Origin of the sequence: Acidovorax sp. 93, assembly GCF_003633835.1 — a bacterium.
Taxonomy (GTDB): domain Bacteria; phylum Pseudomonadota; class Gammaproteobacteria; order Burkholderiales; family Burkholderiaceae_C; genus Acidovorax; species Acidovorax facilis.
The window spans coordinates 1,395,075-1,625,760 of record NZ_RBIT01000001.1 but is presented as its reverse complement, the minus strand read 5'-3'; the positions used below and the strand labels follow the sequence as shown (position 1 = coordinate 1,625,760).

Below are 230,686 nucleotides of genomic sequence, written 5' to 3'. Positions count from 1 at the left end.
CTCTGCCTTGCCGAGGTCTGCGGTGATGATCTCGACCTTCACGCCCTTGCAGGTCGCAGCGACCGCTTCAAGTGCATCGCGGCGCCGCGCGGTCAGCACAAGATCAACGCCGAGCGCCGCGAGTTCACGCGCAATGGCCGCGCCAATGCCACTGGATGCGCCGGTCACCAGCGCGCGCTGGCCGATGTGGCGGGTTGTGTAGGTGCTCAAAGTATTCTCCTTGTCATGTGACATCGCCCAGGAGACCCAAGGCCTGCGGGCGCAACCGGGGAGCGTTGCATGCTCAGCCCCCGAGCGTCGGATAGTCCGTGTAGCCCTTGGCACCGGGCGTGTAGAACGTGGCGGGGTCGGGCGCGTTCAACGGTGCGTCTTGGCGCATGCGCTCGACCAGGTCCGGGTTGGCGATGAACGGTCTGCCCATGGCGATCAGGTCCGCACGGCCTTCGCTCAGCGCCTGTTGTACGCTGGTTTTGTTGAACCCACCGGCGAGGATGAAGGGGCCATCGAATGCCGCCCTCAGATCGGCTTTCAGCTTCGCTGAAACTGGCGGGGCGCCCATGGCCGAATGGTCCAGAACGTGAACGTACATGAGGCCGAGGACGGAGAGCTGCTGCACCAAGGCCAGGTACTGTGCGTCCACGCCCTCGAATGCTCCCGTGCTATTGACCACACCGTAAGGCGACAGGCGGATGCCGACGCGCTCGGCGCCGATCTCGTTCACCGCCGCGCGTGCGACCTCCAGCACGATTCGGTTGCGCCCATCGGCGTTGCCGCCGTACCCATCGGGGCGGCGATTGACATTGGCGTTCAGGAATTGCTCCAGCAGGTAGCCGTTGGCTGCGTGCAATTCGATGCCATCGAATCCAGCCTGGATGGCAAGGCGCGCGGCCGTGGCGTACTCGCCGATCACGTTTTGAATGTCAGCCTCTGTCATGGCGCGCGGCGGCGTGTGCGGCTGGCTGCCTTGCGTATCGGTCCACATTTCGCCAGGGCAGGTTTCGGGCGAAGGCCCAAGCACCTCGGCACCCGCTGGCAGGTTGGCCTGGTGGCTCACCCGGCCGGTGTGCATCAGCTGCACGACGATCTTGCCGCCCTTGGCATGAACCGCATCGGTCACAAGCTTCCAGCCTTGCACCTGGGCGTCATTGAACAGCCCCGGTATGCGGGCATAGCCCAAGCCGTTGGGCGACGGGGAGGTGCCTTCCGTGATGATGAGGCCAGCGCTTGCACGCTGGGCGTAGTAGGTGGCCATGAGGCTATTGGCCGTGTTGCTGTCGCTCGCACGGCTGCGCGTGAGCGGCGACATCACCGTGCGATTGCTCAGCGGTGTGGCGCGCAGGGAGAAGGCTTCGAGAAGCATGGGCTGTCCTTGGAAAATCTAAAGAGGGAAGGGGAAGGGCTGCCGGCGGTTCGTTCGCAGGCGTCAAGCGATCTGGTAGCGAGGGGCTGGCTTTCCTGCTTGAGTGCCCGCAAACAGTGCGGATCGAGTGGCCTCGTACTTCTCCCACAGGCTTGCATCGGCGACGGATGGCCAGGTGATCGTTTCGCCCTGGTCCAGACCCGCGAGCGCCGCAGCGACCATGTGCTCGGTTGTCATCAGGGTGTCCTTGTTGAGGGCCGCCAGCGGAACGCCCGACAGATCCCAGAGTTCGGTGGATGTCGATGCTGGCAGGACCAGTTGCACCTTGACCCCGGTGTCGGCCAGTTCTTGCTGCAGGCCTCTGCTGTATTGCAATACGAAGGCCTTGGTGCCGCTGTAGATGGCGCTGATGGGCAGCGAGTGGACGGCCAGGGCGGACGCGATGTTGATGATCAGGCCCTGCTTCCTTGTCAAGAAGGCCGGCAGCGCAGCTTGCGTCAGGCGCGTCAGAGCTGTGATGTTGAGGTTGATCTGGGCCAACGCTTCATTCGCGGACGTCTGGGCAGCCGGTGCCAGGCGCGCAACACCGGCGTTGTTCACCAGGATTTGCAAGTCCCCCTGGGTGGCCACAATTGTCTCGATGCGCGCTACATCCTGCTCTTGGGTCAGATCGGCCACGATGGGTTCGGCTTTGACGCCATGCGCCTTTGCGATCTGGGTGCACAGGGCTTCCAGGCGGTCGGCGCGCCGGGCGACAAGGAACAGGTCGTATCCGCGCGCAGCGAGGCGGTCCGCGTAGACGGCACCAATGCCGGAGGAGGCCCCGGTGACCAGGGCGACTTTTTTAGGGGATGGATTTGTCATTGATGGTTGTCCAATTCAGTGGAGTGTTTGACCTGCGAAAGCCTCTATCTGATCTATCGGGCAAGGAACGCCAGCGAGCTGGACACGAAGTCGGCGTGGAACTGGAAAACCCCGCCATGACCCGCGTCGGGATAGATGACCAGTTGGCTGTTGGGTAGCCGCCGTGCCAGGTCGTGCGTGTTGAGCGTCGGGACCATCCGGTCGTGGTCACCGTTGACGACGAGTACTGGTTGCCTGATTTGGGAAAGATCGGCGGGCGACTTCTTGCCCCAGGCGCTCAGGGCCTGCAACTGGGCCACGTAGGCGCTCACGGTGATGTCCTTGTCACGGTTGTCTGTGCGCTCCGAGAGCCGTTTCAGGAAAGCCTTGCCGGCTTCGATGCCGCCGGGCGTGCGGGTGAAGAACAGGAACTGCTTGGGGTCCTGGCCCGTGAAAAAGCCTCGCAAAAGGTCCAGATTGGCCACCCCTGCAACGGAGCTGATGCCCTCGCCCCCAGCTGGGCCGGTGCCAGCGAGAATCATTTTGCGAACCAGATCGGGCTCCTTCAAGGCGATCTCTTGGGCAATCATTCCGCCCATCGAGAAGCCGAACAGATCCACCTGCTGGTAGCCCTTGGCCTTGATGAAAGTGATCGCGTCATCGGCCATCTGCTCCATGGAGTTGGATGGCGAGCCGCTGGATGCACCCACGCCCCGGTTGTCGAACGCGATCACGTGGCGCTGGGCGGCAAGCCCATCCACCACGCGGGGGTCCCAGTTGTCCAGCACCGCCGCCAGATGGACCAGCAGAATCAGCGGCGTCCCGCCGTGGTGCTTGCCCAGTTCGCGGTAGGCAAAGGCCACCCCGCCCGCAGAGATGGACTGGGTGGGCGCAGTGGCCCAGGTTGGCCGCTCTGGGCTGGCTACTGGCGCGGCGCGCATGGTGCCCCCAGGCACGGCCTGTTGGGCATGTGATGGAGTGGATGCAAACGGGGCAGCCAGCGCAAGCAGTGCCGCTGCCGCTTTTTTCAGGAGGTGGTTCATGGCGGGCTTTCGGTAGGCCAAAGACACGGGGGCGGGTATCGGGGCTTACTCAGCCCATGGGGTGCAGGTAGGTCGGCGTGGGCGCGGTCATGCCGTTTTTGACCAGCATGGTGAGTTCGTCCGCCAGGACTTCATCCAGACCCGCTTCAAGGCCGTCCAGCGCACGCTGGACGATTTTTTCAGGGCTCGACTTGGGTACATCGAAGCCCCGGGTGAGATCGGTGTCCACGTACGCCATGTGCAGGCCGAGCACCTGGGTTTTCTGGGTCAGCAACTCGTTGCGCAGCGCGTTGGTGAGCGACCAAGCGGCAGACTTGCTGGCGGAGTAGGCGGCCAGCTCTCCGCCGTTCACCCAAGAGGCGACCGACAGCACATTCAGCAGGGCACCGCCCCCGTTGTCCTTCAGGATGGGCGCAAACGCCTTGCTCATGCGCAGCACGGAGAAGAAGTTGGTCTCGAAGATGCGGCGTGCGACTTCTTCGCTGTCGTCATCGAGAAATCCCCCTGGCTGAGCGATGCCCGCGTTGTTGATGAGCAAGGTCACATCCCCGGCCTGGGCGACGGCACTGGCGACTTCGTCGGGCTTGGTCACATCAAGCTTCAGCGCCTGCACACCGGGCAGGGTGACGGAGGCCGGGTCTCGGGCGGCGGCATAAACTTTCCGCGCACCACGGTTCAAGAGTTCACGTGCAAAGGCCAGCCCAATGCCACGGTTGGCGCCCGTCACGAGGGCTACAGCGTTTTCAATCTTCATAAAAAACTCCAGTTCAAAAATCAAGACTTCGTTGCGCAGGGCTAAGCCAAACCAGGCGAGCCATGTCTGCCTTTGGCCCTGCTTGGCTTTGCTCTGATTGGTTTTTTGGGTGACTACCGCACCTTGATCACGACCTTGCCTTTGGCGCGGCCGGATTCGACATAGGCCAGTGCGTCGTTGGTGGACTCAAACGAGAAGACCCGGTCCACCACAGGCCGTATTACCCCGGCCTCCACCAGGCGCGTGATCTCGCGCAGCTGGCTTCCGTTGGCCCTCATGAAAAGGAACGAATAGCTGACCCGGCGCGCCAATGCCCTGCGCCTGACGCCTGCACTCAGCAGCCGCACGACCAGCTTCACGAGCCAGGACGCCTTGATCGCGCTTGCGAAATCGGGATCTGGCGGGCCGGAAATGGAAATGAGCTTTCCACCGCCCTTGAGCACTCGCAGGGATTTTTCGAGGGTCTTGCCGTCCTGGCTGTTCAGTACGACGTCGTAGTCGCGCAATACGTCCTCAAAATCCTGCGTCTTGTAGTCCACCGCGACGTCGGCCCCCAGGGCCTTCACCAGTGCGGCATTGGCCGTGCTGGTGGTCGTGGCCACCGTGGCACCAAGATGCTTGGCCAGCTGGATGGCAAAGGTCCCCACGCCGCCAGAGCCCGCCTGGATAAAGACCTTCTGACCCTTTTTGATTTGGGCCTTCTCGACCAGCGCCTGCCAGGCCGTCAGCGCCACCAAGGGAAGGGACGCTGCTTCTTCCATGGTGATGTTCTTCGGCTTGAGCGCCAGCGAGGCCTCTTTCACCGGCACAAATTCAGCAAACGTACCGATGCGAAAGTCGTCCGGCCGTGCGTAGACCTCATCACCCACTTTGAACTGCCGCACGCGGGGGCCCACCTGGGTGACCACACCAGCCACGTCGTGGCCCAAGACGAGGGGCAGTTTGTAAGGCAGGATGAGCTTGAACTCTCCACTGCGGATCTTCGAGTCCAGAAGATTCACACCCGCAGCGTGGACCTGGACCAGGACTTCGTCGTCGCGCAGCTCCGGGGTTGGCAGCTCGGCCAATCGAAGATCCCCTTTTTTGCTGTAGCGATCAATGACAAATGCTTTCATGGTTTTCCTTACTCCTGGCGTATCCAGGTTGGTGAACGGCCCACTGGCGACGATCAAATTGTGTTTATATGATTTCCGTCATATTTCAAATCGAGACAAGGACCGCATCACCTTCGTCAAGTTAGCGCGCGCCAGTTTCGCCAGAGGAGATCTGGCCAGTACGGACTGCATCTGCCGCCTGTGCCCGGATGGCTGCGCGGTCAGCCACGGACTTGTAAGACTCGGCTTTGGAGCCCGAAGGGATCTGGCTTCGGGTCATGGGTACTTGTGCAGCTTCCGCGGCGACTTCAGCCCGCGTGCGGTTGCCCTCAAACTGGGTGGCAAATTGCGCCGGGTCCAACTCAGCAGCCTGTGCGCCGACTGCGGTGAGCGTTGCGACTACTGCGACGGAGAGAAAGCGAGAGAAGGTGTTCATGGTAGATATCTCCTAGGAAATGAGGCTCAGGCGCCTCGGAAAATGCTGAATGCCAGGCTTTTCGGCGAGTCACTCAGCGTGGTTTGCTGTGGAAGCGTTGGTGGTCAAGGCAATCAATAGGGCGTTTCAAAGTTCGACGGCTGAAAGATTTCATGATGATCATCATATTTTCGTACAAACAAGAACACCGAAACAGGCCAGACAACAAGCCCTCGATAGGCTGATTTTCGACTTTTCCAATTCATCTCAGTTTCTAATATGATGCTCATCATAATTTAACCCCAAAAAAATGGAAGCTATTTTTGCGACTCTTCACCACTGGAGCGGGCGTACTTGAAAGCAGCTTTGCTGAGCCTTCCAGCCAGCGAAGGATCGTCTACGGCGCGCGCCAGGGAAACGGCTCCCACCATGGTGGCAACCAGAAAAAGTGCTCGCTCGTGGGCTTCTGGTGTTCCCCAGGTGGGCAACTGTCGTGCGATCACATCCACCATTTCTTTCATTCGCCGGGTGGCTGCACGCCGCACCTCGGGGGCTTGGCGGGCCAGCTCCGAACTGAGGGCTGCCATAGGGCAACCAACATCCGGATTGTTGATATGCTGTTCCGACAAATAGGCCCCCAACATGGCCTCCAGCGCTTGATCGGCTGGAACCGACGCAGCTGCAGACTCGGCGAGCCCAACGGTTTCTGCGCCCGCTCTGTCTGTGGCTTCCGCAAGCATCGCCTCCCGAGAAGGGAAGTGGGAATAGAAGCCACCATGCGTGAGGCCTGCGTCCTTCATGATGTCCGCAACGCCCGCTCCGCTGAATCCATTGCGCCTGATGGCACGCGCCGCCGCCGCCACGATGCGCTCATGGCTTAGCTCTTTGCGTGATGGGGCTGCGTTCTTCATGCCCTCACTGTATCACGAATTATGATGACCATCATAATTTTTATCCGCCAAAGGCTTTTCCAAGTCGCAGGCTCTTGAGGACAAGAGATGCTCATGGCGCCGCGACGTGAAGAAAAGATACGACGAAGTGGCTTGGGCTCAGGCGTCTTGGGGGCCGTGGCACGCCACGCAGAGCTTGTTCCCATCCGGATCTCGGAAATACGCGCCGTAGTAGTTGGCGTGGTACTGCGGCCTCAGGCCAGGTGGCCCTTCGCAATGCCCGCCGTTTGCCAGGGCCGCAGCGTGCACTGCATCCACCTGCGCGCGGGTGCTGGCAGCAAAGGCGGTCATCTGGCCGTTGCCCGGTGCGTGTTCGCCTTCAAAAGGACGACCGATGAGAAAAAGGGGGCGCGGGTTGGGGTGGCTTTGCCATCCGGCCCAAGGGTGGGCGGTATCCACAAAACGCGGCGCGATGCCCAGCGCTGCCATCACGGGCTGGTAGAACGCCAGCGCGCGGTCGAAGTCGGTGACGCCGATGAAGATGTGCGAAAACATCGTTGGCCTCTTGCAGGTCTGTTGTTGTCCCTGGGTGGGCCCCAGTCAGGGCGCCAGCCGCTCCCGTACCCACTCCCCCCCATCCATCCGATACCGCAACCGGTCATGCAACCGGCTTTTGCGCCCCTGCCAGAACTCCCACTGATCAGGCTTGAGGCGATACCCGCCCCAGTGGGGCGGGCGGGGTGGTTTCAGCATGAACTGCGCGCCGTATTTGGCGGCGTTGGCCACCAGCACGCCCCGGCCAGAAATGACCTGGCTTTGCGGGCTGGCCCAGGCGCCGATGCGCGAATCCAGCGGGCGGCTGGCAAAGTATTCGTCGCTTTCTTCGTCACTGACCTTTTCCACCACGCCCTCGATGCGCACCACACGTTCCAGCTCTACCCAGTGGAACTGCAGGGCTGCGTAGGGGTTACCAGCAATCTGGCGGCCCTTGCGGCTGTCGTAGTTGGTAAACCAGACGATGCCGCGCTCGTCATAGCCCTTGATCAGCACGATGCGGGTGCTGGGGCGCAGGTCGCTGCCCACGGTGGCCAAGGTCATGGCGTTGGGCTCGGGCACTTCGGCACTGATGGCTTCTTTGAGCCACTGGTCAAACTGCTGCAGGGGGGCGGCGTGCGAGGCGTCTTCGTTGAGTTCGGCGCGCTCGTAGCTCTTGCGAAGGTCGGCGATGGAGGTGGTCATGGGCCAATTGTGCATGCGAGGGCAGGACGGTTGCCAGCCACGGCGGGCACGCTCTAAAGAGGGCGACGGCCGGGCGGGATCTGGGTAACGTGGGGTCTTCGGTGGCCCCGGTTGTCGTCGAATAACTATTCGCTTATATTGCCCCCCGATGAAGCCCAAAGACGACGAAAAGCAGCGCGCCATTGCCCAGGCCACCTTCGAGCTGGTGGCCCAGACGGGCCTGAGCGGCCTGACCCTGGCCGATATTGCCCGCGCGGCGGGCATTGCCACCAGCACGCTGTATGTGTACTACCCGTCCAAGGATGAACTCATCAGCCAGCTCTACCAGGATGCCAAGACGGTCACGGCCGCGCGCATCATGGAGGGCATCGTGCCCGGCATGCCCTACCGCGCCCGCGTGCGGCGCGCCTGGGGTAACCTGCTGCGCCACCGGCTGGACCAGTATGCCGAAGTGGTGTTTCAGGAGCAGTACTACAACTCGCCCTGGTTCACCGAAGGCAACCGCGAATTCTCGACCCGTCTGATGGCCGGTTTTTTTGCGTTGATGGAAGAAGGCCAGCAGCAAGAGATCCTGAAGGCCGTGCCCATCCCGCTGCTCACGGCCAGCCTGGTGGGGTCGGTGAGAGAGACGGGCAACCTGATCCGCACCAAGGTGCTGCCCGATGAGGAGGCCGTGCACCAGATGGCTTTTGGGCTGTGCTGGGACGCCCTGAAGGCCTAAGAGGCTGAGAGTCTTTTATCCATGCCCGCCTTACACGCCAAAACGCCGCGACTCGTCGTTGCAAATGCTCGCCATAGCCCGAGCTATGGCTGCGCTTTACGCCTAGATCCGAGGCGTTTTCGCGCGCCTTTCGGGCACGGCTAAAAAACTCTCAGCCTCAGAGCGAGATATAGCGATGCACTTTGGCCCACCAAGAGTTGATCTTTTAGTCGAATTTGTATTCTCTTAAAAATGCCACTCACCACGCTCCAACCGTTTCATGGCCGATGGCGTCGCTGACACCATCCCGCTCTGTTCAACCCCCTCCCACCAAACAACAACACCTTCCCCACGGAGAACCCCACGATGCCCACCCTCAACATCAATGGCAAAGATACGGCTGTGGATGCCGATGAATCCACCCCCATCCTCTGGGCCCTGCGCGACACACTGGGCATGACCGGCACCAAGTTTGGCTGTGGTCAGGCTCTGTGCGGGGCTTGCACGGTGCACCTGAACGGCGCGCCCATTCGTTCGTGCATCACGCCCATTTCGGCGGCGGCAGGCCAGAAGATCACCACCATCGAGGCGGTGACCACCAATGACAAGGTGGGCAAGGCCGTGCACGCCGCCTGGGTCAAGCACGACGTGGCCCAGTGTGGCTACTGCCAAAGCGGCCAGATCATGAGCGCCACCGCACTGCTGCAGGGCAAGAAAAAACCCACCGACGCCGACATTGACGCTGCCATGGCGGGCAATGTGTGCCGCTGCGGCACCTACGTGCGCATCCGCGCGGCCATCCATGACGCTGCCAAGACTCTGGCCTAAGAACACTGAGCAGGAGAACACTATGCATTTCAACGCTCAAACCGCCCGCGCCCACATGCCAAAAGGCCTGGTAGCGCTTATGAATCAGGCGCAAGGCGCTATCAATACAGAAGCAGATGCCGCCTCGCACGAAGGCGTGGCGCGCCGCACGTTCCTCAAGGTGTCTGCGGCATCCGGTTTTGCGCTGGGTGCGTTTCCGCTGGTGGCCAGCGCGCAGGGCGCCGGGGCAGCGGCCGCAGGCCTCAAGCCGTTCGAGCAGCCTTCAGCCTTTGTCCGCATCGACGCCGATGGCACGGTCACCGTCACCATCAACCGCCTGGACTTTGGCCAGGGCGTGCAGACCGGCCTGCCCATGATCCTGGCCGAAGAGCTGGATGCCGACTGGAGCAAGGTGCGCAGCGTGCACGGCGATGCCAACCAGGCCTATGCCGACCCGATGATGGGCATGCACCTCACGGGTGGCTCCAACTCCATCAAAAACTCCTACACCCAGTACCGCGAACTGGGCGCGCGCACCCGGGCCATGTTGGTCTCGGCCGCTGCCGCGCAGTGGGGCGTGGATGCCTCGGCGCTGCGCACCAGCAACGGCTTCGTCGTCGGCCCCGGAGGCAAGAAGCTGGGCTACGGCGCGCTGGCCGAAGCGGCCATGAAGCAGCCCGTGCCCGAAAAGGTCACCTTGAAAGACCCCAAGCAGTTCCGCCTCATCGGCAAGCCCACGGGCCGACTCGACGCCAAGGCCAAGTCGAGCGGCCAGCAGGACTACGGCATTGACGTGCGCCTGCCCGGCATGCTGACGGCCGTGGTGGCCCGCCCGCCCGTGTTTGGCGCCAAGGTGAAGTCCCTGGACGACAGCGCCGCCAAAGCCATCAAGGGCGTGAAGGCCGTGCTGCGCGTGCCCACCGACCGGGGCGGCGAGGGCGTTGCCATCGTGGCCGACGGCTACTGGCCCGCCAAGCAGGGGCGTGATGCGCTGAATGTGGAATGGGACACCAGCGCGGTGGGCAAGCCCGACACCACAGCGCTGCTGGCGCAGTACCGCGAGCTGGCCGCCAAGCCCGGCAACGTGGCCATGCAGGCCGACATGGCGCCGCTGGCGGGCGCTGCGCACAAGATCAGCGCCGAGTTCGTCTTCCCCTACCTGGCGCACGCACCCATGGAGCCGCTCAACTGCACGGTGAAGCTCGATGGTGACAAGGCCGAACTCTGGATGGGCACCCAGATGCCCGGCCTGGACGCGATGGCCGCCGCCAAGACGCTGGGCCTGCAGCCGCAAAACGTGAAGGTGAACACCCAGATGGCCGGTGGCGGCTTTGGCCGCCGTGCCATCCCGACCAGTGACTACGTGGTGGAGGCCTGCGGCGTGGCCAAGGCAGCGCGCACGGCGGGCATCACCGCGCCGGTGCGCACGCTGTGGAGCCGCGAAGACGACATCAAGGGCGGCTACTACCGCCCCATGCACGTGCACCGCGCCGAGATCGGATTCGACGCCCAGGGCAAGATCCTGGCGTGGGACCACACCATCGTCGGCCAATCCATCACCAAGGGATCGCCGTTCGAGGCCTTCATGGTCAAAAACGGTATCGATGCTACGGCTGTGGAGGGCATGAAGGAGCCGTACAACGTGCCCATGAAACTGTCGGTGCACCACCCCGACGTGAATGTGCCGGTGTTGTGGTGGCGCAGTGTGGGCTCCACCCACACGGCCTATGCCATGGAAACCCTCATCGACGAAGTGGCGCGCACCACCAAGCAAGACCCCGTGGCCTACCGCATGGCCCTGATGGGCGACAAACACCCGCGTCACAAGGCCGCATTGCAACTGGCCGTGGCCCAGTCGGGCTATGGCAAGAAGAAGCTGGCTGCTGGCCGCGCCTGGGGCGTGGCGGTGCACGAGTCGTTCGAGTCGGTGGTGGCCTATGTGGTCGAGGCGTCCGTCAAGGACGGCACGCCCAAGCTGCACAGCATCACGGCCGGCGTGCATTGCAATCTGGTGGTCAACCCCAAAAGCGTGGAAGCCCAGGTGCAGGGCGCGGCGCTGATGGGCCTGTCGATGTGCCTGCCCGGCGGCGCCATCACGCTCAAGGACGGTGTGGTGGAGCAAAGCAACTTTGGCGACTTCGCCGTGCCGCGCATCACCGACATGCCCCAGGTGACGGTGCACATTGTGCCGAGCGCTGATCCACCGAAGGGCATGGGCGAGCCTGGGTTGCCGCCGCTGGCGCCAGCGTTTGCGAATGCCATTGCCCAGCTGACGGGGAAGACGCCGAGGGAGTTGCCGTTTAAGTTGGCTTGATAAAGCTTGTTGGAATGAGAGCGCCGGGTTTGAAAAAGCCCGGCGCTTTTTTATGGCTTATTCGGTTGCCCCAGTTCGGTGTGTGGGGCATTGCTGTAATGGTGTTTGGCGACCAGCTTTCGGCCTACTGCAAGCGGTGAAGAATGGGGTGGAGGTGACTGCAATGCAGCGGGAGCGGTGTACCGCTTCATCGAACTCGCCGTCCTATAGTAGTCCTTCAACATTCGTATCGATCAGAGTCGAAATGCCCGTGCGTTTCAGCGCTGCCATCGCGGTCAACGACAATAGGTTTCATGCGAATAGATCACATCACCCTCAAAAACTACCGGTGCTTTGCCAATTTGCGGTTGGACTTCCATCCGCAGATGACTGTGCTTGTGGCTCCGAACGGCCAGGGCAAAACTACGGTGCTTGATGCGGTCAAAGTGGCTCTTTGGCCTTATGTCGCGGGTTTTGACATGGGCAGCACCACCAACGACATCACTGGCATCCACATTGATGACGTTCGCCGCGAACAAGTGCGATCCCTTGAAATGGATTGGCGTTTGCCAGCCAGTATCTATGCAAAGGGATTCATACGTGTTGAACAGTTGATTGAGGAAGGCAAGCGGTGGCCTGGCCCAAGAGACTGGCCAGAGCCAGGCACAGTGCGCCCGTGGGAGGTCCATCGCACTCGTGAAAAGGTCAAGAAGGGCACGAAAACGAAGGATCACGTCACGATGGGCAGCTACGACCGAATTGATTTCGGAAATGGTCTAGCCGTCGTCAGCTCCTATGAAACCGCCTTGAAGGGTTTTGCTGAAAGCTTGCAGCGCCGCATATTTTCCGAGCAACCAGCAGTGCCTGATGATTTGCCCATGTTGGGCTTCTACGGCACCGGTCGTTTGTGGGCGCAGAAAAAACTGACAACAGCCCACGAAGAGTCCAACCCAGAAACCCAGTCACGCACGTTTGCCTACCGGGATTGCTTGGACCCTGCTTCCAGCTACAAGCATTTTGCGATCTGGTTTACGCGGGCGTTTCGTTCTCTTCGGGATGCCCAAATCCAGCGCATAGAGAAAGGCCAATCGCTGACCGCTGATATCGATCCTGGTTTGTCGGCTTCCATTCGCACCATTCAACAGGCGATTGACACGCTGCTGCGTCCGCACACGGGCTGGCATACGTTGGAATACAGCGCTGAATACGATGAACTCGTGCTTAACCACGATGTACAGGGCAAGCTCAAAGTCAGCCAACTGAGTGATGGCATTCGTAACATGCTCGCGATGGTGGGTGACATTGCATACCGCTGCTACAAACTCAACGCGCATCACGGTGCAGACGCGGCCAAACAAACCTACGGGGTCGTCATGATTGACGAAGTGGATATGCACCTCCATCCCAGCTGGCAGCAAACGGTATTGAATGATTTATCAGTGGCCTTCCCCAAGCTGCAATTCATCGTCACCACTCACAGCCCCCAGGTGTTGACCAGCGTTGACGCTTCCTGCATCCGGAAACTTGTGCTCGCCACAGACGCAGAGACGGGTCAAACTCTTATAACAGTCGAGCCCGTGACCACGCAAACCCGAGGGGTTGCAAGCGCAGACGTGTTGGCTGACATCATGTACGTCAACCCTATTCCTGATGTACCCGAAGCACGGCAACTGTCGCAATACCACGGTTTCATCCAGCAGGGCGTGCACGATACAGACGAAGGCAGGCGCCTGCGTGTAGCTCTTGAAGCGCATTTCTCCCCAGACCATCCCGTTATGCACGAATGCGATCGCTTAATACGACTGCAAGCCTTCAAACGAAAGCTCCCACCGATGAAAAAGCCAGGCGCGGAGGGCGCCTGAATGCACCACCTGCACAGAGACCAGCAAGTGCCTGGCGGGCTGAACAGATATCGCCACGGCCGGGACACTTGGAGTGGGGAAAGCCCGACGGCCGACGAGCGCTTGGTTATATGGGAAAAGCTGATCGCCATGCAGGGGGAACGCTGCGCTTATTGCGAAGCACAAATTGAAGTTGGCAACCGTCACATCGAACACTTTCGCCAGCGCAGCCGTTATCCGCAAGGCACATTTCAGTGGTCTAACCTTTTTGGCTCGTGCAATCGTCAGGGCACTTGCGGCGATCACAAGGATAAATGTGGCGCATACAACCACACTCACCTCATAAAGCCAGACGAGGAAGATCCCGACGATTTTTTGGTGTTTGACCCCTCTGGCGGTGTCAGTCCGAAAAAAGGGTTGTTACCGCCGCACCTTCAAAGGGCAGAAGAAACCATCCGCATACTTAATTTGAAAGATGGAGGCTTGCCCAGGATGCGCTTTAATGCTGCGTACGGCTACCTTCAAACGGTTGAGGAATGGGCCAAACTCGAAAGCCAGTTCCCGGAAGAAGAATGGCGCCCTATCGTTGAACAAGAACTGGCACAGGAACTTGCCAACACGGCACACCTACCGTTTGCCACAGCCATCCGGCACACGCTGGCCCGAGTCAGTCTATAAGAACATGAATACCTGCCACTTTTGCTGAACTCTGGTGTGTTTGTGCAGGCTGCGCCAGCCGTGACGGGTTTGGCTATGCGGCAGGTAAGGATGATGATCGTTGGCTGGGATTTTCTTTCGGCCACTTTGTTTTGGTCACCACGGATGCCGACACCGTGCTGATTGGCCAGGAAGCTATCGAGTACCAACAGAAACTGGATGCGGAGCAGCGCGAGCGTGCAGGACAGCAAGCGGTGCCCGCCAATGGTTGGTATCACGCCGTAGGCTTGGCCACGCTTAATCCTTGAGGTTCCCCCCCCAGAATATCCAGCTTTTTCGCAAACGAGTCCCTACGTTTTGCTGCCTTTGCCGCTGTTTCGGTGGCAGCTTGGATGGCCTTGGGGCCTTTATTTGCAGCCGCTTTGATCAGCCCGAACTTGTGAGCGGCATCTGCCTCAGCTCGCTTGAACGTGGCGATGAGTTCAGCATGCGCAATGGGTGAATTCACAGTTACTCCCATATCAATCAGCGTCGGTACTTTTAAATTCTGACGTTGGCGCGAAGCAAGGCTGTTCTCAATTCGCGAGTGGCAGGTTTGGAAATATCCACCTTTTGCACCGCCTGATCGAACGAAGAGCCAGGCTCGATGCTGGTTGGCAGTATCTTTTTTGCTGGAAGCTTGGCAGGGTACGTACCTTTGCCTGGACACATGCGAACGGAAAACCCGAATTCTTCGAGCACGCCTTTCGCATACAACTCCGCTAATTGTTGAAACGTCACGAAGGTTGAACGTTTCACGTCTTTGAATCCTGGCTGGCTGACGTCACGAACGAGTTCGAATTTGCCAAGTGAGTCGCGCTGTGTATCGGTAAAAGGATGCAGCAAGAAAGTCTGACGAACGCCATCCTTTTTGGACACCAAAGTGTGCTCGACGGCGATATCGGTTAACAGCATATTTTTTTCTAGCTCCGCGAGCTGCAGTTTGCACGGCCACATCAGCCGACGTACCACCCAAAGTCGCAGATTTTGTTTTCAAACCCCGTCACCGGGGAGCCAATGCCCCTTGGGATGCGAAGTGCTCGATGCGGGCAAAAATCACCCGAAGCGCGAGGACTTTAACTGAAGGGCCGCCAATGGCCGATCCCTATTGCGCGGCAAACAGACCGCTTCGAGTCGAAAACTGCTGGCCAATGGAAATCGAGCCCAAGTCCGAAATCAGCATGAAGCCGTCCGTCGCGTAGCAGGTCGCTAAAGTAGCGCACATGGGTGGTCAGATCTGGGTAGCGCCAGGCGTGCTGGGCGCCTTGCTCGGCCGCAAAGTGAAAGTCGCTGGTCACGCCATCGGGGTAGGTTTGCAGGGTGGCAAAGCGGTATTGGCTTTCGTAGCGCCGCATCAGCGGTTTGGAGAACGATTCGAGCGCGCGGTGATAAGCCGCGCGCCCTCCCGCTTGCGCCTTGGCAGCCCATCAACCCGGCCACTGCGCGGCTTTGACCATCTCGATAAACGCCGCCAACGTGGCCGTGGGTAGCTTGCGGCTGGGGTAGTACAGATAGAAACCCGGAATCGGCGGGCACCAGTCATCCAGCACGCTGACCAGCGCGCCGCTGGCCAGGGCCGCGCGGGCGTAGGGCTCGTACATGTAGGTAAAGCCCACACCGGCCAGCGCCGCCTGGAGCATGAGCGGCATTTCGCCCACCGTCAGGCGGCCTTCCACGTCCACCGCTACCTTCTCTCCGGCTTTTTCGAACTCCCACGCGTAGCGCGCGCCGCTGGGAAACCGGATGCGCACGCAGGGCAGGGTGAGCAGGTCACGGGGCGTGTGCGGGGTGCCCACACGCTCTAGCAACGCGGGCGCACCCACCACCATCAGGCGCTGGGCGGGGCCCAGGGGCAGGGCTACCATGTCCTGTTGCAGGCTTTCTCCATAGCGCACACCGGCATCGAAGCCCCCTGCCACGATGTCCACAAAGCCATCGTCCAGCACCAGCTCCACCTCGGCCTTGGGGTGGCGGGTCAGAAACTCGGCCACCAAGGAGCCCAGCACCAGCTCGCCCGCGGGGCGGGGGGCGTTGATGCGCAGCAGGCCCTGTGGGGTGTCGCGAAAGTCGTTGATGCCGTCGATGGCGGCAGCGATGTCCTGCAGCGCTGGGCCCACGCGGTCCAGCAGCTGGCGCCCGGCGGGGGTGAGGGCCACGCTGCGGGTGGTGCGGCTGAACATGCGCACGCCCAGCCGTTCTTCGATGGAGCGCACGGCATGGCTCACGGCCGAGGCGGACAGGTCCAGCTCTTGCGCGGCCATGCGAAAGCTGAGGTGCCGGGCCACGGTGCTGAGGAGTTTGAGATCGGCCAGGTCCAAGTTCATTGGTGAATCATATTCACCAACCAATCCATTTTTTGGCTATTTATGCGTGATGAATGCGTCAATAAGCTAGCCGCTGATTTGCACAACCCAAGGAGAAACAACATGCAAAACAGCGAATGGAATCTGGCCGGCAAGGCCATCCTGGTAACGGGCGCGTCGTCTGGCATTGGCGCGGCCACAGCCGTGGCCCTGGGGCGCCAGCGCGCCCGCGTGGTGCTGGCCGCGCGCCGCGTGGCCGACTGCGAAGCCGTGGCAGAGCAGGTGCGGGCTGCAGGCGGCGAGGCCTGGGTCACGCCCGTGGACGTGACGGACGAGACCAGCGTGCAGCGCTGTGTCGAAGCCGCCGTAAAGCGCTTTGGACGGCTGGACGGTGCTTTCAACAATGCGGGGGCTCTGGGCACGGGCGCGCCGCTGCACACGCTGGCAGCGGCCGATGTGCAGGCGGTGTTGCAGGCCAACGTGATGGGCATCTTCCACGCCATGAAGCACCAGATTGCTGCCATGCTGACCACCGGTGGCGGAGCCATCGTGAACAACCTGTCGATCTCGTCCGGCGTGGCGTTTGCGGGCATCTCGGCCTACACCGCCAGCAAACACGCGGCCCTGGGCCTGACGCGCAATGCTGCGCTGGAATATTTTCAGCAGGGCATCCGCGTGAACGCCGTGAGCCCGGGGCCCACTGTCACGCCCATGGCACTGGCGGGTTTTGGCAGCGAGGACAACATGCGCGCCGCCCTGCAGGCATCGCCCGCAGGGCGCCCCGCGCGGCCCGAGGACATGGCCGGGTCGGTGCTGTTTTTGCTGTCGGAAGCGGCCCGCTACGTGAGCGGGCACAACCTGGTGGTGGATGGCGGCTATACGCTGGCTTGAGTCAGCTTGGGCAGGGCAGGGCGAAGCCGTTGGCTTAGCATGGCGCGATATGCCTACCCAGCCCATCACCGCCCCTTGTTCCACCACGACTCCGCCCGGCCTGCCCGTGGTGCTGGTACTGGCCTCCGGCCGGGGCGACCGGTTTTTGGCATCGGGCGGGCAGGTGCACAAGCTGCGCGCATTGCTGGCGGGGGTGCCGGTGCTGGAGCACACGCTGGCCGCCGTGCGCGCCAGCGGGCTGGCATGGCACCTGGAGGATGTGGGCCATCCGGGCATGGGCGATTCGATTGCGGCGGCGGTGCGGGCCGCGTCCCAAGCGGCGGGCTGGCTGGTGTTGCCGGGAGATCTGCCTCTGGTGCGGCCTGACACCCTGCAAATGCTGGCCCAGGCCGTGGCGAAGAGGGCGGTGACGGTACCGTTCTTTCACGGCGAGCGCGGCCACCCCGTGGGATTTGCTGCGCAGTGCTTGCCGGATCTGCTGGCCCTGTCGGGCGAGCAAGGGGCCGCCCGCGTGGTGCGCAAGTTTGCTGAGCAAGGGCAGGTGCAAAACCTGGCGGTGGAGGACGAGGGCACGGTGACGGACATTGACACCGTGCAGGATCTGGCGCGCGCCGAACGCCTCCTTGCCAGCCGTCCACCGGCCTGATCTGCCAAAAACCAAACCCGCCGGCCATCTCTGGCGGGCGGGTTGCGGGGGAGGGGCGGTTCAGGCCCAGGAGCCCGTAGCAGCCTCTTTGTTTATGACTTGGCGGCAATGACCGCACAGGCCAGACGGGGACCGGCGTTGCCAGTCGGCTGGGTCTTGTAGTCGTCCGGGTCGCGGTGCACGATCAGGCCTTTGCCGACGATGTCATTGGCCGTGCTGCCGACGCGGATCGTGCGCGACTCAAAGCTGAAACTGGCCACGCCATTGACATCGGCCTTGAGGCTGGGCAGGTCGCCCGTGTGGTGATCACCCATGCCGTGGTGGCCGTGGGATTTGCCGCCTGGGTTGAAGTGGCCGCCGGTGCTCATGCCGTCGCCGCTGCTGCAGTCGCCTTTTTCATGCACATGAAAGCCGTGCTCGGCATTGGGCTTGAGGCCGGTGATGGAGCCAGACACTTTCACCACGTCGCCCGATTGCACGAATGTGACCGTGCCAGCGGTGGTGTTGCCGCGCGTGGGTTCGAGTTTGGCGGTGGCGCTGGGCCCTGAGGTATAGGCTGCACAGCCCGCCAAGGCCAGCGCCGTAACGGATGACAGGACAAAAGCGAAACGGATCTTCATGACTCAAACTCCTTAGAACAATGAAACCACCCGGTATTTAACCTGGCACCGAGGCGCAGTCTCCCCGTCGGGCCCATGCGCGTCCAGCAAAGATGTGCACTATGCCTCTTTTTGGGCCAGCGCAATCAAACGGGCCAGGGCCCGGTCATGGATGCCGTGCCTGCGCAGCTCGTCATACGTGGCCTGGGCGTAGTCCCGCGTGGTGCCATAGCGCCCACAGGCCTGCTCAAAAATACGGCAGTACTCGTGGTCGGGCAGCTCGCCCGTGTGGTTGGGGCTTTTGCGCGACAGGGTGAAGGCCAGCGCGCGCACCGGGCCGTGCGGGGTGTGGCATTCGAGCCAGCGCGGGTCGTACACGGCGGTGATCATCTCTCGCTGCCACAGGTTGATCATGACCTGCCGCGCATGCGCCTTGTCCACACGGAATACCATGCCCCGGCAACTGCCGCCCGACAACATGCCGAACACCAGGCCCGGGCATTCGGGCGTGCCCCGGTTGATGCGGCTCCACATCTTGAGCGCCCGGTGCCAGCCATGCACCTTGGCCGGGCGGCGCTCGGCATAGTCGAAGTCCGGGCGCCAGATGAGCGAGCCGTAGCCAAAGATCCACAGGTCTTCTTGACCACCCCATTCGTTCAGGGCGCGCTCCAGCATGGGGGCCGGATCTCGCAGCGGGGCGGGCAGGTTCGTCATGGGTTCACTCTACAATTGAAAGCTTTGCTTTAGCGCTCTGGGGACTTGTGTTTGCAGGTTTCGCCACGGCCCCAGCATCCATTCTTTTTCTTAATCACCGCAGGAATCTCCAATGTCTAGTTCTGACGACGATAGCCAACAACGTTTTGCCCTGGGTTTCCTGTTCGCACTCATTGCGCTGGTGATCTCGGTGGTGGTCGGCACCGTGGTGGTCAAGCGCGTGGGCGCTTCGGGTGCCGCCAAGCCTGCTGCAACGGCCGTTGCAAGCAGCGCGCCAGCTGCAACAGCGGCCGCAGTTGCTGACGACGCTGCCAGTGTGCGGGTAGAAAACGGCGTGGTGAAGTTCTACTTTGCCACTGCCAAGGCCGAGCTGGCGGCTGGCGCCAACGAAGCCCTGGCCGACGTGGTCAAGGGTGTGAGCGAGGGCAAGAAGGCTGTGATCTCGGGCTTTCACGACGCCACGGGTGACGCAGCCCTGAACGCCGAGCTGGCCAAGCAACGCGCCTTTGCAGTGCGCGATGCGCTCAAGGCCCTGGGCGTGGCGGAAGACAAGATCGAGCTGAAGAAGCCTGAAGAAACCACCGCCACCGGCAGCAATGCCGAAGCGCGCCGCGTGGAAGTGGCACTGGGCGCTTGATGCCTGCGTAGTGACCTGCAGCAGGTCGCCTCATAAAAAAACCCGGCAGTGCCGGGTTCTTTATGGAGTCAAATTTGCATCTAGCGCTTATCCATCATGCGCTAGCAGCTATACATTTGATAGTGCTGGTTAACGCAAGCCTGCGCCACCAGCCCCCTCGGTGCGCTGGATCAATTCAATCTTGTAGCCATCCGGGTCGGTCACAAACGCGATCACCGTCGTGCCGCCTTTGACCGGGCCCGCTTCGCGCGTCACGTTGCCGCCCGAGGCCTTGATCTTCTCGCACGCCGCGTAAGCATCCGGAACACCGAGGGCGATGTGGCCATAGGCAGTGCCCATCTCGTAGCTTTCCACGCCCCAGTTGTAGGTCAGCTCGATCTCGGCCTGGCCGGGGTTGCCGCCTTCGAAACCGAGGAAGGCCAGCGAGTATTTGTACTCGGGGTTCTCGGACTGGCGCAGCAGCTGCATGCCCAGAACGTTGGTGTAGAAATCAATCGAGCGTTGAAGGTTGCCAACGCGCAGCATCGTGTGGAGGAATTTCATCCTTTCGATTGTGCAGGCATGTCAAAAACCAGGCAGGTGGTGGTGGCGTGGGCGTACAGCGTGCCGTCCGGCCCCACCAGGCGCGCTTCGGCCGTGGCCAACTGGCGCCCGCTGTGGATCACCCGGCCTTCGGCGCGCACACGCTGCACCTTGGGCGTGATGGCCTTGACCAGGTTGATGCCCAGCTCGGCCGTGGTGTAGCCGCGCCCGGGTTCCATACGCGTATGGATGGAGCAGCCCAGGGCCGAGTCGAGCAGGGTGGCAAACCAGCCGCCGTGCACGGTGCCCATGGGGTTGAGGTGCTCAGCGCGGGGCGTTCCCTGGAAGATGGCCGTGCCTTCGCCCACTTCCACGATCAAGAAGTCCAGCGTCTTGGCGATGGCGGCGTAGGGCAGTTCGCCGCGCAGCATGGCCTGCATCTGCTGCAGGCCGTTCAGGTGGGCGATCTGCTCGCGCCGTGCCACGCCAGGGCCGGGTCCTGCGTCCAGGGTGGCGAGGATGTCGCGCTCTTGTGCAAGCCAATGTTCCAGTTGGTTGTGCTGTGTCATGGGGGTGTCCGGGTTGTTGGCGGGGTTTACATGCATGAGTTGCATATGCAATTATTGCAGATACAATTAAATCCATGCAAGCCGAACCAACCACCCGGGCCCCCGTACTGCCACGGGGCTGCACCAACTTCAAGCTGCGCCAGCTGATGCGCCGCATAGCCGCGCACTACGACGCCGAAATGGCGAAGTGCGGGCTCAAGACCACGCAGTATTCGCTGCTGTCGCATGTGCTCACGCTGGGGCCTATCCGCCCGGGCGACCTGGCGGTGGCCATGAAGATGGATGCGTCCACGCTGACGCGTAACCTGCGCCCTCTGGTGGATGCAGGATGGGTCACGTTGGAGGCGGGCGCCGATGCTCGCAGCCGCCTGGCCCACATCACCGACGCAGGTCGCGAAAAACGTGCCGAGGCGCAGCACCACTGGAAGGCAGCGCAACTCGCGCTGAATGAAACGCTGGGCGTGGAGCGCGTGATGGCCCTGCATGCGCTGGTGGACGACTCTCTCGATTTGCTGGCAGCACTGCCAGTGCAGGAGGCTGGGCATGACGAATAACGACACCCCTCCGGTCGCAGCCAAGTCCGCCGCGCCACTGGCACTGTGGCTCGTGCTGCTGGCCGCCGCTGGCGCCTTTGCACTCACCATGGGCACGCGCCAGACCATGGGCCTGTTCCTGTCGGCGCTCAACACCTCCACGGGATTGGGCATTGGCAGCATCAGCCTGGCCTTTGCGTTTGGCCAGCTGTGGTGGGGGCTGACGCAGCCGTTTGCAGGGGCTGTGGCCGACCGCATTGGCACGGGCCGTGTGATCCTGCTGGGCGTGGCGCTGGTGGCGCTGGGCACTTTCATCACTCCGTACATGACGACCACGGCAGGGCTGATTTTTGCGATTGGCGTGCTGGCCGCAGGCGGCGCGGGCATGGCCGGGCCGTCGGTGCTGATGGCGGCCACGGCGCGGCTGGTGCCCGCCAGCAAGCGCGGGCTGGCCAGTGGCATCGTGAACGCGGGGGGATCGTTCGGGCAGTTTGTGATGGCGCCCATCGCCATCAGCCTGACCGCTGCCGTGGGCTGGGCCAGTGCCATGCAGTGGCTGGGCGTGCTGGTGCTGCTGGCGCTGCCTGCGGTGTGGGTGCTCAAGGGCAATTCCAACGCGCTGGCTGCGCAGGCTGCGGCTGCGTCCGGCCAAAAGGCGTTGACCGCGCGCGAGGCCATTGCCCAGGCGCTGGCAACGCCCAGCTACCGGTACCTTGCGGTGGGCTTCTTGGTATGCGGGTTTCACGTTGCCTTCCTGGCCACGCACCTGCCAGGGGTGATTGCGGCGTGTGGATTGGCGCCCGAGGTGGGCGGCTGGGCGCTGGCTGTCATCGGGCTGTTCAACATTGTCGGCAGCCTGGCCATGGGCTGGGCGGTAGGGCGCTGGCGCATGAAGTCGCTGTTGGCACTGCTGTACGCCACGCGCGGCCTGGCGGTGCTGGTCTTCTTGTTCGCACCCAAGACACCCATGGTGGTGCTGATCTTCGCCGCCGTGATGGGTGTGACGTTCCTCTCCACCGTGCCCCCCACCGCCGGGCTGGTGGCCAAGATGTTCGGCACGGCCAACATGGCCATGCTGTTCGGCATCGTGATGCTGTCGCACCAGGTTGGCGGCTTTTTTGGCGCCTACCTGGGCGGCAGCGTATTCCAGGCCACGGGCAGCTATGACTGGGTCTGGTACATCGACATCGTGCTGGCCGTGGGCGCGGCACTGATCAATCTGCCCATCCGCGAGGCGCGATTGGCGCGCCGGGCCGCCTCCGCCGCCTGAGCCCACAAGGCATCCATCCCCTTGAATGAAAGCCAATGACATGACGGACACCCACGCCCGCAGCGCCTCCATGGCAGGAAAATCTCCGATCTATCTGGACGACCTGGCCGTGGGCGACCAGTTCAAAAGTGGCGAACACGCCATGGATGAAGCGCAGATCACCAGCTTTGCCGCCCAGTTCGACCCGCAGCCGTTTCATCTGGATGACGCCGCCGCGCGTGACACGCTGTTTGGCGGCTTGGCCGCCAGCGGCTGGCACACGGCGGCCGTGACCATGCGCCTGCAGGTGACCAGCGGACTGCCCATTGCGGGCGGCATCATCGGGGCGGGGGGCGAGCTGAGCTGGCCCCGGCCCACGCGCGCCACCGATGTGCTGCATGTGGTGAGCGAGGTGCTGGCGATACAGCCCTCCAAGTCCAAGCCCGATCGCGGCATGGTCACGGTGCGCAGTGAGACCCGCAACCGGCATGGCGATGTGCTGCAGCTGTCTACCGTGCGCATCGTGGTGCCGCGCAAGCCTGCGGCCGATGGTGCAGGGGCTTGATGTGACCGATGCACTGAACCCCCGCACCCGCATGCTGCTGGAGGCGCCCATCGCCCCCACGCTGCTGCGCCTGGCCGCACCCAATGTGCTGGTGATGCTGGCGCAAGCGGGCGTCGGGCTCATCGAGACCTACTTTGTCGGCAAGCTGGGCACCGATGCGTTGGCGGGCATGGCGCTGGTGTTCCCGGTCGTCATGCTGATGCAGATGACTTCCGCCGGTGCTATGGGCGGCGGCATTGCGTCGGCCATTGCGCGTGCCTTGGGCGCTCGGCGACGGGACGATGCCGACGCCTTGGTGCTGCACTCCTTGGTCATCGCGGCGGTGTTCTCGCTGATCTTTACAGTCGGCGTGGTGGGAGGAGGGCGCTGGCTCTACACCCGCATGGGCGGCACCGGCGGCGCGCTGGCTGCGGCGCTGGTCTATTCCAACTGGGTGTTTGCGGGCGCGTTTCTGGTGTGGCTGTTCAACACGCTTTCGGCCGTCATTCGGGGCACGGGCAACATGGCCGTACCAGCCTATGTCACGGTGCTGGGCGCCTTCGTGCTGGTGCCGCTGTCACCGTTGTTGATCTTTGGCTGGGGCCCCGTGCCCGGCCTGGGCATTGCCGGCGGGGCCATTGCGCTGATGGCGTACTACCTGATCGGCAGCGTGGTGCTGGCCGCCTATCTGTGGTCGCCGCGCAGCCTGCTGCGGCCATCGCTGGCGCACATCCGGTTTCGCTGGGTGCTGTTCAAGGACATCCTGCGGGTCGGGTTGGTGGGCACCGTGTCGACCGTGGCCACCAATGTGGCGATTGGAGTGACCACGGCGCTGGTCGGCGGTTTTGGCACGGCGGCCATTGCCGGGTATGGAACCGCATCGCGGCTTGAGTACCTGCTGGTGCCCCTGGTATTTGGCCTGGGTGCGCCGCTGGTGGCCATGGTCGGCACCTGCATCGGCGCGGGCCAGCGTGAGCGCGCCCTGCGCGCCACCTGGATCGGCGCGGCCATGGCTTTTGTAATGGCCGAGGCGATTGGTCTGTGGGCGGCGGCCTTTCCCCATGCGTGGCTGTCGCTTTTCAACAGCGACCCCGCCATGCTGGAGGCGGGCGCGCTGTATCTGCGTACCGTCGGGCCGGTGTATGGCTTTTTCGGCCTGGGCCTGGTGCTGTACTTTGCCTCGCAAGGGGCAGGGCGCCTGCTCTGGCCCGTCATCGGCAACATCACGCGCCTGGCGGTGGCCGTGACTGGCGGCTGGCTGGCGCTGCGCTGGGGTGGTGGTTTGGCGGCGGTGTTTGCCGCACAAGCCGTGGCGCTGGTGCTGTACGGCGTGGTCAACGCCTGGGCGATTGCAGGTGGCGCCTGGTTCGGTCCGGTCGGCTGGCCACGCAGCATGGCGGGCCTGCTGCGGCGCATGCCACAGGCGTAGAAATATAGCCAGAATTGCTGCTAGCGCTTACCCATCAAGCGCTAGTAGCTATCAATTTGGTAGTGTTTCGTTGAATCAGACCGGAACGGTGTAATTCAGCGTCATGCGGCCACCATCCACGGTCACGATCTCGCCGGTCACATAGCTGGCGGCGTCGCTGGCCAGCCAGGCCACCACGTCGGCAATCTCGGACGGCTCGCCCAGCCGCTTCATGGGCGTGCGGCTCATGATCTTGTTCTTGGCCTCATCGCTGGTCAGCACGGCCTTGGCGGCCAGCTCGGTGGCGATGGTGCCGGGCGCCACGGCGTTCACGCGGATGTTCCTGTCGGCCAGCGCCAGCGCCATCACGCGCGTGAGCTGGTTCACGCCGCCTTTGCTCACGTTGTAGCTCGCGATATTGGGAATGGTCAGCACACCGTTGACCGAGCTCATGTTGACAATGGAGCCGCCACCCGAAGCCACCATGGCCCGCGCCACGGCCTGCCCGACGAGGAACGAGCCCTTGAGGTTGACCCGCAGCACGGCATCAAAGTCGGCCTCGGTCACTTCCAGAAAATCCGCCGCGCGGAAGATGCCCGCGTTGTTCACCAGCACGTCGATGCGCCCGTGGGCGGCCAGCACCTGGGCGACGAGCGCATCCACCTGCGCCTTGTCGCCTACGTCGCAGCGCACATACAGCGCGCCCAGTTCCGCAGCCAGGGCCTGGCCGCGTGCATCGTCCACATCCACGATCACCGGTTTGGCGCCTTCAACTGCAAACCGGCGGACGCAGGCTTCACCAATGCCTTGCGCGCCACCGGTAACGATACAGACGCGACCTGTGTGGCCAAAGTGAATGGAAGACCGGAGGGATGGGGCGGGGCTTGTAGGATTCATGGTCGTGGATGGTAGCGGGTGGGGGAGGAGGGTGGAGCCGGAAACCTGCATTAGCTTCGAGTTACCGCCAGTGCGCGGGCCCGAGGGCGATCAATGCCTGTTCTCGCTTTCCGCGGGGTTTGCAAGGAAGCCCCGCAGACCGTCAGCGCACCGGCTGCGGGGCACCAACCCACTCCGGCGGCGGCTGCCACGCCCGGATCCAGCGGATCAGATCCGGCAGCGGCATCGGCCTGGCAATGCCATAGCCCTGCAGGCCATCGCACCCCAGATCGCGCAGTGCCCCGGAATGGGCCGTGGTCTCCACACCTTCCGCCACCACGGTGCGGTTGAACGCATGGGCCAGGCTCACGATGCCGCGCACCAGGGCACGATCGCGCTCGTTGTCGAGCATCTCGCGCACGAAGGACTGGTCGATCTTCACGATCTGTGCGGGCAGGCGTTGCAGATAGGTGAGCGATGAGTAGCCCGTGCCGAAGTCGTCGATGGAGCATTGCACACCAAGCTCGTCCAGCCCCTGGATGACATAGGCCACGGCCGAGAGGTCGTTGAAAGTTTCGGTTTCCAGCAACTCGACCTCCAGAAAGGGCTGGGGCAAGGATGGGTGCCGCTTGAGCAGTCGCGCGACTTCCTGCTGAAACCGGCTGTCGATCAGTGTGGGCACTGCGATGTTGATGCTCAAGGGCAGGGGACAGCCCTGGGTGACGAGCGTGTGCCCGGCTTTGAATGCAGCGTCCAGCACCCAATAGTCCAGTTTGCCGGAAGCAGGGGTGCCAACAATGTCATCCATAAACGCACCCGGCGCCAGCAGCCCCCGCTCGGGATGGTGCCACCGGATCAAGGATTCGGCACCAATCACCTGCCCATCCGAGATTCTGACCTTGGGCTGAAAAAACAGCTCCATCTCGCCTTGCAGCAGGGCGTCCTCGACCAGCTTGGCCGTGTGCCTGCGCGCTTGCAGCCGCTGGCCCTGCTGGATGTCGAACACCGCGATCCGGTCCTTGCCTTGTTCCTTGGCCGCATACAGCGCCAGGTCTGCATGGCGCAGCAGGCCGTCAGCGTCCCCCAGATCATCAGGGTAGAACGTGACCCCGGCGCTGCAGGTCAGGCGCAGTTGCACATTGTCCAGAACGGCCGTCCGTGCGAGCGACTGGCGCAGGCGCTCCAACCGCTGCAGGGCGGCTTCGGTGTGTGCGCAGTCTTTCAGTGCCACGGCGAATTCATCGCCGCCAATGCGGCCAATGAGGTTGTCTGGTCCCGCCTCGGCCCGCGGGCGCTGCGCAAATACCCGAAGGAACTGGTCCGCCAGGGGCTGCCCCCATTGCTCGTTGAGGTCCTTGAACTGGTCGATGTCCAGCAAACACAGGGCCAGGATGCCATTGGTTTCGATGCGTTTCTGGAGGGTCGCATTCAGCTCCTTGGCAAAAAGGCGGCGGCTGGACAGGCCGGTGAGGGCGTCGTAGTTGCCAAACTGCTGCAGGGCCTGCTCCAGGCGGCGCTGCTCGGTTGTCCTTGCTGTTGACGAAAACGCTGGCGGCCTGCCGCGCTTCGGCCAGCATGGTCTTCAAGGTCTCGGCTGTCTGCTCCAGGGTCTCTTCGCGCTGGTTGAGTTTTTGCGTGTTGTCCAGTAGGAACCCCAGCAGCACCGTGCCGATGGGGTAGATCACCACCACAGCCATCCAGGAGCGCGCTGTGACCGCCCGCGCAATCTCTGGCGGCAAGGTCTGTATCGCCAGCATGCCGCCGGCCGCCAGGCTCAAGCCGAGTCCGATTAGCCAGACCCCATCGGAAAAGGCTCCAAAACGCTGCGGAGAAAAGTAAGGCCTGTGGCGCTGCCAGAGCCACCCGATGCCCGTGGTCAAAACAATACCGACCATGGCCGGGCCGCTGCCGATGCCGCCCAGGCTGAGCCGGTAGGCGCCGAGCACCACAGCACACAGCACAGCACCCAGCGGCGACAGATAGGCGCCGGCCAGGCCCGCCATCACCAACCTGGCGTCAACGATCACGCCTTCGGCCAGCCGCAAAGGCACGAGCATGGTCAGGATGCCGATGACTCCGAACATGAGCCCTGTGATCCAGGGCAACCATCGTTGCCGCGCCTTCCTGATGCCCAGGTCGGGATGGCGCAGGCCACTCAGGACAATGCTGTACAGCGCGGCCAGAAAACACAGCAGGCCCGCGTTCATTCCCATGTCCCGAATCAAAGACGTGGTGTCGATGTTCATGGCGCCTTCTCGTGCGATTGGTGGGCCATCATAAGGAATGGCACGATCCGATGTGACGCCATCTTTAAAATAGATACGATGTATATTATGTTAAATAACAAACATTCTATCCACGGTCTTTTGGCAGGCTTAGCTGTCCGACTGTTAGTGCCAGTGCAAACGTGATCAGCAGTGCCAGTCGAACATTGACCAGGGGCTAAAGCTGGTTCCATTAGAAACCAGCTGTGGATAACTATAGGGTGGATGCTTCGGTAGGGCCTCCTTTTTTTGAACTGGTGGTTGGTATTGCCGAGCCGTCAGGCGAGGCCCCTTCCTCCGCGGTCTCGCTAACCTGGGCGGCCACTGCCTTCTTGGTCTGCTCACGAGCCTTGATGCGCCCCTTGGCTTCGTGCGTGCTGTGGCGGAAGCGGTAGGACTCGTTGCCGGTCTCGATGATGTGGCAGTGATGGGTCAAGCGATCCAGCAACGCGGTGGTCATCTTGTCATCGCCGAACACCGTGGACCACTCCGCGAACGTCAGGTTGGTGGTGATCATCACGCTGGTGTGCTCGTACAGCTTGGACAGCAGGTGGAACAACAAGGCACCACCGGCCTGGCTGAAGGGCAGGTAACCTAACTCGTCGAGCACGACCAGGTCCATGCGCACCAGACTCATGGCGATGCGTCCGGCACGGCCCTGGCTCTTCTCATGCTCCAGGGCATTGACCAGATCGACCGTGGAGTAGAACCGCACTCGCTTGGCGTGCCGGGTGAGCCCAGCAATTCCCAGCGCCGTGGCCAGGTGGGTTTTGCCGGTGCCTGGGCCGCCGACCAGCACCACGTTCTGCGCATCCTGCGTGAACGAGAGGTCCGCCAGTTTCTGGATCAACGCGCGGTCGACCGGCGCGACGGTGAAGTCGAACCCAGCCAGGTCGCGGTGCATCGGGAAGCGTGCCGCCTTCATCTGATGGGCGATGGAACGCATCGCCCGATCAGCATCTTCAGCCTGCAGCAGGTGCTCCACCAGCCAGCGTGATGCAGCCAAGGCCGTATCGCCGCCTTGCTCCGTCAGATCGGCCCAAGCCGTGGCCATGCCGTTGAGCCGCAGCGCCTTCAGTTGGGCCTGTACATCGATGGAGGTCTCACGCATGGCCCACCTCCTGCCCGTCTAGATGATCCTGGTGGGTGGGGCGCAGCCGGTCATAACGCGCGGTATCGGCCTTGGGCGCCTGGGTGAGTTGCAAGGACGTCTGCGCTTGCGCCGGCGTGGCCGGGTTGTTCAAGCGGGCCAGCACGTTGCGCACGTGTTCCACGCTAATGCTGCCGCTGGGGGTCCTGCCTTCGAGTACCAGCTCGATGGCCACCAGCACCGCTTCCAGCCCGGCCTGCGGCACCACGGCCAGCACCTGTGCCATGACCCGGTCTCCTCCAGGGTGCCTGAGCAGCGACTGGCGCAAACGCAGCAACGGCGCCGGCAGGTCCAGGAACGGCGTGCCGTTGCGCAAGGCGCCCGGTTTGCGCTGCACCAGGTCGATGTAGTGCTGCCAATCGTAGCTGGTCTGGCCGCTGCCCGGCAGCCGGGCGTGACTCGCGACGACGGCGTCCGCGGCCGCCACATCGATTCGCTCGGGATAGACGCGGGTGCTGACGATGTGGCCGGCCCACTCGCACGGCACGGAATAGCGGTTGCGAGCGGCAGCCACCAGGCAGGTGCTGCTGACCCGGGCCAACCGTTCGACGTAGCCGTCGAAGGGGGCCGGCATGGACATGAGGTGAGGCTTCTCCAACTCCCACATCTCGGCCACGGTGAACTGCCGATGGATCGGGTGCGTGGTGTCGCTCCACACCGAACGACATCGCTCGCTCAGCCAGGCATTGAGTTCGATGAACGAGCCGAAGCGACGGGTCGCGGCTTCGATCCAGATGCGCCTGCGGCTGTCCTGCACGTTCTTCTCCACCACCCCCTTCTCCCATCCCGAGGCGACGTTGCAGAAGTCGGCATCGAACAGGTAGTGACTGCACATGGCTGCGAAGCGCGCGTTGACGGTGCGCTGCTTGCCACGCTGCACCTTGTCCACAGCGGTGCGCATGTTGTCGTAGATGCCGCGTCGGGTGACGCCACCTAGTGCCTGGAACGAGCGTGTGTGCGCGTCGAACAGCATCTCATGACCCTGGCTGGGGTAGGCCACCAGCCAGAAGGCCCGGCTGGCGCACAGCTTCAGGTGCGCCACTTGCACGTTGTAGAACACACCGCCGACGAGCATGGCTTCGACGCTCCAGTCGAACTGGAAGGCCTCGCCCAGCTCGAAGCTCATCGGAACGAACGCCTTGGCCGGACTGGCTGCGGACTCCACCCGCCAGCGCCGGATGTAGTCGGTGACGGCGCTGTAGCCGCCGCGATAGCCCTGGGCCTGTATCTGAGCAAACAAAGCTCGGCCGCTGCGCCGTCCCTGCTTGGGGCGATGGCTGTCGGTCGTGAGCGCTTGATGCAGGATCGGCTCGAACGCAGTTAGCTTGCCATCGAGCTTCACCCGCTCGTACTTCGGCACAACATCGCCGGGCGCCTTGAGCCACTTCTTGACCGTGTTGCGCGACAGGCCTGTGCGCTTTGCGATCTCGCTGAGAGAGAGTTGGTCGCGCAGCCTCATGCGCCTGACCTTGCCAATCATGTCCATGGTGATCACCTTGAATCCCCTGCTGAAATTCTCAGCAGGTCAGTGGAACACCCTGGTCAATATTGGATTGGCACTTTGCGGTTTAGCTGGTCAAGATTGCATCGGCACCAACAACCTATGCTCATCCAGAAATTGAGAGCCGGTCCCGGTTGTTTGAGCACGCCGAGGCCCGAGATAAGTGGATGGACTGCGGTGTAAGAGCGTGTTGACGATCTTCTGGGCAACAAAGCGAGGAAAGCGAGATGGATGAACTGCAAGCTGGTGTTGAGCAGACGCTCGCAGTTCCTCCACAGCCGTCTGTTTTTGTCCAGCCAAGCGAATCTGCGTTCGACGACCCAGCGTTTGGGCATGACCTTGAAGGTGTGCAGCTCGCTGCGCCTGGCAATCTGCACCGTGACGCGCTCATCGAGGATTTCACGCACGCCCTGCGCGAACGGCTCGCCGACGTAGCCTCCATCGGCCAGCAGACTTTGTACTTGCGCCAGGTTCGGCTTGCAGCGCTCAAGCGCCTGCAACGCTCCCTTGCGATCGGTCAGATCGGCCGCGCTCACCGCAACCGCGTGCGTCAACCGGATAGCCCTATGGTCGATCCGGCCCAGACCCAGGCGAACGGCAGCCGACTCGTCGCGCCGGGCCCTGCAGAGTCACCGTAGGCGGACAGACCGCGTCTGCCTTGCACTACAGCACTTGCCACCGGCAACTGGCTGCGTCTGACGCCGGTTTCCGCGAGTGCGGCCTCGTTCTCCTCGCAGAGCACGTACGGCACGCCATACTTCGATCGCTTCCCATGGACATCGCGTCCATAAAGCCTTCATCGGCGGCTGCGGCTGCCCTGAAGTCCAGCTTCGCTGGCGTCGCAGTCGATACCTGCCCTTGAGCTCCCCTGCTTCGTCCGGGGTGGCTGCCTTGGCAGCCATGAGTTCCGGTCGGCCTTCGGGCTGACGCATGCACATGGTCGACGGCCCCTGGGTCGCCGGCCACCGAGCAAAGGTCCTTGCCGCAAGGCACCGGGCCTTCACATCCCACGTCAGCCCCAAGGCTGGCGCCAAGCCGCTTCGCGTCCGCGAGGCACACCCGAACGGGGACCCCAGTCCCCGCCAGGGTTGGGCGTTCCCCTTTTCATCGAAGGAGAACGCCATGTTCGCTGCCTTTGCAGCCAGAGAGTCGCACCGCATTCCGGTGCTGTTGGGTGGATCGGGTCTCACCCGCCCGGCCCCCTCGCCGCAGCCCAGGCTTGCGGTACTGCTGCGTCCCCTGCCCTGCCTCGGCAAGTGCGGGGGCCGCCCCTGTGCGGACTGCCGCGAGGCAGCTTGACCATGCCGGTCGATCTGTACCGCCGGCGCATCGCCGCCACCGTGGTCGAACTGGCCCGGGAGGACCCCTTCCTGGTCAAGGAGGTCATCGCCCGTCTGCGCGCAGCGGGCGAAATCGAAGCCGACGATCTGGTCTACCTGGACCGAATCGCCGACCGCTGGATCGGCATCGCCGAAGCCAACGCCCGGCAGGAAGCCTCAACGCACGCGCGTCAAGCGCGCGGGTAGCGAGGCACCCTTCGCCTGGGCCATGGCCGAGGCGATCTTTTCCAGCAGTTCCGGGCGGTCCTCGGCCAGCGTGCCGGCCCATCGGGCCAGCGCCTGGTCGAGATCGTCCTGCGTTCGCGCCCCATCGACGTCGATGCCGACTCTTCGGAGTTCCTCGATTTCGGTGGGCGTGAACCGGAGTGAATGGCCTGCACGAAGCATGTATGGGCTTTCGAAAGCGGTGGAATGCCAGCTTAGCAGGCCAACACATCGCCACAACCCTGGGAGACTGACGCCTCCCATTGGGGCATGGCGCGTGCATCCCGCAAGCAAGGAGAAAAACCATGACCGTGAACGCATCCCGCGCCAAGCCAAGGCGCAGTGCCATCGGCATCGAGGAAGAGCGCGCCTGGGTATCCTTCTACCGGCGTGCCGGCAAGGATCCCGCGATCGCGGCGGAAGTGCTGGCCCAGTTGGACAGCGATCCCGAGATGAAGCGCGAGCACTTGGCACTGTACCTGTGCTGCCGCGAGTCGCTGCGCCTGCACCAGGCGCGCGAGGCGCGCAACCATCGGTTCGGCCGGTTCGTGCGCTGGCTGCTCGGCGGCCTGTTCATCCGGTTTCCGGCAAATGTGCGGCGCGCATTGGGACGTGGAAGCGACCTCGCCGCAGCCTGCCTGCCCGAGGAGCATTCCGAGCCTGCCACGGCCCAGATCCAGCGTCTGGCGAAAAGCCCGAAGGTACGTGCCGCCCGCGCGGCATTCAAGGCACCCTCCATCAGCGAAAAACCTGCCTCCCCATCGGCGGATTCGGCAATGGTGGATTCGGCACCCCGAGCAGCTCAAGCCACTGGCTGAGCCATGCATCCCATTCCCCTGGCCGCGTGGCTGGGGGAATGCGGTGCTTCGCCCCATGGGCAGGCTAACGGCCCAATTTCTTGCGGCAGGCTCACGCCGCCAGGCAACGCGCAACCTCCCGGTCAATCATCCAATGAAGGAACTGCGTATCCTGCGACACGCCCCAATAGTGCGCCTTGCACTTCGACACATACGCATCCAGATCCGCACGCGTGCGGATACCGGCAGGCTCGATGTCTGTCAGCCAACGGAAATACTCGATTTCCTTCTGCGTCAAACGGATCTGGGAACCCAGGCGGATCATGGAGAAACCTCTTGATGGTCACCATGCTGACGCAAAACAACGTGCTTGAGGACACATTAACGGGCCCTGATCAAAAAATTTCCTGAGTGGCAGCAGAGTAATTTTCGAGTGTCACGGGACTGCCTTATGCCATGCCTCCGGCTTTCCAGATGTTGGCGAATGGCCACGTTTCGGCGCATTTCCCATCCGACCCCGCGAACAAACACCCGCCACCGCCACGATTTCTAGCCGACACAGGTTTTCCCCCTTGTGATGCGGCAAACCCAGGGGCACAGTCCCAATATCGGTCGAGGGCCTGATCAGGGCCTCCGGTCGCTTGCTCACGTCACAGCCCATCCAGCCAAGACCATCGTGCCGGCAGCCGTTGCGCACCTCCATCAGACCGCGGACGCCATCCCCTCGGCGACCGGCGCTGCCCTGCATTTCGATCCAGGAGAGCGATGTGGGAAACGCGCTCACAACCTCCTATCCGCGCATAGCACTGCTGGGTGCGCCGTGCATCTACCGCCTCATCGTCGCGAGCAACTCTCGGCGCCTCGCATGGGAATCCCGTCGGACTCTCTTGTATAGCGGCATGGTATTTGCGAAGCCCACAAGGCATCCCAGAACCCGTGTCGGCATTGCCACACAAGGAAGGAAACATGCACACCCATTGCATTGAGCAATTGCGCGGGCTCGCCGAGCCTCTGGCGGCTCTCTCGCTGACCCACCTGACACCCACCACCCGACAAAAGCTGCACGCAGACGATCTGTCCGTCAATGCCTACCCCACCGACTTTGGAGGCTTCGTATACGTAGGCTCGCCGCGCTACCGCATGCCTGCGGAGTCCGATCTTGCAAAGATCTTCGAGGCTGCAGAGCAAGCTGGCATCGTCTAGCTCAAGTTCGACAGCGAAGCGCCGACCGTCAAGGGCCTGCCGACTTTCACGCCCCAAGACACTATCCTCTGAGGCCCCGCGACGCCAGCGCACTGCGTCCGGGTCGGACACCTTGACCTCTGTCACTCCATGGGCACGGCGTCGGCATCTGCCCGCAAAGCCTCCAGATCGATCACCGCATCGGCCATGCCGGCCAACTCGGGCGTCTGAGAGACGAAGAACTCCCGGTGATAGCCGCCCAGTCGCAGCACCTCGCGCTTCATCGCCCCGAACATGCGCTTTCGGTCCGGGTCGAGGGCCCCGTCTGCTTCATCCGAGAACAGGGTCTCGTAGCGCCGTTCGCCAGCCTGCGCCAAATACAGTGCCACCGCCCGCACAAGGCATTCGTTGATCCAGACCCGCTCCCCTCCACTCATCAGCCGCACACTCTTGCTTTCCCCTGAATCGGCGTCATGCACCAGGATGTCGAAGTCCTCCCGTTTCTCGCCCTTGGCCGTCTCCCCCTGCGTGAGGATGGAGACCGTGAAGCGCGGGCCGTAGCACGCCAGCAGCAAGTCGTTCGCCAGTCCCGACAAGGCCGGCCCCGCATCGTCGATCGCCAGCGCAATCAAACCATCATTGCTCATGCACCGCGCCAGCAGCGCCCAGTCGCCCATCGCGCTCTCGATCCGCAGGGCACGCCGATGCGCCGCAGCCCGACGTTGTGCCAGGGCATCCAGCTGCTGACGCAGCGCCGCCAGGCTCTCCAACTCCTTCAAAGCGTCTACGTGCGAGCCCTGTGCATTGCCATGCGCGGCGATGGCGCGATCGCGTGCCGACTCGGCAATGACCAGCTGCTGGGGATCAAAGGGTTCCGGCAAAGTGCGCAGGACGGCATCCAGCCGGACCAGCGCCTGCTTCAGCAGGTCGGACTGCTGCGTCCGCCGCGCGTCGATGGCCTGCATGGCGGCGGTAATGGCATCCCGCTCCTCCCGCTCGGCAACCGCTTCGGCCGAGGAATCGTCCCTCTCGGGATCTCCAAGGCCGTCCAGTTCGGCCTGAACCTCGGTCAAGCGCTGGCGCGCGACCTGAATCTCTTCCGCCTTCGCCGCCAACAGGGCAAGTCGCGATGCGCGGCTGCGAGCGCGCTCCTGGCGATGCTCGGCGGCTTCCAATTGGCCGCTCGCGGCTGATAGCGACTGGACACGCGCCTTGACGGCCCGGCCCTCCCGCTCGACCTCCGCCTTCTCGTCGCCCAAACGCCGCAGCACCGCATCGGCGCTGGGAATCAGCGCCTGCGCCTCCCGTGCATCGGCCAGCAGTTGGCAAGCTCCCTGCAGCGGCATCCCGGCGCACGGCACCTCGGCGGTCAGGCCCAAACGGCGCCTGAGTGCCTGCGCCTGCAAGACAGCCTGCCCTGCCTCTCGTTCGATACCCTGAACCCGCTGCACAAGGATGCGCAACTGGCCCTTGGCCTGCTCCCACTCCGCCACCTGGTCTCGGCGATGGCGCGCACGCTCGGTGCGCAGTTCCAGCAACTGCTCTGCCAGCGGCAAACGCCGCAATGCGTTGTGCACCAGATGCTCCCGCTCCAGCAAGGCATGGCATCGGCTCCGTACGTTCTCCAGCCGTTCTCGGCGCTGCAGGGCCTGCGCCCGCCGCTCCGCAACGCGGCGCGTGAGCCGGTCCAGCCGCTGGCGCGCATCCTGTTCGCGCCCCGCCAGGTCCTGCAGAACCACTCGGCCCGCTCCCTGCGCAGCTTCCCGCTCCTGCAACAACTGGCCCCGCCGCGCGTCGGCCTCGCGCGCCTGCTCGCGCTGTGCCGCGGCCCGGGCGTGGGCCTGGCGCGCCTCCTCCAGCGCCGACGCCGCCGCTGCCACCGCCGCATGCGTCCGGGCGGCACGCGCCGGCGCATCGGCGGCATCGGCCCGCGCGCGGGCGAGCCGTTCTCCCTCGGCGTCCAAGGCAGAGGCCTCCTGGCGCAGTGCTACCAGCCCTGTCTTCAACAGCTTGGCGGTCTCACCGGCCTTGCGCCCCAGCTCGCGGATATGCTCCTGCCCCAGCAGGTCGGCCAGCAGCGTTTTGATCTCCGCGTTGCGGTAGTCGCTGAGCTGACGCTTGCACTGGGCTCCGAAGACCGACGTGAAGAAGGTATCGGCGCTGCCGCACAGGTGCTCCACGCAACGCGTATAGGTGTCCACCTTGCCGTCCGACACCGTGCCATCCTCCAGGGTGACTGGGCACCATGCGCCCGCATCGGAGAGTGCGAACAGGAAGGCCTCCGTCCGGCGCCGACCGATGGGACGTATCACGATCTGGGAACGATAGCTTTGACCTTCGAGCGCCCAAACCAGATCCTTCTCGTTCTCCGGAAGGTAGACATGGTCGTAGTAGCTGAAGCCGCCCGCACCCGCTGCGGACGCACGCGAGGGCATCGTGAGGTACGGGTGCATGTTGTCGAGCACCGTGGTCTTGCCGCGCCCGTTGGCACCCGCGATGGCGACCAGCTCGGCCCCATCGCACAGGGCCTCGAAGTCCAGGGTCAAGGCAGCCAGGCCCAGGCCATCCCGGATCCCGCGAAACCCCTTGAGCGTCAGAGAAAGTAGTTGCATGGCGAAGTTCTCCATGGGTTTGACGCACCCAGTTTCCCGTGAGAGCCCGGGGAAGCAAGGGCTTGAGCGCCGTGGCCGCCCCTCCCCGGCACTCTGGCAAGAGGATGATCGAGTTATGCTGCAAAATTCCATTTGAGTTCAATGGGTTATCGAAATTGGCAAGAGAGGTAAAATCGTCCGTCAAGGATCCTCCCGCCCACCACCATGAACACGCTCAATCGCATCAAACGCTCCGTCGCCAACCGCAGCGACGATGTGCTGCTGCGCAGCGAGTTCGACCAGTTCGGCAGTGCCGCGCAGGTGGGCCGCGCACTGCGCGAACTGGTGCTGGACGGCACGCTGGTGCGCCTGGGCCTGGGCGTCTATGCCAAGGCCAAGCCCAGCGTGCTGACGGGCAAGCCGATTCCTGTGCGGCCGCTGGAGGTCCTGGCCCCCGAGGCGCTGAACAAGCTGGGCGTGACCGTCATGGCCAGCCGCTTGACCGAGGCGTACAACGCCGGACGCAGCACCCAGGTGCCTGCGGGCATCGTCTTCAACGTCGGCCGACGCCGCATCGCCCGCAAGCTGGGCTTCAACGGCAAGGCGATCCAGTACGAACACGCATGAGGGTGCTGGCACCGCAGCGGCGGGAACTGATCGAGGCGCTCATCGCGGAAGCCACTTCCGGCGGAATCACTGCGGGCCTGCTGGAAAAGGACGAGCACCTGACCGATGCGTTGCGGGCCCTGTTCGCCTTGAGGCTTGAGGGTATGCAACTGGTGTTCTGTGGTGGCACTAGCCTGTCCAAGGCCTACGGGCTGATCGAACGCATGTCCGAGGACGCGGATCTGAAGGTGGTGCTGCCGGATGCGGGCCAAGTCCCCCGCGCCGAGGTCCGCCGCCGCCTTTCCGCGCTGAAGGCCCAGGTGGCCGAAACGCTGGCCGGGATCGGCCTGGTCGAGGACAAGGGCAAAGAACTGGCCTTCAACGAGAACCGGTACTTCTGCAGTGAGTGGAGCTATGCGCGGCACTATGCATCCGCTGCGGGGCTGCGCCCTCACCTGCAGATCGAATTGACGGCACGCACTCCGGTTTTGCCTCCACAGGTGCGCCGTATCACCACGCTGGCCGACCAACTCGCCGGCCGCTCCGATCAAGCCTTCGAGGTCCCGGTGGTCGCCGTAGCCGAAACGGTCGCGGAGAAAGTCCTGTCATTCCTGCGCCGCTATGCACAGCATCGCGCCGGGCTCATGCGCCAGGCCTGGGACACGGCCCTGGTCCGGCATCTCTACGACGTGCATTGCATCCGCCAACGCCAGCCTGAGATGCTGGGCGCGGCGCGGCGGGCCTTTCCTGCGCTGGTCGCAGGTGACCAAAAAGAGTTTGGAGCCCAGTTCCCGGACTTTGCCACGGCCCCTCGTCAGGTGCTGAGCGGCGCGCTGCGGCAGGCCCGTGCGGACGCAAAGATCCAGGCGGAGTTCACCGGAAACCTGCTGCCGCTGGTCTATGGGGGCGGCACACCGGCATTCGCGCAGGCCTTCGGCGACTTCGACGCGGTCGCCGAAGCGCTGCTGGAAGTGCTGCCGTAGCCCTGTCCACCGGACGCGTCAGGCCGCCAGTCGCATGGGTTCCACGGGCTGGTCTTCGGCATCCCGCTCGCGCAATAGATCCGCTGCAATGTCCTCGGGTGTCGCTTCCTCCAGCGCGGCAAGGCATCTCAGCAGCGGTTCGGGGTTGACCTCGGACACCTGGGCCCAGGCGCGCAGCTTGTCCTCCATCCTCGCCATGCGCGAGATGCCGGCCATGCGCGTGCGCACCACGGGCACGATGCGGCCCTCGAGCTTGGTCTCCGCGGCGTCGGCAAGGATCCGTTGGATGGCCCCGCGATCCACGGATCCCCGGTCCTCCTCTGCCACGGTCCAGCGCACGCGCACGCTGGCACCGGCGATGTCCTGCCGTGAAACCGCTTCGCGCAAGGCCTCGAGATCCGGGCGGCCCTCGAACACGATATCCATGGTCCGGCGCGCCGGAGTGGGCTCCAGGGTGCAGCAGGCCGAATCCGCGCCCACTTCCCACAGCAGAAATCCCTTCTCCCCCTCTTCTCCATAGTGAAAGCGGCCGATGGAACCCGCATAGGCGATCAATTGCGCACCCGAAAGCCCCTGCTGCGCCCAGGTCTGGTGCCGGTGGATATGGCCGAGCATGAAAGCCTGGGCCTCGGCGGCAAACAACGCCCCGGTCGTGAACTCATGATCGAAACCAGCCATTGGCACGCCGTGCTCGCTCACGCAACCGAACACCGTGCCGTGGGACACGCCGATGGTGGGCAGTCCTCGGCTGCGCGCGATCCGGTGTGACGGCGCAAAGCCGCAGAGCAGCCGGGCGAGTTGCTCTCCCACAGCCTGCGCCGCGTGCGTCGCCCCGGCGGTAGCCGCCACGGTCGCCTTGTTGACGGTGGGCAGACAGGAGAACAGCGCTACCGCGCGATCCGGTAATGCGCCGAAATGCCATTGCGGGGAAGCGATCCAGTCGCCCTCACGGGTCAGGGCCACCTGCTGGATCCGGTCGGCCACGTGAATCGGGTGGCGCCCACCGACCGAGCGGAAGATGTCCAAGGTACCCGGGGGCTCGTGCGAGTAGGTACCCTGCAACAGCAGCACCGGGCAATGATCGGCCAAGCGCCGCACCCGCTCCACCAGCCGCGCTGCGGCGGGCGAATGCAGGTCCAGCGCGTGATCGGTCGCGTCCCCGGACATCACGGCGGCCTGCGCCCCCTGCGCCACGGCCCGCTCGATGGCAGCGCCGAAGCAGCGCTCGGCCTCGGCGAGGGTCCTTGTTCCATAGTGCAGGTCGGAAAAGTGTGCGATGCGCATGGTCTTCTCCTTCAGGCACCCAGGCCCAGTTCGGCGTCGATCTTGTCGAGGTAGCCTTCCGGGTCTTGGGCGTACCTGTCGAGCTCGTCCCACGCACGACCGCGGCCGTGGGGATGGATCCGCCAGCCATGGCCCCAGCGCAAGGCCGCGTATGCGGAGTAGCGCTCCGTATCACCACCCATGGCCCGAACGCGCGACAGCATTTGCGCGAGCGTAGGACGCGCCTGCTCCAGACGCGGATGGCCGGCACCGGCGGGCGCATCGGCAGTTTCGCCTCTCCCGGCCTCCTCGCCCGTTACTGCGTCCTGATGCGCCTCGGGCTGCCCTTCGAGCACCTGGGTTGCAAGATGGGCCTGCTGGATCGCCGTCTCTTCATCCTCGTGCTCGCGCAGCAGGGCCGTGACATCCACGGGGGCCTCCAGTTCGATGATCCACTGGGGCACGCGCACCGCCCGCCCCTGTTCGTCGATGTGCGGCACATCCCTGAGCACCTTCGTGAGGAAGAACGTTGCGCGGTCGCGCCCCAGGAAGCCGGAGATGCGCCCGCCGCGCATCATGGCCATGGCCTGGAAGCGCTGGATGGCCGCGCTCATCGCGTAGAAGCTCGTGGTGGGAAGCTCCAGCGCGCTGATGGAACGGATGCCGGGAATGAAGAACAGGAACCGGCCCGTGAGATTGCACTGGCGCGCCTGGTACTCGGGGCAGGATTCAGGATCGCAGAGGCCACCGTTCTCTTCACGCAGCACAGCCTTGCGCCCGCCAAAGATACGGATCGCGCGCCGCCCCGTGTCGTCCACCGGGACCGGTGCATGGCGCATGCAGTGGCGCACCAGGCCATCGGGCGAGTACTGCGACCAGAACCGCTTCTCATGGGTGCCCCAGGCCGCCAGCTCGTGCGGCATCACGGTCTGCCAGTGGTCGGCGGGGAAGACGACGGGAAAACGGTACAGACGGTGGCCCTGGCCTCGGTCTTCGCCGTAGGCATCGAGGATCTCCCGGGCGGTCTCCGGGTTCGCGAAGTCCGACGCTCGCACCGTGAACCAGGGCACGTTGCGCGGCACCAGCGGAGACTTGAGCTGCGGCATCGCCTGCGCCAGCCGCCGTTCGATCTCCTCGAAGGACCGGCCCTCGTCCACGCCCTGCCTGTAGATGGCCTTGGCCTCGGGATGCTCGGCGGCCTTGCGGGTCAGGACCATGATGCCGGGACGGATTTTCCCCCCGGTGGGGATGCGTGCCGGGGCCTGGCCCAGCAGGGTGTGCAAGGCGACCGGCCCGCCCTGCACCGAAACGACAGCGTTTGCCATGTGGCGCTCCTTCATGAAACGTCGGGGTTGCGACGCTTCATGCTCTCGCGTGATGCCAAGTGTTCAACCCCCGGCAGCAAGGCTTCCAGCCGACTGCCCCGTCCGGTCATGCACCGCCGGGAGTACGAAAGGCAAGCGAACTAAGCCGCCGGTGATGGCAGCGCGGGCATTGGCTGCTCAGTCCGCCACGCCCAGCATTCACCTTTGGCGACGGCCTTCTCCTTGGCGGTACGCTCCTTGGCCTCGGCAAACGCACTCACTATGTGCAGTGGAATGGGCGTGGCACCGCCGTCCAGCAACAGCGCATTCGGAAAGACTCCACCCTGCGGCGCGTCGTAGCGCAGCGGCTTGAGAAAGCGCCTTTCCTGTCCGACAAGCGCATCGATCAAAGGGCACTCGTGGCCGCCCTCCAGCGGTATCCATTGACCGCTTGCCAGCATCAGGCTAGCCGAATCGATCTCGTAGGTCAATTCGCGGCGGGCGCGTATCAACGCCGCGATCATGAGCCGGATCCGACGTTCGGTGTCTGCGTCGCGCGCCTCCAGCAAGGAAGCGTGAACACGCGCCAGGCGCTCCCAGCTCTTGGTGGGCATCAGCAACGGCGCATCGGGCATGTGGCGGATCCAGATCCGGCAGGCGTGCTCCGCACGATCGCAGGCCTTGAACTCGCCGATCACCAACGCCAATGGCGCATGCCCATCGCGGGGCTGCAGGATGGCCAGCTTTTCCCGTCGGCGCTGGGCGGCATCAGCCTTGGTGGATTCCTGGAATGGCTCGGGGACATAAAGACGCTCGGCCAATGGGATGCCCTTGACATCGATGTCGGCCGCAGCAGCGAGCAGGTACTTGCACAGGACACCCTGGTTGCGCTTTCCAGCCATGGCGGGCGTCCACCGGTTGAAGCCGGCACGCTCGAAAAGAAAATGCATCACGGCGCGAAGCGACATGCGCCGTCGCGGAACTGTGATCTCTGCCGGCTCCGAGATCTCGCCCCTTGGCAGGGCGTGGCCCTGGGTCCTGGTCCATGGGAAGTCCACGCGCAGTTCCACTCGACCAGGCTCAGGCTCCAGCACAGCTTCTCCCACGAGTTCGCCCAGCCCGGAAAGTGCCGCGTCGGGTTCATAGGAAGGGCAGGACGGGTGATGGTCCTTGCCGGTTTCTGGCATGCGTTTGACCACGTACTTGCGATGGCGGGCCACATACATTTCCACACCACCGGCGACACACAGGCAACGCGGCCGCTCAGTATCGTCATGGATCGACGCAAGCGCCAACTGGAGGCCCGGATCCGTGGCTGCAAACACACGGCCGTGGATTGAGAAGTGCTGCACAGGGAACACCGGCAGGCCGCCGTCGCTACTCGTTGCCGCCGCACTTGGTTGCAAGCCATTTCTTCTTGGACCATCAAAGAAAATCTGTTCCTGCATGCTGCCTTCCCCGTTGAGGTCAATGCCACGAACCCATCCTGGACCTTCGTGACGCTCCAGGCGAGCCGGATTCGCATCGAAATTGGTGAGATTTCGACATTGAAGGCGCAGAAATTTTCCGAGGTCAAGCACGCCTCGATCGCCTCATGCGGGAAGCCTCTCTCCCACTAGGTGACCACCAATAGGACAACCCGCACACCGTAAATAGGCAAAGCAAAGCATGCGGCCCACTCGCTCTCAGCCAGTCACGGCATCCGCGTTTTGCATCGACTTGCCATTTACCAGCATCCGCTGAAGGTAGCCCAGCAAGGCCTGCCATTCTTGGCGCGAGAAATCTGCCAGATGAGCGTTCTGCACAACGGCCAGAATGGCCGGCACCTCGGCAACGGCGCTCTCCCCTGCTTCCGTGAGCTGGACATGGATAACGCGCCGATCCTCGACGCTTCTCACACGCTTGCAGAGGCCCTTCTTCTCGAGTCGGTCAAGAGCCCGAGTCACGCCGCCCGCGTCCATTTCGAGGTCCTGCGCGAGATCAGCTACCGTTGGCCGCTGGCGGGCCTTGATCTTCACAAGCGGTCCCCACTGGGTGCTTGTCAGTCCGTGCTGATGGAGGCGCATGTCGGCGTTCCGGACTATCGACGTGGTAACGCGGCGCATCAAGTAGCCGACGGTCTCTTCCTGGTAGTAGCCAGAGGCTTCATAGAATTCAATCGGCACAAGGTTGTCTCCCATGCGAGAAGGATCGCGGAGGAACTGGCCTCCATCCCCGTACAACGGACGGCGAAGTTCGCCAGGCGGCGGAGCATGCGCTTGTACATCCCTCTCCAAGTCTGCGCCCCCCACACCTTCGTCCGGCCCGATAGCACCGGCGATTTCATCCCAGTCGGAGTCCAGCAGATACCGCCGCGCCGCCAACAGGATCCGCTCAACTTCATCCGCGTGCCGCATGCCCCCGCGGACGCCGCTCGCGAGCGATTGCAGTTGTCCCAACGCTGCCACGTTTCCAAGGGATACCGCCTCGACGATCTCCATGAGCTTCAAACCCAGTCCATGTTCGCGGCAGTGCCGCTCCTCCAAGCAGGACAGAACCTCGATGAGTTCCGGCTTGCGCTTCCGCAACACGCCGTACAAATGCAACTCTCCATTGGCGCACAAGAGGTACTGCGGGACATGCTGGACACACAACCGGATTGCCTCGAAATCAACGCTCGGCTGCCCGTTGCCGGCGGCGTCAAGCACGGCCAGCGCCCCGAGCATGCCAATGGCAAACGCACGATGCGATCTCAATAGGGCGGCAATGGTTCGCTCCTGGACAGTGGGAACCTCGCTGGATGCAACGCCCGTGACGAGCAGTGCCGTCGGCGCGCTCCGAAGAACCTGCTCCGTGCAGAACTGGAAACTCCAGCCTTGCGCTCCTGGGCATCGTTGCGGCGCCATCACGATGACGTCGCACCCCTGGAGCTTGGCGGCCGCGCCAAGGGCCTCAGCGAGGTGGGCCGACACCACAGCCAATGACGCGCAGCGAACACCACGTGCCGCCGCGCTCGATCTCGCGCTCGACAAAACTGCATCGGAATCCCCGAAGGCCGCGCGCAGCAGCGTACTAGCCAAGGCTGTTGAGAGTCCGGTGACGCCCCGCGTCGCGGCCGGATCTGGAGCGGCATGAAGGAAGGTGATTTTCGCATTCAGCTTCTCAGCCAAATCGATCGCGGCTTTCACGTTTTTGTCCGATGCCGACGTTCCATCAACGGGTACCAAAAAATGCTCATACATGTCCGGCATCCCTGCTCACACCAGATCGCGCGTCAGCTCTTCCATCGTGTGCTGCCGCCGTGGAAACTGCTCTTTCACCGCACTACGTTCAGCGATTCCCAACAGCAGGCCCACCTGCGCCTCATCCGCGCCCCGGGTATAGAGGCGGTCGGCCACCGTATGCCGCGCGGTGAGCGCTGTGACCTGCTTAAACTCGGCATAGCGGAACAGCTTGCGATAGGTCTCTTGGATGCCGCGACACCGGAAGCGGCGCTGCCCCGCCTCTCCGTACGGCGTGATCTCGAAGCCCTTGCCGCTGGCGGACAGGAACAGGCGGCTGCCAGGCGCCAGGCCACGGTATTGGCCTTCCACACCGAGTCCGGCACCCCACCGCACACGATCGGCGAGATAAGCGTTCATGGCTTCGTTCAGCCGCGTGCTGTGGAAGTACAGCGGCCGCGCCCGGGAGGTGATAGCGGCCTCCTCGCGCAGCACGGAGATCCGCCGCACGCTCCCTGCGGCGTCCAGATAGTCCCGTACCTCGAGACGCGCGATCTCCAACGGCCGCGCGCCGATCGCGAACAGCATGTAGTACAGCGCGAGGTCTTCCAGAGGGTGTTGGCTGCGGCCCCGGATCCGCACGGCGCCGGCGGCGATCTCCGCCTCACTCAGGATGGGCGTGCCCACGGCCCGCTCCGCGCCAGGGGGCTGCAGGCCGTCCAGCGCAGTCTGCAGCGCGTCACGGTGCAGGCGCAGCCTGCGAACAAACGCCGCACCGCTCTGATTCAGCCCGTCGATTCCGGCGCTGCCGGCCAGGTGGGTCGCCACCGCCTTGATGCGCCGCTCGACGGCCGTGCGCGACACCCCGTGCAGTGCCGCCACGGCGTCATAGGCCGCCCCGTCTAGCACCGCGCGCAGCATCGCCACAGACACGTCCCACGATGGCCGGGGATCGCCGGAGAGTTCCTGCTCTTGCACGCCGCGTGCCTCCTTTCAAGGCAATCACACCACGAACGCATCCTGACGCCCCGGTACGCGCCGCGCCAGCCGAAATCGCGTCGCAGTCCGGGGGGTTTCGCAATCAACTACCGAGATGCACAAGGGCAATGCCTCACAACCTGATCGCATTGCCAGCCTGCACTCCATGGGATCAGCAGCGAGCCGTCGAATACCAGCGCCGCGATCACGAGGCAAGCCCTTCGGTGAGACAGACATAGGAATCTTTTCGCATGACGGCGACTGCTTGATGCTGTGCCGTACAAGCGCATGCGGCTCGGGCACCGACTGCATGGCGTTGCGCGTCGTTGGCTTGTTCCTGGCGCTCTCACTCACAGCCAGCCCCTTTTTTTGACGCGGAGCAACAGCCTGTCGAATGCACAATGCACCGGCTGCGATCTCGTCGTCGCTGACGACACGGATGCTTCGCCCCAGAACCACCTAGCCCTTTTCAAGCAGTAAGTTAACGTGCGGTTTCGCGGCCAACTACCGCCTCAGGATTGAGCTCGCGCTCGCTGCGCGGAGTCTCAATCTGCTTGAAGCCGCCAATCATGGCGTCGTTCAGGTACGCGTACAGGCCCCTGCTGAAGTCGTACACCACGTTCTTGACAGACCAGGGAATGTCCAAGTCGTACATGGGAGTGGTGGTATTGAACATGACTCGCGCCAACTGCCCCTCTTGGTCGAAAGCATCGAACATGCCAGCTCCGGAAAGATCCTCGTCAAAGTAATACGTCCGGCGTGGATATGCATGACGCTGGCCCGAGCGCAAGACCGCATCCACCACCCAGACCCGATGCAACTCCCAACGCTCGCATGCTGGGTTGGCATGGCGGGCCATCAGCGCAACTTCTGGTACGGGGCAGTCGTAGGTCGCCTTGTAGCCGTTGTAGGGAATGAGCATTTCCTTCTTGCCGAGCAGCTTGAAGTCAAAGCGATCCATCATTCCGGAGAAAACAAACAATTCGTCATAGACGATGACACCGCCCATGCTTGCCACCGGCGTGTCATAGGCAAATTCGGGCGCGAGCTTCACCCGGCGCTGGCCCGGCGTATAAGTCCACGCCTTCCGGGGCCTGGCGCTGGGATCCAGGTAGTCGGCCAAACCTGTCATTTCACCTACCCTGCGGGCAGGTGACTTGGTGACGGAATAGACCCGCCAGGCCATGGTGGGATCACGATCTTTCTGATCCAGTTCGTAGTAAGGAAAATTCTGATAGGTCTGCTGTTCCGCTGTCTTAATGGGCCGGCCGTTGGCATCCACCACCCAGGATCGCGAAGACATGGTGACCATGTCCTTGCTGCCCTGGTAGCGCAACTGCTGGTTCCACATCACCTCGTGCCCCGTCTTGGGAATCGGGAACGGCATGCCGCCACGGCAGGCCACGTCCACCGCCAAGCCGTCCTTCAGGCTGCGGCAACTGGTGGCGTTACGCCGTGTCGCAGCCAAGACCGCGTCGGGGTAGGCTACAGTGCGGTGGCTCGGGTAAACGTCCAGGTAGTACTCCGGGAATCGGGCCAGCAACTGCCGCTGGCCTTCCGAGAGCTTGTCGGCGTACTGCGCCATGTTGCGTGCGTCAATGCGGTAAAGCGGTTTCTCACCTTTGAACGGATCGACCCAAAAACCGCTGCCCGGCTTGTGTCCGGCAGGCGCGCTTCGGAGCCCCCCGGAATAGGGCGGAATGCTGCCGTCGGCATTGCCGGCGCGCACCGCGCCGAACTCTGTCAGGCTGCTACCCAATTGGCGGGCCTCCTCAGGAGAGACTCCTGCTGCGGCGGCGAGGTGCACGGCCAGCAGTGCCAGCGAAAATATACGGCGCATGGTCACGATCCAGTCAAACGAAAAGATGAAAGACGATTGGGTGATAGAAGGGTGCCGACTCAGCGCATCAATTGCCCATAGCGCGATCGCACCCCCACGTCCACCCAGTCGGAGCCCTGGTTGCGCTGGCGCGCGAAGCTCACGCTGAAGCCGCCCAGATCCAGATCGTTGAGCTGCGATAGCGTGGCAGCCACTGCCTCGGGCGTGAGACGCGGCGTGCGGCGCAAGGCCTCTACCAGCACCCTGGTGTTGATGTAGGCCTCCATGCCCACGAATGTCACCGCGTGGCCCGCGCCGTAGGTGTCCATGTTCCTTTGGAACTCCTGAACCAGGCGCAGATTGCCCGCCTCCGGATTGGGCACCACAGTGGTGAAGCCGAAAAGACGGCCCTTGAAGCCAGCCAGTAGCGTGTTGAGGTGAGGACTCGCCAGCGAAGCGATAACGCGGGGCCATTCCTCCCGTGCCCCCAATTGAAGATCCACCAAGGCCTCGGCCGTCGGCAGTTGCAAGGCAAGCACGGCCCCATGAAAACCCTCCCCGCCCAGGGACTTGATCAGCTTCTGCACGCTGTCGCCCGGCAAGCCGACAGGAACGGCGAGCACGGTGGCGGTCATACCCTCCCCGCCCATGGCGCTCTTGAGCGCTGCGACCGATTCGCTTTCCGGCGCGTCGGTGACGATGGCGACCCGAAAGCAGGCGATGGCCTTGAACTGCCGGGCCAGGGCCTCGGCCTCACGCGTGCCGCTGGCCCGTACCTGGAACAGCCAGGGCGCATTGCTGCGCGCCAAGGCTGAGGCGCCGCTCAACGGCCCAACCAAAGGCACCTTCAATACTGCCGTGACTGCGGCGGAGGCCCGGCAAGAAGCCTCGCCCTGACAATTGAGCAAGGCCACCGCCCCACGCTGCGTGATCAGCTCGCGAACATTGCGCTCGTGCTTGCGCGGGTCACCATCGTCGTTTAGCGTGACCAAATCAAGCCGACGCCCCTGCACGCCTCCGGCTGCATTTACGCCATCTATGTACCCCTTGGCTGCGGCCATGACCCGCAATCCGCCGCCGTCCGAATCGGGTCCGATGTTCAGCGACTGGCCCAGGACAATCATGTCGGCGCCAAGCGCCACACTGCACCACACCAGGCCCGCCGACAAAGCCACCGCCAGGCGCCGATACCCACTATTCACATTCCGCATGGCACGGGTCTCCTTCGTGTTCTTGTTAGGACAAGCCGCTACCCATGAGAACCAGAGGCCGAGTGCAGCACGCCAACCGCATCTCAGAGGGGTCGGAGGAGCCATGCATGCGGCTACCTCGTGCGCCTTCCTTCCTGACCGCCGACCTTGCTATTCACCCGGGGGCTGTCCGCACTGCCTCTTTAAATAAATGGGCAGCGTCATCAAGAATTATACATATTTGTCTTTTTTGTCTATATATCAAATTTCCGTTACTAGCCTCCAATCGCACTACGGTGCCTCCAAAGGGCAAACACGAGCGATGCATACCGCTGTTTCACCTCAGCCGAAACACATCCATTGCGCGTCCCAGCGACTCGGCGCCGTCCTTGAGGCCCTGGGCCGCCGCCGTGGACTGTTCCACCAACGCAGCGTTCTGCTGCGTCACCGTGTCGAGCTGGGTCACGGCCTCGTTGACCTGTGCGATGCCCTGCGACTGCTCGCGCGTGGCACTGCTGATCTGCTGCACCAGCGCGCTCACGCGCTCCACCGCGTCCACCACGCCGCGGATGGTGGTGCCCGCGTGGTCCATCTGCTGGGCGCCGCTGGCGATCTGGTTGACCGTGACGTCGATCAGGCCGCTGATCTCCTTGGCCGAGCTGGCGCTGCGCTGGGCCAGCGCGCGCACCTCGCCCGCCACCACGGCGAAGCCCCGGCCCTGCTCGCCGGCGCGGGCGGCCTCGACGGCGGCATTGAGGGCCAGCAGGTTGGTCTGGAAGGCGATGCCCTCGATCACACCCACGATCTCGCTGATCTTGGCGGACGAGTGCTTCATCTGCTGCATGGCCGAGCCCAGCTCCTGCACGGCCTGGCCGCCGCGCGAGGCGACCTCGCTGCTCTGCGAGCTCTCCTGCGAGACCTTGGCCGCAGTCTCGGCCGTCTGCAGCACGGTGCTGGCCAGCTGCTCCATCGACGCGGCGGTCTCCTCCAGGCTGCTCGCCTGCGATTCGGTGCGCGCCGACAGGTCAAGGCTGCCGCGCGTGATCTCGGCAGCCGACCGGGTGAAGTTGCCGACCTCGGTGCGCACGTCGCCCACCACGGCGCGCAGGTTCACCTGGGTCTGCTGCAGCCGCTGCATGAGCGCGCCCAGCGGCTCGGGGTAGTCCGTGCCGACCGAGGTCGCGAGGTTGCAGGCCGAGATGTCGGACGCGAAGCGCGTGGCATCGTGCAGCCCCTGCAGCACCGTGGCCTGGAAGCGCCACAGCACCCAGCCCGCCCCCAGCACCAGCAGCGCCACGCGCGCCCCCCAGGCCGCCGCGCCCTGCAGCCCGAGCATGTCGGGCACCAGCGCCAGCAGCACCAGCACGGCCAGCATCAGCGCCATGCGGGGCAGCAGCGCCATCTGCGCCAGGCGCTGGCGCCAGCCGCGCAGGCCGTGGTAGCGCACGCTGCCCGCCTCCAGCGAGAAGCTGCGGGAGCCCGTGTCCGCCTCGCGGCGCATTTGGGCATAAAGCGCCTCGGCGGCGGCGGCTTCGGCGGCGCTGGGCTTGGTGCGCACCGACATGTAGCCGCGCGGCTTGCCGCCTTCCAGGATGGGCGTGACGTTGGCGCGCACCCAGTAGTGGTCGCCGTTCTTGCGGCGGTTCTTGACCAGGCCCGTCCAGGGCTCGCCCCGGCCGATGGTGCGCCACAGGTCCTTGTAGGCCTCGGCGGGCATGTCGGGGTGGCGGATGATGTTGTGGGGCTGGCCGATGAGCTCGTCGTAGCCGTAGCCGCTCACACGCACGAAGGCCGGGTTGCAGTGGGTGATCTCGCCTTTGGTGTTGGTGCTGGACACCAGCAGCTCGTCGCCGGAATAGTCGAAGTTCTGCTGGGTCACCGGCAGATTGATGCGCATGGAGGCTCCCTGATGGGCCCGCACCGGTCGCGGGCTGCACGGCTTGCTAACGGCTGACCGCGCCAAATGGATGTTGATACCTAAAGCGTGAGAAACCCAGGCACTGCAACCCTATGAGAACCATGACACGGATTAGGAAGTCCCATTCCGCACGACAGTGGACTTGCAACGCCTGCCTTATGCGCAGCCGTGCCCACAGGGCAGATGCTGGATCACAGTGGTGATGCGCTGGAAGACTTGGGCTTAAGGCAACGCTGAACAAGTCCTCGCGTGCCGCGCATCCCTGTTTTGGGCGGTCTGCTGCGTTGCAAATGCTCGCAATAGCTACGGCTATTGCTGCGCTTTGCGCCTTGCATCCCATCCCCAACCAGGGCGAGCGCCATCGCGGGACTTATTCAGCGTTACCTTAAAGCCGCTCTTTCACTTAACTCGCCCGGTCCATGTCCACGATCTCCACGCTGAGCTGCACCAGCACGCCCGGGGGGCGCGGCGTGAGGCGGCGCAGCACGCCGGCCACGCGCTCCGAGAGGTCTTTCTTGGCCTCGGGCGTGCGGCCCGAGAGCAGGCGCAGCTGCGCGTGCACGAAGGCGCGGTTCGCGGGTGCGGTGCCCACCTCGAACTGCTGCACGGGGGCGATGCGACTCTTGAGGTCGGCCTCGTCGGCCACCTCGGGGCTTGCGCAGACGGCGGCGTTGAGTTCGGCGAGCGCCTGGGCCTCGGGGAAGCCGGCGAGGTTGCGGGAGTATTCGACGATCAGGTGGGGCATGGAAAACCTCCGGGTGGAAAAATCAGGTGTGCGCCGGGCGCAGTTCGGCCAATGCCTGCAGCAGGCGCTGCACATCGGCCTCGGTATGCGCCGCCGACAGCGCGATGCGCAGCCGCGCCGTGCCCTCGGGCACCGTGGGCGGGCGGATGGCGGGCACCCACAGGCCGCGTGCGCGCAGGCCTTCCATCACGGCCAGGGCTTCGTCGTTGGCGCCGATGACCAGGGCCTGGACGGCGGTGCGCGAGTCGCCGAGCTGCCAGTGCGTGCCCTGCACCAGCGGCGCCAGGCCGTCGCGCAGCTGGGCAATGCGCGCGGCGAGCTGTTCGCGCCGCCAGCCCTCGGCGGCGATCACGCGCAGGCTGGCCTGCAGCGCGCGCGCCAGCAGCGCGGGCGCGGCCGTGGCGAAGATGTAGCTGCGCGTCTTCTGCACCAGCCATTCGACGAGCGCATCGGGCCCCGCGACGAAGGCGCCCGCCACGCCCGCGGCTTTGCCCAGCGTGGCCATGTAGAGCACGCGCGGAGAGGCGTTGGCGCCGACGAGGCCCGCCTCGGCCAGCGTGCCGCGCCCCTCGGGGCCGAGCACGCCGAAGCCGTGGGCGTCGTCGATCAGCAGCAGCGCGTCGTGCCGCTCGCACAGCGTGTGCAGTGCGCGCACATCGGCCACGTCTCCGTCCATGCTGAACACGGCATCAGTGATCACGAGCTTGCGCCGCGCGGGGCTGGCCGCGAGCAGGGCGTCGAGCGCGGCGAGGTCCGCATGCGGGTAGCGGTGCACCGTGGCGCGCGACAGGCGCGCGCCGTCGATCAGGCAGGCGTGGTTGAGCGCGTCGGAGAACAGCGCGTCGCCTGCGCCCACGAGCGCGGGCACGATGCCGATGTTGGTCGCGTAGCCCGCATAGAAGTAGAGCGCGCGCGGCAGCTGCACGAAGCGCGCGAGGTCGTCCTCCAGCGCGGCATTCGCCAGGCTGTGGCCGCTGACCAGGGGCGAGCCACCCGAGCCCACGCCGAACTCGCGCGTGCCCGCACAGGCGGCTTCGGCCAGCGCGGGGTGGGCTGCGAGGCCCAGGTAGTCGTTGCTGCAGAAGGCCAGCATGGGGGCACCGTCCACCCGCAGGTGGGCGCCCTCGGCGGGCACCACGGCGCGGCGTTGGCGGCGCAGGTGGGCATCGTCCAGCGCGGCGATGCGCGCGGGGAATTCGTCGATCCAGGAGGTCATGTCCAGTCGGGGGGCAATTGGTAGAGCGCGGCCAGGGCGCGCGCATCGGGTCGGGGCTGGTGCGGCAGCTCGGCCAGCAGCGGCGCACCCAGGTGCTGGCGCAGCCAGGCGATGTTGTCCTCGGGGGCCAGCATCTGCGGGTCCACGCGGTTGGCGACCCAGCCCGCGAGCGTGAGGCCGCGTGCGCGGACCGCTTCGGCCGTAAGCGCGGCGTGGTTCAGGCAGCCCAGGCGCAGGCCCACGACCAGCACCACGGGCAGGCCCAGGGCCTGGGCCAGGTCGGCGCCGGTCTCGGTGCCGGACAGCGGCACGTGGAAGCCGCCCGCACCCTCGACCACCACGGCGTCGGCGCGTGTGGCGAGCTGCCGGTAGCTTTGCACGATGGCGGGGATGGAAATGGCCGTTCCAGCGCGCGCGGCCGCGATGTGCGGCGAGAGCGGATCGGGCAGCAGCACGGGGTTGTCGAGTTCGGGCGGCACGGCCACGGTGGAGGCGGCGCGCAGCGCGATGGCGTCCTCGTTGGCGAGCTGGCTGCCGTGCAGTTCGGCGCCCGCGGCCACGGGTTTCATGCCGACCACGCGTGTGTGATGGCGCGCGAGCGCGTGCAGGAGCGCGGCCGAGGCGAGGCTCTTGCCCACGCCCGTGTCGGTGCCGGTGACGAATACGCCCAGGGTCATGGCAGGCGTTCCTCCGTGGGGGTGGGCGTGCCGGCTTCCTCGGCCAGCGTGGCGTCGAGCGCGGCCAGAGCGTTGACTGCGAGGTGCTGCACGGCCTCTGCATCGAGCACGTAGGGCGGCATGGCGTAGACGGTGGCGCCGATGGGCCGCAGCAGCAGGCCGCGCGCCATGGCGTGGCGGTGGTAGCGGCGTGCGAAGTCGGGCAGGGTGGTGTCCACGTCCCAGGCCCAGATCATTCCCTGGCGGCGCGCGTGGCGCACGCGCGGGTGGGCGGTGAGCGGCGCGCAGGCGGTGTCGATAGCCTGGGCGAGTTGCCCATTGCGCGCGAGCGCATCGGTCTGCTCGAACAGCTCCAGCGTGGCCAGGGCCGCGCGGCAGGCCAGCGGGTTGCCGGTGTAGGAGTGCGAGTGCAGGAAGCCGCGCGCCACATCGTCGTCGTAGAACGCGGCGTAAACCGTGTCCGTGGTCAGCACGGCCGACAGCGGCAGCGTGCCGCCCGTGAGGCCCTTGGACAGGCAGAGGAAGTCGGGCCGGATGCCCGCCTGCTGGTGCGCGAACATGGTGCCTGTGCGGCCGAAGCCCACGGCGATCTCGTCGGCCACGAGGTGCACCTCGTAGCGGCTGCACAGCGCGCGCGCCTGGCGCAGGTATTCGGCGTCGTGCACGGCCATGCCGGCCGCGCACTGCACCAGGGGTTCGAGGATCAGCGCGGCCGTGCTGGCGTGGTGCTCGGCCAGCCAGGCCTCGAGGGCGGCGGCAGCGCGCAGGGCCACGCCGCGTGCCGATTCGCCGGACTGGGCGCCGCGCGTGTCGGGGCTCTGCACGGTGGCGGCCAGGCGCACCAGGGGCGCGTAGGCCTCGCGGAAGAGGGCGATGTCGGTCACGGCCAGCGCGCCCACGGTTTCGCCGTGGTAGCCGCCGGCCAGGCCCACGAAGCGGCTCTTGGCCGGGCGGCCCTGGTTGCGCCAGTAGTGCGCGCTCATCTTGAGCGCGATCTCGGTGGCGGAGGCGCCGTCGCTGCCGTAGAACGCATGGCCAAGGCCCGTGAGCGCGGCCAGGCGCTCGGAGAGTTCCACCACGGGCGCGTGCGTGAAGCCCGCGAGCATCACGTGGTCGAGCCGCGCGAGCTGGTCGGTGAGCGCGGCCTGGATGTGCGGGTGGCCGTGGCCGAACAGGTTGACCCACCAGGAACTGATGCCATCCAGGTAGCGCCGCCCGTCGGTACCGTGCAGCCACGGCCCCTGGGCGCGCGCGATGGCCACGGGCGGCTCGGCCTCATGGCGCTTCATCTGCGTGCAGGGGTGCCAGACGCTGGCGAGGCTGCGCGCGGCGAGGGTGTCGGCGGCCGGCATCACAGGGGCTGCGTGGGCGCGTGGTGGCGCAGCGCGGTCTGGCGGTTGTGCGCGTCCACGAACACGAGCTGCGGCTGGTGCGCGGCCACGTGGTCTTCGTGCACCTGGGCGAAGGCCGCGATGATGAGCAAGTCGCCCACGCAGGCGCGGCGCGCGGCCGAGCCGTTCACGGAAATCATGCCGCTGCCGCGCTGGCCCTTGATGGCGTAGGTAACGAAGCGCTCGCCGTTGTCCACGTTCCAGATGTGCACCTGCTCGTTCTCGCAGTTGTTGGCGGCGTCCAGCAGGTCTTCGTCGATGGCGCACGAGCCTTCGTAGTGCAGCTCGCAGTGCGTGGTCTTGACGCGGTGGATCTTGGATTTGAGCAGGGTGCGGAAAATGGCGGTTTCTCCTGAGAGCGTGTTCAAAGTCTTTTCATGGTGCCCGCTAGGCTGGAAAAAGCTGCAATCTAGGCGCGTGCCGTAGCCCAGGCTCTCTGCCTGGGCAAGGTGCGCAACGACGAGTGCGGCTTTTTTCTGCCTTGCCTTAAACGAACGCTAAGCTTGCCGGGGTGAAAACGGCCATATGGATTAGCCCTCCACGCTCTGGGCCCCCAAGATGCGGTGGTGGGAAGCATGGCGGTGCAACTCGCTAACAGAAGCGAGCTGTACACCTTCAAGGTGATGCCACTGCGCAGGATTGTGGTACTCAACTGTGCATGGCGGGGTAAGAATAGGCGGTTGCGGGCATTGCCGCTCACGCACCTCCTGCAGGCATTGGCGCAGCAAACCCATGGCGTAGAACCTCCTTACGAGATCGCCTTGACCAGTTCCGGCACGGCCGTGAACAGGTCGGCTTCGAGGCCGTAGTCGGCCACCGAGAACATCGGCGCCTCGGGGTCCTTGTTGATCGCCACGATCACCTTGGAGTCCTTCATGCCCGCCAGGTGCTGGATCGCCCCCGAGATGCCGCAGGCCACATACAGCTGCGGCGCCACGATCTTGCCCGTCTGGCCCACTTGCAGGTCGTTGGGGGCGTAGCCCGCGTCCACGGCCGCGCGCGATGCGCCGATGGCGGCGCCCAGCTTGTCGGCCAGGGGCGTCATGACTTCGGTGAACTTCTCGGCGCTGCCCAGGGCCCGGCCGCCCGAGACGATGATCTTGGCGGCGGTGAGTTCGGGGCGGTCGTTCTTGGTCACTTCGCGGCCCACGAAGCTGCTCTTGCCGCTGTCGGCGGCGGCGGCCGTGGTTTCGACGGCGGCGCTGCCGCCCGTGGCGGCCGCGGCGTCAAAGCCGGTGGTGCGCACGGTGATGACCTTGACGGCGTCGCCGCTCTGCACGGTGGCGATGGCGTTGCCGGCGTAGATGGGGCGCTCGAAGGTGTCGGCGCTGTCGACCTTGGTGATGTCGCTGATCTGGGCCACGTCGAGCTTGGCGGCCACGCGGGGCGCCACGTTCTTGCCGCTGGCGGTGGCGGGGAAGAGGACGTGGCTGTAGCCGGAAGCGATGGCCAGCACCTGGGCCGCCAGGTTTTCGGCCAGGCCGTCCTTCAGCGATGCGCCGTCTGCATGGATCACCTTGGCGACGCCAGCGATCTGCGCGGCAGCGGCCGCCGCGGCACCGGCGTTTTCGCCGGCCACCAGCACGTGCACGTCGCCGCCGCAGGCCTTGGCGGCCGTGACGGTGTTGAGGGTGGCGCTCTTGATGGAGGCGTTGTCGTGTTCTGCGATTACGAGGGCGGTCATTTCCATCAACTCCTTAGATCACCTTGGCTTCGTTCTTGAGCTTGTCCACCAGGGTGGCGACGTCGGGCACCTTGATGCCGGCGCCACGCTTCGGGGGCTCGCTCACCTTGAGGGTCTTCAGGCGCGGGGCCACGTCGACGCCGAGGTCCTCGGGCTTGACGGTGTCGAGCTGCTTCTTCTTGGCCTTCATGATGTTGGGCAGCGTGACGTAGCGCGGCTCGTTCAGGCGCAGGTCGGTGGTGACCACGGCCGGGGTGGAGAGGCTCAGGGTTTCGAGGCCGCCGTCCACTTCACGCGTCACGCTCACCTTGTCGCCCGCCACTTCGACCTTGGAGGCGAAGGTGGCCTGGGGCAGGTCAGCCAGGGCGGCGAGCATCTGGCCGGTCTGATTGGCATCGTCGTCGATGGCCTGCTTGCCCAGGATGACCAGGCCGGGCTGTTCCTTGTCCACCAGGGCCTTGAGCAGCTTGGCCACGGCCAGGGGCTGCAGTTCCTCGTTCGTCTCGACCAGGATGCCGCGGTCGGCACCGATGGCCATGGCCGTGCGCAGCGTTTCCTGGCACTGGGCCACGCCGCAGCTCACCGCGATGACCTCGGTCACCACGCCCTTTTCTTTCAGGCGCACGGCCTCTTCGACGGCGATTTCGTCAAAGGGGTTCATGCTCATCTTCACGTTGGCGATGTCCACGCCCGTGTTGTCCGATTTCACGCGGATCTTCACGTTGTAGTCCACCACGCGCTTGACAGGGACGAGAATTTTCATATGTATCTCCTTTGGAATGGGTAGCAGCTTTGTCCTGGCTGCCTTAGCCTTGGGAAAGGCCGGTCTTCGTTCGCCAGCGTGCCAGGAGTTCCAAGGCCTTCTTCTGCGCGACCTCGTGCTCGCGCGCCTTCACATGGCCATAGCCTCGCACTTGCTGGGGCAAACGGGCGAGCGCCAACGCCTCGTTGAAGTTGTTGCTGTTCAGGTCTTTCAGCAGGTCTTCAACCAAGGCCTCGAATTCGTCGATTGCCGCACGTTCCTCCCGCCGCTCCCGAGTCCAGCCGAACGGATCGAAAACTGTTCCGCGCAGGAGCCGCAAACGGGCCAGGAGACGGAAGGCCGTCTGCACCCAGGCGCCGTAGCGCTGCTTGACTGGACGGCCTTGCGCGTCGCGGCGCGCCAGCAGTGGCGGTGCCAGGTAGTAGCTCACGGTGAAATCACCTTCGAAGCGCTCTTGCAGCCGGGCGAGGAAATCACTGCTGGTGTGCAGGCGAGCAACTTCGTATTCATCTTTGTAGGCCATCAGCTTGTAGAGGCTCATCGCGACCTCGCGCGCTAGGCGCTCTCCCCCGACACGCGCCTTCTCGACATCGGAAACACGCCGCACGACCGCCGCGTAGTGCTGCGCGTAGCGTGCATTCTGGTAGTCGGCGAGCCGCTCAGTGCGATCGGCCAGAATGCTCGCAAGAGACGCTGTTCTGCTCGGCATCAGCATCACCTTCTCGTCGGAAGGCAGGCCGGCCGCACGGCGCACCGCAGCAGGATCCAGCGCAGCCTGGCGTCCCCAGGCAAACGCTGCGCGGTTCATGCCCACCGCGGCGCCGTTGAGTTCGATGGCGCGCAGCAACGAATCCTCTTGCAGAGGCACCCAGCCTTTTTGCCATGCAAAGCCCAGCAGGAATACGTTGGTGGCCACAGCATCCCCCATGAGGGCGACCGCCAGGCGGGAGGCCTCCAGAGACTCCACCTGGGCAGCGGCCGAACCGACCCGCTCGAGCATCGCATCGGGCGACGCCTGCCAGTCGGGATCCCGTGTAAAGCTGCCTGTGGGGGCCACGTCCGTATTCAACACGGCGCGAGTGCGCCCGGACGCCATGGAAGCAAGCGCATCCCCGGCCGCGGCCACCATCAGGTCGCAGCCGAGCACCACGTCCGCCTGTCCGCGCGCTACCCGCGCGGCATGCAGTTGGACGGGATCCGCCGCCAGCCGCACATGAGACATCACGGCCCCGCCCTTCTGCGCCAGGCCTGCCATGTCCAGCACCAGCACCCCTTTGCCTTCGAGATGCGCGGCCATCCCCATGAGGGCACCGATGGTCACCACGCCGGTGCCGCCGACCCCGGCCACCAGAATGTTCCAGGGGCGCGCCAAGACTGGCAGCTCGGGTCGCGCCATGCCGGTGGGCGGCGCCACGCGGTCACGCTGGGGCTTTCGCAGTTCGGCGCCATCGAGCACTACGAAGCTTGGGCAGAATCCGCGCACGCAGGAGAAGTCCTTGTTGCAGCCGCTCTGATCGATCTGCCGTTTGCGCCCCAAGGGCGTTTCCAGTGGCAGGATGGAGACGCAGTTGGACTGCACGCCGCAATCGCCGCAGCCTTCGCACACGGCCTCGTTGATGACCACTCGACGCGCCGGATCGACCAGAGTCTTCTTCTTGCGCCGGCGGCGCTTCTCGGCGGCGCAGGTCTGCGCATAGACGATCACCGACACCCCCTTGACGTCTCGCAGCGCACGCTGCAGTGCGTCCATGCCGTCACGGTGCGACACCTTGACATCCTTGGGGAAGTCGTCCAAGGTCTGAAAGTCCTCGGGCTCGTCGCTCACCAGGTGCAGTTCCTTCACGCCTTCGGCGGCAATCTGCCGCAGCAACTGGGGCACCGAAGGTGCGCCTTCGACTGGCTGACCTCCCGTCATGGCGACAGCATCGTTGACCAGCAGCTTGTAGGTGATGTTGACACCGGCAGCCACGGCAGCCCGGATGGCCAAGGAGCCCGAGTGCATGTAGGTTCCATCTCCCAGGTTGGCGAACACATGTGGCGTATCCGTGTAGGGCGCCTGCCCTATCCACGGCACCCCTTCGCCGCCCATTTGGCTGAAAGTTTCCGTGCGGCGATCCATCCACATCGACATGTAGTGACAGCCGATCCCCGCCAGCGCGCGCGACCCTTCCGGCACCTGGGTGCTAGTGTTGTGGGGACAGCCCGAACAAAAGTAAGGGAGCCGCTGGGGCACAGGCGCATCGGATGGGGAGCGAGTTACCGCCACCGCCTGACGCTCCAACCACACCCGCACCGACTCCGGCAGCACGCCTTGGCCGTACACCTTGACTAGGCGCGCAGCGATCACATCAGCGATGCCGGCTGGCGTGAGCTCGCCATTGGGCGACAGCAGGATGCCGCTGCTGGGAACCTGAACCCATTCGCCCGATTCATCGTATTTGCCGACCACGCGGGGGCGATGGGGTTCGTTGTAGAGGTGCTCCTTGATCTGGTATTCGAGTACCTGGCGCTTTTCCTCCACGACCAGTATTTCGTCGAGGCCCTGTGCGAACTCAACCACGCAGGTGGGTTCCAAAGGCCAGACCACGCCGATTTTGAGCAGGCGCACACCCAGCGCCTGTGCGGCCGCCTCGTCCAAGCCCAGCAGCGACAGCGCCTCGCGCACGTCCAGGTAGCTCTTGCCGGTGGTGCAGATACCCAGGCGTGCGTCCGGGACTGCCCAGTCCTGGCGATTGAGTTTGTTCAGGCGCACGTATTCGAGCAGTGCATACAGGCGCTCGCGCTGCAGCCGGTTCTCCTGCTCCAGCGGAGGATCGGGCCAGCGGATCGAGAAGCCGTCGGCGGGAACGGGGTAGGACTGCGGAATCTTGATCTCGACCGACATCGGATCGATGTCGAACGACGACGAGGACTCGACCGTGTCGCTGATCACCTTGAAGCCCACCCAGCATCCGGAGTAGCGCGACATGGCGTATCCGTGGAGTCCGAATTCGATGAATTCGTGTACTCCCGAAGGATGCAGCACCGGAATCATCGCAGCGATGAATGCATGCTCGCTCTGATGCGGCAGGCTGGATGACTTGCATGCGTGGTCGTCTCCCGCCACCAGCAGCACGCCGCCATGCGGAGCGCCACCCGCGATGTTCCCGTGCTTGAAGACATCGCCACTGCGGTCCACGCCCGGTCCCTTCCCGTACCAGAGGGCGAACACACCATCGACCCGTGCCTTCGGATCCAGGCTCACCATCTGCGTGCCCCAGACCGATGTTGCCGCCAGCTCCTCGTTGAGACCGGGCTGAAAGCGCACCTTGTGCTTGTCCAACAGCGCCCGGTTCTTCCACAGCTCCTGGTCTACGGCGCCCAGGGGAGAGCCACGATAGCCGGAGACGAAACCTTCGGTATTCAACCCGGCGGCCTCGTCACGCGCCTTTTGCGCCAGCAGCAGCCGAACCAGCGCCTGCGTACCGTTCATGTAGACACGGCCGGCGGGCAATTCGTACTTGTCCGCCAGGGAAACGGGAGGGGTCATGGGGATATCTCCAGGTTGCTCGCGCAACCTTTTATTTAAACATTTATCTATATTTTGTTCATATTTATGGCATAGTCAAATTCAATTTTTGAACCCCAGGTATTTGCCTTTCCAATGACAATCGGTCTGCCTGCCCTGCCGCGCTTCACGCTGCGCCAACTGCACTACTTCGTGGCCGTGGCGCGCTGCGGGCAAATCTCGGCTGCCGCAACAGAGATCGGCCTGTCGCAGTCGGCCATGACCCTGGCGATCGCGGACCTGGAACAGGCCATGGGCACGGCCTTGCTGGATCGCGGACGCCAAGGCGTCACCCTCACCTTGCAGGGACAAGGCTTTCTGCAGCACGCCGAATCCGTTCTGCGCATGGCCAACGAGGCGGCCCGCTTTCCGATACATGGGCGCGACCTCCACGGGAAGCTGGAAGTGGCCGCGACCTACACCGTCCTGGGGTACTTCCTGTTGCCCGCCCTCGCGCGTTTCTGCGAGCTGTATCCCCGGATAGAACTCTCGCTCGAGGAAATGCCGCGCAAGGACATCGAGGTCCGCCTGGCGAGCGGCCAACTGGAAATGGGCGCACTTTTGCTGTCCAACCTGGAAGCGCCGGAGCGCCTGGAAACCCGCGTCCTGGAAAGGTCCAGGCGTCAGCTCTGGATGGCTGCGGGCCATGAATACGCGGGCCGGGGGAGCGTGAGTTTCGAAGAACTTGCGGCGCTCCCCTACATCCTGCCCATGGTGGACGAAGGCGACCGCAATGCCCGGCGGTACTGGGCCGACGCGGGGCACACACCCCACAAGATTATCCAGACGTCTTCCATGGAGGCGCTGCGCGAGATGGTCGCTCTCAACCTGGGCGTGACCATCCTGTCGGACATGGTGTTCCGGCCATGGTCCCTGGATGGGCGGCGCATCCACGCCGTTCCCATGGACGCACGGCTGCCGGTCATGGAAGTCGGCCTGGCCTGGTCCGCAGGCCGTGCATTGAGCCCCTGCGCAGCAGCGCTGGAGCAGTTCCTGGGCCGATCATTCGCTAACGGCGCACAGGCAATGGCAAGAACCTAGATATGAACGATTTTTTAATTTCTGCCTACAATCTGCCAGATATTCTGCATAACCAGGAGACAGTACATGCTTATCGATTTGAGCCACAAGCGCGTCATCGTGACGGGCGCCTCGCGCGGAATTGGCCGGGCCATTGCCCGTGCCTTTGCTAAAGAAGGGGCCCGCGTTGCGGTCTGCGCCCGCACGCAGGCCGACATCGAAGCGGTGGGAGCCGAACTGGCGACGACGGCGCAAGCCGTGATCGCGCGCGCGGTCGACGTCACCGACACCGCGGGCGTGAAAGCCTTCGTGGATGAGATCGCAGCCGCCTGGGGCGGCGTGGACGTCCTGATCAACAACGCGGGCCAAGGCCGCGGCGGCAACCTCAACACCCTCACGCCAGAGCAGATCCTGGAGCACGCCAACGTGTTGCAGATGGGCCATTTCCGCTTCATCCAGGCCGTGGTCCCGCACATGCGAAAGCAGCGCTGGGGGCGCATCGTCGAGATCAATGCGCTGGCCGGCACCCAGATCACCCCGGACGGCATCCCCTCCGTGGTGAACCGCGCGGGCTGCATCGCCATGTCCAAATCGCTGGGCATGTCGCTGCCCAAAGACAACATCCTGGTCAACACCCTCAACATGGGCTGGATCGACACCGGGCAGTGGGACCGCCACTACCGTGAGATGCCGCCCGGCACGCCGCGCGAGGAATTCGACGCCATGGTCCTCAAAGTTGTCCCCCTGGGGCGTTTTGGCAAGCCGGAAGACGTCGCCGGCATGGCGCTGTTCCTCGCAAGCGACTACGCCAGCTTCATCAGCGCGGCCTCCATCGACATTGCCGGCGGCATGGGCGGACAGATTGCCTACTACCCGACCCTCAAAAGGGACTTCGGCGCGGCCATGGCCTTGCGCTATCCCAGCCCGGACACCCAAGCCTGAGGCCCGGCTACGTGAACGAGGCCCAACGGCACCTGCAAGGCAAGGTCGCCGTCGTCACCGGCGCATCGTCAGGCATCGGCGAAGCCATTGCCCATGAGCTCAGCGCCGCGGGCTGCAGCCTGGTGCTGACCGCGCGCCGCGCCGAGCGCTTGAATGCGCTGTGCGCCCAGCTCCCCGGCCCGGCAGTACCCCTGAGCGCAGCGATCGATGAGCCCGCCACGGCGCAGGCTCTGCTGGAGTTGGCTCACCGAACCTACGGCTGCGCCGACATCCTGGTCAACAACGCCGGCATGCTGGTCAGCGGCACACTCGAAACCATCGATCTCGATGGCCTGATGCAGATGACGCGCACCAACTACGATGCCGTGGTCCGGACCTCCTATGTGTTCGCGCGCGCATTCAAGCAACAGGGCGCGGGCGCGATCATCAACGTGTCCAGCGTGGGGGCATACCTGAGCCATTCTTCCATGGGCGTGTACGCCGGGTTGAAGCAGGCCGTCGAGGTGTTCAGCACTGCGCTGCGTGTCGAACTCAAAGGCAGTGGCGTGCGCGTGGGCACCATCGCGCCCGGCACCACGGAAACCGAGATCTTTGACCGGCTGCGCGCCTCGGGCCAACCGGTCCGTGCGGACCAGACACCGGCCCTACAGTCGTCGGATGTCGCGTCCGCCGTGCGTTACATGCTCGAGCAGCCAAAGCACGTTAGCATGGCGCGCGTACTGATGGTCTCGTCTTCAGAATCAGTCTGAAACGCCAACTCCCGTGCTGGCGGCCCAGCGCGGAAGTCGGCAAGCGGGCTGCGTCATCCCTGTTTGTACTTGGCCAGCAACTCGGGCTCGAGCAGTTCTTCGGGCGTCCGTACGCTCGGGCCGAGGATCGGGCCCACCACTTCATGACCCCAGGTGCTAAGCTTCTCGGGATTGAGTTCGAAGCCGTCGTCATGCCAGGGTTCGAGCTCGGTGATGGTCTCGAGTGCAAAGCCGCCCGGCGAGAAATGGTAGAAGGAAGCGTGCGGATCTTGAGAGTGCTGCCCCAGCGTCATCATCATCGGGATCCCGCGCTGCTTCACGATGTCGTAGGTCTCGCCGACGTCGCGCAGGCTTTTCACAAACAGGCCCACATGCTGGACACCCATCTTCCCAGGTCCGTATCCATAGGCGATATCGTGGCTGGTGTAGCTGTTGAGCTTGGAGCGGTAAAACGCCGTCTGGCCCTTGCCGGCCCCTGGGCCGTAATAATGGAAGCCCATCAGTTTGACGAAGAAATCCTGCAGCTCGGGTGGCCATTGCGGAGTGATCACGACCAGATGCCCCAACCCCCGCACGCCGGCCACGAAGCCCCCGTGAGGGCGGCCTGGCGTGAAGGAACGGGGCATCCATTTTTGACCATGGAACATCTCATGCTGATAGCCGACCGGGTCACGAAAACGGAACACTCCCTTGACGCCACGCTGCTGGCACAGGGCCGCATCGCCCATGGTGACTTCCACGCCGTGTTCCTGGAATCGGGCAATCGCCGCCTCGAACTCGATCTTTCCCTTGGCCTCCCAACCGATGTAGGCCAGGCGATCAATCTTGCCGGGATGGAAGGCAAACCGGTGCCGCCGATCGTCCGTGCGGAAGTAGAGAGAGTCCGGATCTGACGCCGGAGACTGGCCGACCTGAAAACCCATGACCTGCGGCCCATACTCCCGCCATTCGTCCACCTTGGTTGTCTCGAAGCCGAGGTATCCAATACCTATGATGTCCATGTTGATGCTTTCCCGTAAGCTAAAAAAACCGATGCCCCGCAGAACGAGTCATCGGCGACAACCAGCCATGGGATGCGCCAGCGCCCGCCGACAGCAGATTCTGCTGGCCCCCCGGCCAATCACGACTGAATCGCTTCGATGACCAGCGCTTCCGCAGGGCAGGCTGCGGCCCCTTCCCTCGCCTCCTCCTCAAGCCCACCAGGGATGAGCTCGGATTCGACATATACCAAGCCGTTTTCATCCAGCTTGTACACCTCGGGGCAGAGTTGGGCACACAGCCCGTAGCCGCAGCAACGACCGCGATCGACGATCACTCGAAGTGTGGGGGTTTTCCCGTGGGTACTCATGATTTTCCTTTCGATGCAGCGGATTCGATGTTGCTGCGCATAGAGACATATGCACATTATTCGATAAAGTGTTGATTTTTATTTCAGGGTTCTCCCTAGACCACCCTTCGTACCCCCCACACTTTGCACCTGCGCGCAACGACCCACGAGCCGACCTGGTATTCCCGTCCCCACAGGACGTCCCTGAACAGACGTACGATAGATAAAACTCCATACAGAATGCACTTCGCCACTTAGAATGCCCGCTGCTGCAGACAGGTGGAAGTTTTGTGACACCCCGTCGTTCCAACACTTCCGAGGCAGTGACCTGCATTCAATTGACCACTGGACAACATGGAATCCGTCGTGACCGAAGACAGCGCCGCGCCGGGCAAAGCTCCGACTTTGGCCGACAACTCCAAGAAATCAGGATCGAGCCACGGCGTCATCGTGAAGCCGGTGGTGAATGCCATCGGAGTCCTTCGATACCTCGCGCACAAGGGGGCTCCTGAGCGAGCAGCGGACATAGCGAGGCACCTCGAAATCAATCCAAGCACCTGCTTCAACATCCTCCGAACCCTGGTCTCGGAAGATGTCGTCGATTTCAATCCGCTGTCCAAAACGTACTCTGCAGGCCTTGGGCTGGCTCGCTTGGCAGAGCAGTTGGTGACACAGGGCCAGCGCGTCCAGTTGGCATTGCCGCTCATGCGCGAACTTGCCATCGCGCGCGGAATCACGGTCACGCTCTGGCGCCGGATGGGCAATGACAGGATCGTGCTCGTCAGCTCCGAATCCAGCCCTACGGATCTGCACATCTACATGCCGCTGGGCCAGCGCCTGCCTGTCCTGATGGGGGCCAGCGGCCGGCTTTTCGTTGGGCAGATGAATCTCTCTGAAAACGATCTGCGCACCGAATTCGCCCGTATTCGCTGGGCACGCGCGCTATCGTTTGAGGAGTATTTGGAACAGGTTCATCTAGCTCAACGCCACGGATGGGCCGTTGACGACGGGTATTTCTCCGACGGCGTCCTCGCGATCGCCGCCCCTGTGCGCGACACCACGCGCAGCATTGCCTACACCGTTTCGGCTGTCATGATCCGCAGCCAGCACAGCGATGCCGAAGTCCGGATCAAGGCCCTTGGACAGTCGCTGAAGGAATTGGGCACCCGGCTGGAATCTGTGCTTTTTTGAGACCCAGGCCTGGAAAACAGGCTCAAACACCAGCCACCACTGCAGCCATGCCCCAATCCCGCATCTAGCGGCGGCTGCTCACGTTCGCACGAGCCCACAAGGCTCGCCCCCCCCCAAGTGATGCACTGAAATCTAGCGGAAGCCGTGAGACATCAGTGTCCAAAAATCGCTCGCCATAGGGGGCGTGTGGGCATGCAGATGACCAACATGACTGGGCTGGTGGACAGCGGCATCGGCGAAATGCCACAGCACAGCAACAACCACCACAAGGCTCGAGACGGTCGTAAAGATCAAGGAAGGCATTTTGTCTCCATGGTTCGATCCTCTGATGGCAGGACGGCTGTGCACACAGGAAATCAAAGGCACTTTTTCCATAAATGTACAAATTCCAATCTCCTGCGTCAAAACAGAAAGCGCTCCATGTGCCTCCTTCCGCCCAAAATCAGGGAAAACACCGAGCCCAACCCAATCCAGCTGCCTGAGACGCGACCACCGCCCGCCCCACTCCACTGGGCCGCTCCCGCCCTTGGTCAAGGGCCTCCCCGTCACCAGCACTACCCGCCCCAGGCGCGCATTCATGCGCATCGCCTGTGGCCCGTCGGGACCTGTAAGTACAGCCCAAGCCAAACAGGACAACAGAAAGGAATGGCCAGCCAGGGTGAACCCCAATACCCAAGGCAGCGCGGGCCGAGCAGAATCACAAAATTCTATATACAGAATTTAATTCTTTATACAAACGATGAAGAAGGCTCCTGCTTGGGTCAAGGCGCTCATGCTCATGTGCTTTTTGGCGGGTGCCGATGCATCCAGGGCCGCCGGCTTCCCGGAAAAACCCATCAAGGTCGTGACTCCCTTCACGCCGGGTTCGGCCCCAGACGTCTACACCCGAGCCCTCGCAAGCGAGATGTCCAAAGCTGCAGGAGTGCCTGTTGTGGTCGAAAACCGCCCTGGCGGCAGTTCCGGCATTGCGGCGCAATTGATCGGTTCGGCGAAACCCGATGGATACAACCTTCTGATCTCGGGGAACGTGGCATTCACCGGCAACCCCCACGTGATCAAGAACCTGCCCTACGACCCAGTCAACGGCTTTGTCCCTTTGACGACACTCTCCAAGGGCCCGATGTACCTGTATGTCAATCCGGACAAGGTCAGGGCGGCATCTGCCAAGGAGTTCCTCCAGCAGATCAAGAGCAATCCAGGCCGGTTCACTTTCGGCTACACGAGCATCACCAGCCGCTTGCCCGCCGAGGTACTGCAGCAGACCGCCGCAGTGAAAGTGGTAGGGGCAGCCTATCGCAGCGGCAACTCGATGATGCCGGATCTGATCAGTGGAGAAATCGACTTCATGTTCACCGACTTTTCGGCCTGGACTTACGTCAGTTCCGGAAAAATCAAAGCACTGGCCGTGACCGATGAAGTCCGCAGCCCATTCGCACCCGACCTGCCAAGCTTCCGTGAAAGCGGAATCGATGGCATGGACATAGGTTTCTGGCTGGCAGCCTATCTGCCAGCCATGACTCCCGAGCTGATCATTCAAAAGATGTACCGCTTGCTGGTTCAAGCCAATGAGACGCCGGCAGTGCAAGCGGCCATGAAGGCATCGGGCACGTTAGCGTTCATCCAGCCCCTGGGCCAGCTTGGGAAATACCAAACAAAAGAACGTGATCTATGGGGAAAGATCATTAGGGCCGCAGGCATCCAAGCCGAGTAAGCGGCTGGATCTCATGAAGAGCACCATCAGATGCACACCTCTTGTCAGCCTTTTACCACTGGTTGGTTTCCAGGCTCCGGCCCAGAGCACGGTGAAATAACCTGGCGGGACCCAACCCGCAGGGATACCCTGGACTATCCGTCAGCAATGGCCGCCTCCGTCGAGTGCAACCTGCGGGAACAGCACGCGCTGGACACTGCGGGCGTCGGCATCGTCTTCATCCGCCAACGTGTCATTGTCCGCTGCAACCGGCGATGCGCGGACATTTTCGGATACCCAGACGAGCACGCGCTGGTCGGCGTGGGCAGCGAGCAACTGCATCCCAGCCGAGGCGACTTGCGCAGCCTTGGGCGCGAGGCCTACACCACGCTCAGCGCGGGCCATGCCTATCGCACACAGCGTCGCCTAAGGCGCAAGGACGGCAGCCTGTTTTGGGGAGAGCTTACGGGCCGCCTCATTAACGCCGACAACCTGCACGAGGGCTCAATCTGGATCGTCAGTGACATGGGGGAGAACCTGCTCGCGCAACAGGCCCTGAATGAAGCGCACGAGCAGTTCAAGCAGCGGCCTCAGCGGGGGCTCAGGGCCACCGTGGAGAACCTGCACCGCGAAATCACCGACCGCAAGCTCGACCAGGAGCGCATTTACTGGATGGCGCACTACGACGCGCTCACGGGCCTGCCTAACCGAACACTGCTGGCCGAGCGCACCGAGCGAGCCATTGAATTGGCCCGAGCCAGCGGCAGGCAACTGGCAGTGATGTTTCTCGATCTCGACCATTTCAAGCACGTCAACGACTCGCTGAACCACCGCGTCGGCGATACGCTGCTGATTGAGTTCGCTCGAAGGCTGCGCACAGTCGTGAACCAGTGTGACACCGTGGCACGCATCGGCGGCGACGAGTTCGTGCTGCTCCTACCCAACGCCAATGCGCAGGGCGCCGAGCGCATCGCCGCCAAACTGCAGAAGGCATCGCGCCTGACGTATCGGATCGACCACCACGAGCTCATGATCGCCCCCTCCATCGGGATCGCGCTGTATCCCGATGACGGCCATGACATTGACTCCCTGACCCAGGCCGCCGACACGGCCATGTACCACGCCAAGCGGGCCGGCCGCGACACCTACCGCTTCTTCACGCCGCAGATGCAGGCCCAGTCGCGGCGCGCGCTGCAAGTGGAAAACGCGCTGCGCCGCGCACTGGATCGCAACCAACTCTCGCTGCACTACCAGCCCCAAGTCACGCTACGCACCGGCCGCGTCCACAGCGTGGAAGCCTTGCTGCGCTGGGACCATCCCGAACTGGGCCGCGTCTCGCCGGCCGAATTCATCCCCATCGCCGAGGACAGCGGCCAAATCCTGCAGATCGGCGAATGGGTGCTGCGCACTGCCATGCGGCAATTGCAGACGTGGCGCCAGGACGGACTGCGCGATTTGAAGGTGGCCGTGAACCTCTCTGCCATTCAGTTCCGCCAGCCGCAACTGCCTGAAATCATCAACTCCATACTGCAGGACACCGGAATCCCTCCCGATTCGCTGGAACTGGAGCTGACCGAGGGCGTGGCCATCAATGATCCGCACCAAGCCGCTGCCACGATGGACAAGCTGCGAGCCCGCGGTGTGCGCCTGTCGATGGACGATTTCGGCACTGGCTACTCTTCCCTGAGCCAGCTCAAGCGCTTCCAGATATACAAGCTCAAGATCGACCAGTCCTTCGTCCAGGATCTGGATCGGAACAACAACGATCGTGCCATCGTCAGCGCCATCATCCGCATGGCCCAGGCCCTGGGCATGCAGACCACAGCCGAGGGCGTGGAAACCGAAGCGCAACTGGAGTTCCTGCGCGAGGAGGGCTGCGACGAAGCCCAGGGCTACCACTTCAGCCGCCCGCTGCCGTCAGGTGAACTCGGACAGTTCCTGCGCAGCCAGCCTGGATGGCTGCCATAACGCCTCCGGAAAAGGCGTGCAATTGCGGCACCAACCCCAAGAAAACAAAGCGTGGCAAGCGCATACAGCTTCCAAATTAATAGCAAAAAATCACTTTGATCTAGGGCGCAAGCCGAAATTACCTCGGCTCAGATGTGCACTGGATTGCCGGACTCCAGCCCCCTCATCCGCATGGCGCCGAAATGTTCCAGGGAGGCGCCCACCTAGCCGGTTCGGCTAGTGGTATTCCCTAGAATCGCATGTATTCCTTGCCAAATATGAACATTATTCTTGAATCTGTACAGTATTTGATCTAGCATCCCACCCTATGCCGTTGGTTCGGCCACCCCGAGCCAAGCCCCATCGCCTCACCCTCTGGAGACAAGATGAAACTGGAAGATCTCATCCTCGTCAGCGTTGACGATCACGCCATCGAGCCACCCAATGCATTCGCCCGCCATATGCCCGCGAAGTACAAGGGGCGCGAGCCCCGCGTCGAGAACCACAAAGGTCGCGACGTCTGGGTGTTCGAGGAAAAAGCCACGGGCTACATGGGCCTGAACTCGGTGGTCGGCCGCCCCAAAGAGGAATACGGCATGGAGCCGCTGGGCTACGAACAGATGCGCCGCGGCACTTGGGACATCAAGGCCCGTGTCGATGACATGAATGCCAATGGCGTTCTGGGTTCGATCTGCTTCCCGACCTTCCCGGGTTTTGCGGGACAGCGGTTTCAGAGCTACGAAGACCGCGGTGTCTCGCTCGCAGCCATCCAGGCCTACAACGACTGGCATCTGCACGATTGGTGCAACGCTGCACCGGGCCGCTTCATTCCCTTGATGATGGCTCCTTGGTTCGACATGCAGGCGGCGGCGGCGGAAGTCCAGCGCCTGGCCAAGCAGGGTGTGCATGCCCTCACGTTCTCCGACAACCCTACCGTGCATGGGTACCCGTCCATCCACAACAGCTACTGGGATCCCCTGTGGAAGGCATGCGCGGACAACGACGTGGTGATCTGCTGCCACATCGGCACCGGCGTCAAAGCGGCCCATGCATCCGACGAGTCGCCGATCGATGCCTGGATCACGTCGATGCCCATCTCCATCTCCAACTCCGCCGCCGACTGGATCTGGGCCCCCATGTGGAAGAAATTCCCCAAGCTGCGTATGGCCCTGTCCGAAGGCGGCATCGGCTGGATCCCCTACCTGCTGGAACGCGCCAACTTCACCCACAACCACCACAACGCCTGGACCAACTCCAACTTTGGCGGCAAGAAGCCCAGCGACGTCTTCAACGAGCACATCATCACCTGCTTCATCGAGGACGAGTTCGGCCTGCGCAATCTGGACTTCATCAATGTCGACAAGGTCACCTGGGAATGCGACTACCCGCACTCCGACTGCACATGGCCGGAATCCGCCAACGTGTTCTGGAAGCAATCTCAGCACCTGAGCGACGAGGTCATCAACAAGATCACGCACCTGAATGCGATGCGCGAGTTCTCCTACGACCCCTTCGCCATCCTGGGCCGCGAAAACTGCACCGTCGGCGCGCTGAAGGCGCAGGCCAAGCACGTGAGCATCGAGCCGGCCTGCGGCATGGGTGGCGCGGCTCCGCTCCGTGACCCGGAGCGTCCGGTCACCTCGGGCGACATCAACAAGATGTTTGCCGCCGCCGACGCCCAGACCGCCTTGTAACCCGCCATCGGCATCAACCCAGGAAACCGGCCGTACCCTATGGCGCTTGCATCTTTCCAATACCACCGCATCCCCGCAGACGTCGAGCCGCTCCGGGCCGAGGTGAGGCGCTTTCTCGCCACCGCACTCAAGGATCGGAGCGCCCTGCGCCGCGCGGACTCGTGGATGGGCGCCGACCCGGCCTTCAGCCGGGAATTGGGGTGCCGCGGCTGGCTTGGCATGACCTTGCCACACCAGTATGGCGGCCACGACGCCAGCCCTTGGGCGCGCTATGTCGTGATCGAAGAGCTGCTGGCGGCCGGGGCCCCCGTCTCCGCCCACTGGATCGCCGACCGCCAGAGCGGCCCCCTGATCCTGCGCTATGGCACGGAAGCCCAGCGCCAGAAGTACTTGCCTGGGATCTGCAAGGGCGAGGTCTATTTCTGCATCGGCATGAGCGAGCCCAACTCGGGCTCGGACCTCGCTTCGATCCGCAGCCGCGCGGTGCGTGATGAAGCGGCGGGCGATGGCAGCTGGCGGCTGAGCGGCCAGAAGGTCTGGACCACCAATGCCCACCACGCGCAGTACATGATCGCCCTGGTGCGCACGGGTGCTGCTACGGGCGAGAAGGCTGCGCGCCATGAAGGCATGTCGCAGTTCATCATTGACCTGAAGGCCGCCGGCGTCACGGTGCGCCCGATCCGTGACCTGGCGGGCGGTGAACACTTCAACGAGGTCTACCTCGACGACGTCCGCCTGGATGCCGATGCCTTGATCGGCACCGAAGGCCAGGGCTGGGAACAAGTCACCGCGGAACTCGCCTTCGAGCGCAGCGGGCCAGAGCGTTTCCTGAGCAGCATGGCGCTGCTGCACACGCTGATCGACGCCGTCGGAGCACAACCGGATGCCCTGCAGGCCCATGCCGTGGGTCGCCTGAGCGCGCGCCTTGTCGTGCTGCGCCAGATGTCGCTGGCGGTCACGGCCGAGTTGGCCGCAGGAGGCAACCCCGCTTGGGCGGCCTCCTGCCTGAAGGATCTGGGTGCTGCGTTTGAGCAGGAGATCCCTGAACTCGCCCAACAGGTGCTCGATGTGGCGCCCGCCGTCGGCGGGGGCAGTGACCATGCGCAAGTGCTGGCGGCCTTGATGCAGATGGCACCTTCTTTCTCGCTGCGTGGTGGCACACGCGAAATCCTGCGCGGCATCATCGCCCGCGGTCTCGGGCTGCGTTGAGAACACAAGCATGCGTGAATTGTTTGAATCCACCATCGAGCGGCTGCTGGCCGATCTCGTCACCCCGGAACTGATCCGCCACTGCGAGGCGGGCCACTGGCCGGCCGACCTGTGGGCAGCCCTCGAATCATCCGGGTTCGCTGTGGCCGCCGCGCCGGAACACCTGGGCGGCGCTGGCGCCTCCTGGGAAGACCTGTACGGGGTCGTGAAGGCTGCAGGACGCCACAATCTGCCCCTGCCCCTGCCCGAGACCATGTTCGCGAACTGGTTGCTGGGCCAGTGCGGGATCGAGGCCCGCAATGAACCGCTGGGCATCTCCATGCTCAGCACGCTGTCGCTCAACCATGCCGCAAAAGGAGCTTTCTTCGACGCACCCTGGGTTGCGCCTGCGGAAACCCTCGTCACAGGCACGCTGTGCGACGTACCCTGGGGGCGCGATGTGGAGCACGTCGTCGCTCTCGTCCCCGGCGAACGAACGACGTTGATCCTGCTGTCGCGCCGCGACGCGGAAGTGAGCACCAAGCAGAACACCGCCGGCGAGCCGCGGGACGACCTCAGCTTCAAGAACACCACGCCCATCGCGATCGCGGATGTCCCCGCCGATTGGCCCGACGATGTGATCTGGTGGGGAGGGGCCATGCTGCGCACGGCCCAGATGGCCGGAGCCCTCGAAACCACGCTGGATCTGAGCACCCGCTACGCCACCGAGCGGGTTCAATTCGGCAAGCCCATCAGCGCATTTCAGGCCATTCAGCACCAGTTGGCGCAGATGGCTCAGCACACGGGCAGCGCGCTCGTCAGCGCCGAGGCCGCCTTCGCGGAATCGGGCAGCCAACTGGCGGCCTGGCAGATTGCCGCGGCCAAGGTCTGCGGCGCAGAAGCCGCCGGTGCGGTGGCCGCCATGGCCCATGCAGTGCACGGCGCCATCGGCTTTACGCACGAGCATGCGCTGCAGTTGGGCACCCGCCGGCTCTGGGCCTGGCGCAGCGAGTTCGGCAACCAGGGGCACTGGACACAGCGGCTGGGAAGGGCCGTCGCCCAAGGCGGCTCTGCCTCGCTGTGGCCTGCCGTAACCAGTGGCCGCCTGGCAGCCCTGTCCTCCACATGAATTCCCACCCCATGAGCGAACAAAGCCCTACCCCCTTCTTGCTGATCGAACGCGACGGCCCCGTGCTGACCGCCCGGTTGAACCGTCCCGAGACGCGCAACGCCCTGACCGATCCCGCGCACATGGATGAACTGGTGGCCCTGTGCCGCCAGATTCGTGCAGACCACAGCATCAAGGCCCTGGTGCTGACCGGCGAAGGCAGTGCTTTCTGCGCTGGCGGCAATGTGAAGGACATGCAGCAGCGCGGCGGCATTTTCGCGGGCAGCCCCTACGAGGTGCGCGACAGTTACCGCGACACCATCCAGCGCATTCCCCTCGCGCTCTACGAGCTCGACGTGCCGGTGATCGCAGCGGTGAATGGTCCTGCGATTGGCGCGGGCCTGGATCTGGCCTGCATGTGCGACATCCGGATTGCGAGTGACAAGGCCCTGTTCGCGGAGAGCTTCGTCAAGGTCGGCATCGTGCCCGGGGACGGTGGCGCCTGGCTGCTGCCGCGCGTGATCGGCATGCCCAAGGCCAGCCTCCTGGCCTTCACCGGCGACACCATCGATGCCGCCAAGGCGCTGTCCTGGGGCCTGGTTGCCGACGTTTTTCCCGCCGACCAGTTGCTGGGCCAGGCACAGGCGCTCGCCCAACGCATCGCCCTCAACCCGTCGCATGCGCTTCGGTTGACCAAGCGCCTGCTGCGCGAAGGCCAGCATGTGCGCCTTGACACGCTGTTGGAGCTCTCATCGGCTTACCAAGCGTTGTCCCACCACACCGAAGACCACCTCGAAGCCGTCAACGCCTTTCTGGACAAGCGCCCCGCGCAGTTCACCGGACGCTGATGGCGAGCCCCCAGAACCAGGACATTTCCATGCGCCCCGTATTCCGAGAAGACCACGAGCAGTTCCGCGAACAGGCCCGCCGCTTCATTGAACGTGAGATCGTGCCCCACCTGCATGCCTGGGAGGCCGAGGGTATCGTGCCCAAGAGCGTCTGGCTCAAGGCTGGCGAAGCCGGCTTGCTGTGCTCCACTGTCCCTGAAGCGTACGGCGGCGCGGGCGGCGATTTCGGCCATTCGGCCGTGATGATCGAAGAACTTGCGCGGGTCAACGCCACCGCGGTCGGATTCACCACACACTCGGAAATCGTCGCGCCCTATATCGTGGCCTACGGCACGGAAGAGCAGAAGCAGCGGTGGCTGCCCAAGATGGTGAGCGGCGAGACGATTGGCGTGATCGCAATGAGCGAACCCGGCATAGGCAGCGACCTGCGCAGCATGCGCACCACCGCCGTGCGCGGCGACGACATCTACACCATCAACGGCCAGAAGACCTTCATCACCAACGGGGGCAACGCGGATCTTGCCGTGACGGCCACCAAGCTGGATCCGGCAGCCAAGGAACTGACGCTGATCTGCGTCGAGACCGACCGGCCTGGTTTTTCCAAGGGCCGCAGGCTCGAAAAAATCGGACTCAAGGGCCAGGACACGTCGGAGCTCTTCTTCGACAACGTCTCGGTTCCAATGGCAAACCGGCTCGGCGAAGAAGGCCAGGGCTTCAAGTACCTGACCCACCAACTGGCCTGGGAACGCACCATCATCGGCATCCGCGCGGCCGCATCGATCGACTCGCTCATCGAGCAGACGATCCAGTACACCCGTGACCGCAAGGTGTTCGGCAAGACAGTGTTCGACTTCCAGAACACCAAATTCAAGCTCGCCGAATGCAAGGCCCAGGCCACCATGCTGCGCGTGTTCGTCGACGACTGCCTGGCCAAGGCGATGCGTGGAGAACTCAGCGCGGAAGTCGGTGCCATGTGCAAGCTCATGGGCTCCGAAATGCAGGGCAAGATCCTGGACGAACTGCTGCAACTGCACGGGGGCTACGGCTTCATGAGCGAGTACATGATCAGCCGCGCCTGGGTCGATGCCCGGGTGGCGCGCATTTACGGCGGAACCAGTGAAATCATGAAAGAAATCATCAGCCGATCGCTCTGATTACCGATTCAATTTTAAGGAGACCCCATGCCGCAAATCATCTATGTCACACCCGATGGCAAACGTACCGAGCTGGACGTGGCCGAAGGCACGAGCGTCATGCAAGCCGCGCTCGCCAATGGGCTTCCAGGCATGAACGCCGACTGCGGCGGCGCCTGCCAATGCGCGACCTGCCACGTATACGTCGAGCAACCCTGGGCCGAGCAGCTCAGCTCTATCGACGATACCGAAGATGCCATGCTGGACTGCACAGGCGAGCCCCGTCAGCCCCACAGCCGGCTGTCGTGCCAGATCATGGTCACGGCGGCCCTGGATGGTATGGTGGTGCGCTTGCCCGCAGCGCAGTAGCGGGCGGGCACGGGGGCCCGGTGCGGAGCCCCCCATCAACTCGCCACCGCTTCGTGCACTGCACGCCCATCTCCCCGCGTCCCGCCAGACGGCCCGCATGCGAAAGGGAAGCTTCATGATCAAGCGCCCAGACCACTTCACCATCGTGACAGATCAGTTGGAGGCGACGCGGGCTTTCTACGTGGATCTGCTCGGCATGCGCGAGGGCCCGCGCCCCCCGTTTCCGGTTCCGGGGTTATGGCTCTATGCGGGGAATCAGCCCATCCTGCATGTGGTCGCTGTGGATCGAATGCCTATGCCCCGTCGTGGCGCGCTCGATCACATGGCCTATTGGGCCGAGGGATTGCAGGAGACCGCCGCCGCCTTGCGTTCGCACAATGTGGGGCTGCGACTCATCCGTGCGCCAGGATCGGTCAGGACATGGCAACTGTTTTTCTCCGATCCCAATGGCGTTGAAGTCGAACTGGACTTCGCCGAAACCGAAACCCCGCCCCAAGACTGGAAAACTTTTTCCAGCAGCCCCCGCTAGATCAGGCCTTCATAGCTGCCGCCGTCGACCTGCAGATTCTGGCCACTGATGTAGCCCGCCTGGGCCGAGCACAGGAAAGCGCAAGCATCCGCGAACTCTTCAGGTCGCCCAAACCGCTTGGCGGCGACCGGTTTGAGCAACTCCGCGCGGGCTTGCTCTTGGGAAATCTGCCTGCGCTGGGCCAGTTGCCCAGCCATGTATCCGATACGGTCGGTCTCGATGCGTTCGGGCAGCAGGTTGTTGATGGTGACGTTGTCCCGAACCACCTCGTTGGACATGGCCTTCGAGAAGGCGGTCAGGCCCGCTCGCGAGGCCGTCGAGAGTCCGAGCATCAGCTTCGGCGATTTCACCATGGCCGACGTGATGTTGACGATGCGCCCAAAGCGGCGCTCCCGCATCCCGGGCACCACCGCCTGGATTAGCAGAATGCCGCTGAGCATGTTGCTCTCGACGGCCGCTATCCACGTTGCGTGGTCCCATTGCCCGGCTTCGCCTGGCGCTGGCCCGCCGTTGTTGGTCACCAGAATGTCAGGGGACGGACAGGCGGCCAGCAGCGCGGCGCGCCCCGCCTCGGTGCCGACATCCCCCATGACGGCGACCGGAGGCTGGCCCGACACCGCCGCGATCTCCGCAGCGGCTGCATGCAGCGCCTGCGCATTGCGGCCATTGATGACCACCATGCAGCCTTCCCTCGCGAGCGCCAAGGCGCATGCCTTCCCGAGTCCTCTCGAAGAAGCGCAAATGATGGCCTTGCGGCCAGCGATGCCCAGATCCATCGGTCACTTCCTATTCGAGCTTGCCCATGCGCCGAACCGCCTGGTTCATGCGTGCAGCGTCCTGACTCCAGAATGCCCGGAACTCGTCCGCGTCGAGGTAGGCGGGAGTTCCCTCCGCCTTGAGCAGCGCTTGCTTGAATTCGGGATTCTCGGCGGCGATGCGAAATGCCGACTGCAACCGCTCCATCACGGCCGGCGACACGTTAAACGGTACGAAGGCCCCCGTCCAAGGCAGCACGCCCACGTTCAGTCCCGAGGCCTCGGTGCTTGGAGCGGACGGGAACTGTGGCCACGCCTCCGCCCCCACGGTGGCCAGGACGCGCAGCTTGCCCGCCCGGACATGGGAAGCGATCGAGGAACGCGGCAACATCGTGAAATCGACCTGGCCGCCAAGCAGCCCCGCCATCAGGGGCGCGCCTCCCGCATAGGGGATGTGGTTGAGCTTGAGCCCGGCCTCATGGGCAAAGATCTCCACCGGAATGTGCACGGTGCCGTAGTTCCCTGACGAGCCATAGCTCATCTCGCCGGGCCGCGAACGCGCACGGACCATCAGGTCGCTCAAGATTTTCAGAGGGCTATCGGCCCTCACCACGATAGCCAGCGGATCGGTGCTGATGCGCGCCACCGGCTTGAGCTGGCTCAGCAGGAATGCCGGCTTTTGCTGGTTGACTTGGGCTTGCTCAGGCAAAGTTGACAAGCTCGACAGCGTGAAGAGGATCGAATAGCCGTCAGGCTTGGCGCTGGCGACGGCGGCCGCGCCGATCGCACCGGCCGCGCCCGCGCGGTTCTGAACCACCACGGGCTGGCCAAGCACCCGCTCCAGCGACGGCGCGAACTGCCGCGCCACGCTGTCGGCAAGGCCTCCAGGCGGAAAAGGCACCACCAGGTTCACGGGCCGACTAGGAAAGGCATCCTGGGCAGCAAGCGGATTGGAAGCGATGCTGGCCGCACTCACGAGCAGCCAACGGCGACGAGACATCTGGAACGGGTTCTTCATGGGAACTCCTTCAATCCCACACCACGTGCACTTCATGGGGGCCGCGCAACTGGGCTCCGGAGATCCGAGGAGCGGGCCTCGCAGGGTCCAGCCGCAGGTTGGGCAATAGATCCAGCACGGCATTGAGCGCCACCTGCATCTCGGTCTTGGCGATGAACTGGCCGATGCACATGTGCGGACCGAAGCCAAAACCGAACGAGGGCTTGGGCTTGCGGTCGATGTCGAACCGATCGGCCTGCTCGAAGGCATCCTCATCACGATTGGCCGACATCACGATCGCCTGCACCATCGCGCCCTTCGGGATCTGCGCGCCACCGATCTCCAGATCCTCGGCCGCCTGGCGCACCTTGAATGTCGCGACGGGCTCGAACCGAACCGCTTCGTCGATCGCCTTGCCGACCAGCGCGCGATCATTGCGCACACGCTCGAGCAGTTCCGGCCGCTCCAGCAGCAATACCAGCAGCGACCCGAAGGTGCGCGTGGTGGTCTCACCGGCGGCCGGCAGCAGCGAGCGCACGAAGGTCGAGATCTCATGGTCGTCCAACTGGCGGCCCTCGTACTCAGCGCGAATCAGCCTGCTGATCAAATCCTCCCCCGTCGCGCCTTCGGCCCGCACCTGAACCACCGCTTCCTTGACTGCGTCATAGAGCATCTTGGCGGCCTCCATGGCCGCTCCGCGCGCCCGGGCTGCCTTTTCCGGGTCGACCTGGGGTCCCGCGAGGATGGCCAGGGCCCAGGCGGCGACCTGGTGGATGCGCTCTGGATCATTTTCCGGAAAACCGATCAGCGAATAGATCAGTCGGATGGGAAAGTGCAGCGCGAAGTCCATCAGGTCAGAGCGCTTGCAGGCTACCAGCGGCAGCAGGTATTCATCGCGAATGATGGCGTCCATCTTCGGCTTCCACCGGGTGACCACGTCGGGCATGAAGACCGGTTGCAGCAGTGCCCGTGCCCGGCGGTGCTCCTCTCCGTCCATCCCTGTCAGGATCAAGCCGTCAAAAAAAGCGCCCAGGCCTTCCGCGATGAAGCCACTGGTAAAGCGGGTCGGATCCCGAAGCACCGCCATCACGTCACGGTACTTGAAGACCGTGAACGTCGGACGGTTCGCATCTTGGCCCGCGATATTGGGCACACCGAGCCCGGCCATGAAGTTTTCCGCCACCACGGGGGAATTCCGGCGCATGGCGGCGTAGACCGCATGGAGATCGACGTCGGATCCGCGGTAGTTGTCCGCGACCCCCGCAAATGCCCGTTCAAGGGATGAAGTTCTGGTGCTGGTCATCGCAGGCCTCCTTCGCAAACTATGCATGGCGCTCGGTGATTTATAGACATTTTTTCGAATTGTGCATCAATTAACACATATCAAATAACTCGTAAACCCGTGAAGGCACATAGTAAACACCTATGTCATTCCGATGAACATATGAGCATAATCAAAAAAAGTGTTCAATTATTCCATGCACAACCATTCCTCAAGCCCGCCTCTCTCTGAGGCTCGCCGTCCAAAGGCCCAAGGAGTCGGCGAAAGCACTGGCCGCGTGGCCGGAGCGGCGAGGCAGGTTGACAGAACCCTCTCGGATGGCCAATACCTCGATGAATGCGCTGTAGGCCGCCCGATCATGGACGCGCATCTGCCTCCGATCGACCCAATAAAGGATCAACATCCCTTGGGTGATCACCGCCGCCGGGTGGCGCGGGAGCGGCGCGAGCGCATGCGCGAACGCCTGATTGCGGCCACCATGGACGCCTACCGCAAGAGCGCGGGAAAACGCCGCCCCGTGATCGATGACGTGATCCGTGCGGCCAATGTCTCCCGCGGCACTTTCTATAAATACTTCGACACGCTGGACGAAGTTCTTGCGGAGATCGGCCGCACCACAGCGAGCGAAATGCTGCAGAGTTTCGAACGCCTATTCGAGCCCCTGGATGACGGCGCAGTGATGCTCGCCACGGGCCCGTTGATGGCGCTGGCCCGTGCGGCGATGGATCCTGCCCATGGCGCCATAGTTTCGCATGCGGACTTGGTCGATCGCATCAACGGCGACGATCCGCGCCGCCAATTGGCTTTCCGCAGCCTGAACTATGGACGCGAGCAAGGCGTCTTCCAGTTCGACTCGATCGAGGCCGCCTTCGATCTGGTGATAGGCACCAGTGTCGAAGGGGCTCGGCGCATCTCCCGTACGGGACAGCTCAATGGGGCCTGCATCCGCGAGACCGTGGTCATGATCCTGCTCGGCCTGGGCATGAAGCTCCCGGCGGCCAGGATCGCCGTGGCCATCGCCTGGCAGCGGCTCCAGGATGCGTCCGAACACTTGCATTGGTGGAAGCCAGTCGCGCCCGCCTAAGCCCGCCCTCTTCTTTTCCAGGAATCTGTATGAGCACTACACCTCTCTATGACGCCATCGTCATCGGCGCAGGCCACAACGGGCTGGCCAGCGCCTGCTATCTCGCCGCCGAGGGCCGCAAGGTCATCGTCGTCGAATCCCTCGGCAAGGTCGGTGGCATGGCCTCCTCCGGCTATCTGATACCCGAAGCCCCAAATCATCTGGTGCACCCCTGCGCCCTCGATCTGATGTCTCTGCGCGTGCATCCCATGATGCCGCAGGAGCTCCAGTTGGAGCGCCACGGCTTTCGTCAGACCGAAATGGAGCCTGGCTATGTCTATCTGCATCCGGATGGCAACTCACTCGTATTCGGCCGCAGCGCGGAGCAGACCGCCGCTGAGATCCGCCGTTTCAGCACGGCAGACGCCACGGAGTTCCTGGCCCTGATGCAACTGGTAAACACCTTCATCGACTTGGCGATCCCCATGATGCGGGTCGATCCCGCGCAGATGAACCTAGGAGCGAAATGGCAGGCGCTCAAGGTGCTGATCAAGAACCGGCACCTCAGGCCGGAACTCATGGGCTTGATGAAAAGCCCCGCCTACACCTCCATCATGGAACGGTTCGAGCACCCGGTCACGCAATCCGCCCTGTGCTGCCTGCTGGGTGCCGCCGGCCCTATCACAGGCGAGGGTACCGGGGTCTATTTCGCGCTGCTGGGTTTCATCCAGCGCTTCGGCCTGGGCCGCGCCGTGGGAGGCATGCAGACTCTGTCTGACGCCCTGGCGGCCCGCCTGACGGAACTGGGGGGCGAGATTCGGCTCAATGCTCCTGCTGCTGAGATCGTGGCCCGTGGCGGTCAAACCCAGGGCGTCCGGCTTGCCAGCGGCGAAGTGCTCGAGTCACGCAGCGTTGTCGCGGCGGTGCACCCCAAGATTGCCCTGAATATGGTGACACCTGGCGCCATAGAACGCCGCTACCTGACGCGGGTCGATCTGGCGCCAGCCAATGCCCACGGCGGCTCGCCCATGAAGATCGACGTCGCACTTCGCGGCCAGGTTCGCGCCAGCCGCCACGAAGCCTTGCGCGCCGACGGACTGAGTCTTCGCAAGAGCGTGCTGCTGATCGGCACCGTGGAAGCGGTGCTCGACAACTTCAAATGCGCAGCGCGTGGCGATGTCTCCCGACTGCCCTATCTGTGGGCCACGGCACCGAGTGCCGTGGACCCCACGCAGGCCCCCGAAGGCCAGGACATCGCCTACCTGTATCCGATCGCCATGCCCCTCGAACCACGCGAAGGATGGGATGCCATCCGTGCCCCGGTGACACAAATGGTCATCGACCAAACGGACGCGTACCTGCCAGGGCTCAAGTCACAGGAGATTGGCCGCCGCGCCGAAGCAGCACCCGACTTCGCCAGTCGGCTGAATGTTCCCAACGGCTGCGTGGTGCACATCGACACCGGTGCCTCGCGCACAGGGCTCATGCGGCCGGCCTTCGGGCTCGGCGGCGACACGTTGCCGGTGAAGGGGCTGTTCTTCGGCGGCGCCGGCATCCATCCCGGCGGTGGCATCAATGGGCTGCCGGGCCGCATAGCCGCTGGCCGCGTGAAACGCTATCTGAAGTAAGTCCGTTATCCCCACTTTCCCATATCCATCCCTAAAGGAGACGCTCCATGAATACCACGACCAAAACCACCACCGAGAACGCCCAGAAGCTCGAAGCGGCCTATGCCAGCGTGTCCGACCTCTATCGCGGCAAAACGGACGACCTGTATGCCGCCTGCCGCGAGATGCGCAAGACCACACGCGTCTACGAAGGCGACTTCATTGCCAAGTTCCTTGGGGTTCCGACCAACGCCGGGTTGCAGACCCGTCCGACCTACGCCGTGTTCCAGTATCAAGACGTGATGAATGTGCTCAAAGACGCCAACACCTTCACCAGCGGATTCATCCTCGAAGGCATGGGCAAGGTGTGGGATGGCCTGATGATCCTGGGCATGGACGGCGAGGCCCACCGCAAGGTGCGCGCCCTGCTGCAGCCGGCGTTCATGCCGGAAAACGTGAACAAGTGGCGCCCGAAGATCGACCGCGTCGCGCGCGAGGATTTCATCATGCCTCTGCTGCCCGACAAGAAAGCCGACCTCATGGAAATGGGCCTGAACTTTCCGGTGCGTGCCATGTATGCCCTCGTAGGCTTCCCGGAAGACAACCCCGATCAGTACAACCAATATGCAGTCTGGGCGCTATCGATGCTGGCGGCCAACCAGCTTGACAAAGCCAAGGCCGAGGAAGGCCGCCGAGTCGCCGCCATTGCGGTCAAGAGCCTGTACGACGCGCTCATGGAGCAGGTCCAGCGGCGCCGCGCCGAAGGTGCAACGGGCGATGACCTCATTACCCGCCTGATGAACGCCGAATACGAGGGCCACAAGCTCGACGACCACGAGGTCGCGACCTTCGCCCGCTCGCTGCTGCCCGCTGCCGGTGAGACCACCACACGAACCTTCAGTGCGGCGATGACGTTCCTGCTGACCATCCCCGGCCTGCTCGACCGCGTGCGCAACGACCGCAATCTGGTGCCCAAGCTGATCGACGAAGCCGTGCGTTTCGAGCCCTCCTCCACGTTCAAGGTGCGCGAGACTTCCGCCGACGTACAGATCGGTGACGTGACGATCCCCAAGGGCTCCTTCGTCCAGTGCATGGTCGCCTCGGCCAACCGCGACGAAAGCGCCTTCGAGAATCCCGACGTGTTCGACATCGATCGACGCCAGAAGCCGTCGTTCGGCTTCGGCTTTGGCCCGCACATGTGCATTGGCCAGTTCGTGGCCAAGCTCGAACTGAACTGCGCGATCAACGGGATTCTGGACCTCATGCCCAACGTGCGGCTCGACCCCGAGCAACCCGCGCCCAAAATCGAAGGCGCCCATCTGCGCGGGGCCAAGAGCGTGCACGTCATCTGGGATTGATCAGGAAGGCCCCTCCGATCATGCGAACCTTCGACACGATCCCCGAGCGCTCCGACTTCGCCTACCAATGCCTGGTCGGCCCGCAAAAGGTCAGCGGCGCCAGGCTGGCCGATCTGCGCGACCACTTCGGCCTCAAGCTCACCAAGCACATGCCGTTTGGCAGCGTGCGCGACGATGAAGGCCACATCTACTCGGTGGTGCGGGCTCTCAACGCGCCGGACAGCACGCCCAACCCCACCAAGTTCATCTACCAGAGCACCCGCCTGGATGGCCAGAACATCCGCATCGACAAGGAAAAGATCGCCCCCAGAGCGCTCACCCTGTTTCCCGCACGCGGGCTCGATGGCGACACCGCCTGGTGGTCCAGCCATCCAGAGGATCCCGGTCAGCCCTGGCGGCTGACCGCCTCTGGCACCGGGTTCAGTTGGCGGGAAGAAGGCTTGCTCGACCTCACCGGCCAACTCATCGGCAATGGCATGCAGTGGTATTTGCCCGGGGTGGACTGGGGCACCTTCTACGTCGCACAGCTCTACGACGTGCAGGGCACCTGCGAGGGCAGAAAGGTCAAGGGCATGATTTCCCTGGACCAGGCCTGGATGGCGGAAGGCGGCGCCATCCACATGCACAAGGACCTGGTCGTCAACAACAAGATGCATGTCATCTGGTGGAACTTTGCCACGATCTACAAGGACGGGAGCTGGGATGTCGGCTCCTTCCTGGTCGGCCACGACAAACTGGGCTACGCCATTGTCCAGAACGAAAAGGGCGAAGTTCGCTGCACCACGGATATCGAAGGCACGGTACGCCATGAAAAGGACGGCTGGTTCGCCGAGGACGCGCGCATCATCCTGGAAGGCAAAGAGGAATGGGAGTTCCTGCCCGACCCCAAAGGCCGGATGCTCGACTTCGTGGGCGGTTTTCCCATCACAGCCCAGCAGGAAGGGCGATGGCGCCGGGTAGGCGATACGCGCGAGCCCGACCGCTGGATGGCCTGGGGCGAAAGCGACAAGCGCAATGGCACGGCACGCAACGTCCGTAGCACCGAAATCTGAACTGGAGACCATGTCATGGACAAAACCACCATCGAACACTTCCTGCACGCCCAGGTGCGGGCCTGGAACGCCGGCGACAAGGAAGGCTTCTTCGCTGCCTACCGCTCCGTAGCGCCCGAGAGCCTACAAATCGAGTATGTCGGTAGAGGTCCTGCGGCCGAAGGCTGGACGATCCTGGAAGGCATGTGGGCGCAGCAAAATTCCAAGATCGAGATCGAAGAAGTGGCCCTGATCATCAATGGGAGCGAGGTCGCATGCCACAACCGGAACAAGGTGCGGGGCAATTCGCTGACCATCGAGACCATCGAGCTATACCACTTCGACAATGGCAGGCTGACCGTGCGCTATTTCATTCACCAGCCTTGAAGCAGTGAAAGATGCCCTGCACCCGACCCGAAAGCCTTGGCAAGCGCGCTCCGCAGCTCTGCCGCCATCGCTGAACGAGCAACACCACGGCCGGTGCTTGAGCCCCTGCGAGGCAGACCGTTAGCCGCGCGTGACGGTTGCCCGCTGGGCCTATAGCGAAAGTGCTCTGCCGAAACTGCAGATCCCGGAAATCATTGCGATCTCATCCCGTTTCCATGGGCTGCCGACATGAGTGCTGCCTTCACAAAGATAAATCACCATGCATCAGATCCCTTCAGAACAGATCAAGCGCTTCATGAGCGGCCAAGTCCGCTGCTGGAACAACCACGACAAGGCCGGCCTGCTGGCCCTGTACCGCGAAGCGGCCCCAGACCTCCTCGACATCGAATACGTGGGCCGCACGCAGCAGGCCGATGGTTGGCTCGTCATCGAAGAGATGTACGACAAGCACAACCACCAGTTCCGCCTAGAGGTCGTGAGCACCATCATCAACGGCAACGAGGCCGCTGTGCACCACCGCAACTGCATCCTCGGCACGAACCAAGTGATCGAGAGCATCGAGACCTACCGGTTCGGTCCCGGCAGCCTGCACGTGCGCTACTTCCTCAAGCCTCCGGAGGATGCCGTCGTGAACCTGGAACAGTTCCGCGGCTTCGCCGCCACCCCGTCGCAGGACACCCCATGAGCAAGCCCGCGCTTCCCGGCCCCCACGTGGGCCGCTTCAAGGACCAGGTTGCCATCGTCACCGGTGGCGCTTCCGGCATCGGCGAGGCCACCTGCCGTCGCCTCGTCGCCGAAGGCGCCACCGTGGTCGTGGCCGACGTCAACGCCGAACGGGCCGCAGCGCTGGCTTCGGAGCTGGGCCCACGTGCCAGTGCGCAGGTCTTCGACGCCGCAGACGTGCGAAGCATCGAGCGACTCGTTCAGGGCACGGTCGAGCGCTTCGGGCGACTGGACGTGCTGCATAACAATGCCGCATTGAGTTCTCCGGTCATCCATGCCAAGGACAAGAACGCCATCGACATCGAATTCGAGGTCTGGGATCAGGTCATGGCCGTGAACCTGCGCGGCTACCTGGCGGGTTGCAAGTACGCGCTGCCGACCATGATCGCCCAAGGCGGTGGCGCGATCGTGAACACCGCGTCGACCGGCGGCTTCTCGGGCGACATCACGCGCATGGCCTACAGCGTGTCGAAGGCAGCCATCATCGGCCTGACCCGCCAGATTGCCACCCACCATGGCGCCCAGGGCGTGCGCTGCAATGCCGTCGCGCCCGGCCTGGTGCTCACTCCCGGCACGCGTGGCGCGGCCGCGAGCGTGATCGACGTAATGCAGCGCCACCTGCTGGTGCCCGAGTTCGGCGAGCCTGAGGACATCGCAGCGCTGGTGTGTTTCCTGGCCTCAGGCGAGGCGCGCTACATCAACGGGCAGACGTACATCGCCGACGGCGGCATGCTGGCGCACAACCCGACCATGGCCGACCTCGTCGACATGGCCAAGTCCAAGAAGAGCAGTTGAACCACGTGAACCTCTTCCATAGCGGCTGGCGCAAGGCGTTGGACAAATCGGCCTGATGCCACACACCCCCGCCGACGCCGACTCGCTGCTCGCCCCGTTCCGAGGGTCGGGCTTCCGTTACCTGTGGCTGGCCTGGCTGTCCGGCAACATGACCATGTGGATGCACGAGGTAACCGCCGCCTGGCGCATGGCCCAGCTCACCGACAGTCCCGCGTGGGTGGCCTGGGTACAGGCGGCCGGCACCTTGCCGCTGTTCGTGCTGGGCCTGGCCAGCGGCGCGCTGGCCGACCTGCTCAACCGCAGGCGTTTTCTCGCCGTGGCGCAAGCCTGGATCGCCGTTGTGGCGGCCGTGCTGGCGGCGCTCGCAGGCACCGATGCCCTGACCCCAGGAACGCTGTTGCTGCTGTGCCTGCTCAATGGCGTTGGACTGGCGTTGCGGTTTCCGGTGTTCTCGGCCCTAGTGCCGGACCTGGTGGAGCGGCGCCTGCTTGCCTCTGCCCTGACCCTCAACGCCCTGGCCATCAACCTGACGCGGGTGCTGGGCCCTATCGTCGCGGGCATCGTCCTGGCCTGGCAGGGAACGGCGATGGTGTTCGCACTCAACGCCGTGCTGTCCATATTGGCCGGCGTACTGATCTGGCGCGCTCCCATTGTCCCCCATGTTCCCCCCGCCGAACGCCCGCGCCTGCTGCAGGCCATGCGCGATGGCGTGAGCCATGCCCGGACCTCTCCCATACTGCGGGCGGTGCTGTTCCGCGCTTTCATCTTCTTCACCCAGGCCGTGGCGCTGGTGGCCTTGCTGCCCCTGGTCGCCAAGGACATCGGCGCCAACGAAACCACCTACACCACCCTGCTGGCCTCCATGGGCGCGGGGGCCGTGCTCGCCGCCATGGCCCTGCCCCGCCTCCCGGCACTGGCGGCGCGCAACCGGATCATCGATGGGGGCGTGTGGCTGCACGCGCTGGCCACGCTGGGCGCAGTTTGGGCGCCCAGCGCGTGGACGCTCGCGCCAGCGCTCGCCCTGTCCGGTGCGGTCTGGCTGTGTGTGGCCAACACGCTCACCATGTGCGCGCAATTGGCATTGCCGGCCACCTTGCGCGCAAGGGGCATGGCGATCTACCAGATGAGCATCATGGGCGGCAGCGCGGCGGGGGCCATTCTGTGGGGCACCATCGCGGAACGCACCTCGGTGGGTGCATCCCTGGCGGCATCGGCGATTGCCAGCCTGCTGCTACTGCTGTGGACCCGTGGCGCCAGCCTGGAAGAGCGCGCCCGTCACTGAGCTTGCGGCCCCAGGGTGCCAGCAGTCACGCCGTCCTTGAATGCAAACACCTCGACGCCGACCGCTTCGCAGTCGGGGTAGACATCGGGTTTCTCGGTCGAGACGCGTGCTGCCAGTACCTGGGGATGCGCGAGCAGCGCGCGCAGCAGATCATCCGCCAGCGTCTCCTGAAGCTGGATATGCCCGCGGCCCACGCGCTCCCGAACCGCCTCACGCACGAAATCGTAGTCCACGACCTCCCCCAGATCGTCATCCACCGGTGTGCTGCACGCCAGGGGAACGTACAGATCCACATTGATACGCACACGCTGCGGATGACCCTGCTCGAAGGCATGCGCCCCGATGTTGATGTCCACCACATGGTTGCGCAGGAAAAGGCGGCGACACCGCGCCAATGCAGGAGTCAGAAGGGTGTTGGACATTTCAGCGGGCTCCCATCTCGCGTGCCAGGAACATCACGTCGCGCGGCTGGCGAGTCAGGTGCTGGCCTCCATCGACAAGGATGGTGGAGCCTGTCGAAGCCGGGAATGTCAGCAGGAAGCGGACCGCGTCGGCGATATCCTCCGGCGGGGAGCTTCGCCCCAGCGGATTGAGCCGTTGGCCCAACTCGAACTCCCGCTCGTTCATCGGCCCGGACAGCAGGGCGAGCCCCGGGGCCACACCTCCTACGCGCAAGCGCGGCGCCATGGCCATGGCCAACATTTTTGTGGCTGCTTCCAGCGCCGCCTTGGACAGGGTGTAGGAAAAATAGTCAGGGTTCGGGTTCCACAGCTTCTGGTCGAGCAGATTCACCACGCACCCTGTCCTCCCGGTATCCAGCAGATGCTGGTACAAGGCCTGCGCCAGCAAGATGGCGGGCGCGGTGTTGGCCTTCCAGTGAAGCTCCATCGCCGCCAATCCGCAGGTCTCGGCGTTGTCGTACTCGAAAACGGACGCATTGTTCACCACGGCATCGATGCGGCCGAATCGCCTCACCACCTCGGGCACCAGCGCTCGGCAACCGGTCTCATCGCTCAAGTCGGCGTAGAGCGCTTCCGCTTGTCCTTCACTGCGGCGCAGTTCCCTGAGCGTGTCCTGAGCTTCCTCCGACGAGTGCCGGTAGGTGATCGCCACGTTCCATCCAGCCGCAGCCAGATCAAGCGCGATCACGCGTCCAATGCGGCGAGCACCGCCGGTAACAAGCACGACAGAACGGGACATCGGTTCAGGCTCTCAATAAAAAATACCAGGCAGAAAAGCGGCGGGCCGCCGTACCGCGGCTCAGCGATCCAGCGCCAAGGCCCGGCGCCGCGCAGGGCGATCGGCGCGGGCCAGATAGGCCTCGATGACCGGGCAGCCGCCCAGCAGCGGGCGCGCAGTCTCGAACAAGCTCATGAACAGGATGTCCGCAGCGGTGAAACGCTGCCCGAGCAGGTAGGGGCCGCGTGACAGCGTGTGCCGGATGTGCTGCATCATTGATTGATTCAGGCCGCGCATCGCCGGATCCTGCGCCAGCAGGCCCTTCCCCTCCATGTAGACCAGGGGTTCGGTCAAACCCACCTGATAGAAGAGCCAGGTGAGATAGGCTCCACGCAACGCATGCCCCGCCGGCACGCCGACCTCGGCCTCGGGATGCAGATCGGTCAGGTAAAGCGCAATGGCAGCCGTCTCGGATACCAAGTGGCCATCGTGCTCCAGCGCGGGCGTGAACCCATGCGGGTGCGGATTGCGCGGATCGGCTTCACTGCCATCGTTGCGCGGGTATTTCACCACCACGACCTCCCGTTCCATGCCCAATTCCTCCAGCAGCCACAGAATGCGCGCCGAATTGGAGCCGGGTGCGTGATACAGCTTCAGCATCATGTGTCCTTGTAGCGAGATAGGCGATGTGATCGACGCCCGTGCAAAACCGCGTCATCGTTCTTTGTCAGTCGTGCCTGGCCTGGGTCGGCAACCCAAAAGCAGCCCAGGCACCCGCGGAGAGCGCCGCACCGGTCATCCAGAACACCGGGGCAACACCCAACGCGGCGCCGGCGGCGCCAAAACCCAAGGGCATCACCAAGGTGGAGAAATGGATGACGGTGGACCGCAGGCCAAGGGCCTCGCCTTGGCGCTCCGGCGGTGCAAAGGTGTGCAGGCTGGACATGACAGCGGGCTGGATGGCCCCCAGTCCCAGGCCTATGGTGCCGGCGCAAGCCGCCATGGCCCACGTGCTGTCCAACCAGGGATAGAGCAGGAAAACCGATGCCGTCAAGGTCAGCGCACCGGTCATCACCCACCGGGGCTGGAGACGCTCCGCCAAAAAGGGGATCGCCAGCCGCACGGCCGCTGAGGTGACGGCGTAGCTGGCCAGCACCGTGCCGATGGCCGATGCGCTCAAGCCCCGCTCGTGGCCCAGGATCGGCAACGCAAAAGCGTGGGCATCCCAGCAGGCGGCAATCAGCCAATTGATGAAGAACAGTCGCCGAAGATCGCGGTCGCCCAGCAGGTCCCAAGCCTTCGGGGGAGTATCGGTCCGTTTCGCGGGCGCCCGAGGCGCCTCGGCAGGGACTCGGGTGGTGGCGAGCAGCGTCCCCAGAGGCAGCAGAGCCAGTCCGACGAAAGCCGCGCGATAGCTCACATGGTCGATCAGCATGCCCGCCAGGACCGGGCCGATGAAAGTCGCGATGGACGGCGCGAGTGCCACCCAGCTGAAGATCCGCAGGCGTTCCGCCTCGCCCCGGGCCAGCCGGCCTGCCGTGCGCTGCAGTGAAATCATGCCCACCGCAGAGCCCGCCCCCACCAGGGCCGCGGCGCCTCCCAGAGCCCAGACATGGGACGCCGAAGCGGCAAGACCGGCCCCCGCCAGCGCCAGCAAGGCACCAATGCGCGTTCCCAGGTGGTACCCCCGACGATCCACCAGGCGCCCGGCAGGAATGGCGAGCACAAAGGGGAAGGCGGCAAACAGCGCCATCAACAACCCGATCACGGCAGGGCCCCGCGATTCGCTCACCGCCAACAAGGGGACGGTCATGCGCATGCCGTTGAGGCAGCCATGCAATCCGACCTGCGCGGCGACCAGCGTCAGCAGCGTCCATCCGAAACTGAAACGCCCGCTGCGTGCCATGGAATCAACCGAGGGCATCCTTGATGGCCGCGATCAGCCTTGCATCATCGGGTGCCACGTCGGGAGCGAAACGGGCCACCACGGCCCCATCACGGCCAATCAGGAATTTCTCGAAGTTCCACATCACATCGGTATCTGCCTTGGGCAGCAGTTGATGCTTGGACAAGGTGTCGCGCAGCCGTGGATCGCCGGACGCGACGGCATGAGGCTGCGCAGCGATCAGGGCGGCATAGAGCGGGTGTCTGGGCTCACTGTTGATCCGCAATTTGGTGAAAAGCGGAAAGCTCACGCGGTAGTTGGTGTCGCAGAAGTCGCGGATCTCGTCCTCGCTTCCCGGCTCCTGGCCCGCAAAATCGTTGCACGGAAATCCCAGCACGTGCAGGCCACGGTCGCGAAAGCGGTCGTACAGGGACTGCAGGCCGGCGTACTGCGGGGTCAGCCCGCATTGGGAAGCCACGTTGACAACCAGCATCACCTGTCCCTTGAAGGGGGCAAGGCTCGTATCGGAGCCGTTCAGGGCCTGAAGGGGAATGTCGAAGATCGATGTGCTCACGGTGATACCTCCTGGTAGGCTTGTTGAACCAAAGTCATGCGGCCGCCCGCCAGCATCAAAGCGCAGAACATCTGCAGTTCAACGGTCTCGGCGGTCGAAAAGTGCTCGGCCAGCGCTGCGAAATGCCCTTCTCCAACGGCATGCGCATCGGCTGCGAACAGCTCGGCATACGCCAGCGCGGCCCGCTCGGCGGGCGAAAAGTGGGCGCTGCCGATCTGCTGGCAATTGAGGGCTTCCAGGTCTTGCACGTCCACGCGGTCGCTCTTGCGCGCCAACTGGCAGGCTTGGCACTGCGTGATGCTGGCGATGCGCAGCCGCACCAGTTCCCGCAGCCGCCCGTCCAGCACGCCGTGGTTGTAGAACTGGTCCAGCAGCGCCAGCCATGCCAGCGCGGCCTGTGGCCGATGGGCCCAGACCTGCACCGGCACGGTGGAACTGAGCATGCGTGTCTCGACGCCCCGCCGCATGGCCTCGTCCAGCGGCGCCGGAAAATCGGCCAGCGGCACCAGCGGCAGGCGCGCCACGGTCACAGCCGCTCGATGAGGGTGGCGGTCCCCATGCCGCCGGCGCAGCAGATCGCCTGCAGCGCATAACGTCCGCCCCGGCGCTCCAGCTCATGCAGCATCGACGTCATGATGCGCGCTCCGCTCGCCCCCAAGGGGTGCCCCAGCGCGATGGCGCCGCCGTTGACGTTCAAACGCTCGGAAGACACGCCCAGCTCTTTCATCCAGACCAGGGGAACCGAGGCAAACGCCTCGTTGATCTCGAAGAGGTCGATGTCGTCCAGTGTGAGCCCCGCCTGCGCCAGCACTTTGCGGGTGGCCGCGACCGGCCCGGTAAGCATCAGCGTGGGATCGGAGCCCACCGTGGTCATGGCGAGAATGCGCGCGCGGGGCTTGAGGCCCAGCGATCGGGCCTTGACCGAAGACATCAGCAGCAAACCCGCCGCCCCATCCGAGATCTGCGAAGAGTTCCCGGCAGTCAGGCGACCGTCCGCGCGGAAGCTGGTTTTGAGGGTCGCCAGCTTCTCGACGGCCGTACCGGGACGGATCGTTTCGTCTGCGGAGAACAAGTGCGCCTCGCCCTCTGCGCCCTTCTCGCGCACCTGCATAACGGGCACCGGCACGATTTCTTTCTCGAAATGGCCGGCAGAGGCAGCCGCGCAAGCGCGCCGATGGCTTTCCGCGGCGAACGCATCGAGGTCTTCCCGGCCCAGCTCCCACTGGTCGCACAAGCGCTCGGCCGCTTCACCCTGGCTCGTCATTTCGTAGCGCTCGGCGACCATCCAGCCAAAGGCCTCCCCATGGATGCTGCGGTTGCTGCCCATGGGCACCCGGCTCATGTTCTCGGCACCGCCGGCCACGACCACCTCGGCCGACCCGAACGCAATCAGGCCCGCAGCCACGTGCACGGCCTCTTCACCCGAACCGCATTTGCGGTCGATCGTCAGGCCAGGAATCGTGCAGGGCCAGCCGGCCCCCAGCAGTGAAGTGCGCGCGATATTGGCCGACTGCTCACCGACCTGGGTGACGCAGCCGAAGATGACATCGTCCACCAATTCCGGCTCAAGCCCCGAACGGGTAATGAGCTCGTCCAGGACGACGGCACCCAGGTGATCGGCGCGCACGGGCGCCAGGCTGCCTTTGAATTTTCCGACGGGCGTGCGAACCGCCCCGACGATCACCACATCCGGGCGGCTCACAGAACGCTCGCTTTCAGGCCGGAGCCAGGAATACGCTGGCCTTTTTCGTCGTACTGGTACACGCCCGCGCCGGTCTTGCGCCCATGGCGGCCGGAGGCCACCATCTTGATGATCAGAGGGCAGGGACGGAACTTGTCGCCCAGCGTCGAGTGCAGGTAACGAAGCACCGACAGCCGGGTATCCCATCCGGTCAGGTCTCCGAGTTCGAGGGGCCCCATCGGATGGTTGAAGCCCATGCGCAGCGCCGTGTCGATGTCCTCGGCAGTGGCCACGCCCTCCTGCAGCATCCACATCGCTTCGTTGCCCAGCATGGCCGACATCCGGCTGGTGGTCAGGCCCGGGGACTCGTTGACGATGATCGACGTCTTGCCCAGCGCGTCGCTGTATTCGCGGGTTCTGGCCACGGTCTCGTCGCTGGTGGCGATGCCGCGCACCAGCTCGACCAGCTTCATTTTGTGCACCGGATTGAAGAAGTGCATGCCCACCACCCGTTCAGGCTGGGGCACGGCCGTGGCGATCTCGGTCACGCTCAGCGCGGAGGTGTTCGTGGCGATGATGGCGTCGGGCAGCATGTGGGCGGCGGCCGTGGCCACCACCTGCTTCTTCACCGCGATGTTCTCGGTGACGGTCTCGACCAGCAGTGCGGCCCCCGCGGATGCGGCAGCGAGATCGGCTTGCGTCGTGAGCCTGGATTTCGCCGCCTCGGCCACCGCCGCATCGAGCTTGCCGAGGCGAACCCCGTCGTCCAGGATCTTGGCCACGGCGGAGAGTGCCTTGGCGGCCGCAGCCTCGTTGCTGTCCACCAGCACGGTGACGAAGCCGGAGCTGGCGAAGGCATGGGCGATGCCGGTTCCCATCAGGCCGCCACCGGCGACGACCACCTTGTTTTGCGTAATGCTCATGTACTGTCTCCCTGATTGCTTATTGGGCTGTCGTGACGATGTTGCGCAACAGACCGATGCCGGGAATCTCGGCCTCGACCACGTCACCGGGCTTGAGAAACTTGCCGGAACCCTGCCCCGTGCCGGCCGGCGAGCCGGTGAACATGACATCGCCGCTCTCGAAACGCGAGCGCTCGTCCACGAACTTCACCAGTTCCGCGACATCCCAGGTCATCTCAGCCGTGTCGCCGTCCTGGCGAATTTCCCCATTCACGCGCAGCAGCAGGCGCAGCGACAGCTTTCCCTCGCGCGCAAACTCATCGCGCGTCACGATCCACGGGCCGAGGCCCGTGGTCTGGTCACCGCTCTTGGCCGCAAATAGATCCATTCCGACACCGGGCGGTCCGCTGCGCTGCAGATCGCGCGAGCTCACGTCGTTGCCCACGGTGTATCCCAGCACGCTGGAGATGGGGTCATCGCGGTTGACCGTGTCGCCGATCACGGCCACCAGTTCCACCTCGTGATCCAGCTCCTGCGTCAGGGGCGGGTAGCGCAATGCGTCGTTCGCCCCGATGAGCGCGCCATGGGCCTTCAGGAAGGCGATAGGCTGGCTGTGGCTCTTGATGCCGAAGTCGGCCGCGAGGTGCTTGGCGTAGTTGGCCCCAGCGACCACCACCCGGTTGGTCTTCTCGATGGGTGGCAGAAGCCGCACCGAGTCGAGCGCGCGCACGGCGCCACGGAAGCGCAGCGCAGCCTCCCCCTCGCCGCGCGTGATAGCCGGGCCCCAATCGGAGACCCCGCCCTCGATCGGGCGCAGTTCGTCGCGTTCGGTATCGACCAGCGCCCAGAACGGGGCACCGCCATCGGTGCAGCGTGCGAGCTTCATGCGGCGACTCTGGCAGCAGGTTGGACGGCGGGCTTGCCCAGCTTGGCAGGATCCAGGTGCAGCAGCTCGCACGCATTCTTCCAGCGAATCTTCTGCAGATCGTCGTCCGACAGGCGCAGGCCATCGGTCAGGTCGTGGCGAACGGCATCGCTGCCGCCGAAGTTGCTGCCATACAGAACGCGATCGGCACCAATGATGTCAACCAGTGCCTGGCGCATCGGCACCTCGTGCAATTCGACGTCGAACCAGAAGTTCTTCAGATACTCCTCGACCGGCTTCTTGTTGAACGCCACGTCGAGATTGCGGTTGGTCTGGGCCAGACGGCCGAGCTGGTACGGGATGTACCCGCCGCCATGGGTGATGTAGACCTTGAGATTGGGGAAGCGATCCAGAACGCCGCCATTGATAAGGTACCAGAAGAATCGCGTCTCGTCGTAGTTCATGCCGACGATGGCCGTGGTTTCGTACTGGTCATGGTCGGCCTGCATGCCCCAGGTGACCGATTGGTTGTAGCCGTGGATGAAGATCGGCAGATCGAGGTCGCACATCGTTTTCCAGACGACGTCGAGCTGCGGCGAATCCGCCTCCAGCCCGCCGAAGTTCGCGCCGCCGGCCACCAGGCCCTTCGCGCCGAGTTCGGTGCAGGCGCGGCGGATTTCCTTGGCTGCGTCGTGCGGCGCATTCAGCGGCGCATGGGCCCAGAACATCAGGCGATCCGGCGCGGCCGAGCAGTAGTCGGCCAGGATGTCGTTGACCTTGGTGGCGAAGCGCACCGAGAACTCGGGGTCGGCCCAGTACATGTAGCAGTGCGAAGGCACCGACAGCACCTGCGCATTCTGCCCTGCGGCATCCATGCCATTGAGGCGGTTCTTCGGATCCGCCCAACGGGCCATGTATTCCTCGACGCTCGGTCCCTTCCCGGCACGAACCGCTGCCTTGCGTTCGGGCGAGCCCAGGCGCAGCACCCAATGGCCAACGCGAAGCTTGACGTCGCCATCCGGGTGCCGCTCAAAGAACGGCCCCCAAAACGGATGCTGGTTGTAGTACCCCGGTAGCGGGGCATGGGCGTGGAGGTCGATCAGCATGGTGATTCTTTCAGGTTCGGGCACGGCCCCAAGGGCCGGTGCAGATGTCGTTCGCGTGCTACTGAAGCAGTGACAGCCGCCAGAAATCCGGCATGCGTTTGCACTGCGTCAATGCGATATTAATCAAAAACAGCGATTCTGTTCAAGTTATCGGAAACACTGAGGCGACGACACAGCCGCTACAGACACCCTGAAGACTGTCTTGCATGGAGCTCTTTATGTACAAACACCTGCTCGTCGCCCTGGACGACACCCCGCTGGGAATGGCAACCGTCACCCATTCGGTCAGCTTTGCGCGGGCCCTGGGGGCTCGGATCACCTTTTTCCACGCGGCCCCCGATCTGGCCGCCACCGGCGAAGGCTCCATGCTGCATTCGCTCGACCGCCAAGCCTTCACCGCCGAAAGCGACATGCCCCGACATGCGGTGCTGCTCAAGGCGGCCACGGCCGCGAGGATCGGCGGCGTCGAATGCTCGACGGATGCGCTCGTCAGCGACCATCCGGCCCAGGCCATTGTCGAAGCGGCGCAGCGGCATGCCTGCGATTTGCTCTTCGTGAGTTCCCACGGCCGCGTGCCTGGCTTGCGGGGTTGGCTGCACAGCAGCGTGACCCGCCAGCTGCTGCAAATCGCCAACCTTCCCGTGCATGTGGCCAGCATCGAGTCGAATGACGAGCAGGCCGACGCGAACCGCGCGCTCGCCATCGTGGCGGGAGAACATCGTTCCATCGCTGCGGTACTCACCGGCCTCCGCGAATTGGATCGCGCACGGCGTATCGATGGCACGATTCCCGACGTGGCGCTGATGCGGCAAATGGCCGACTACCTGCGCCAGTTTCCGGCGAGGCTGCACCATCCCAAGGAAGAGGCATTCATCTTCCGCCTGCTCCGGCAGCGCACGAGCGAACACAACGCAATGCTGGACGAACTGGAACGGCAGCATGTGCTGGAAAACACCTTGATCGATGCCTTGTTCACCGCCCTCGCCCGTCACGGGCATGGAGATGCAGACGCCGCGGAAGCAGTCACCGCCGCCGTCCAGCGCCTGAGCGGCGCGGTCTGGGAGCACATGTCCCTGGAGGAGACCGTCATTTTCCCGGCTGCACGCCGGCATCTGACCAGCGCCGACTGGTCAGCTGTCTACAAAGCCTTTTCCGCGCACCACGCCCCCCTTTTCAGCCACTCCCCCGAGATGCCAATGAGGCAATTGTTCGCACGCATCGCTACCGCCCTGCAATAGGGTGACGGGTGCATGCCACTGCCGCAGGAGACAATTCACCGCCTGGCGCGGGGGGGCGCACCTGTGGCCAGGGCCTCCACCATTCGGCCAATGCGCCGGGGCAACGTCTTGCGATCAGCATCCCCCGGCACCAGTTGCTCGCTCAACACATAGCGGATCAGGAGTTCGCATACCAGTTCCCGATCCACCTTGACGCCAAAACGAGCCTCCCAGGCATCGAAAACAGAGCCGAGAACGTCCTGGAACCGGACCACCGAGTCGTGGAAGATGCGGCGAAAGAAACCAAGGGCGTATTCCGGTGCGGCGACCAGCAACCGGCGCGCGCGGCCATGCTCCAGGTAGTGGTCCAGGTAGCGAATCAACGCGTCGAAGCGCTCGTCGGGGTCCTGGTAGGGTTGGACGGCCTCTGCCAAGGTGACATGGAACTGCTCGCGTTTGTGACGGGCAAACGCATCCAGCAGTTCATCCTGAGACGCGAAATAGCGATAGAACGTGCCGCGGGAAATACCCGCCTCGCGGCAGACATCGAGTATCGAGATCCGCTCGGCGCCAGATTTCAGCACGATGTTCTCGGTGACCATCAGGATGTTCGCAATCGTTTGCTCGGAACGCCGGTTGCTGCGCCCACGGCGTACGCCAACCGGCCCTGTCTCTGCGGCCACCGGGCTCTTCTTCTCCACCATGGCGACAGCCGCCGCAGGTTTCTGCACAACAGGCGCCGCAACGCCACGATCCACCACCCTGCGACGGGGCTTGCCAACCGCTTTCGATGCGACTGCGGCTTGCTTGTTCGTACTCTTGAGGGTCATTTCCATGCTTTCTGAGGTTCAGTGAGAGATTCGGCGCTTGGCGATGCGGCCAAGGGTTTACCAGCACGCGCGGTGAAAAATCTAAATATAGAATTCTCATCTTTATCTAGAATTTTTTGCATCCTTGGGTGTGGCTTGGAGCGTTTTGCATGGCAGGAATCGGCAATCCCGACACGTGGTCCCTCGGTCAACAAGATACGGTCATTGCGGCGCTCGAACGCGCGGTAGCCAAACATTCCGACCGGGTGTTGCTCGACTTCTCGGGTGAACTCCATACCTACGGCGAAGTGGATCGCCAGTCGACCCGTTTGGCCCATGCGTTCGCGGCGCTGGGCGTGCAACCCGGCCAGACGGTCGTGACGATGCTCGACAACAACATCGATGCCGTGCTGTGCTGGTTCGCCATCAATAAGCTCTGCGCCGTCAGCGTACCCATCAATACCGCGCTCAAGGGTGAATTCCTGCGCCACCAGATTGCCGATGCCGGCGCGGCGCTCGTGGTCTGCGAGGCCGCGTATGCCGAACGCATCGCGGCGGTTTCGGACGGGTTGCCGGACGTGCAGCAGGTCCTGACCCGGGGCACGCCCGGCGACAGGCAGTGCGGCACCCTGCCCCTGGCCTCGCTCGACGAACACCGCGGCAGCGATGACAGCGCGTTCGAGCGCAAACCCCAGCCCTGGGAACTGGCCTGCCTCATCTACACCTCGGGCACGACCGGACCGTCCAAGGGCTGCATGATCAGCTACAACTACATGTGCAATCTGGCGCGTCTGCAACTGCGCGCTGGGCCGGCCAACGAAAACGACGTCACGATCACGCCCCTGCCGCTGTTCCACATGAACGCCATGTGCGTGGGCGTGCTGGCATCGATTCTGGTCGGCGCCCGCGTCGCTTTCGTTCCGCGTTTTTCGGTGTCGAACTTCTGGCCCGAAGTGGAGCGCAGCGGTGCCACCATCGCCTCCATCTTGGGCAGCATGGGGGCGATGCTGGCCAACGCGCCGGATACCGAGGCCGGGCGGCGCTGCAAGGGGCAAATCCATACAGTGCGGGGCAATCCGTTCACGGAGGAAGTCAAATCCATCTGGCGCGAACGCTTCGGCGCGAAACAGGTGGGCGGCAACGGCTATGGCCTCACCGAAGCGGCAGTGATCACTTCGCTGGCCGGTGGCGAATATGCCGCCCCCGGTTCGTCTGGAAAGCGCATTCCCGATTTCGACGTGCGCATCGTGGACGACCTTGACCGGGAAGTGCCGACCGGGACTTCTGGCGAAATCGTGGTGCGGCCGCTGCGCCCGGACATCATGTTCATGGGCTACTGGCGCAGGCCGGAAGACACGCTGAAGATCATGCGCAACCTCTGGCTGCACACCGGGGATATTGGCAAGTTCGACGAGCAAGGCTTTTTCTATTTCGTTGATCGCAAGAAAGACTACCTGCGCAGACGCGGCGAAAACATCTCCAGCTTCGAGATGGAGGCTGCCTTCGCCCGCCACCCGGCCCTGGCCGAAGTCGCCGTGCACGCCGTCCCGTCCGACAAGGGGGAAGACGACGTCAAGGTGACCGCCATGCTGCGCCCTGGCATGGCGCTGGCGCCCGAGGATCTTTTCCAGTGGGCCATCGACGCCGTCCCCTACTACGCCCTGCCGCGTTACATCGAATTCCGCGACAGCCTTCCCAAGAACCCCCAGGGGCGGGTTCTGAAGTATGAACTGCGCGACCAAGGTTGCACACCGGCCACCTGGGACCAGGAAACCAGCGGCATACAGGTCACCAAGCGCTGAAGCCTGTCTCCGGTGCATCAGTATTCGCGCACCGGCACATGGGCCGGGCGCGAGTTGTAGCCTGGCAAATGCAGCCCACCGTCCACGTGCATGGTGATTCCGGTCACGAACCGCGCCATCTCCGAGCCCAGAAAGACGGCCACTGGCCCGATATCCAGTTCCGGATCACCCGAGCGACCCATGGGCCGGGCGGCGGCCGAGCGCTCGGCGAAACCGGGGATTTCGGCGGCCAGCTTATGGAATGTCGCCCCCATGGCTGTCGGTGCAATGGCGTTGCAAGTGATGTTGAACCGGCCCCATTCGGCCGCTGCGCTGCGCGTCAGTCCGACGACACCGGATTTGCCCGTGTTGTAGTCGGCATGCTGCCAGGCTCCGATGTCCACGTCGATCGACGTGAAATTGATGATGCGCCCACCACCGCGCGCACGCATGTGCGGCAAGGCAGCGCGCATGGCCCACCAGGACGCCCAGACGGTAGATGTCAGGGTACGCTCCAGCATCGCATCCGTCTTGTCCTCCAGCAACACGTTCTCGGATGGGACGAAGGCATTGTTGATGAGAATGTCGAGCCCGCCAAAGCTATCCGCTGCGGCCTGAATGGCGGCTTCCACGCTGTCCTTGCGGAGCACGTCGGTGGGCACGAACAGGGCGCGCGCGCCCATCTGCTGGAGTTCGGCCTCGGCCTCGGCGCCGGTCACGGGATCGAGCTCGGCAATCAGTACCGCAGCGCCTTCTCGCGCATAGCAGCGTGCAATGCCGCGTCCGATACCACCGCCCGCTCCGGTGATCAGCGCCACCTTGTCTTTCAGCAAGCCCATTGAATCTCCTTATATTAGACAGAATTCTTTTTATCGTACACTTTAAGACACTTCGTGTCAGCCGGAAAAATCAGGCTTCGCGCGTTGCCAGCCGACGGCAGAGGCCCCGAAAGAAAGTTCCCATGCCTGTATTCCGACGCCGCATTCTGATCGCAACCGATCCCTTGGAAGCCGGCTTTCGCTGCCGGGCCGCGCTGGAGGATGACTTCCATCATTTCCGGGTCGAACTCGTCGTCCGGGATGGGCTCATCGCCTTCGTGCGTGGCGAAGCTCCTCGCCACCCTTACAGCCTGTGTCCTTCGGCGGCTGGCCAACTCCAACAGCTGGTCGGCACGCCCCCTGCGACAAGCGCCCACGGCGTGATGCGCCAAGTCGATCCCAGCGAGCAATGCACCCACATGCTGGAACTCAGCGGCCTGGCCGCGGCCGCCGCGTCCCGGGCCCTGCCGCGACGCCGCTATGACATCGAGGTGCCACTGAGAATCGAAGGACGCACATACGCGACCCTCGATCGCGACGGCATCCGGCTGCTGGCCTGGGATATCCAGGACCTGGACATCGTAGGGCCTCCCCCTTACGAAGGCATCGGGTTGCGCCAGGGCATGGCGCGCTGGGCGTTTGCCCACCTGACTGAAGACATGGCTGAAGCAGCACTGGTATTGCGGCGATGTGCCGTGATTTCCATGGGGAAGAATCGTCCCCTCGATGCACAGCGCCATGCCAGAACGACCGGAGCCTGCTATGCGCAGCAGCCTGGAAGAGCCCCTCTGGCTTTGCGCCAAGTGGGCTCGACCTGGAATTTCACGTGGCAGCCCGGCCAGCTATGCCGCGATGACCAGGAATGGCTCGCGTTCAAGGCTTGAAGGCAAGCGCGAGGTCAAAGGAAGATGGCCAGATTCGGCGTACCCAGCACGGCCTGGTCCAGCAGGATCTCGCGCTTGGCCAGCTTGAACCCCTCGCCATCCGACCGCAGGATGTCCCTGCGTTCCGCGCTGATCAGGTCGTATTCATCGAAGTTGAACCGGCTGCGCGTCACTAGCAGATAGCTGCGCACGCTGTATTCCTGGGGCTTGTCCGTCTCTTCGACCAGAACGTTGGTCACGAGTCGGCGCGTGCGCGATGGTGGATCTTCCGCCCAGGCGCTCTTGGTGCCGGTAAGGCGCACGATCCGCCCCATCACGGAGCGCCAATCGTCGTGGTAGTGCTGCATGGTGCGCACCACCGATGCCGCCTGCTGGTTGACCGGCCGTGTTTCCCTCAAGGGAGCGGAGTAGATCAGGTCTTGCGCGAGCAGGGCGCCCCATTCCTTGAGGCGGATTTCGTCAAGCAGGCGCGCCTCGACGTACAGAAATTGAAGGATCTGGTTGTAAACCGGCGATCCGATAGGCACCAGGGCGCCTTGGGCTTCACTCATGGGAGTCTCCGAGATTGGATGGTATCGAGTTGCAAGGAAGGATCAGACCGCGTCGCCCATGAGCTGGCGCCAGTACAACCACCAGTGCCACTGCGTGTCGTCCTTGGTGAAGCCTTCGTTGACGATGCCCGGGCCGGGCCAGCCTTTGGGCGCCCCGGTTTCATAGACAGCCTGGTACTTCAGGGTCATCTTCTTGCCCTGCGCGCCCTTGGCGGCCAGGGTCATGTGCGGCCAGGTGTCGGAGTCGTCCTGCTCCACCATGCCTGATGTGCCAAACAGCTGGATGGTCTGCCTGAGCATCTTGTCGCGCAACTCCTGCGGGGCGTCCTTTTCCGCAAAGATCCAGTTCACGAACTCCAGCTTGTCGGGCCCCTTCGGGACGTAGGCATGCATGGTCATCGAGCCGACCACCGAGCCATCGGCCTGTGGGATGTAGACGAAGCCAAACAGCACGTTCGGGAAGATGCCGCCGACCTGCGGCGGCATGCTGGTCTGCACATGCAGCTGTTCGGGCGTGAGGTTGCGCTTGAGCTGCTCGACCATCTCCTTCGTCATGCCGGCTGGCGGGAGCGCATTGAGCTTTTCGTCCACGCTCAGCACGTCGGGATCGAGCCCGGTCATGCGGCGAATCTTCCGCCCCAGGTCGATGCATCGCAACGCGTGCCCGTGCGGCGAACTGACTTCCACCCCGTACATCTCTGGGCTCAGGTCGCCACCGCTGCCCTCCCCTTCGCCCTTCTTGGAATAGTTGCCGACCTCGCCAAGCCAGCGGTGCAGGGTCAGCGTGTGGTAGCCGTCGGCGGCAGACTGCTCCCCTGCTGCCTTCCAGTTGGCACGCACCGTGAAGCGCTGCGGCGGCCCCAGCACTTCCATGCCTTTGTCGGTGCGCTTGAAAAGGATGTCGTAGTACCACTTGGCGTCGCCAAGGAATTCCTCGAACGAGGGGCCATCGATGTTCCAGGTTGCAAAGATCAGCCCGCCATACAAGGTGACCCGGGCCTTCTTCAACCCCAGTTCCTCCTTGCTCATCATCTTGCCGTGCATCGTCTCCTTCTCGACCGGCGCGCCGAGAAAGGCTCCGTTCGGACGGAAAGCCCAGCCATGGTAGATGCAGGTGTGGATCTGCGTGTTGCCCGCATCCAGGGTCGAAACCCGCATGCCCCGGTGCGTGCACAGGTTGAGAAGCACGTGAACCTCGCCCGACTTATCGCGCGTGACCAGCACCGAGTCGGAACCCATGTCGCGAGTGACGAAGTCCCCCGAGTTGGGAATCTCGGACTCATGGCCGAGGAAAACCCAGATCTTGCCGAAGATCCGCTCCATCTCCAGCTCGTAGAGCTCGGGGTCCGAGAGCGCGCGCATCTGCACCTCCCGTGTGTTCACATTGACCAGATCAACGACCTTGGTTCCATCGGAAAGCGTGGGGGGGGTGGGGCTTAGCATGCGCGTCTCCTTCATCTGTTTGGGCAGCTGTGGGGACGAAATATAAACAACCTAGCAAAGTCTGTACATATAAAGCCCGTTCCAGTGGCCCAAATGCGGCCAAAAACCAGGGTTAACACTAGGTTCGCGCATACCCTCCCAGCCTGGCATCCGCGCCATCCTTCTGGTTCGTGCCGAATTCCGATCAGGCCTTGAGAGAAGCGGTGATCTTGGCATGTGGCCCCGCCACCTGGCTTGCCCAGGCGTCCGGCATCTGGTCGAAGCGATACCCGACATGGTCAAAGGTGATGCGATGCTCGTGCGCCATCCGCAGGAGCCGGCGCCAGGTGGCCTCGCGATCGCTGGCCGAGCGCTGCCCCGTACCCACGCAACTGAGCGTGCGGAACAGCAGGTCGGCGATATCGAGCTTCACTTCGCGCCCGCCCCCCGTGCCGACGGTGAGGATGCGCGCGCCCCAGCGCGTGGCCTTCAGCGCCGCGAGCATGGGCGCACCGCATACGCCGTCGAGAACCACGTCGAACCCCTCGCCCGCCACGGCCTTCAGGGCCACGGCATCGTCGGTGCCGCCCAGGGCCACCACCGCGTCGGCCAGGCCCCGCGCGCGCAAGCGCTCCAGGGCGGCCGCATCGCGGGCCGCCCCCACCACACGGCCAGCGCCCAGAATGCGCGCGAGCTGCAGGGCGAGCTGCCCGAGCGTTCCCGTGGCCCCCAAGATCAGCACGGTTTCGCCAGGCTGGATGCGGGCCTGTTCCAGCGGCAGCAGTGCGCCGGTGCCCGCGATGCCCATGGTGATGGCCAGCGCATCGTCGACATCGTCGGGAACGTCCCACACCTCTTCGGTAGGTACCAAGGTGCGTTCGGCCCAGGCCCCGAAGGGCGCCACCGAGCGCTCGCCGAAATAGACCCGGCGCCCGTCCGGGGCGTGGCCTACCCCCTCGCCCCGAATCACGCACGGGAATTGCACGCCCAGGCGGTAGGCCCCCAGAACATCCCAGCCTCCCAGCCCCGCGGTATCGACCTTGATCAAGGTCGCGCCCTCGCGAGCCTGTGGTTCGGGAAAGTCCTGCAGAACCGGCGGCAGTCCGCGCTCGGCAATCACGGCCGCCCGCATCTTGCAGCCCCCAGATCGTAGAGATGGCTCATCTGATGCTCCCAAAGGCTACAGCGCGGTCTCTGCGTCCGCATCAGCGAACATCTTGTTGATGTCGCCCGAGGTCACCGGCTTGCCCGTCTGCCGCACCGGCTTGGCCCCCCCCATGCCCAGCATCGGTTCGACACTCACGTGCTTGGCCTGCGCCCGCAGCGCTCCCACGGTGCAGTTCTCGCGTCCCAGGATGGAGAACGGGTCGTAGGAGAACTCGCGCATGGCGTTGAGGTGGCCGATCTTGTCGATCTGCGCGTCCGTCAGGTGCCGGGTCTGCGCATGGAAGATCTCCGGCGAACCCGGCCAGGTGCAGTCGGAGTGCGGGTAGTCGCACTCCCAGGTCACCTTGTCTTCGCCGATGTCGGCCAGATTGCGCAAGCCGAACTCGTCTTCGATGAAGCAGGTGATGATGTGCTGCCTGAAGACGTCGCTGGGCTTGCCGCCGCCGAAGTCCGTCATGGTCCACTCGTGATGGTGCCGGTAGGTGAAGTCGGCACGCTCCAGCAGGTATGGAATCCATCCGATGCTGCCCTCGGAGAGGGCCATGCGCAGATTGGGGTACTTCTTCCACATGGGGGCCCATATCCAGTCGGCGGCCGAGTTGGCGATCGAGATCGGCATCGAGGTGATCCAGGCATCGATCGGCGTGAGGTCCGAGGCATGCTCGGCCTTGACGCCGGTGCCGATGTGGCAGCAGATCACCACGTCATTGTCCGCGCAAGCCTTCCACACCGGATCCCAATGGTCGGAGTGGATCGAGGGGAACCCATGCAGCGCGGGGTTGTCCGAGAGGGAGATCGCGTGAACCCCCAGCTTGGCCATGCGGCGGATCTCCTGGGCAGCCAGTTCACCATCCCACCATGGAATCAGGCTCAGCGGAATGAACCGCCCCGGCGCTGCATTGCACCAGTCGTGCAGGTGCCAGTCGTTGTAGGCCTGGATGGCGGCGAACGAAACCTCCCGCGCATCCCTGTACTGCTGGAAGCGCTGCCCCGCGAAACCGGGAAAGGTCGGGAAGCAGATGGAGCCCAGCACACCATTGGCGTTCATATCGTCCACCCGGGCCTTGATGTCCCACGTCCCGCGGCGCATGTGCTCGTAGCCCAAAGGCTCCATGCCGTATTCGTCCTTGGGGCGCCCCACCACGGAGTTCAGGCCCATGTAGCCTGTCGCGCGGTCTTCGAAGACCCAGACGTCACGGCCCCTGCTTTGAACCACCTTGGGCTGGCGGCCCTTGAATTTGGCTGGCATGTGGCGATCAAAAGCCCCGCGCGGCTCAATCGCGTGGTCGTCAACGCTGACAAGAATGAGGTCGTCGAGTTTCATGATGGACTCCAGATAAAGGAATATGCAAACAAAAGATGGGACCCCGATCGCGAATGGGACGATCGGGAATGCGCCGCGCCGGCCGCGCCGCACATCGCGGCGGGCACGTCCGGCGGGGCACACCGTGCGGCTGATTTGACGGCCTGGGGCTTCAGTCCCAGATCACGGGCACGGAGGACGCGCCGCGCAGCATGCTGCCGGCGATCACGGGCGCGGGGCGGTCCGGATCGAGCCGGATGTTGGGGAACAGGTCGAGCACCGCGTTGATGGCGATGGAAAGCTCCATCTTCGCCAGGTACTGGCCAATGCACATGTGCGGGCCGAAGCCGAAGGTGAAGGACGGCTTCTGGCGGCGGTCGATGTCGAAGGTGTCGCTGTTGTCGAAGATCTCTTCGTCGCGGTTGGCGGAGGCGACCACGCACTGCACCATCGCATCCCTGGGGATCTGCACGCCCCGGATCTCGACATCGCGAACGGCCTGACGCACCTTGACGGTGGACACGGGCTCGAAGCGCACCCCCTCGTCGATCAGCTTGGACACCAGGCTGCGATCGTTGCGGACCCGTTCGACCAGGGCTGGACGCTGCAGCAGCAGCGTCATGATTGAGCTGAAGGTCCGGGTGGTGGTTTCGCCGCCGGCGGCCACCATCGAACGCGCGAAGGTCGTGATTTCGTGGTCGTCGAGCTTGCGCCCCTCGAATTCGGCGCGCAGCAGGCGGCACACCAGGTCGTCTCCGGGAGCTCCTTCGGCGCGGCGGCGCTTGACCAGCGCCATCACGGTCTCATACAAGGTGTTGGTGGCCTTCATCGCGCGCTCGCGGGACGCGGCCTCTTCGGCCGGGTCGATCTTCGGGCCAGCCAGCACGGTCAGGCCCATCGCCGCGTACTCGTAGAAGTTGCCCAGTTCCTCGTCGGGAAAGCCGATCAATCCGTAGATGACGCGGATCGGGAAGTACAGGCCGAAGTCCAGCAGGTCGGCGCGCTTGTCGGGCACCAGGGGCAGGATGAACTCGTCGCGGATCTGGTGCTCGATCGCGGCGCGCCAGGGCAGCACGGCATCGGGTGCAAACACCGGCTGCAGCAGCCCGCGGGCCTTGCGGTGCGCCTCGCCATCCATGGCCGTGATGACCAGTCCGTCGGCACTGAAAAAGCTGCCGAAGCCCTTGGCCATGAAGCGGCTGTTGAAGGTGGCGGAGTCCTGCAGCACGTTCTTGACGTCGTTGTACTTGAACAGGGTGAAGGTCGGGTGGCCGTGGTTGGCACCGGCATGCGTGGGCACGCCGATGCTGTTCATGAAGTCGCCGGTCGCGACCGGCGACGTCGCGCGCCTGTCGCGGCACACCGCGTACAGGTCGATGTCGGTCCCTCGGTAGTTGGCCGAAAGTGCAGCGAAAGCCTCTTCGAGCTTCTCGGAACGATAGGTGGTTTTCATTTTTTCCTCAAAGGTGGAACGCGACACCGCAGGTCACAGAAAAATGCCGAGGTTGGGCGTGCCGAGCACGGATTGGTCAATCAGGACCTCGCGCCGCGCCAGTTGCAAGGCGCCGCCTTCCTTGCGCAACACGTCATGGCGGTCGCAGGGGATCAGGTCAAAATAGTCAAAATCGAATCGGTTCCGGGTGAGAAGCATGTAGCTCTGCACCTTGAATTCATTCGGCTTGTCGGTCTTGTAGACGCGCACGTTGCTGACCATCCGGCGCGTGCGCGAGGGAGGGTCTTCGCACCAGGCGCTGCGGGTTTCCGTGATACGGCGCACGCGCAGCATCAACGAGGCGTAGTTGTCGTGCATGTGCTGAACGGTTCGAATGGTCGTGCCATCCTGCATGCGCACGGGGCGTGTCAAGCGCTGCGGGACGTTGTATTCGATGTCCTGCGCCAGCAGCGCGCGCCATTCGTCAAAGCGCAGCTCATCGAGCATCTCCGCCTCGTCAATGAGGAATTCGACGCATTCGTTGTAAAGGGGACTGCCGACAGGCATGCGGTTGCCGCGCACGGTGGATGGCAGAGGCGTGGGTTCGAGCAGGTTGGCAAACATGGTGATCTCCTGGTGGTGAAGGGTTGGCATCGGCGGCTCAAGACTCGCGAGTCATCAGCTCGTGCCAGTACTGCCAGAAGCTCCAGTTGGTGTCGTCCTTGGTGAAGCCGCTGCCAACATGACCGGGACCCGGCCAGCCGTCAGGCTTGCCGGTCTCATACTTGGCTTGGTATTTGAGCGTGATGTTCTTGCTCATCGCCCCTTTGGAGACGATGGTCTGGTGCGGCCAGGTGTCCGAGTCGTCCTGCTCCACCATGCCGGAAGTGCCCAGGAACTGGCAGGAAATGCGCAGCATCGCGGCCTTCTGCTCGGGCGGCGTATCCTTTTCTGCCAGGATCCAGTTCATGAACATGAACTTATCCGGCCCCATGGGCACATAGGTGTGCAGGGCCATCGCGCCCGTCACCTTGCCATCGGCCGTCGGCAGGTAGATGAACTCGAACAGTCCGTTGGGAAAGAAGTTGCCCACTTGCGGCGGGTTGGAGCTCATGATCTCGATCTGCTCAGGCGAGAGGCGGCTCACCACATCGGGGATCATCTCGGCCGTCAAGCCCGGGGGGGGCAGGACAGTGAGCTTTTCCTGGGGCGAAAGCTCGGCTGGATCCCTGCCCGTGATCCGGTGAACCTTGCGGCCCAGATCGATACAACGCATGGTGTGGCCATGGTCAGTCCAGACTTCAACGCCATACATTTCCGGTGTCAGGTCCGCCCCACCCCCTTCGGCATTGGGCTTCTTCGCATAGGGGCCGATCTCACCCAGCCAGCGGTGCAGGGTCAGCGTGTGATAGCCATCGCATGCCCCCTGCTCGGCAGCTGTCTTCCAATTGGCCTTGATGATGAAGCGCTGCGGCGGCCCCAAAACCTCCATGCCACTGGTGGTACGGCACCACATGGTGTCGTAGTAAAACTTTGCGTCTCCCAGGAACTCGTCGAAGGAAGGGCCGTCAAGGTTCCAGGTGGCGAAAATCATGCCGCCGTAGACCGCCACGCGGGCCTTGGTGAGCGAGAGTTGCTCTTTGCTCATCATCTTCCCGTGCATGCACTCCTTGTCGACGGGGGCGCCGATGAAGTCCCCATTGGGCTTGAAGGCCCAGCCGTGGTAGATGCACATGTGGGCCTGGGTGTTGCCCACGTCCAGCGTGGAGACCTTCATGCCCCGGTGGGTGCAGACGTTGAGCACCACGTGCACCTGGCCCTCGCGGTCACGCGTGACGAGGACCGAATCCGAACCCATATCCCGCTGGACGAAATCTCCCGAGTTGGGTATTTCCGTTTCATGGGCCAGGAAGACCCAGGTCTTGGCGAAGATCTTTTCCATCTCGAGCTGGTACAGCTCGGCATCGGACAAGACCCGCATCTTCACTTCACGGGTGTCCAGATTGATGAGGTCCGAGATTCTGGTTCCGTCGGACAACACCGGATTGCTACGCGTCAACATTTCATCGTCTCCTTGGGACCGGCACGATTGCCGGCATGGAGACAATTTAGGACAGTTTTTCTATTTGTGTTCAACTTCTAGAGGTTTACCCGAAGCCGAAACGCCTGCCCTGTTGATCTATCGCAAATTACCAGGGGGGACTGGCCATGAAAGGCGCCTTCAAGAAGTCTCCGTTCCCGCCGGATGCAAGGCAACGCCAATCGCCAGCATGATCAAGAGCACCGCGGCCCCGTCTTGCCAATGCAGCGCCTCGTTCAGCCACAGCGCGCCCGACAGCAGCCCGAGCACGGGGATCAGGGAAATGCTGACACTCGCTGCGACTGGCGGCAAGGCGCGGGCCAGGGCGAACCACGCCACGTGGCAAAACCCAAAAATCAACAGTGCGTTGTAGGCGATCGCTGCCCAGACCCCTGGCGAGGGCTGGTTCGCGGGCAGGCCATCGGTGATCCCCACATACAGCAGAACCGCGACTGCCGTGATCGCCGTCATCCAGAACCCGATCGCGAGCACAGGCACATCCATGGCGCTACGCCGCAGTTGCTGGGTTCCCAGGGCCCACACCGCGGTTCCGGCCAGCAGGGTGAGCCCGGCCAAGGGAACCCCGCTGAGGCGCGAGAACTCATGCCACAGCAGCAACACCACGCCTGCAGTCGCGCTCCCCACGCCCACCCATTGCGGCCGGGACAGGCGCTGGCGATACAGCAACATGCCCCAGAGCGCCGAAAACACGGGCATGGTGTAGCCGATGATCGCCGCCCGCCCGGAACTCAGGCCCGGCAGGGCCCACATCAGGCACAGGTGCCAGGCCACCATGTTGGTGGTTGCCAGCAGCAGCAACTCGCCCCAGTACCGTCGTGGCACCTGCAGGGGAACCCGCAGCAGCTTCAGCCCCACCCACAGGCACGGCAGGCCCAGTACCATGGACCAGGCCCGGAATGCCATCGCGGGATAGGCGCTGACGGCTGATTTCATGATGGGCCAGTTCACCCCCCAGAACAGGGTGACGAACACGAGCAGCCAGACCTGGCGTCGGCTCAGGACAAAACCCGTCATGCCGCGACGGAGGTATCGAGTTTCAGCAGGCGGCGCGCATTCCCGCTGCGGATCTTGGCCACATCGGCGTCAGAAAGGCCCAGTCCGGCGGTCAGGTCGCCATTGTCGTAGGCGCCCCCGAAGTTGGTGCCATAGAGAACCTGGTCGGCGCCCACCACCTCCACCACGGCGCGGCGCAGCGCCGGATGGTGCACGTCCAGGTCGAACCAGAAGTTGGACAGGTAGTCCATGAACGGGCGCTTGTTGCGTGCGTCGGGCGCCATCGACTTGTTCAGCTCGGCCAGGCGCCCGAGCTGGAACACCGCCATGCCACCGGCGTGGTTGATGTAGGTTTTCAGTGTGGGGAACACGTCCAGCGCGCCGCCGCAGATCAGGTACCAGAAGAACAGGGTTTCATCGACGCAATCGCCCACGATCGAGGTGGTCTCGAAACGGTCTTCCGCATGCTTGTCGCCCCACCATACGGACTGGTTGTAACCATGCACCATCAGCGGCACATCCAGCCGCGTGACAGCCTCCCAAACGGGGAACAATTCCTCGCTATAGGCCTGCAGGCCCTTGAAATTGGCGCCCCCCACGCAGACCCCCTTGGCCCCGAGTTGCGTGACGGCGCGCTCGATCTCGCGTGCAGCCGCGACCGGATCGGCCAGGTTGGCGTGTGCCCAGAAAGCAAAGTGCGCCGGGTCCTGGGCGCAGTAGGCGGACATCTCGTCATTGCAGATGCGCGCGTATTCGCTTCCGAAGTCGTCCGCCCAGTACATGAATGCATGCGAGGGCGTGGACACCACTATCTGGTCCACGCCGCGCTGGGCCATCAGTTCGCGGCGCGCGGCATGCGTCATCTTTGCCAGCAGGTTCGCCTCCGCCTGCTGGTCCGAGGTGGCCTTCGATTTTTGCTTGGTTCCCAGCGCGAAGTGCCCGACGGTGAACCCCTGCATCTTCATGAAAGGCCCCCAGAAATCGTGGCGGTTGAGCATTCCAGGAGTCAGCAGGTGGGCGTGGGCGTCGATCAGCATAGGTCGTCAGGGTGATGGGACGGGGAATGGCCCCCGGGACAGCCGCCCGGACTTGACATCAGCCGAGCCAGCACAGTCTAATGTTTGAACACTTATTGTCAATGTGTTTCAATTTCAGCAAGAACCTGAGAGACCCGATGCAACCCACCACATACCACCTGCTTGGCCGTACCGGTTTACGCGTCTCGCGCCTGTCCCTGGGTACCATGACCTTTGGCACCGAGAACGGTTGGGGCTGCGATCGGGAGACCGCACGCGCGATGTTCGACGCCTACCTGGCATCCGGGGGGAATTTCATCGATTCGGCTGACATCTACACGCAAGGCACCGCCGAGACCTGGCTGGGCGAATTCATGTCGGAAACGGGTATGCGCGATCGCGTCGTTCTGGCCACCAAGTACAGCTTCAATCACCAGAACCCGCAAGGCAACCCGAACGCCGCGGGCAACGGCCGCAAGAATCTGATCCGTTCCCTGGATGCCTCGCTGGCGCGGCTGAAGACGGACTATGTGGATCTCTACTACCTCCATGCATGGGATGGCATCACGCCGGCGGAGGAGGTTCTGCGCAGCATGGATCAGTTGGTGCGCGCCGGCAAGATCCGCCACTGGGCGCTCTCGGACGTGCCCGCCTGGTATGCCGCGCGCATCACCACCCTGGCGCAGTACCATGGCCTCGAAGGTCCTTGCGCGGTGCAGCTCGAGTATTCGCTGGTGCAGCGCGGCATCGAGTACGAGTTTCCCGCCATGTGCCAGGAAGTGGGCCTCGGGCTGGTGGCCTGGAGTCCTTTGGGCGGCGGCCTGCTGTCCGGCAAGTACCAGCCCAATGTGGAGGCACCAGCACAGCAGGCTGGGCGCATCAAGGCCACCGCCGCGGTGGCGACACCCGCGCTGAACAAGCTGACGCCGCGCAACTGGGAGATCGTCGCGGCGCTCGAATCCGTCGCCAATGAATTGGGGCAGCCCATGGCTAGGGTGGCCATCAACTGGCTGTCGGGCCGCCCGGCGCTCAGCTCGGTGATCCTGGGCGCCACCCGGCTCGAACAGCTGCAGGACAGCTTGGGCGCGCTGGACTTCGAGTTGCCTTCCGAACTCCGTACCCGGCTTGATCAGGTGAGCGCGTTGCCACCGCTGTTTCCCTACAACTTTCTGAGCGCCATTCAGCCGCGCATGCACGGGGGAGCCAGCGTGTCGCCCCACCCTCCCCACTTTGACGAACCTCCTGCGGCTCGCAGTGGCGGCTGGCGCTGAGCGACAGACCAGCGCCCCTGGAGAACCCGCCCATCCATGGCAAATGTCCGGGGAACTCGCACGAAAGAGCCTCGGAGGAACCAGTGAAAATGGCAGGCATGGCCTCCCAGCCAATCGAAACGGAGACATCCACATGATTTTCTGGACCCGGCGTCGGATGCTTGGCCTCGCGGCCAGTGCACTCCCGACATGGGCAGCTCCTGGCTACGCCCAAACCATCTGGCCCACCAAGCCTGTCTCGATCACGGTGGCATACGCCGGTGGCGGTGCCATCGACGGGCTGATTCGCTACTGCACCGAGCAGATCCAAAAGCGCCATCCCGAGATCGTGTTCGTCATCGAGTACAAGCCTGGCGCAGGCGGCAACATTGCGGCGGACGCTGTCGCCCGCATGAAAGGCGATGGGCATCAGTTCCTGATGACAGGATCCTCGACCCAGGCGGCCAACGTCAGCTTGTACAAAACCCTCCCATTCAATCCGGAAAAGGATTTCGCGCCGATCGCCTCCATGGCCACCGTGCCTTACATCCTGGTGGTCAACCCCGCGCGCGTGCCGGTCAGCACGTTTCAGGAGTTCGTCGCCTTCGTCAAATCCAGGCCGGGCCAGTTGAGCTACGCCAGTTCGGCGATCACCGGAAGGCTCGCTGGCGAGATTCTCAAGCAGCGCCTGGGATTGCAGGCGACCTTCGTGCCGTACAAGACCTTGGCCCAGGTGGTTTCCGACATCATCGGCGGCCATCTTGACTACGCCTTTGGCGACCCTCAGGGCTACCTGCCACATGTGCGCTCCGGCCGCCTGCGTGCAATTGCCGTGACGACGCGCGCGCGCATCGCCGCCGCCAGCGACATTCCTACCCTCGCGGAGTCGGGCGTCGCTGATTTCGACGTCTCCGCGTGGCTGGCTCTCTACGGGAAGGCCGGGATGCCAGCCTTCGCAATCCAACGCTTCAACCAGTTGATCAACGAGGTGCTGGAAGCGCCCGAGGGCCAGGCATTCCTTACCAGCATCGGGCTGCAGCCACTGCTTGGCAAGCCCGACCAGCTTGCCACCCTGCAAAAGCGCGATACGCTGGCCTGGGCACAGGCCATCCGGGCGGCAGGCATCACGATCGAATAGTCCATGCCTGAAATCAGATCCCCGGCCAACGCCAGCCCTATGCCGGCAGTCGATCCCGCTTACCTTTGCGAGGGTGCGTTGGGCTTCTGGCAAATTGCCGAGCGGCAGCCCAGCCGCATCGCGATCACGGAATCCAATGGCGGCTGCAGCACGTTCGGCGAGCTGCGCGACCGCGTCGATCGCCTGTCCCATGCGCTGCGCGGCTGCGGTGCGAAGACCGGCGACGCCGTCGCGGTCTTGTTGCCGAACTCCAGCGACTGGCTGGCGAGCGCGCTCGCCATCTCGCAAATAGGCGCCTACCTGGTGCCTTTGAATTGGCACCTGACGGCCGAAGAATTGGCCTACCTGTTGTCCAACAGCATGAGCCGCGTGCTGATTGCCGATCATCGCTTTGCCTCCACGGCCAGCCAGGCGGCCCGACAGGCGGCACTCCCCGAGCAAGGGCGCCTGGCGGTTGCGGGAGACATACCGGGTTTTCGCGATCTGCAATCCTTGCTGGACGCGCAGCCCGACGCCCCTCTTGGCGACCGGCTGGCAGGCAGCACCATGTTCTATTCCTCCGGCACCACGGGACGCCCCAAGGGAATTCGGCGGCCGCTGACAGGATTGCCCCCCGAAGGGGCATTGGCGCGCACCCTTCCGCTCTATTCGGGCATGTTCGGCCTGCGCGCGGGCAATGGGGCGCACCTGGTCTGCACGCCGCTCTACCACGCGGCTCCCGGCTCCCGCGCCATCCAGATGCTGCATCTCGGGCATCGGCTCGTGCTGCTGGAAAAATGGGACAGCGAACGCGTGCTCGCCCTGATCGAAAGCGAACGCATCGACAGCGTGCAGCTGGTGCCGATCCTGTTCCACCGCCTGCTGCAACTTCCGCAGGCTATCCGGCAGCGCTACGACCTTTCGAGCCTCAGAACCGTCATTCACGCGGCTGCCCCATGCCCGCCGGAGACCAAGCGCCGGATGATCGAGTGGCTTGGCCCTGTTCTGCACGAGTACTACGCGTGCAGCGAGGGAGGGGGCACCTATGTCGGCAGCGACGACTGGCTGCGGCGCCCCGGGACAGTGGGCCGCAGGTATCCGTTCAGCAAGCTCGCCATCCTGGATGAGGGCGGAGCCGAGCTTCCTGCCGGCGAGCCCGGGTTGATCTACATGAATGATGGCTTCGATTTCGAGTATTTCAACGATCCACAGAAGACCCGTTCCGTCAAGCGCGGTGACCTGTTCACCGCGGGAGACTATGGATACCTCGATGAGGAAGGCTGGCTCTACCTTTGCGACCGCCGCTCCGATCTCATTCTTTCCGGCGGCGTCAACATCTACCCTGCCGAGATTGAGGCCGTTCTCATGCAGCATCCTTCGGTATCCGACGCAGTCGTCGTGGGACTGCCGGATCCCGAATGGGGCCAGAGTGTCTGCGCATTGGTCCAACCCCGCGAGCCGGCCCCATCGCACGCGCTGGAGGCGTTGCGTGCCGAGCTGATGGCGTACTGCGGGCAGCACCTGGCTTCCTTCAAGCGGCCCAGGCACCTACTCCTCGCGCACGTCCCGCGCACCGATGCCGGCAAAGTCGGCCGCGCTGCAGTCCGGCAAGCGCTGCTGGCGGGAGAACTGCGTCCGCTGGCAGGTGCCGCTCCTGCCTGACCACCGGCTCAGCGCACCATCAGCGTCCCGCCATCGACGGCAAAGATCTGGCCGGTCATGAAACGCGCGCCGGGAGATGCCAGGAAGGCGAGCACCGGCACCAGATCCTGCGCCATGTCGCCCAGCTTGCCGCCCAGCGGGATCACCCTGGCCATCAGCGCATCGTGCGCGCTCAGTTGCTCCGGGCTCATTTCGGAACGGGTCTGGTCATACATGGGCGTCCAGATGGCCGGGGCGATCGCATTCACGCGGATGTTGTAGGGCCCCCATTCCTGGGCCACGGTGCGGGTCCAGGCCAGGACAGCCCCTTTGGCGGCCGAATAGGCAGACTTGTTGGGGAGCCCCAGCGCGCCGGCTGCGGAAGCGAAGTTGATGATGCTGCCGCCCTGCTCCCTCATATGGGGAAACACCGCCCGGTTCATCAGGAAGGTACCCGTGGCATTGACAGCAAAGACCTTTTCCCACAACGCCAGACTGGTCCCCTGCGCCGGCGAAGACGGCGCGATGCCCGCGGCATGGATCAGCACATCCAGGCCGCCCAGGCGGGTGCAGGCGGCATCGACCGCGCGCGCAACCGAGCCCTCGTCGGCCACATCGACCTCCATGAAGCCCCGTGCTCCCGCCGCCTTGGCAACGGCTTCGCCGCGTTCGCGGTTCAGGTCCATGGACACGACCAGCGCCCCCATGCCCGTCAGCGAGCGCACAAGGCCCTCGCCCATGCCACTGGCCCCTCCGGTGATGAGGATGCGGCGGCCGGCCAATTCTGAAACGGACATGGTGGTGCTCCTCTAGCGCTGCACTTTGATGGTGGAGGACTCGATGTCCCAGGTGGCAGGCGTCACCCCTTCATCGCGCAGCTGGTACTTCAGAATCCGCCCCTGCGGATTGACCGGCAGTTCGACCCGGAACTCGATGTAACGGGGCACGGCGTAATAAGGCACCCGATCCACCATCCAGCGGCACAGGGCCTCTTCGGTGAGTTGGGCACCCGCCACCCGCTTGGCGGTGACCTTCAGGTCGTCCTCGCCCAGATTCGACCGCACGGCATGAACCGCGACCTGCTCGATGTCGGGATGCTGCAGGATCGCCGATTCCATCTCGAAGCTGGAGATGTTCTCCCCCCGCCGGCGCAGATAGTCCTTCTTGCGGTCCACGAAGTAGAAGAACCCGGCCTCGTCGAACTTGCCAATGTCTCCCGTGTGGAACCACATGTTCCCCATCACCTTCTGCGTGTCCTCGGCCCGGCGCCAGTAGCCCTTGAACATGATGTCGGGATGCAGGGGCCGGCACACAACCTCGCCGGCCTGCCCGGGCGGCAGCGGATTGTCCTGGTCGTCGAAGATGCGCACGTCGAACTCGGGAGCGCACCGTCCCGACGAGCCTGGAGGAACCGGCTCGCCGGCTGGCACCGACGTGATCAGCGCCTCCGTCAGGCCGTAGGCGTTGGAGCCGATGTGGCGCGCGCCGAAGCGGTTGCGCCACATCGCCTTGATGTCTTCCGTGAACGGATTGCCCTTGACCGTGTGGATCTGGCCGAAGCAGCGCCTCATCGCGTCATTGTCCGGTGCCTGGGCCAGCAGCGTACCCAGGGCGCCCAGGATGGACACCACGGTGGCCCCGGATGCCTCCACGGCAGGCCAGAAGCCGCTGACCGAGAACCGTGGAGCGATCGAGATCGTTCCACCCACCAGCAGCGTGGACACCACGCCGGTCGCGATCGCGTTCATGTGGAACAGCGGCAACGGGGTCCACAGCACATCGTTCGGGCCGAACGGCGCAGCCCGCAGGAGCAGGCGCGCCACATGGCACATCTGGTTGCCGCTGATCATGCAGCCCTTAGAAGGCCCTGTTGTCCCGGACGTGTAGATCAGGGCGTTGAGCGCGGCCGGATCGGGCAGCTCGGCCAGGGGCGTGGTGTCGTGCCCCCGGTGATCGTCAAGGCTTTCGATGGCAAAACCAACGTCTGGACACCCATTTTCCACAACCCCGCGCACCAACAGGCGCCTAATGCCTTGAAGGTGCCCGGCCACCTCGAACAGGCGCGGAGCGTAGGCCGCATCGCACACCACGATCTCGGCCCCCGAGTCGGCCACCTGGTGGCGCAGGAACTCGCCCTTGAGCGCCGTGTTCAACGGAACGCTCACGGCGGACAGCTTGTTGAGCGCGATCCAGAGAACCACGGCGTCGAGGTGGTTGTCGAACAGCGAAGTGACGGTGGCGCCGGCCTTCACCCCCAATGCCTGCAGCGCATGGGCCATGCGGTTGCTGAGAGCGTCGAACTCGGCGTAGGTGGTTTTCTCGCCACTGAAATCGAACAGGATTTTGTCCGGATGCGCGAGAACCGCGCGGGCCAAGGCCGCCACGGGAGTGTCGCGCAGTCCTGGCGTCCAGCCAGGTGCGCTATCAATGTCTTTGCTCATTCGATGTGCCCTGCCGCGACCGGCGGCAGATTTTTTGCGTTGTGTGAAGGCGCCGATCGGAAGCATGCTGCATGCCACCGCGGCGACGGAACCAGGGCGCCCGCCCGTGGGTGGAGGACGCCCATCAAGGCTGCGTGATGCGCGTACGCAGCAGGCCGATGCCCTCCACCTCTAGTTCCACGACATCGTCAGGCTTGAGGTAGCGCATCTGCTCCAGGCCACAGCCATTGCCCACCGTTCCCGACCCGATGAACTCACCGGGATGCAGGGTTTCGGAGCGCGAGACATGCGCGATCACATCCTCGAACTTCCAATACATGTCGCGCGAATTGCCGCGCCCCCATTCCTCGCCATTGACACGGGCGACCATGTTCAGGTTGTAGGGATCGGGGAGCTCATCGGCAGTGACCAGGCAGGGCCCCATCACGTTGCTGGTATCGAAGTCTTTGCCCTTGGCCGGCCCCAGCATGCCGCCCATTTCCACGGCCTGGGCATCACGCGCGCTGATGTCATTGAAGATCGTGTAGCCAAAGATGTACTCGCGCGCCTTCTCTTTGGGCACGTCCTTGGCCCGCGCGCCTAGGTAGAAGCCGAACTCGAGCTCAAAATCGAGCGCCTTGCTGTAGCCGGGCCACACGACATCGTCGTCCACGCCGATGGTCGCAAAACGGTTGCATTTGTAGTAGATGGGCTGGCGCAGGAAGGTCTCGATCGCGCGCTCGTCTGAGCGGGTGTTCATGGCCTTCAGTGTGGCCTCCGGATCCGGTGTGCGCGCCGCGCGTGCCCGCCGTGCTGCCGCATAGCTCTGGCGCAGATGCAGCTCGAAGCAAGAGGCATCGCGCATTTGCGGTGGCGGTTGGATGGGCGCCAGGATTCTGACCGCGCTGCGCTCCCGGACGGCCGCACGGGGCGCGCGCGCGATCAGGTCGCGCGCAAGCTCGGAGGCAGCGGGCCCCGCTTCGATCAGCGCGAGGATGCTCGCCAGTGCGTCCGCGCTGCCGCCATGCACGGTCTGCGCCGCCTGCCGCAAGTCAAGCACCGCTTGGTCGCCCTCGATGAATGCGCCTGCGCGGGCGGCTTCGCCTGCAGCCTGAAATGTCACCAGTCTCATATTGATCGTTTCTCTTGTGGGGGGATTGAAAACCAGGGGCAAAGCGCCTCTAGCGGGAACGAAGACTCAGTTGGCCGGCGGCAGAGGCGGCGCGTCAGCGGGCTCCAGCCGGCGGCGAAGCACCACCGGCGCTCCACCATGGCTGCGCTTGACCAGCCATTGGGCAAGCGAAGCATCCATGTAATCAGCGTGTCCTGGGAACCAATTCGCGAGCGCATGGGCGAGATCGCGGGCTATCTGCCCTGGACCGCCATTGCGCAGAATCTCCTGCACCTCGTGCACGGAACGCAGAACCGCCGTATGTTCGTCCACATGGCACTGTGCGGCAGGAAACCCGGTGGAGTCCATCCAGCGCCGCTCCTGCTCGAAATGCTCGACGGCATGTGCTTCGAAAGCGGCAAGGCACCCCGCAAGATCGACATCTTTCGCTGTTTGAAGGGCCGCCACGCACGCGACAAATTCGCGATGGGTGCCATCCATGTCACCGTGCCCAAGCAAGTAGCGATCGGACCAAGCCATGGCATTGCCGCCGCCCTCTCCAACGGCCCCGGGTGACGAGTGCTCCTGGGACAAGCGCATGTCTTCCATGATCACACCCGACCGGCCACCGGAATGCACGCGCCTGTGACGGCGCTGGCATCGTCCGACAACAGAAACGCGATGACGGCGGCCAGCGAGCGCGGCGATACCCAGCGCGCGGTGTCGGCATCGGGCATATCGGCCCGGTTGGCAGGCGTGTCCAGAATGCTGGGGCACACAGCGTTCACACGCACGCCACGATCCTTGACCTCCTCGGCAAGCGCTTCGGTTAGCCGCGCGACGCCAGCCTTGGACGCCGCATAAGCCCCCATTCCCATTCCGGCCTTCTGTGCAACCAGCGCTCCCACGTTGACGATGCCTGAGCCATCGGCCGCCAACAGCCGTGGCAGAGCCTCCCGGCACGCCACCACGGTACTGCGCAGATTCATCGCATAGAGCGCATCCCACGACTCCAGGGTTCCGCTCTCCAGCGTTTCCCATCGGAACCCCCCGGCGGCGTTCACCAGGCCATCGAAGCCCTGGAGCCGCTCGCTTGCCTGCTGGAATGCGGACCGTGTGGCATCCGGGTCGGTCAGGTCAATGCCGCCGATCACCGCCGTGATCCCAGGCACATCCTGGGCCGCAACACGATCGAGCAGGACAACGCGGGCTCCCTGCTCGACCAGCACGGCCCCCACGGCACGGCCCAGCACGCCCAGGCCGCCGGTCACAACGATATGGCGGTTCGCCAAAGAATGTTCACTCATAGATGCAGATGGTTGGTAGAAACCATTAGTTAGACACATTGACGCAATTTGTTCAGATATTAAACTCTCTCAACCCGCCTGCGTCAATTCGTAGCGGCCCTGATTCAACCCACTGCCAGCCCGACATACCCCGCGTTCATGCCACGAAAACTGCCCCAGATCACCAGCGACTCATCGGCCTTTTGGCAGGGAGGGGAATCGGGCCGACTGATGATCCATCGCTGCAGCACCTGCCGGCGGTTCTTTCATCCACCCGCTCCGATCTGCCCATTCTGTGGTTCGCTGGATGTGGCGCCGCAGGCCACAAGCGGCCGCGGCCGCATCGCCACCTACACCATCAACCACCAGGCGTGGAAGCCCGAGCTGGCCACCCCCTACGTCGTGGCCATCGTCGAGCTCGACGATCAGCCCGGCCTGCGCCTGCTCAGCAACGTCGTGGAATTAGTGCCCGATCAGGTGCGAATCGGCATGCCGGTGCATGTCACTTTCGAGCAGCACGAAGACGTCTGGCTCCCTCTGTTCAAGAAAGCCGAATGATGTTCGACCATCTGTACGAAAAAAACGTGGCGATCGCCGGCGTAGGCCAATCCGAAGTGGCCCGCCCATCCGACAAGTCCGCCATGCGCCTGACCCTGGACGCATGTCTGGAAGCCATTGCCGATGCGGGTCTCACGCGAAAGGACATCGACGGCGTGGCTTGCTGGCCAGGCGACAACAACAATGGCAACAGCTTTTCCCCGGTGGGCCCCAATGCGCTGATCGGCACGATGGGGCTCCACGTCAACTGGTATGGCGGCGGCTACGAAGGGCCGGGGCCACTGGCCGGCGTGATCAACGGCGCGATGGCCATTGCCGCGGGCCTGTGCCGCCATGTGCTGGTGTTCCGCACGATCACCGAAGCGAGCGCGCGGCGGCTCGACAAGAATGCCAACGCCTTGAGCAACAAGACCGCCGGGCGCGACAGCAGCTTCTTCTGGCAGTGGTACACCCCCTATGAAGTGCACTCGGCCATCAACCTGATGGCCATGTACGCGCAGCGGCACTTCCACGAATACGGGACCACCCCCGATCAGTTGGCGCAAATCGCCCTGACCTGCCGTGCCAACGCCGAGCTCAATCCCAAGGCTGTGTACCGCACGCCCATGACCATGGACGACTACTTGGCCTCCCGCATGATCTCGACGCCCCTGCGCATGTTCGATTGCGACGTGCACTGCGACGGGGCGACGGCCATCGTGCTCTCGCGCATGGATGCGGCGCGCCATGGACCGAATCCCCCCATCCGCCTGGAGGCCATCGGTTCGGCATTGCACCAGCCCTGGTCCTGGGATCAGGTTTCCCTGACCGGCGGGGCCAGCATCGACGCGGCACGCATGATGTGGCAGCGAACCGATCTCAAGCCGGCTGATGTCCGCAGCGCCCAGTTGTACGACGGCTTTTCCATCCTGACCCTGCTCTGGCTGGAGGCCTTGGGCCTGTGCCCGGCGGGCGAAAGCGGCCGCTTCGTCGAAGGCGGCACGCGGATCGCCCGCGACGGCGCCCTGCCGGTGAACACCAATGGCGGCCAGCTCTCGGGGGGAAGAACCCACGGCCTTGGGTATGTGCACGAGGCTTGCACCCAACTCTGGGGGCGCGCCGGACAGCGCCAGATCGCGCCGCACCAGGTAGCGGTCGCGGCGGCCGGCGGAGGCCCGCTGGCCGGCTCGCTTCTGCTCGTGCGCGAGTGAACCGGCCCTGGCCCTACCTGCCCTTCCCTTCCCCATTGCCGGCACCCTATGACACAACCTCTCCCCACCTCTTCACATACCGCGCATGGCCTGGGCATCGATCTGACCGAGTTCAAGAGCGCGTGGCGCATCGTGATTCTGGCCACGCTGGGACTGGCGATCAACTCCAACTCATCCATGCTGTATGCCTACGGCGCGATGATGGTTCCGCTGCAGCAGACCTTTGACTGGGCCCGCGCGGATCTTCAGTCGGCAGTGAGCTTCATGTTTCTGGGATCGGTGGTCGCATCCCAGATCGTGGGCTGGCTCAATCTGCGCTTTGGCATGAAGCGCGTCACGGTGATCTCGCTGTGCATGCTTTCCCTGGCCTTCATCGCCATGACGCGCTTGGGGCCTTCGATCGTGACGCTCTACCTGGGCTTTTTCCTGATGTCCATGGCCAGCATGGGCACCATGCACGTCACCTGGACCCATCTGGTGAACCTGTGGTTCGAGCGCAACCGCGGCCTGGCTCTCGCGCTGGTTCTTTCCGGCACCGGTCTGGCCGCCATGCTCATTCCCTCGGCGGTGAGCGCCGTGATCTCGCAATGGAACTGGCAGGCGGCCTTCTGGCTTCTGGCGGCCCTGCCAATGATCCTGGTGCTGCCCCTGGTGCTGGCCTGGATGAAAGAGCCTGCCCGCGCCCCGGCCCGCAAGCACAGCGAGTCAGCATCGTCAGCAGGTGCCGTGATCACGGGTGCCTCGCTGCGCGAAGGCCTGCGCAATCCCCGCTTCTGGCTTCTGAACATCGCCTTGTCCATGGTCGTGGCCTGCGTGGTGACGCTGGTCACGAATGGTGTCCCCCTGTTGCGCGACAAAGGCCTGGAGGCAGGGGATGCAGCGCGCATCTTCGGCAGCTTTGGCTTGTCGCTGATATTGGGGCGGGTCGTCGTGGGCTACCTGGTGGACCGCCTCTGGGCGCCTGGCGTGGCCGCCGTCGCCCTGGGGCTGCCGGCCCTGGGGTGCCTGCTCCTGGGTATCAGCGGCGCGAACGATACCGGCTGGCTCGTGCTGGGTGTCATGCTGGTGGGCATCGGCGCGGGTGCCGAGTTCGACCTGGCGGCCTTTCTCGTCTCGCGGTATTTCGGCATGCGCGACTACGGCCGCCTGTTCGGCATCCACCTCGGGCTGATCACGCTGGCTTCCACGCTGGCCCCATGGCTCTTCGGGCAACTCTACCGGAGCACCGGCTCGTACCAGGCGACGTTGTGGGTCTGCGGGCCCATGTTTCTCTTTGGTGGCCTCGCGTTGCTCTCGTTGGGCCGTTATCCGATCTTCGAGCGCAAGACCGCCCCTGACCAAACTCTTTGAAGCAGAACTCTATGTCCCACAATTCCATTGTCATCGTCGGTGCCGGCCAAGCCGGCTATCAGGTTGCAGCATCGCTGCGGCAGGAGGGATTTGAAGGCGCGATCACCCTCATTGGCGACGAACCTGGCGTTCCCTACCAGCGTCCACCACTGTCCAAGGCCTATCTGCTAGGAAAGGTTGGCGTGGCGGCGCTACGCTTTCGCCCCCCCGAGTACTTTGACGAGCACCGCATCACGCGCATACAGGGCAGTGCCACTGCCATCGACCGGGAACGCCGCGAGCTTGTCCTCGCCAGCGGCGAAAGACTCGCCTACGAGCACCTGGTGCTGGCAACCGGCGCGCGCAACCGTGTGCCGGCGGTCGCGGGCATCGAGCTCGGCGGCGTATTCGGCTTGCGCAACCTGGCAGATGCCGACGGGCTGTCACAGCGCCTGGGCAGCGCGAAGCGCGCAGTGGTCATTGGCGCGGGCTTCATCGGCCTGGAGTTCGCGGCCGTCGCAGCCGCACGCGGCATCGCGGTGGACGTGCTGGAGCTGGGCACGCGGCCAATGGCCCGAGCCCTCTCTGCGGTCACGTCCCAGGTATTCGATCACGCCCACGCCCGGTGGGGTGTGCGAATCCACTATGGCCAGAGCCTCGCCGCAATCCACGGCGATGGCGGCCAGGTGCGCAGCGTGGAGCTGGCCAGCGGCGAAGTCCTGCCGGCGGATCTGGTGGTCTATGGCATCGGCGTGCTGCCCAACGCGGAACTCGCTGCTCAGGCACAGTTGACCGTCAACAACGGCATCGTTGTCGACGCCCATCTGCTCACCAGCGACCCGGCCATTTCCGCCATCGGCGACGTGGTCAGCTTTCCCAGCCCCTGGTCACCACAGGCCATCCGGCTCGAGTCGGTTCAGAATGCCGTGGACCAGGCCAAGGCCGTGGCGGCCCGGCTCATGGGCAAGCCCGCCGGCTATGCCGCCCTGCCCTGGTTCTGGACCGACCAGGGAGAACTCAAGCTGCAAATCGCCGGCCTCGCCGACGGGCACGATGAAACCGTCGTGCTCGGCTCCGTCGAGCAGCACCAGATCAGCGTCCTTTGCTTCCGCGCCGGCCGTTTGGTGGCAGTGGAATCATGCAATCGGCCAGCCGACCACATGGCGGCGCGCAAGCTCATTGCACGCAACACGCCGCTCAGTCCTGCCGAGGCGGCCGCTCCAGGCTTCGATCTCAAGGCGTTCGAAGTCTCGACACGCGAGACCGCCTGAAAACGCGCCGATCCAGCGGCTTCCGCCGGGCTTTCAGCGGCCCTGCGCGGCGACCCCACCCCCACCCCCACCCCCACCCCCACCCCCACCCACGCCCACGCCCGCCACTGCCAACTACCCCGCGTCATGAATCGCTTAAAAATCTCCACCCGGCTTGCCATTTCGTTCTCCACCATGGTGCTGCTGCTGGTCGCGCAGGGCGCAATGGTGCTGTTCCTGTCCGCCGCGCAGCGTGAGGCGATGGAAGACATCGTTCAAAGGAGCAACCCCATCACCAAGGCATTGAGTGCGGTGATCGACGGGTCGAACATGGAAACCATCCAGTTCCGCAATCTGGCCTTGTTCTCGTCCCCGGACATTCAGCAGGCGGCGCTGGCCCAGATCAAGGTCGAACGCGGCAACATCGCCGCACAGACGCAAATTCTGGATCAGCTCATCGAATCCGACGAAGGTAAGGCCTTGCACCAGAGCATCAAGCCTCTGCGCGCCAAGGACCTTGCATTGGGCAATCAGTTTCTTGAACTGTTTGCCAAGGAACAATGGGTGGAGGCGCTGGCCTTGCTGGAGAGCAAACAGCGCCCCGCGCAGATCGAATACCAGAACGCGATCCGCAAGCAAGCGGAACTCCAGGCGCAGGTCATGGCCGAAGCCGGCCATCGGGCCGAGTCGGCCACCCGCAATTTGATGCGGGGGCTCCTGGTCGCGAGCGCCGTGACCATTGCTCTGGCCCTGTTCCTCGCTATCACCATCATCCGCTCGATCACTCGCCCGCTGATGCAGGCCGTTTCAGTGGCCGACCGCGTCGCCAGCGGCGATCTGAGCGGGCACATCACCGTGCAGTCCCAGGACGAAATGGGCCACCTGCTGGAGACGCTGCAGCGCATGCAGCACAGCCTGGCGCAGACGGTCACGGCGGTGCGCAGCAATGCACAGGGCGTCGCCTCGGCCAGCACCGAGATCGCGGCGGGCAACCATGACCTGTCGGGCCGCACCGAAGAGCAGGCCAGCGCACTGCAGCAAACCGCCGCGTCGATGGAACAACTGGGCTCCACGGTGAAGCAGAACGCCGACAACGCGCGCCAGGCCAACCAGCTCGCCCTGAGTGCCTCCACCGTGGCCACCCAAGGCGGCGAAGTGGTCGCCGAAGTGGTCAAAACCATGAAGGGCATCGACGACAGCAGCCACAAGATTGCCGACATCATCAGTGTGATCGACGGCATCGCTTTCCAGACCAACATCCTGGCCCTGAACGCCGCAGTGGAAGCCGCCCGCGCGGGCGAGCAAGGCCGCGGCTTTGCTGTGGTAGCCAGCGAGGTGCGCAGCCTCGCAGGCCGCAGCGCCGAAGCAGCCAAGGAAATCAAGCGGCTTATCACCGACAGCGTGGAGCGCGTGGAGCAGGGGTCGCAGCTCGTGGGCAAGGCCGGTGCCACGATGACGGAGGTCGTCACCGCCATCCGCCGTGTAACGGACATCATGGGCGAAATCAGCGCCGCGAGCAGCGCACAGAGCCAGGACATGGGACAAATCGGAGAAGCGGTCGCGCAGATGGACCAGACCACGCAGCGAAATGCCGCGCTGGTCGAAGAAATGGCCGCGGCCGCCAGCAGCCTGAGCAGCCAGTCCCAGGCGCTGGTGGAAGCTGTGGCGGTATTCAAGCTGTCGGACGGAGAGGCCGTGCGCACCATCAGTGCCGTGCCCGTGCCTCGCACGCTCCACGCAAGCGCGCCGATAAAAGCCATCCTGCTCGCCAGCGAGCACTAGGCTGAATCGACATTCACTGTAGCCATAGCCAGATTGAAGCAGCCAAGACCGCTGCCATGAAGTTGGCGGGCTTGCGGTCGTAGCGGGTGGCCACACGCCGCCATTGTTTGAGCTTGGCAAAGCAGCGCTCGATTCGACTGCGCAGGCGGTAGCGAGCCTTGTCATAGGGGCGCGCGGCCGCTCGCAATTGCGAGGCGGGATCACGGCCTGCGCCCCTTGCTGCTCGATGGCCTGTATCAATTCCGGGCTGTCGTAGCCCTTGCCGGCCAGCACGTAGCTGGGCTTGAACCCATCCACCAGGGCGCGGGTCTGGGTGACCATCCTCCGAGCTTAGAGAATGAATATCGATTAAGCCTAGGGCCGCAAGCATCAGAGCGGCAAGGCCCAGCCGCCATGCCGCGCCCGTCTCACACGAAAGCGCGCCGCCCGCCATGGGCAGTGGGGGCGATTGGAAGCGCATCTGAGTTTCCGGCGGTCTGGACTCTTCGGCGGGAAACCAGCACGCGAATGAATGCCCCGTTCATTGGCGCGGGATCTGCCTGAGCGGTGAACACGTCCTCTATGAAGTTTTGATAGCTGCTTGCGCGTTCTGAATGGGCGCTTGAGGCCAATTTGGCCCGTATCTTCCGTGCACGCGTCCGGGCCCCTGCGAAAGTATTGCCCTGCACTGAAGATGAGATCAGCCCCGCCACAGCGCCAACCTGGACCGCTGGTGACGAACGTGCCACGCGCACTCGGAGCGCGTGGACATCCACCCGCAAAAAAACACCCCCTGGTACAAGCCGTGAAGGTCTGCCAGGGGGTTCAAAACCCCGGATTCCACGGGGTACTGTGTCAATCACCGGCCTTGCCTCCGGTACTTGCACCTTGGAGAACGTGTCCAGGTCCGGCCCGGTCAGGCCATGGCTCCCAGAAAGTCAGCCTTGCCCAGCTCCACGCCTGCCTGGCGGAGCAACGCATAGGCCGTGGTCACATGAAAGAAGAAATTCGGCAGCGACCACTGCTGTAAGAAGGTCTGCCCCGTGAAGTGCAGCGGATCGCCTTGCCGCTGCGGCACGACCAGGGGCCGCTCGGCGCTCCCGGCCAATTGCTGCGGCGAAACGCCTTCCACGAAGCCGATGGCGTCCCGGACGCGGACACGCAACCCTTCGAAGCTCTCGTCGGAGCCTTGAGCGGCAGGCAGTTCCACGGCACCCAGGCGCGCGACGGCGAGCCGCGCCACCTCGCTGGCAATGGCAACTTGCTTGCCAAAGGTCAGCATGTCGGGCGACAGCTTCGTATTCAGGAAGGCCGCGCTGTCAAAACTTCTGGCCTGGGCATGGCCTTCGGCTTTGTCAAGCCAGGTCAGCAGGTTGCGCAGCATGCGGGCATAGATTTCCGCGCTGGCGGCATGCATGGATAAAGACATGGTCGGATATGGTTGGTTGGGTTCAGAGTTTGTTGGATCCCATGCGTGCGAAGAACTCGCGCATGGGCACCATGGACGGAGCGTGGCTGGTGAAGCCGCCATCCACTGGAATCACCGCCCCCGTGATGAATGAGGACTCGTCGCTGGCCAGGAAGCTCACCACGTCGGCAATCTGCTTTGGCGAACCGAGCTGGGGCGTCAGGTGCTGATCCAGGAGGATCTGCTTGATCTCCTGCGGAACGCCCTTCTGCGCGTGCTCGTTGAGCACAAAGCCAATCATGATGGCATTGGATCGGATACCCTCCTTGCCGTACTGAGCGGCCACGGAACGTGCCAGCGCCATCAGGGCCGCCTTGGAGGCGGCATAGGCGGTCAGCGTTGCATCACCCAGCAGCCCGAAGCCCGACGTCGCAAAGATGATCGATCCACCGCCGACCTTGAGCATGTGCGGGATGGCGTGCTTGCAGCACAGCATGGCGCCGCGCGCATTGACGTTCATGGCCCTGTCCCATGCGGAAAGGTCCACGTTGCAGACATCGCGGTCACCGGCACGCTGCGCCGGATCCAACGCGGCCGCATTGTTGTGCAGGACATCGATCCGCCCAAAGTGGTCGAGCACGGCTGAAACCATCGCCGCGACCCCCTCCTCGGAAGTCAGGTCGGTTTGGATGGCCAGAGCCTTGCCACCCCCCGCCTCGATTTCGGCGGCCACCGACTGAGCGCCCTCCAAGTTGATGTCCACCACCGCGACACGGGCTCCATGCCGGGCCAGCGAACGCGCACATTCAGCCCCAAGACCCGCCCCCGCACCGGTCACGATGCCGACCTTTCCATCCAGTTTGCGTTCGCTCATTGCATCTCCAGAAAAGCGATGTTTTGAAATTCATTCACCAGAAAAACAGGGCGCCCGTTTCTCGCGAAACGCCAGCGCGGCTTCCTTGACGTCGTTCATTGGAACCAGCATGGCGAACAGATCCAATTCCAGGTCCAGGCCACTCTTGAGGTCAAGGTGGCAGGCCGCGCGTGCAGCCTGCTTGGCGAACAGCGTTGCCGTGGGCGGCTTCTGGGCAATGCGTTCGGCCAGGGCAGTGACCTCCGCGAGCAGCGAATCAGCGCTGTCGGCCATGCGGGTGATCAGGCCGATGTCGAATGCCCGGCGTGCGTCGACGCGATCACCGGTCAGGAGCAAGTCCAGAGCACGCCCCGGGCCGACCACGGCTCCAAGGCGCTGGGTTCCTCCCCCTCCGGGGATCAGGCCCAGCCCCGTTTCGGGAAGGGCAAACACGGCGTCCGGGGCCGCGAAACGCAGATCGCAAGCCAAGGCCAGTTCCATGCCCCCGCCCATGCAATAGCCATGAATGGCGGCGATCACAGGTTTCTCGGTGCGATCCAGCGCCTCGATCCAACGCGACTTCTGCATGCGCCGACGCACCTGCACCGATGTTTCCGTCGCCCGCCGTTCCTTGATGTCGGCTCCGGCGCAAAACCCGCGCGCGCCCGCGCCGCGTATCACGATCACCCGAACGGACGGATCGCTATCGAGCTCGGCCAGCGCCGCGGGTACACCACGGCGGATGTCGTCGTTGATCGCATTGATCTGGTCCGGGCGATTGAGCACGATCCAGCCAACGCCTCCCCGGCGCTCCAGCTCGACGGCATTCCCGGGGGCCGCAGCTTCGTCACGCGTCGGGGTGGCCGGCTTGTGAAAGGAGGTTTCCATCATCGGTTCAATACTCCTCGAACTCAAACAGTTGCCCCCGCACGTCGGCCGGATCGACCCGGATCAGCGGCTTCCCACCCACGGCCTCGCATTCGTCGATCCAGGTGAAACGGGTACCGCGTGCCTTCAGGTCCTCGGCCTTGGCCTGGAGACCGTTCACCGCGATGCGGATGTAGTAGGGGCCGGGCCCCCAGGAATTCAGGTAGACGCCGGCATCACCGTTCCAGCGGGTCGCCTCGATCACGTCCAGCGAAGCGCTGTGCGGCACCGTGAATTCCATGCGGGCGCGGCGGTACCCCTCCTTGTCCAGAGACTCCACAGGGCTGCCAGGCTCCCAATCGAGGTTGGCCGATACCGTGCGCAGGGTTTCGTCCAGATTGCGGACGATGTAGCCGCGCGAGGTGACTCGCACCATGTCGCCCGGCTTGGGATCGCGCGGCTCGGGCGGGGGCACGCTGAAGGTGTCGGCCGGCATCTGCAGCGGCTCTAGGGGCATGACCTCGATGCACAGACCGCCGTCCACCGATGGGTGGTAGCGGGGATCCTCGGGCGTCGCGCCCAGCCAGAGCCGGTCGAACGGCATGTCGGGGGTGCGTTGTGCCATGCGGAACCGCAGGCGCCGGCGCATGAGCTTCTCGACCAGCAGGTCGAACTTGTCGCCGCGCGCGGCCAGCACGATCGAGTGGGTCACCATGGGCCGGTGCGCGCCCTGGTAAGCCTTGAGGCTCTCCAGGAAGTCGTGGAACATCGGATCGCCCGGGTTTGGTTGGTCCAAGTGGCACTGCGGCTCGATGCGGGTGGGGGCGACCGCCAACGATTTGTGAACCCGCAGGAAATGGGCAATGTAGGGATGGCCATCGAACGCTTGGCGCCAGTTGGGATGGCCGTGGAGGCCCAGCTTCGTCACCAACAGTTGCGCCATGCCGTCCGGGTCGGACAGCATCATGTCGGCACTCATCAACAGATCAAACACAGGCGTTGCTCCAAGAGAAGGAAAAAGTCAAAGAGGAAGTGCGCCATCCGCGGGCAGTGCAGACTTGGTCTGCCGTGGATTGAGCAGGAAATGGGACAAGGCGGGAATCAGCACCAGGGCACCCACCATGTTCCACAGGAACATGAAGGTCAGCAAAATGCCCATGTCCGCCTGGAACTTGATCGGCGAAAACGCCCAGGTGATCACGCCCGCGGCCATGGTCAGCCCCACCAGCGCCACCACGCGTCCCGTGAAGTCGAGCGACCTCCGGTATGCCTCGGCGAGCGTCGAGCCACGGCGCTGCATCGCAATCTGCACACTCAGCAGGTACAGGGCGTAGTCCACCCCGACGCCGACACCCACCGCGATCACTGGCAACGTGGCCACCTTGAGCCCGATGCCCATCCACACCATCAAGGCCTTGCAGATGATGGTGGTGATCACCAAGGGAACCATCGCCACGATGGTGGCGCGCAGGCTGCGGAAGGTCAGCAGGCACAGCAGCGCCGTGGCGCCATACACGGCCAGGTACATCAGCAAGATGCCGCGCTCGACCTCAATGTTGGTCGCCGCCTCGATTCCCGCGGAACCCGCCGCGAGCAAAAAGCGCGGCCCGCCGTCGGCAGAAGCACTGTTGTGCTCCGCGGCAAAGGCCTCACTCACCTGAAGCACGCGCTTGAGCGTGTCCGCCTTGTGATCGGCCAGATAGGCAATCAGTGGCGAGACGGAACACGAGGTATTGGTGATGTCCGGACTCGCAATCATGGCGGCCCCCACCGCCGCATTCGTGATGCCCTGGTCCCGGCTGATGGTGAGCCACTTGCCACTGCCCTCATTCAAGGCTGCAGTGATGAAGCGCGTGGACTCCGCCAGCGAACTGGTGGCCTGCACGCCCTCGGTCTGGCGCAGTGCCTGGGCCAGTTGGTCCATCAACTGCAAGGTGCCGTACAGCCGGCAGCCATCGTCAGGATTGGTCATGATGACCACGAACTGATCATTCGACAGCCCGTAGTGGGCCGTGATATAGGCACTGTCGCGGTTGTAGCGCGAGTCCTGCCTCAATTCGGGCGCCCCCGGATCCAGGTCGCCGATGCGCAGGTCGAACATCACGACCGTGCAGACCGCGGTCATCACGGCGGCAAGCGCCACCGTCACCGTGGCCGCGCGACGCTCCGTCAGGCGATCCAGCGCACTCCAGGTGCGTCCGAGCCATCCTTGCTTGCGCGTCGTGTCCTCGGCGAGGGCGCGGCGCGCCGCAGCCTCGCTCACGCCGATGTAGGACAAGGTCACCGGGATCAGCACGAGCTTGGTGAAGACCAGCACCGTGATCCCGATGCTGGTGGTCAGGGCCAGATCGCGAATAACCGGGATATCGATGATCACCAGCACGGCGAAGCCGACAATGTTCGTCAAAAGCGCCGTCAGGCCCGCCATGAAGAGGCGCCGGAAGGTGTAGCGCGCGGCAACGTATTTGTGCGTCCCACGGCCCACGTCCTGCAGGATGCCGTTCATCTTCTGGGCACCGTGCGAGAGCCCAATCGCGAAAATCAGGAATGGGACCAGGATCGAGTAGGGGTCCAGCTCGTAGCCCAGCAGGTTCATCAACCCCAGCAGCCACACCACCCCGGCAACGGCCACGCTCACCAGCAGCACGGTGCTGCGGATGCACCGGGTATAGAGGTAGACAAACAGCGCGGCGACCGCCACCGAGAGTCCGAAAAAGAGCATCACCTCATGGAGCCCTGCGATCAGATCGCCGACGATCTTTGCAAACCCGACCATGTAAATGCCGGTGCTCTCGTCCTCGAACGACCGGATCTCCTTCTCCAGGATGCGGGAGAACTCGCCATAGTTCAACGGCTCGCCCGTCTTGGGATGCCGATCCAGCAACGGCACGATGATCATCGTAGAGCGCGCGTCATTGGCCACCAGGCTTCCAACAATGCCTGACCGCCCAACGTTTTCCTTGAGCTTGCCGATCGATTCCTGGCTGCCGCTGTAGTCCGGCGGCATGACAGGCCCCCCCACCACGCCCTCCTCCGTCACCTGCCGCCAGCGCACGATGGGCATCCAGAGCGATTTCATCCACGAGCGGTCGACCCCTGGAATCAGGTAGAGAGCGTCATTGACCTTGCGCAGATTTTCCAGGTAGGCTGCGTCGTAGACATCACCGCTCTTGTTCTCCACGACGACCCGCACCGTGTTTCCCAACCCGGGGAGTTCCTCCCGATAGGCAAAGTAGGTCTGAATGTACGGGCTGGAGGATGGGATCATCCGCTCAAAGCTGGCATTGACTTCCAGCTTCAGAGCGAAGTAGCCCAGCACTGCGGTAGCCGCAAGGCACAGGAGCAACACCAACAGCCGGTTGTTGAACACCAGTTGCTCCAGGCGGCTGCCTGACTTGCGGTCGAACTGTGCCGGATCGCGAACGACCGGCATGGCGGGTTGCTGGGAATGAGCAGACATCAAAACTTTCGTGAGGGAGATCCATGGGATCTGCGACCTTCATTTACCTTGCGTGGGGAGCGCGATGACTCCGACACCGTTCAGGCGTGCCAGAGCCAGACGATGGGGGTCGGTCATCGCGGCGTCATAGACCTCAGCACCTGGTGCCTGGTCATATACCGTGGCGCGAGCGGCAGCGAAATCCACGGCGAGCACACTCCCTTGCTGCGACACTAGAAAAGCGGAATCCTCAAGGGTGACCGCACTTACCAGGTTGGCATCAAGACCGGTCTCGATCTTTTTCCACGCATGCCCAGCGTCCTCGCTGACAAAGGCATTGCCACGCAGGCCGTAGGCCACCAAGCGGGCACCGAACTGCGAGATCCCGAAGAAGCTGCCGTTGTAAGGCGTCTGCACACGTTTGAAGCGCTGGGTTGTTGCATCGAGATGCATCACCAGGCCCTGCTCACCTGCGACGAAGACGCCCCCTTCCCCACCTGCCAGTGCATAGAGGTGGTACCGCTGGTCATTGTCGGTTTTCCATAACCAGGGTTGCCACGTGTTGCCGGCATCGCTGGTTTTCAGGATCAAGCCGAAACCGCCCACGGCAAAGCCGGTGAGGCCATCGGGAGCGAACCAAATGTCGAGCAACGGCGCGGGCCAGACGTCCGCCGTGGCCGATTGCCCAACTGTCCGCTGGATCTCCGCCTCCCTCTCTTCGGAGCCTTTGGCGGAATCGCGCAGCAGCATCAGTACCGCACGCCCGTCCAGCACCCGCGTCCACGAGGCGCCGCCATCGGGCGACCTCAGGGCCACGGCATCGTGCCCCACGGCCCACGCCACGCCGGAACTGGCGAAGCGCACCGTGGTGAGGTCGGTGGAGACCGGGCTGCCGACCTGGCGCCACGATACCCCACCATCTTCGGACAGCAGGATCAAACCGCGCGGACCCACCGCAATGGTGCGCCCGCCTTGGCTCGCCACCCCGCTGACCATCGCCCGCTGCGCCGCCACAAGGGCTCGTGATGGCGCGTCGATCAGATCCAGGCGGGCTGCGCCTTGCGCTGCGATCACCCACGGCACCGGCAGCAGTACACACACGCCAACGAGCGCGGCGCAAGCCCAACGCAACCGCAGGAAAGGATGCAGGAAAGTCATGGCCCGGGGATCCGATCGAGGTTCGTCATGCACGAGGTTCAGCGAGCCGATTCACGCGACACGATGGCTTCAGGATTCATCTCGCGCTCGCTGCGCGCGGACGGAAGCACCTTGTAGCCTCCCACCATCACATCGTTGACATAGGCGTACATGCCCTTGTTGAAGTCGTACACCACGTTCTTCGCAGCAAAGGGGATCTGCTTGTCGTACATCGGCGAAGCAGCCTGAAACAGGCTACGGTACAACTGACCATTCTGGTCAAAGGCATCGTAGTTGGCGGCGCCGGTCAAATCTTCATCAAAGTAGTAGATGCGCTTGGAATACGCATGACGCTGGCCCGGCTTGAGCGTGGCTTCCACGGCCCAGACACGGTGCTTTTCCCAGCGCTCGCACTCCGGATTGACGTGGTTCGGCAGCAAAGCCTTTTCGGCCGTCGGGCAATCGTACAGATTCTTGTAGGCGTTGTACTGGATGTACATCTCCTTCTTGCCGATGAGCTTGAAATCGAATCGATCCATGGTCCCAGAGAACACGAACAGTTCGTCGAACAAGGTCACGCCCCCCATGCTTGCCACGGGAGTGTCATACGCGAACTCCGGCGAGAGCTTCACGCGGCGCAAGCCCGGGGTGTAGCTCCATGCCTTGCGCGGACGAGCCACCGGATCGAGATAGTCGGCCAAGCCTGTCATTTCTCCTGCACGCCGTGCCGGCACCTTGCTGATCGAATACACCCGCCACGCCATGTCCGGATCGCGATCTGCCACGTCAGTCTGGTAGTACACAAAGTCCTGGAACGTCGCTTGCTCCGCCGTCACCACGGCCTTGCCCGAAGTATCAATCACCCAGGAGCGGGAGGCCGCAGTGGTGATCGCGGTCTCTCCCTGGTAACGCAGGATTTGGTTCCACATCACCTCGTATCCGGTCTTCGGAATGGGGAACGGGATGCCACCGCGGCAGGCTTTTTCAATGGCAAGGCCCTCTTTGGTTGCCTTGCACGTGGTCGCATTGCGGACGGTCGCATCCAGAATCTTCTTGGGATAGGCCGCCGTTCTGTGCGTGGGATACACATTGAGGTAGTACCCTGGGTACTTGGACAGCAGGTGCTTCTGCCCTTCGCTCAGCAAGGCTGCATGCTGTGCCATGTTCTTGCTGTCTATGCGCAGCACGGGCTTTTCGTCTTTGAACGGATCGGTCCAGAAGCCGCTATCCGGCTTGAAGCCCTCAGGAGCCTTGGTCAACCCCCCGGTGTAGGCCGGGATGCTGCCATCGGCATTGGCTGCCTTGACCGCTCCGAACGGGGTCAGGGTGGTGCCCAGTTGCTTGGCCTCCTCCGCTGTCACGGCCGCGAAAGCTGGCGTGGCAAGGCCAATGGCAACCAGCGAAAGGATGTTGTGGAATTTCATGATTGCAGCTCCAGGGAATCAGAAAGAGGTCTTATAGGTGAAAAACAGGCGACCACGATCGGTTGCGCCCACGCTGCTGTTGAGTGCGTTGCCACCAATGGCGGCCGTACCGGCAGCGTTGTATTTGGTTGGCACGGACATGTCCGCATAGGTCAGGCTGAATTCATGCTTGCTTGCGTAGGTGGCAGCAATGCCGATTGACCACTTGAGGAGGCCTTCAAAGCCGCCACCGCCGGTGGCGGCCGAACCCTTGAGTCCGTAGCTGACGGTTACTGGAACCGACACATCCAGGGACGGCAGCACGCCCAGGTATTGGGGCGTGAAGCGCAGCGCAAGCTCCCAATAGTTCTTGGTCGAGCAGGTGTCGGTCACGTCCCCCGGCTGGGCGGTGGCACCGCTCGTTCCGAGCCTCACGCAACCGGCATACCCGACACCGCGATACAACTGCTCGTTACCCGTGACCTTCAGCAGGCGGCTGTACGCGAGTTCGCCGATCAGCGTACCGGTATCCCAGAGGGGTGTCTTGGGCAGCCCGTACGTGCCATTCACCACGGCATGGAAAGTGTCTCCCGTCGCCCCCGTGCTGGTAGCGGTATAGCTGGCAACCGAATTGAGGTGCGCGTTCTTGCGCCAGGACACTTCGGAGCCAACGCTCACCGGGCCCACAGACTTGGAGAGACTCAGGCCCCAGAGCTTGGTAGCGGCCGGATAGACAAACCTGAAGGTACTCGGCAACGCAGGCCCCAAGATAGCGTTGTAGGGTGCCGACACTGGAGCGAAACTGGTGAGTTGAATGCCCGTTTCCGGATTGGTATCGTTGAACTGCCGGTAGTAGGCACCCAGTGTGGAATCGATGGCATCCACGTCCAGACGCGCGGAAAGCCCCCAATTCTTGTCGCCCGAGGTCTTGACTGCCGTGTTGGCCATGGCCAGGCAGGAATAAGGACCCAGTGCCGGGTTGCAGGGCGTCAGGGCAAAACGATCGACCCCGGGCGCGTTGTCGGCGCCCATCAGATACGTTCCGGCATACGGTACGCGCGTCGCCTTCCAGTCCAGCGCATATTGGCCTGCAAGAGAGAGCTTGTCGGTCACCTGCGCCTTGAAGGTCAACTGGTTGATGGGCAAGAAAGTTTCCTTGGTCTCAATGCCCGGGCTGGAAACAGCCTTCATGCCATCCACGGGCGACTGGCCATAGGAAATGGCATGGGCGCCGATGAACATGCCTTCACCCCAAACCACCGTGTGGCGGCCCAACTTGACGTTGACGGGAACAGAACCGAGATCGAAGTTGGACCAGACGAACGCATCCAGGATTTCACCGGACGGGCCATGTACAAAGCGGTTGACCTCGTCGTTGAACCGGTTGTTGTTGTACGACGTCGCGGAACCAGCAGGCGAAGACACCGACCTATCGCGATACGCATGGTCGTACCAGCTTGCGGCACTGATCCGCGCCCCAAAGATCCCTTTGTAGTTAAGGTCAAGTTCCCCCAAAAGATCGAGCCGGTTGGACACGATATCTCCACGGCCGAACTTGGCGTTGCCTTCGTCGGTGGTGGCAAAATTCAACAGTCGCTGGTCTTGTGCCTCGGTACGAACCCCCAAGTTGTATCGAACCGTCGCATCGGCACGCACCTTGAAGTCGGGATTGCCAGTGTCAAGCTCCAGTGCGTGTGCACCACTGGTTGCGACCAATGCCACTGCAGCGGCAATCATGTGCACTGCGGCCCGGGAGGGAGCCGTCCTCGTTTGTCGGTTTTTCATGAGTTTGTCTCCATCAGTTGGGGGTTTACCTGCTACTTGACACAAGCTTCAGTCAGCCCTCCCATGCGTCCCCCTGAGGTGCCAGGGCTGGCCAGCGCAGCTCGTCTTCATTCTGTATGCCGCTTGCAATTCTGCATTTAGAATTTTTTTCTCGGTTCCGGGTTTTCACCTAATTTGAACAAATTCATCCATACCGTCTAAAATAAGACCGATGGAGGCGGTGCAGGCGGCATCCAGCGTGGCGGCGAAGCCGCTATCCAGCGTCGAGCATCAGGGATGGGGTCCGCTTCGGTCGCCAGTCCACGAAACGTACCCTTTGATGCAGATACAAGCTCAGCCACGTCCACGAACGAAACCGCCGGAAGCACGGCGAGAAGAACTCATGAATGCCGCCCAGGCGTTGTTCCTGAAGAAGGGGGTGGGCGCTACCGTGATCAGGGAGATCACTGATAGCGCGGAAGTGGCGAAGGGCTCGTTCTACCTGTACTTCTCATCCAAGGAAGACATCCATATCGCATTGGCCGAGCGGTTCCATGCCCTGCATGTGGGCAACCTGGATCGGGCGACTGGGCAATGGCCTGGAACAGATTGGGGCGGCAAGCTCGGCGCTTGGGTCAAGGCTGCCGCAACGGGATTTCTTGACGATGGGCCGTTGGTTAGCATGTTTTTCGATGCTCTCCCGCACATTCCGGACAAAAGGCCAAACGCGATCGGCAAGCATCTCGAGGAATTGCTCGGGGCTGGCACAGAAGCGGGTGCCTGGTTCGTCGTCGATCCAGGAGTCACCGCCGACTTTCTGCTTGGAGGGCTCCGTGGTGTTGTCGGTGACGCCTTGACTGGCGAAACAAGCGCCAGCCGCATGCAAGTTGTCGAGCGCCTGCAGCAGCTCTTTTTCAGGATCGTAGGGTTGCCTGAAAACTGACAATCGGGCCGCTTCGTTCATTCAGCAGTCATCTCTTTCAGAGATGACTGCTGCGTCGTACTGAACCCAAAAGCCGCAGTGACCCCGAGCCCACAAACTGCCCACTGGGTGGCACGGGGCAGATGAGCAGCGCAATGCGGTCAGCAACATAGGGCAGCAACGTTGCCCCGGGGGGGCGATGCCCTTGCACTGCTCCGCATCAGAGCGCGCACGCATCAGGCCGCGCCGCTCTCGCGGTCAATCGACCTGGGCACCCGAAAGCCTGACGACACCGCCCCACTTCTCGAGTTCGCTTGCCGCGAAGCGCGCGAACTCCGGCTGTGTCATGACCAGAGGGTCAATGCCCACCGCTGCAAGCCTGGTCTGGAAATCTCCCGACTTGACGACTTTGTCGCCAGCTTGCACCAGCTTTTGCATGACCGCAGGTGGCAGGCTGGCCGGACAGGCAACGGCCCACCATCCGGTCAAGTCGAATCCTGGAAAGCCTTGCTCGTCCAGCGGCTTCACGCCTGGCGCCGCCGGTGATTTGGCAACGCTACTCAAACCCAGCGCGCGCAGCTTGCCAGCTTGAATCTGCGGCATCGCCACGGCCGGGTGGTAGAACATGAAATCGGTCTGCCCCCCGATAACTGACGTGACGGCCTGTGCTCCCTCCTTATATGGCACATGGACCATCTTCGCATTGCTCATGGCCTTGACGAGTTCTCCCGCCAAGTGACCGGTGGTGCCGTTGCCTGCGGATGCGTAGGTCACCTTGTCGGGGTTGTCCTTGGCGTATTGCACGAGTTCAGCCACGCTGTGCCACGGCGCGTTGGCCCGCACCAGCAGCAAGGTGGGCGTGTAGCCAATCATGGTCAGCGGCGTGAAGTCCTTGATGGGATCGAAATTAATCTTCTTGTAGAGGGCCTTGTTGATGGAGAACGGCCCAGTGTTGGTCAGGATCAAGGTGTAGCCGTCCGCAGGTGAGTTTGCGACCAACTCGTGCGCGATGTTGCCGCTAGCTCCAGTCTTGTTCTCCACCACCACGGGCTGACCAAGCTCACGCGCGAGACCTTCGCCCATCAGGCGTGCCACGATGTCGGTGGACGTACCAGCACCCGCAGGCACGATGAGCTTTAGAGGCTTGTTTGGATAGTCTTGTGCCAGTGCCTGGGTGGCGGAAAGGACGGCTGCGAGGCCGCAGGCCAGCGCGAGGGCCGCCCGTGCGAGAAGTCGATGGGTGTACGTGAACATGTTGTCTCCTTTGTTGTTTGACTAGTACTTGAGCCCCGCGAGCAACTCGCTGCGATGCTCGTCCAGCTCCGGCGGCGGTACGAGTCTCGCGGGCGGCGAGCGGTCGTAGATCACCGGATTTCTCACGGCTGTAAAGATCCCGCGTCCAGGTCGTTCTGCGGCCTGTCGGAGCTGCATGTGCAGCGCCTGCGGATCATTGAGTGCCTCACTCGCGTCGTAGACCGGCGAATGTGGCACGTCCTGTTCCTTCAGACGGATGCACCACTCGGATCGGTCGTACTCCTTGAAGTAGCCATCCAGCACGCGAATTACTTCGCCGTGATTACGTATGCGCTCGCCGCGCTGCTTGAAGCGCGGATCGTCCAGCAGCTCCATATGGCCGGTGGCGCGCACCAGGTTCTCCCAGAACTTGAGCGGTGAGGACATGTGCAGCGCCACGCGCTTGCCATCCTTGCAGGTGAGCACGTGTGCCTGCGACGCACCCGGCCGACTGTATGGAGTCATCAGCTCGCCGTCACCGTAGTAGTGCGTGAAGGCGTCGATGTTGAAATGCGCCATCGCACCCACCATGGCTACCTCCACCAGCCGTCCCCGGCCAGTGCGTTGCCGCTCATGCAGCGCGCCCAGAATTCCGTAGGCCGCGTACATCCCCGTGATCGAATCGGCCACCGCAGGACCGCACACGCGCGGGTTGCCAGGATTGAGCGTCAGGTCCAAATAGCCGCTGGCGGCCTGCGCCACTGTGTCATAGCAAGGCTGGTTGGCGCCTGGACCGTCAGGCCTGTTAGTGCCAGTGCAAACGTGATCAGCAGTGCCAGTCGAACATTGACCAGGGGCTAAAGCTGGTTCCATTAGAAACCAGCTGTGGATAACTATAGGGTGGATGCTTCGGTAGGGCCTCCTTTTTTTGAACTGGTGGTTGGTATTGCCGAGCCGTCAGGCGAGGCCCCTTCCTCCGCGGTCTCGCTAACCTGGGCGGCCACTGCCTTCTTGGTCTGCTCACGAGCCTTGATGCGCCCCTTGGCTTCGTGCGTGCTGTGGCGGAAGCGGTAGGACTCGTTGCCGGTCTCGATGATGTGGCAGTGATGGGTCAAGCGATCCAGCAACGCGGTGGTCATCTTGTCATCGCCGAACACCGTGGACCACTCCGCGAACGTCAGGTTGGTGGTGATCATCACGCTGGTGTGCTCGTACAGCTTGGACAGCAGGTGGAACAACAAGGCACCACCGGCCTGGCTGAAGGGCAGGTAACCTAACTCGTCGAGCACGACCAGGTCCATGCGCACCAGACTCATGGCGATGCGTCCGGCACGGCCCTGGCTCTTCTCATGCTCCAGGGCATTGACCAGATCGACCGTGGAGTAGAACCGCACTCGCTTGGCGTGCCGGGTGAGCCCAGCAATTCCCAGCGCCGTGGCCAGGTGGGTTTTGCCGGTGCCTGGGCCGCCGACCAGCACCACGTTCTGCGCATCCTGCGTGAACGAGAGGTCCGCCAGTTTCTGGATCAACGCGCGGTCGACCGGCGCGACGGTGAAGTCGAACCCAGCCAGGTCGCGGTGCATCGGGAAGCGTGCCGCCTTCATCTGATGGGCGATGGAACGCATCGCCCGATCAGCATCTTCAGCCTGCAGCAGGTGCTCCACCAGCCAGCGTGATGCAGCCAAGGCCGTATCGCCGCCTTGCTCCGTCAGATCGGCCCAAGCCGTGGCCATGCCGTTGAGCCGCAGCGCCTTCAGTTGGGCCTGTACATCGATGGAGGTCTCACGCATGGCCCACCTCCTGCCCGTCTAGATGATCCTGGTGGGTGGGGCGCAGCCGGTCATAACGCGCGGTATCGGCCTTGGGCGCCTGGGTGAGTTGCAAGGACGTCTGCGCTTGCGCCGGCGTGGCCGGGTTGTTCAAGCGGGCCAGCACGTTGCGCACGTGTTCCACGCTAATGCTGCCGCTGGGGGTCCTGCCTTCGAGTACCAGCTCGATGGCCACCAGCACCGCTTCCAGCCCGGCCTGCGGCACCACGGCCAGCACCTGTGCCATGACCCGGTCTCCTCCAGGGTGCCTGAGCAGCGACTGGCGCAAACGCAGCAACGGCGCCGGCAGGTCCAGGAACGGCGTGCCGTTGCGCAAGGCGCCCGGTTTGCGCTGCACCAGGTCGATGTAGTGCTGCCAATCGTAGCTGGTCTGGCCGCTGCCCGGCAGCCGGGCGTGACTCGCGACGACGGCGTCCGCGGCCGCCACATCGATTCGCTCGGGATAGACGCGGGTGCTGACGATGTGGCCGGCCCACTCGCACGGCACGGAATAGCGGTTGCGAGCGGCAGCCACCAGGCAGGTGCTGCTGACCCGGGCCAACCGTTCGACGTAGCCGTCGAAGGGGGCCGGCATGGACATGAGGTGAGGCTTCTCCAACTCCCACATCTCGGCCACGGTGAACTGCCGATGGATCGGGTGCGTGGTGTCGCTCCACACCGAACGACATCGCTCGCTCAGCCAGGCATTGAGTTCGATGAACGAGCCGAAGCGACGGGTCGCGGCTTCGATCCAGATGCGCCTGCGGCTGTCCTGCACGTTCTTCTCCACCACCCCCTTCTCCCATCCCGAGGCGACGTTGCAGAAGTCGGCATCGAACAGGTAGTGACTGCACATGGCTGCGAAGCGCGCGTTGACGGTGCGCTGCTTGCCACGCTGCACCTTGTCCACAGCGGTGCGCATGTTGTCGTAGATGCCGCGTCGGGTGACGCCACCTAGTGCCTGGAACGAGCGTGTGTGCGCGTCGAACAGCATCTCATGACCCTGGCTGGGGTAGGCCACCAGCCAGAAGGCCCGGCTGGCGCACAGCTTCAGGTGCGCCACTTGCACGTTGTAGAACACACCGCCGACGAGCATGGCTTCGACGCTCCAGTCGAACTGGAAGGCCTCGCCCAGCTCGAAGCTCATCGGAACGAACGCCTTGGCCGGACTGGCTGCGGACTCCACCCGCCAGCGCCGGATGTAGTCGGTGACGGCGCTGTAGCCGCCGCGATAGCCCTGGGCCTGTATCTGAGCAAACAAAGCTCGGCCGCTGCGCCGTCCCTGCTTGGGGCGATGGCTGTCGGTCGTGAGCGCTTGATGCAGGATCGGCTCGAACGCAGTTAGCTTGCCATCGAGCTTCACCCGCTCGTACTTCGGCACAACATCGCCGGGCGCCTTGAGCCACTTCTTGACCGTGTTGCGCGACAGGCCTGTGCGCTTTGCGATCTCGCTGAGAGAGAGTTGGTCGCGCAGCCTCATGCGCCTGACCTTGCCAATCATGTCCATGGTGATCACCTTGAATCCCCTGCTGAAATTCTCAGCAGGTCAGTGGAACACCCTGGTCAATATTGGATTGGCACTTTGCGGTTTAGCTGGTCAAGATTGCATCGGCACCAACAACCCAATAGTGCCTTCTGGAAACATCGGGCCTAGCTCCCGCTATAGATTAGGAGTAGCTGATCCGAGTTGGACCCACGAACGACTGTATTCGCTGCAAAACTGCCTTTTCCTGAAATGAAGCGATGCACTGCAGAATATCGACTTATCACTCACTGACGCAGGGAATTCGCCCTCCGCCAGCTCCTCGCTCTGGAGGATTAGGGGGTCTGGAGCACAACGCCGGATGACATCTGTGCAGCTTCTCCGCTAGTTCGCGTTGGACTCGAGGATTGGACAAGCCCGTAGTTCCTTCACATGCGACCAAGTTTTGCCAACATGAGTCAGGCCAACCATCCAAATCGTCATCGAGAGCTATCCACTGCCGGGGCTTTCGACGTCGAGCGTCTTCTTGAACTTGCAAACCCCGGGGTGTGGTGCGAAACATGGACAGGTTCCAGGGATCCACGCCATGAACTCGCTTGTGGTACGTCCCACCAATAAACCGTGCACGCAGAGAGGCCGGAAGTCGTTTGAGGGTGGCGCTGTATCCGGGACGGATGCACCAAGTGCTACTGAGTACCAGGGCGACTGCTGGGTATGGTTCAAGCACAGACTCCAAGATAGGCACCCATTCGAAAAGAGAGTGTCCTGCAGCCTCATATGGGCTCATGTATATGCCCTTGCGGGGATGCCAGAGCACCTTTTCATGGTGGACAACACCATCGAGGTCTAGGTACAGAACGATGTCCGCGCTGCGGGGAGTAGACGCAGGGAGATACAGGGAGTTCTGGCTAGTGGGCATAGCCGTAGATATTCTGCATGGTGTCAATTGGTCAGCGGGGATAGCGTCGGGTCCAGACCGGACTCACGACTAGCCCACTCCGTGCCTATGCTTACGAGTACGCACCAGATTGGGCTCGCGAGAGCAAGCTCCTCACTACCTCCAGGCCATCGGGCTCATTGAGCACATCGATGGGTCTCCGATTTCCCAATGCTGGGACCACACCAGTAAGCCAACGGTCCAGCCACGCCCTTGCATCAAACCCGGCTATTTCTCCTGACTTTGCGAGCATGTCCTGTACGAGCACGGTGAGAGTGGCGATGTCGTCTTCAAGGGCCATGGCTTGCTCCGTGGAAATGGCTGGGGATCAGTGCGCACCAGCGATGGTGCAATCTTGGGGATTGAACGTCAAATTCTGGCCGTTGCCAGTCGCTAGTCCGAACGGCACTTGTCATTGACTAGCCCTACCGGCGATCTCAAAAACGACGCCTTCCTTCAGGTCACGGACTTCCTGGAGGATGCGTTTTCGTACCTCTGGTGGCAGAACAGCGGTCATCGGGGACGCTTGCCTCAGTTCCTGCGCTCGCTGGGTTCTACCCAGTGCCTTGCGCCACTTGCGATGCTCCAGGATTTCTTTCCACTCAATCCATAGGGTCGCTGATCGTTGGTCCCCAGCGTTCAGCCACGTTTGAAGAACTGCCTTGGCCTGGTGGAGCAATACAGGATCAGCACGAACGCGTCGTACCGCTTCTTCGTGCAGGGCGAGACTTTGTAGATCCTGGATCCGGTGGCGAGAGGTATCAGCGGAAACGACAATTCGAGCCAACGGCGTATCACTGCTTGCCTCAGCCGCTGCAGTGTTTGACGTGACCGGTCGCATGCCGCCAGCCGCCAACAACGCAAGGTCGCCAACGATGCCCAAAGCGGATATGACTTTCAAGTAGGTGCCCATGGACGGCGTGGGATCACCGGCTTCGACTGCTCGCAGTGTTGGGCGCGAGATTCCCGCGCGACTCGCCATCTCCATCGTGCTGAGGCCACGGGATTTTCTGAGACGTCTAAGTCTGTCGCCCAACTGGAGGAGCAATTGGAGCAGCAGAACCGAGGAATCGCTGGAGGCATTCATTTATTCGGCATTCTGGAAAAATGAATGGATGTTGGTCAATGAGTTGAGCACTCCGTGTGCGTCCACGATGCCCGATGGTGAAGTCTATTTGGGCGTGCATCTTTTTCCGCACCCGTGGAAGCCGGCCGATCCCGCCCGTAACTTGCAACCCCAGGTCATCAAGTTCTGTTAGGCGCTTCTTGCGAAAGTCGAAAAGTGACTACAAACGTTGCCCCCGGGAGCATGCTTTCGCAGACGTCGCACCGGGAGCTTGCTTTGAGCCGACGATAGCAGTGGTGTTCAAACTAATGCCTGTTTTTATCGAGTAGAGAACCAGCGCTGACTCACCACAAGCCCCGCTTGCTCACTTTTGCCAGTGCGCTGGTAAAGGCCATCAGCGTTTCTGCATCTTTCTGTGCCTCTACCCCCTTCAACGTGGACGGAATAGGAATTCCAGCAATCTCTTGAGTACGGCGGAGTACCTGTTCTACCAAGCTGGTTCGCGGAACAAACATGTAGTGCACTTCGCAATCCAAGCCATGCGCCAAACGTGCAAGGGTATTCAGCGTAATGGTGCCGTTGGCCTCCGCTTGCTCTAGTTTGCGGGCCCCCTGCGCCGTCACACCCAAACGCTCTCCTAGCGCGCTGGAACTCATACCCAATGCCAATCGAAGCGTCTTGGTCCAGCCACACCTGGGCGTGGCATTCCGCTGCAGTTGTGCGAAATCGCAAAACTGCCGGTCAAGTTCGGCCAAGCGGGTGAGATCCAAGCGGTTTTTCAAGGGAAGCAAACGCATAAGGCAACCGGCTGGTTGCCTCTTCAAGCACATTTGGGCAACCGGTTTATTTCCATTGGAGACGAGCGCGCTTGGAACGATAAAACGTAATGCCTGTTCGGCTAGCTCCTGAGTGCTCACCGTGGCATTGCCGACCACCACGGCCCCCTCCTCGCCGCTCTGTGCGGCTGGGATGTCAAGCATCGCAGGGGAGAGGTCGGTACGGTGGATCACTGCCTCAGCGATCAGCTTGCTGGCATGGGGCCATACAGGGTCTGTGCTCTCACGGATGAAGGCGAGCAAGGAACCGGGTTCCGGGGTGACCTGGGCGGTCAGGGCATCAATGTGGGCCAGCAGCGCTTTCTGACTGGCCTCAAGCCCCTCCACAGCCCTGATAGCCGCTTCAAGCTCACCGCGAGCCTGACCTTCGTCTTTTTCGCGTGCCAAGGCGGTTTCCCTGGCTGTATCGTGATCCAGGCGGCGCTGTTCGAGAATGGCCTCTGCCTCCTCTCGTGCAGCAAGGGTCTCCGGCGTGGCAGCGGGGTTTTTGATCTTTTGGTTGATCTCGCCTTCGCGGGTGGCCAGGCGGGTGCGCTCCTTGGCGATCTCGGCGAGCCTGGGGGGCTCCTCCAGCGCCTGCAAGTCCGCGTCCTTGGCTTCACCGAGGGCCAAACGCTTTTTGAGCCCCGCGCTTTGTGCTGTGGCTTTGCGCTCAGCGATCTCATTTTGTTGACGCTGTGCGGACTGCTCGATTTCGAGACAGCGCCTCTCGTATTCGGTCAGGAGAGAACCCGATTCAGAGGTGAGGCGCTCATGCTCTTTCTCCTTGTCCCGCGCCTGCTGCCGAAGTGCGGCCTCCCTGGATTCATTGGCCTCAAGGGTCTTCGCGTCGATCCGGTCGAAGTGATTCTGGCGACTGGTCACGCCCTCAAACGCTGCATTGAGGAGCTGCCACTCGTTATAGGCTTCGGTTTTTTTCTGCTCGGCCTCCGTGATTTCGTTGCCCAAGGCACCAAGCGCCTGATCGAAGGCCTCTGCCTGGGCCTTGCGCTCACTGGTCAACCGTTCTTGGTCCGTTGCCGCCTGGGCGAGTGCAGCCTTGACGGCCACATGGAGCGAGCACAGCTCCATGTGAACACCTTTGATGCGGCCGATGCGTTCCTTCATCCGGTCAGCGTCGGGCTTGCGCTTCAAGATATCGGCCATGTGGGTGCGACTGTCCAACCAGGTGGTCACATCCTCCCGGCGCTGCTTGAGTTCGCGCACGTTCTGGCGCTTCGATTCCGTGGCCTGGTCCTCGGCCACGCGCTCCAGCACAATGTTCTGCAGGTCCCTAAAGCTGATCTTCTCGTTGGCCATGGCGGCTGCAATCTGGTTGAGATTGCGCAGGGGGCGTGGCCCCAATGAATGATCGCGGGCCAGCAAAGCCATCTGCTTGGCGTTCTTGCTGCTCATGCGCTCATTCAGGATGACGCTGCGGTACTCGTTGAGCTGCAGGACGGGCGAGACATTGATGTTGCGCGCGTGGAGCCGTGGGGCGAACTCCGTGCGTGTCACAAACGTGTTGTTCTCGTCGTAGAAGAAGGTTTCATCGAACCCGGCAGAGACGATCCGAAAGTCTGGGATGTCCTCGCCATCCTTGGCGTACATCACCACCGTGCGCAGATGGGCGTCACTCTCACGCTCGTACTCATAGGCCACAGCGCTGCTGGGGTCGGGTAGCGTGTGCCGGATCATGGACGCCTTGCCGGAACCCTTCAGGACCTGGGAGGGGGTGGCACCGTAGAAGAGAGGGATCAGGCGCAGAAAAGTGGTCTTGCCCACCCCGTTGTCGCCCACCGCCAGAACACCGCCGCGTGGGTCCAGCTCCGAGATCCGCCCCGAAGGGTTGCTGTCGCTGGGGTTCTTGATGTTGATGGCGATGATGCGGCGAAGCTGATGGGGCATGTGGGTTGATCCCTCAAATTAGGTTTTCTTTGTGAATTCATTGTGCCTTCACTCAAAAACCGCATCGCGAACCCGATGCACCGCAACATGTGGGAGCTGCCTACAGATGGGAAAAGAGTCGGATCCGCAAGGACAATCGTGATGCGTGTCATTCCGATAGGACTCTTATGTCGCTGATCGCGACAGAATTCACCCTCTTCCGTCAGTAACGGCCGCAGCTAAGTGATTGTTTTTATTAGTTGCTCCTTTGTGGATGGACAGGGAAACTCATGTCGGACAGCTGGCTTCCCGGTTCTGCAATCCAGCGTCCTGGCACCACGACGCAGCCCAGCACAATAGGCATAACGCTAGTTCTCGGGGCCCAAAACCTCTCCATTGGGGCCCCACGTCACCTGCGTCAATCCGGGTTCCATGGCTTCCAATCGACGGCGCTCCAACTCCGTCGCACTGAGCTGCCCCAATTCATGCCGCCCCACGTCGGCAAGTTCACTTTCATGGCGCAGTTGATCCGCTCTCTCCAGGGCTGAGCGGACGTGACCAAGCAGGTCTTTTTCATCCCAGGGTTTCAACAGATAACGAAAGACTTCTGCGTCATTGACGGCTCGCATCAGGTTCTCCGAATCGGACGACGCGCTTAAAACCATCCGGACTGCCTTGGGCTGAATGGTTCGCACCAGACCCAGAAACTCCACGCCAGTCATGAGCGGCATCCTAAAGTCCGAGATCACCACGTCAAAGGCGGTCTCTCTCAGTCTGGCCAAGGCAACTTCCGGATCCACGGTCTCTTCAATGCGGAGCTCAGAACCGAGTCCCGCCCGCAGACTGCGCTTGATTGCAGCCAAGACGTGGTGTTCATCATCGAGCAAGAGAATTCTCTGCATGGCTGGCTCCCTCTCCGTTACGGTTTTATGGGCAAGATCATTTCCACATCGTCCCGCCCTTCGCGCAATCGCAACCGCTTGATCAATTCGGCGGTGAGCACGTGATCGGCGGCAAGCAACACTGCGCCTTCGCTGGACAAAAGATCGCGCGCCAGAATCATGCCGGGTCGAAGTTGTGCCGTTCGCAGCATGCGCGGCGGAGCGTCTGCAACGGGCGCAGCCTTCAGGAGCATCTGCAGGAACACATCCACCACTTCGGGATGAAACTGGGTTCCCCTGCCCCTGGCAATCATTGATCGTGCGTCTGCAGCACTCAGGGGGGTGGAGCTGAGATGGCCGATCTGCAGATCATCGTAGGTATCTGCCACAGCGAGGATGCAGGCCCCCATTGGAATCATCTCCCCGACCAGGCCATCTGGATATCCGAGCCCATCGTGCCGCTCGTGGTGGCTGCGGATGATGTTGGACACCGTCTGCATGTCATCCAGCGCCATCAGTGCCTGCTCTCCCAGAACGGCATGCCGTCGGTATTGCGCAGTTTCTTCATCGGAAAGCTTGGGAACGGGTTTGGCCAGCAAGGTGTCAGACAAGGCAATCTGCCCAATGTCATGCATGAGCCCTGCGATGAACGCGTCCTGTTGATCCGCTTCCGCCATGTTCATGGCCCGTGCGGTGCGACGGGCCAGATCCGCCACACGGCGCGAGTGGCCGGAGAGTTGCCCACCTCGCCACTCCATGAGGTTGGAAAACACCTTGATGGAGGTAAGGTAGTTTTTCTTGATTTTTTGACTGAGCTGGAGCAACTCGCTGGTGCGCGCCGCGACCTTTTCCTCCAGGGTTTCATTCAATTCCATCAAGGCCTGGTTTTTGGCCCTGAGCAGTTCTTCCAACCGGGCTTTTTCGTCTTCCAGGGCATGCCGCTCAAAGATCTGGTGAGCCGTGGCAAGCACCTCACCGTCATCCCACGGCTTGGTGATGTACCGATAGACTTCCCCGCTGTTGATAGCCGCGATGGTTGACCCAATGTCAGCGTAGCCTGTGAGCAGTACGCGTGTCGTTTTGGGCCACCGCACCCGTATCTGCTCCAGCAACTGGGCCCCGCTCATGCCGGGCATTCTCATGTCGGAGAAGACCAGATCCACAGGCTCTTGCTCCAGGTGCGCAATGGCTTGGGCACCACTCGTGGCCGTTGTCACCTGGTATCCGCTGCCACGAAACAGCCGCCTGAGCGAGGCCACAATGTTGGGCTCGTCGTCCACGCACAGAATGCGCCAGACGCGCTGACCACTGCCCTGCAGGCTGGCGCCCTCCTCATGCAAAGCCGCCCCTGACAAAGCGGTGACGTCGATAGGGGAATTCACACCTCAAGCCTCCTGCGGGTGCTGAATCGGCAGCGTGACACGAAAACGAGTCCCAACCCCTTGCTCGCTGAACACGTCAATGCTGCCAAAGTGCTTCTTGACGATGCCATAGGAAAGAGACAGTCCAAGCCCGGTCCCTTTGCCCACCGCTTTGGTGGTAAAGAACGGGTCGAAAATTCTTCCCAGATTCTCTTTGGCAATCCCTTCGCCGGTATCCTGTATTTCCACCCACACCCGGCTGTCGTCAGCGCCGGTGCTGATGGTGATGACGCCCCTGTCTGCCTGGATGGCGTGCGCAGCGTTGACCAGGAGGTTCATGAAAACCTGATTGAGTTCAGACGGAAGGCACTCGATATCCGGGAGTTCACCGTACGCCTTGACGACCTCCGCCTTGTATTTGATTTCGTTGTTGACGATGTTTAGTGTGGAATCAATGCCATGGTGCAAATCGGCCAGGACCCACTTCTGCGAGGTGTCCACCCGGGAGAAGTCCTTCAGGTTCTGGACAATATTGCGCACCCGCGTGATGCCGTCTTTCGACTCTGCCATCAACGAGGGGATGTCCTCCTTCAGAAAGTCCAGTTCTATCTTTTCGCGCAGAGCCCTCAGACGGGCTGCTGCCGGAGTGCCTGCCAATGCGGACTCGGCCTCTTCATAGGCAGCGAGCATCTGAAAAAGATCACCCAGATAGCGTTCAAGAGTCCCGAAATTAGAGAATATGAATCCAATCGGATTGTTGATTTCGTGGGCTACCCCGGCAGCCAGTTGCCCGATGGAGGCCATTTTTTCCGACTGCATGAGCTTGTCTTGTGCATCCGAAAGTTTGGCATTCAGTTGCATCAGCTCCTCATTGGAGCGCAGCAGTTCCTTGACCCGGTCTGCAGTGACATCGGCGACAGAGAGCGGCGAGGATGTCGTGATTGCGGACTCAGCCAATAGCGGATCGTGAGAACTCATGTCAACCCTCCTTCAGGCCAGCAACGCGTGACAGACGACGTCGTGTTGTTCAGCAACGGTGTCAAAAACTTCCCTGTAGTCCTTCTCACCCAGCGCGAGCCTGCCCCAGGCGTCCAGTGACAGCAGCGGCACCATGTCATCTTCCTGGTGCGAAAGATCGAGGCCATGGGCAATGTTGTCAGCAACATGGACGAGATCCATGAGCCCTTTGCCAGCATGGGACCGAGGCCGGTGATGGCATGCGATGGCTGCGACGATCTCTGGGGCAAAGTGCCAATGCTCAGCGATGAGGCCGCCGACCTCTGCGTGGTCAACACCAAATTGATGCTGTTCTGCAACGTGCATGAAACAGTCATGTTCTGTCCGATATGCAATGGCCTGGGCATATTCCTCCTCATAGGAGCTGACCAGAACCAAGCGCCCAATGTCATGCAACAGCCCCAACGTAAACGCGGCGTCTTCATCCAATCGGATGCGCTGCGCCAGGGCCCGGCAGGTAAGCGCCGTACCGATGGAATGGCACCAGAACGCATCGAAGTCGAAGCCTTGGCAGCGCGACTTGGCAAACCCGCTGACAAGGCCTGCGGCCGTTGCCACGCCGCGCAATGTGCGCAGCCCCAGGATTGCCGTAGCCTCAGTGATCGAAGTGACCTGACGCGGCAACCCGTAGAAGGAAGAATTCGCAAGTCGAAGGGTTTTCGCGGCAATGGCCTGGTCGTGCGATATCTTTATGGCCAGTTGCTCCGCCGAAACATCGCTGTCGCCAAAGGACTGGATCAACTCCAGCACGACTGCTGGCAAGGCTGGCAGTCCGTGCACGCTGTGCAAGATCGCATCCGCAGTGAGTTGCTTCATGGCCTCTCCTCAAGCCGGTGCCTCAAAATCATGTGCAGCAAAGGGTTGAGCTGCCCTGCCCGCAGGGCAGGCCTGAACAAGTGCAACAAACGCTGTTCCGTCAGTACCCTTTGCTCAACCGGATCCACTTTTCCATTGCGCTGTGCTAGCTCCTCGGGGGCATTCACAAAAATCGTGTCGATACCTCGATGCTGCAAGTTGTTGAGAATTTCGCGCGTGACAGGCGTCCCCTCTGGCAACAGCAGTTGCGCATGGGCATCCAGTACGGGCTGCGCTAAAAGTAGTCCCTCCGGAACCCGTTCAGTGGTGGTAGCAAGAGCTTGCATGGGCGCGCATAGAGTTCAAGCCGCACTGCCTGGCACCAAGACCAGCAATCGACCTCGTGAGTGATTTTCTCCTCCGATGGAGCGGCATACAACGCGAAACGTCTCTCCGGCGAGTTGCACATCGTGGTAGCTCTGATCGGCGGCTCGCCATACATGGCGCAGATCTGCCGGTAGCACGTCGTCCGCATCCTGTCCCAACAACGCGGTGGTCCTTCCAAACAGTGCTTCTGCATCTGCATTCACAAATGCCACCATACCCTCCAGGTCCACCCCAATGACCGCCGCAGGAATATGATCCAAGACCTCCCGTGCGACGCTCAGGCTACTCTCTTCGCGGTGAATCTGCTCACGTTGATTCGTTAGCAACTGTTGCAAACGGTCATTCACTGCAGTGAGTTCATCGTTGGCCCGCAGAACTGCGCTCGCCAGCCGCCGATTCTCATCGGCCATTCCCTTTTGAGAGAACGCTTCCGCCACATGCCCGCGAAGCCGCTCGTCATCCCATGGTTTCGTGAGGAACTTGTAGATGGCCCCTTCATTGATCGCATCGGTGATGGACTGAAGCTCCGTGTAGCCAGACAGCACCATTCGTACGGTGTCTGGATACAGTTCCTTGGCCCGGCGCAGGAACTCCACCCCCGTCATACCGGGCATCCGCTGGTCCGAGACAATCACATCCACCGAGTTTTCGGCCAGCCTTTGCAAACCTTGCGCCCCGCTGTTGGCCGTCACGATGTGATAGCCATCCCGACGCAGCAATCTGCGCAACGCAGAAACAATGCTGTCTTCGTCATCAACGAGCAACAAGGTACGTTGTTGGGCGCGGCGCAATAACAAGTGCTCAGGCAAGGCCTTGCTTTCACGCAACAGGGAACCCATGGCGTCAGCCGTTAGCAGCCCGCTGAAATAGTGCCCTTGCATCTGGTCACAGCCGTTGGCGATGAGCAACGCCAGTTGCCCCTCGGTCTCAACACCTTCTGCCAACACTCTCATCTGCAGGCTGTGCGCCATGTTGATGATCGCGCGCGTGATGGACACGTCTTGAGAAGCTGCCGTGACGTCGTGGACAAACGAGCGGTCTACCTTCACCACGTCAATGGGCAGTGTGCGCAGGTAGCTCAGGCTGGAATAGCCGGTGCCAAAATCATCCAGCGAAATCTCGATGCCCAGGGTCTTGAGGTCGCCCAGAATCCGCGCGATGCGAGTGCTTTCTCCCATGAGCGCACCCTCGGTGATCTCCAGCCCCAGCAGCCTTGGATCAAGGCCGGTTTCGATGAGGATCTTTTCTATCTTCTGAGCCAGATCGGGTTGTTGAAGCTGGCGAGCCGACAGGTTGACGGCAACCCGGCACATGGGATGACCAGCGCGCTGCCATTCCAGCGCCTGGAGACAGGCGGTGCGCAGAACCCATTCACCGATCGGCACGATCAGGCCGGTTTCTTCAGCGGCCCGGATATAGCTGGACCGGGAAATTAATGCGCCATCGGGGGATTTCCATTCAAGGAATGCCTCGGCACCAATGATGGCCCCGCTGACCAATTCGAGTTTGGGCTGAAAATGCAGTTCAAACTCGTTGCGCTCCAAAGCTCGACGCAGTCCCGACTCCATGACAAGCCTGGAGATCGCCTTGGAATGCATGCCCGAACTGAAAACGCAGATTTGGTTCTTGCCCAGCTCATGGGCGCGATACATCGCCGCTTGCGCTTGCTGGAGCAGTTTTTCAGGATCATCCCCGTGCACGGGGTAAAGGGATATTCCGATATCGCAGGTCACCTTGATCTCGTTGTCGCCAATGGCAACTGGAAGGGACAGCGCGTCTACCAATGAGGCGGCGGTGCCCCGTGCCATGGCTTCATCCACAGAGTCTTCCCGAGCCAGCACCAGGGAAAACTCGCCGCTTCCAAAGTGCGCCAGCAGATCGTCCTGGGAAACCTGGGGCTGGAGCCGTCTGCCGACCTCCATGAGCAACTGATCCCCAGCTGCGTGGCCCAGTGATTCACTGACAAGCTTGAGTCTGTCAATCTCAACGCTCAGGACTGCAATGTGCCGCCCTCCCCGCGCGGCCTCGCGCATTTTGGTATCAAGATATTCCGTCAGCGCGTTCCGGTTCGGCAGCCCGGTGATTTCGTCGGTATTCGCGAGCTTGTCCAGTTTCTGTTCAGCCGCCCGCTGCAGGGTGATGTCCTGCAAGAGTGTGACCGTCCTGATCACCTTTCCGCCTTCATCGGCCTCGGCAAGGACCCGGTGCAGCACCGTGCGCAAGCTGCCGTCGGTGTGAACAATACGGTGCTGGAACTCACAGACGTCGTCGGGGGAAACTCCCTCGCTGATGGCCTGAACATAGGGGCGCTCTACCGGAGGTACGCGCGCCAGCAGCCAGTCTGTGCCGGGGGGCGTCTCGGTGAGCGGGATTCCCAAGATGGCATGCATGCCTGACGACAGCGTGACCGTGCCGGACACCAAGTCCACCTCCGCAGAACCAATGCGTGCAAGCTCTTCAGCATTGCGAAACAGCTGAACACGCTGCTGCGCGTACCGCGTGGCCGCCTGGATTGCACTGACGTCATGCAACGTGACCAGGTCCGCTGCTTGCGCCGACAGAAAAATGCGCACGCCCCAGACCTGGGCGCTGAACCGCTCGCCGTTCTTGCGCAGGCATTCGACCTCATAGGCTTTGCCTGGGACCCCCGCTACCCGGGCGTTCGTCTGCTCCCGCACCATGTCCCGGTGCTCGGGCACGCACAGCAGCATGGGATCCATGCCTCTGAGCATCTCTTCCCTGGAGTATCCGAAAAGCTCCAGGAGCTTGGGATTCACAAAAAGGAACCGCCCCTTCTGAATCACAAAGACGGCCGCCTGCACCTGATCTACCAACAGCCGGTAGTCGGGTTCAGAAAGTGCCATTTCCTGTTCAAACGGCCGGTCTTCAGTATCGAAACTACCCATGGTGAGATGCCTTGCCAACACGGAAATGATGCGACCACGTTATGCGATGCAGGGCTGTGCGGTTCATTGAGGACCTCTGTGGCCTCACTACCGACGGCGCTGCATTGCGCAGACAGGGGGCCAATGCTTGCAGAGCTTTCGTGAGCCCATGCACCTCCCTCCCGAATGATTGGCGCAGGCTACAAACCTGCTTTGGAATATCGGACCTGCTACCCACTGTACTTATCCCCTTTGGGCTTGTCACGGCCTTGCAGCGAGTGCACAGGCAGGGTATGTCCTGCTATGCCGTGTGAGCGCAGCCCTGGTATGGGTACTCATCTGCGTCGCTGGTGCATCACAAGACCCATGCTGCTAGAAAACGATTTACATTTTGGGCAACTGTCTGCAAGACTGTTGCAAAAGGGGGAGCGTTATGCATACGAGTCTTTCAGGGGCACGCGTTGCCTTGTGGCTGGGCATCGCAGTGTTTGTAGTCGCTGCGGCGACGCTGCCCCAGGCCCGCGCTTTGGACAAACCCACCGGCACGGTCGTTCTGACCATCGACGGCGCGATCAGCCAGACCAACAACGGCTCGCAAGCCCAGTTCGACATGGCCATGCTGGAGAAGCTGCCGCAGCACAGCTTCTCCACCCAGACCCCCTGGTACCCCAGCGCCGTCACTTTCACTGGCCCCCTGCTGCGCGATGTGCTGGCGGCCGTGGGCGCCAAGGGCAAGAACATCACGGCGGTGGCGCTCAACGACTACAAGACGGAAATCCCCATCGACGATGCCACGCGCCACGACGTGATCGTTGCCCGGCTCATGAACAACCGCCCCATGCGTGTGCGCGAAAAGGGGCCGCTTTTCATTGTCTATCCGTTTGACACCAAGGCAGAGCTGCGCAGCGAGCTGTACTACAACCGCGCCGCCTGGCAGCTCCATATCCTGCGAATTCGCTAGTCCACCCTCTCCTCCCAACTTCCCAGGAACCACACCATGATCCGGGGCAAGCACTTTCTGCGGCTGATCATCGCGGGCCTGGTGGTAGCGTATGTGGCCATTGCCGGGGTGCAGTACCACCAGTACCGCAGCGTCGAGGCGGTCATGCGCCGGGGCGACGTCAATGCCCTGTGGTCATTCCTGCAGCTCAATGTGGAGTACGAAAAACTCGACCACGCCCTGCACCAGTTCGAGCTGGACCCGCCCAGCCTGCCCATGGACCGGCTGGAGTTGCGCTATGACCTGTTCCTGAGCCGCTTCAGCGCGCTGGAGAGCGGCACCGCCCGCACGCTGATGCAGGAGGAACCGATCTACGCCACAGCCCTGGAAGCACTGCAGAAGTTTGTCGCCGCAGGGGACAACCATTTCGGGCAGAGTGTGGACGCGGCATCGAGCCAGACAAACATGCGTCTGTTGCGGGCCGAGCTGAACAAGCTGCGCGACATCGTTCAAGAGCTGTCGCTGCAGGCATCGCGCATCTCCGCCTTGCTGGGCGACCGGCGCAACGAAGAGGTCAAGCACCAGACCCTGCTGACCACCGGGCTGACCGCGTTCCAGGCCATCCTGACCTTTTTGCTGGCCATTGCCATGGCGCGCCAGTTCCTCCAGCGTGAAAAGGCCACCTCCCAGGCCCTGGAGGCCCAGGCCGAGCTGGTGGAAGCCCTCAAGCGCAACGAGGAAGCCCTGGAGGCCCGGGTAGCCCAGCGCACCACGGAGCTGCAGCGAGCCAACGCCGCGCTGCAGGAACATGAGGATGAACTGGAGGTGGCCCGCGCCAAAGCAGAGGACGCATCGCGCATGAAATCAGACTTCCTGGCCAACATGAGCCACGAGATCCGCACGCCCATGAACGCCGTGATTGGCATGAGCCACCTGGCGCTGGCCACCGAGCTGACCGCGCGCCAGCGCGACTACGTCGAAAAGATCCAGCGGTCGGGACAGCACCTGCTGGGCCTGATCAATGACATCCTGGATTTCAGCAAGATCGAGGCGGGCAAGCTCGAAGTCGAGGTGGTGGATTTCGACCTGCATGCCGTGCTCGACAATGTGGCCAACCTGCTGGGCGAGAAATGCGCCAGCAAAGGCCTGGAGCTGATGTTCGACGTGGACTCCCACCTGCCCGCCGACTTGCGTGGAGACCCCCTGCGGCTGGGGCAGATCCTGGTGAACTACGCCAACAATGCCGTCAAGTTCACGGACGATGGCGAGATCATCGTGCGGGTACGCGAAGCAGCGCGGGATGCCCAGGGCGTGCTGCTGCGCTTTGAAGTGCAGGACACGGGCATCGGCCTGACCGAAGAACAGCAGGCGCGCCTGTTTCGCTCATTTGAGCAGGCCGACACCTCGACCACGCGCAAGTACGGCGGCACCGGCCTGGGCCTGGCGATTTCCAAGAAACTGGCCAGCCTGATGGGCGGCGAGGTGGGCGTGCACAGCGCGCCGGGCAAGGGCAGCACCTTCTGGTTCACAGCGCGACTGGGTTTGGGCGCGGCCGTGCAGCGGCCACTGCTGCCGGAACCCGACCTGCGTGGCCGCCGCGTGCTGGTGGTGGACGACAGCGAACAGGCCCGGCAGATCCTGGCCGAGCTGCTGTCCAGCATGAGTTTTTCGGTCACGCTGGCCAGTTCGGGGGCGCAGGCCGTGGACCTGGCACGCGCCGCGGACCTGGCAGGCAGGCCCTGCGAAATCGCCTTTCTGGACTGGAAGATGCCTGGTATGGACGGTTTTGAAACCGCCCGCCAGCTGGCCCAACTGCCCCACCCTCCGCGCCCGGTCATCGTCACCGCGCATGGGCGTGACGACGTTCTGGCCGAACTCACACGCACCGGCATCGGGCTGATGCTGACCAAGCCCGTCAACCCATCTCAGCTTTTTGATGCCGCCATGCGAGCATTGGGAGGCGCGCAGCGGGTGGACGACGGGCGGCGCCTGCCAGCCTCAGCGGCACGGGGCGCCAACCTGACATCGATCCAAGGGGCGCGCGTGCTGCTGGTGGACGACAACGACCTGAACCAGCAGGTGGGCAGCGAACTGCTGGCCAGCGCCGGGCTGGTGGTGGATGTGGCCGACAACGGCCAGGCCGCACTCGACATGTTGGCCCGAGGCACCTATGACATCGTGCTCATGGACATGCAGATGCCGGTGATGGACGGCCTCACCGCCACGCGCCAATTGCGCCAGAACCCCGCCTGGGCGCGCCTGCCGGTGCTGGCGATGACCGCGAACGCGATGAGCGGCGACCGCGAGCAGTGCCTGGAAGCGGGCATGAACGGCCACATAGCCAAGCCCATTGACCCCGACGCGCTGTTCGCCGCCCTGCTGCAATGGATTGCACTGCCGCACACTGGGGGCGCCAGCGGTAAGACTGTTGCCCTGCAACCTGCGGTGCCTGGCGCTCCTTCATTGGCGCCAGCGGACACCCCCGACCCGCTGACACACATCGAAGGCCTGGACACCGCCGCCGGGCTGCGGCGCGTACTCGGCAAACGTACGGCCTATGAGAGCCTGCTGCGCAAATTCGTGGCCGGACAAGGCAGCGCAGTGAAAGAAGCGCGCGCGCACCTCGCGGCCGCCCAGCCAGAGGCGGCGCAGCGCGCCATGCACACGCTCAAAGGTACCGCTGCCACCATAGGCGCGATGGGTCTGGCCGAACTGGCAGGCGCGGCGGAGCAAGCCATTGCACACAACGCGACCGCCGACGTCCTCGAAGCCCTGCTCCCGCCCGTAGACACCGCCTGCCAGACCCTGGTGGCTGCGCTGCAGAGCGCCCTGCCCTCTGAGGCAGATACGCCCGGCACGGCGAGCGCTGCAAGAACCCCGTTGGATGGCGCGCAGGCCCGCGCATTGGTGGAACGCCTTGGCGCCCTACTGGAAGACAGTGATTCCGACGCCATCGAGTTGTTCAAGGACTCCGGCCCCAGTCTTCAGGCCCTGCTGGGCCCCGCCTACGCCGACATGAAGCGGCTGCTCGACAACTACCTCTTTGCCGATGCGCTCGACGTGCTGCGCAAGGCGGGGAACGATATGCAACACAAGGAGGATCCAGTTCATGAATAGCCCATTGGAATTGAGCGGCAAATGCACGGTGCTGGTGGTGGATGACACCCCGGGCAATCTGTCGCTGATGAGCGACCTCCTGCGCCCCGACTACAAGGTCAAGCTGGCACCCACCGGCGAACGCGCGCTGCAGATCGTGGCGGCCGAAAAGCCCGACCTGATCCTGCTCGACATCATGATGCCGGACATGGATGGCTACGAGGTGCTGCGGCGCCTGCAATTCAACCCCGAGACCGAAGACATTCCGGTGATTTTCCTCACCGCCATGAGCGCCACCGACGACGAAACGGTGGGGCTGGAGCTGGGCGCAGTGGACTACATCACCAAGCCCGTCAACCCCGCCATCACCATGGCGCGCGTGCGCAACCACCTGCAGCTCAAGCGAGCGCGGGATTTACTGGCCCACCACAACCACTTTCTGGAGCAGGAGGTGGCCAACCGCACGCGCGCCCTGGCGGAGCTGCAGGACGCCACCATCCGCGCCATGGCATCGCTGGCCGAAACGCGGGACAACGAGACCGGCAACCACATCCGCCGCACGCAGCACTATGTGGAAGCGCTGGCCCGCAAGCTGCAGGACCATCCGCGCTTTCGCGACGAACTCACGGAAGACGCCATCCAGGTGATCTTCAAGTCCGCCCCCCTGCACGACATTGGCAAGGTTGGCATCCCCGACCGCATCCTGCTCAAGCCGGGCAAGCTGACGCCTGAAGAGTTCGAGATCATGAAGACCCACACCACGCTGGGCCGGGACGCCATCGTGGCGGCAGAAACCGAAACCACACAGAACAACCCGTTCTTTCGCTACGCCAAGGAAATCGCCTACAGCCACCAGGAAAAGTGGGACGGCTCAGGCTACCCCGAAGGGCTGGTGGGCAACACCATCCCCCTGTCGGCACGGCTCATGGCAGTGGCCGATGTGTATGACGCGCTGATCTCCGAGCGCGTGTACAAGGCCGCCTTCTCCCATGAGACGGCGGTAGAAATCATCCGCGACGGCCGAGGTAGCCACTTCGACCCCGACATGGTGGACGCCTTCCTCTCGCTCTCCGAAGAGTTCCGGCGCATTGCGCAGCAGTTTGCCGACAGCGAACATGCGCTGCAGGCGCAACGCGACCGCATTGCCCAGGACCTCTCCACCGAGGGTGTGGTCATCGGCGAAGGCAGCGTCAGCAGCAGCGGCGGCTAACCGCCACGCTCTCAGCAGCAGGCGCCTGCGGCGCTTTCCTCTGCCCCACTTTCGGAGGAAGTGGTGGTGCGGTGTCCGTTGAGGCCCAGCTTGGCCAGCAGTTGCACGTCGGCCTCGACATCGGGGTTGCCGGTCACCAGCAGCTTGTCGCCATAAAAGATGGAGTTGGCGCCCGCCATGAAACACAGCGCCTGCACGGCTTCGCCCATCTGCTGGCGCCCTGCGGACAGGCGCACCCGGGCCTTAGGCATGGTGATGCGGGCCACGGCGATCACGCGCACAAAATCGAACGGGTCGATGGGCTCGCTGTCAGCCAGGGGCGTGCCGGGCACGCGCACCAGGCTGTTGATGGGCACCGACTCGGGGTACGGCTGCAGGTTGGCCAGCTGGGCGATCAGGCCAGCACGGTGCACGGGCGCCTCGCCCATGCCAACAATCCCGCCGCAGCACACGCTGATGCCCGCGCTGCGCACATGCGCCAGTGTGTCCAGCCGGTCCTGGTAGGCGCGGGTGCTCACCACATCGGTGTAGTACTCAGGGGCGGTGTCCAGGTTGTGGTTGTAGTAGTCCAGCCCCGCATCCTTGAGGGCCTGCGCCTGGTGCGATTCGAGCATGCCCAGGGTGGCGCAGGTCTGCAGGCCCAGGCCCTTCACGGCACCGATCAGGGCGCTGACTTTTTCGATGTCGCGGTCCTTGGGCGCGCGCCAGGCGGCGCCCATGCAAAAGCGCGTGGCCCCCGCATCCTTGGCAGCCTGGGCAGCGCGCACCACTTCGTCCACCTCCATCAGCTTGTCGGCTTTCACGCCCGTATCGAACTCGGCCGCCTGCGGGCAGTAGCCACAGTTTTCGGGGCAGCCGCCGGTTTTGATGGACAGCAGCGTGGCCAGCTCGATGTCGCCCGCAGGCCAGTGCTGGCGGTGCACGGTCTGCGCTTCAAACAGCAGGTCCATCAAGGGCTTGTCGAGCAACGCCTGGATGGCTTCCACGCTCCACGGGCCTTGTGAGGTGGCAGTGGCTGGGCGCCGATGCACCTGGACGTTTTGTACGGTGGGTGCTGGCGGCACAGGCTGGGCGGCGGGCATGGCAAGGGTCGTGGAGGACATGGCGATCAATTCCCTTCAAGGCATTCGCCCCACCGTGGCACGGAGCCACCCGAGGCTTAAGAAGTTGTTTAGCGACACCGCGCGCACGGCACACCACGGATGATTTGGCATGGCGCGCTGCGAGGTGGGCGGATTCTGGACGAGAAAACGGCACAAAAGCACGCCACAGGGTCACAAAAGATGCCAAGAAAAACGAGACATCAACAACCGTCAATTTCTGAACTTTTTAGGAGCAGAAGACCGCAGGTTGATCGAACTTGCCGGGCCTTTGGGGCAGTCAGTTTCTTGGCGCCTTCAACAGCCCCGTTGTGGCGGTTATCTGCTCCCATCTGACACTCTGTACAGCCGAGCAGCGCCGGGAGATGGCCGACGTTGGTGCGCTTTGGAGAACGATTTTTCGCAACTATCAGCCCAGTGCAGCAATCACGTCGGCCGGGGCCTGCACCAGTTCGATCAAAACGCCCTCGCCCGCAATCGGAAATTCGTCATTGCTCTTAGGGTGCAAAAACGTGATGTCGTAGCCCGCCGCGCCCTTGCGGATACCGCCGGGCGCAAAACGCACGCCCTGGGCCGTGAGCCATTCCACCGCCTTGGGCAAGTCGTCAATCCACAGCCCAATGTGGTTGAGCGGCGTGGTGTGCACGGCGGGTTTTTTGTCGATGTCCAGCGGCTGCATGATGTCCACCTCGACCTTGTAGGCACCCTGCCCCATGGCCAGGATGTCTTCGTCCACGTTTTCGCGCTCGCTCTGGAAGGTGCCGGTTTGGGTGAGGCCCAGCATGTCCACCCACAGGGTTTTCATGCGCTGCTTGTCGGTGCCGCCAATGGCGACCTGCTGAATGCCCAGGACTTTGAACGGGCGATGAAGGGATGTGGTCATTGTGTTTGCTCCTTGATTGATAGCTGCTTGCGCTTATGGATAAAGCGCCAGAGGCCAATTTGACCTAAAAATAGCTTGCTCCCGGCTACCCTTCGTTCAACACCCAGCTGCTGAGCGTGGCGAAGTACTCGCGCAGCCAGGCGTTGTAGCGCGTGGCCAGGGGCGTGGGTGCCGCTACCGGCACCATGTGGGTAAAGCCATGGCGCTGGGCAATGCGCAGAGCACGAGGCAGGTGGAAGTCGCTGGTCACCAGCGCGAGCGGGACCGTGGCGGCAACACCGCGCGCCTCCAGCAAGGGGCGACTTAACGCCAGATTCAGCTCGGTGCTGGTGCTGTCCTTCTCCAGCACCAGGCGTTCCGGCGCGATACCGTGGCGTTCTTGCAGATAGCGCGCCATCACCTCCGCCTCGGTATCTGTAGTGCCCCAAACCTGCCCACCACACACAGCGATCAGCGCCTCAGGCTGCAAGCGGGCCAACGCGGCCGCTGTGTCCAGCCGCGCCGCCAGTGCCGGGCGGGGCTGTCCGTTCTGGATGCCCGCTCCCAGCACCACAATGGCCTGCACAGGCGGTGCCTCTGCCGGAGAAACGCCGGCGCCCCGCAAGAAGAACACCCAGAAAACCACCACGCTGAGCATCCACGCCGTCAAACCCCACCAGCCCACGCGCCACCACTGCTGGCGCCGCCGGTCATGGTGCCGCCAGCGCGTGAGGGGTGCCCACCACACCGCGATGGCCAGAAACAACGCCCCCAGCGCAACGGGTAACATGGTGCCCAGGTTGAAGTGCCCCAGAACCATCAGCACCGCGCCGTCCAGAAACAGCACGCCGCCGACCAGCGCCAGCAGCGTGCGCACAGCCACCGCCGTCATCGCAGGCTGCAGGATGGAGCGCGAGGCACAGGCAGCATCAGACGAATTCCAGAATGATCTGGTCCACCGCCAGCGAATCGCCCTTGCCCGCCGTGATCTTGCCGACCACGCCATCCTGCGCGGCAAAGAGGATGTTCTCCATCTTCATGGCCTCGATCACCGCCAGCTTTTCACCGGCCTGCACCTTCTGGCCGGGCTGCACCGCCACATCGACCAACAGGCCCGGCATGGGCGAGAGTAGGAATTTGGACAGATCGGGCGGCGCCTTGAAGGGCATGAGCTTGTGCAGGCGCGCGCCCAGCGGCGACAGCACCAGCGCATCGATCTGCGTACCGTTGTGCGCAATGCGCAGCGCCAGCGGGTTCTTGCCCACGCCGCGCTCCACCTGGGCCGTAAAGCCCTGGCCGTTGCAGGCGCCCTGCACGCGAATCTGGCCCAGCGTGGCGTTGCTACTGATCTGATAGCTGGTACCGCTCACCAATACTGCGCTGGAGCCCGATTTGTCCTCAAAGTCGGACACCGTCACCTCATGGTGCTGGTTCTGCCCTTCGGCGCCCAGCGTGACCACCACAAACTGCTCGCCCACCTTCACCTCGTGGCCGGCCAGTTGGCCGCTGATACCGGAGGCGCGTGCACGGTAGCGGCGGTTCATGAACGCGGCCAGCGCCACCAGGAACAGCGGGTCGCTGTGCGGCACGTCTTCGGCATGGAAGCCCTTGCCGTAGTTCTCGGCGATGAAGCCAGTGTTGAAGTCGCCCGTCACGAACTTGGGGTGCGCCAGCAACGCGGCCTGGAACGGGATGTTGCTGCTGATGCCGCGAATCACAAAGCCGTTCAGCGCCGCGCGCATCTTGGCAATCGCATCGTTGCGGTCCGTGCCGTGCACGATGAGCTTGGCGATCATCGAGTCGTAGTACATGGGGATCTCGCCACCCTCGTACACGCCCGTGTCCACCCGCACGCCCAATTTTTTGGTCGTATCGGACTGGAACATCGACTCCTCCGGCGGCTGAAAGCGCACCAGGCGGCCGGTGGACGGCAGGAAGTTGCGGAACGGGTCTTCGGCGTTGATGCGGCACTCAATGGCCCAGCCGTCGCGCTTCACATCGGCTTGGCTCAAAGGCAGCTTCTCGCCTGCGGCCACGCGGATCATCAGCTCCACCAGGTCCAGGCCGGTGATGCATTCCGTCACCGGGTGCTCCACCTGCAGGCGGGTGTTCATCTCCAGGAAGTAGAAGTCCTGGTCCTTGCCGACCACGAACTCCACCGTGCCCGCGCTTTGGTACTTGACGGCCTTGGCCAGTTGCACCGCCTGCTCGCCCATGGCCTTGCGGGTGGCGTCGCTGATGAATGGCGACGGCGCCTCTTCGATCACCTTCTGATGGCGGCGCTGGATGGAGCACTCGCGCTCGTTCAGGTAGATCACGTTGCCATGGCTGTCGCCCAGCACCTGGATCTCGATGTGGCGCGGCTCCTGCACAAACTTCTCAATGAAGATGCGGTCGTCGCCAAAGCTGTTGCGGGCTTCGTTCTGGCAGCTGGCAAAGCCTTCAAACGCTTCCTTGTCGTTGAACGCCACGCGCAGGCCCTTGCCGCCGCCACCGGCCGAGGCCTTGATCATCACGGGGTAGCCAATGCCCTTGGCAATCTCCACCGCTTGCTCGGGGCCCGCGATGGCATCGTTGTAGCCAGGAATCGTGTTGACCTTGGCCTCGTTGGCCAGCTTCTTGGACGCGATCTTGTCTCCCATGGCCGCAATCGAATGCGCCTTGGGGCCGATGAAGGCAATGCCCTCGTCTTCGCAGCGCTTGGCAAAGGCCTCGTTTTCGGAGAGGAAGCCATAGCCCGGGTGCACGGCCTGCGCGCCAGTCTGCTTGCAGGCGGCAATGATCTTGTCGGCCAGCAGGTACGACTCGCGCGAGGGCGCGGCGCCAATGTGCACGGCCTCGTCGGCCAGCTTGACGTGCCGGGCTTCCTTGTCGGCGTCGGAATAGACGGCGACGGTGGCGATGCCCATTTTCTTGGCCGTTGCAATCACTCGGCAGGCGATTTCGCCACGGTTGGCGATCAGGATTTTCGTAAACATATTTTTATGCTCCTCGTCCGCTCAAAGGGGAATGTTGCCGTGCTTGCGCCATGGGTTTTCGAGCTTTTTGTCGCGCAGCATGACCAAGCTGCGGCAGATGCGCTTGCGTGTCTCGTGCGGGAGGATCACGTCGTCGATAAACCCACGGGCCCCAGCCACAAACGGGTTGGCAAAGCGCTGCTTGTATTCCGCCTCGCGGGCGGCCAGCTTCACGGGGTCGTTCTTGTCCTCGCGGAAGATGATTTCCACCGCGCCCTTGGCGCCCATCACCGCAATTTCAGCGTTGGGCCAGGCCAGGTTCACGTCGCCGCGCAAGTGTTTGCTGCTCATCACGTCGTACGCGCCGCCGTAGGCCTTGCGGGTGATGACGGTGATCTTGGGCACGGTGCACTCGGCATAGGCGTACAGCAGTTTGGCGCCGTGCTTGATGATGCCGCCGTACTCCTGGCTGGTGCCGGGCATGAAGCCGGGCACGTCCACAAACGTGACCACGGGGATGTTGAACGCATCGCAAAAGCGCACAAAACGCGCGGCCTTGATGGAACTCTTGATGTCCAGGCAGCCCGCCAGCACCAGCGGCTGGTTGGCCACGATGCCCACGGTCTGGCCTTCCATGCGGGCAAAGCCGATCAGGATGTTCTTGGCGTACTCGGGCTGCAGCTCAAAGAAGTCCCCATCGTCCACCGTCTTGAGGATCAGCTCCTTCATGTCGTAGGGCTTGTTGGGGTTCTCGGGTACCAGGGTGTCCAGGCTCAGGTCCATGCGGTCGGCCGGGTCGTTGCTGGGGCGCACCGGTGCCTTCTCGCGGTTGTTGAGCGGCAGGTAGTTGTACAGGCGGCGCAGCATCATCAGCGCCTCCACGTCGTTCTCGAACGCCATGTCGGCCACGCCGCTCTTGGTGGTGTGCGTCACGGCGCCGCCCAGTTCCTCGGCCGTCACTTCTTCGTGCGTCACGGTCTTGACGACTTCGGGGCCTGTCACGAACATGTAGCTCGAATCCTTGACCATGAAGATGAAGTCCGTCATGGCGGGCGAGTACACGGCGCCACCGGCGCTGGGGCCCATGATCATGCTGATCTGCGGAATCACGCCGCTGGCGAGTACGTTCTTCTGGAACACATCGGCATAGCCGCCGAGGGACGCAACACCTTCCTGGATGCGGGCGCCGCCCGAGTCGTTCAGGCCGATGACGGGTGCGCCGACCTTCATGGCCTGGTCCATCACCTTGCAGATCTTCTCGGCATGCGTTTCAGACAGCGCACCGCCAAACACCGTGAAATCCTGGCTGAACACAAACACCAGGCGGCCGTTGATCATGCCGTAGCCCGTCACCACACCGTCGCCGGGGATCTTGTTGTCCTCCATGCCAAAGTCGGTGCAGCGGTGCTCGACAAACATGTCCCATTCTTCGAACGTGCCGTCGTCCAGCAGCAGCTCGATGCGCTCGCGCGCCGTGAGCTTGCCCTTGGCGTGCTGCGCATCGATGCGCTTTTGCCCGCCGCCCAGGCGTGCCAGCGCACGCTTTTTCTCCAGTTGATCCAGGATGTCTTGCATGGTCGTCCTTTGGTGAATGGGTTGGTGTCTACTATTTATTTGATAGCTGCCAGCGCTTGATGGGATTGCGCTAGCAGTAGATTTCTTGCAGCAGTCGATGCCGCAATACGTCCTGCGGCCACATCGGCCTGCATTTGCGGCAGCAGCTCGCGCACCTGGGGATGCTGACGGAACGCGAGCTTGAGGCCTGCGTCGATGCGCTCCCACATCCAGGACAGCGCCTGCTTCTCGCGCCGCGTGGCCAGGCGGCCGTTGGCGGTTTGCAGCTGGCGGAATTGCGTGACAGCGGCCCAGAAACTGTCTACGCCCTGCCCCAGCAGCGCGCTGATTTGCACTACTTTCGGGTGCCACAGCGTTTCGTCGTGGTGAGCGTTCTCTGGGTTGCCGTGTTGGCTGAGCAGGCGCAGGCTCGATGTGATCTGCGCCTCGGCCCGTGTTGCGGCGTTCTTGTCGATGTCGGCCTTGTTGATGACCACCAGGTCCGCTATCTCCATCACGCCCTTCTTGATGGCCTGCAGGTCGTCGCCCGCGTTGGGCAGCTGCATCAGCACAAACATGTCCGTCATGCCTGCCACCGCAATCTCGCTCTGGCCCACACCCACGGTCTCGACAATGACCACGTCGTAGCCTGCGGCCTCGCAGACCAGCATGGCCTCGCGGGTCTTCTCTGCCACCCCACCGAGCGTGCCGCTGCTGGGGCTGGGGCGGATGTAGGCCTTTTCGTGCACCGAGAGGTGTTCCATGCGCGTCTTGTCGCCCAGGATGGAGCCGCCCGAGACGGTGCTGGACGGATCGATGGTGAGCACGGCCACGCGGTGGCCCTGGCCAATGAGGTACAGGCCCAGGGCTTCGATGAAGGTGGATTTGCCTACGCCCGGCACGCCGCTGATGCCGAGGCGGAAGGCCTTGCCGGTGTGCGGGAGCAGCTGGGTCAGCAGCTCGTCGGCCTGGGCGCGATGGTCCACCCGCGTTGATTCGAGCAGCGTGATGGCTTTGGACATGGCCCTGCGTTGCACCGCCGCCGTGCACTGCACCACCCCATCAAGAAGCGCCGCAGGTGTCACGCCACCGCCTTGCGAATTTGCTCCAGCACATCCTTGGCGCTGGCGGGGATTGGTGTGCCGGGGCCGTACACGCCCTTCACGCCCGACTCGTACAAGAAGTCGTAGTCCTGCGCCGGGATCACACCACCCACAAACACGATGATGTCGTCCGCACCCTGGTCCTTGAGCGACTGGATGATGGCGGGCACCAGCGTCTTGTGGCCTGCAGCCAGCGTGCTCACGCCCACGGCGTGCACGTCGTTTTCGATGGCCTGGCGGGCACATTCCTCGGGGGTCTGGAAGAGCGGGCCCATGTCCACATCAAAGCCCAGGTCAGCAAAGGCGGTGGCCACCACCTTGGCGCCCCGGTCATGGCCGTCCTGGCCCAGCTTGGCGATCATCACGCGCGGGCGGCGGCCCTGTTCTTCGGCAAAGGCGTTGATTTCGGTCTTGAGTTTGTCCCAGCCTTCGGCCGAGTCATAGGCAGCTGCGTACACACCGGTCACCTTTTGCGTATCGGCGCGGTGGCGCCCAAAAACCTTCTCCAGCGCATCCGACACCTCGCCCACCGTGGCGCGCAGGCGCACGGCTTTGATCGACAGGTCCAGCAGGTTGCCTTCGCCGCTTTCTGCTGCAGAAGTGAGAGCATCCAAGGCTTGCTGGACAAGCGCAGAGTCGCGTTTTGACCGAATATTTTTGAGGCGTTCGATCTGCCCGTCGCGCACCTTCATGTTGTCGATCTGCAGGATATCGACCGGGTCTTCCTTGGCCAGCTTGTATTTGTTGACGCCGACAATGACGTCCTTGCCGCTGTCGATGCGTGCCTGCTTCTCCGCCGCAGCGGCTTCGATCTTGAGCTTGGCCCAGCCGCTGTCCACGGCCTGGGTCATACCACCCATGGCCTCGACCTCTTCGATGATCTTCCAGGCCGCGTCGGCCATGTCCTGGGTCAGCTTTTCCATCATGTAGCTGCCGGCCCAGGGGTCGATCACGTTGGTGATGTGGGTCTCTTCCTGGATGATCAGCTGCGTGTTGCGCGCAATGCGGGCGCTGAACTCGGTGGGCAGCGCAATGGCTTCGTCAAAGCTGTTGGTGTGCAGACTCTGCGTGCCCCCAAACACGGCGGCCATGGCCTCGATGGTGGTGCGCACCACGTTGTTGTAGGGGTCCTGTTCGGTCAGGCTCCAGCCCGAGGTCTGGCAGTGTGTGCGCAGCATCAGGCTCTTGGGGTTCTTGGCGCCCGTGGCTTTCATGATGCGGCACCACAGCAGGCGCGCGGCGCGCATCTTGGCGACTTCGAGGTAGAAATTCATGCCAATCGCCCAGAAGAAGCTCAGGCGCCCGGCGAATTCGTCCACGTCCATGCCCTTGGCGATGGCGGTCTTCACATACTCCTTGCCGTCGGCCAGGGTGAAGGCCAGTTCCAGCGCCTGGTTGGCCCCGGCTTCCTGCATGTGGTAGCCGCTGATCGAGATCGAGTTGAACTTCGGCATGTTCTTGGCCGTGTACTCGATGATGTCGCCAATGATCTTCATCGACGGCTTGGGCGGGTAGATGTAGGTGTTGCGCACCATGAACTCTTTCAGAATGTCGTTCTGAATGGTTCCAGAGAGCTTGTCTTGCGAGACGCCCTGCTCTTCTGCCGCCACCACATAGCCCGCCAGCACGGGCAACACCGCGCCGTTCATGGTCATCGATACGCTGACCTTGTCCAGCGGGATCTGGTCGAACAGTATCTTCATGTCTTCGACCGAATCGATTGCCACCCCGGCCTTGCCCACGTCGCCCGTCACGCGGGGGTGGTCGCTGTCGTAACCCCGGTGGGTGGCCAGGTCGAACGCCACACTCACGCCCTGCCCGCCCGCAGCCAGGGCCTTCCGGTAGAACGCATTGGATTCTTCGGCGGTCGAAAAACCTGCGTACTGGCGGATCGTCCAGGGCCGCACCGCATACATGGTGGCCTGGGGGCCGCGCAGATAGGGTTCAAAACCCGGCAGCGTGTTGGCGTACGGCAGGCTGGCCGTGTCTTCGGCGGTGTACAGCGGCTTGACGGTGATGCCATCGGGCGTGACCCAGTTGAGGGCGCTGACATCGCCCCCCGGCGCCGACTTGGCTGCGGCCTTGGCCCAGGCTTCCAGCGAAGACGCGGCGAACTCTGGGGCGTTGTTGGTGGGGTTGTCACTCATGGCAAAAGCTACTCCGAAGATGGCGTTGGGGCGTCCAACACAGCGCACAGGCGGTGACCGCACAGGTGCAGTGGTGTGGCGGCGAGTTTACATCATTCATAATTATTGATTCAAAATATTCCGCCCAGCTTACAATCCACCCCATGTCTGCCCTCACCCTCACTCCCCGCGCGCTCTACGAAGAAGTGGCCGAGCAATTGCGCCAGCGCATCTTCCGGCGCGAACTGGAGCCGGGCAGCTGGATTGACGAACTCAAGATTGCCGAAGAATTCGGCATCAGCCGCACCCCCCTGCGCGAGGCGTTGAAGGTGCTGGCCGCTGAAGGCCTGGTCACGATGAAGGTGCGCCGTGGCGCCTATGTGACGGAGATGAGCGAAAAAGACCTGCGCGACGTGTACCACCTGCTCAGCCTGCTGGAGAGCGATGCGGCAGGCGTGGTGGCCACCACCGCCACACCGGCTCAGCTGCAAACATTGCAGGATCTGCATGCCGAGCTGGAGGCAGCCTCCAATGAGCGTGAGCGCTTTTTTGCAGTCAACGAGCGCTTTCACATGCTGCTGCTGGAGCTGGCCGACAACCGATGGCGCAGCCAGATGGTGGCCGACCTGCGCAAGGTGATGAAGCTCAACCGCCACAACTCGCTGCTCAAGCAGGGGCGGATTGAGGATTCACTGAAAGAGCACCGCGCCATCCTCGGCGCGATGATGGCGCGCGATGCCAAGGCGACGGTGAAGGCGATGCAGGCGCATTTTGCGCAGGGGCTGGAAGCGGCGACCTGAGAGACGACCTGCGGCAATACGGCCTGCGAGCGATTCACCAGCGAGTGCATCTGGTCTGTTCGGGCTTTCGCCGCGCTATTGCAGCGCATCATCATTTCGTAAATCGGAATGCACCATTTGCAACACAACAGCGTGTTGCAGCGCCAGATCCCGCTGGTTCGCTCGCTATCATTCCCCGGGTTTACACCAAGGCCACGGCGCATCCCGCGCCTGACGACTTCCCCGCAGAGCCTGCATGACCCCCTCCCCCGCCGATATCGCCAGCGTCTGCACGCTGCCCCAGCTTCTCGCCTACCGCGCTGCGCGCACCCCCAACGCCGAGGCGTACCGAGCCTTCGACACCAGCTCCCAAGCCTGGACGAGCTTGACCTGGGCTGAGACAGCCCAACGCGTGGGCACATGGGCCCAGGCCCTGGCGGCCATGCAACTGCCCGCAGCGGCGCGCATCGCCATCCTGCTGCCCAACGGCCTGAACGCGATGTGCGCGGACCAGGCAACCTTGGCCACCGGCTCCGTTCCCGTGCCGCTGCACGCCATCGACAACCCCGGCAGCATTGCCTACATCCTGGCCGACTGCGAGGCGTCGATGCTCTTTGTGAGCCATGTGGAGCAGTGGGAAAAAATTCAGGCCGTCGGCACGCCATTTCCGGCCCTGCGTGCAGTGGTCATCACAAATGACGGCGCCTCGCTCACCGCAATACCTGCGTCTGGGGGCGGCCCTGCGGTCGGTTCGCTGGCGCAATGGCTGGCTGGTGCGACACATGCGGGCAGCGCAACCGTTCCCAAAGCCCCGGAGGCAGACGACCTGGCGGCCATCGTCTACACCTCTGGCACCACGGGCAGGCCCAAGGGCGTGATGCTGACGCACCACAACGTGGTCAGCGACGTGAAAGCCGTGCTGGAGCGCATTGCGCCCACTGCGGAGGACGTATTCCTGTCGTTCCTGCCGCTGTCGCACACCTTCGAGCGCACGGGCGGGTACTACCTGCCGATTGCGGCGGGCAGCTGCGTGGCCTATGCGCGCTCGGTGCCCCAACTGGCCGAAGACCTGAAGACGGTGCGCCCCACGGTGCTGGTGTCGGTGCCGCGCATCTACGAGCGCATCCACGCCAAGCTGCTCGAAAAGTTGTCACCCACGCCCTGGAAGATGCAGCTGTATGAAGCCGCGCAGAACAAGGGCTGGGCGCGGTTTTGCGCCGCCCAAGGCTTGCCCACGCCGACTCCCGACGCCAACAGCCAGGCCGCAGGCTGGATGGCTGCCCTGCCCTGGCCGGTGCTGCAGGCCCTGGTGGCAAAGCCGCTACTGGCCCAATTTGGCGGCCGTGTGCGCGTGGCGGTGAGTGGCGGCGCACCGCTGTCGCCCACCATTGCGAAGTGTTTTCTGGGCCTGGGGCTGCCGCTGATCCAGGGCTACGGCATGACCGAGACCGCACCGGTGGTGTCGGTCAACGCACTGGACGACAACGACCCCGCCTGCGTAGGCAAGGCATTACCCGGTGTGGAAGTGCGCATTGGCGAGAACCGCGAGCTGCAAGTGCGCGGCCCCATCGTGATGAAGGGCTATTGGAAGCGCCCCGAAGACACGGCCAAGATATTGAGCGCCGACGGCTGGCTGGGCACGGGCGACCAGGCCGAGATCGTGAACGGCCGCATTTACATCAAGGGCCGCATCAAGGAAATCATCGTCACCTCCACCGGCGAAAAGATCCCACCGGGCGACCTGGAGCTGGCCTTGCTGGCCGACCCTTTGTTGGAGCAGGCCTTTGTAGTGGGCGAAAACCGCCCCTTCATCGCCTGCGTGGCCGTGCTCAAGCGTGATGAATGGCAGCGGCTGGCGGGCGATCTGGGTCTTTCGGCCCAAGACGCCGACAGCCTGAACCACCCCAGCGTGCACCGCGCCGTGCTGGCCCGCATCGAAAAGAACACCGCCAGCTTTGCCCGATACGCCGTGCCGCGTGCGGTGCACCTGACGCTGGAGCCCTGGACCATTGAAAACACCTTCATGACGCCCACGCTCAAGCTCAAGCGCAACAACCTGATGGCGCACTTTGCCGAGGCGATTGAGGGGATGTATCAGAAGCCGGGGCGCTAAGCCCAGGCTTTCTCAAAGCACCAACTCGCCCTCCCCTGCGTAAGCCACCCCAAACCGGTTCGCCAGAAAATCCGCCAGCAACACGGATTCCTGGCCCACGAAGCCGCGCTGCGGCAAGCGTCCCTGGGCCACCAGATCCAGCGCCGTGCAGATGCCCGCCGCCGTGGTGAGCTGAATAGCGCTCAGCGTGTGCCCCGCCACCTGGGTGCCGATGATGCGGGCGGAGTACGAGTCCTGCACCAGCCGACCGCCCTTCATGCCGGATGCGGTGGCAAACACCACAATCACATCCTGGTCGGTGGTGGGAATGGCCGTCTCCAGAATGTCCTTGAGCAGATCGCGCCGGTCACGCAGGCGCAGGTCGTTGAGCAGCAGCTTCAGGATGGCGTTGTGGCCGGGGTAGCGGATGGACTGGTAGTCCACCTGGCGCGCCTTGCCTGCCAGCGTCTCGGTCAATGTGCCCAGCCCACCCGAGGTGTTGAACGCCTCGTATTCCACACCGTCGAGCGCGAAGGTTTCCAGCCCCTCCAGCGCGGGCACTGTGGTGCGCACTCCGTCCACAATGGCCTCGCAGGGGTTGCAGTATTCGTTGATGAGCCCTTCGGTGCTCCAGGTCAGGTTGTAGCGCAGGGCGCCCTGGGGGTAGCGCGGAAGCGCGCCCACGCGCATGCGCAACGTGTGCAGGGTGTCAAAACGGCGCGCCAAATCGTTGCCCACGATGCCGATGAAACCCGGGGCCAGGCCACATTGGGGCATGAGCACGCTGCGGGCGTTGGCCGCCAGTGCCCGGATGGCCTGGGTGCTTGCCACGTCTTCGGTCAGGTCAAAGTAGTGCACTCCGGCTGCGGCACAAAGCGTCGCCACCGGCACGGCGCGGTGAAACGGCAGCGCGTTCAGCACGGCAAAACGGCCGTCGATGGAGGTCTGCAGGCTTGCGTCGTCTGTCGCCAACTGGGTCGAGACGCCTAGCGCAGCGATCTCGGCCAGGCGCGCCGGGTCGCGGTCCACCACCAGGATGTCGTAGTCGCCGGCCTGCTGCAGCAGCAGCGCCATGGCAAAGCCGATGTGGCCCGCGCCCAGGATGGTGATGGCGCGGTGGGTGGCGGTGTAGGTGTTGGAAAGGGTGGTCATGGCGGCACTCCCGGTGGTGGTCACTGCGTGAAGCAGTGAGCGGTGTTGAAGATGCCTTGATGCTAGGCAAGGGTGCTGTCAATGTGTAGCGCTAATAACGTCGAAAAACGCTCTTTGTTTTGCCATAACGGCGAATATGATGGACGTTATGACTTTTTGGGTAGGAGCCCATGACACAACCCCTGGACGACACCGACCGCCAGCTGCTAAGCCTGCTGCAGGCCAATGCCCGCGAGGGCACGGCCACGCTGGCACGCAAGCTGGGGCTGGCCCGCACCACCGTGGTGGCGCGCATCGCGCGGCTGGAGCGCTCGGGGGTGGTCGCGGGTTACGGGGTGCGGCTGGGCACCCGGCTCGATGCCACCACCGTGCGGGCCTGGTGCAGCATCAGCGTGCTGCCCAAAACCGCGCCCACCGTGCTGCGCGCGCTGGAGGCCATGGCCGAGGTCGAAGAAGTGTCGGCTGTGAGCGGGCCGTTTGACTACCTTGTGTACTTGCGCTGCACCAGCCATGAGCAGCTCGACACCCTGCTCGACAAGGTGGGCCAACTGGACGGCGTGCACCAGACGCAGACCAGCATCGTGCTCAGCCGCAAGATTGATCGCCGCAGTGTGGGGGCGTGAGCACCATTAACGCCCGCATTCACTTCATTTTTGATAGCTGCTTGCGCTTTATAGATAAGCGACAGAGCCAAATTTCACCAAAATTCAATGACCTGCATCAGGTCTCGAATTGCTTCGGATTCTTCCCCTGGATCGGCGCATAAAACGCCTTGATGCGCGCCATGTCGCTGTCCAGGTCACCCGTGGGCTCGAACACCGGGCCCAGGCCGCCCACCTTGCGACCATAGTCCACAAACGCGAGCACGATGGGCACACCCGCTTGCTGGGCGATGAAGTAAAAGCCTGTCTTCCAGTGCCGCGTCTTGCCGCGGGTGCCTTCGGGCGGCACGATGAGCTGCATGGGGCCATCGGCCTCCCGCATCGCCTGGGCCGACGTGGCGACCAGGTTGCCGGACTGCTCCCGGTTCACCGGAATGCCGCCCAGCCAGCGCATCACGCCACCAAACGGCGCCTTAAACAGGCTGTGTTTGCCCATCCAGTACACCCGCAGGCGGAGCGAGAACGCCAACATCAGCGTGTAAGGCAAGTCCCAGTTGCTGGTGTGGGGCGCTGCAATCAGCACACTTTTGGCGGCGTGGGTGGGCAAAGCGCCTTCAATCTTCCAGCCGGTAATGCGCAGCGTAAAGCGGGAAAAGGCGCGCAGGAGCGTGTTGACAACCGGGGTGTCAAAAATGGTGTGGTGCATGAGGGGGGAGGCAGAAAACAGGCAGCGGCGGTCGTGCCACCGTCAATCGCAAGCGCCGGGAGTATCGCCGATAGCCCCTATGCCCAGTTTTGAGGCAGGGCAACCTGCCCGCGGAGAAGCTCCGTTGGCGGCATTGTCAACAATCTTCTCCCGGCCTCACTTTGGTCAAAAAGATCTGGCATTTCGAAGGCGCTTGACCAGAATGACTGGCGTGGCTCTTCTTCCCCGGAGCCGCCCCACCACGCCACGCTACGCCCTGGACCATGCTGCAAGCCACCCGCAACGACGACACCACCTACCGCGACCGCAAGCGGTATGCGTGGCTGTTGTCGCTGGTGGTGCCCTGCACCGTGGCCGTGGGCCCAGCGCTCATGCGCTGGACTGGCGAGGCGCTGGCGCTGTGGACGCCGGTGGCGTTTTTCTACCTGGTGGCGCCGTTGCTGGACTGGCTGCTGGGCGTGGACCAGAGCAACCCACCCGAATCCGCCGTGCCGGCGCTGGAGCGAGACCGCTACTACCGCCGCATCACCTACCTGCTGGTGCCGGTGCTGTGGGCGGCTTTTATCTTCAGCACCTGGTTTGTGGCCACGCAGACGTTGCCCTGGCATGGTGTTCTGGCCATGGTGTTGACCACGGGCACGGTGGGCGGCTTCTGCATCAACCTGGGGCATGAGCTGGGCCATAAAAACTCCAAGCTCGAACGCTGGCTGGCCAAGTTGGTACTGGCACCCACGGCCTACGGGCACTTCTTCATCGAACACAACCGGGGCCACCACCGCGACGTGGCGACCCCGGCCGACCCGGCGTCGTCGCGCATGGGCGAGTCGATCTACCGCTTCGCGCTGCGCGAAATGCCCGGAGCCCTGCGCCGGGCCTGGGCGCTGGAGAAAGACCGGCTGGCGCGCCAGCAACAACCGCAGTTTTCCTGGCACAACGAAATCCTGCAGCCCGCGCTGATTACCCTGCTGCTATGGACCGCCCTGGCCCTGTGGCTGGGCCTTTTCGTGCTGCCGTTTCTGGTAGTGGCCTCGTTCTGGGCCAACTTTCAGCTCACCTCGGCCAACTACGTAGAGCACTACGGCCTGCTGCGCACGCAAGACGCCAGCGGCCGCTACGAGCCCTGCCAGCCACACCACTCGTGGAACAGCAACCACCTGTTCTCCAACTGGGCGCTGTTTCACCTGCAACGGCATTCCGACCACCACGCGCATCCGCTGCGGCGCTACCAGTCGCTGCGGCATTTCGACCATGTGCCGCAGCTACCGATTGGCTACTTCGGCATGTTCACCCTGGCCTACGTGCCGCCCCTGTGGCGCCGCGTGATGGACCCACGCCTGCTGGCCATGGCGGGGCGCGATGCAACCCACATCAACATCGACCCGCGCCAACGCGCCCAGGTGGTGCGCCGCTATGGGCTGCGCGAAGGGGCGCAGCCGGCGGGCTAGCACGCCCAAGGGCGCAACCGCACAGCGTTTTGTTGCAAGCCATTCGAAAGCTCTGTTTTTGATAGCAATTAGCGCTTGCTAGATAAGCGCTAGCACCCATTTCTATTCAAAACCACACGCTGGTGCTGGCCGCGAGGTCGGTGGGATAATCGCGGCTTTCCAGTTGCAGCCCTGCGGGCGCCTTCATCCCCACAGGCGCACCCCACGCAACCCCTACCCTCCCCGCTTTTCTAGTTTGCCTGTGGAAACCACCCTGAGCCCCTGGCGCATGTCCGTCGCCCCGATGATGGACTGGACCGACCGCCACTGCCGTTACTTTCACCGGCTGCTGACCCGCCAGACCCTGCTGTACACCGAAATGGTGAACGCGGGCGCCATCATCCATGGCGGCACCGAGCGGCACCTGCGCTTCAACGCCGAAGAGCACCCTGTGGCCCTGCAATTGGGCGGCAACGAGCCCGACAAGCTGGCCGAGGCTGCGCGCCTGGGCGCGCAATGGGGCTACGGCGAAATCAACCTCAACTGCGGCTGCCCCAGCGACCGGGTGCAGCGCGGCGCATTTGGCGCCAGTCTGATGAAGTCGCCTCAGCTGGTGGCCGACTGCGTGAAGGCCATGAAGGACGTGGTCAGCGTGCCCGTCACCGTCAAGCACCGCATCGGCATCGACAAGGTGGAGGACTACGGTTTTGTGCGCGACTTCATCGGCACCGTGGCCGACGCCGGGTGCACCGTGTTCATCGTGCATGCGCGCAACGCCTGGCTGCAAGGCCTCTCCCCCAAGGAAAACCGCGATGTCCCGCCCCTGCGCTACGAAGTGGTGCACCGGCTCAAGGCAGAGTTTCCGCAGTTCACCATCGCCATCAACGGCGGCATCACCACCGATGCGGTGGTGCAAGAGCAGCTCACGCACCTGGACGGCGTGATGATCGGTCGCGAGGCCTACCACAACCCCTGGTGGCTGGCCCGCTGGGACCATCTCTACTACGGCGAACAAGGTGGTATGCCCTGCCCCCTGACGCGCGAAGAGGTCGAAATCAAGATGGTCGAGTACATGGAGCGCGAGGCTGCCCAGTACGGCACCCCCTGGCCCCACATCGCCCGCCACATGCTGGGCCTGCGCCACAGCCTGCCCGGTGCCCGCATCTGGCGCCAGGTGTGGAGCAACCATCTGCTCAAGGACCGCCCTGCGCGCGAGGTGCATGCGCTGGCGATGCAGGCGTATGCCAACGCGCCTGAATCTTCTGCAGACCCAGCAGCCCAGGCCCTGGCTGCCTGACGCCGCGCAGCGGGGTGATGGCTTGCGGGCAGAACCAAAGCGTGTGCAAGTGCGCGTAAAAACCCAAGCCACCGCGCCCGTCGCCTTGCGCGCACCCGTGGCAGCGGATGCAGAGCGCTTTGTCACTTTGGCCCAGCGTAGCCAGGCCCTGCATACACCCTGGACCTCGGCGCCATCGACCCCCGAGTCGTTTGCAGCCTATCTGGTGCAGCTGGACACGCCTGCGAACCAGGGTTTTCTGGTGTGCCGGCCGCCCAAAGCGGGCGAAGGCGAACAGATCGCGGGCGTCTTCAATCTCTCACAGATCGTGATGGGCAACTTTCGCAGCGCTTACCTGGGCTACTACGTCTTCGCCGGTTACGAGCGCCAGGGCCTGATGCGTGCGGGCATGCAACAGCTGCTGCGCCACGCCTTTGGGCCACTGAAGCTGCACCGGCTGGAGGCGAACATCCAGCCCGGCAACGCAGCGTCCATTGCGCTGGTGCGGGCTTGTGGCTTCCGGCAAGAAGGCTTTTCGCCCCGCTACCTCAAGATCAATGGCCGCTGGCGGGACCATGAACGCTGGGCGTTCGTGGCCCATTGAGCCACCTTCGGCTCCTGATCGGGCTGCGCAGCACTTTCCCCAAGCGCGCAGCGCATCATTGCGGTGAAGTCAGCCTACCCAGCCACGCCGCCAGCGGCTCCGGCCGCCCGAACAGGTAGCCCTGCAGGCAGTCACACTGGCTCGCCACCAGAAAATCTGCTTGTGCACGGGTTTCCACCCCCTCGGCCACCACGCGCAGGTTCAGGTGGCTGGCGACCGAGATGATGGACTGCACGATGGCGGTGTCGCTGGGGTCGTCAGGGGTGTCGTCCACAAAACTTTTGTCGATCTTGAGCTCATACAGCGGCAGCCGCTTGAGGTAGGCCAGGCTCGAATATCCGGTGCCGAAGTCGTCGATGGAAAAGCGCACGCCCAGGCCCACGATTTCGGTCATGCGGGCGATGGTGTCGTCCAGGTCTTCGATGAGCAGGCTCTCGGTCACTTCGAGGATCAGGTTGGCTGGATGGGCGCCGGTGTGGGCCAGCATGTGGCGCACGCGCTCGACAAAGTCGTCCTGGCGGAACTGCCGCTCGCTCACGTTGACCGACAGCGACAGCTCGCGCCCCGCAGCCTGCAGGCGCGCCAGGGTTTCGCAGGCCTGCTGGATCATCCAGTCGCCCATGCGCAGGATGAGGCCCGAGGCCTCGGCGATGGGGATGAAGCGGCCGGGCGGCACGTTGCCGCGCACGGGGTGGTCCCAGCGCATCAGCAGCTCGCCGCCCACCACGGTGCCGGATGCGTCCACCTGGCTCTGCACGAATGCAGCCAGCTGGCCCAGAGCGTGGGCTTTCTTCAGGTCCTGCTCCAGCGCCAGGCGTTCCTGCACATCAGCCTGCATGGCCGCCTCATAAAAGCGAATGCGGTTGCGGCCCAGGTCCTTGGCGCGGTACATGGCGGTGTCGGCCTCGCGCAGCAGATCTTCCACGCCTTCGCCGCGCTTGGGGAACAGCGTAATGCCGATGCTGCCCGTGGTGCTGTAGAGGTGCGTGTCGATGGTGTATGGCGCCTCCAGGGCAGTGCGGATTTCTTCGGCCACCAGCAGGGCCTGGCGCCCGGCGGCCTCCATGTCGGTCGCCACGTTGTGCGCCAGCACCACAAACTCGTCCCCGCCCAGGCGGGCCACGGTGTCGCCGGGGCGCAGCTGCTGCGTGAGGCGCTGCGCCACCTGCATGAGCAGCGTGTCACCCAGCGTGTGCCCCCGCGCGTCGTTGATCTGCTTGAAGTTGTCGAGGTCGATGTACAGCACGGCGCCCACCTGCGCCGTTTGCTGGGCGCTGCGCAAGGCGTGCTCCATGCGGTCCAGGAGCATGCGCCGGTTGGGCAGGCCGGTGAGCGCGTCGAAATAGGCCAGCTGGTGCGTGCGCGCCTCGGCCTGCTTGCGCTCGGTGATGTCGCGCGAGAGCGCGATGAATCGGGGTTCATCGCCCGGCGCAGCCCTTTCCTTGCGGGCAATGGACAGCTCAAACCAGTGCGTAGCGCCCTGGAGTTCCAGGCGGTACTGGTGGCCCGCCGAATAGCCCGTGCGGTGCGCGGCCTCCAGCGCTGCATGGCAGCCTGCGGCGGCCTCGGGCGGGACCACGTCGCGCAGCAAGCGACCCAGAAACATCTCGGGCGGCACGGCCAGTGCTTCGGACCGCGCCGACCGGTAGTGGTAGATGCAGCCATCCAGCCCCACCTCGAACAACAGGTCGGGGATGGCGTTGAGCGTGCTCTCCAGGTCATCGCGCGTGGCGCGCAGCTCCGCCGTCATGTCGCGTGCCAGTGCCACGGCCCGCTCGCGCCCCGTGGCCAAGAGCCAGGTGAACCAGGCGAGCAACAGGCTCAGCACCGTACCCATCAGGGCCACAGGGTGGTGCCCCTCATCCTGAAAACGCGCCGCAAACGCAGGCAGTGGCGACATTTGCAACACCCAGCGGCGGCCACCCAGTTCCAGCACACGCCGTGCCTGCAGACCCGACGGGACATCTCCTTGCACAGCGGCCTGGTGCACAACGTTGCTAAATAGCAGGGTTTGAGCACCTGCGCTGGTGTCGTCGGTGATCCGAAAGCCGATGTCGGCATCAAACTCGCGCGACATGCCGTGGATCACGTCTTCCAGGAGGAACGGCGCAGACACCCAGCCGGCAAGGCCTGCACGCCGACCATGCACTGCGCGTGTATCGACGCCGGCGCCGTACAGCGGCATGTACATGACCAGCCCCGGGCTGCTGTTTTGCAGAAGCGTCAACTGGCCGGACAAAGCGAGCTCTCCGGTGTCACGGGCCCGGTCCAGTGCTTCCTTTGCTGGGGGAAGTGTCAGCACATCGAATCCCAGCGCCTTGAGGTTGTTGCCCTCCAAGGGCTCGATGTGGGTGATGGGCGCCAGCACCTCGCGCGCACCTTCGGGGCGCACGGTGTACTGGGCAAAACCGCGCTGGCGCATGTCATCCAGGTGTGCCGCCAGCGCCGAAGCGGGTAGCTGCATGACGAGCGAAACCCCCTGCAGGCCAGGGCGCGTTTCACGCAGCTGGAGCGCCCCCACATAGGCCTGAAACTCGGCCCGATCGATGCGCTCGGACCCTTCAAAATACCCCTTGACTCCGCGAAGCACCACCTCGTAGGTGGCCATCCGGTCCTTGAGGTTGTAGGCGATCTGGTCGGCCGCGACCTGAAAGTTCTGCTCCTGCTTGGCGCGGGCACCGCTCTCGGCGCTCTGCCAGTACAAGAACGTCAGCCCCAGGGTCAGCAGCCCCACCAGAGGTGGCAGCACGACGGGAACCCACCGGTGGCTGGTGGTCCCCTTCCCTCCTCCAGAGGAAGGCGCCAAGGGTGTGGACCCAGCGGCTGCATCGACGATCCCTGCCGGAGAATGTTGGGTCATTGCGTTCTGGGTGATATACCCGCCACGGTCGGCAAAAGCCACCGCCGTGGCGATCTGCACCATTATGGGCATCTGTCCGGCACAAGAAAGCTGTATTTGCGCAAACACTTTGCACACAGGGCAACGCCGGGCGGGCATTGTTGGATATGCTTCCTGCGCACCCTCCTCAACACCGCACCAGGGGCCTGAGCACGCCCCCACCCACCACCCTCGCACACCAAAGAACCAGCATGCCATCGCTTGATTTCGACCTGGAGGAATCCCATTTCCGCGCGTTCTACGCAGAGCAATCCGCTGCGCTGGAAACCGCCTGCGCCGCCTTCACCGCCATGGTGGCCGCCGTGGTCACGCAGTCGGGTGGGGTAGAGATCGCCAAGGTGGACGGCCGCGTCAAGGATGTGGATGAATGCATCCGCAAGTTCGTGCGCAAATACCGCCCGGCGCTGGAGGAAAACAACACGCCCTATGAGATCCAGCACTACATCACCGACCTGGTCGGCGTGCGTGTGGTGTGCCTGTACGAGGACGAGCTGGAGAAAATTGCGGCCATCGTGCGCGGGCACTTTGCCGTGATCGATGTCACCGACAAGGTGACGGCGGTGGAAAGCACCGAGGCCTCATTTGGCTACAAAGGCCTGCATCTGGACCTCAAGCTCAGCCATGCCGAACGCACGCAGCCTGAGCATGCAGCCTATGCCCACCTGCCGTTCGAGCTGCAGGTGCGCACCATCATCCAGGACTCCTGGAGCGTTCTGGACCACCGGATCAAGTACAAGAAATCGATCCCAGGCGAACTCAAGCGCCGCATCAATGTGCTGTCAGCCCTGTTCGAGCTGGCCGACCGCGAGTTCCGCCAGATCCGCGACGCCACGGCCGCCGAACTGCTGCAAGCCCCCGACGAAACCGCCGAGCCGCTGCCCGACCCTGCCACCGCCGACAACCCGCAGGCCCCCAACAAGGCCCAAGCCCCCAGCAGCGAGCTCAACGCGTTCACCTTCCTCAAGATTGCAACGCACTTCTTCAAGGACTTCGAGTTCGAGCCTTCCAAGGTAGACGGTTTTGTGGACGACATTCAGGCGTGGTCCCGGGGCATGACGCGGGCCCGCTTCAATGCGCTGATGCGCGAGACCGTGGGCGTGGTCAAGCGCTACAAGCAGCACTTCGAAGAACAAAACCCTCAGGCCAGCTTCAATCCGTATACCGTGATCCGGCATTGCCTGTACCTGAGTAACAAGACCGCGTTCCGCCCCGCCCTGCGCAACTCGGCCCGGGAGTCGTTCGAGGCGTGGTTGCAGGAGCAGGCTGAGCCAAAGCCGCAATAATTTGAGAAAAATGGCCCCTACCGCTCGTCCAGATTAAATTTACAGCTATCTATTCAATAGCAATTTGATTGGCATCGGCTTATTGGACAAGCTCCAAGTGAGACGCCTTGATCTGTCGCATAGGTGACTTGGCATTGGTGGTTTTCCTCCATGCGCTTGTTACGAAGTGCTGTTATATTGCACTGCAACATAACGGAGTTTCGCCCATGCTGTATCACATCTACGAAACCCAGCGCTCCCTGATGGAGCCCTTTACCGATTTCGCGCAGGCTGCTGCCAAGCTGTTCAGCAACCCCATGTCCCCCTTCAGCGAAAGCCCGCTGGCGCAGCGCATGTCTGCGGGCTACGAACTGCTGTATCGCCTGGGCAAGGACTACGAAAAGCCCGCTTTCGAGATCCATTCGGTGGATGTGGACGGCGTTGGTGTGGCGGTGCACGAACGCATCGAGATGGACAAGCCGTTCTGCGAACTGCGCCGCTTCAAGCGTTTCTCGGACGACACCGCCACCTTGACCAAGCTCAAGGCCCAGCCTGTGGTGCTGATCGTGGCGCCCTTGTCGGGGCACTACGCCACTTTGCTGCGCGACACCGTGCGCACCATGCTCAAGGACCACAAGGTCTACATCACCGACTGGAAGAATGCCCGGCTGGTCCCCCTGGCCGATGGTGAGTTCCACCTCGACGACTACGTGAATTACGTGCAGGAGTTCATCCGCCACCTGCAGGGCATCTATGGCAACTGCCACGTGATCAGCGTGTGCCAGCCCACCGTGCCCGTGCTGGCAGCCGTGTCCCTGATGGCCAGCCGTGGCGAAACCACGCCGCTGACGATGACCATGATGGGCGGCCCCATCGACGCCCGCAAATCCCCGACTTCGGTGAACAACCTGGCGACGAACCGTAGCTTTGAGTGGTTCGAGAACAACGTGATCTACCGCGTGCCCGAGAACTTCCCCGGCGCAGGGCGGCGCGTGTACCCAGGTTTTCTGCAGTACACCGGCTTTGTGGCCATGAACCCGGACCGCCACGCCAGCAGCCACTATGACTACTTCAAGGACCTGATCAAGGGCGACGACGCCAGCGCCGAGGCCCACCGCAAGTTCTACGACGAGTACAACGCCGTGCTCGACATGGACGCCGACTACTACCTGGAAACCATCCAGACCGTTTTCCAGGACTACAAACTGGTGCACGGCACCTGGGATGTGCGCTCCCCCGACGGCAAGATCGAGCGCGTGCGCCCGCAGGACATCACCACCACCGCCCTGTTCACGGTGGAAGGCGAGCTTGACGACATCTCCGGCTCGGGCCAGACCGAAGCCGCGCACGATCTGTGCAGCGGCATCGTGCGCAAGGAACAGCGCCATCTGGAGGCCAAGGGCGCGGGCCACTATGGCATCTTCAGCGGCCGGCGCTGGCGCGAAGTGGTCTACCCCCAGGTACGCGCTTTCATCCTGGAACACGAAAAGCCCCAGGCAAAAATCGCAGCTCCCGTCACGGAAACGCCGGACGACAACCCCCCCCACCGCGCAGCAGCAACAACAAAAGCCGCAGCGCCCGCCGCCAAGGCAGCCGCCAAGCCACTCGCCAAACCCGCCGCCACAGCGGCTGTAAAAGCGCCCATCAAAGCAGCCGCCAAAACGCCAACCAAGCCCACGGCCAAGGCGCCTGCGGCGGTGGCCACCCGCTGGGTGGCACCAGCACCCGCAGCCACCACAAGCAAGCCCACCGGCGCTGCCGCACCCGCTGATGTGGGCGTTGCCACGCCAGCGAAGACTACGGTGACCGCCGCGGCATCTGCCCGCACCCGCCGCAATTCGGCGCGCAAGGCTTGAGCCCCCCCCGGCCAGCTTCTGCATCAACTGCCGCCGTCCTCACGCTTGCGGCGCGGATCGACGCGGCCTTGCCCCAGACACAGTGCACACGCTGCGGCTATCCCGACTGCGCCACATACGCCCGGGCCATTGCCGAAGAGGGCGTGCCCATCAACCAGTGCCCCCCGGGGGCGCTGAGGGCATCGCCCGCCTCGCAGCCATCACAGGGCAAGCTCCGCTGCCGCTGAGTGCGGAGCATGGTGTGGAAGCCCCACGCACCGTGGCGTACATCGACGAAGCCTGGTGTATCGGCTGCACGCTGTGCATCAAGGCCTGCCCCACCGATGCCATCGTGGGCTCCCACAAGAAAATGCACACCGTTGTCGAGCCCTATTGCACCGGGTGCGAGCTGTGCATTCCGGTGTGCCCCGTGGATTGCATCCAGCTCGAAAACGCCAGCGGGAATGCCACCGGCTGGGCCGCATGGTCGGGTCCTTTGGCGCAACAGGCGCGCCTGCGCTACCAGGCACACCGTGAACGCCTGCCCTTGGAAGCAGTACCGGACGCGGATGATGAAACCCCTCCGTCCTCCGTTGACAACGGCCCTGTCCCTGCCTCCCTCGCAGATACCGCCACGGCGCAGGTTGCCCGCCAGGCCACCATTGCAGCAGCCCTGGAGCGAGCCCGCCAGCGGCGGTCACAAGCTCCGCGCTAGGTTGGGGGCTCTGAGCAAGAGCCCTCTTCATCCGCCCAGGTCGACTAGGACCGGGAAATCTTCAGGCCCAGCCCTCCCTGGCACTTTGAGGGAAGACAAACCCCGCAAAATCGAGCACATTGGAGCAAATATCACGTTCAGACGGCGCATCGAACAGCCCCCCCCCGCTGCAGGGCAACCTTCAATGATTCAATAAGAGCGTCCCCACCCGCCCGCCTAGCACAGATCTTCTCGACAACGCACATCGCACGATAATGGGCTTGGATTAATGACTATACCAACCAAATCAATACAACCGCGATTTCAAATGGAATGTGCAATCCATGCAATCTAGCCTTCCCACCACATTGTGGCGGCATCGCAGTTTGGTCCTTGAACTCGTCAAGCGTGAATTTTCCAGCCAATATCGCGGTTCCTTTGGCGGAATATTTTGGTCGCTGGCGCAACCCCTCTTTTTACTGGCCATCTACATCATCGCATTTGGAGTAATTCTCAAATCTCGCTGGAACAATGCAGGCAGCGCGGGTGACTATGCATTCATGTTATTCGCCGGGTTGATTGTTTTCAATGCATTTTCAGAAGTCCTGAATAAATCACCTCTTCTGATAGCCAGGAACCCTAACTTCGTGAAGAAGGTGGTTTTCCCACTAGAGCTATTGCCCGTCGTTACAGTAGGAGTAGCCTACCTTCAGGCATTACTGGGTACAGCGATTTTACTGGCGGGATATATAGTTTTCATGGGGAAGCCTTCACCCACGGTGCTTCTTTTTCCCTTTATCCTGCTGTGCTTTTCACCCATGCTGCTGGGGTTGGCATGGCTTCTCTCCGCTGTGGGCGTTGCGGTGAAGGACATCGGCCAGCTGACAGGCATGCTCAGCCACTGCCTTCTCTTCCTAACCCCGATTTTCTACAGCATGGATTCCGCCCCTGAGTTGTTGAAGAATTTGCTGATGCTCAATCCTCTGACCTTTATTGTCGAGCAGTTTCGCCTCGTGCTTCTGACGGGGGGACTGCCCTCCTTCTTGGGGCTTGCGGTCTATACCGGCCTTGCCAGTGCTTTTTCGTGGGCCTCGTTGATACTGTTCAGACGGCTGCGCACAACGTTTGCGGACATGGTTTGAGCGATGTCGGACATTGTCATTTCCGTACAGGATGTCAGCAAGTGCTATCGGGTATTCGACAATCAGCGCTCACGCCTCCTGCATGCATTGTCTCCTAGGCACACAGAAGGAATGCAGGAAATATGGGCACTGAAAGACATCAACCTCGAGGTCAGGCGGGGTGAATCGCTGGGGGTCATCGGCCGCAACGGCAGTGGCAAAAGTACCTTGCTGGAAATAGTGACCCAGACCCTGACTCCGACGACCGGCAAGGTACAGGTGAATGGGCGAGTTGCCGCATTGCTGGAATTGGGCAGCGGGTTCAACCCGGAATACACAGGCCGGGAAAACGTCCTGCTGAATGGCTTGTTGATGGGATTGACGCGATCAGATGTAGAGCGCCAATTCGACGACATCGCCGCATTTGCTGATATTGGCGATGTGCTGGACCGACAGGTCAAAACCTATTCGAGCGGCATGCTTGTTCGCCTGGCTTTTGCCGTACAGGTAGCATTGACGCCAGATATATTGATTGTTGATGAAGCACTGAGCGTAGGAGATTATTTTTTCCAGCAGAAATGTTTTGGACGCCTTCGAAAAATGCGGGAAGACGGTTTGACCCTGCTTTTCGTCTCACACGACATGGGGACGGTACGTGATCTTTGCAAAACAGCCCTCTATTTGCGCCATGGCATGGCTCAATTCATGGGCGACAGCGGATCCGCGATACGGCACTATTTCAATGAGGATGCGCCGATACTGCCTGCACACACCACGAAAACACCCACCTCACACCTTGTTGCAGTCACCGCGGATGCTCAAAATCCCATGATTTTCAACAATGCGTTCTGGACCAAACCTCAAAACCTTCGCAACAGGTTGATGGCAGTTAGCATCCAGGATCACAATGAGAACGAAATTGGGCATGCCAGGATGGGTTCTGATGTATATATAAAGGTACATTACCAAAGCCATCTGGATGATGTCGGCACGACAGTGGCATTGGCAATAAAAAACCGCTTTGATCAGGTTATTTTTGTCACCAATGCCCGGCGCTTGGGCGTGGAAGACTGCGAAACAGAAAAAGGGAGCAGCGCAGTTTTTGTGTTCAAGGTGACGCTGGCCATGGAAGCGGGACTTTATTCCTTGAAAATTGGTATTCACCAACCAACCGGCATCAACAAGGGCAGAGAAATCGACAGTACTGGCTGGTTTGGGCCATTCAGGATTGACTGGGACTACGAGACAGAATCAGCACCATTTCTTGGGATGTTTGGACTCCCGGCAAGCGGAGAATTTATGGCAATAACCTCTGTGCAAAATTGACACTCAAAAATTTCCCACTAATGTACAAATTTTGCCATAGCGTTTCGCCGTGCAGCTTCAATGGAGATTGAATTGCAGGAATATAAAAAAATTCCAAAAAAATGGCTTGCAAAGTTCTTTGCGATCATCAATAAACCGTACCAACTACTTGGTACTTTCAGAATAATTTTGCATATCGCTTTTTCAGCATTTCGCCCATTGCGTCCTATTTTCCGACATGTTGCAGCCCCCTTCAAGCCGCGTCTAGGCAATCTCAATCAGTATGCGCCAAGGCCCATGGTGCCGCCTAGAGTGATACTAAAGACGCAATCATCTACAATTTTCCCCAAAATTTCACTGATCACACCTTCATTTAAGCAGGGTAATTTCATTGAAAATACAATAACAAGTGTTCTTGACCAAGAATATCCCAATCTGGAATATTTCATTCAGGATGGCGGCTCCCAGGACGAAACTATCTCCGTTCTGAAAAAATTCGAAGCAAAATTAACCGGATGGGTATCCGAAAAGGATACGGGGCAATCGCAAGCGATCAACCGGGGTTTCGCACGAACGACGGGTGAAATCATGGCGTGGCTCAATTCAGACGACCTGCTCTTGCCGGGCGCCTTGAGCACCGTCGCAGACTACTTTGCCCGCCATCCCGATGTTGACGTGGTCTATGGAGACCGCTTGCTCATCGATCGAAATGGAATGGAGATTGGTCGCTGGATCATGCCAGGGCATGACAACACCGTATTGTCTTGGGCAGACTATATTCCGCAGGAAACACTCTTCTGGCGGCGACGCATCTGGGACAAGACCGGTGCCCAAGTCGACGAATCATTCAGGTTTGCCATGGACTGGGATTTGCTGATCCGTTTCCGGGACGCCGGTGCAAAATTTTCCCACATCCCCCGCTTCCTGGGTGCATTCCGGGTTCATGAACACCAAAAGACTTCTGCCAATATCAATGACGTTGGCCAGCAGGAAATGAGCCGGATACGCGAGAAAATCCTCGGCAGAGTCCCTGACTATAAAGAGATACGGAATGCCGTGCTTCCCTATCTCTCAAGGCACATGCTTCGCGATTTGGCATTCCGGATGCGGCAACCACTCAAGCGTGCACATTGAGCTGGGTGGAGCGTGCTCTTCAAGCTGGCTGCAGCCACTACATCGACCAATACGCCGCCAAAAGCAAACTGGCTGGATTCGAGACAAAGGAATTGGAAATGAGAAGAGCAGAAAATGGGAAGGCCGCCCGGTGGTACTGCCTTGGCGACGAGGTGTGGGGGCCGCGCCCATGACCGCGACCAATAACGGCTCAGCAGTCCGGGCACCGAGGGTTTATGTGGCCGGCCACAGCGGCATGGTTGGTTCGGCCATCGTGCGTGTGCTTGAGCAACAAGGTGGTGTCCAGATCATTGCACGCACCCACGCCGAACTCGATCTGACCTGCCAGGCGGATGTGCGTTCGTTTTTCAAGGATGAAGCTCCAACCCACGTCTACCTAGCCGCAGCCATGGTGGGGGGTATACACGCCAACAATACGTATCCCGCAGAGTTCATTTACCAAAACCTGATGATCGAGGCGAATGTCGTGCATGAAGCCTGGCGAGCCGGTGTTCAGCGCCTGATGTTCCTGGGTTCCAGCTGCATCTACCCCAGACTCGCGCCACAGCCCATGGGTGAAGACGCACTGCTGACCGGCACCTTGGAGCCCACCAACGAGCCCTACGCCGTTGCCAAAATTGCGGGCATCAAGCTGTGCGAGTCTTACAACCGGCAATATGGCACCGACTATCGCAGCGTGATGCCCACCAACCTGTATGGCCCGGGCGACAACTATCACCCAGAAAACAGCCATGTCATTCCGGCACTGATACGGCGTTTCCACGAGGCAAAGCTCGCCCATGCGCCCAATGTCGTCATCTGGGGAACCGGTGCACCGCGCCGCGAATTTCTATATGTCGATGACATGGCGGCAGCCTGCGTCCATGTCATGGATCTCGAAAAATCAGTCTACAACGCCTGCACGCAGCCTCGGTTATCACATATCAATCTGGGGACTGGCGAAGACCTGTCCATTCGGGAGCTTGCACACTTGATCAGCGACGTGGTGGGATATCCCGGCCATATCGAGTTTGACGCCTCCAAGCCGGATGGTCCTCCCCGAAAACTCCTGAATGTGAGTCGCCTGGAGGGACTGGGCTGGCGCGCCCAGACTGAACTCAGGCAGGGGTTGGCCATGGTCTACGGGAATTACATGTCAACACTGCAGCAGCGTGCCAATGGATGATCCGCTGGACATGCCGTTGGTGACAGTGGCAGTGCCTTCCTATAACCAGGGGCGCTATCTGAATGCTGCACTCGAGTCCATATTTGCTCAGGACATCTCCGTCGAAGTCTATGTCGCGGACGGTGGTTCCACCGACGGCACGATAGAGGTCATACGCCGCTGGGAAGAACGGCTTGCAGGCTGGCGCAGTTCCAAAGACATGGGCCAATCGTCGGCCATCAACGAGGCGATAGCAAATGGACGTGCGCCTTTTGTCTGCTGGCTCAATAGCGACGATTGGTTGTTGCCAGGTGCGTTGAAAAGCCTGGTGGCAGCACTGCAGCACAATCCAGCAGCCCCCATGGCCTACGGACGGGTATGGAACTATGTGGAAAGCACAAAAAGAACCAATCCCGTCTTTGTCCGCCCTTTCAGCGAGTGGTGGATGGCGCAACTCTGCATCGTTTCTCAGCCCGGAACGCTGATTCGCCGCACTGCCTGGGAAGCCGTTGGAGGCGTGGACGAAACATTGCACATGACCATGGACTACGATCTTTGGTGGCGCCTTTACAAGGCTCTGGGACCTCTGGAATTTGTGGATACCTTTCTGGCAACCAACCGGGAGCACCCCGAAACGAAGACGAGCACCCGGCGCAAAGCGCATTATCAGGAGGCGATAGATGTGGTTCGCCGGCATTATGGCCGGGTGCCATTAAAGTGGTGGCTCGCCCAACCATACTCGGTTTGGTATCGTTCCATGATGAGGCATTGACCACCTATTACTTCTGACATCCACAAATGGCACCGCACCGAATTCTGGTCGATTCAGGAAACTATTTCTCCAACAACGACAATCTGGGAGACAGGGCGATTTACCAGGTCATTTTTCGCCGGTTACGGCACCTCTGGCCTGATTGTCAAATACATTGGATAACCCGCAATGCAGCCCTGCTCAGAAAGGATTGCCCCGAAGTCATTGCGCTTGAGCTCACCGAAGAACGCCTCCCCCTGCCGCTGATCGCCCTTGGTGCTGATACCCGGAACCTGATAACCCAAGCATCAGCAGACTGTGCGCGCATCGTGTCGGCGCTGATGGATTGCGATATGGTGATGGCGACCGGCGGCGGATATTTCAGCGACGATTTCTCTGGTCAATCGGAAGTCATCTTGCAGACGCTGGAAGCGGGTATCAGGCTCGGCAAACCGGCAATCATTCTGAGCTGTGGATTTGAACCCGTCAGCGTTCGCAGCCTTTCGCAGAAGATGCTGGGGGTATTTCCTCTTTTGAGCCTGGTGGTCTGCAGAGAATCGCAGCAAAGCCCGATGGTGGCGAGATCCTTTGGGGTGCCAGAACAACGCCTGGTCGTGGCAGCAGACGAGGCGATTGAACTGGCGTTTGACTTGCGCCCCACAGTTCTGGGCCAAAGCCTGGGCATCAACGTCCGCCAAGCGGACTACGCCGGCGTAGATGCCAACACCCTGTCGCGCCTGCGGGAAGGGTTGGGAAGTGCCATTTCACGGCTGGGTGCACCTCTTGTTGCCGGTGTGCCCATTTCGCTTGCCGGTCCTTCCGATCCTGACGCCATTGCCTCGCTGCTCCATGGCATCCCGGGCATCAGCTGCACCTCCTACCCGGTTGCAACGCCACAGGACGTCGTGCAGCAGATCGGTGCATGCCGTGTGGTCATCACCGGCAGCTACCACGCGGCAGTGTTCGCACTGTCGCAAGGGGTGTCGGTGATCGCCTTGGTGGCATCGCCCCACTACCGGTCGAAAATGCAAGGGCTTCAAGCCCAGTTTGGCGCCGCCTGCCACATCGTGTTTCTGGACCGTGAGGAAACGGCCACGCACTTGGCGACCGCCATACAGGATGCGTGGCATGCAGCAGGGACTGAACGGCAGCGGTTGCTGCAAGTGGCACGACAGCAGGTCAGCGTGGGCCGGGCTGCCTACGAGCGCCTGGCCGCGCTAGTGGAGGACGTTCCAGCCAACCCGCGTGCCAGCGCAACCTCGGAATTGACAGGTATTTCTACGCAGGCACCCATGAACAAAGACACCTCCGAACTCCCCTTCTGCTTGTCTCCGGAGGAAATTGAGCAATTTCGGACACAGGGCTACGCAGGGCCATTCACGGCATTCTCGCCCCATGAAATGGAAAAATTCCGCACAACGGTATGTGAGCGGGTGCTGCCCACGCCTACGCCTTATTGCCCATTCGGCCTGCGCGTGCGGCACCTAGACAGCCAAGCGGTCCATGCGATGTGCTCGGCCCCGGCCATCGTGGAACGCATGGCTTCTCTCTATGGGCCGGATCTCGTTCTGTGGAATTCCAATCTTTTCAACAAACCGCCTGCCCGGCCTGAACAGCAAGAGGAATACCCCTGGCACCAAGATCATTACAACTGGAACATGGAACCCATCCTGAACATTTCAGCTTGGCTGGCGATTACGCCGGCAACGCTGGAAAATGGATGCGTGGAAATCATTCCAGGCTCGCACCGGCAAATCATCCCTCCGGCCATCGATACAGATCCAGCCAAGAGCCTTCGGTTCGGCGGCATCGCTTCAGACCCCGCCTACGTGGATGAAACCCGCAAGGTATCCATGGTGCTGGAGCCCGGCCAGTTCTTTCTCTTCAATGAACGGCTGCTGCATCACTCCAACCCCAACCGCACCACGGAGCACAGGCTGGGACTGGCCGTCCGAGTGACGGTCCCCATCGCAAAGGTCAGCGAACCTTTCCCCTGCGTCATGTTGCGGGGTGAAGACCGCATGGGCTTCAACCGGTACATTGAAGCGCCCTTGGACGAGCCCGATTCGCACTGGCTCGCCTCCCTGCCGCCTGGGCACGACTACCTCTTTGACCGCCCCATCCCGGGACGGGGCTGGCATGTCCGGGAGACCGAAGGTCCACATCACTTTGCATGGACAGGCCTGGAGCCTGAGACATGGATCGACTTCCGCCCGGTAGGCGTTGGCGATCACCTGCTGCGGCTGGAAGTCGTCCACCTGTTGACGATGGCAGCTGTCAGCGAGCTTCAAATGCAGGTGAATGGGCAAGCGATTGCGGTGCGCCAGGAACAAGTGGGCGACACGCTCGTCCTGGAGGCCCGTGTTCCCGACGCGGTCTTGCGAAGCCGTGCGGACCGGGTCAGAGTGGCGCTCCAGGGCTCCCCCCTCGTGCGGCCCTGCGATCTGAATCCGGAGAGCACGGACAAGCGCTCTCTGGGGTTGGGTATTCGCCGGATTGCGCTCTTGCCCATGAATGCATCCGGAACTGAGGTCGAAGCTGAGGCGGCCAACGCAAAAGCACCTGCACCACAACCACCCACTGCCTGGTACCGCCGGCTGCTGGGGTGAGCCCGCCGCTGGCCGAGGGCCGACAACTCAGCGGGCAGCGAGTGCCTTGTAAACCCCACACCCCACATACAGATCGCCCGCGCGGCTGACGTAAGACATTTTCGTCTGCACCGCACCCGTGGCAGGGTTGGTGATGTCGTACTCCACCCAGCCCGGCTCACGGTCCGCCTGGGAAACGATGTCGTTCACCAGCCGGTCGCCCGCAATGCCAGGAATGTCCTGCACCCGCGTGCCCACCTTGGCGGTGTTGCCTCCAAAGGCCAGGTAGGTGCCTGCGGGGTCGAGGACAAACACATACATGTCGCGGTCGTGGTAGGGCTGATTCTTGTCAGTGATGCTGCGCAGGAACTGGTCGCGCGAGGTACTCTTGTGCAGCGCCATGGCCTTGCCCACCAGCGCCACAGCCTCCTCGGCCGTGCCCTGCTGCAGGCGGAATGCAGAGACCGCACGCGACAAGGTGGATGCGCGGCTTTCCAGGGCCTCTGCCTGTTGCACGGCATGGCCCACCATCTGGGCGTTGTGCTGGGTGATCTGGTCCAGTTGCTGCACGGCGGCGCTCACCTCGCGCAGGCCGGTGCTTTGCTCGGCACTCGATCCGGAGATTTCGCTCATGCTGGCTGCCACGCTGCGAATGCCCCCCGCCATGTCCGAGATCCCCTCCCCGGCCGACCGAATCAGGCCCGCACTGGTTTCGACCTGACTGACCGAGGCACCGATCAGTTCACGAATTTCGTGCGCGGCATCGCTGGACCGCTTGGCCAGCGTGCGCACCTCTGCTGCCACCACGGCAAACCCACGGCCCTGCTCTCCGGCGCGAGCAGCCTCAACGGCTGCGTTCAGGGCAAGGATATTGGTCTGAAATGCAATGCTGTCGATCACACCGATGATTTCGGTCATGCGCCGCGCACCTTGCTGGATGGCCTCGACCGACTGCACGGCACGTGCCATGGCCTGGACGCCCACATCGGCTGCGTCACGCACCTGCGCCGCCCGGGTATCGGCACTGTGCGCGGTCTGAGCGTTGTTCTGCACCGCTGAAGACAGTTGCTCCACACTGGCGGCCGTCTGCTCCAGGTTGGCGGCCTGCTGCTCGGTGCGGTCGGCCAGCGAGCGATTGCCCTCGGCCAGGCTCTGCCCAGCATGGGCGACCAGCGCCGCATTGCTACGGATGTCTGCCACCATGGAGGAGAGCGTGATCACCATGCGGTCGAGCGACTGCGCCATCTCGGCCACTTCGTCTTGTCCGTAGTCGCGACGGGGCTGGGCCCGGAGATCCCCGGCCTGGGTCAGCTCTATGGTTTGCGCCAGACCCGCAAGGTCGGTGGCCAGACTGCGGTAAAGCACGAGCAGAGCGTACAACACCACCGCTACGGCCAAGGCAAGCGCCCACCAAGGCGCCCCAAACGCAGCAATGGCAAGTGCCGCCCCCACCAGAAGACTCAGCGAGAGCAGCTTGCCAGGCAAATGCCACCTGCGCATCCACCAAAGCCCCGGACGCAGCGGTAGGAATCCTGACATCGTGTCTCCTCTATTGTTCTGATCAAATGGCCTGAATACTAGGTACACGCACTTACGGCGGATTGACAGACCACGGGCCCATCGACGCATTGAGGTCAGCTCCGGTCACGATCCGCCAAACCCTGGCCGATCCAGCGCCGACTGATCTGAGGTGATCGCCCATAATGGCGCCCCATGAATCCCCTGCTTTCCCATCTCCAGCCCTACCCCTTCGAGCGGCTGCGGCAGCTCTTTGCGGGGGTGGTGCCCCCGGCAGCCTACAGCCCCATCAGCCTGGGCATGGGTGAGCCACGCCATCCTACACCGCAGTTCATCAAAGATGCACTCAGTAACAACCTCAGTGGCCTGGCGAGTTACCCCGCCACCGCTGGCGAGTTGGGCTTGCGCGAGGCCTTCACCCGCTGGCTGAATTTGCGCTATGCCATCACGCTGGATCCGGCCACCCAGGTCCTTCCCGTGAATGGTTCTCGGGAAGCACTTTTTTCGTTTGCCCAAACCATCATCGATCCTTCAAAAGGCCAGCCGCTGGTAGTCTGCCCCAATCCGTTCTACCAGATCTATGAAGGTGCAGCCCTGCTGGCGGGCGCGGCCCCTTATTACGCGGCCAGCGACCCGGCACGCAATTTCGCCGTGAATTGGGACGCGGTGCCGGACTCCGTGTGGCAGCGGACGCAGTTGCTTTTTGTTTGCTCCCCTGGCAACCCCACCGGCGCCGTCATGCCGCTGACGGAGTGGAAGAAGTTGTTTGAACTGAGCGACCGGTATGGTTTTGTGATTGCCTCGGACGAGTGCTACAGCGAAATCTACTTCCGCGACGAACCGCCGTTGGGCGGCCTGCAGGCTGCAGACAAGCTCGGCCGCAGCGACTACAAGAACCTGATCTCCTTCACCAGTCTCTCCAAGCGCAGCAACGTGCCCGGCATGCGCAGCGGTTTTGTGGCGGGTGATGCGGCCCTGATCAAGGCCTTCCTGCTGTACCGCACGTACCACGGCAGCGCCATGAGCCCCATCGTGCAGGCCGCCAGCATTGCGGCCTGGGGTGACGAGCAGCATGTGATGGAAAACCGCACGCGCTACCGCAAGAAGTTCGCCCAGGTCACGCCGCTGCTGGCGGGTGTCATGGAAGTAGCCCTTCCCGATGCAGGTTTCTACCTCTGGGCCAAGGTCCCCGAGCAGCTTGCCATGGACGACGCCGAGTTCGCGCGGGCCCTTCTGGCTCAATACAATGTTACGGTGCTCCCTGGCAGCTACCTGGCCCGCGAGGCCCAGGGCAGCAACCCCGGTGCCCAGCGCGTGCGCATGGCCCTGGTGGCCGAAACCGAAGAGTGCGTGGAGGCTGCGTTGCGCATCGTGCAATTCATCCAGTCCCGCACTGCCTGATTTCTGATTCCTGATCCACAGACTGACAGACAACAACATGACCCAACAACTGCAAACCCTCATCGACAACGCCTGGGACAACCGCGCCAGCCTTTCGCCCTCCGCCGCCCCCAAGGAAATCCAGGACGCTGTCGAGCATGTGATCGCCGAGCTGAACAACGGCACGCTGCGCGTGGCCACGCGCGAAGGTGTGGGCCAGTGGACCGTGCACCAGTGGATCAAGAAGGCGGTGCTGCTGTCGTTCCGCCTGAAGGACAACGAAGTGGTCAAGGCCGGTGACCTGGGTTTTTACGACAAGGTGCAGACCAAGTTTGCCCACTTGTCTGAAGAAGAAATGAAGGCCACCGGGGTGCGTGTGGTGCCACCCGCCGTCGCCCGCCGTGGCAGCTTCATCGCCAAGGGCGCGATCCTGATGCCTTCGTATGTGAACATCGGCGCCTATGTGGGCGAAGGCACCATGGTCGACACCTGGGCCACAGTGGGTTCGTGCGCACAGATCGGCGCCAACGTGCACCTGTCGGGCGGCGTGGGCATTGGTGGCGTGCTGGAGCCTCTGCAGGCCGGCCCCACCATCATTGAAGACAACTGCTTCATCGGTGCACGGTCCGAAGTGGTTGAAGGCGTGGTGGTGGAAGAAAACTCCGTGCTGGGCATGGGCGTGTACCTGGGCCAGAGCACGCCCATCTTCAACCGCGCCACGGGCGAGATCAGCTATGGCCGCGTGCCCTCGGGCTCGGTGGTGGTCAGCGGCAACCTGCCCAAGACAGCCGCCAACGGTACGCCCTACAGCATGTACGCCGCCATCATCGTCAAACAGGTGGACGCGCAGACGCGCTCCAAGACCAGCATCAACGATCTGCTGCGCGACTGATCGCATTCAAGCCCGGGGCAGGCCATCTCGCCTGCCAGCCGACAGACACCGACAACAAGAGGGAAACACCATGAGCACGATGGAGCGGATTCTTCGCCTGATGAGCGAAAAGAAGGCATCAGACGTCTACCTGTCGGCCAATGCCCCGGCGCTGATCAAGATCAACGGCGAATGCATCCCGATCAACAACCAGATCCTGCCGCCCGATGCGCCGCGCAACCTGCTCTCCGAAGTGGTTCCTCCAGATCGCATCGAAGAACTGGAGGAAACCGGCGAGCTGAACATGGGCGTGCCGCTCAGCGGTGTGGGCCGCTTCCGTATCAGTGCCATGCGCCAGCGCGGCAGCTACGCGGTGGTGATCCGTTTCATCTCGCAGCAGATTCCCGAATTCGACTCGCTGGGCCTTCCACCCGTGATGCGCGAACTAATCATGGAAAAGCGGGGCCTGATCCTGATGGTCGGCGCCACGGGCTCGGGCAAGAGCACATCCCTGGCGTCGATGATCGACACCCGCAACGAAGCACTCACCGGCCACATCCTCACCATCGAAGACCCGGTCGAGTACCAGTTCAAGAACAAGAAATCCATCGTCAATCAGCGCGAGATCGGCAGTGATACCCAATCGCTGCAGACCGCCCTCAAGAACGCGCTGCGCCAGGCGCCGGATGTGATCCTGATCGGCGAAATCCGCGACCGCGAAACCATGTCGGCCGCCATTGCCTACGCCCAGTCCGGCCACTTGTGTCTGGCCACGCTGCACGGCAACAACAGCTACCACGCGCTCAATCGCATCTTGTCGTTCTATCCCGTCGAAGTGCGTCCCACCATGCTGGGCGACCTGGCATCCGCCCTGAAGGCCATCATCTCCCAACGCCTGGTGCGCACCATCGACGGCAGCCGTGCTCCGGCGGTGGAAGTCATGCTCAACACCAAGCTGGTGTCCGACCTGATCGAAAAAGGCGATTTCTCAGGCGTCAAAGAAGCGATGGAGAAGTCCATGGCCGAAGGTTCGCTGACCTTTGAGGAAGCCCTCGCCCGGTTGATCATGGACTCCAAGATCGACCGCAAGGAAGGCATGGCCTACGCTGACTCGCCTACCAATCTCATGTGGCGCTTGCAAAACGATTTCTCCCTGGCCGCCAATGCCGCCAAGGCGCAGAAGGAAGCGCGGGATGCACCCGACGACGCGCCTTCCTTCACCGAGATCGTGCTGGACGTCAAACCAGCGGCATGAAATGTCTCCGCCCTGAGTCGCCTGCGGCGCCTTCCCCCTGGGGGACGACGCCCTCGCTGCGGGGCGGCCCTTGGCTTGCCGTCTCTCGCCTAGGCCGCGCTGATGCTTACGCTTCGCTCTCTAACTACAGCTGACTGCACGGCCCCATCCCACCGAATCCCCAATGTCCCGTACCCTGCACCTCGCCGAACAGCTCATTTCCCTGCCCTCCATCACCCCCGAGGATGCGGGCTGCCTGGACCTGCTGGCCGCGCGGCTGGCTCCGCTCGGGTTTGTGTGTGAGCGCCTGGACAGCGGCCCGGCGGACTTTCGTGTCAGCAACTTGTGGGCAAAAAGGCCTGTAGCGCTTGATGGAAAGGCGCAAGCAGCTATTAAAACCATAGTGTTTGCCGGCCACACCGATGTCGTACCCACCGGCCCGCTGGCACAGTGGAGCAGCGACCCGTTTGTGCCTACCCACAAGGATGGCAAGCTCTATGGCCGTGGTGCCAGCGACATGAAAACCTCCATCGCCGCCTTTGTCGTGGCGGTGGAAGAGTTCCTGGCCGCCACGCCCGATCCGCAGATTGCGCTGGCTTTTCTTCTGACCAGCGACGAGGAAGGCCCCTCGGTGGATGGCACCAAGGTCGTGGTCGAGAAACTCAAGGCACGTGGTGAAAAGCTCGATTACTGCATCGTGGGAGAACCCACCTCTGTCGAAAAAACGGGTGACATGATCAAGAACGGGCGGCGCGGCACGCTCAGTGGCAAGCTCTCTGTGCGCGGTATTCAGGGGCACATTGCCTACCCGCAACTGGCCCGCAACCCCATTCACCAGGCCCTGCCCGCACTCACGGAGCTGGCGGCCACGGTGTGGGACGAGGGCAACGCGTTTTTCCCGCCCACCAGCTGGCAGGTCAGCAACATGCACGGCGGCACGGGTGCCACCAATGTGATTCCGGGAGAGGTCGTGATCGACTTCAACTTCCGCTTCTCGACTGAATCCACTGCCGAAGGCCTGCAGCAGCGTGTGCACGCCGTGCTGGACCGCCATGGCCTGGAATACGACCTGCGCTGGACGCTGGGCGGCCAGCCGTTTTTGACAACCCCCGGCGAACTGGTGGGCGCCGTGCAGCAGGCCATCACGGCAGAGACCGGGCTGACCACCGAACTCTCCACCACGGGCGGAACCAGCGACGGCCGTTTCATCGCCCAGGTGTGCCCCCAGGTGATCGAACTCGGCCCCCCCAACGCCAGCATCCATAAGATCGACGAGCACATCGTCGTGGCCGACATTGACCCCCTCAAGAACATCTACCGCCGCACGCTGGAAAACCTGCATGCGCAGGCCCTGGCCGCCGATGGAGTGCCAGCATGAACACACCACAACAGCACCCCACCGTCGCGGGCGATACCGTGGGTGCCCTGGTCGAATCGGGTGCGCAGTGCCTTGCCGCAGCAGGCGTCTCCTTTGGCCACGGCACCACCAATGCCCACGACGAAGCCGCTTGGCTGGTGCTCTGGCGTCTAGGGCTGCCGCTGGACAGTGATCTGTCGGAAGCCCCAGATTCCATGAAGAATCAGCCCGTAGCGCCCGCCGATCAAGCGTTGGTAGCTACTCTTTTTGAAGAGCGCATCCGCACCTGCAAGCCCGCCGCCTATCTCACACAAGAGGCCTGGCTGCAAGGTATACCGTTCTACGTGGACGAACGCGCCATCGTGCCGCGCAGCTTCATTGCCGAACTGCTGGTCGATGGGGGGGCTGACGAGTACCTGAGCGACCACACCCGCCAGGTGCTGGACCTGTGCACGGGTAACGGCAGCCTTGCCGTGCTGGCGGCCATGGCCTGGCCCGAGGTGCAGGTGACGGGCGCCGACATATCGCCCGATGCGCTGGCGGTAGCCCGCATCAACGTGGACAAACATGGCCTGCAAGACCGCATCCAGCTGCAGCTGTCCGATGGCCTGGCTGCACTGCCCGGCCCCTGGGACCTGATCCTGTGCAACCCGCCCTACGTGAATGCGGCCAGCATGGCCGCCTTGCCCGCCGAATACCGTGCCGAGCCCGAGCTGGCCCTGGCCGGAGGCAACGATGGCATGGACTTTGTGCGCCAGCTGTTTGCCGCTGCTCCCGCCTGCATGAGTGAGGATGCAGTGATCATTCTGGAGATTGGCAACGAACGCGCTTACTTCGAGGCCGCTTTCCCCCAACTGCCTGTTTTCTGGCTCGATACCAGTGCAGGTGAAGACCAGGTTTTGCTGGTGACTCGGCAGGCCTTGGCCGCCCAAAGCCGGCTCACGGCACAATAGAGGGTTGCGCGCCACCGGCTTGCTGCATCCCTTGGATGGTTTGCAACAGCCTTGGCCCCCTGCTTTTTCACGCCACCCGCCCAGTGCGGGTGCGCTTTTTTCTGAGTTCCGGATGATCACCCTCAAGAACGTTACCCTGCGACGCGGCGCCAAAGTCGTGCTCGACAGCGTTTCCGCCACCATCAACCCCGGCGAAAGCGTCGGCCTTGTGGGCCGCAATGGCGCGGGCAAGTCGAGCCTGTTTGCCTTGCTCAGCGGCAAACTGCACGAAGACGGGGGAGATTTCTACATCCCCACCAGCTGGCGCATGGCGGAGGTCGCGCAGAACATGCCCGAAACCGACCAGTCGGCCACTGACTTTGTGTTGGAGGGTGACACGCGTCTGGCCGAGGTCCAGCAACAGTTGCTCGACGCAGAGGCCAGCGACGACGGCATGGCCATCGCGCACGCCTATTCCGACTTGCACGACGCGGGAGCCCACGATGCCGTGGCACGTGCACAGGCATTGATTCTGGGCCTGGGCTTTCGCGTCAGCGAACTGGACCAACCCGTCAACAGCTTCTCGGGTGGCTGGCGCATGCGCCTGCAACTGGCCCGCGCACTGATGTGCCCCAGCGATTTGCTGCTGCTGGACGAGCCCACCAACCACTTGGACTTGGACGCCCTGGTCTGGCTCGAAGCCTGGCTCAAGCGCTACGCGGGCACCATGATCGTGATCAGCCATGACCGCGAGTTTCTGGACGCCATCACCAACGTCACCCTGCAAATCCAGCAAGGCGAGTTGAACCGTTACGGTGGCAACTACAGCAAGTTCGAAGAGCTGCGCGCCCAGCAGCTTGAACTGCAACAGGCCAGCTTCTCCAAACAGCAGGAGAAGATGGCCCATCTGCAGAAGTTCATCGACCGCTTCAAGGCCAAGGCCAGCAAGGCCAAGCAGGCGCAAAGCCGCGTCAAGCAGCTCGAACGCATGGAAAAGATTGGCCCCGTGCTGGCCGAGGCGGACTTCACCTTCGAGTTCAAGGAACCCGCCAATCTGCCAAACCCGATGCTGGCCATCAGCGATGCATCATTTGGCTATGTGGACGACGAGGGCACGCCCACCACCATCCTCACCGGCGTCAATCGCTCGGTGCTGGCGGGCCAGCGCATCGGCATCCTGGGTGCCAACGGCCAGGGCAAGTCCACGCTGGTCAAAACCATTGCCCGCACCATGAAGCCCCTGGGCGGCAGCGTGACCGAAGGCAAGGCCCTGAACATCGGCTACTTTGCCCAGCAGGAATTGGACGTGTTGCGCCCCAACGAGAACCCGCTGGAGCACATGATCCGCCTGGCCAAGGAACTGGGCCCCGACATCAAGCAACCCAGCCGCGAGCAAGACCTGCGCAGCTATCTGGGCACGTTCAACTTCACGGGCGACATGGTCAAGCAGGCCGTGGGCACCATGAGCGGTGGCGAAAAAGCCCGCCTCGTGCTGGCCATGATCGTCTGGCAGCGTCCCAACCTGCTGCTGCTCGACGAACCTACCAACCACCTCGACTTGGCGACCCGCGAGGCCCTGGCCATGGCGCTCAACGACTTCGATGGCACCGTCATGCTGGTCAGCCACGACCGTTCGCTGCTGCGCTCGGTCTGCGAAGACTTCTGGATGGTAGGCCGGGGCGTTGTGGGGCCCTTCGATGGCGATCTGGACGACTACCAGCGCTACCTGCTCGAAGAGTCCAAACGCCTTCGCGAAGAGGCGCGCCTGGCCGAACAGGCACAGGTCTCGGAGGCCGCCCCCACAGCCACCAAGGCCAACGCACCTTCAGCGGCAGCAAATCCCGCTCCTGTCGCCGCCCTGGTGCCCACACCGGCCTCCGCCCCAACCCCTTCAAGGGACGGGCGAGAACAACGCAAACTGGATGCCCAGGCGCGCCAGCAACAAGCCGAAAAAACCCGGCCGCTCAAAAAAGAGCTGGAGCAGATCGACAAGCGCCTGGCGACGCTGGCTGGCGAACGGGCTGCGCTCGAGCACAAGCTCACGCAGGCCCTGCCCCCGGCCGAGATCGCAGAGTGTGGCCGCGCCCTGAAGGCAGGCCATGATGAGACCGCCCAACTGGAAGAACGCTGGCTGGAAATTTCTTCCGAATTGGAAGAAATTTCGGCAGCAGCATAGGCCAAAAATGTAAATTCATGTAATCGCAAAGTGATCGTTATTCGACCTTTGCGCTTATCCAGCAATCATTTTTAGCTATTATTTTTGATAGCGGTGTAGAGGTAAGCCTGCGGGCACTTACGGTTGCATTTTTTTGCGAGACGTTGTCAACGGACAGTAGATGGGCCGCGTTGTTGGTACATCACAGGAGTTTTCCAGCATGAATACCACCGCAATCTTGTCCGCTTGGCCCGAAGACGAACGCGATCGCAAGCGCGCTCCCGCCCGCTTCTGAAGGCGTGGCAGCCAGCTTCCCGCTTCAAGCGCCCATCCAATGCCAGCCGCAAAATCAAAGCACAAAGCGTACCAAGGTACCGGTTGTGTTTCCGCCAAACGGCCCATTTCATAGGCTCCTCGAAGCAAGATAACCGGCGACCCCTTCCCTCTTGCTCCTCCAACAAAAAACCCCGCATTGCGGGGTTTTTTGTTTTTCCAAGCCTTCGGGCATCAACCCATGTGCAGGCCACCGTTGACCGAAAAATCGGCACCGGTCGCGTAGCCACCTTCATCCGAAGCAAGCCACGCAATGATGGAAGCGATTTCGCTGGGTTCACCGAGGCGCTTGACGGGAACCGTGGCAACGATCTTTTCAAGCACATCGGGGCGGATCGCCTTGACCATGTCGGTGCCGATGTAGCCGGGGCTCACCGTATTGACCGTCACGCCCTTGGTCGCCAGCTCCTGCGCCAGGGCCATCGAAAAGCCATGCATGCCCGCCTTGGCCGCCGAGTAGTTGGTCTGGCCCGCCTGGCCCTTTTCACCGTTCACCGAACTGATGTTGATGATGCGGCCCCAGCCCTTTTCCACCATGTCGGCCACCACCTGCTTGGTGACGTTGAACATGCTGTTGAGGTTGGTTTCAATCACCGCGTCCCAGTCTTCGCGCGACATCTTGAGGAACATGCGGTCGCGGGTGATGCCGGCGTTGTTCACCAGCACATCGATGGTACCGTGCTCGGCCTTGGTCTTGCCAAAGGCTTCTACCGTGGAATCCCAGTCGCCCACATTGCCCACCGACGCATAGAAGGTGTAGCCCAGGGCTTTCTGCTCGGCCAGCCACTTGGCATGGTCACGGGTAGGGCCACAACCTGCGATGACCTTGAAGCCCTCCTTGTGCAGGCGCTGGCAAATGGCAGTCCCGATGCCGCCCATGCCGCCGGTGACGTATGCAACTTTCTGGCTCATGTGATTTCTCCTTGTTAGTGATTTGCTCAACAGCCACTCTACCGAAGAAATCTACCGCCGCCGTGAAGGAAAACACTGAAGCCCTTTTCTTTTTGGCATATCGGCATGCGTCACACGCCTTACGCGCTATGTGTCTCGGCAGAGTCACAGTTTTGGTGCAAGCCAGAGCCTTCCAACGATCCCATAGAAACATCTTGCAACCACCTGCGCACGCCGAAGTGGGGCCACGGCGGCCATACGTTCACCCTGAAGCCAGACATAAAAAAGCCGCGTCGTAACGCGGCTTCGATTTTTGGCCTTGCACCTGAGAAACGGCTGAACCGCAGGTGCAAACAGGCGCAGGGGCTTGTTAGCGCTCCAAGGCCAGGGACACGCCCATGCCGCCACCAATACACAGCGCCGCCAAGCCCTTCTTGGCATCGCGGCGCTGCATTTCGTGCAGCAGCGTTACTAGGATGCGACAGCCGGAAGCGCCGATGGGGTGGCCGATGGCGATGGCACCGCCGTTCACGTTCACCTTGGCAGGGTCAATCCCCAATTCCTTGTTCACCGCGCAGGCTTGTGCGGCAAAGGCTTCGTTCAGCTCGAACAGATCCACATCGGCAGCGTTCCAGCCTGCGCGCTGCAGGGCCTTGCGTGACGCTGGCACCGGGCCCATGCCCATGGTGGCGGGATCGAGTCCGCTGGTTCCGAATGCAGCGATGCGTGCCAGGGGCTTGAGACCCAGGGCGGCCGCCTTCTTGGCGCTCATCACCACCACGGCGGCAGCGCCATCGTTCAGGCCGGATGCGTTGCCCGCCGTCACGCTGCCGGCCTTGTCGAATGCGGGGCGCAGGCCTGCCAGCGCTTCGGCGTTGGTCTTGCGGTTGAGGTATTCGTCGGCGTTGAACAGGATGGGGTCGCCCTTCTTTTGCGCCAGGCTCACACCCACGATTTCGTCCACGAACTTGCCGGCATCTTGCGCTGCGGCGGCCTTTTGCTGGCTGCCCAGGGCCAGGGCGTCCTGCATGTCACGGGTGATGCCGTAGGCCTTGGCAACGTTCTCCGCCGTAATGCCCATGTGGTACTGGTTGTACACGTCCCACAGACCGTCCACGATCATGGTGTCGATGAGCTTCCAGTCGCCCATGCGCTGGCCATCGCGCGAGCCGGGCAGTACATGGGGCGCCATGCTCATGCTCTCTTGGCCGCCAGCCACGACAATCTCGCTGTCTCCCCAGGCCACAGCCTGCGCAGCCAGCATCACGGCCTTCAAGCCTGAGCCGCACACCGCGTTGATCGTGAGCGCAGGAGTTTCCTTGGCCACACCAGCCTTCATGGAAGCCTGCCGGGCGGGGTTCTGGCCCACGCCAGCGGCCAGCACCTGGCCCATGATGACTTCACCAATCTGGTCGGACGAGAGGCCCGCGCGCGCGATGGCTTCGCGGATCACGATGGCGCCCAGTTCGGTCGCAGGCGTCTTGGCCAGCGCACCACCAAACTTGCCCACAGCAGTGCGGGCGGCCGAAACGATGACGATGTCTTCCATGGAATGTCCTTGTGGTTGGAGGTTGTTGGTTGCTTGGTAATTCTCGCAGTGCTGAAAGTCAGGACTTTTGCGTATCAGGCTTTCTGCTTCACGTAGCTGCCAGGTGCTGGCTCGATGGCCTTGAACTTGGTGCCCTTGCCGTAGCTCTTGGGCGCCGCGATCTGCTTGCCCGCGTGGCCCTTGAGCCAACCAGACCAGTCGGTCCACCAACTGCCGGGGTGCTCGGTAGCGCCGTCCAGCCATTGGTCGAGCGTGGCGGGCAGCTTGCCGTCGGCGCGGATCCAGTGGCTGCGCTTGCCTTTGGCGGGCGGGTTGATGACGCCCGCAATGTGGCCCGAGGCACCCATCACAAAGCGCTTCTTGCCGGGTAGCACCTGGGTGGACGCATAGGCGGCGTTGATGGGCACGATGTGGTCTTCGCGCGAGCCATAGATGTAGACGGGCAGCGTGAGGTTTCCCAGGTCCATCTTCTCGCCACACACGGTGAGCTTGCCCGGTTGGACGAGGTTGTTTTCAAGGTAGAAATTGCGAAGGTACCAAGCGTAAAACGGGCCTGGCAGGTTGGTGCTGTCGCTGTTCCAGTACAGCAGGTCGAACGGGGGCGGTGTTTCGCCCTTGAGGTAGTTGCCCACCACGTAGTTCCACACGAGGTCATTGGGGCGCAGAAAGCTGAAGGTCGAGGCCAGGTCCTGCCCCTTCATGAGGCCGCCCTTGCCCATCTGCATCTCGCGGAACTTCACGAAAGCCTCGTCGATGAAAACGTCGAGGATGCCGGTGTCCGTGAAGTCGATCAGCGTGGTGAGGAAAGTGGCGCTGGCCACGGGCTCATCGCCGCGCGCGGCCAGCACGGCCAGCGCATTGCTCAGGATGGTGCCGCCCACGCAAAAACCCAGCGCGTTGATCTGGTCGGCGCCAGTGATGTTTTGTACCACGTCGATGGCGGCCATGGCGCCGTCTTCCACGTAATCGTCCCAGGTCTTGTGGGCGAGGCTGTCGTCAGGGTTGCGCCAGCTGACCACAAAGGTCCGGTGGCCTTGCTCCACGGCGTAGCGGATCAGCGAGTTCTCGGGCTGCAGGTCGAGGATGTAGAACTTGTTGATGCACGGCGGCACGAGCAGGAAGGGCCGCTCGTACACCTTGGCGGTGAGCGGCTTGTATTCGAGCAACTGGAACAACTCGTTCTCAAACACCACCGCGCCTTCGGTAGTGGCCACGTTGCGCCCCACCTCGAACAGGCTTTCGTCGGTCATCGACACATGGCCCTGCGTGATGTCGTGCAGCAGGTTCTGCATGCCCTTGGCAATGCTCTCGCCCTTGGTCTCGATGGCTTTTTTCTGCGCTTCGGCGTTGAAGGCCAGGAAGTTGCTGGGTGCCATGGCAGCCATCCACTGCTCCACGCCAAAGCGGATGCGTGCCTTGGTCTTTTCGTCTGCCTCCACCGCGTCGGCCAGCCCCATGAGGGTGCGGGCATTGAGCAGGTAGGCTGCGGCTGAGAACGCAGCAACGGGGTTGCTGGCCCAGCCCTCGCCGGAGAAGCGGCGGTCCTTGACTTCGGGGGTTCCCTGCAGGCCCTGGGCCCAGAGTTCCTGCGCGTCTTTCAGGTACTGCTGCTGCAGGGACTGCAGCTTGGTGGGCGAAAATTTCAGGGGTGGTGCTGCAGGTACCTGGGTGCCCATGTCCAGCTTCTGGAACGACTGCAGCGCCTGCGACCAGCTTTGCCCGAAAATCTTCTGGAACTGCTCGGCGCTCTCGGCCCAGGGTGATTCAGAATTCATGCTCTTTCCTCAGTGATTGGTCGCTCGCAGCGGCAAAGCTTCTGGTTTTTTATCTCTCGGGTTCATTGTTGCCGAGCCCTTTGCACATGGCAACGGATTCAACGCTTGCACTGAACACAAACCAATGTACCTCATCGTCATCGCCTGGACCTACGTCACCCTCATGATGGCGGTGGCCGAAGCCACCAGCCCCAACGGCACCGTGCTCGGCGCCGTGATCACCTTTGCGCTGTATGGCATGCTGCCCATGGGCATTCTGGTGTACATCCTTGGCACTCCTTCGCGCAAGCGGGCAATCAAGGCACGCGAGGCCGCAGAGCAGGCGGCGTACGATGCGGAGCAAGCCGCAGCCGCAACCACTGCCACGGCGTCAGCTGCGCCAGATGCAGGCGGCGAAGCGCCCGCTAGCGCCGAGGGCCCCACTGTCGCGGCGGTGCGAAAAGAACCGTGAAGCGTTGGTTACGGTGCACCAAGGCGATGTGCCATCGTTGCCGTGGATCTGGGTGATCCCCAGCGCCTGCAGCCGCAGCCGAGCCAGTCCAGCCAGGTCGCACAGGTATTTGCCTTTGGCACTGCCGCTGGGCACAAAACACGCCTCTGAAGCCGGGTTCGCCTCGCAAAATGCCGCGCGCACCTCGGCCCCCACTTCAAAGGCCTGCGGGCCAATACAGGGACCCAGCCAGACCAGGGTGTCCTGGGCGAACGTTTGGGCAGGATCGTTTGCTTCTATTTTGATAGCACTTAGCGCTTTGCCATCCAGCGCCAGGGCCTCAAAACGCTTGAAGACCGATTCCAGTACTCCCTGCCCGCCCACTCCGGCCAGCCCGCGCCAGCCTGCATGCGCCGCCGCCACCACACGGCCTGAACAGTGTGCGAGCAGCACCGGCAGGCAGTCCGCCACCATGATGGTGCAGGCCACACCGGGCGCGGTGGCCACGCAGGCATCGGCGTCGATGCCATCGGGTGTGCTGCTGTCCAGGTGCACCACGCCATCGCCGTGTACTTGGTTCAGAAACACCGCCCGTGTGCCATTCGCCACCGCAGCGACCGTGGATTGCAGCCGCATGCGGTTGGTGTGCACGGCGGCCGCGACATCACCCACATGGGTCCCCAGATTCAGGCTGTCATAGGGTGGCAGGCTCACGCCCCCCGTGCGTGTGGTGCACAGTGCAAACACGCCCTCGGGCGCGGGCCAGTCGGGCACCAGACAGTCGGCCGCCGCCAGAGGGCCTTCGTGCGGGGTCAAGCTTCGTGGTCCGGGCAGGCGGACGGCTGGGCCTTCTGGAATGCGGGCAACGCCATGCAGGCGTCGAATGCCCCCATCGTGAGTGGCAGGCCACCCAGGTCCACGTTGAAACGCTGGCCGTTGAAGATTTGCGGCACCAGGCAGCAGTCGGCCAGCGTGGGGGTGTGGCCCCAGCACAGCACGGAGGGAGGCAGGCCCTGGGTTTCGCGCTCTTGCGCCAACAGTGCCAGCTGGCGCTCAAAGGCCTCCAGCCCGCTGCGCACCCAGTGGTGGTACCACGCGTTCTTGGCCCCCTCGTCCACCTTCAGCTCGCGCACCAGGTACTTGAGAACGCGCAGGTTGTTGATGGGATGGATTTCGCACGCCACCATCTGCGCCAGCGCACGCACGTGTGCCCGCGCCAGGGGCGTGGCAGGCAGCAGCGCGGGCGTAGGGTGGGTTTCCTCCAGGTATTCGATGATGGCCATCGACTGCGACAGCGCCGCTCCGTCATCGGTCACCAGCGTGGGTACCAGCGCATCGCCGATGCGGCTGGCGTACGCAGGGGCCTGGTGCTCACCCTTGACGAGGTGCACGGGGATGTAGTCGTAAGGCAAGCCCTTGATCTGCAGCGCGATGCGCACACGGAACGAGGCGGAGGAACGGAAGTAGTTGTAGAGCTGCATGCAGAAAATACGTGGTGAAAGGGGACGTTTCAAAGCGTGACAGTGGGGCCCCACACTACCGCGGGCGCTGAATGGGCAAGCCTCGGGGCCGCCCGTGTCCGTCAGGCGCCCGAGGCCCCTGCCGGGTCCTGGTGGTTGTAGACAACCTTGGACAGGATGGCCATCAGATCGATGCACTCCTGCGCATTGAGTGGCGCCATCAGCCGCTCCTGCACACGCTGGGCGGCATCACGCATCTGTAGCGCGGCCACCTCGCCCTCAGGGGTGATCCACAGCAGTTTGCGGCGGCGGTCGCGGGTGTCGGGCTCGCGGCGGATCCAGCCGCGTTTTTCGAGCCGCCCAATTACCGAGCCCGATGTGGCAGCGTCGAACGCCACGCGGGACGCCAGCGTGACCTGGTCTTCACCGGGCCGTGCCAGCAGCTCGTGCAGGATGGCGAACTGCACCGGCGTCACGTCAAACCCCGCAGTCTCTTCCATGAAAAGCGCCACGGTTCGCTGGTGGGCACGGCGCACCAGGTGGCCTGGCGTGTTGTGGAAATCGAAGCTCTTTGCCATGGGCGCGAGTGTAGCGCCCCACAGCAGACGGCCCGCGCCCATGGCACACTGCCACACCGAGGCCGCGCCGGGTCCAACCCGGGGTTTTTGCGACACAGTCCATGCCCTGGCATCCGCGCCGTCGGGCAATCATTCATTTCCATTGAACCCAGAAATTCGAGAGGCTGACATGAGCTACGTGTTTTCTCCCGCCCCCGTGGCCAGCGTGCCCGTGGTGGGCAGCGGCGACCGCTTTCCCGTACACCGCATTTATTGCGTGGGCCGCAACTATGAAGAGCATGCCAAGGAAATGGGCTTCACCGGCCGCGAGCCACCCTTCTTCTTCATGAAGCCCGCCGATGCCATCGTGGTGGTCAACGCAGGCGAAACGGGCCAGCTGCCCTACCCCAGCCTCACCGCCAACCTGCACCACGAGATCGAACTGGTCGTGGCCATCGGCAAGGGTGGCAAAAACATCAAGGCCGCCGACGCATTGGCACACATCTACGGCTATGCCGTGGGCCTGGACATGACACGCCGCGACCTGCAGAACGACATGAAAAAACAGGGCCGCCCCTGGTGCATCGGCAAGGGCTTTGATGCCAGCGCGCCCATTGGCCCCATCACCCCGGCTGCCCAGGCTGGCGACGTGGCCAACGCGCCCATCTGGCTGCAGGTCAACGGAGCGGACAAGCAGCGCAGCAGTGTGGCGCAGCTGATCTGGAACATTGCCGAAACCATCGAACACCTTTCGGCCGCGTGGGAGCTGCAGCCCGGCGACCTGATCTACACCGGTACCCCCGAAGGCGTGGGCGCCGTGGTGCGCGGCGATGTGCTGGAGGGTGGTGTCGAAGGCCTGGGCACGCTGCGGCTGAGCGTGGTGTAACGCCCCTGGCCTGGGCGCCGCGGGGCCCCAGTCTGGACGCACAGCCCCTGCACTATGCTTTTCATAGCTGCTTGCGCTTATAGAACAAGCGCTGGCAGCCGATTTGATTCGAAAAATCCTCCGATGACCTTCCGCAGCCCCATCAAACACTGCCGCGCCTGTGGCACCGCCGTGGTCTACCGCCTGCCGGACGACGGCGACACCAAACAGCGCGCGGTGTGCCCCGTCTGCAACACGGTGCACTACGAGAACCCGCTCAACGTGGTGGGCACGGTGCCCGCACTGCCCGATGGCCGCATCCTGCTGTGCAAGCGCAATATCGAACCCCGCTGGGGCAAGTGGACCCTGCCCGCAGGCTTCATGGAGCTGGACGAAACCACGGCCCAGGGCGCCGCGCGAGAAACAGACGAAGAGGCTGGCGCCCAGATTGAAATGGGCCCGCTGTTCAGCCTGCTGAATGTGCGCCGTGTAGGCCAGGTACACCTGTTTTACCGCGCCACGCTGCTGAGCGACCAGTTCAACCCCGGCTACGAGACCATCGAGGCGCGTCTGTTTGCCGAAGACGAGGTACCCTGGGACGAACTGGCCTTCCGCACCGTGAAGGAAACCCTGGAATGCTACTTTGCCGACCGCAAGGCGGGCGCCATGGGTATGCACTTCATTGACATCGAATAGGCCGTGGGATGACTGCCACTACCACCTCCACGTCCCCTGCCCCGGCCAGCACACCTCCCGATGGCCTGCCAGCCTACCGCTTGCTCACAGGCCCTGATGACGCCAGCTTGTGCCGCCGTGTCAGCGACGCGCTGGCACTGGGCTACCGGTTGTACGGATCCCCCGCCGCCACGTTCAACGGCCAGACCGTGATCGTGGCGCAGGCCATTGTGTGGCCTGGCACAGTGGTCTGACCTCCGCCCGTCCGACGCATCGCCGGTCGCGGGCCGTCAGCCGCGGAGCGCGCCGTGTCACGGCTTGGCGGGTATGACGATGACGGTACTGCCATCGCCCGAGGTTCCGGTATTACCGGTGTTGCCCTTGCTACCAGTGTTGCCGGTGTTGCCCTTGGCACCCGTGGCACCTGTATCCCCCTGGTAGCCCGTGGCGCCTTGCATGCCGGTAGCACCCGTGCTGCCCTGCCCGCCTGTGGCCCCTGTGGACCCCATGCTGCCCGTAGCCCCTGTGTAACCCGTGTTTCCCTGGTTGCCCGTGGCTCCGGTGGCTCCGGTATAGCCGGTGTCACCGGTCTTGCCGGTATATCCCGTATTGCCGGTATTGCCCTGCGCTCCCGGGGGGCCCATGGGGCCGGTGCAGGCGCCGAGGGTGAGGGTGGCCAGCACAAGCAAGGTGGTGGTAATCGTTTTCACGGTGAGTCCTTTGGCGTTGCATGCAGTCCAACAACAACTGCATGGGCCAATGTGCGGGCCCCACCATGAAAGGTCTGTTCGTTTACGCGCATAAGGGAGGCGCCAGCCGCACCATGGAGTGACTGGCGACGCCGTCCTACACCGTCAAAGTTGGCAGCGCTGTGCAACGCTTCGGTGGCGTGGGGTGCGCAGGCCCACCCCGCCACTTCGCACCTACCCGCCCACCCGCTCCTCGGCCGGCACAGGCGGCCGGGACGAACCAGCAGGGTCCGTGGTGACCGGTGGCAGCCCATCACCGCTGGGCCGTGGCGGAGTTCCGGGCCAGGGGGCCGGTGCAGAGGGGGATTGCGCATCCCCTCCGAACAGGCCCCGGATCCATTCCCGCATCGCGCCCAGTGATCCATCCGCCGGTGGCGGGGGGGTATCCACAAACTCGTCTACAAAGCGGTCATTCCCGTTGATCGCCCTGGTGCGAATGGCCTGCTGCATGAACTCGCCCACCATGGGCAACGCGCTGCGCGCCCCCTGCCCCCACGCATCGCTGCGCAGCGTGATGCGGCCGTCGTTGAAACCCGCCCAGGCACCCGCCACAACGCGCGCGTGCATCAGGATGAACCAGCCGTCGGTGTTGTCCTGCGTGGTGCCGGTCTTGCCCGCCACATCGGCCTGGATGCCATAGCGGGTGCGGATTGCGGTGGCCGTGCCCCGGTCGATGGCGCCGCGCATGGTATTGCGCAAGGTCTGCGCGGCGCGTGGCTCGAAAACCGTTTCGGGGGCAGACGGCGCAAAAGTCTCCAGCACCTTGCCGTGGCGGTCCTCGATGCGGGTAATCAGCACGGGCTCCACATAGCGGCCCAGATTGGCGATGGAGCTGTAGGCCGTCACCATTTCCTTCAGGGTGACCGGGCTGGTGCCGAGCGCCAGAGATGGCACCTCTTCCAGCGGCGACTGGCGCACCCCCAGGGCCCGGGCCACCTCGGCCACGCGGGCCGGGCCCACCTGCTGCATGACCTGTGCGGTGATGGTGTTCTTGGAAAACGCCAGGCCATCGGCCAGCGTCATGGGCTGGTCGCTGGGCGGGCCGCCATCGGTGGGGCGCCACACGCGGCCTCCGCCCAGGGGGATTTCTACGGGCCCGTCCATCAGCGTATCGCTGGGCGACGCGCCACTGGCAAACGCCGCGCCATACACAAAGGGCTTGAACGTGGAGCCAGGCTGGCGCCGCGCCGCCTGCACATGGTCGAACGGGTCTTGCGCAAAGTCGCGGCTGCCCACCCACGCCAGCACATGACCGGTGACCGGGTCCTGCGCCAGAAACCCGGCCTGCACCCGTGTCTTCTCGGCGCGCAGTTTCTGCAGGAAGGCGGTGTCATCCAGCAGCGCCTGCAATGCCTCTTCCGGGGTCTGGCCCTTGTCCACGGCGTTGCGGTATTCGGGGCTTTCGCGCACCAGCGTCTGTACCAGCTCGTTGTTCGGGCCCCAGCCATTGCGCTGCGACCAGGCCGTGTCGGCCACGCCTTGCAGCTGGCGACCCTGGCGCGCCACGGCCTGGTTGGCGATGGCCTGCAGGCGCGAGTCGATGGTGGTGCGGATCACCAGGCCATCGGCATACAGGTTGTAGCCATGGCTGTCGGCCCACTCGATGAGCTGCTTGCGCAGCTGCATCGCAAAGTGCGGCGCCGGGCCCATCACCTCGGTCTGACGCTCGAAATTGACGCGCAGCGGGCGTTTTTGCAGGGCCTCCAGCTGCTTTTCTTCGAGCTTGCCGCGCTTGACCATTTGCGACAGCACGGTGTTGCGCCGTGCCTGGGCACGCTCGGGGTTGAGCACGGGGTTGTAGTAGGCCGTGCCCTTGAGCATGCCGATCAGCGTGGCGCTTTCCAGCACGTTGAGCTTGTCGGCCGACTTGTCGAAATACGTGCGCGCGGCCATCTCGATACCGTAGGCGTTGTAGAGGAACGGCACGGTGTTGAGGTAAGTCTCCAGGATCTCGTCCTTGGTGTACGACGCCTCGATCTTGAGCGCGGTGATCGCCTCCTTGAGCTTGCGCGTGAGGGCCTGCGGGAACACGCGCGAGCGCCCGATCTCCTCCGGAAACAGGTTGCGTGCCAGCTGCTGCGTGATGGTGGAGCCGCCCTGTGGGTCGCCGCGCAGCGTGTGCACCACCGACGACGCCGTGCGCCGCCAGTCCAGACCAAAGTGGTCGTAAAAACGGTGGTCTTCGGTGGCGATGAGGGCGTTCACCACGTTGGGCGATATCTGGCTCAGCTCCACCCATTCGCGGTTGGCCCAGCGGTATTCGGCCAGCAGCTTGCCGTCCACCGACATGAGCTGCGCGGGCAGCTCGCTTTTGGCCTTGCGGATGTCACTGATGGAGGGGGTGAACGGGATCAGCACCAGCGTGTAGACCAGCACGGCGGCAGGCACGGCCAGGGCTCCCCACATCAGCGCGCGGCGCAGCGGGCGGGGTATCCAGGCGAACAGGCCGGCCAGCCAGCGGAACAGGGCCGCCGCGCGGGCCTGAAAGGAAAGCAGCAATGTGCGCATCAAAAACTCAGAGAAAGGGGAGATTGCTTCAGGCGCCTGTGCCCGACAGCAGGGCCAGCATGCCGGCTTCGTCCAGCACGGGCACGCCAAGCTCTTCGGCCTTGGCCAATTTGCTGCCGGCCTCGGCGCCCGCCACCACATAGCTGGTCTTCTTGCTGACCGAACCGGCCACCTTGGCGCCAGCGGCTTCCAGCATGTCCTTGGCCGCGTCGCGGCTCAGGGTGGGCAAGGTGCCGGTCAGCACCACGGTTTTACCCGCCAGGATCTGCGGGGCACGCTCGGCCACCGGGCCTTCGGGCCAGGTCACGCCGCAGGCGCGCAGTTGCTCGACCACCTCACGGTTGTGCGGCTGCTGGAAGAAGGTGTGCAGGCTCTGTGCCACCACGGGGCCCACATCGTTCACCTCCAGCAACTGCTCCACGCTCGCATCCATGATGGCGTCCAGCGTGCCAAAGTGCCGAGCGAGGTCCTTGGCCGTGGCCTCGCCCACATGGCGCAGCCCCAGGCCGAACAGGAAGCGCGGCAAGGTGGTCTGCTTGGATTTTTCGAGCGCAGCCAGTACGTTCTGGGCCGACTTCTCGGCCATGCGCTCCAGCGCGATGAGCGACGTGAGGCCCAGCCGGTACAGGTCGGGCAGCGTACGGATCACGTTGGCGTCCACCAGCTGGTCCACCAACTTGTCGCCCAGGCCTTCGATGTCCATCGCGCGGCGCGCGGCGAAGTGCAGGATGGCCTCCTTGCGCTGTGCGGCGCAGAACAGGCCACCCGTGCAGCGGTGGTTGGCTTCGCCCTTTTCGCGGACCACATCGCTACCGCACACGGGGCAGGCTGCGGGCATGCGGAAGTTGGGCACATAGCCCGTGCGCTTGCCCGGCATCACGCCCACCACCTCGGGAATCACATCGCCCGCGCGGCGCACGATGACGGTGTCGCCCACGCGCACGCCCTTCTTGCGAATCTCGAACAGGTTGTGCAGCGTGGCATTGGTGACGGTGACACCGCCCACAAACACTGGCGCAAGGCGTGCGACCGGCGTGATCTTGCCGGTGCGGCCTACCTGTACGTCGATGCCTTCGATCCTCGTGGCCATCTCCTGGGCAGGGTACTTGTGCGCCACGGCCCAGCGCGGCTCGCGGGTCTTAAAGCCCAGGTCGCGCTGCAACTGCAGGGAATTGACCTTGTAGACCACACCGTCGATGTCGTACGGCAGCGCATCGCGGCTGGCGCCCACCTGCTGGTGAAATGCTACCAATTCAGTAGCGCCTACCGCAATCTGCACCTGCGCTGCAACTGGAAAACCCCAGGACTTCAGCGTCTGCAGCATCTCGTAGTGCGTGCGGAACACCGGCCCGCCATCGCCGGGCGGCGTGATGGCGCCCAGGCCATAGGCAAAAAAGCTCAAGGGGCGCTGGGCGGTGATGCCAGAGTCGAGCTGGCGCACAGCACCCGCTGCGGCGTTGCGTGGGTTCACAAAGGTCTTGCCGCCCTGCTCCCGCTGGCGCTCGTTGAGAGCATCAAAGTCTGCGCGGCGCATGTAGACCTCGCCACGTACTTCGAGCAGCGGCGGTACACCGCCAGGCAGCGTGAGGGGTATCTGCCGGATCGTGCGGATGTTGTGCGTCACGTCCTCGCCCACCTCGCCATCACCGCGCGTAGCGGCCTGCACCAGGCGGCCGTTTTCATAGCGCAGGCTCATGGCCAGGCCGTCAAACTTGGGCTCGGCCACGTATTCGATGGCAGGGTCCGATTCCGACAGGCCCAGCTCGCGCCGCACGCGGGCATCAAACGCCTGCGCGCCGGTGGCCTCGGTGTCGGTTTCGGTGTGGATGCTGAGCATGGGCACCGCGTGGCGCACCGATGCCAAGCCCTCCATCACCGCACCAATCACGCGCTGCGTGGGCGAATCGGGGGTGACGAGGTCGGGGTGCGCGGCCTCCAGCGCCTGCAACTCGCGGAACACACGGTCGTATTCGGCATCGGGCACCGTGGGTTCGTCCAGCACGTAGTACTGGTGCGCCCAGTGGTTGAGCTGGTTGCGCAGTGCTTTGATTTTGATAGCTGGTTGCGCTTGATCTGCGGGCGCTGGAGCCGAAAAAAGGTCCAAATTGTCGGTCATGACCGTACCAACGCTCAACTGAAGAGGCGCCGGGCCAATACAGAACCTGCCGACAGGTCGCGTCCATCCAACTGGTCGTACAGCAGCTCCAGGTCCGCAGCAATCGGGTCCATGGCCATCGCGGGCAGCGGCTGGCCGTTCTGGTCGCAGAGCACCCCATCCATCGCGTCGCACAGCGCGGCCCCTACGTCGCGCAGGCGCGCAAAGGGTTGTTCGGTACGGTGGACTTGTGCCACGTCCAGGCTCAGAGTGATGTCGCGGATGGCGGACTGGTCAGGGTCTTCGGCCAGCGCAGCCTGGGTGTCGTAGCCCAGCGTGAGCAGGGGCGGCAAGCCCTGTGCGCTGGCAGGCAGCACCAGGCGGCCAGGCATGGCACCGGGCACAAAGCCCAGGCGGGCGGCGTTCTGCTGCACGTAGCCGGGGCTCCAGGCGGCTTGGCGGGCGCGCAGCATGAACATGAGCTGGGCGTCGTGGTCGCTGGCGAACTGGTCCAGCTCGCGGGCGCGGGCCACTTCCTGCAGCATGTCGGGGAAGTCGGGGGCGGCATTGATGGCGTCGGCAAACGCCTGGGCCTTGACGACGAACTCGGAGAACTCGATCTCGTTGAGCGCGCCCATGCGGTTGGCCAGCTGCACGCCGGCCTGGAAGCTCTGGTAGCGCTGGCCCGGTGCAGGGGTTTCCCACTGCTGGTTCGCTTCGTTAAGGCCTTCGATGGCGAACGGCTTGCTGCCTGCGCGGCGGGTCGGCGGCAGCGCGGCCAGGGCAGCATCGCCCGACACCACATGCTCGGGCTGCAGCGATGCAATGACGTCGATGAGCGGATCGAGCCCGGGGCGGCGCTCCAGCGAAAACGGTGGCACGGGCAGCTGCAGGGCCTCATCGGCATCGACCGCATGCTCCAAGGGATCGGGGCCCCGGTCGAGGCCGTGAAACTCACCCGGTGGTACTGCCACGGCAGCCCCCGCATCGAAGCCGGGCTCCTGGCGCTGGACCGGCTCACCGGCGGGATCCACGGGCTCTTGCGGCAGCGCGCGCTTGGGCGCATTGCGGCGCGAGGTCCAGGTGTTGTAGGCCACGATAAGGGCCAGCACCAGACCGCCGATGATGGCCAGACTCAGTTGCAATGTACTCATGGGTTCAGAGAATTTGAGTTTTTCAGGCGTCGGCCATCGAAAGCGCGGACTCCATGTCCACCGCCACGATGCGCGACACACCCTGCTCCTGCATGGTCACGCCGATCAGTTGTTCGGCCATTTCCATCGCAATCTTGTTGTGGCTGATGAACAAAAACTGCGTGCCCTTGCTCATGCTGGACACGAGCTTGGCATAACGCTCGGTATTGGCGTCGTCCAGCGGCGCGTCCACCTCGTCCAGCAGGCAGAAAGGCGCGGGGTTGAGCTGGAAGATGGCAAACACCAGTGCGATGGCCGTGAGGGCCTTTTCGCCCCCCGACAGCAGGTGAATGGTCTGGTTCTTCTTGCCGGGTGGCTGGGCCATCACCTGCACGCCGGAGTCAAGGATTTCGTCGCCCGTGATGATGAGCTTGGCCTGGCCGCCGCCAAACAGCTCGGGGAACATGCGCCCGAAGTGGCCGTTGACCGTATCGAAAGTGCCTGAGAGCAGCTGGCGTGTTTCGCCATCGATCTTGCGGATCGCGTCTTCCAGCGTGTTCATGGCCTCGGTCAGGTCGGCGGTTTGCGCATCGAGGAAGATCTTGCGTTCGCTGGCCAGCTTCAGTTCGTCCAGCGCTGCCAGGTTCACGGCGCCCAGGGCGGCGATCTCGCGGTGCAGGCGGTCGATTTCGCTTTGCAGGCCACCCACGCGCACATTGCCTTCAGTGATCGACTGGGCCACGGCTTCGAGGTCGGCCTGGGCGTCGGTCAGCAAGGTGGTGTACTGCTCCAGGCCCAGGCGCGCGGCCTGCTCCTTGAGCTGGAATTCGGTGATGCGCGCGCGCAGCGGGTCGAGCGCACGTTCGAGCTGCATGCGGCGTTCATCGCTGGCGCGCAGCTTGGTCGTCAGATCGTCGTATTCGCTGCGCTGGGCGGCGAGCGCCTTTTCGCGCTCCATCTTCACTTCCAGCGCGGCCTGCAGGCCGCCTTGCGCAGCCGCATCCGACAGGCGGGCAAGCTCATCGCGTGCGCGCTGCTCTTCGTCAGCCAGGGCCTTGGCCTGCTGGGTGGCAGTTTCGATGGAGCGGTTGAGTTCGCCCCGGCGCGCCTCCAGGCTGCGCTGCGAAAACGTGGCCTCCTGCGCCTGGCGCTCCAGCGTGCGCTGCTGCTCGCGGCAGGCGGTGAGTTTGCGCTCGGCTTCGATGACCTTGTCGCCCAGCTGGGCCTCGCGCTCCTGGCTGTCGGCCAGCTGCATGTCCAGTTCTTCAAAGCGTGCCTCGGCGGCCACGCGGCGCTCCTGCAGGTCGGCCAGCTGGGCTTCGACCTCGGCCAGGTCGCCGTCGATCTGCGCGCTGCGGGCGCGGGTCTGCTCGGCCAGCTGGGTCAGGCGCAGGGTTTCGACCTGCAGCTCGTGGGCGCGGCTTTGTGTTTCGGTGGCTTCGCGGCGTGCGGCCACGAGGCGCTGCGAGGCATCGGCATAGGCCGCTTCCGCACGGACCAACGCGGTGCGTGATTCTTCGGCGATCAGCGCCTGCGCGCGCAATTCCTTTTCGAGGTGCTCGATCTCCTGCGCGCGGGCCAGCATACCGGACTGCTCAGAGTCCTGCGCATAAAAGCTCACGCTGTGGGCGCTGACGGCATGGCCTGTGGGCACAAACACCACTTCGCCGGGCTGCAGCGTGCTGCGGCGGGCCAAAGCGTCGTCCAGGGTGGGCGCGGTGTAGCAGCCTTGCAGCCAGTCCACCAACACGGCCCGCAGGCCAGCGTCGTTCAGGCGCAGCAGGTCGGACAGGCGGGCATGGGGTGACGAGCTTTCGGGGTGGCCCGCGGCGGGGGCGCTGTAGAAGGCCAGGCGCGCGGGCGGTGCATCGTTGCCGCCGGAGCCCAGGAAGCCGCGCACCATGTCCAGGCGCCCTACTTCCAAGGCGGCCAGGCGCTCGCGCAATGCAGCTTCCAGCGCGTTTTCCCAGCCGGGCTCGATGTGGATGCGGCTCCACAGGCCTTGCAGGCCGTCGAGCCCGTGCTTGGCGAGCCAGGGGCGCAGCTTGCCGTCGGTCTTGACCTTTTCCTGCAGCGCCTTGAGGGCCTCCATGCGGGCCGACAGGTCGGCCTGACGGGCGCTTTCGGTGTTGACGGCCTGCTGGCGCGCGCGGCGGTCGTCGTCGAGCTGGGGTACGGACTCCTGCAGCTCGTGCAGGCGGGCTTCGGTCGTTTCTGCGATCTCTTGCGCTTCTTCGAGCTGCTCGCGCAGGTTGGTCAGGCGGGCTTCGTCGGGCGCGGCCAGCGCGTTGCGGTCGGTGCGCAGGCGCTCAAAGCGGGCGTCGAGCTGGCGGCTTTGTTCGTCAAAGCTGCGCTGCTCGGCAGCGAGCACGCCAATCTGCTGTTGGACCTGCACCACGGCAGTCCGTTGCTCGGCCGTGCGGCTTTGCGCCTGGCGCAGGGCCTCTTCCAGGTCGGGCAGCTGCATGGCCTGCTCTTCCACCTGGGCGGCCAGCATCTCGGCGCGTTCTTCGGCGTCCACACCGGCACCGGCCAGGTTTTCGAGCTCAATATAGGCCTCTTCCTTGCGGGCCTGCCACTGGGCGATCTGCTCGGCCAGCGTGACCAGGCGCTGCTCCACGCGCTGGCGGCCTTCTATCACGTAGCGGATCTCGGCTTCGAGCTTGCCGACCTCGGCCGTGGCTTCATAAAGCTTGCCCTGGGCCTGGTTCACCTGGTCGCCAGCGGCGTAGTGGGCCTGGCGGATGGTTTCGAGATCAGACTCCACCGCGCGCAGATCGGCCATGCGCGATTCCAGGTCGTTCACGGCCTGCAGGCCGTCCAGGCGCACCTTGTTCTGCTGCTCCTCGGCCTCGGCCCGCTTCAAAAACCACAGCTGGTGCTGCTTGAGCGTTGCGTCGGCCTGCAGGGTGTTGTACTTGGCGGCCACCTCGGCCTGCTTTTCGAGCTTTTCGAGGTTGGCGTTCAGCTCGCGCAGGATGTCTTCAACCCGCGTGAGGTTCTCGCGCGTATCCGACAGGCGGTTTTCGGTCTCGCGGCGACGCTCCTTGTATTTGGAGACGCCCGCAGCCTCTTCGAGGAACAGGCGCAGTTCCTCAGGGCGGCTTTCGATGATGCGGCTGATGGTGCCCTGGCCGATGATGGCGTAGGCACGGGGCCCCAGGCCCGTACCCAGGAACACGTCCTGCACGTCGCGGCGGCGCACGGGCTGGTTGTTGAGGTAGTAGCTGCTGGTGCCGTCACGCGTGAGCACGCGGCGCACGGCCACCTCGCCGTACTGGCCCCACTGCCCGCCCGCGCGGTGGTCGGAGTTGTCGAAGACCAGCTCCACACTGGCGCGGCTGGCCTGCTTGCGGGTAGTGGTGCCGCTGAAGATCACGTCCTGCATGGACTCGCCACGCAGCTCGCTGGCCTTGCTCTCGCCCAGCACCCAGCGCACCGCATCCATGATGTTGGACTTGCCGCAGCCGTTCGGGCCCACCACGCCGACCAGTTGCCCGGGCAGCATGAAGTTGGTGGGTTCAGCGAACGACTTGAAACCGGAAAGTTTGATCGAGGTGAGACGCACGGGTCAGGGGGCGGGCAAAAAGAGGAAGAAGGCTGGGGTGCAAAAAGTGGCGCCAGACGGACGTTCCGGGCCGGAACACGCAGGCCGCAGCAAGGGCGGAATGATACCGCGCCGCCCGATGACCACGGGCCCTTGGCAGCATGCCCAGACGCCAGAGCGAGGGTGCGACAGAAACATTTGGAAAAAACAGGCCCTACCGCTTATCCAGCAACGATTTCACGCTATGAATATTGATATTCTGCAGCAGTGCCAGCAAGGCCCGGGGCCGGATGGGGGCAGCGTTCCTGGGTTACGCGCCGTGTGCGTCCTGCGGGTCCTGCGCATCCACCCCATTGGTTTTGCGCACCAGTGCCTCAAACTCGGCCACGGGTACGGGCGGGCTGAAGAGGTAGCCCTGCCAGGCGTGGCAGTTGTGGCGCTCCAGAAACTCGCGCTGGGCCTCGGTTTCCACCCCTTCGGCGATCACGCGCAGGCCCAGGCTGGTGCCCAGGGCCACCACGGTGCGGGCGATGGCGGCGTCGTTGGGGTCGGTGAGCACGTCGCGCACAAAACTTTGGTCGATCTTGAGCTGGTCCAGCGGCAGGCGCTTGAGGTAGGCCAGCGACGAGTACCCGGTACCAAAGTCGTCCAGCGAGAAGCCCACACCATAGCCCTTGAGCTGGCCCATCTTCTCGATCGTGTCTTCCACGTCCTGCAGCAGCAGGCCTTCGGTCAGTTCCAGCTTGAGCTGCGGCCCCTGCGCGCCTGAGCTGGCCAGTGCTGCCAGCACCTGGGCCACAAAACCGGCCTGGTGGAACTGGCGCGGGCTCACGTTCACGGCCAGCCCCAAACCCGCCAGGTCGGCGTGCCGCGCCCAGCGGGCCAGTTGCGCGCAGGCCGCCTGGAGCACCCATTCACCCAGCGGAAGGATGAGGCCGGTCTCTTCCGCCAGCGGAATGAAATGCGCAGGCGAGACAAAGCCGTCGCGGGGATGGCGCCAGCGCAGCAGCGCCTCGGCCCCCGTGATGCGGCCCCGGTCGATCTGCGGCTGGTAGTACAGCTCGAACTGGCCCTGCGCCAGGCCGATGCGCATGTCCAGCTCCAGCGCGGCGCGCGCGCTGACAGCAGCCTGCATCTGGGGGTCGTAAAAGCGCAGGGTGTCGCGGCCCGCATTTTTGGCCTGGTAGAGCGCCAGGTCGGCCCGCTTGAGCAGCTCGTCGACCGTCTCGCGCATGCCGCTGAAAATGGTGACCCCCATGCTCAGCGAGCTGTGGTGCGCCGCGCCGTTGAGCACGTAGGGCTCGCGCAGGGCGGTCAGGATGCGCTGACCCACCTCTTCGCTGCGGGCCGCAGCCTCCTCGGGGTTGTCGCCCAGGTCTTCCAGCACCACCACAAACTCGTCGCCCCCCTGGCGGGCCACGGTGTCGTCCTCGTGCACGCAATTGCGCAGCCGGTGGGCCACCTGCAGCAGCAGGTTGTCGCCGCTGTCGTGGCCCCGGGTTTCGTTCAGTGTCTTGAAATTGTCCAGATCCAGCAGCAGCAAGGCGCCGCTGCGCTGGTGGCGGGCACTGGTGGCCAACGCCTGCTGCAACCGGTCCATGAGCAGGCGGCGGTTGGGCAAGCGGGTGAGCGGGTCGTAGTAGGCCAGGTTGTTGATCTCTTCCTCGGCCGCCTTGCGCTGACTCAGGTCCTGCATGGTGACAAGGTGCCCGCCCTCCACCACAACTCCCGACACCTCGACGGGCCGCCGTGTGCCGTCGGCACAGCGAATGGTGTATTCGCGGGCGGGTATCACCCCGTCGCCCGCCACGGCCTGCTTTGCGGCCTGGCGCCAGGCATCGTGGACAGCGGTGCGTTCAGATTCGTCGGGGTAAGCGCGCTGCCACCAGGTTTCCACGTCCGGAACGTCTTGCGACGTGTAGCCGCAGATCTGCACGTAGCGGTCGTTGCGAAAACTGATGCGGCCGTCGGTCTGAACCAGGCACAGGCCCATGGGCAGGCGTTCCAGGATGCCGCGCAGCCGGTGCTCGTTGCTGCGCAGGGTGTCTTCCATGCGCTTGCGCGCGGTGATGTCCTGCACCACCGCGATGTGGTGGTCAGGCCGGGCCCCGGGTACCCACATGGGCGACACCGTGAGGTCCACCCACACGATGTGCCCGCTCTTGTGGAGGTAGCGCTTTTCGAGCCGGTACTCGGGCACCTCGCCTTTCTTGAGGCGTTCCAGGTGCTGTGTGTCGGCCTCCAGGTCGTCAGGATGGATGAGGGCCTGGACATGGAGCGCAGCCATCTCCTCAGGGCTGTAGCCCACGATGTCGCAATAGCGCTGGTTGGCGCGCAGAAATCGGCCGGTGGTGGTGTCCAGCAGCGCCACGCCCACGCTGGCCTGGTTGAACAGGGCATGAAACCGTTCTTCGCTTTCGCGCCGGGCATCTTCGGACACCTGGGCCCGTGCGAGGGCCAGCGTGCGCTGGCGCACCAGCAGGCCCACGGTAGACGCCAGCAGCAAGGAGACCAGCGCACCGCCCAGCCCCACCAGCACAGGCAGCCGCGCCTCGGAGGGCGAAAGGAACGAGCGCGCCGGGTAGAAGGTCAGTCGCCAGCGCCGGTCATGCACCTGCAGGTCGCGCACAAACGGCTGCGCACCCGGCAATGCCGCCGAAGACTGCGCCAGCAAGGGCCGCACCGTGGAGTCGGCAGAGCCTGCCCGCACCGAACCATGGTCGGCCATGGAAACGACGATTCCGTTGAGCAGGCCCTGGCTGCCCAGCGCCTGCACCAGGTCATACACCCGGATGGTGGATGCCACGGCCCCCAGGAAGCGGGGCTCCGGCGTGCCCGCCGTGTAGTCGAAAACCGGCACGCGGATCACGAATCCCTGGCGGTGTGTTTCTTCCTGCAGCAAATCAAACGGGGCAGAGACCACGGTGTGGCCGCTGTCCCGGCTGTACTGCATGGCGGCCAGATTGGTGGGCTGGCTGCTGATGTCAAAGCCCAGCACACCTTCGTTGCCTGCCATGGGCCACAGGTATTCGGCCACAAAGTATTCCGCCCGTTCGCCCGGCGGCCGGATGGTGAAGTTGGGGTAGCCCTGGGAGGTCAGCGAAGTGTCGGCACGCACGCGGGCTTCGTAGGCGGCCCGCTCGGCGCCAGGCACCCAGCGGGTGAACGACAGGTTGCGCACACCGGGGTAGCGCTGGCCCACCTCCAGGTCGCTGGCCGCGCGCTCAAACTCCAGGCGCGTGAGGTGGGGATTCGCCGTGAACAGGCCGCGCAGGCCGTTGACGACTTCGGTATGCCCTTCGATGCGCTGGCTCAGCGCATCGGCAAACCCGCGCGCCTCCTGCATGAACCGCGCGCGCCCGACCTGGGCCACAGAGTCGGCCTGCTGCCAGGCCAGCCAAAGGCTCACCGTTACGCCGAGCACAGCCACGCCCAACCCGGCCATCCAGTGCCGGTATCGACCGTTTTGCGTCAGTGGGGCCATGGCGTGGGGCGGGTGGGCGTTGGCATTCGGTATCAGAGCAGAGCCTGGACAAAGGTACCTGCGTTATGGGTATGTGCCATGGCAGCCGCACCAAGGATTCGGGCAAAGCGCAGGATAGCGGCAATCTGCCATCCGTTGGAGCAAGCGGCGGCACAACAACTGGTTACCAATCAGTTATTTGGTAGAAAGTGCCGTCAGCGCAACACCCTCATGCGTCGACAGCTATGAATTGATGAGCGGTTTTCATAACCCAGGTCAAGAGAGTGTCTGCCCCTGGCGGCCCGCCACCGGGTAGGGCGCAAAGCGGCTTCGATTCTCGTTCACATCCAGCGCGCGCCCTATGGGGGGAAACGCCCGCTGCGGGCAGCCGTCGCGCTCACACACCTTGCAGCCCATGCCAATCGGCACTGCCGCATCCGGGTCGGCCAGGTCCAGCCCGCGCGAATACACCAGCTGCGGTGCGTGGCGGATGTCGCAGCCCAACGCCACGGAGAACTCCTTGCCTGGCACGCCCCACCCTCCCCCGCTGCGCGCTACGGTGCGCGCCACCCACAGGTAGGCGCGGCCGTCGGGCATGCGTGCCACCTGCGGCACGATGCGGCCTGGCTGTGCGAAGGCTTCGTACACATTCCACAGCGGGCAGGTGCCGCCGATCTTGCTGAAGTGAAAGTGTGTGGCCGACTGCCGCTTGCTGATGTTGCCCGCGCGGTCCACCCGGATAAAGAAGAACGGCACACCGCGCGCACTGGGCCGCTGCAGCGTGGACAGGCGGTGGCACACCGTCTCGAAACCCACGCCAAACTGCTGGCCCAACCGGTCGATGTCGTAGTGCGCCGCTTCGGCCGCCCGCAAAAAGGCCGTGTAGGGCAACACCAGCGCTCCCGCAAAGTAGTTGGCCAGACCGATGCGCGCCAGCGCCCGGGCCTGGTCGCTGGACAACCCGGCGCTGTCGGCCAAGCGCTGCAGCTCGGCGCCCTGCTCCAGAAACGCAAGCTGCGTCGCCATCTGAAACGCGCGCTGCCCGCGCTCCAACCCCGCCGCCAGCTGCAGCAGCCCGGCCTCGGCCTGGAACACGCGCTGCGCCTGGCCAGGCAGGTCGGCCACATCCACCACGCGCACCCCGTGGGCCACGAGCAGGCGTTGGGCCAGCGCCTCATCGGACCGGCCGGGCAGCAGGCCCCAGTCGGCGGCACAGCGTTCGGCCGCGTCGTCCAGCTCGGCAATGTGGTTCTGGCGCGCAAAGAAGAAGTCACGCACTTCTTCATAAGCCATGGGCGGATGGTGGGCCACGGTGCCCTCGCCGCCCCGGTCATTGCCCAGGGCGGCCAGGCGCTCCAGCGCCTGACGGTGCCGCTGGTGCAACGCCAGCAGCGTGCGCGCCACAGCGGGCATGCCTGCGGCCAGCTCGCGGATCTCTGCCAGAGACACGGCATCGCCCGCGCCCTCCCCCCCCACCCCGGCAGGCAAGTCGGCCAACACCTCGCGCAGGCCCGTGATGAGGCGCGCCTCATCGTCGTCTGAGAAGCGCTGCACGTCCACGCCGAACACCGCGTTGATCTTGAGCAGCACAGGCACGGTGAGCGGGCGCTGGTTTTGCTCCAGCTGGTTCAGGTAACTGGCCGACAGGTCCAGCGCCCGGGCCAGCGCCACCTGGGTCATGCCGCGCTCTTCGCGCAGGCGGCGCAAGCGCACACCCATGAAGGTTTTTTTCATTCCATCTTTCTCAGTGGTGCTTCGCAGCACCTTCACCATCATTCGCAATATTTGCAAATTGACGGTTTTGCATTCGCAATCATTCGCCAATTCAGCCCTTACAGAGGGGTGCCATTGTGCGTAAATTGCGAAGCATGGCAACCCCCACTGGCACCGTCGAGCTGACGGAAATCGTCTTCCCCGCCGAAGCCAACCACTACGGCACGCTGTTTGGCGGCAACGCCCTGCAGCTCATGGCCAAGGCGGCGTTTCTGGCAGCGCGCGGCGCCGCACAACGCGATGTGGTGATGGCGGGCGTGACCGACGTGCGTTTTCTGGCCCCCGTGCCCGTGGGCCATGTGCTCACGCTCCGCGCCTGGGTCACCCGCGTCGGCCGCAGCTCGCTCACCGTGTGCGTGACCGGTCTGGCCGCCACGCTGGGTTCGCCCCAGGACGAAGTGCTGAAGGGGATTTTTGAAATGGTGGCGGTGGATGGCAAAGGCCGCCCCGCTGCCATCACCAACACATATGTAAACCTGGAGACCGCATGACTACCACCGTTGAAACCCCGGGCTTCAAGCCCAAGAAGTCCGTCGCGCTCTCAGGCGTGACGGCGGGCAACACCGCCCTGTGCACCGTAGGCCGCACGGGCAACGACCTGCACTACCGGGGCTACGACATCCTCGACATTGCGGAGGTCTGCGAGTTTGAAGAAATCGCCCACCTGCTGGTGCATGGCAAGCTGCCCACTCGTGCCGAACTGCGCGCCTACAAGGCCAAGCTCAAGGCGCTGCGCGGCCTGCCGATGAGTGTGAAGCAGGCGCTAGAACAGTTGCCCGCCGCCAGCCACCCCATGGACGTGATGCGCACAGGCGTCTCGGCCCTGGGCTGTGCGCTGCCTGAAAAGGACGACCACAACCTGCCGGGCGCGCGCGACATTGCCGACCGGTTGATGGCGTCGCTGGGCTCCATGCTGCTCTATTGGCACCACTGGGCCAGCTCGGGCCGTCGCATCGAGGTGGAGACCGATGACGACTCCATCGGTGCGCACTTCTTGCACCTGCTGCACGGCTCCAAGCCCAGCGCGGCCTGGGAGCGTGCGATGCACACCTCGCTGAACCTGTACGCCGAGCACGAGTTCAACGCCAGCACCTTCACCGCCCGCGTGGTGGCGGGCACGGGCAGCGACATGTATTCGGCCATCACCGGCGCCATCGGCGCGCTGCGGGGCCCCAAGCATGGTGGTGCCAACGAGGTGGCTTTCGAGATCCAGAAACGCTACGACAGCCCGGACGAAGCCGAGGCCGACATCCGCCGCCGCGTGGAGGCCAAGGAGGTGGTCATTGGCTTCGGCCACCCGGTCTACACCGTGAGCGACCCACGCAATGTGGTCATCAAAGGCGTTGCGCACAACTTGTCGCAAGAGGCTGGCAGCACCAAGATGTATGACATTGCCGAGCGGCTGGAGACGGTGATGTGGGATGTCAAAAAGATGTTCCCCAACCTCGACTGGTTCAGCGCCGTGAGCTACCACATGATGGGTGTGCCTACCGCCATGTTCACTCCGCTGTTCGTCATCGCACGCACCAGCGGCTGGGCGGCACACATCATCGAGCAACGCATCGACAACAAGATCATCCGGCCGAGTGCGAATTACACCGGGCCGGAAGACCTGGTGTTTGTGCCCATCGAACACCGCGCTTAACGCCCACGCCCCCTTGCCTCTTTCTTCCTCCCTCTCCCCTCGCGGGAGACGACCGGGGAGAGGGGGCGAACCAGCACAGCGTCACCATGCAACCGCCCCCTCTCCCCCAACCCCTCTCCCGCGAGGGGAGAGGGGAGTGAGCAGCCGGGCGCCAAAATATTCCGCCAGCCCACCCTATGATGAACACCCAATTCCGCCGCCCCTTGCCCGGCACCGCCCTGGACTACTTTGACGCCCTCGCCGCCGTCGAAGCCCTGCAACCCGGCGCCTGGGCCACCCTGCCCTACACCGCCCGCGTGTTTGCCGAAAACATCGTGCGCCGCGCCGACCCGACCACCATCGAAGATTGCCTGCGCCAGCTCGTCGAGTGCCGCAGCGACCGCGACTTTCCCTGGTACCCGGCGCGCGTGGTGTGCCACGACATCCTGGGCCAGACGGCGCTGGTGGATCTGGCGGGCCTGCGCGATGCGATTGCCAAGGAGGGCGGCGACCCGGCCCAGGTGAACCCCGTCGTGCCAGTGCAGCTCATCGTGGACCATTCCCTGGCCGTGGAATGTGGCGGGTTCGACCCCGATGCCTTCGCCAAGAACCGCGCCATCGAAGACCGCCGCAACGAAGACCGCTTCCACTTCATCGAGTGGACCAAAAAAGCCTTCGCCAACGTGGATGTGATCCCGGCGGGGAACGGGATCATGCACCAGATCAATCTGGAAAAAATGTCGCCCGTGGTCCACGCCGACCAGGGCGTGGCCTACCCCGACACCTGCGTGGGCACCGACAGCCACACACCGCATGTGGATGCGCTGGGCGTGATCGCCATCGGCGTGGGCGGTCTGGAGGCCGAGAACGTGATGCTGGGGCGTGCATCGATGATGCGGCTGCCCGAGATTGTGGGCGTGGAGCTGACCGGCCAGCGCCAGGACGGCATCACCGCCACCGATGTGGTGCTGGCGCTCACCGAGTTTTTGCGCAAGGCCAAGGTGGTGGGGGCGTACCTGGAGTTCTTTGGCGAAGGCGCAGCCAAGCTCACGATTGGCGACCGCGCCACCATCTCGAACATGGCGCCCGAATACGGTGCCACGGCGGCCTTGTTCAGCATCGACGAACAGACGCTGGAGTATCTGACGCTGACGGGCCGCGAGGCGGAACAAGTGAAGCTGGTCGAGACCTATGCCAAGGCAGCGGGATTGTGGTCCGACACCCTCAAAGACGCTGTCTACGCACGCAACCTGGTGTTCGACCTGTCGAGCGTGGTGCGCAACCTGGCCGGCCCCTCCAACCCGCATGCGCGCGTGGCCACGTCCGACCTGGCGGCCCAAGGCATCGCGGGCCCCTGGGCCATGCCCGCACCACAGGAGGGCACGATGCCCGATGGCGCCGTGGTCATTGCCGCCATCACCAGCTGCACCAACACCAGCAACCCGCGCAACGTGATCGCCGCCGCGCTGCTGGCGCGCAACGCCAACCGGCTGGGCCTCACGCGCAAGCCCTGGGTCAAGACCTCGCTGGCGCCCGGCTCCAAGGCGGTGGAGCTGTATTTGAAGGAAGCGGGCTTGCTGGCCGACCTGGAAAAGCTCGGCTTTGGCATCGTCGGCTTTGCCTGCACCACCTGCAACGGGATGAGTGGCGCGCTGGACCCTGCCATCCAGCAGGAGATCATTGACCGTGACCTGTACGCCACCGCCGTGCTTTCGGGCAACCGCAATTTCGACGGGCGCATCCACCCCTATGCCAAGCAGGCCTTCCTGGCCTCGCCCCCGCTGGTCGTGGCCTATGCGATTGCGGGCACGGTGCGTTTTGACATCGAAAAGGACGTGCTGGCGGTGGTGGACGGCCAGGCGATTCGCCTCAAAGACCTGTGGCCCAGCGACGCAGAAATCGACGTCGTGGTGAAAGCTGCCGTGAAGCCCGCGCAGTACCGCGCCGTGTACGAGCCCATGTTCGCCATCCGACCGGGCGATGGCCAGCGCGTCTCGCCGCAGTACGGCTGGCGAACGCAGTCCACCTACATCCGCCGCCCGCCCTACTGGGACACCGAGGGCATCGGCGCGCTGGCCGCCCACCCGCGCACCCTGCAGGGCATGCGCCCGCTGGCCATCCTGCCCGACAACATCACCACCGACCACCTGTCGCCATCCAACGCCATCCTGCGGAACAGCGCAGCGGGCGAATACCTGGCCCACATGGGCGTGCCCGAGGAGGACTTCAACTCCTACGCCACGCACCGGGGCGACCACCTCACGGCCATGCGCGCCACGTTTGCCAACCCGCAGCTCGTCAACGAGATGGCCGTGGTGAATGGCAAAGTGAAAAAGGGATCACTCGCCCGCGTGGAGCCCGAAGGCCAGGTCATGCGCATGTGGGAGGCCATGGAAACGTACCTGAACCGCCGCCAGCCGCTCATCATCATTGCCGGTGCCGACTACGGCCAGGGGTCCAGCCGCGACTGGGCTGCCAAGGGTGTGCGGCTGGCGGGTGTGGAGGTGGTGGTGGCCGAGGGCTTCGAGCGCATCCACCGCACCAACCTGATTGGCATGGGGGTGTTGCCACTGGAGTTTGAAGCGGGAGTCAACCGCATCACGCTGGGGCTGGATGGGACAGAGGTGTATGGCGTGGAGGGAGACATGCAACCCCGTGCCCACCTCACCCTGGTCATCCGCCGCAAAAATGGTGAAGTTACCCGGGTGCCCATGACATGCCGCCTCGACACCGCCGAAGAGGTCTCCATCTACCAGGCGGGCGGCGTGCTGCAGCGCTTTGCGCAAGACTTTCTTGCCAAGAATGCAGACCAAAAACAGGCTCTTGCGCCCGTCTAGAAAGCACTGTGCGCTATTAAATTTGATATTTCTTCATGAGCATCCACTCCGCACCACAGATCCGCATTCCCGCCACCTACCTGCGCGGCGGCACCAGCAAAGGCGTGTTCTTCCGCCTTGACGACCTGCCCGCCCCCGCGCAACAACCTGGCCCCGCGCGAGATGCCCTGCTGCTGCGCGTGCTGGGCAGCCCTGATCCCTACGGCAAGCAGATCGACGGCATGGGCAATGCGTCGTCGAGCACCAGCAAGGCCGTGATCCTGTCGCGCAGCACGCGGCCGGGCCACGACGTGGACTACCTGTTTGGCCAGGTATCCATCGACCAGCCCTTCGTGGACTGGAGCGGCAACTGCGGCAACCTCTCGGCCGCGGTGGGGCCTTGCGCCATCCACATGGGGCTGATCGATGCGGCGCGGATTCCGCAGGACGGCACCATCCCCATCCGCATCTGGCAGGCCAACATCGGCAAGACCATCGTGGCGCATGTGCCCATTGCCCATGGGCAGGTGCAGGAGACGGGCGACTTCGAGCTGGACGGCGTGACCTTTGCAGCCGCCGAGGTGGCGCTGGAGTTCATGGACCCGGCGGAGGATGGCGATGACGGGGGAGCCATCTCGACAGCGCCGGGCCGCCCCAAGCTGGCGAGGGCCCCCTCGGGGGGCAGCGAACCACACGCAGTGGGGAGCGTGGGGGCGTTATTCCCGACGGGCAACATGGTGGACACCTTGGAGGTGCCCGGGGTCGGCAGCTTCGCCGCCACGCTGATCAACGCGGGTATCCCCACCATATTTCTCAACGCGCAAGAGCTGGGTTACACCGGCACCGAGCTGCAGCGGGCCATCAACGGCGATGCAGCGGCGCTGGCACGCTTCGAGACGATCCGCGCGCACGGCGCCGTCCGCATGGGCCTCATCCAGA

Annotated in this window: 201 protein-coding genes and 4 pseudogenes (2 of these 205 only partly in view); 83 read left to right on the top strand and 122 right to left on the bottom strand. The window is 63.4% G+C overall.

Features of this window, described 5'->3' with window-relative positions; all coding sequences use genetic code 11:
- From C8C93_RS07335 to pdxH, 10 genes are all read right to left on the bottom strand, one after another.
- On the bottom strand, positions 1 to 210 hold the start of the coding sequence (locus C8C93_RS07335; protein WP_233559258.1) for an SDR family oxidoreductase. 615 nt of this gene lie to the left of the window's left edge; only the first 210 of its 825 coding nucleotides appear in the window; its start codon is at positions 208 to 210; its stop codon lies beyond the left edge, outside the window.
- A gap of 73 nt (positions 211 to 283) precedes the next feature.
- On the bottom strand, positions 284 to 1,360 hold the full coding sequence (locus C8C93_RS07330; protein WP_121506405.1) for an alkene reductase: 1,077 nt from the start codon (positions 1,358 to 1,360) through the stop codon (positions 284 to 286).
- Between the two features lie 63 nt (positions 1,361 to 1,423).
- Positions 1,424 to 2,224 (bottom strand): SDR family oxidoreductase, encoded by an 801-nt coding sequence (locus C8C93_RS07325; protein ID WP_121506404.1) that lies wholly within the window; start codon positions 2,222 to 2,224, stop codon positions 1,424 to 1,426.
- A 53-nt stretch (positions 2,225 to 2,277) separates the two neighbouring features.
- Positions 2,278 to 3,144 (bottom strand): alpha/beta fold hydrolase, encoded by an 867-nt coding sequence (locus tag C8C93_RS07320; protein WP_121508687.1) that lies wholly within the window; start codon positions 3,142 to 3,144, stop codon positions 2,278 to 2,280.
- 151 nt (positions 3,145 to 3,295) lie between these two features.
- On the bottom strand, positions 3,296 to 4,000 hold the full coding sequence (locus C8C93_RS07315; protein ID WP_121508686.1) for an SDR family oxidoreductase: 705 nt from the start codon (positions 3,998 to 4,000) through the stop codon (positions 3,296 to 3,298).
- Between the two features lie 113 nt (positions 4,001 to 4,113).
- A complete protein-coding gene (locus C8C93_RS07310) occupies positions 4,114 to 5,115 on the bottom strand; it encodes an NADP-dependent oxidoreductase (protein WP_121506403.1) in 1,002 nt (333 codons plus the stop codon).
- 121 nt (positions 5,116 to 5,236) lie between these two features.
- Positions 5,237 to 5,530, bottom strand: coding sequence for a hypothetical protein (locus tag C8C93_RS07305; protein ID WP_121506402.1), 294 nt, complete (start codon positions 5,528 to 5,530; stop codon positions 5,237 to 5,239).
- A 296-nt stretch (positions 5,531 to 5,826) separates the two neighbouring features.
- The gene (locus tag C8C93_RS07300) at positions 5,827 to 6,420 is read right to left on the bottom strand and encodes a TetR/AcrR family transcriptional regulator (protein WP_121420177.1); all 594 of its coding nucleotides are present in this window, start codon (positions 6,418 to 6,420) and stop codon (positions 5,827 to 5,829) included.
- A 138-nt stretch (positions 6,421 to 6,558) separates the two neighbouring features.
- Positions 6,559 to 6,954, bottom strand: a complete 396-nt coding sequence (locus tag C8C93_RS07295) for a VOC family protein (RefSeq protein ID WP_121506401.1) — start codon at positions 6,952 to 6,954, stop codon at positions 6,559 to 6,561.
- Positions 6,955 to 6,999: 45 nt separating this feature from the next.
- On the bottom strand, positions 7,000 to 7,653 hold the full coding sequence (pdxH, locus tag C8C93_RS07290) for a pyridoxamine 5'-phosphate oxidase (RefSeq protein ID WP_121506400.1): 654 nt from the start codon (positions 7,651 to 7,653) through the stop codon (positions 7,000 to 7,002).
- Between the two features lie 133 nt (positions 7,654 to 7,786).
- Between pdxH and C8C93_RS07285 the strand changes: the two genes are divergently transcribed.
- From C8C93_RS07285 to ptuB, 5 genes are all read left to right on the top strand, one after another.
- Complete coding sequence (locus C8C93_RS07285; protein ID WP_121506399.1) at positions 7,787 to 8,359, top strand: TetR/AcrR family transcriptional regulator; 573 nt, start codon at positions 7,787 to 7,789, stop codon at positions 8,357 to 8,359.
- 345 nt (positions 8,360 to 8,704) lie between these two features.
- On the top strand, positions 8,705 to 9,166 hold the full coding sequence (locus C8C93_RS07280) for a (2Fe-2S)-binding protein (protein WP_055401911.1): 462 nt from the start codon (positions 8,705 to 8,707) through the stop codon (positions 9,164 to 9,166).
- Positions 9,167 to 9,188: 22 nt separating this feature from the next.
- Complete coding sequence (locus tag C8C93_RS07275) at positions 9,189 to 11,459, top strand: xanthine dehydrogenase family protein molybdopterin-binding subunit (RefSeq protein WP_233559257.1); 2,271 nt, start codon at positions 9,189 to 9,191, stop codon at positions 11,457 to 11,459.
- 293 nt (positions 11,460 to 11,752) lie between these two features.
- Entirely contained in the window at positions 11,753 to 13,300 is a 1,548-nt protein-coding gene (locus C8C93_RS07270) for an AAA family ATPase (RefSeq protein ID WP_121506397.1), read from the top strand.
- Positions 13,301 to 13,957: a retron Ec78 anti-phage system effector HNH endonuclease PtuB gene (gene ptuB, locus C8C93_RS07265; protein WP_121506396.1), complete on the top strand. Its 657-nt coding sequence runs from the start codon at positions 13,301 to 13,303 to the stop codon at positions 13,955 to 13,957.
- A 253-nt stretch (positions 13,958 to 14,210) separates the two neighbouring features.
- On the opposite strand, the gene C8C93_RS07260 is transcribed toward ptuB, so the two are convergent.
- From C8C93_RS07260 to C8C93_RS07245, 4 genes are all read right to left on the bottom strand, one after another.
- Positions 14,211 to 14,444 (bottom strand): hypothetical protein, encoded by a 234-nt coding sequence (locus C8C93_RS07260; protein ID WP_121508685.1) that lies wholly within the window; start codon positions 14,442 to 14,444, stop codon positions 14,211 to 14,213.
- A gap of 32 nt (positions 14,445 to 14,476) precedes the next feature.
- A complete protein-coding gene (locus tag C8C93_RS07255; protein WP_121508684.1) occupies positions 14,477 to 14,890 on the bottom strand; it encodes a hypothetical protein in 414 nt (137 codons plus the stop codon).
- 161 nt (positions 14,891 to 15,051) lie between these two features.
- Positions 15,052 to 15,330 (bottom strand): hypothetical protein, encoded by a 279-nt coding sequence (locus C8C93_RS07250; protein WP_121506395.1) that lies wholly within the window; start codon positions 15,328 to 15,330, stop codon positions 15,052 to 15,054.
- 72 nt (positions 15,331 to 15,402) lie between these two features.
- On the bottom strand, positions 15,403 to 16,299 hold the full coding sequence (locus C8C93_RS07245; RefSeq protein WP_121506394.1) for a LysR family transcriptional regulator: 897 nt from the start codon (positions 16,297 to 16,299) through the stop codon (positions 15,403 to 15,405).
- Between the two features lie 102 nt (positions 16,300 to 16,401).
- Here C8C93_RS07245 and C8C93_RS07240 point away from each other — a divergent pair, with 102 nt between their 5' ends.
- Together C8C93_RS07240 and C8C93_RS07235 are read left to right on the top strand one after the other, a co-directional pair.
- Entirely contained in the window at positions 16,402 to 17,169 is a 768-nt protein-coding gene (locus C8C93_RS07240) for an SDR family NAD(P)-dependent oxidoreductase (protein ID WP_121506393.1), read from the top strand.
- A gap of 49 nt (positions 17,170 to 17,218) precedes the next feature.
- Complete coding sequence (locus C8C93_RS07235; protein ID WP_121506392.1) at positions 17,219 to 17,815, top strand: NTP transferase domain-containing protein; 597 nt, start codon at positions 17,219 to 17,221, stop codon at positions 17,813 to 17,815.
- Between the two features lie 92 nt (positions 17,816 to 17,907).
- Here the strand turns inward: C8C93_RS07235 and C8C93_RS07230 are convergent, their stop codons facing one another.
- Together C8C93_RS07230 and C8C93_RS07225 are read right to left on the bottom strand one after the other, a co-directional pair.
- Positions 17,908 to 18,435 (bottom strand): superoxide dismutase family protein, encoded by a 528-nt coding sequence (locus C8C93_RS07230; RefSeq protein WP_121506391.1) that lies wholly within the window; start codon positions 18,433 to 18,435, stop codon positions 17,908 to 17,910.
- A gap of 99 nt (positions 18,436 to 18,534) precedes the next feature.
- Entirely contained in the window at positions 18,535 to 19,128 is a 594-nt protein-coding gene (locus C8C93_RS07225) for a gamma-glutamylcyclotransferase (RefSeq protein WP_121506390.1), read from the bottom strand.
- A 112-nt stretch (positions 19,129 to 19,240) separates the two neighbouring features.
- On the opposite strand from C8C93_RS07225, the gene C8C93_RS07220 reads away from it, so the two are divergent.
- On the top strand, positions 19,241 to 19,765 hold the full coding sequence (locus tag C8C93_RS07220; protein ID WP_121506389.1) for an OmpA family protein: 525 nt from the start codon (positions 19,241 to 19,243) through the stop codon (positions 19,763 to 19,765).
- Positions 19,766 to 19,894: 129 nt separating this feature from the next.
- On the opposite strand, the gene gloA is transcribed toward C8C93_RS07220, so the two are convergent.
- Complete coding sequence (gene gloA, locus C8C93_RS07215; RefSeq protein WP_121420190.1) at positions 19,895 to 20,308, bottom strand: lactoylglutathione lyase; 414 nt, start codon at positions 20,306 to 20,308, stop codon at positions 19,895 to 19,897.
- Positions 20,305 to 20,856: a PaaI family thioesterase gene (locus C8C93_RS07210; protein ID WP_121508683.1), complete on the bottom strand. Its 552-nt coding sequence runs from the start codon at positions 20,854 to 20,856 to the stop codon at positions 20,305 to 20,307. Before C8C93_RS07210 ends, gloA begins: the two co-directional genes overlap by 4 nt.
- A 74-nt stretch (positions 20,857 to 20,930) precedes the next feature.
- Between C8C93_RS07210 and C8C93_RS07205 the strand changes: the two genes are divergently transcribed.
- The 4 genes from C8C93_RS07205 to C8C93_RS07190 are packed head-to-tail and all read left to right on the top strand — an operon-like array spanning position 20,931 to position 24,611.
- Entirely contained in the window at positions 20,931 to 21,410 is a 480-nt protein-coding gene (locus tag C8C93_RS07205; RefSeq protein WP_121506388.1) for a MarR family winged helix-turn-helix transcriptional regulator, read from the top strand.
- A complete protein-coding gene (locus C8C93_RS07200; protein ID WP_121506387.1) occupies positions 21,400 to 22,659 on the top strand; it encodes an MFS transporter in 1,260 nt (419 codons plus the stop codon). Before C8C93_RS07205 ends, C8C93_RS07200 begins: the two co-directional genes overlap by 11 nt.
- A gap of 40 nt (positions 22,660 to 22,699) precedes the next feature.
- Entirely contained in the window at positions 22,700 to 23,203 is a 504-nt protein-coding gene (locus tag C8C93_RS07195; RefSeq protein ID WP_199726997.1) for a MaoC family dehydratase, read from the top strand.
- Positions 23,187 to 24,611: an MATE family efflux transporter gene (locus C8C93_RS07190; protein WP_121420193.1), complete on the top strand. Its 1,425-nt coding sequence runs from the start codon at positions 23,187 to 23,189 to the stop codon at positions 24,609 to 24,611. Before C8C93_RS07195 ends, C8C93_RS07190 begins: the two co-directional genes overlap by 17 nt.
- Before the next feature lie 75 nt (positions 24,612 to 24,686).
- Here C8C93_RS07190 and C8C93_RS07185 read toward each other — a convergent pair whose 3' ends face one another.
- The 6 genes and pseudogenes from C8C93_RS07185 to C8C93_RS07160 form a co-directional block, all read right to left on the bottom strand.
- On the bottom strand, positions 24,687 to 25,487 hold the full coding sequence (locus tag C8C93_RS07185) for an SDR family NAD(P)-dependent oxidoreductase (RefSeq protein ID WP_121420194.1): 801 nt from the start codon (positions 25,485 to 25,487) through the stop codon (positions 24,687 to 24,689).
- A gap of 142 nt (positions 25,488 to 25,629) precedes the next feature.
- Complete coding sequence (locus tag C8C93_RS07180; RefSeq protein WP_233559582.1) at positions 25,630 to 26,898, bottom strand: bifunctional diguanylate cyclase/phosphodiesterase; 1,269 nt, start codon at positions 26,896 to 26,898, stop codon at positions 25,630 to 25,632.
- A gap of 220 nt (positions 26,899 to 27,118) precedes the next feature.
- Positions 27,119 to 27,673: pseudogene (locus C8C93_RS25555) on the bottom strand (LytS/YhcK type 5TM receptor domain-containing protein); the annotation flags it as partial.
- Between the two features lie 271 nt (positions 27,674 to 27,944).
- A complete protein-coding gene (gene istB, locus C8C93_RS07170) occupies positions 27,945 to 28,841 on the bottom strand; it encodes an IS21-like element helper ATPase IstB (RefSeq protein WP_121506336.1) in 897 nt (298 codons plus the stop codon).
- Positions 28,834 to 30,366, bottom strand: coding sequence for an IS21 family transposase (istA, locus tag C8C93_RS07165; protein ID WP_108500128.1), 1,533 nt, complete (start codon positions 30,364 to 30,366; stop codon positions 28,834 to 28,836). The genes istB (C8C93_RS07170) and istA (C8C93_RS07165) overlap by 8 nt, the downstream gene beginning before the upstream one ends.
- 212 nt (positions 30,367 to 30,578) lie before the next feature.
- Positions 30,579 to 30,935 (bottom strand): annotated as a pseudogene (locus C8C93_RS07160) (transposase); the annotation flags it as partial.
- Positions 30,936 to 31,682: 747 nt separating this feature from the next.
- On the opposite strand from C8C93_RS07160, the gene C8C93_RS07150 reads away from it, so the two are divergent.
- Positions 31,683 to 31,907 (top strand): hypothetical protein, encoded by a 225-nt coding sequence (locus C8C93_RS07150; protein ID WP_063460634.1) that lies wholly within the window; start codon positions 31,683 to 31,685, stop codon positions 31,905 to 31,907.
- Here the strand turns inward: C8C93_RS07150 and C8C93_RS07145 are convergent.
- Entirely contained in the window at positions 31,878 to 32,108 is a 231-nt protein-coding gene (locus tag C8C93_RS07145) for a hypothetical protein (protein ID WP_121506383.1), read from the bottom strand. The two genes, C8C93_RS07150 and C8C93_RS07145, sit on opposite strands and share 30 nt — an antisense overlap.
- Before the next feature lie 122 nt (positions 32,109 to 32,230).
- On the opposite strand from C8C93_RS07145, the gene C8C93_RS07140 reads away from it, so the two are divergent.
- Positions 32,231 to 32,743 carry a hypothetical protein gene (locus C8C93_RS07140; protein ID WP_121506382.1) on the top strand — a complete coding sequence of 171 codons (513 nt, stop codon included), beginning with the start codon at positions 32,231 to 32,233 and terminating at the stop codon, positions 32,741 to 32,743.
- Between the two features lie 91 nt (positions 32,744 to 32,834).
- On the opposite strand, the gene C8C93_RS07135 is transcribed toward C8C93_RS07140, so the two are convergent.
- Positions 32,835 to 33,047: a hypothetical protein gene (locus C8C93_RS07135; RefSeq protein WP_121506381.1), complete on the bottom strand. Its 213-nt coding sequence runs from the start codon at positions 33,045 to 33,047 to the stop codon at positions 32,835 to 32,837.
- A 641-nt stretch (positions 33,048 to 33,688) separates the two neighbouring features.
- Between C8C93_RS07135 and C8C93_RS07130 the strand changes: the two are divergent.
- A pseudogene (locus C8C93_RS07130) lies at positions 33,689 to 33,997 on the top strand (hypothetical protein).
- Between the two features lie 50 nt (positions 33,998 to 34,047).
- Here C8C93_RS07130 and C8C93_RS07125 read toward each other — a convergent pair.
- On the bottom strand, positions 34,048 to 36,531 hold the full coding sequence (locus tag C8C93_RS07125) for a DNA repair protein (protein WP_233559256.1): 2,484 nt from the start codon (positions 36,529 to 36,531) through the stop codon (positions 34,048 to 34,050).
- Positions 36,532 to 36,720: 189 nt separating this feature from the next.
- Here C8C93_RS07125 and C8C93_RS07120 point away from each other — a divergent pair, with 189 nt between their 5' ends.
- Both C8C93_RS07120 and C8C93_RS07115 read left to right on the top strand, forming a co-directional pair.
- On the top strand, positions 36,721 to 37,122 hold the full coding sequence (locus tag C8C93_RS07120) for a DUF6088 family protein (RefSeq protein ID WP_121506379.1): 402 nt from the start codon (positions 36,721 to 36,723) through the stop codon (positions 37,120 to 37,122).
- Entirely contained in the window at positions 37,119 to 38,084 is a 966-nt protein-coding gene (locus C8C93_RS07115; RefSeq protein ID WP_121506378.1) for a nucleotidyl transferase AbiEii/AbiGii toxin family protein, read from the top strand. Before C8C93_RS07120 ends, C8C93_RS07115 begins: the two co-directional genes overlap by 4 nt.
- Positions 38,085 to 38,102: 18 nt before the next feature.
- Here the strand turns inward: C8C93_RS07115 and C8C93_RS07110 are convergent, their stop codons facing one another.
- From C8C93_RS07110 to C8C93_RS07035, 16 genes are all read right to left on the bottom strand, one after another.
- Positions 38,103 to 39,368, bottom strand: a complete 1,266-nt coding sequence (locus C8C93_RS07110; protein WP_121506377.1) for a metallophosphoesterase family protein — start codon at positions 39,366 to 39,368, stop codon at positions 38,103 to 38,105.
- An 11-nt stretch (positions 39,369 to 39,379) separates the two neighbouring features.
- Positions 39,380 to 40,672: a hypothetical protein gene (locus tag C8C93_RS07105; protein ID WP_121508681.1), complete on the bottom strand. Its 1,293-nt coding sequence runs from the start codon at positions 40,670 to 40,672 to the stop codon at positions 39,380 to 39,382.
- Between the two features lie 140 nt (positions 40,673 to 40,812).
- The gene (locus tag C8C93_RS07100; protein WP_233559255.1) at positions 40,813 to 42,231 is read right to left on the bottom strand and encodes a DUF1173 domain-containing protein; all 1,419 of its coding nucleotides are present in this window, start codon (positions 42,229 to 42,231) and stop codon (positions 40,813 to 40,815) included.
- Between the two features lie 105 nt (positions 42,232 to 42,336).
- Complete coding sequence (locus C8C93_RS07095) at positions 42,337 to 43,872, bottom strand: universal stress protein (RefSeq protein WP_158603251.1); 1,536 nt, start codon at positions 43,870 to 43,872, stop codon at positions 42,337 to 42,339.
- A gap of 15 nt (positions 43,873 to 43,887) precedes the next feature.
- Positions 43,888 to 44,829: a site-specific integrase gene (locus tag C8C93_RS07090; protein ID WP_060986635.1), complete on the bottom strand. Its 942-nt coding sequence runs from the start codon at positions 44,827 to 44,829 to the stop codon at positions 43,888 to 43,890.
- Between the two features lie 481 nt (positions 44,830 to 45,310).
- Positions 45,311 to 46,669, bottom strand: coding sequence for a DUF1329 domain-containing protein (locus C8C93_RS07085; RefSeq protein ID WP_121506374.1), 1,359 nt, complete (start codon positions 46,667 to 46,669; stop codon positions 45,311 to 45,313).
- 59 nt (positions 46,670 to 46,728) lie between these two features.
- Entirely contained in the window at positions 46,729 to 47,859 is a 1,131-nt protein-coding gene (locus tag C8C93_RS07080; RefSeq protein WP_158603250.1) for an ABC transporter substrate-binding protein, read from the bottom strand.
- Between the two features lie 316 nt (positions 47,860 to 48,175).
- Positions 48,176 to 49,735 (bottom strand): PAS domain-containing methyl-accepting chemotaxis protein, encoded by a 1,560-nt coding sequence (locus tag C8C93_RS07075; RefSeq protein ID WP_121506372.1) that lies wholly within the window; start codon positions 49,733 to 49,735, stop codon positions 48,176 to 48,178.
- A gap of 424 nt (positions 49,736 to 50,159) precedes the next feature.
- Positions 50,160 to 50,501 (bottom strand): 5-carboxymethyl-2-hydroxymuconate Delta-isomerase, encoded by a 342-nt coding sequence (locus C8C93_RS07070; RefSeq protein WP_121506371.1) that lies wholly within the window; start codon positions 50,499 to 50,501, stop codon positions 50,160 to 50,162.
- A 22-nt stretch (positions 50,502 to 50,523) separates the two neighbouring features.
- On the bottom strand, positions 50,524 to 51,717 hold the full coding sequence (gene bioF, locus C8C93_RS07065; RefSeq protein WP_121506370.1) for an 8-amino-7-oxononanoate synthase: 1,194 nt from the start codon (positions 51,715 to 51,717) through the stop codon (positions 50,524 to 50,526).
- On the bottom strand, positions 51,714 to 52,394 hold the full coding sequence (gene bioD / locus C8C93_RS07060) for a dethiobiotin synthase (protein WP_121506369.1): 681 nt from the start codon (positions 52,392 to 52,394) through the stop codon (positions 51,714 to 51,716). The genes bioF and bioD overlap by 4 nt, the downstream gene beginning before the upstream one ends.
- Entirely contained in the window at positions 52,391 to 53,746 is a 1,356-nt protein-coding gene (bioA, locus tag C8C93_RS07055) for an adenosylmethionine--8-amino-7-oxononanoate transaminase (RefSeq protein ID WP_121506368.1), read from the bottom strand. The genes bioD and bioA overlap by 4 nt, the downstream gene beginning before the upstream one ends.
- Positions 53,746 to 54,126, bottom strand: coding sequence for an aspartate 1-decarboxylase (panD, locus tag C8C93_RS07050; RefSeq protein WP_121508680.1), 381 nt, complete (start codon positions 54,124 to 54,126; stop codon positions 53,746 to 53,748). Before panD ends, bioA begins: the two co-directional genes overlap by 1 nt.
- A gap of 407 nt (positions 54,127 to 54,533) precedes the next feature.
- On the bottom strand, positions 54,534 to 55,469 hold the full coding sequence (locus tag C8C93_RS07045) for an electron transfer flavoprotein subunit alpha/FixB family protein (protein ID WP_121506367.1): 936 nt from the start codon (positions 55,467 to 55,469) through the stop codon (positions 54,534 to 54,536).
- A gap of 13 nt (positions 55,470 to 55,482) precedes the next feature.
- Complete coding sequence (locus tag C8C93_RS07040; protein WP_121506366.1) at positions 55,483 to 56,232, bottom strand: electron transfer flavoprotein subunit beta/FixA family protein; 750 nt, start codon at positions 56,230 to 56,232, stop codon at positions 55,483 to 55,485.
- A gap of 43 nt (positions 56,233 to 56,275) precedes the next feature.
- A complete protein-coding gene (locus C8C93_RS07035) occupies positions 56,276 to 59,761 on the bottom strand; it encodes an indolepyruvate ferredoxin oxidoreductase family protein (RefSeq protein WP_121506365.1) in 3,486 nt (1,161 codons plus the stop codon).
- Between the two features lie 114 nt (positions 59,762 to 59,875).
- Here C8C93_RS07035 and C8C93_RS07030 point away from each other — a divergent pair, with 114 nt between their 5' ends.
- From C8C93_RS07030 to C8C93_RS07020, 3 genes are all read left to right on the top strand, one after another.
- On the top strand, positions 59,876 to 60,820 hold the full coding sequence (locus C8C93_RS07030; protein WP_121506364.1) for a LysR family transcriptional regulator: 945 nt from the start codon (positions 59,876 to 59,878) through the stop codon (positions 60,818 to 60,820).
- Between the two features lie 66 nt (positions 60,821 to 60,886).
- A complete protein-coding gene (locus tag C8C93_RS07025; RefSeq protein WP_121506363.1) occupies positions 60,887 to 61,741 on the top strand; it encodes an SDR family oxidoreductase in 855 nt (284 codons plus the stop codon).
- 11 nt (positions 61,742 to 61,752) lie between these two features.
- Positions 61,753 to 62,490: an SDR family oxidoreductase gene (locus C8C93_RS07020; protein WP_199726995.1), complete on the top strand. Its 738-nt coding sequence runs from the start codon at positions 61,753 to 61,755 to the stop codon at positions 62,488 to 62,490.
- A 53-nt stretch (positions 62,491 to 62,543) separates the two neighbouring features.
- Here the strand turns inward: C8C93_RS07020 and C8C93_RS07015 are convergent, their stop codons facing one another.
- Together C8C93_RS07015 and C8C93_RS07010 are read right to left on the bottom strand one after the other, a co-directional pair.
- On the bottom strand, positions 62,544 to 63,491 hold the full coding sequence (locus C8C93_RS07015; RefSeq protein WP_121506362.1) for a VOC family protein: 948 nt from the start codon (positions 63,489 to 63,491) through the stop codon (positions 62,544 to 62,546).
- Between the two features lie 119 nt (positions 63,492 to 63,610).
- Entirely contained in the window at positions 63,611 to 63,838 is a 228-nt protein-coding gene (locus tag C8C93_RS07010; protein ID WP_060985465.1) for a ferredoxin, read from the bottom strand.
- A gap of 333 nt (positions 63,839 to 64,171) precedes the next feature.
- On the opposite strand from C8C93_RS07010, the gene C8C93_RS07005 reads away from it, so the two are divergent.
- Positions 64,172 to 65,008, top strand: coding sequence for an IclR family transcriptional regulator (locus C8C93_RS07005; protein WP_082753465.1), 837 nt, complete (start codon positions 64,172 to 64,174; stop codon positions 65,006 to 65,008).
- A gap of 132 nt (positions 65,009 to 65,140) precedes the next feature.
- On the opposite strand, the gene C8C93_RS25120 is transcribed toward C8C93_RS07005, so the two are convergent.
- Positions 65,141 to 65,311 carry a hypothetical protein gene (locus C8C93_RS25120; protein WP_158603249.1) on the bottom strand — a complete coding sequence of 57 codons (171 nt, stop codon included), beginning with the start codon at positions 65,309 to 65,311 and terminating at the stop codon, positions 65,141 to 65,143.
- A 436-nt stretch (positions 65,312 to 65,747) separates the two neighbouring features.
- Between C8C93_RS25120 and C8C93_RS07000 the strand changes: the two genes are divergently transcribed.
- The 9 genes from C8C93_RS07000 to C8C93_RS06960 all read left to right on the top strand — a co-directional run bounded on the left by C8C93_RS07000 (position 65,748) and on the right by C8C93_RS06960 (position 75,514).
- A complete protein-coding gene (locus C8C93_RS07000) occupies positions 65,748 to 66,719 on the top strand; it encodes a tripartite tricarboxylate transporter substrate binding protein (protein ID WP_121506361.1) in 972 nt (323 codons plus the stop codon).
- A 147-nt stretch (positions 66,720 to 66,866) separates the two neighbouring features.
- Entirely contained in the window at positions 66,867 to 68,666 is a 1,800-nt protein-coding gene (locus tag C8C93_RS06995) for a bifunctional diguanylate cyclase/phosphodiesterase (protein ID WP_121506360.1), read from the top strand.
- A gap of 365 nt (positions 68,667 to 69,031) precedes the next feature.
- Complete coding sequence (locus C8C93_RS06990; RefSeq protein ID WP_060986060.1) at positions 69,032 to 70,339, top strand: amidohydrolase family protein; 1,308 nt, start codon at positions 69,032 to 69,034, stop codon at positions 70,337 to 70,339.
- A 39-nt stretch (positions 70,340 to 70,378) separates the two neighbouring features.
- Entirely contained in the window at positions 70,379 to 71,548 is a 1,170-nt protein-coding gene (locus tag C8C93_RS06985; RefSeq protein ID WP_060986061.1) for an acyl-CoA dehydrogenase family protein, read from the top strand.
- A gap of 10 nt (positions 71,549 to 71,558) precedes the next feature.
- Complete coding sequence (locus tag C8C93_RS06980) at positions 71,559 to 72,656, top strand: acyl-CoA dehydrogenase family protein (protein ID WP_121506359.1); 1,098 nt, start codon at positions 71,559 to 71,561, stop codon at positions 72,654 to 72,656.
- Between the two features lie 11 nt (positions 72,657 to 72,667).
- Complete coding sequence (locus tag C8C93_RS06975; RefSeq protein ID WP_060987151.1) at positions 72,668 to 73,483, top strand: crotonase/enoyl-CoA hydratase family protein; 816 nt, start codon at positions 72,668 to 72,670, stop codon at positions 73,481 to 73,483.
- A gap of 29 nt (positions 73,484 to 73,512) precedes the next feature.
- Positions 73,513 to 74,637 carry an acyl-CoA dehydrogenase family protein gene (locus C8C93_RS06970; protein WP_060987194.1) on the top strand — a complete coding sequence of 375 codons (1,125 nt, stop codon included), beginning with the start codon at positions 73,513 to 73,515 and terminating at the stop codon, positions 74,635 to 74,637.
- 27 nt (positions 74,638 to 74,664) lie between these two features.
- Entirely contained in the window at positions 74,665 to 74,985 is a 321-nt protein-coding gene (locus C8C93_RS06965; RefSeq protein ID WP_060987152.1) for a 2Fe-2S iron-sulfur cluster-binding protein, read from the top strand.
- Between the two features lie 115 nt (positions 74,986 to 75,100).
- Positions 75,101 to 75,514: a VOC family protein gene (locus C8C93_RS06960; protein ID WP_060987153.1), complete on the top strand. Its 414-nt coding sequence runs from the start codon at positions 75,101 to 75,103 to the stop codon at positions 75,512 to 75,514.
- On the opposite strand, the gene C8C93_RS06955 is transcribed toward C8C93_RS06960, so the two are convergent.
- The 3 genes from C8C93_RS06955 to C8C93_RS06945 are packed head-to-tail and all read right to left on the bottom strand — an operon-like array spanning position 75,511 to position 78,569.
- A complete protein-coding gene (locus C8C93_RS06955; protein WP_121506358.1) occupies positions 75,511 to 76,290 on the bottom strand; it encodes an SDR family oxidoreductase in 780 nt (259 codons plus the stop codon). The two genes, C8C93_RS06960 and C8C93_RS06955, sit on opposite strands and share 4 nt — an antisense overlap.
- Before the next feature lie 10 nt (positions 76,291 to 76,300).
- Positions 76,301 to 77,287 (bottom strand): tripartite tricarboxylate transporter substrate binding protein, encoded by a 987-nt coding sequence (locus C8C93_RS06950; RefSeq protein ID WP_158603248.1) that lies wholly within the window; start codon positions 77,285 to 77,287, stop codon positions 76,301 to 76,303.
- 10 nt (positions 77,288 to 77,297) lie between these two features.
- A complete protein-coding gene (locus tag C8C93_RS06945) occupies positions 77,298 to 78,569 on the bottom strand; it encodes a cytochrome P450 (protein ID WP_121506356.1) in 1,272 nt (423 codons plus the stop codon).
- A gap of 337 nt (positions 78,570 to 78,906) precedes the next feature.
- On the opposite strand from C8C93_RS06945, the gene C8C93_RS06940 reads away from it, so the two are divergent.
- The 8 genes from C8C93_RS06940 to C8C93_RS06905 all read left to right on the top strand — a co-directional run bounded on the left by C8C93_RS06940 (position 78,907) and on the right by C8C93_RS06905 (position 86,794).
- Complete coding sequence (locus C8C93_RS06940) at positions 78,907 to 79,632, top strand: TetR/AcrR family transcriptional regulator (RefSeq protein ID WP_158603247.1); 726 nt, start codon at positions 78,907 to 78,909, stop codon at positions 79,630 to 79,632.
- Positions 79,633 to 79,661: 29 nt separating this feature from the next.
- On the top strand, positions 79,662 to 81,239 hold the full coding sequence (locus C8C93_RS06935; protein WP_060987160.1) for an NAD(P)/FAD-dependent oxidoreductase: 1,578 nt from the start codon (positions 79,662 to 79,664) through the stop codon (positions 81,237 to 81,239).
- A gap of 47 nt (positions 81,240 to 81,286) precedes the next feature.
- Positions 81,287 to 82,576, top strand: a complete 1,290-nt coding sequence (locus C8C93_RS06930; protein ID WP_060987161.1) for a cytochrome P450 — start codon at positions 81,287 to 81,289, stop codon at positions 82,574 to 82,576.
- Positions 82,577 to 82,596: 20 nt separating this feature from the next.
- Positions 82,597 to 83,628: a hypothetical protein gene (locus C8C93_RS06925; protein WP_121506354.1), complete on the top strand. Its 1,032-nt coding sequence runs from the start codon at positions 82,597 to 82,599 to the stop codon at positions 83,626 to 83,628.
- Positions 83,629 to 83,643: 15 nt separating this feature from the next.
- Positions 83,644 to 83,994 carry a nuclear transport factor 2 family protein gene (locus C8C93_RS06920; RefSeq protein WP_060987163.1) on the top strand — a complete coding sequence of 117 codons (351 nt, stop codon included), beginning with the start codon at positions 83,644 to 83,646 and terminating at the stop codon, positions 83,992 to 83,994.
- A 259-nt stretch (positions 83,995 to 84,253) separates the two neighbouring features.
- Positions 84,254 to 84,679 (top strand): hypothetical protein, encoded by a 426-nt coding sequence (locus C8C93_RS06915; RefSeq protein WP_063460654.1) that lies wholly within the window; start codon positions 84,254 to 84,256, stop codon positions 84,677 to 84,679.
- On the top strand, positions 84,676 to 85,512 hold the full coding sequence (locus tag C8C93_RS06910; RefSeq protein ID WP_060987164.1) for an SDR family NAD(P)-dependent oxidoreductase: 837 nt from the start codon (positions 84,676 to 84,678) through the stop codon (positions 85,510 to 85,512). Before C8C93_RS06915 ends, C8C93_RS06910 begins: the two co-directional genes overlap by 4 nt.
- A 55-nt stretch (positions 85,513 to 85,567) precedes the next feature.
- On the top strand, positions 85,568 to 86,794 hold the full coding sequence (locus C8C93_RS06905; RefSeq protein ID WP_060987165.1) for an MFS transporter: 1,227 nt from the start codon (positions 85,568 to 85,570) through the stop codon (positions 86,792 to 86,794).
- On the opposite strand, the gene C8C93_RS06900 is transcribed toward C8C93_RS06905, so the two are convergent.
- The 10 genes from C8C93_RS06900 to C8C93_RS06855 form a co-directional block, all read right to left on the bottom strand.
- Entirely contained in the window at positions 86,788 to 87,216 is a 429-nt protein-coding gene (locus tag C8C93_RS06900; protein WP_060987166.1) for a dihydroneopterin aldolase, read from the bottom strand. The genes C8C93_RS06905 and C8C93_RS06900 overlap by 7 nt on opposite strands.
- A 1-nt stretch (position 87,217) precedes the next feature.
- On the bottom strand, positions 87,218 to 87,994 hold the full coding sequence (locus tag C8C93_RS06895) for an SDR family oxidoreductase (RefSeq protein ID WP_060987167.1): 777 nt from the start codon (positions 87,992 to 87,994) through the stop codon (positions 87,218 to 87,220).
- A gap of 60 nt (positions 87,995 to 88,054) precedes the next feature.
- Positions 88,055 to 88,633, bottom strand: a complete 579-nt coding sequence (locus tag C8C93_RS06890) for a glutathione S-transferase family protein (protein WP_060987195.1) — start codon at positions 88,631 to 88,633, stop codon at positions 88,055 to 88,057.
- Between the two features lie 67 nt (positions 88,634 to 88,700).
- Positions 88,701 to 89,879: an MFS transporter gene (locus C8C93_RS06885; RefSeq protein WP_121508678.1), complete on the bottom strand. Its 1,179-nt coding sequence runs from the start codon at positions 89,877 to 89,879 to the stop codon at positions 88,701 to 88,703.
- A 4-nt stretch (positions 89,880 to 89,883) separates the two neighbouring features.
- Positions 89,884 to 90,432: a glutathione peroxidase gene (locus tag C8C93_RS06880; RefSeq protein WP_121506353.1), complete on the bottom strand. Its 549-nt coding sequence runs from the start codon at positions 90,430 to 90,432 to the stop codon at positions 89,884 to 89,886.
- On the bottom strand, positions 90,429 to 90,956 hold the full coding sequence (locus tag C8C93_RS06875) for a carboxymuconolactone decarboxylase family protein (protein ID WP_199727087.1): 528 nt from the start codon (positions 90,954 to 90,956) through the stop codon (positions 90,429 to 90,431). The genes C8C93_RS06880 and C8C93_RS06875 overlap by 4 nt, the downstream gene beginning before the upstream one ends.
- 2 nt (positions 90,957 to 90,958) lie before the next feature.
- Positions 90,959 to 92,134: a thiolase family protein gene (locus tag C8C93_RS06870; RefSeq protein ID WP_121506352.1), complete on the bottom strand. Its 1,176-nt coding sequence runs from the start codon at positions 92,132 to 92,134 to the stop codon at positions 90,959 to 90,961.
- Entirely contained in the window at positions 92,131 to 93,036 is a 906-nt protein-coding gene (locus C8C93_RS06865) for a 3-hydroxyacyl-CoA dehydrogenase (protein WP_119014729.1), read from the bottom strand. Before C8C93_RS06865 ends, C8C93_RS06870 begins: the two co-directional genes overlap by 4 nt.
- A 19-nt stretch (positions 93,037 to 93,055) precedes the next feature.
- Positions 93,056 to 93,901: a fumarylacetoacetate hydrolase family protein gene (locus C8C93_RS06860; protein ID WP_060987171.1), complete on the bottom strand. Its 846-nt coding sequence runs from the start codon at positions 93,899 to 93,901 to the stop codon at positions 93,056 to 93,058.
- Positions 93,898 to 94,986, bottom strand: a complete 1,089-nt coding sequence (locus C8C93_RS06855) for an amidohydrolase family protein (protein ID WP_119014728.1) — start codon at positions 94,984 to 94,986, stop codon at positions 93,898 to 93,900. The genes C8C93_RS06860 and C8C93_RS06855 overlap by 4 nt, the downstream gene beginning before the upstream one ends.
- A 218-nt stretch (positions 94,987 to 95,204) precedes the next feature.
- Between C8C93_RS06855 and C8C93_RS06850 the strand changes: the two genes are divergently transcribed.
- Complete coding sequence (locus tag C8C93_RS06850) at positions 95,205 to 96,224, top strand: universal stress protein (protein WP_158603246.1); 1,020 nt, start codon at positions 95,205 to 95,207, stop codon at positions 96,222 to 96,224.
- Positions 96,225 to 96,259: 35 nt separating this feature from the next.
- Here the strand turns inward: C8C93_RS06850 and C8C93_RS06845 are convergent, their stop codons facing one another.
- Positions 96,260 to 97,039, bottom strand: a complete 780-nt coding sequence (locus tag C8C93_RS06845) for a TetR/AcrR family transcriptional regulator (RefSeq protein ID WP_199726994.1) — start codon at positions 97,037 to 97,039, stop codon at positions 96,260 to 96,262.
- 143 nt (positions 97,040 to 97,182) lie between these two features.
- Between C8C93_RS06845 and C8C93_RS06840 the strand changes: the two genes are divergently transcribed.
- On the top strand, positions 97,183 to 98,814 hold the full coding sequence (locus C8C93_RS06840; RefSeq protein ID WP_060987174.1) for an ATP-dependent acyl-CoA ligase: 1,632 nt from the start codon (positions 97,183 to 97,185) through the stop codon (positions 98,812 to 98,814).
- 17 nt (positions 98,815 to 98,831) lie between these two features.
- On the opposite strand, the gene C8C93_RS06835 is transcribed toward C8C93_RS06840, so the two are convergent.
- A complete protein-coding gene (locus C8C93_RS06835; RefSeq protein WP_060987175.1) occupies positions 98,832 to 99,632 on the bottom strand; it encodes an SDR family NAD(P)-dependent oxidoreductase in 801 nt (266 codons plus the stop codon).
- Positions 99,633 to 99,754: 122 nt separating this feature from the next.
- Here C8C93_RS06835 and C8C93_RS06830 point away from each other — a divergent pair, with 122 nt between their 5' ends.
- Positions 99,755 to 100,495 carry a DUF2889 domain-containing protein gene (locus C8C93_RS06830; protein WP_121506350.1) on the top strand — a complete coding sequence of 247 codons (741 nt, stop codon included), beginning with the start codon at positions 99,755 to 99,757 and terminating at the stop codon, positions 100,493 to 100,495.
- Between the two features lie 14 nt (positions 100,496 to 100,509).
- On the opposite strand, the gene C8C93_RS06825 is transcribed toward C8C93_RS06830, so the two are convergent.
- The 9 genes from C8C93_RS06825 to C8C93_RS06785 all read right to left on the bottom strand — a co-directional run bounded on the left by C8C93_RS06825 (position 100,510) and on the right by C8C93_RS06785 (position 110,501).
- Entirely contained in the window at positions 100,510 to 101,046 is a 537-nt protein-coding gene (locus C8C93_RS06825; protein ID WP_121506349.1) for a 3-phenylpropionate/cinnamic acid dioxygenase subunit beta, read from the bottom strand.
- A 42-nt stretch (positions 101,047 to 101,088) separates the two neighbouring features.
- Positions 101,089 to 102,489 (bottom strand): aromatic ring-hydroxylating dioxygenase subunit alpha, encoded by a 1,401-nt coding sequence (locus C8C93_RS06820; protein WP_063460928.1) that lies wholly within the window; start codon positions 102,487 to 102,489, stop codon positions 101,089 to 101,091.
- A 184-nt stretch (positions 102,490 to 102,673) separates the two neighbouring features.
- Positions 102,674 to 103,645, bottom strand: coding sequence for a zinc-binding dehydrogenase (locus C8C93_RS06815; RefSeq protein WP_233559254.1), 972 nt, complete (start codon positions 103,643 to 103,645; stop codon positions 102,674 to 102,676).
- A 3-nt stretch (positions 103,646 to 103,648) separates the two neighbouring features.
- Complete coding sequence (locus C8C93_RS06810; protein ID WP_060987180.1) at positions 103,649 to 104,959, bottom strand: amidohydrolase family protein; 1,311 nt, start codon at positions 104,957 to 104,959, stop codon at positions 103,649 to 103,651.
- A gap of 151 nt (positions 104,960 to 105,110) precedes the next feature.
- On the bottom strand, positions 105,111 to 106,391 hold the full coding sequence (locus C8C93_RS06805) for a cytochrome P450 (protein ID WP_060987181.1): 1,281 nt from the start codon (positions 106,389 to 106,391) through the stop codon (positions 105,111 to 105,113).
- Between the two features lie 33 nt (positions 106,392 to 106,424).
- Positions 106,425 to 106,994 (bottom strand): 3-phenylpropionate/cinnamic acid dioxygenase subunit beta, encoded by a 570-nt coding sequence (locus C8C93_RS06800; RefSeq protein ID WP_060987199.1) that lies wholly within the window; start codon positions 106,992 to 106,994, stop codon positions 106,425 to 106,427.
- Positions 106,995 to 107,031: 37 nt separating this feature from the next.
- A complete protein-coding gene (locus tag C8C93_RS06795; RefSeq protein WP_060987182.1) occupies positions 107,032 to 108,432 on the bottom strand; it encodes an aromatic ring-hydroxylating dioxygenase subunit alpha in 1,401 nt (466 codons plus the stop codon).
- 159 nt (positions 108,433 to 108,591) lie between these two features.
- A complete protein-coding gene (locus C8C93_RS06790; protein WP_121506348.1) occupies positions 108,592 to 109,485 on the bottom strand; it encodes a DMT family transporter in 894 nt (297 codons plus the stop codon).
- Positions 109,482 to 110,501, bottom strand: a complete 1,020-nt coding sequence (locus tag C8C93_RS06785) for an amidohydrolase family protein (protein ID WP_060987184.1) — start codon at positions 110,499 to 110,501, stop codon at positions 109,482 to 109,484. Before C8C93_RS06785 ends, C8C93_RS06790 begins: the two co-directional genes overlap by 4 nt.
- Positions 110,502 to 110,638: 137 nt before the next feature.
- Here C8C93_RS06785 and C8C93_RS06780 point away from each other — a divergent pair, with 137 nt between their 5' ends.
- From C8C93_RS06780 to C8C93_RS06770, 3 genes are all read left to right on the top strand, one after another.
- Positions 110,639 to 111,751 carry an aldo/keto reductase gene (locus C8C93_RS06780; protein ID WP_060987200.1) on the top strand — a complete coding sequence of 371 codons (1,113 nt, stop codon included), beginning with the start codon at positions 110,639 to 110,641 and terminating at the stop codon, positions 111,749 to 111,751.
- Between the two features lie 133 nt (positions 111,752 to 111,884).
- On the top strand, positions 111,885 to 112,868 hold the full coding sequence (locus C8C93_RS06775) for a tripartite tricarboxylate transporter substrate binding protein (protein ID WP_158603245.1): 984 nt from the start codon (positions 111,885 to 111,887) through the stop codon (positions 112,866 to 112,868).
- Between the two features lie 3 nt (positions 112,869 to 112,871).
- On the top strand, positions 112,872 to 114,509 hold the full coding sequence (locus C8C93_RS06770; RefSeq protein ID WP_121506346.1) for an AMP-binding protein: 1,638 nt from the start codon (positions 112,872 to 112,874) through the stop codon (positions 114,507 to 114,509).
- Between the two features lie 8 nt (positions 114,510 to 114,517).
- Here C8C93_RS06770 and C8C93_RS06765 read toward each other — a convergent pair whose 3' ends face one another.
- From C8C93_RS06765 to C8C93_RS06745, 5 genes are all read right to left on the bottom strand, one after another.
- Positions 114,518 to 115,285 carry an SDR family NAD(P)-dependent oxidoreductase gene (locus tag C8C93_RS06765; protein WP_063460671.1) on the bottom strand — a complete coding sequence of 256 codons (768 nt, stop codon included), beginning with the start codon at positions 115,283 to 115,285 and terminating at the stop codon, positions 114,518 to 114,520.
- A gap of 12 nt (positions 115,286 to 115,297) precedes the next feature.
- Positions 115,298 to 116,929: an AMP-binding protein gene (locus C8C93_RS06760; RefSeq protein ID WP_121506345.1), complete on the bottom strand. Its 1,632-nt coding sequence runs from the start codon at positions 116,927 to 116,929 to the stop codon at positions 115,298 to 115,300.
- A 124-nt stretch (positions 116,930 to 117,053) separates the two neighbouring features.
- A complete protein-coding gene (locus C8C93_RS06755) occupies positions 117,054 to 118,040 on the bottom strand; it encodes a fumarylacetoacetate hydrolase family protein (protein ID WP_063460672.1) in 987 nt (328 codons plus the stop codon).
- A gap of 66 nt (positions 118,041 to 118,106) precedes the next feature.
- The gene (locus C8C93_RS06750; RefSeq protein ID WP_233559581.1) at positions 118,107 to 118,520 is read right to left on the bottom strand and encodes a bacteriohemerythrin; all 414 of its coding nucleotides are present in this window, start codon (positions 118,518 to 118,520) and stop codon (positions 118,107 to 118,109) included.
- A gap of 110 nt (positions 118,521 to 118,630) precedes the next feature.
- Positions 118,631 to 119,326, bottom strand: coding sequence for an SDR family oxidoreductase (locus tag C8C93_RS06745; RefSeq protein WP_121506344.1), 696 nt, complete (start codon positions 119,324 to 119,326; stop codon positions 118,631 to 118,633).
- A 138-nt stretch (positions 119,327 to 119,464) separates the two neighbouring features.
- Here C8C93_RS06745 and C8C93_RS06740 point away from each other — a divergent pair, with 138 nt between their 5' ends.
- From C8C93_RS06740 to C8C93_RS06720, 5 genes are all read left to right on the top strand, one after another.
- Entirely contained in the window at positions 119,465 to 119,863 is a 399-nt protein-coding gene (locus C8C93_RS06740; RefSeq protein WP_060987191.1) for a Zn-ribbon domain-containing OB-fold protein, read from the top strand.
- Entirely contained in the window at positions 119,860 to 121,053 is a 1,194-nt protein-coding gene (locus C8C93_RS06735) for a thiolase family protein (protein WP_199726993.1), read from the top strand. Before C8C93_RS06740 ends, C8C93_RS06735 begins: the two co-directional genes overlap by 4 nt.
- A gap of 48 nt (positions 121,054 to 121,101) precedes the next feature.
- On the top strand, positions 121,102 to 122,403 hold the full coding sequence (locus C8C93_RS06730; RefSeq protein WP_060987192.1) for an MFS transporter: 1,302 nt from the start codon (positions 121,102 to 121,104) through the stop codon (positions 122,401 to 122,403).
- An 11-nt stretch (positions 122,404 to 122,414) separates the two neighbouring features.
- The gene (locus tag C8C93_RS06725; protein WP_060987193.1) at positions 122,415 to 123,653 is read left to right on the top strand and encodes an NAD(P)/FAD-dependent oxidoreductase; all 1,239 of its coding nucleotides are present in this window, start codon (positions 122,415 to 122,417) and stop codon (positions 123,651 to 123,653) included.
- A 126-nt stretch (positions 123,654 to 123,779) separates the two neighbouring features.
- On the top strand, positions 123,780 to 125,414 hold the full coding sequence (locus tag C8C93_RS06720) for a methyl-accepting chemotaxis protein (RefSeq protein WP_121506343.1): 1,635 nt from the start codon (positions 123,780 to 123,782) through the stop codon (positions 125,412 to 125,414).
- Between the two features lie 13 nt (positions 125,415 to 125,427).
- On the opposite strand, the gene C8C93_RS25630 is transcribed toward C8C93_RS06720, so the two are convergent.
- The 9 genes from C8C93_RS25630 to C8C93_RS06675 all read right to left on the bottom strand — a co-directional run bounded on the left by C8C93_RS25630 (position 125,428) and on the right by C8C93_RS06675 (position 136,285).
- Positions 125,428 to 125,784, bottom strand: a complete 357-nt coding sequence (locus C8C93_RS25630) for a transposase (protein ID WP_348649990.1) — start codon at positions 125,782 to 125,784, stop codon at positions 125,428 to 125,430.
- A 525-nt stretch (positions 125,785 to 126,309) separates the two neighbouring features.
- Positions 126,310 to 126,810, bottom strand: a complete 501-nt coding sequence (locus tag C8C93_RS06710; RefSeq protein ID WP_060986285.1) for a DUF1993 family protein — start codon at positions 126,808 to 126,810, stop codon at positions 126,310 to 126,312.
- Between the two features lie 34 nt (positions 126,811 to 126,844).
- Positions 126,845 to 127,675 carry an SDR family NAD(P)-dependent oxidoreductase gene (locus C8C93_RS06705; protein ID WP_121506342.1) on the bottom strand — a complete coding sequence of 277 codons (831 nt, stop codon included), beginning with the start codon at positions 127,673 to 127,675 and terminating at the stop codon, positions 126,845 to 126,847.
- A 30-nt stretch (positions 127,676 to 127,705) separates the two neighbouring features.
- Positions 127,706 to 128,545: an enoyl-CoA hydratase/isomerase family protein gene (locus tag C8C93_RS06700; protein ID WP_233559253.1), complete on the bottom strand. Its 840-nt coding sequence runs from the start codon at positions 128,543 to 128,545 to the stop codon at positions 127,706 to 127,708.
- 4 nt (positions 128,546 to 128,549) lie between these two features.
- Positions 128,550 to 129,515 carry a hypothetical protein gene (locus C8C93_RS06695; RefSeq protein ID WP_063460678.1) on the bottom strand — a complete coding sequence of 322 codons (966 nt, stop codon included), beginning with the start codon at positions 129,513 to 129,515 and terminating at the stop codon, positions 128,550 to 128,552.
- A gap of 27 nt (positions 129,516 to 129,542) precedes the next feature.
- Positions 129,543 to 131,981 (bottom strand): RND family transporter, encoded by a 2,439-nt coding sequence (locus C8C93_RS06690; RefSeq protein WP_121508676.1) that lies wholly within the window; start codon positions 131,979 to 131,981, stop codon positions 129,543 to 129,545.
- A 39-nt stretch (positions 131,982 to 132,020) separates the two neighbouring features.
- Positions 132,021 to 133,118 (bottom strand): YCF48-related protein, encoded by a 1,098-nt coding sequence (locus C8C93_RS06685; RefSeq protein WP_121506341.1) that lies wholly within the window; start codon positions 133,116 to 133,118, stop codon positions 132,021 to 132,023.
- A gap of 38 nt (positions 133,119 to 133,156) precedes the next feature.
- Complete coding sequence (locus C8C93_RS06680; protein ID WP_121506340.1) at positions 133,157 to 134,521, bottom strand: DUF1329 domain-containing protein; 1,365 nt, start codon at positions 134,519 to 134,521, stop codon at positions 133,157 to 133,159.
- 18 nt (positions 134,522 to 134,539) lie between these two features.
- Positions 134,540 to 136,285 carry a DUF1302 domain-containing protein gene (locus tag C8C93_RS06675; RefSeq protein ID WP_121506339.1) on the bottom strand — a complete coding sequence of 582 codons (1,746 nt, stop codon included), beginning with the start codon at positions 136,283 to 136,285 and terminating at the stop codon, positions 134,540 to 134,542.
- A gap of 382 nt (positions 136,286 to 136,667) precedes the next feature.
- Between C8C93_RS06675 and C8C93_RS06670 the strand changes: the two genes are divergently transcribed.
- Positions 136,668 to 137,207: a TetR/AcrR family transcriptional regulator gene (locus C8C93_RS06670; RefSeq protein WP_199726992.1), complete on the top strand. Its 540-nt coding sequence runs from the start codon at positions 136,668 to 136,670 to the stop codon at positions 137,205 to 137,207.
- Between the two features lie 237 nt (positions 137,208 to 137,444).
- Here the strand turns inward: C8C93_RS06670 and C8C93_RS06665 are convergent, their stop codons facing one another.
- Genes C8C93_RS06665 through istA (C8C93_RS06650) form a run of 4 tightly spaced genes read right to left on the bottom strand, consistent with a single transcriptional unit; the run spans position 137,445 to position 141,734 of the window.
- Positions 137,445 to 138,440, bottom strand: a complete 996-nt coding sequence (locus C8C93_RS06665; protein WP_121506338.1) for a tripartite tricarboxylate transporter substrate binding protein — start codon at positions 138,438 to 138,440, stop codon at positions 137,445 to 137,447.
- A gap of 21 nt (positions 138,441 to 138,461) precedes the next feature.
- Complete coding sequence (locus C8C93_RS06660; RefSeq protein ID WP_121506337.1) at positions 138,462 to 139,292, bottom strand: CoA transferase; 831 nt, start codon at positions 139,290 to 139,292, stop codon at positions 138,462 to 138,464.
- 20 nt (positions 139,293 to 139,312) lie between these two features.
- Positions 139,313 to 140,209, bottom strand: coding sequence for an IS21-like element helper ATPase IstB (gene istB, locus C8C93_RS06655; protein WP_121506336.1), 897 nt, complete (start codon positions 140,207 to 140,209; stop codon positions 139,313 to 139,315).
- The gene (istA, locus tag C8C93_RS06650) at positions 140,202 to 141,734 is read right to left on the bottom strand and encodes an IS21 family transposase (protein ID WP_108500128.1); all 1,533 of its coding nucleotides are present in this window, start codon (positions 141,732 to 141,734) and stop codon (positions 140,202 to 140,204) included. The genes istB (C8C93_RS06655) and istA (C8C93_RS06650) overlap by 8 nt, the downstream gene beginning before the upstream one ends.
- On the opposite strand from istA (C8C93_RS06650), the gene C8C93_RS24940 reads away from it, so the two are divergent.
- On the top strand, positions 141,733 to 141,966 hold the full coding sequence (locus tag C8C93_RS24940) for a hypothetical protein (RefSeq protein ID WP_147433734.1): 234 nt from the start codon (positions 141,733 to 141,735) through the stop codon (positions 141,964 to 141,966). The genes istA (C8C93_RS06650) and C8C93_RS24940 overlap by 2 nt on opposite strands.
- A 27-nt stretch (positions 141,967 to 141,993) precedes the next feature.
- On the opposite strand, the gene C8C93_RS06645 is transcribed toward C8C93_RS24940, so the two are convergent.
- The 10 genes from C8C93_RS06645 to C8C93_RS06600 all read right to left on the bottom strand — a co-directional run bounded on the left by C8C93_RS06645 (position 141,994) and on the right by C8C93_RS06600 (position 153,762).
- A complete protein-coding gene (locus C8C93_RS06645; RefSeq protein ID WP_233559251.1) occupies positions 141,994 to 142,629 on the bottom strand; it encodes an HAD domain-containing protein in 636 nt (211 codons plus the stop codon).
- A 91-nt stretch (positions 142,630 to 142,720) separates the two neighbouring features.
- Positions 142,721 to 142,900, bottom strand: coding sequence for an MbcA/ParS/Xre antitoxin family protein (locus tag C8C93_RS06640; RefSeq protein ID WP_233559580.1), 180 nt, complete (start codon positions 142,898 to 142,900; stop codon positions 142,721 to 142,723).
- Positions 142,901 to 143,059: 159 nt separating this feature from the next.
- Positions 143,060 to 143,734, bottom strand: a complete 675-nt coding sequence (locus C8C93_RS06635; RefSeq protein ID WP_121506334.1) for a helix-turn-helix transcriptional regulator — start codon at positions 143,732 to 143,734, stop codon at positions 143,060 to 143,062.
- A 323-nt stretch (positions 143,735 to 144,057) separates the two neighbouring features.
- The gene (locus C8C93_RS06630; RefSeq protein WP_121506333.1) at positions 144,058 to 146,436 is read right to left on the bottom strand and encodes an ATP-binding protein; all 2,379 of its coding nucleotides are present in this window, start codon (positions 146,434 to 146,436) and stop codon (positions 144,058 to 144,060) included.
- Positions 146,437 to 146,783: 347 nt separating this feature from the next.
- On the bottom strand, positions 146,784 to 147,317 hold the full coding sequence (locus C8C93_RS06625) for a response regulator (protein WP_121506332.1): 534 nt from the start codon (positions 147,315 to 147,317) through the stop codon (positions 146,784 to 146,786).
- 17 nt (positions 147,318 to 147,334) lie between these two features.
- Complete coding sequence (locus tag C8C93_RS06620) at positions 147,335 to 148,678, bottom strand: HD domain-containing phosphohydrolase (protein WP_121506331.1); 1,344 nt, start codon at positions 148,676 to 148,678, stop codon at positions 147,335 to 147,337.
- Between the two features lie 3 nt (positions 148,679 to 148,681).
- Positions 148,682 to 149,635 (bottom strand): ATP-binding protein, encoded by a 954-nt coding sequence (locus C8C93_RS06615; RefSeq protein ID WP_121506330.1) that lies wholly within the window; start codon positions 149,633 to 149,635, stop codon positions 148,682 to 148,684.
- A gap of 12 nt (positions 149,636 to 149,647) precedes the next feature.
- Positions 149,648 to 150,490, bottom strand: coding sequence for an HDOD domain-containing protein (locus tag C8C93_RS06610; protein ID WP_121506329.1), 843 nt, complete (start codon positions 150,488 to 150,490; stop codon positions 149,648 to 149,650).
- Entirely contained in the window at positions 150,487 to 150,816 is a 330-nt protein-coding gene (locus C8C93_RS06605; RefSeq protein WP_055397891.1) for a hypothetical protein, read from the bottom strand. Before C8C93_RS06605 ends, C8C93_RS06610 begins: the two co-directional genes overlap by 4 nt.
- Positions 150,817 to 150,831: 15 nt before the next feature.
- Complete coding sequence (locus tag C8C93_RS06600) at positions 150,832 to 153,762, bottom strand: EAL domain-containing protein (RefSeq protein ID WP_121506328.1); 2,931 nt, start codon at positions 153,760 to 153,762, stop codon at positions 150,832 to 150,834.
- A gap of 412 nt (positions 153,763 to 154,174) precedes the next feature.
- Between C8C93_RS06600 and C8C93_RS06595 the strand changes: the two genes are divergently transcribed.
- From C8C93_RS06595 to C8C93_RS06585, 3 genes are read left to right on the top strand one after another with little or no spacing between them, the layout of a single operon-like run.
- Positions 154,175 to 154,702 (top strand): molybdopterin-dependent oxidoreductase, encoded by a 528-nt coding sequence (locus C8C93_RS06595; protein ID WP_233559250.1) that lies wholly within the window; start codon positions 154,175 to 154,177, stop codon positions 154,700 to 154,702.
- A gap of 36 nt (positions 154,703 to 154,738) precedes the next feature.
- Positions 154,739 to 157,798, top strand: coding sequence for a response regulator (locus tag C8C93_RS06590; protein WP_121506327.1), 3,060 nt, complete (start codon positions 154,739 to 154,741; stop codon positions 157,796 to 157,798).
- Complete coding sequence (locus C8C93_RS06585; RefSeq protein ID WP_121506326.1) at positions 157,791 to 158,987, top strand: two-component system response regulator; 1,197 nt, start codon at positions 157,791 to 157,793, stop codon at positions 158,985 to 158,987. Before C8C93_RS06590 ends, C8C93_RS06585 begins: the two co-directional genes overlap by 8 nt.
- Positions 158,988 to 158,998: 11 nt before the next feature.
- Here C8C93_RS06585 and bioB read toward each other — a convergent pair whose 3' ends face one another.
- The 7 genes from bioB to scpA form a co-directional block, all read right to left on the bottom strand.
- On the bottom strand, positions 158,999 to 160,099 hold the full coding sequence (bioB, locus tag C8C93_RS06580) for a biotin synthase BioB (protein ID WP_121506325.1): 1,101 nt from the start codon (positions 160,097 to 160,099) through the stop codon (positions 158,999 to 159,001).
- A gap of 397 nt (positions 160,100 to 160,496) precedes the next feature.
- Positions 160,497 to 160,970: a VOC family protein gene (locus C8C93_RS06575; protein WP_121506324.1), complete on the bottom strand. Its 474-nt coding sequence runs from the start codon at positions 160,968 to 160,970 to the stop codon at positions 160,497 to 160,499.
- An 85-nt stretch (positions 160,971 to 161,055) separates the two neighbouring features.
- Complete coding sequence (locus tag C8C93_RS06570) at positions 161,056 to 161,841, bottom strand: YdcF family protein (RefSeq protein ID WP_121506323.1); 786 nt, start codon at positions 161,839 to 161,841, stop codon at positions 161,056 to 161,058.
- Between the two features lie 37 nt (positions 161,842 to 161,878).
- Entirely contained in the window at positions 161,879 to 163,927 is a 2,049-nt protein-coding gene (locus C8C93_RS06565; protein WP_121506322.1) for an acetyl/propionyl/methylcrotonyl-CoA carboxylase subunit alpha, read from the bottom strand.
- A 21-nt stretch (positions 163,928 to 163,948) separates the two neighbouring features.
- Complete coding sequence (locus C8C93_RS06560; RefSeq protein ID WP_056062687.1) at positions 163,949 to 165,481, bottom strand: acyl-CoA carboxylase subunit beta; 1,533 nt, start codon at positions 165,479 to 165,481, stop codon at positions 163,949 to 163,951.
- A gap of 35 nt (positions 165,482 to 165,516) precedes the next feature.
- The gene (gene meaB, locus C8C93_RS06555; protein ID WP_121506321.1) at positions 165,517 to 166,545 is read right to left on the bottom strand and encodes a methylmalonyl Co-A mutase-associated GTPase MeaB; all 1,029 of its coding nucleotides are present in this window, start codon (positions 166,543 to 166,545) and stop codon (positions 165,517 to 165,519) included.
- The gene (gene scpA / locus C8C93_RS06550; RefSeq protein ID WP_121506320.1) at positions 166,542 to 168,710 is read right to left on the bottom strand and encodes a methylmalonyl-CoA mutase; all 2,169 of its coding nucleotides are present in this window, start codon (positions 168,708 to 168,710) and stop codon (positions 166,542 to 166,544) included. Before scpA ends, meaB begins: the two co-directional genes overlap by 4 nt.
- 143 nt (positions 168,711 to 168,853) lie before the next feature.
- On the opposite strand from scpA, the gene C8C93_RS06545 reads away from it, so the two are divergent.
- Both C8C93_RS06545 and C8C93_RS06540 read left to right on the top strand, forming a co-directional pair.
- A complete protein-coding gene (locus C8C93_RS06545; protein ID WP_121506319.1) occupies positions 168,854 to 169,489 on the top strand; it encodes a GntR family transcriptional regulator in 636 nt (211 codons plus the stop codon).
- Positions 169,490 to 169,724: 235 nt separating this feature from the next.
- Entirely contained in the window at positions 169,725 to 171,581 is a 1,857-nt protein-coding gene (locus tag C8C93_RS06540) for a long-chain fatty acid--CoA ligase (protein ID WP_121506318.1), read from the top strand.
- A gap of 12 nt (positions 171,582 to 171,593) precedes the next feature.
- On the opposite strand, the gene C8C93_RS06535 is transcribed toward C8C93_RS06540, so the two are convergent.
- Positions 171,594 to 172,712, bottom strand: coding sequence for a saccharopine dehydrogenase family protein (locus C8C93_RS06535; RefSeq protein WP_121508674.1), 1,119 nt, complete (start codon positions 172,710 to 172,712; stop codon positions 171,594 to 171,596).
- 170 nt (positions 172,713 to 172,882) lie between these two features.
- Here C8C93_RS06535 and C8C93_RS06530 point away from each other — a divergent pair, with 170 nt between their 5' ends.
- The gene (locus tag C8C93_RS06530; protein ID WP_121506317.1) at positions 172,883 to 173,335 is read left to right on the top strand and encodes an Lrp/AsnC family transcriptional regulator; all 453 of its coding nucleotides are present in this window, start codon (positions 172,883 to 172,885) and stop codon (positions 173,333 to 173,335) included.
- A 97-nt stretch (positions 173,336 to 173,432) separates the two neighbouring features.
- Here C8C93_RS06530 and C8C93_RS06525 read toward each other — a convergent pair whose 3' ends face one another.
- Positions 173,433 to 174,020, bottom strand: a complete 588-nt coding sequence (locus C8C93_RS06525) for a lysophospholipid acyltransferase family protein (protein ID WP_121420213.1) — start codon at positions 174,018 to 174,020, stop codon at positions 173,433 to 173,435.
- Positions 174,021 to 174,283: 263 nt separating this feature from the next.
- Here C8C93_RS06525 and C8C93_RS06520 point away from each other — a divergent pair, with 263 nt between their 5' ends.
- The 3 genes from C8C93_RS06520 (at position 174,284) to C8C93_RS06510 (ending at position 177,324) form a co-directional block, all read left to right on the top strand.
- Positions 174,284 to 175,465: an alkane 1-monooxygenase gene (locus C8C93_RS06520; protein WP_121506316.1), complete on the top strand. Its 1,182-nt coding sequence runs from the start codon at positions 174,284 to 174,286 to the stop codon at positions 175,463 to 175,465.
- A 268-nt stretch (positions 175,466 to 175,733) separates the two neighbouring features.
- Positions 175,734 to 176,741, top strand: a complete 1,008-nt coding sequence (dusA, locus tag C8C93_RS06515; RefSeq protein ID WP_233559249.1) for a tRNA dihydrouridine(20/20a) synthase DusA — start codon at positions 175,734 to 175,736, stop codon at positions 176,739 to 176,741.
- Between the two features lie 49 nt (positions 176,742 to 176,790).
- Complete coding sequence (locus C8C93_RS06510) at positions 176,791 to 177,324, top strand: GNAT family N-acetyltransferase (protein WP_233559248.1); 534 nt, start codon at positions 176,791 to 176,793, stop codon at positions 177,322 to 177,324.
- Positions 177,325 to 177,379: 55 nt separating this feature from the next.
- Here the strand turns inward: C8C93_RS06510 and C8C93_RS25610 are convergent, their stop codons facing one another.
- A complete protein-coding gene (locus C8C93_RS25610) occupies positions 177,380 to 180,073 on the bottom strand; it encodes an EAL domain-containing protein (protein WP_305000487.1) in 2,694 nt (897 codons plus the stop codon).
- Positions 180,074 to 180,414: 341 nt separating this feature from the next.
- Between C8C93_RS25610 and C8C93_RS06500 the strand changes: the two genes are divergently transcribed.
- The 9 genes and pseudogenes from C8C93_RS06500 (at position 180,415) to C8C93_RS06460 (ending at position 192,078) form a co-directional block, all read left to right on the top strand.
- Entirely contained in the window at positions 180,415 to 181,506 is a 1,092-nt protein-coding gene (locus tag C8C93_RS06500) for a GTP pyrophosphokinase family protein (protein ID WP_121506313.1), read from the top strand.
- A gap of 206 nt (positions 181,507 to 181,712) precedes the next feature.
- Positions 181,713 to 183,341: a polyhydroxyalkanoate depolymerase gene (gene phaZ, locus C8C93_RS06495; RefSeq protein WP_121506312.1), complete on the top strand. Its 1,629-nt coding sequence runs from the start codon at positions 181,713 to 181,715 to the stop codon at positions 183,339 to 183,341.
- A pseudogene (locus C8C93_RS06490) lies at positions 183,338 to 184,035 on the top strand (RnfABCDGE type electron transport complex subunit B). The gene phaZ and the pseudogene C8C93_RS06490 overlap by 4 nt, the downstream one beginning before the upstream one ends.
- A 323-nt stretch (positions 184,036 to 184,358) precedes the next feature.
- Positions 184,359 to 185,156, top strand: a complete 798-nt coding sequence (locus tag C8C93_RS06485) for an ABC transporter permease (RefSeq protein ID WP_121506311.1) — start codon at positions 184,359 to 184,361, stop codon at positions 185,154 to 185,156.
- A 3-nt stretch (positions 185,157 to 185,159) separates the two neighbouring features.
- On the top strand, positions 185,160 to 186,461 hold the full coding sequence (locus tag C8C93_RS06480; protein ID WP_121506310.1) for an ABC transporter ATP-binding protein: 1,302 nt from the start codon (positions 185,160 to 185,162) through the stop codon (positions 186,459 to 186,461).
- Positions 186,462 to 186,521: 60 nt separating this feature from the next.
- Entirely contained in the window at positions 186,522 to 187,574 is a 1,053-nt protein-coding gene (locus C8C93_RS06475; RefSeq protein ID WP_121506309.1) for a glycosyltransferase family 2 protein, read from the top strand.
- Between the two features lie 169 nt (positions 187,575 to 187,743).
- Positions 187,744 to 188,739, top strand: coding sequence for a GDP-L-fucose synthase (locus tag C8C93_RS06470; RefSeq protein ID WP_121506308.1), 996 nt, complete (start codon positions 187,744 to 187,746; stop codon positions 188,737 to 188,739).
- On the top strand, positions 188,732 to 189,490 hold the full coding sequence (locus C8C93_RS06465) for a glycosyltransferase family 2 protein (protein ID WP_233559247.1): 759 nt from the start codon (positions 188,732 to 188,734) through the stop codon (positions 189,488 to 189,490). The genes C8C93_RS06470 and C8C93_RS06465 overlap by 8 nt, the downstream gene beginning before the upstream one ends.
- Before the next feature lie 26 nt (positions 189,491 to 189,516).
- Positions 189,517 to 192,078, top strand: coding sequence for a phytanoyl-CoA dioxygenase family protein (locus tag C8C93_RS06460; protein WP_121506307.1), 2,562 nt, complete (start codon positions 189,517 to 189,519; stop codon positions 192,076 to 192,078).
- Positions 192,079 to 192,105: 27 nt separating this feature from the next.
- Here C8C93_RS06460 and C8C93_RS06455 read toward each other — a convergent pair whose 3' ends face one another.
- The gene (locus C8C93_RS06455; RefSeq protein WP_121506306.1) at positions 192,106 to 193,596 is read right to left on the bottom strand and encodes a methyl-accepting chemotaxis protein; all 1,491 of its coding nucleotides are present in this window, start codon (positions 193,594 to 193,596) and stop codon (positions 192,106 to 192,108) included.
- Positions 193,597 to 193,770: 174 nt separating this feature from the next.
- Here C8C93_RS06455 and dapC point away from each other — a divergent pair, with 174 nt between their 5' ends.
- The 6 genes from dapC (at position 193,771) to C8C93_RS06425 (ending at position 201,525) form a co-directional block, all read left to right on the top strand.
- Positions 193,771 to 194,976: a succinyldiaminopimelate transaminase gene (dapC, locus tag C8C93_RS06450; protein ID WP_121506305.1), complete on the top strand. Its 1,206-nt coding sequence runs from the start codon at positions 193,771 to 193,773 to the stop codon at positions 194,974 to 194,976.
- Between the two features lie 37 nt (positions 194,977 to 195,013).
- Entirely contained in the window at positions 195,014 to 195,847 is an 834-nt protein-coding gene (gene dapD / locus C8C93_RS06445) for a 2,3,4,5-tetrahydropyridine-2,6-dicarboxylate N-succinyltransferase (protein ID WP_121506304.1), read from the top strand.
- Positions 195,848 to 195,917: 70 nt separating this feature from the next.
- On the top strand, positions 195,918 to 197,081 hold the full coding sequence (locus C8C93_RS06440) for a PilT/PilU family type 4a pilus ATPase (protein WP_055397852.1): 1,164 nt from the start codon (positions 195,918 to 195,920) through the stop codon (positions 197,079 to 197,081).
- Positions 197,082 to 197,244: 163 nt separating this feature from the next.
- On the top strand, positions 197,245 to 198,438 hold the full coding sequence (gene dapE, locus C8C93_RS06435; RefSeq protein ID WP_121506303.1) for a succinyl-diaminopimelate desuccinylase: 1,194 nt from the start codon (positions 197,245 to 197,247) through the stop codon (positions 198,436 to 198,438).
- Positions 198,435 to 199,370 (top strand): 50S ribosomal protein L3 N(5)-glutamine methyltransferase, encoded by a 936-nt coding sequence (gene prmB, locus C8C93_RS06430; RefSeq protein WP_121506302.1) that lies wholly within the window; start codon positions 198,435 to 198,437, stop codon positions 199,368 to 199,370. Before dapE ends, prmB begins: the two co-directional genes overlap by 4 nt.
- Before the next feature lie 112 nt (positions 199,371 to 199,482).
- Entirely contained in the window at positions 199,483 to 201,525 is a 2,043-nt protein-coding gene (locus tag C8C93_RS06425; protein WP_121506301.1) for an ABC-F family ATP-binding cassette domain-containing protein, read from the top strand.
- Positions 201,526 to 202,011: 486 nt separating this feature from the next.
- On the opposite strand, the gene phbB is transcribed toward C8C93_RS06425, so the two are convergent.
- The 3 genes from phbB to C8C93_RS06410 all read right to left on the bottom strand — a co-directional run bounded on the left by phbB (position 202,012) and on the right by C8C93_RS06410 (position 206,052).
- Complete coding sequence (gene phbB / locus C8C93_RS06420) at positions 202,012 to 202,749, bottom strand: acetoacetyl-CoA reductase (protein WP_121420225.1); 738 nt, start codon at positions 202,747 to 202,749, stop codon at positions 202,012 to 202,014.
- 349 nt (positions 202,750 to 203,098) lie between these two features.
- Positions 203,099 to 204,277, bottom strand: a complete 1,179-nt coding sequence (locus C8C93_RS06415) for an acetyl-CoA C-acetyltransferase (RefSeq protein WP_121506300.1) — start codon at positions 204,275 to 204,277, stop codon at positions 203,099 to 203,101.
- A gap of 74 nt (positions 204,278 to 204,351) precedes the next feature.
- The gene (locus C8C93_RS06410; RefSeq protein WP_121506299.1) at positions 204,352 to 206,052 is read right to left on the bottom strand and encodes an alpha/beta hydrolase; all 1,701 of its coding nucleotides are present in this window, start codon (positions 206,050 to 206,052) and stop codon (positions 204,352 to 204,354) included.
- 124 nt (positions 206,053 to 206,176) lie between these two features.
- Between C8C93_RS06410 and C8C93_RS06405 the strand changes: the two genes are divergently transcribed.
- On the top strand, positions 206,177 to 206,503 hold the full coding sequence (locus C8C93_RS06405) for a hypothetical protein (RefSeq protein WP_121420228.1): 327 nt from the start codon (positions 206,177 to 206,179) through the stop codon (positions 206,501 to 206,503).
- Here the strand turns inward: C8C93_RS06405 and C8C93_RS06400 are convergent.
- The 3 genes from C8C93_RS06400 to C8C93_RS06390 all read right to left on the bottom strand — a co-directional run bounded on the left by C8C93_RS06400 (position 206,423) and on the right by C8C93_RS06390 (position 208,520).
- The gene (locus tag C8C93_RS06400) at positions 206,423 to 207,298 is read right to left on the bottom strand and encodes a polyphenol oxidase family protein (RefSeq protein WP_121506298.1); all 876 of its coding nucleotides are present in this window, start codon (positions 207,296 to 207,298) and stop codon (positions 206,423 to 206,425) included. The genes C8C93_RS06405 and C8C93_RS06400 overlap by 81 nt on opposite strands.
- A complete protein-coding gene (gene maiA, locus C8C93_RS06395) occupies positions 207,295 to 207,963 on the bottom strand; it encodes a maleylacetoacetate isomerase (protein WP_121506297.1) in 669 nt (222 codons plus the stop codon). The genes C8C93_RS06400 and maiA overlap by 4 nt, the downstream gene beginning before the upstream one ends.
- Before the next feature lie 101 nt (positions 207,964 to 208,064).
- Positions 208,065 to 208,520, bottom strand: a complete 456-nt coding sequence (locus C8C93_RS06390) for a MarR family winged helix-turn-helix transcriptional regulator (RefSeq protein ID WP_121508671.1) — start codon at positions 208,518 to 208,520, stop codon at positions 208,065 to 208,067.
- 169 nt (positions 208,521 to 208,689) lie between these two features.
- On the opposite strand from C8C93_RS06390, the gene C8C93_RS06385 reads away from it, so the two are divergent.
- From C8C93_RS06385 to C8C93_RS06375, 3 genes are all read left to right on the top strand, one after another.
- Positions 208,690 to 209,385, top strand: coding sequence for a fumarylacetoacetate hydrolase family protein (locus tag C8C93_RS06385; protein WP_121506296.1), 696 nt, complete (start codon positions 208,690 to 208,692; stop codon positions 209,383 to 209,385).
- Between the two features lie 123 nt (positions 209,386 to 209,508).
- Entirely contained in the window at positions 209,509 to 210,060 is a 552-nt protein-coding gene (locus C8C93_RS06380; RefSeq protein ID WP_055397838.1) for an NUDIX hydrolase, read from the top strand.
- A gap of 8 nt (positions 210,061 to 210,068) precedes the next feature.
- The gene (locus C8C93_RS06375) at positions 210,069 to 210,293 is read left to right on the top strand and encodes a DUF1737 domain-containing protein (protein WP_121506295.1); all 225 of its coding nucleotides are present in this window, start codon (positions 210,069 to 210,071) and stop codon (positions 210,291 to 210,293) included.
- A 57-nt stretch (positions 210,294 to 210,350) separates the two neighbouring features.
- Here C8C93_RS06375 and C8C93_RS06370 read toward each other — a convergent pair whose 3' ends face one another.
- From C8C93_RS06370 to C8C93_RS06340, 7 genes are all read right to left on the bottom strand, one after another.
- Positions 210,351 to 210,749: a hypothetical protein gene (locus C8C93_RS06370; protein ID WP_055397836.1), complete on the bottom strand. Its 399-nt coding sequence runs from the start codon at positions 210,747 to 210,749 to the stop codon at positions 210,351 to 210,353.
- A gap of 213 nt (positions 210,750 to 210,962) precedes the next feature.
- Positions 210,963 to 213,296 carry a penicillin-binding protein 1A gene (locus tag C8C93_RS06365; RefSeq protein WP_121506294.1) on the bottom strand — a complete coding sequence of 778 codons (2,334 nt, stop codon included), beginning with the start codon at positions 213,294 to 213,296 and terminating at the stop codon, positions 210,963 to 210,965.
- 28 nt (positions 213,297 to 213,324) lie between these two features.
- Positions 213,325 to 215,412 (bottom strand): NAD-dependent DNA ligase LigA, encoded by a 2,088-nt coding sequence (ligA, locus tag C8C93_RS06360; RefSeq protein WP_121506293.1) that lies wholly within the window; start codon positions 215,410 to 215,412, stop codon positions 213,325 to 213,327.
- A 14-nt stretch (positions 215,413 to 215,426) separates the two neighbouring features.
- Positions 215,427 to 216,545: a cell division protein FtsZ gene (locus C8C93_RS06355; RefSeq protein WP_121506292.1), complete on the bottom strand. Its 1,119-nt coding sequence runs from the start codon at positions 216,543 to 216,545 to the stop codon at positions 215,427 to 215,429.
- Between the two features lie 22 nt (positions 216,546 to 216,567).
- Complete coding sequence (gene smc / locus C8C93_RS06350) at positions 216,568 to 220,092, bottom strand: chromosome segregation protein SMC (RefSeq protein WP_121506291.1); 3,525 nt, start codon at positions 220,090 to 220,092, stop codon at positions 216,568 to 216,570.
- A gap of 289 nt (positions 220,093 to 220,381) precedes the next feature.
- The gene (locus C8C93_RS06345) at positions 220,382 to 223,555 is read right to left on the bottom strand and encodes an EAL domain-containing protein (protein WP_233559246.1); all 3,174 of its coding nucleotides are present in this window, start codon (positions 223,553 to 223,555) and stop codon (positions 220,382 to 220,384) included.
- A 255-nt stretch (positions 223,556 to 223,810) separates the two neighbouring features.
- Complete coding sequence (locus tag C8C93_RS06340) at positions 223,811 to 225,268, bottom strand: short-chain fatty acyl-CoA regulator family protein (RefSeq protein WP_121508670.1); 1,458 nt, start codon at positions 225,266 to 225,268, stop codon at positions 223,811 to 223,813.
- Positions 225,269 to 225,402: 134 nt separating this feature from the next.
- Here C8C93_RS06340 and C8C93_RS06335 point away from each other — a divergent pair, with 134 nt between their 5' ends.
- The 4 genes from C8C93_RS06335 to C8C93_RS06320 form a co-directional block, all read left to right on the top strand.
- The gene (locus C8C93_RS06335; RefSeq protein WP_121506289.1) at positions 225,403 to 225,798 is read left to right on the top strand and encodes an acyl-CoA thioesterase; all 396 of its coding nucleotides are present in this window, start codon (positions 225,403 to 225,405) and stop codon (positions 225,796 to 225,798) included.
- Positions 225,795 to 226,952, top strand: a complete 1,158-nt coding sequence (gene prpC, locus C8C93_RS06330) for a 2-methylcitrate synthase (RefSeq protein WP_121506288.1) — start codon at positions 225,795 to 225,797, stop codon at positions 226,950 to 226,952. Before C8C93_RS06335 ends, prpC begins: the two co-directional genes overlap by 4 nt.
- A 179-nt stretch (positions 226,953 to 227,131) precedes the next feature.
- Entirely contained in the window at positions 227,132 to 229,768 is a 2,637-nt protein-coding gene (gene acnD, locus C8C93_RS06325) for a Fe/S-dependent 2-methylisocitrate dehydratase AcnD (protein ID WP_121508669.1), read from the top strand.
- Between the two features lie 35 nt (positions 229,769 to 229,803).
- Positions 229,804 to 230,686 carry the 5' portion of a PrpF domain-containing protein gene (locus tag C8C93_RS06320; protein WP_199726990.1) on the top strand. 395 nt of this gene lie beyond the right edge of the window, so only the first 883 of its 1,278 coding nucleotides appear in the window; the start codon lies at positions 229,804 to 229,806; its stop codon lies off the right edge, out of view.

Coding starts and splice junctions, on each gene's coding strand:
- C8C93_RS06365 (WP_121506294.1), bottom strand. CDS start 213,296: ATGCGCACATTGCTGCTTTCCTTTCAGGCCCGCGCGGCGGCCCTGTTC.
- C8C93_RS06830 (WP_121506350.1), top strand. CDS start 99,755: ATGCCTGTATTCCGACGCCGCATTCTGATCGCAACCGATCCCTTGGAA.
- C8C93_RS06665 (WP_121506338.1), bottom strand. CDS start 138,440: ATGTTCACGTACACCCATCGACTTCTCGCACGGGCGGCCCTCGCGCTG.
- C8C93_RS06840 (WP_060987174.1), top strand. CDS start 97,183: ATGGCAGGAATCGGCAATCCCGACACGTGGTCCCTCGGTCAACAAGAT.
- C8C93_RS07225 (WP_121506390.1), bottom strand. CDS start 19,128: ATGACGAACCTGCCCGCCCCGCTGCGAGATCCGGCCCCCATGCTGGAG.
- C8C93_RS07205 (WP_121506388.1), top strand. CDS start 20,931: ATGCAAGCCGAACCAACCACCCGGGCCCCCGTACTGCCACGGGGCTGC.
- C8C93_RS07005 (WP_082753465.1), top strand. CDS start 64,172: ATGGAATCCGTCGTGACCGAAGACAGCGCCGCGCCGGGCAAAGCTCCG.
- C8C93_RS06535 (WP_121508674.1), bottom strand. CDS start 172,712: ATGACCACCCTTTCCAACACCTACACCGCCACCCACCGCGCCATCACC.
- istB (WP_121506336.1), bottom strand. CDS start 28,841: ATGCGTGAGACCTCCATCGATGTACAGGCCCAACTGAAGGCGCTGCGG.
- C8C93_RS07045 (WP_121506367.1), bottom strand. CDS start 55,469: ATGACCGCCCTCGTAATCGCAGAACACGACAACGCCTCCATCAAGAGC.
- istB (WP_121506336.1), bottom strand. CDS start 140,209: ATGCGTGAGACCTCCATCGATGTACAGGCCCAACTGAAGGCGCTGCGG.
- C8C93_RS07035 (WP_121506365.1), bottom strand. CDS start 59,761: ATGACCCCTCCCGTTTCCCTGGCGGACAAGTACGAATTGCCCGCCGGC.
- C8C93_RS06340 (WP_121508670.1), bottom strand. CDS start 225,268: ATGAAAAAAACCTTCATGGGTGTGCGCTTGCGCCGCCTGCGCGAAGAG.
- C8C93_RS06500 (WP_121506313.1), top strand. CDS start 180,415: ATGCCATCGCTTGATTTCGACCTGGAGGAATCCCATTTCCGCGCGTTC.
- C8C93_RS07015 (WP_121506362.1), bottom strand. CDS start 63,491: ATGGACATCATAGGTATTGGATACCTCGGCTTCGAGACAACCAAGGTG.
- C8C93_RS06595 (WP_233559250.1), top strand. CDS start 154,175: ATGCATACGAGTCTTTCAGGGGCACGCGTTGCCTTGTGGCTGGGCATC.
- C8C93_RS06415 (WP_121506300.1), bottom strand. CDS start 204,277: ATGGAAGACATCGTCATCGTTTCGGCCGCCCGCACTGCTGTGGGCAAG.
- C8C93_RS06895 (WP_060987167.1), bottom strand. CDS start 87,994: ATGTCCCGTTCTGTCGTGCTTGTTACCGGCGGTGCTCGCCGCATTGGA.
- C8C93_RS07270 (WP_121506397.1), top strand. CDS start 11,753: ATGCGAATAGATCACATCACCCTCAAAAACTACCGGTGCTTTGCCAAT.
- C8C93_RS07275 (WP_233559257.1), top strand. CDS start 9,189: ATGCATTTCAACGCTCAAACCGCCCGCGCCCACATGCCAAAAGGCCTG.
- bioD (WP_121506369.1), bottom strand. CDS start 52,394: ATGACCCTGGGCGTATTCGTCACCGGCACCGACACGGGCGTGGGCAAG.
- C8C93_RS06990 (WP_060986060.1), top strand. CDS start 69,032: ATGAAACTGGAAGATCTCATCCTCGTCAGCGTTGACGATCACGCCATC.
- C8C93_RS07150 (WP_063460634.1), top strand. CDS start 31,683: ATGCCGGTCGATCTGTACCGCCGGCGCATCGCCGCCACCGTGGTCGAA.
- C8C93_RS06985 (WP_060986061.1), top strand. CDS start 70,379: ATGGCGCTTGCATCTTTCCAATACCACCGCATCCCCGCAGACGTCGAG.
- C8C93_RS25120 (WP_158603249.1), bottom strand. CDS start 65,311: ATGCCTTCCTTGATCTTTACGACCGTCTCGAGCCTTGTGGTGGTTGTT.
- dapD (WP_121506304.1), top strand. CDS start 195,014: ATGACCCAACAACTGCAAACCCTCATCGACAACGCCTGGGACAACCGC.
- C8C93_RS07040 (WP_121506366.1), bottom strand. CDS start 56,232: ATGAAAATTCTCGTCCCTGTCAAGCGCGTGGTGGACTACAACGTGAAG.
- C8C93_RS06670 (WP_199726992.1), top strand. CDS start 136,668: ATGAATGCCGCCCAGGCGTTGTTCCTGAAGAAGGGGGTGGGCGCTACC.
- C8C93_RS06915 (WP_063460654.1), top strand. CDS start 84,254: ATGCATCAGATCCCTTCAGAACAGATCAAGCGCTTCATGAGCGGCCAA.
- C8C93_RS06905 (WP_060987165.1), top strand. CDS start 85,568: ATGCCACACACCCCCGCCGACGCCGACTCGCTGCTCGCCCCGTTCCGA.
- C8C93_RS06575 (WP_121506324.1), bottom strand. CDS start 160,970: ATGACCACATCCCTTCATCGCCCGTTCAAAGTCCTGGGCATTCAGCAG.
- C8C93_RS06465 (WP_233559247.1), top strand. CDS start 188,732: ATGGATGATCCGCTGGACATGCCGTTGGTGACAGTGGCAGTGCCTTCC.
- C8C93_RS06785 (WP_060987184.1), bottom strand. CDS start 110,501: ATGCTGATCGACGCCCACGCCCACCTGCTGACTCCTGGAATGCTCAAC.
- C8C93_RS06940 (WP_158603247.1), top strand. CDS start 78,907: ATGGACGCGCATCTGCCTCCGATCGACCCAATAAAGGATCAACATCCC.
- C8C93_RS06590 (WP_121506327.1), top strand. CDS start 154,739: ATGATCCGGGGCAAGCACTTTCTGCGGCTGATCATCGCGGGCCTGGTG.
- C8C93_RS07230 (WP_121506391.1), bottom strand. CDS start 18,435: ATGAAGATCCGTTTCGCTTTTGTCCTGTCATCCGTTACGGCGCTGGCC.
- C8C93_RS07245 (WP_121506394.1), bottom strand. CDS start 16,299: ATGAACTTGGACCTGGCCGATCTCAAACTCCTCAGCACCGTGGCCCGG.
- C8C93_RS06485 (WP_121506311.1), top strand. CDS start 184,359: ATGCAATCTAGCCTTCCCACCACATTGTGGCGGCATCGCAGTTTGGTC.
- C8C93_RS06805 (WP_060987181.1), bottom strand. CDS start 106,391: ATGAAAACCACCTATCGTTCCGAGAAGCTCGAAGAGGCTTTCGCTGCA.
- C8C93_RS06975 (WP_060987151.1), top strand. CDS start 72,668: ATGAGCGAACAAAGCCCTACCCCCTTCTTGCTGATCGAACGCGACGGC.
- C8C93_RS06380 (WP_055397838.1), top strand. CDS start 209,509: ATGACCTTCCGCAGCCCCATCAAACACTGCCGCGCCTGTGGCACCGCC.
- pdxH (WP_121506400.1), bottom strand. CDS start 7,653: ATGCACAATTGGCCCATGACCACCTCCATCGCCGACCTTCGCAAGAGC.
- phaZ (WP_121506312.1), top strand. CDS start 181,713: ATGCTGTATCACATCTACGAAACCCAGCGCTCCCTGATGGAGCCCTTT.
- C8C93_RS06475 (WP_121506309.1), top strand. CDS start 186,522: ATGGAGATTGAATTGCAGGAATATAAAAAAATTCCAAAAAAATGGCTT.
- C8C93_RS06745 (WP_121506344.1), bottom strand. CDS start 119,326: ATGAGTGAACATTCTTTGGCGAACCGCCATATCGTTGTGACCGGCGGC.
- C8C93_RS06860 (WP_060987171.1), bottom strand. CDS start 93,901: ATGAAGCTCGCACGCTGCACCGATGGCGGTGCCCCGTTCTGGGCGCTG.
- C8C93_RS06570 (WP_121506323.1), bottom strand. CDS start 161,841: ATGACGGCGGTGGCTGTGCGCACGCTGCTGGCGCTGGTCGGCGGCGTG.
- C8C93_RS07195 (WP_199726997.1), top strand. CDS start 22,700: ATGACGGACACCCACGCCCGCAGCGCCTCCATGGCAGGAAAATCTCCG.
- prmB (WP_121506302.1), top strand. CDS start 198,435: ATGAACACACCACAACAGCACCCCACCGTCGCGGGCGATACCGTGGGT.
- C8C93_RS07240 (WP_121506393.1), top strand. CDS start 16,402: ATGCAAAACAGCGAATGGAATCTGGCCGGCAAGGCCATCCTGGTAACG.
- C8C93_RS06560 (WP_056062687.1), bottom strand. CDS start 165,481: ATGCAAGACATCCTGGATCAACTGGAGAAAAAGCGTGCGCTGGCACGC.
- C8C93_RS07075 (WP_121506372.1), bottom strand. CDS start 49,735: ATGCGCATCAATCTGCCGGTGACCCAGCAGAACTTCGACTATTCCGGC.
- C8C93_RS06935 (WP_060987160.1), top strand. CDS start 79,662: ATGAGCACTACACCTCTCTATGACGCCATCGTCATCGGCGCAGGCCAC.
- C8C93_RS06530 (WP_121506317.1), top strand. CDS start 172,883: ATGACACAACCCCTGGACGACACCGACCGCCAGCTGCTAAGCCTGCTG.
- C8C93_RS07135 (WP_121506381.1), bottom strand. CDS start 33,047: ATGATCCGCCTGGGTTCCCAGATCCGTTTGACGCAGAAGGAAATCGAG.
- C8C93_RS06615 (WP_121506330.1), bottom strand. CDS start 149,635: ATGAGTTCTCACGATCCGCTATTGGCTGAGTCCGCAATCACGACATCC.
- dusA (WP_233559249.1), top strand. CDS start 175,734: ATGTCCGTCGCCCCGATGATGGACTGGACCGACCGCCACTGCCGTTAC.
- C8C93_RS06605 (WP_055397891.1), bottom strand. CDS start 150,816: ATGCAAGCTCTTGCTACCACCACTGAACGGGTTCCGGAGGGACTACTT.
- C8C93_RS06950 (WP_158603248.1), bottom strand. CDS start 77,287: ATGAAGAACCCGTTCCAGATGTCTCGTCGCCGTTGGCTGCTCGTGAGT.
- C8C93_RS06425 (WP_121506301.1), top strand. CDS start 199,483: ATGATCACCCTCAAGAACGTTACCCTGCGACGCGGCGCCAAAGTCGTG.
- C8C93_RS06410 (WP_121506299.1), bottom strand. CDS start 206,052: ATGAATTCTGAATCACCCTGGGCCGAGAGCGCCGAGCAGTTCCAGAAG.
- C8C93_RS07235 (WP_121506392.1), top strand. CDS start 17,219: ATGCCTACCCAGCCCATCACCGCCCCTTGTTCCACCACGACTCCGCCC.
- C8C93_RS07315 (WP_121508686.1), bottom strand. CDS start 4,000: ATGAAGATTGAAAACGCTGTAGCCCTCGTGACGGGCGCCAACCGTGGC.
- C8C93_RS07110 (WP_121506377.1), bottom strand. CDS start 39,368: ATGCGCATCGCACACTTTTCCGACCTGCACTATGGAACAAGGACCCTC.
- C8C93_RS07285 (WP_121506399.1), top strand. CDS start 7,787: ATGAAGCCCAAAGACGACGAAAAGCAGCGCGCCATTGCCCAGGCCACC.
- C8C93_RS06780 (WP_060987200.1), top strand. CDS start 110,639: ATGCAACCCACCACATACCACCTGCTTGGCCGTACCGGTTTACGCGTC.
- C8C93_RS06645 (WP_233559251.1), bottom strand. CDS start 142,629: ATGCCCACTAGCCAGAACTCCCTGTATCTCCCTGCGTCTACTCCCCGC.
- C8C93_RS06600 (WP_121506328.1), bottom strand. CDS start 153,762: ATGGGTAGTTTCGATACTGAAGACCGGCCGTTTGAACAGGAAATGGCA.
- istA (WP_108500128.1), bottom strand. CDS start 141,734: ATGGACATGATTGGCAAGGTCAGGCGCATGAGGCTGCGCGACCAACTC.
- C8C93_RS06460 (WP_121506307.1), top strand. CDS start 189,517: ATGGCACCGCACCGAATTCTGGTCGATTCAGGAAACTATTTCTCCAAC.
- C8C93_RS06625 (WP_121506332.1), bottom strand. CDS start 147,317: ATGCAGAGAATTCTCTTGCTCGATGATGAACACCACGTCTTGGCTGCA.
- C8C93_RS07255 (WP_121508684.1), bottom strand. CDS start 14,890: ATGCTGTTAACCGATATCGCCGTCGAGCACACTTTGGTGTCCAAAAAG.
- phbB (WP_121420225.1), bottom strand. CDS start 202,749: ATGAGCCAGAAAGTTGCATACGTCACCGGCGGCATGGGCGGCATCGGG.
- C8C93_RS07125 (WP_233559256.1), bottom strand. CDS start 36,531: ATGGAGAACTTCGCCATGCAACTACTTTCTCTGACGCTCAAGGGGTTT.
- C8C93_RS07105 (WP_121508681.1), bottom strand. CDS start 40,672: ATGGCAAACGCTGTCGTTTCGGTGCAGGGCGGGCCGGTCGCCTTGCAC.
- C8C93_RS06890 (WP_060987195.1), bottom strand. CDS start 88,633: ATGCTGAAGCTGTATCACGCACCCGGCTCCAATTCGGCGCGCATTCTG.
- C8C93_RS07025 (WP_121506363.1), top strand. CDS start 60,887: ATGCTTATCGATTTGAGCCACAAGCGCGTCATCGTGACGGGCGCCTCG.
- C8C93_RS06810 (WP_060987180.1), bottom strand. CDS start 104,959: ATGAAACTCGACGACCTCATTCTTGTCAGCGTTGACGACCACGCGATT.
- C8C93_RS07210 (WP_121508683.1), bottom strand. CDS start 20,856: ATGACACAGCACAACCAACTGGAACATTGGCTTGCACAAGAGCGCGAC.
- C8C93_RS06760 (WP_121506345.1), bottom strand. CDS start 116,929: ATGAGCAAAGACATTGATAGCGCACCTGGCTGGACGCCAGGACTGCGC.
- C8C93_RS06770 (WP_121506346.1), top strand. CDS start 112,872: ATGCCTGAAATCAGATCCCCGGCCAACGCCAGCCCTATGCCGGCAGTC.
- C8C93_RS06690 (WP_121508676.1), bottom strand. CDS start 131,981: ATGTCTGCTCATTCCCAGCAACCCGCCATGCCGGTCGTTCGCGATCCG.
- C8C93_RS06965 (WP_060987152.1), top strand. CDS start 74,665: ATGCCGCAAATCATCTATGTCACACCCGATGGCAAACGTACCGAGCTG.
- C8C93_RS06735 (WP_199726993.1), top strand. CDS start 119,860: ATGATGTTCGACCATCTGTACGAAAAAAACGTGGCGATCGCCGGCGTA.
- C8C93_RS06850 (WP_158603246.1), top strand. CDS start 95,205: ATGTACAAACACCTGCTCGTCGCCCTGGACGACACCCCGCTGGGAATG.
- C8C93_RS06345 (WP_233559246.1), bottom strand. CDS start 223,555: ATGGCCCCACTGACGCAAAACGGTCGATACCGGCACTGGATGGCCGGG.
- ptuB (WP_121506396.1), top strand. CDS start 13,301: ATGCACCACCTGCACAGAGACCAGCAAGTGCCTGGCGGGCTGAACAGA.
- C8C93_RS06725 (WP_060987193.1), top strand. CDS start 122,415: ATGTCCCACAATTCCATTGTCATCGTCGGTGCCGGCCAAGCCGGCTAT.
- C8C93_RS25630 (WP_348649990.1), bottom strand. CDS start 125,784: ATGCTTGCGGCCCTAGGCTTAATCGATATTCATTCTCTAAGCTCGGAG.
- C8C93_RS06610 (WP_121506329.1), bottom strand. CDS start 150,490: ATGAAGCAACTCACTGCGGATGCGATCTTGCACAGCGTGCACGGACTG.
- C8C93_RS07305 (WP_121506402.1), bottom strand. CDS start 5,530: ATGAACACCTTCTCTCGCTTTCTCTCCGTCGCAGTAGTCGCAACGCTC.
- C8C93_RS06930 (WP_060987161.1), top strand. CDS start 81,287: ATGAATACCACGACCAAAACCACCACCGAGAACGCCCAGAAGCTCGAA.
- C8C93_RS06640 (WP_233559580.1), bottom strand. CDS start 142,900: ATGCTCGCAAAGTCAGGAGAAATAGCCGGGTTTGATGCAAGGGCGTGG.
- C8C93_RS06855 (WP_119014728.1), bottom strand. CDS start 94,986: ATGCTGATCGACCTCCACGCCCATGCCCCGCTACCGGGGTACTACAAC.
- C8C93_RS06835 (WP_060987175.1), bottom strand. CDS start 99,632: ATGGGCTTGCTGAAAGACAAGGTGGCGCTGATCACCGGAGCGGGCGGT.
- C8C93_RS06825 (WP_121506349.1), bottom strand. CDS start 101,046: ATGAGTGAAGCCCAAGGCGCCCTGGTGCCTATCGGATCGCCGGTTTAC.
- C8C93_RS06355 (WP_121506292.1), bottom strand. CDS start 216,545: ATGAGTACATTGCAACTGAGTCTGGCCATCATCGGCGGTCTGGTGCTG.
- C8C93_RS06765 (WP_063460671.1), bottom strand. CDS start 115,285: ATGTCCGTTTCAGAATTGGCCGGCCGCCGCATCCTCATCACCGGAGGG.
- C8C93_RS06970 (WP_060987194.1), top strand. CDS start 73,513: ATGCGCCCCGTATTCCGAGAAGACCACGAGCAGTTCCGCGAACAGGCC.
- C8C93_RS06675 (WP_121506339.1), bottom strand. CDS start 136,285: ATGAAAAACCGACAAACGAGGACGGCTCCCTCCCGGGCCGCAGTGCAC.
- C8C93_RS06740 (WP_060987191.1), top strand. CDS start 119,465: ATGCCACGAAAACTGCCCCAGATCACCAGCGACTCATCGGCCTTTTGG.
- C8C93_RS06775 (WP_158603245.1), top strand. CDS start 111,885: ATGATTTTCTGGACCCGGCGTCGGATGCTTGGCCTCGCGGCCAGTGCA.
- C8C93_RS06790 (WP_121506348.1), bottom strand. CDS start 109,485: ATGACGGGTTTTGTCCTGAGCCGACGCCAGGTCTGGCTGCTCGTGTTC.
- C8C93_RS06945 (WP_121506356.1), bottom strand. CDS start 78,569: ATGACCAGCACCAGAACTTCATCCCTTGAACGGGCATTTGCGGGGGTC.
- C8C93_RS06405 (WP_121420228.1), top strand. CDS start 206,177: ATGTACCTCATCGTCATCGCCTGGACCTACGTCACCCTCATGATGGCG.
- C8C93_RS06375 (WP_121506295.1), top strand. CDS start 210,069: ATGACTGCCACTACCACCTCCACGTCCCCTGCCCCGGCCAGCACACCT.
- C8C93_RS06440 (WP_055397852.1), top strand. CDS start 195,918: ATGAGCACGATGGAGCGGATTCTTCGCCTGATGAGCGAAAAGAAGGCA.
- C8C93_RS06960 (WP_060987153.1), top strand. CDS start 75,101: ATGATCAAGCGCCCAGACCACTTCACCATCGTGACAGATCAGTTGGAG.
- acnD (WP_121508669.1), top strand. CDS start 227,132: ATGAACACCCAATTCCGCCGCCCCTTGCCCGGCACCGCCCTGGACTAC.
- C8C93_RS07300 (WP_121420177.1), bottom strand. CDS start 6,420: ATGAAGAACGCAGCCCCATCACGCAAAGAGCTAAGCCATGAGCGCATC.
- bioA (WP_121506368.1), bottom strand. CDS start 53,746: ATGCCGGCCGCCGACACCCTCGCCGCGCGCAGCCTCGCCAGCGTCTGG.
- C8C93_RS06955 (WP_121506358.1), bottom strand. CDS start 76,290: ATGGATCTGGGCATCGCTGGCCGCAAGGCCATCATTTGCGCTTCTTCG.
- C8C93_RS06910 (WP_060987164.1), top strand. CDS start 84,676: ATGAGCAAGCCCGCGCTTCCCGGCCCCCACGTGGGCCGCTTCAAGGAC.
- C8C93_RS06750 (WP_233559581.1), bottom strand. CDS start 118,520: ATGGATGGCACCCATCGCGAATTTGTCGCGTGCGTGGCGGCCCTTCAA.
- C8C93_RS06585 (WP_121506326.1), top strand. CDS start 157,791: ATGAATAGCCCATTGGAATTGAGCGGCAAATGCACGGTGCTGGTGGTG.
- C8C93_RS06795 (WP_060987182.1), bottom strand. CDS start 108,432: ATGTTGACGCGTAGCAATCCGGTGTTGTCCGACGGAACCAGAATCTCG.
- ligA (WP_121506293.1), bottom strand. CDS start 215,412: ATGACCGACAATTTGGACCTTTTTTCGGCTCCAGCGCCCGCAGATCAA.
- C8C93_RS06390 (WP_121508671.1), bottom strand. CDS start 208,520: ATGGCAAAGAGCTTCGATTTCCACAACACGCCAGGCCACCTGGTGCGC.
- C8C93_RS07080 (WP_158603250.1), bottom strand. CDS start 47,859: ATGCGGAATGTGAATAGTGGGTATCGGCGCCTGGCGGTGGCTTTGTCG.
- C8C93_RS06885 (WP_121508678.1), bottom strand. CDS start 89,879: ATGGCACGCAGCGGGCGTTTCAGTTTCGGATGGACGCTGCTGACGCTG.
- istA (WP_108500128.1), bottom strand. CDS start 30,366: ATGGACATGATTGGCAAGGTCAGGCGCATGAGGCTGCGCGACCAACTC.
- dapC (WP_121506305.1), top strand. CDS start 193,771: ATGAATCCCCTGCTTTCCCATCTCCAGCCCTACCCCTTCGAGCGGCTG.
- C8C93_RS07190 (WP_121420193.1), top strand. CDS start 23,187: ATGGTGCAGGGGCTTGATGTGACCGATGCACTGAACCCCCGCACCCGC.
- C8C93_RS06900 (WP_060987166.1), bottom strand. CDS start 87,216: ATGTCCAACACCCTTCTGACTCCTGCATTGGCGCGGTGTCGCCGCCTT.
- C8C93_RS06820 (WP_063460928.1), bottom strand. CDS start 102,489: ATGCTAAGCCCCACCCCCCCCACGCTTTCCGATGGAACCAAGGTCGTT.
- C8C93_RS07030 (WP_121506364.1), top strand. CDS start 59,876: ATGACAATCGGTCTGCCTGCCCTGCCGCGCTTCACGCTGCGCCAACTG.
- C8C93_RS06660 (WP_121506337.1), bottom strand. CDS start 139,292: ATGGAACCAGCTTTAGCCCCTGGTCAATGTTCGACTGGCACTGCTGAT.
- C8C93_RS06685 (WP_121506341.1), bottom strand. CDS start 133,118: ATGACTTTCCTGCATCCTTTCCTGCGGTTGCGTTGGGCTTGCGCCGCG.
- C8C93_RS07070 (WP_121506371.1), bottom strand. CDS start 50,501: ATGCCCCACCTGATCGTCGAATACTCCCGCAACCTCGCCGGCTTCCCC.
- C8C93_RS06995 (WP_121506360.1), top strand. CDS start 66,867: ATGGCCGCCTCCGTCGAGTGCAACCTGCGGGAACAGCACGCGCTGGAC.
- C8C93_RS07010 (WP_060985465.1), bottom strand. CDS start 63,838: ATGAGTACCCACGGGAAAACCCCCACACTTCGAGTGATCGTCGATCGC.
- prpC (WP_121506288.1), top strand. CDS start 225,795: ATGACTACCACCGTTGAAACCCCGGGCTTCAAGCCCAAGAAGTCCGTC.
- C8C93_RS06700 (WP_233559253.1), bottom strand. CDS start 128,545: ATGATGGAAACCTCCTTTCACAAGCCGGCCACCCCGACGCGTGACGAA.
- C8C93_RS06635 (WP_121506334.1), bottom strand. CDS start 143,734: ATGAATGCCTCCAGCGATTCCTCGGTTCTGCTGCTCCAATTGCTCCTC.
- C8C93_RS06680 (WP_121506340.1), bottom strand. CDS start 134,521: ATGAAATTCCACAACATCCTTTCGCTGGTTGCCATTGGCCTTGCCACG.
- C8C93_RS07295 (WP_121506401.1), bottom strand. CDS start 6,954: ATGTTTTCGCACATCTTCATCGGCGTCACCGACTTCGACCGCGCGCTG.
- bioF (WP_121506370.1), bottom strand. CDS start 51,717: ATGACCTCCTGGATCGACGAATTCCCCGCGCGCATCGCCGCGCTGGAC.
- C8C93_RS07250 (WP_121506395.1), bottom strand. CDS start 15,330: ATGCGGCGCTACGAAAGCCAATACCGCTTTGCCACCCTGCAAACCTAC.
- C8C93_RS06335 (WP_121506289.1), top strand. CDS start 225,403: ATGGCAACCCCCACTGGCACCGTCGAGCTGACGGAAATCGTCTTCCCC.
- C8C93_RS07320 (WP_121508687.1), bottom strand. CDS start 3,144: ATGCGCGCCGCGCCAGTAGCCAGCCCAGAGCGGCCAACCTGGGCCACT.
- C8C93_RS06540 (WP_121506318.1), top strand. CDS start 169,725: ATGACCCCCTCCCCCGCCGATATCGCCAGCGTCTGCACGCTGCCCCAG.
- C8C93_RS07220 (WP_121506389.1), top strand. CDS start 19,241: ATGTCTAGTTCTGACGACGATAGCCAACAACGTTTTGCCCTGGGTTTC.
- gloA (WP_121420190.1), bottom strand. CDS start 20,308: ATGAAATTCCTCCACACGATGCTGCGCGTTGGCAACCTTCAACGCTCG.
- C8C93_RS07330 (WP_121506405.1), bottom strand. CDS start 1,360: ATGCTTCTCGAAGCCTTCTCCCTGCGCGCCACACCGCTGAGCAATCGC.
- C8C93_RS07140 (WP_121506382.1), top strand. CDS start 32,231: ATGACCGTGAACGCATCCCGCGCCAAGCCAAGGCGCAGTGCCATCGGC.
- dapE (WP_121506303.1), top strand. CDS start 197,245: ATGTCCCGTACCCTGCACCTCGCCGAACAGCTCATTTCCCTGCCCTCC.
- C8C93_RS06385 (WP_121506296.1), top strand. CDS start 208,690: ATGAGCTACGTGTTTTCTCCCGCCCCCGTGGCCAGCGTGCCCGTGGTG.
- C8C93_RS06545 (WP_121506319.1), top strand. CDS start 168,854: ATGTCTGCCCTCACCCTCACTCCCCGCGCGCTCTACGAAGAAGTGGCC.
- C8C93_RS06730 (WP_060987192.1), top strand. CDS start 121,102: ATGACACAACCTCTCCCCACCTCTTCACATACCGCGCATGGCCTGGGC.
- C8C93_RS06980 (WP_121506359.1), top strand. CDS start 71,559: ATGCGTGAATTGTTTGAATCCACCATCGAGCGGCTGCTGGCCGATCTC.
- C8C93_RS06755 (WP_063460672.1), bottom strand. CDS start 118,040: ATGAGACTGGTGACATTTCAGGCTGCAGGCGAAGCCGCCCGCGCAGGC.
- C8C93_RS07280 (WP_055401911.1), top strand. CDS start 8,705: ATGCCCACCCTCAACATCAATGGCAAAGATACGGCTGTGGATGCCGAT.
- C8C93_RS06705 (WP_121506342.1), bottom strand. CDS start 127,675: ATGAGCGAACGCAAACTGGATGGAAAGGTCGGCATCGTGACCGGTGCG.
- C8C93_RS06800 (WP_060987199.1), bottom strand. CDS start 106,994: ATGTTTGCCAACCTGCTCGAACCCACGCCTCTGCCATCCACCGTGCGC.
- C8C93_RS06865 (WP_119014729.1), bottom strand. CDS start 93,036: ATGAGCATTACGCAAAACAAGGTGGTCGTCGCCGGTGGCGGCCTGATG.
- C8C93_RS06925 (WP_121506354.1), top strand. CDS start 82,597: ATGCGAACCTTCGACACGATCCCCGAGCGCTCCGACTTCGCCTACCAA.
- C8C93_RS06630 (WP_121506333.1), bottom strand. CDS start 146,436: ATGCCCCATCAGCTTCGCCGCATCATCGCCATCAACATCAAGAACCCC.
- maiA (WP_121506297.1), bottom strand. CDS start 207,963: ATGCAGCTCTACAACTACTTCCGTTCCTCCGCCTCGTTCCGTGTGCGC.
- scpA (WP_121506320.1), bottom strand. CDS start 168,710: ATGAGTGACAACCCCACCAACAACGCCCCAGAGTTCGCCGCGTCTTCG.
- C8C93_RS24940 (WP_147433734.1), top strand. CDS start 141,733: ATGGTGATCACCTTGAATCCCCTGCTGAAATTCTCAGCAGGTCAGTGG.
- C8C93_RS07120 (WP_121506379.1), top strand. CDS start 36,721: ATGAACACGCTCAATCGCATCAAACGCTCCGTCGCCAACCGCAGCGAC.
- C8C93_RS06710 (WP_060986285.1), bottom strand. CDS start 126,810: ATGCATGCCGCCAGCGCGGAAATCTATGCCCGCATGCTGCGCAACCTG.
- C8C93_RS07185 (WP_121420194.1), bottom strand. CDS start 25,487: ATGAATCCTACAAGCCCCGCCCCATCCCTCCGGTCTTCCATTCACTTT.
- C8C93_RS06520 (WP_121506316.1), top strand. CDS start 174,284: ATGCTGCAAGCCACCCGCAACGACGACACCACCTACCGCGACCGCAAG.
- C8C93_RS06525 (WP_121420213.1), bottom strand. CDS start 174,020: ATGCACCACACCATTTTTGACACCCCGGTTGTCAACACGCTCCTGCGC.
- C8C93_RS07310 (WP_121506403.1), bottom strand. CDS start 5,115: ATGAAAGCATTTGTCATTGATCGCTACAGCAAAAAAGGGGATCTTCGA.
- C8C93_RS06845 (WP_199726994.1), bottom strand. CDS start 97,039: ATGGAAATGACCCTCAAGAGTACGAACAAGCAAGCCGCAGTCGCATCG.
- C8C93_RS06455 (WP_121506306.1), bottom strand. CDS start 193,596: ATGTCAGGATTCCTACCGCTGCGTCCGGGGCTTTGGTGGATGCGCAGG.
- C8C93_RS07200 (WP_121506387.1), top strand. CDS start 21,400: ATGACGAATAACGACACCCCTCCGGTCGCAGCCAAGTCCGCCGCGCCA.
- C8C93_RS06565 (WP_121506322.1), bottom strand. CDS start 163,927: ATGTTTACGAAAATCCTGATCGCCAACCGTGGCGAAATCGCCTGCCGA.
- C8C93_RS07115 (WP_121506378.1), top strand. CDS start 37,119: ATGAGGGTGCTGGCACCGCAGCGGCGGGAACTGATCGAGGCGCTCATC.
- C8C93_RS07145 (WP_121506383.1), bottom strand. CDS start 32,108: ATGCTTCGTGCAGGCCATTCACTCCGGTTCACGCCCACCGAAATCGAG.
- C8C93_RS06480 (WP_121506310.1), top strand. CDS start 185,160: ATGTCGGACATTGTCATTTCCGTACAGGATGTCAGCAAGTGCTATCGG.
- C8C93_RS07095 (WP_158603251.1), bottom strand. CDS start 43,872: ATGTATGAGCATTTTTTGGTACCCGTTGATGGAACGTCGGCATCGGAC.
- C8C93_RS06720 (WP_121506343.1), top strand. CDS start 123,780: ATGAATCGCTTAAAAATCTCCACCCGGCTTGCCATTTCGTTCTCCACC.
- C8C93_RS06920 (WP_060987163.1), top strand. CDS start 83,644: ATGGACAAAACCACCATCGAACACTTCCTGCACGCCCAGGTGCGGGCC.
- C8C93_RS07325 (WP_121506404.1), bottom strand. CDS start 2,224: ATGACAAATCCATCCCCTAAAAAAGTCGCCCTGGTCACCGGGGCCTCC.
- C8C93_RS07085 (WP_121506374.1), bottom strand. CDS start 46,669: ATGCGCCGTATATTTTCGCTGGCACTGCTGGCCGTGCACCTCGCCGCC.
- C8C93_RS07000 (WP_121506361.1), top strand. CDS start 65,748: ATGAAGAAGGCTCCTGCTTGGGTCAAGGCGCTCATGCTCATGTGCTTT.
- C8C93_RS06470 (WP_121506308.1), top strand. CDS start 187,744: ATGACCGCGACCAATAACGGCTCAGCAGTCCGGGCACCGAGGGTTTAT.